This is a genomic window from Nostoc sp. C057, assembly GCF_013393925.1.
GTDB classification, from domain to species: Bacteria; Cyanobacteriota; Cyanobacteriia; order Cyanobacteriales; family Nostocaceae; genus Nostoc; species Nostoc muscorum_A.
Window position 1 is genome coordinate 5,322,143 of record NZ_CP040281.1, and the last position, 230,686, is coordinate 5,552,828.

A 230,686-nucleotide genomic window follows, 5' to 3' on the forward strand; every position below is an offset into this window, starting at 1 on the left:
GGCAGATGTTACAGGCAATCTTTGGGTAGGTTCTTGGCGGGGATTATCGCGGATTGATCCTAAAACTGGCAAGATTATTTCTCGTGTTAGCTTACCGAATGTTGCCATTGGTGCTTTAGCCCAAGACAAAGTAGGACGCTTGTGGGTGGGAAGTTATGGCGGACTAGTTCGAGTAGACCCTCGCACGAATGAAATCACCGCACAGAATTTATTTTTGCCTTCTAAACGGGTTTTGTCACTGTTGCTTGACAAACGGGGTTATTTGTGGACTGGAACTGATAGTGGTTTAGCCCTAATTAGTCCTGACCAAGGTTTGATTATGACAACAGTAAAAAATCTGCCTGGTGTCAGCGCCAACACCCTAACTTTAGATGCTGAAGGTCAACTGTGGGTTGGCACTCTTGATGGATTGGTGCGGGTAAATACTGCTAGTGCTTCGATTATGAAGCGCATTGCCGATTTACCAGGGACGACTGTTCAAGCTTTAGCTATCAGTCCAGAAGGCTTAATTTGGGCCGGAATGCCGAATAATTTGCTAGTCATTAACCCAAAAACTGGTGCAGTTTTGCGGTCTGTGACTCGCCTGCGTGGGCGTGATGTGACGGCGGTACGTTTTGCTAAAGATGGTAGTGTCTGGGTTGGAACTAGCAATGGTTTGTTACGATTAAATCCAAATACAGGCGCTGTGTTAGATGCAGAAGTTGCTGGACTTCCTTCTAGTCGGGTTCTTGCCCTTGTACCTGACATCAGCAATAAACTATGGATTGGCACTAGTGAAGGTCTGGCTTGGTTAATGCCCAAAACGGATAGTGCAAAAACCCATATTGCTTTCAGTCGCGCTGTTAAGTAGGAATTAGGGGACAGGTTACAGGGTACAGGGGACTGAATTCTTTTAGCCGATCACCTATACCTATCACTTATCCCCTATCACCTATCCCCTAATTAAAAATGGCAATCACTACCCAGCAATTAATTCAATGGAAACAACAGGGACGTTCAATTGTCGCGTTGACCGCCTGGGATTATGCGATCGCTCAACTCATCGATGCAGCTGGTGTAGACTTAATCCTTGTGGGTGACTCTATGGCAGTAGTTTTAGGGTATGAAACAACACTGCCGATAACTTTGGATGAGATGATATACCATGCCAAATCTGTGCGTCGTGGGGTTAAACGGGCATTAGTCGTTGTAGATTTACCATTTTTGACGTATCAAGAAAGTCTTCAACAAGCAATGCACTCAGCTGGGCGGGTACTAAAGGAAACGGGCGCTCAAGCGGTAAAATTGGAGGGTGGCTATCCAGCGATCGCAGAAACTATTGCTCGTTTGGTTCAAGCTGGAATTCCGGTAATGGGTCATGTCGGTTTGACACCGCAATCAGTACATCAACTCGGTTTGCGGCAACAAGGGAAAACCCAAGAAGCGAGTGAGAGAATTTTACAAGAAGCGATCGCTCTCGAACAAGCAGGTGTATTTTCTATAGTTTTAGAGCATATACCCGCAGATTTGGCAATGCAGATTACACAAAAACTTAGCATTCCGACAATTGGTATCGGTGCAGGAATTCACTGCGATGGACAGGTTTTAGTTACCTCGGATGTAATCGGACTGGCTGAAAAACATCCACCGTTCGCCAAGGTTTACACCAACTTGCGAGAGACGATTACCAAGGCTGTACAAGATTATGCGGTGGAAGTGCGCGATCGGAAATTTCCATAAGCATGGAATTTACGATCAAAAAATACAAAAAGCTGCCAAATAGTTAGTTTTCCATCTTGCATAATTTATGCAATCAGAGAGCAGCACATTATAAAATTGCTGAAGTTAAAAATTTTGCTACAACATCCAGAGTGAAAACTGATAGCATATTTTATCGCCTATTTCAAGAATTCCCCAGTGTCTTCTTTGAACTGATTGGCAATTCTCCTGAAACTGCAAATATCTATCAATTCTCTTCAGTTGAAATCAAACAAACTGCCTTTAGAATAGATGGTGTATTTCTTCCCACTCAAGACGAAGAAAATCCAATTTATTTCGTTGAAGTTCAATTTCAACCAGATTCAGATATTTATTTGCGCCTAGTTTCGGAAGCATTTCTCTATTTACGGCAAAATAAATCTAAAAATTCTTGGCGAGGAGTGGTGATTTATCCCAGAAGGAGTATAGATACTGGTGAGCTACAAGATTGCCACGAATTCTTCAACAGCGATCGCATTAGTATAATTTACTTGGATGAATTAGGCGAAGCTGCATCACTACCAATAGGTATTGCTACCCTAAAATTAGTAATTGAAAATGAAGATACAACTATTACTACCGCCAGAGAACTAATTAACCGTACTAAACAAGCCGTAAATTTGCAACTACCACAAAAACAATTACTAGAATTAATAGAGACAATCTTAGTTTATAAATTGCCTAACATAAGTCGAGAGGAGATAGAAGCTATGTTTGGGTTAAGTGAGTTGAAGCAAACACGGGTTTATCAAGAAGCTGAAGAAGAAGGTAAACAAAAAGGTCGTTTTGAGGCAAAATTAGAAGCTGTACCTAAACTGCTAGCACTTGGTTTAAGCGTGGAACAGATATCACAGGCGTTAGATTTGGATATTGCACAAGTCCAGCAAGCAATACAGCAAACACCTTTCAATGAATAAGTTCAGACAAGCAATGTCTGGCTACAAGGCGCTTTGCATTTACGTATTTTCTCAACTAGAAATATCAGCTAAAAACCCCATACTTGGAGGTGCAGCAATGGTACAACAAGTTACAACAGAAACCACCACCGAAGTCATCTACCCGGAAAGCGACGGACAGCCAATGGCGGATAATACAGAACAATTTGCATGGATTGTCAAAATTAAAGAAAATTTAGAAATCCTATTTGCATCAACAACTGATGTATTTATCGCCGGAGATTTGTTTTGGTATCCAGTTCAAGGAAACCCGAATCTCAAACAAGCACCGGATACAATGGTAGTCTTTGGTAGACCAAAAGGAAAACGGGGTTCCTATTTACAGTGGGATGAAGATAATATCCCCCCACAGGTAGTATTTGAAATACTATCGCCAGGTAACACCCTCAAAGAAATGACCAAAAAATTTCAGTTTTACCAGCATTACGGCGTGGAAGAATATTATATTTATGATCCGGCTAAAAACGATTTAAATGGCTTGCTCCGTTCTGGGGATAGTTTTGAAGTCATCGAGGAGATGAATGGCTGGGTAAGTCCGCGTTTGGGAATCAGTTTTACATTAACACCGGATACCCTGGAAATTGTTTCTCCTACCGGACAAAAGTTTTTGTCACCCGTAGAAATTGACCAGTTACGCCAACAGGAACGCCAACGTGCAGAACGGGAATGTCAAGCAAAGGAAGCGGCTTTACAAGAATTAGAAAAAGAGCGCGATCGCTATCAAGAATTGTTAGCGAAACTCAGAGAGAAAGGAATTAATACAGATAATTTGTAATTGCGGCTAGACTTAATTCCTGAAAATTCAAAATCTTATCTGTTTTAACTGATGACTCAATACAGTTTAATTTAGTTATTTAAATCTCATGCTCTAGGCACAGGGAAAAAATTGAGTTTTTGTATTTTTGTACAAAAGTTTCAAGTCCAACTCAGCAATACTTTAGTTGTTGATGTGTCCTAGCGCTGATGCTGATGGATACTTATGATATGGGAACTAAAAATTTAACTATGGAACAACAACCGATACAAGTAATTGGAGGTGGACTAGCTGGAACTGAAGCAGCGTGGCAAATAGCCCAAGCTGGAGTACCGGTAATTCTCCATGAAATGCGTCCAAAACGTTTCAGTCCTGCTCATCATACAGAACATTTGGCAGAATTAGTCTGTAGTAATTCCTTTGGGGCAATGGCTAGCGATCGCGCGGCGGGATTATTGCACGAAGAATTACGTCAACTTGGTTCTATTGTCATCTCCAAAGCTGATGAACACGCCGTTCCTGCGGGTGGGGCGCTAGCGGTAGACAGGGGACAATTTGGCCAAGACTTGACTCAAACTTTAGCCAGCCATCCTTTAATTGAATTTCGCCGGGGTGAAGTATCTGCGATTCCTGAAGGAATTGTGGTTTTGGCAACTGGACCTTTAACCAGCCCCGAATTAGCAGAAGATTTGCAACGCTTTACGGGGATGGAATACCTCAGCTTTTTCGATGCGGCTAGTCCGATCATTGTCGGAGAATCGATTAACCGTGACGTTGCTTTTATGGCATCACGTTATGACAAAGGTGAAGCTGCTTATCTCAACTGCCCAATGAATAAAGAGCAGTATTTGCACTTTCGAGAAGAACTTTGTAAAGCTGAACAAACAGAACTAAAAGGTTTTGAACGGGAAACAGCAAAATTTTTTGAAGCGTGTTTACCCATTGAAGAACTAGCACAGCGTGGGGAAGATACCATGCGCTACGGCCCGTTGAAGCCAGTAGGATTGTCAGATACTCGCACCGGGGAACGTCCTTATGCTGTGGTGCAGTTGCGACAAGAAGACAAAGCCGGTCAACTGTGGAATATGGTAGGATTCCAAACTAATCTGCGTTGGGGTGAGCAAAAGCGGATATTTCAGCTAATTCCAAGTTTGGAAAAAGCGGAGTTTGTGCGGTTGGGAGTTATGCACCGCAACACTTTTATTAATGCCCCTCAGTTAATGAATCCAACTCTGCAATTTAAAGAACGTCCAACGTTGTTAGCTGCTGGACAGTTGATTGGTACTGAAGGCTACACTGCTGCGGCTGCGGGTGGCTGCTTGGCGGGAATTAATGCAGCACGGCTAGCTTTGGGTAAAGAAGCTTTGGTTTTACCACCAACAACAATGATGGGTGCATTATTGGAATTTATTAGTTCCGCTTCGCCGAAGCATTTCCAACCAATGCCCCCCAATTTTGGTATTTTTCCCGAATTGGGTGCGAAAATCAAAAGTAAACAAGAGCGTTACGGACGTTACCGCGATCGCTCTTTAACCGATCTAGCAAATTGGAAAGCTAATCGGAATTAATGGGAATTGGGAAGAGGACTTGGGGACAAGGAGAATTGGGGACAAGGAGAAAGACTTGTTTCAAGTTCTCACCTCTTGTCCCCTTGTCTTCCTACCTCCCTACTACCCCTGCCCCTCTGCTCCCTTGCTCCCCTACCTCTTCTCCCTCACCCCTATTTAATAAAACTTCAAATAGGTTTATTATCCTTTAAAATCTTTTGCAAAAATTTAGGTCAGGTCTATGGCTGATATTGTTGATATTGCTGTTACGGCTGAGTCTTTCAAAACACTAGTGGCGGCTGTACAAGCTGCTGGTTTAGTAGAAACATTAAAAAGTCCTGGCCCGTTCACTGTCTTTGCACCAAATGACGATGCTTTTGCCAAATTACCGCCGGGAACTATCCAAACTCTGTTACAGAATATTCCCCAGCTAACGCGAATTTTAAAGTATCATGTCGTTCCAGGAAAGCTGCTAAAGGCTGATTTGGCAGAACTCGGCACGGTTAATTCTGTGGAAGGTTCACCGATTAAAATTCATTCTTTAGATGGTTTTGAAGTTAAAAATGCCACAGTTTTAGCAGCAGATATCGAAGCTGATAATGGCGTGGTACACGTTATCGATACCGTGATTTTACCGGGTTAATTCAGCTAGGGTGGATATTTTCCACCCTACTTATCCAAAATCTTTATAATTAACTAACTATTGAGTAGTATCAAAACGCAACTCAATATTTTAATTTATGTTATGTTTGCAATGTGATTACTCACTCACCTGTTAATCTAAATTTAGTTATTTTAAAATAAATTAAGTTCTTAAAAAGCTAACATCTATCCCAACAACATTAATGCTCGATTTTAACACCTTAGTAGAGTTCTCTCGTGGTAACTGCATAAGTATTTGTGCATTTCTCGTTCCAGCGAACTTGCTTGTCACAATTTTAACAATGGGTCTGGTAGCCTTACGTCGCCCATCACATCAAGTATGGCAATCTGCTGGAATTGCTAGCTTTTTTGCTTCTGTAATGATCCTGCACGTATATACTTGGTTCATGATTGGCGTGGTGATGGCTCCTACTTATATCTTGTTGTGGCTAGCAATCACGTGTTTGGTGACTAATTTGGGAGCAATTCTTTATCAAAGACGTTACAGTAACAGCCCTAGCCTTTCCAACAACGTCTGAAATCTAGATTTCTCCATTCATGCTCAAGGATGGCATATAGCCAAGAGTCTCGCCATTCTCCCTTAATCCAATGGTGTTCTCGCAAATATCCTTCTTGCTGCATTCCAATTTTTTGCATAACTTGTGCTGAAGCAATGTTTTCTGGATGAAAAGTCGCAAATATGCGATGTAAGTCTAACTCCTGAAAACCAAAGGATAGAATTGCTTTTACAGCTTCTGTTGCATATCCCTGTCCCCAAAATTGCTTAGTAAAACAGTATCCAATAGAGCCTGTTTTATTATCAATATCTTTAACGGATATGCGACAGATACCAATTAATTGATTTTGGGCTTTCACAGTCACTGCTAAGGCAAAATGCCGACGGGGTTTTTCTCCTTGTAATGCAATCTCTCTTTGCAAAAAGTTTTTGGTATCTTCTTCGCTATTAGTAGCAAAAGTCAAATAACGTACAACTTCGCGATCGCTAGCGTATTGATGAACCGCTAGCCAATCTGATTCTACAAAGTCTCGTAGTTTGAGACGTTGGGTTTCTAGCGGTAGATTCATTGGGTAAATTCTGCACGTAACTGATTGACAACCCGATCTAATCCCACGGAATGGGCGGCTTTGAACAATAAACGATCGCCTGCTTGTACAAATATTTTCAACCTAGCCACTAACTCGGCATGAGTTGCAAAGCATTCCGATGGGATACCTTCGGCACTAATAGCCATTGCTTCGGCATCTTCTCCATCCACCAAAACCAACAAGCCGTCTAAATTCAACTTTCGTACTGTTTCTCCCACTCGCTGGTGCAACTGCTGCGATCGCTCTCCTAATTCTTTCATTGCACCCAATACGGCAATCTTCCGCTTTCCGGGTGTGTCTGCTAATAACTGCAACGATGCAATCATCGCTTCTGGTGCAGCATTATAAGTTTCATCTAAGATTATCACATCATTGGGCAAGGTAAATCGCTGCGATCGTCCTGTGGGCATATCCACCTCTACACCTGCTTTAAGGCTTGCCCAATCGATCCCCAACACCTTTGCCACTGCTAAAGCTGCCAAGAAATTAGTCGCATTGTGACGACCAGGTAGCGGTAGAGGTAGTTGGATTCCTCCAACTTCCACAGTCTCGTTATCAATTAACTGCCCTTGGATATCCCCACCAGAAAAGCCGTAAGTCAAAACTTCTCCTTGCCAAACTTTCGCCGCCGTAGCCATTAATAAAGGATTGTCGTGGTTGAGAATTGCCACACTATCAGCAGCCATTTCAACTAACAACTCACATTTTGCCTCAGCGATCGCTTCTTCGGAACCCAGTAATTCAATATGTGCCGTCCCCACATTGGTAATTACTCCAATTGTTGGACGCGCTATTTGTGTAAGTTCGGCAATTTGTCCCCTACCCCGCATCGCCATTTCAATCACAGCGTAGTCATTTTCTGCGCCAAGTTCTAGGAGAGTTTTCGGAACACCAATTTCGTTGTTGTAATTGCCATAAGTTTTGTGAACTCGTCCCTTTGTTCCTAAAACTGCGGCGATCAATTCTTTGGTTGTAGTTTTACCCACAGAACCTGTTACGCCAATTACAGGAATATTAAAGCGATCGCGCCACCATCTGCCAATTTGTTGATATGCCTTTAAGGTATCTTTTACCCGTAACACCGGAAAACCGGGATTTTCGTATTCAAAATCTACAATTGCAGCTATTGCACCCTTTGCGATCGCAGTTGGCACAAATTTATGTCCATCAAACTTATCACCTCGCAAAGCGACAAATACTTCACCCGGCTTTAGGGTACGGCTATCTGTTTGTATACCGCAACTTACTTGTGTTAAAGCAGTTTCAGATAAGTTTATCGGACTGGCTAAAAGAACTTTAACCAGTTGGGATAGGGTGGCAGAACAACGCATAAGTAATTTACAATTTAAAGTTCAAAATTATAAAATCGAATTATGACACAATACTGCATTGAACAACAAGATTTGCGACTTCTCGAAAAAGTCCCAAATTGAAGTCTATTCACAATAACACCAAAAATAGTGCCAAAGAAGCTTAAGTCCTTTGGCACGCCTTTTTTAGAAGCTATTTATATAGTTTAATTAAGCAGATGCTTTATTTTGCTATCCCCGGTTTTTAATTAAGATTACTTGCATGATTTGTAGTGCTATCTCACGAGAAACGCCTAAAGCTTGATATAGATCGTTTAAAAAGCTTTTTTCTTCTTCAGCGACAACACCTTCAGCTAAGACTAAATCAGTGGCTACTGCAAAGGCTGCTTCCCGCAAGTCTTGAGATAGAGAATCCTTTGCCGCATCAAATAAAGTGTTAAAACCATCCCCCTTGAGAACGCCCAATATTTGCTCAAACAGCCTATTCATCATCTCATGAGGATAACCTGTAAAAAGTTTCATCCGAGACAGCACAAAAGTGATAGAATTTGCTTGCTCAACAGAAAGATAACCGTCTGAAGCTGTTGCCGCCAAGACAATAACAGCAAAAGCTTCCGCTGAATTGAGTGCTGCTTGGGTTTGGTTTTCTGTACCCAACACAGCGTCGAATAGACTCATTTGTAGTAACTCCTTGGCTAGAGTCTCAATAGCGCTACAGTTACCTGTATGTTTGGTAGATTTACAGGTAAGACTGTAACGCTGTGAGACTTTCATGCTTTAGTATTCCCAAGATTTATCCACGGCGAACACTTGCACCCAATGGTTTTTGGCAATAACTACAATTGCCATCTGTAAACTTAGCGTTCTCCTGCCTTTTCTATTGTTTCAATTACCGCTAAACCTATACCAGAAGCTGCTATTAACAGTACTGCTGATATCAAATAGGCATTAGTCAACATCCGTAGGGCTTCACCGAAAAAAATATAGGTGGTCATTGCTTCACCTTTGAAAATTTGTGCTGCTAGTACTTTTTATTTCTCCACACCCTGATAGGTGAATTTCGCTGAGAAACTGCTAGCAATTGCATCTTAACAAAACTTTAGCTCTTTCAGAACCCCATTCAAAATTTTTATTTCTGAAGATTTGATGAACTTGAGAAAAAAGTGCATTAAGTATGGGGCATGAAGAAGAAACAAGGAAGAAAAGGGCTTAAAAGGGTAGGTATTTTGTATTTGGTCATTTTTTAACTATTTCAACCGATGTTTAAATCCTGAAACGACCAAACTACGTTAAATAGTTGAGAATTTTCTCAATTATTTTCGACATACTAAAAAACCTATCCTTGAAAGGAAGAAAAGGGGGAGAGACTTGTCTTCAACTCTTCAGTTCAAGAAATCTTTGCCTGCTTTACTTTTGTGAACTTTTGTTCGGTAATCAGGGGAACGAGAAAATTTAAAGTAGACAGGATTCAATTGTCGCTACAACTGATTGAGAAAGAGTATCAAAATCGTAACCACCTTCTAAGCCAAACAGAATTTTACGAGTTAAGCCTAGACAATAATTAGTAAATAAAGCATAGTCTTCTGGCTGCAAATTGATACTTGCTAGAGGATCGGCGGCATTGGCATCATAACCAGCACTCACAATCAGTAAATCCGCTTGAAAGTTGGCTAAAAACGGTATGACTTGCCTTTCAAATAGCGGCTGATATACTGCAATATCACTACCAGGAGGTACTGGTAAATTTAATACATTATTATGAAAGCCGCGTTCTGTGGCTCTCCCAGTACCGGGATAACATGGATATTGATGTAGGGAACAGTAGGCGATACGTGCTTCAGTTTCGACGATCGCCTGAGTACCATTACCGTGATGTACATCCCAATCGAGAATGGCGACGCGATTAATTCCGGGTTGTTCGAGGGCAAAGAAAGCGGCGATCGCAGCATTAGAAAATAGGCAAAAGCCCATCCCAGCATCGCTTTCTGCATGATGTCCTGGGGGACGTGCTAATACAAAAGCTGGATTAGCCGACTTTAACACAGCTTCAACACCATCTAGCCATGCACTGACTGCCAACAATGCCACATCATAACTGCGTGGGGAAACTGGTGTATCTCCATCCAAAGGGCCGCCGCCACTAGAAGCGATTTGCCAAAGTTTTTTGATGTAGGCTGGGCTATGAGCTTTAACCAACATAGACATCAGTGATGGCTGTTCTGATACTGGTGTAGGCGATCGCCAGTCAATTTTATCTGTGAATCTAGCTGCTTTTAGGGCATTTGCGATCGCAGTTAAACGTTCTGGTTTTTCGGGATGGTATTTTCCAGTCTTGTGATCTAAAAATTCGTCGGAATAGATGACTGGCAGCATAGGACGAAAAAAGTCGGCAGCAGGACAATAAACAATTCGTAATTCGTAATTATGTTTTGTGACTGAATTTTACCCCCGACACAAAACAAGCTGTTTATGGGAACGGGGGTATCAACCCCTAGGAATTACGAATTATGATGAATGCTATTGTATCGTTACTGGTACAAACAGTTTTTTCTTGTACTAGTACAACACGGCGGAAATAAACCACCCATAAATAAATGAAATGCTTATGCTGTATTCATTTTTAATTTTTAATTTTTAATTTTTAATTCCGCCTTGCGGTACTAGATGATTGGTCGTTTACTTTCGAGAATTTCTGTTGCTTTCTGTTCAGGAAGTGGGCGGTAGAAGAAATAGCCCTGTACCTCCTCACAGTCGATAGATTTCAAGAACTCCAATTGTTCTGCTGTTTCCACCCCTTCGGCTGTCAACTTCAATCCCAAGCTGTGTCCCAAGGTAACTATGGCCTGGATAATATGAGATACTTTTGAATCCGGCTTCAAATCTCTCATGAAAGACTGATCTATTTTGAGATTGTGGAGTGGCAAAAGCTGTAGGCGCGAGAGCGAGGAGTGACCCGTACCAAAGTCATCAATGGAGATGTTAACACCCATCTGCTTTAGCTCCTCTAACACCGTTCTGGTAAAACCCAAGTCCTCTATGGCTGTGGTTTCCATAATTTCTAATTCTAAAAAGTGGGCATCTAGACCCGTTTGCTCTAAAACTCTAGTTATAATCTCCACCAATTTGGGTTGGCGGAACTGCTTCAGAGAAAGATTGACAGCCATAGTTATAGGTGGCAATCCTGAATCTTGCCAGGTTTTATTTTGCATACAGGCTGTCCGTAGCACCCATTCGCCGATGGCGATAATTAATCCACTTTCTTCGGCGAGGGGAATGAAGACACTGGGTGCTACCAATCCCATTTCTGGGTGCTGCCAACGCAACAGAGCCTCCATACCAGTAATTTCTCCTGTGCTAATGTTCACACGAGGTTGATAGAAAACCGTAAATTCTTCACGTTCTAGGGCATAACGCAAACTCTTTTCTAAAGTCAGAAGTTCAGGATTCTTGGCGCTCAGAGAAACACTATAAAATTGATAGTTATTCCGCCCTTTGTCTTTGGCGTAGTATAAAGCGGCATCTGCGTGCTGGATTAGTGTTTCGGCATCAGGACTGTTGTTATCAAGCAAGGCAATACCAAGGCTAGCAGTCACATAAAGTTCATGCCCTTGGAGATAAAAAGGATCTTCTAAGGTTTGTAAAATTCTGTACGCCACCTGCGTTACTTCTTCAATATCAGTAACTCGTGGGAGTAAGATAGTAAACTCATCGCCTCCCCAACGGGCTATAGTGTCTCCCCCTCTGAGTAAATCTTGTAATCTTTGAGCGACGTTTTTTAACAATTGGTCTCCCAAAGTATGCCCCAGGGTGTCATTAATCACTTTGAAGCGATCCAGGTCGAGGAAGATCACAGCTAAACTTTCGCCATTCCGAGTGGCATTGGGCAGAGTTTTACTCAGCAGTTCGTTAAATAGTAGGCGATTGGGCAACCCTGTCAGCATGTCATGGAGGGCTTGATAGCGAATCTTTTCTTCTACTTGCTGACGTTGCCTAGCACCAATAATACTAGCGGCCATTGTCAAAAGTGTAGATTCTTCGTGCTTTGACCAATGACGCTCAAAGGTACAGTCTGCCAAGCCAAGATAGCCCCAGCACTCATTCTCCAAGCGGAGAGGCACTAAAAGAAGGGATTGAATGCCATCTCTAATGAGGAATTCTTGTTCGGCGATCGGAAATTTTTGGGTGAGTCCGCTAATTGACTGGCCGCTACAAAGAATAGTATACCAACGGGCTAATCCAGAACCTTGATAAACCTGATTCTGCCAATGGTGGTGGGTAGATTCAATTAAAGATTGCGTCCATTCAAACCGCAAACTGACTGCTCTTTCCCCTGTAGCAGGATGGGGATGGTTTTGAAAAAGATAAGCACGATCTGCTTTGGCAGCTTCGCCCAGTATCGCTAAAGCTCGCTCAATACCAGTTTCGTAATTCATTTCCCCCAGCAAATAATTAGCAGCTTCTGCAACTGCTTGCAGCAAGCGATCGCGCTGACGCAATTCGGCTGTAGCTTGTTTTTGTTCTGTAATATCCCTAATAATAAAAGTTCTAATTAAATCACTTTGAGGAAGGTAAAGAACGGATTGTTCAAAAACTTCTGTATCTACTTCCACCTCCCGCACAAAAGAATTTTTTTCTAAATTCTTAACTGTACTCAGGAGTCCTGCTAATATCGGGTGTTCTGTCCCAACTTCCCTGAGTTTGGGAAACTTGAGAGTAGCAGCAGGATTGATGTAAGTCACTATTCCCTGGAAATCCATCTCAATAATTGGATTGGGGATGAGTTCAGGGAAAGATGCTAGACGAGCTAAGGCAGACTCACTAGCTGCTTCCAAGCTGGGATCGATAGCTAGGGTTTGAAAAGGATTGGCAGGACTGGCTTGCTCTGATAGAAAACCAGATAAGTCTTCAACATCAAAAGATTCAGAAAATGCTTCTTCTGAAATGTTGGAAATAGCATAATATTTAGCCTGAGCTTGATTGCTGCCAAAGGCAATAGTATCTCCATTTCTAAGATTATGAGAAAAGGATTTAGTACCATTTATAAATAAGCCATTAGTACTTCCTTTACCCTTGAAGTTGCCATCAATAATCTGGAAGCCATATTGGTCAGTCTCTGGAACAGTTACTCGCAACAAAATTGCGTGTTGCATTGATACTGACTGAGAAACCAAGACAATGGTGTTTGCAGGATGCCGCCCCAGAGAATAAGTAGTCTCTCGTAGGGGGACAGTTCTCCGCCCTTGCAGGTCTTTGATGACCAACAGATGGCGTATTTTTTCCCGCTCATTTCCTAGCATGGCTGTTCCTCAAATACTCATATATTTTTGTCTTAGTCTGAAAAATAAAATTTCCAGAAGTGCGGTCTGAAAGTCCTAACTTCTAGCAAAACTTACTTCATAAAATTTGTCACTACCTACGTAGGTGTAGCCCGCCGCAGGCATTACAAAATTGGTGTGAGTTGCAAACCAACCATTTTATTTATGATTGACCTCTTGAATAATATGGCTAATTATTCAATCAGTTTTGCGGTAGAAGTTCTAACTGTTCTCTAAAATCATTTTGACTTCCAAAAAATAAATTATCCAGTAGGGTATGTTATGGACAGCAACGTACCACCTATAGATAACAGTTGCGTTACCTTATCGCGATAACACACCCTACAACCACGATTATTGGTTGGAAAATTTTTAACTGGAAGTCCCAGAGATAAGTTATAAGCTTTGTCCCTTCGTCTATTTAGCCCAACCTTGTCTTTCTTAGGATACCCAGAATAAAATCAAACACTGAATAGAATATATAGTATATTTACGGATTTTTATTTTGAGTGGTGCAGAAACTCCACATTATATAAATAACCGTCTAATTTTTAGTTTTTAATGACGGGAACCCCCGTTAGTGTACTCCTAGGTCGAAGTAGCGTCTCGTTAGAGAAGCCTATTGTAGATGAGGTAAGAGAATAAACTGTTTCTAACACCTAAATTTTAAAAAGGATTATACAGTAAACTAAAATACAGACCGTTTTCTTGTAATGTTCTCTCATTTGATTCAACTGAGATTAAAGGAACGCCCCAATCAAGACGAACAGTGAAGCGATCGCCCTGTGACCAACGCAACCCCAGACCAACAGCAGCTAAAGTATTAGGGTTAGGATTCTCTCTACCTGAACTATTCCAACCAACACCAAAATCCACAAAGGGAACAACCTGTAACGTGCTATCTATCTTGGGTAAGCGCAGAATTGGTACTTGAACTTCCGCAGAGACAAAAGTGCCATTATCCGTCAGCAGGTAATCTTGACGATAGCCCCGAATACTATCTTGTCCACCTAAGCCAAATTGCTCTAAAGGCAGAAGTGTTCTAGATGCAAGTTGCGTATTTAAACGCAGCAACATTAAGGTTTCAGGAGCTAAAAGGCGTACCCACTGCGCTTGCCCTTGCCAAGCAAAAAAACGGCTATCAGGAGCATTTTGATTAATCGTGGGACTCAAGATATCTATACCCAAACTAAATTGAGAGCGGAGGGCGATGACTTCACGGCTGTTACGACTCGTCCATTCTTGAAAAAATCGGAATGCAGATACTTTAGTGTGTCCCTGTTCATCAGCTCCAGGTGAAAGTACAGAGCCGGGAAACCCTTCTCTCTGTAGCAAAGACGAAATATCACTTTCGCGTCGTGAGGCTGTCAACCCAAGGGCGAATTCTTGTGTCGGAGTTTGAACTATTGGCTGGCGGAATGTCAGTTCGTAATAGCGAGAATCTGAGTGGATATCTAAAACGTCGAAAGGAGGTTCAATGACATTGCTTGATGTGATGCCATAGTTGAAAGTCAGTGTGCCATTCCGGGGATTGAGTGGTAATGTATAGTTCGCGTCAAGGGAGTTGCTACCATCGGTATTAGTGTAAGCGACACCTAGAGCGTCTCCCAATCCCAATAAGTTGGCTTCATTCAATTGTAATCGGCGGCGAAAACTGCCAACACTAGGCGATCGCCCATTATCAAGAACTATCTGGCTACTAAAGGTTTTTGCCTCACTAACCTTGACTTCCAAAAGACTCGAACCAGTCCGCGATCCTGCGGAGAGTTCAGCAGAAACGTTTTGAATCAAAGGATTCAGTTGCAAGAGTTGTAGTGCTTCTAGTAGACGCTGCCGATTCAGAGGCGCTGATGTAGCGATCGCTAGGCGGCTACGGACATAATTCGGATTTAACCGCCGAGTTCCAGTTACTTGAATATCTTCTAATTTACCTTCAACGACCTGAATTTTTACAACACCAGATTTGATTGTTTGAGGTGGGATGTATGCACCAGAGGTAATATAACCATTTCTGACGTATAGATCAGTAATTTTAGAACGTGCTTGATACACTTCACTCAGCGATATTGGTCGTGTGGTAAATTCAGCAGTGGCAACGGCTAACTCTTCGGGACTGAAAACTGTGCTACCAAGGACTTCAAACCGTTCAACAACAATAGTTTGAGGAAAATTACCAGGTAGTGGTTCATCAGGTGTGGGAGTTGGGACAGAGGGGGGAAATAGTTTTGCTGGTGGGGGAAGTGGCTGAGGTAGTTCAGGTGAGGGAAGTGGCGAAGGTACGGGTGGTTGTAAATCTTGTGGTGGTGGGAGTTGTTGTGAAAGGATGAAAGTACTAGTTGGTAATTGTGTAGTATCAACAGCCTGAGCTTTCAGTGGATTAGAAGAGATGCTGCTGAGTAATACAAGCATACTCAGTGGTAAATGGGACGCAATAAGATTCTGAGGATATTTATTAATCATCGCACTGCACTATTTTTTGTCCGTAACTATGGAATTATACGGAAACTGTCTCAGATGTGAATCTTACTTCATCTTTTGCCGTTAAGGTTAATATCTTGGGTAAATCTCAATTTAAAAATGCCATTCAATTTGATCAGTGGTTTTTCATTAAAACTTTCTAGAGACGTAAAAAAAATTTGCGTCTCTACAACCCATTAGACATCTCCGAAAAAGAATGTAGAGACGTAGCATTGCTATGTCTCTACAAGGGTTCTGGTTAACGCATATTTAATTTCTGGAGATGTCTATCAAATAAAAGCTTAAAAATAATATTTTTTACTCCATATCCCTTTGCTGCAACATTCCCATCAATTTACGTTTACGAGCGTGGGTTTGCATCAAGTTTTCCCGATAGCTTAACCAGTCAGCTTTCTTCCCAGATTCCAAATAGGCGGCACGGGCTTTTTTTAACCATTCAACCGCATAGTAGTAATATTCTGCCTTACCTCCATCCATAATCTTTTCGGCACGGCGACGCGCATTAGCAATCACCCAATTAGGATTGTGAGGGATAGCGGCACTCATGACGCGATGAATCAATTCTGAATAATAAGAACTGAGTTCACTAGCGATCGCAATTGCATCATCAATTAGCCCCTCATGCAAGAATATATCTACCTTGGCTGATTCTGTTCCCCAACCACTATAAGTACGAATAATTCTCAGCAGGTCTGTTTTGACAGTTTCCCAGTTTTCCCCAGCTAATTCTGCCATCTTTTCGTAGTCAACAAAGGAGGGCTTGACTTGAAAAGCTGCCTTAATTGCTAACAAAGCAGCTTCGCTATTACCCAATTCAACAGCTAAATCACTTGTCCAAATTCCTAATTCGTACTGACAATTCCCTGGTAAATTTAACCCACTCTGGGCTATATCTAGTGATTGCTGTAACGCCCCCTGTTCGCTTAGGGCTTTCGCTAAGGCAAACGCCTCTTCCATTGAGTTCATCTGGGTTTGAGCAGCATCAACTGCTTCTTCTACTCTGCCCAAACGCCCTAACATTGTGAGATACTGCTGGGTTTGTCCTTCTGCTTCTGCTAAATAGAGATATTCTTGGTAACGTTCTTGACGTTCAAGAATTTTTAGCCGAATTAGTGCCAAATCATCTGCATAGTCTGGCACGTCTTCTTCCCAAGCTCCCCTTTCGGTAATATTACCTTGAAGAACTTGCACTAGGGGCGGATAATCCCAACCTTGACGTAAAGCTTCCATCACTAGACCAAAATCAGCATTCCACTCATCTTGCCAAGCTTCCAAATTTATTTGAATATCAACTTTTTCTTCTGGGGTAAGTTCAGCAGTCAGAATTGCTTCACACCAAGCCTCATTTAATTCCCCGACAATTTCATCATTTTCAGCGCCGTAATCTGCAATATCGTCCCAATTTTCCACACAAGTAAAGGTAATCGCTTCTAAAATAGCGATCGCATTTTCACCCTCTCCCCGTTCGCTAAAAGCTACCGCAGTTTGCACCACACTCACCAATTCTTCGGCAATTGGGTCTTCTTCACACCCTTCCTCAAAGAAGCGCACAGCATCCCGAATAATTTGCCGGACTTGCCGCCGAAAAGGAGCCGGATCAATAGTACGGCGGCGCAAGGGTTTTATGCTTGTTTGCTCAACAATAGGATTCGTCATCCAACCTACATGACGGTCAATCGCATCAATTAGTGGTGGGTATTCATTTACCAACTCTTGCAGCAGCCTTTGAGTTTGGATATTATCCAGGCGATTGAGTAGTTGTTCTAGGGTGGGGCGCTGTTCAATACTTTCTGAATCACGCACACAGACAAGCATTGTGGCGATAATGTGTTTGCACCACCCGTCAAAGTTGTAGGCACAGGTGCAGTTTGCTGAGGTTAACCCACTGCTATCGAAACTCAAATTGACATGATAAGGTCTTGCTTCAGTACCTGCAACTTCCGCTTGAAGTAGATGACCACGTTGGGTAACAGCATGAACAGCACCAGCCTCATAGTATGCCTCGCCGCGTTGGAAAGATTTGGTGTTGGCATGACGGCGGATAGTAAATTCAGTAATTTGGGGAATAGACATCGAGCGATCGCCTGTGTAAATCCTCTGGATGAATCCTAAATCCAGCTTAGGTGTTAGGCGATGGCGCTGTAAAGTTATTAGTCATTAGTCATTAGTCATTTGTCATTGGTCACTTGTACTGAGCGTAGTCGTTAAGCCTGCGGCATAGCTACGCTTAGGGCGCAGCCTCTCCAAGAGTTGTATTGGGCATTAGGCATTGGTTATTCTCCTTTTCTCTCCCATCAGGGGCATCTCACCTTTGGAGTATAAAAAAAATAAGTATCTAGATTTGACTATAATTACTGAAAACATCCATCTTTTCGCCCGAAGTCAGTGAATCATAATTGAAGTTAGCAACACCCGAACGTTAAATCAGTAAATAGTTATCAGGCGGATGGTAGGGGATTTAAATCAGTTAGCAGTTTCCAGTGTTCACTGAATAACTATGTGCTTGGGGCTTAAACCCAGCAATAAAACTGACAACTGATAACTGATAACTGTTAAAGGGGTTGCGCTGATTGTCGGTCAAGTTGAGAATAAATAGGCGAAGCAGACGGGGAACCTAACGTGAGTCAAGGATTTGATTACGATTTAGTCATTATCGGCGCTGGTGTAGGCGGTCATGGCGCAGCCTTACACGCCGTAAGTTGTGGTTTAAAAACAGCGATTATTGAAGCTGGTGATATGGGAGGAACCTGTGTTAATCGGGGTTGTATTCCTTCTAAAGCGCTGCTGGCGGCATCTGGGCGGGTGCGGGAGTTACGCAATGCCCACCACCTCAAATCGCTGGGAATTCAAATTGGTAGTGTGGAATTTGATCGCCAAGCGATCGCTAACCATGCTAATAATCTCGTCTCGAAAATTCAAGGGGACTTAACCAACAGTCTCAAACGTCTAGGAGTCGATATTCTCAGGGGTTGGGGAAAAATCGCTGGGGCACAAAAAGTTTCTATCACTGGAGACGGTGGTGAAAAAATCATCACAGCCAAAGACATCATCCTTTCTCCTGGTTCAATTCCTTTTGTACCTCCAGGGATTGAAGTAGATGGCAAAACTGTCTTTACCAGCGACCAAGGTGTGAAGTTAGAGTCGCTACCAGACTGGGTGGCGATTATTGGTAGTGGTTACATCGGCTTAGAATTTTCTGATATTTACTCAGCTTTGGGTTGTGAAATCACCTTGATTGAAGCCCTAGATCAGTTAATGCCAGGATTTGACCGCGATATTGCCAAACTTGCCGAACGCGTGCTGATTACTCCCCGCGATATTGAAACCAAAGTCGGGATATACGCCAAAAAAGTCACCCCTGGTTCACCAGTGGTAATTGAGTTAGCAGATTTCAAAACCAAAGAAGATGTAGATGTCATCGAAGTAGATGCTTGCTTGGTGGCTACAGGACGCATCCCAGCGACCAAAAATCTTGGTTTAGAGTCTGTGGGTATAGAACTCGATCGGCGGAATTTTATTCCAGTTGACGATCGCATGGCAGTACTATCAGGCGGTGAAGTAGTACCAAATGTCTGGGCAATTGGCGATGCTAATGGGAAGATGATGTTAGCACATGCGGCTTCTGCTCAGGGCATCATCGCAGTAGAAAATATAGTTGGGAGGGAAAGAATAGTAGACTATCGCAGCATCCCCGCAGCAGCTTTTACCCACCCAGAAGTTAGCTATGTAGGTTTAACAGAAACCGCAGCGAAGGAATTGGGACAAACCGAAGGGTTTGAAATCGCCACAAGTCGGAGTTACTTCAAAGGGAATTCCAAAGCGTTGGCAGAAAATGAAGCCGATGGTATTGCCAAGGTGATATATCGCAAAGACACAGGAGAAGTCTTAGGCGTTCACATTTTCGGACTGCACGCCTCAGATTTAATTCATGAAGCGTCAGCCGCGATCGCAAACCGTCAATCCGTCCAAAGCCTCGCACATCTAGTTCACGCCCACCCGACACTCTCGGAAGTGCTAGACGAAGCTTATAAACGAGCTATTTAGTCATTTGTCCTCTGTCATTTGTCCTTTGTCAATAAACAAGGACAAATGACCAATGACAAATGACCAATGACCACTGACAAATGACTAATTATGCAAATCCGTCGTCGTTCCCCTAACCCAGCTATTGCTGTATCGATGTTACGTTACCAGGCTGCCGTACCTGATTCAGCGCCAAACAATATCTTGGAAGAAATTGTCTGGCAGAAAGAAGCAGAATATGACCTGATGCGGGAAAAGGTTCCTTTGCAAGAATTGCGGAAGCAGGTACTGACTGCGCCGCCAACCCATGATTTTGTCGCTGCTTTGCGCCAAGGCAAGACTAAACCAGCATTGATTGCCGAAGTTAAAAAAGCTTCACCAAGTAAAGGCGTTTTCCGAGAAGATTTTGATCCAGTAGCGATCGCCCAATCTTATCAGCAAGGTGGTGCTAGTTGTCTTTCCGTGCTAACCGATGTCAAGTTCTTTCAAGGTAGTTTTGAAAACTTAGCCAAGATTCGGGCTGCTGTAGATTTGCCCTTATTATGCAAAGAGTTTATCATTTATGCTTACCAAATATACTTGGCGCGGATTCACGGTGCAGATGCTATTTTGTTGATTGCGGCTATCCTGAGCGATCAAGATTTGAAATACTTCCTCAAAATTGCTAACAACTTGAAAATGGCAGCCTTGATTGAAGTCCATAGCTTGGCAGAACTTGACCGTGTGTTAGCCTTGGATGGTGTCTCCTTAGTAGGAATCAATAATCGCAATTTGGAAGATTTCTCTGTTGACCTGCAAACTACTTGCCAACTTTTAGCTGCAAGGGGTAGCCAATTGCAGGAGAAAAACATCCTTGTTGTCAGTGAGTCAGGACTACACAACCCAGATGATTTGAGTTTAGTGCTTACAGCAGGTGCATCTGCTGTACTCATTGGAGAGTCTTTGGTAAAACAACCAGATCCTGGCGCTGCGATCGCCAGTATATTACCGAAAAATTTCTGAAATAAAAACTTCCCCTGTACCTCTTAGTACAGGGCAACTAATGGGGCATACTATGCGTAGACACGCAGCATTTTGCTGTCAACTATTATCAATATCTTTGCTAAATCTTCATCGCTAATCAAATCAAAGCCATAAGCAACTAGTTATTTCTTATGTAACAATTTATTTACAAGAGATAAAATTTGACTAAGACAAAATTCCAAAATATGAAATCAAAATTAAACTTCATGGAGCAAATTCCTTTACCTTCACCTATTCACTACGAACTTATACTTCAACTTTTAGAAAGACAAACTATGTTAGCGGTTAATGATAATCCAGATTTACGACATCAGGTAAATCAACTAATTATTACTCTCCGTAAAGCTGCGGTACAACAAAAACGACTAGAAGAAATTTGCGAGTTTTCCTCTGTAACTGTCGATCACCGTTGGTCAATCAACCATCATAACGAGAGCAAAGTTGTTGCCCCCGATTGAAGCTGATAACTGAATATCTCAACCTCAAATTTTGCATCTTTGTTAAGATAGTTTACTGTTATCAGGAAATAAATCTCTCTGTGTATTAAAGAGATAGCACTTAAAAGTTACGCCGCACTTCCTTGACTCAAATGCACGGTTTAGGGTGTCATTTAAAGTAATTATGTTTATAGAACCTTTTTTTACTTGGCAAAAATATCTATAGATGCTAGATAAGGGTTTAAAATTGGCAGTCTCAATAATCAGATTTTTAGTGATGTAAATTTTACTTTATTTAGCTATTTACCTAAAGTTATACATAGTTATTTTCTCTCTAAATCCTAAATCCTCTGTTTACAATTTATACAATAAATATATTAATGCTGTAAAAAAAGACTATCATCTTTCTCAAATTTTAGATTGCAACAAGTTCATACTGATTTAGCAGAAACTGTAATTTAGCTAAAATATTTATGAGATTCTCTCTCGAATTTGACGAAAGATGAAATATAACAGCATTGATGAACTCTTCAGAAATAATCAGGCTTGGGTTGCAGAGAAATTAGCTATAGATCCAACTTACTTTCAAGAATTATCTAAGGGACAAACACCACCTTTTCTATACATCGGGTGTTCTGATAGTCGTTTACCCTTAACAAACCTTACTCGTACAGAACCAGGAGAATTATTTGTTCATCGTAATATTGCGAATCAAGTTTCTCTAACGGATATAAACTTTTTAGCCGTTTTAGAATACGCAATTTTACATCTTAAGGTGGAACATATTATCGTTTGCGGTCACTACGACTGCGGAGGAATCAAAGCGGCTTTAGAAGGGAGAACCATCGGAATACTGGATAACTGGGTAAATCCGATTCGGGAACTGTATTTACACAAACAAGAAGAAATTGATGCCTTATCAACCAGAGAAGAACGTCTGAATCGTTTGGCAGAAATAAATGTAGTGGCGCAAGTGAAAAATCTCTACCAAACTTCTATCATGCGTCAGGCACTCTATGAGCGAAAAGCGCCTATGGTTCATGGTTGGGTACTAGATATACGCACTGGCTTAATCAAAGATTTGAATGTCTCAACTGTGCAATGGCAGTTACACATCTGCCCTTTGCTTCTAGAGTTTAGACTCTATGCAATGTTAAAAAATGAGAGCTAATTCGGGATTGACTGCTACAGAGATTAATACTTTATCGACATGATTTATCGTGTCTTTAGAGTTTTTTAAGTAAAAAAATATAGTGTTGTGATATATCCGTGCAGACATCCAACTCAAAAATCTTTTTGTAGAGGCAATTGATTAATTGCCTCTGTAGAGATGGTTACACCCAATCTACTCGTACAAAGAATTATTTCTTAGCAATTATCCATACTGCATGAATAATTCCAGGAATGTAACCGAAAAGCGTCAGAACTATATTAATCCAAAAGTCTATACCAAAACCTACTTGTAAAAAAACTCCCAAAGGCGGCACGAAAATGGCACACAAAATCCGAACTAAATCCATTTAAACCTCCTGTTTATCTCACTAAAAATAGCTTGTTAGCGAAGTAATCCACCACCGTTCAAGCATATTTGTACTTTTCAAAGATAACATTCCATTTCTCAATCTAGGTGACAGTTAAGATGCGGTAAACCGCACTCAAAATTAGCCACCGCTAATTTTGGCTTTATAACCTAGCTTGGTCAAAATCTCGGCAATTTTCTGTTTGTGTTCGCCCTGAATTTCAATTTCGTTATCTTTAAGTGTCCCACCTGTCCCACACTGGGTTTTCAACTGCTTTACTAAATCTGCCAAGGTTTCTGGTTTAGCTTGAAAACCGCTAATCACTGTGACAGTTTTGCCTTTGCGTCCTTTGCGGGAAGCTTGTACTTTAAGATTTTGTTGTTGTGGGGGCAGTTCTGGAATTGGTCTTTCTGTGGCGGCGGAGTTGTCGTTACCAAATTCGCGGTAGACGAAGCTTTTGTCAGAAGATTTAGAATTGGAAGAAGACATAAAATATTTGTTAAGAAAAATTTCAAAGGCAGTGGAAACTTCTACGCAACCATTCTGCTGGGATATCAATTTCTAGGCTAACATTACAAATCCTTTGCCAGGAATTGGGAATTGGGAAGAGGACTTGGGGACAAGGAGAATTGGGGACAAGGGGAAAGACTTGTTTCAAGTTCTCACCTCTTGTCCCCTGCTCCCCTGCTCCCCTGCTCCCCTGCTCCCCTGCTCCCCTGCTCCCCTGCTCCCTTGCTCCCTTGCTTCTTCCCCATTCCCATTCCCATTCCCTAGATATACCCAGATATGTCCCAGACTTTTCTATAATAATTAAGTCATTTCCGTCATCGAAAACAGCCTGTGACTACCACTCCCCTCTCTCCAAGTTCAACTGCTCAGGTTCCCGATGCGTTAGGTCGCTTTGGACGCTTCGGCGGTAAGTATGTACCTGAAACGCTGATGCCTGCCCTTGCTGAATTAGAAACAGCTTATCAGCAATACCGCAATGACCCTGGTTTTCAAGCAGAATTACAGCAGTTGTTACGAGACTATGTGGGACGCGCCACACCATTGTATTTCGCGGAACGCCTGACTGCTCATTATGCCCAACCCGATCGCACTGGGCCACAAATTTATCTAAAGCGCGAAGATTTAAATCATACAGGCGCTCACAAAATCAATAATGCCCTTGGTCAGGTTTTGTTAGCTAAACGCATGGGTAAGCAACGGATTATTGCCGAAACTGGTGCTGGACAACATGGAGTTGCGACAGCCACAGTTTGCGCTCGTTTTGGGCTGGAATGTGTAATTTATATGGGCGTTCATGATATGGAACGCCAATCTTTAAATGTCTTTAGAATGCGGTTAATGGGGGCAGAAGTGCGTCCGGTGGAAGCGGGAACTGGAACCCTGAAAGATGCCACTTCGGAAGCAATCCGCGATTGGGTAACAAATGTGGAAACAACTCACTACATCCTCGGTTCAGTAGCAGGGCCCCATCCCTACCCGATGATGGTACGTGATTTCCATGCAGTAATCGGGCAAGAAACTCGCGCCCAAGCAATGGAAAAGTGGGGCACACTGCCTGATATTCTCTTGGCTTGTGTGGGTGGTGGTTCCAATGCAATGGGACTATTCTATGAGTTTATTAATGAGCCTTCTATACGGTTCATTGGGGTTGAGGCAGCCGGAGAAGGTGTTAATACCGAAAAACACGCAGCAACCTTGACAAAAGGGCGAGTTGGTGTATTGCACGGAGCAATGAGCTATCTATTACAAGATGAGGATGGGCAAATCATTGAGGCGCACTCAATTAGTGCAGGGTTAGATTATCCCGGTGTGGGCCCAGAACATAGCTATTTGAAAGACACTGGTCGCGCCGAATACTATAGTGTGACAGATGCAGAGGCTTTGGCTGCATTCCAGCGATTATCGAAATTGGAAGGGATTATCCCAGCATTAGAAACAGCCCATGCGATCGCATATCTTGAAACCTTATGTCCACAACTAAGCGGCAGTCCCCGAATTGTAATTAACTGCTCTGGACGCGGTGATAAAGATGTACAAACGGTAGCTAAGTTATTAGATCCAGCGTAAATCTACGTAAAATATTTGGGAGGAACCAATGATGGATCAACAATTCCAACACGCTATGCTACCACAACCCACTCATGATGAGTTGGCACGTCAAAACTTTGTGCAAAGTCTGAAAAAGCATATTTTCAGGAATATTTCTCCTGGTAATAAGGTAGTTTATGAAAAACTAGCCAAGCCGAAGTTTGAACAAGAACATCAGCGTCCTCCCGAAAATCGCCATGAAATTCGGGAAGTAATGCAGCATGAACCCTACTACCGATGGACTAGTGCCCTCAAGCGCATCAACCAGGAAATATTATGGAATGCTGTAAATACCAGTGTTGAAAGACAACTGCCAGAATTGATTGAGCGTGCCAAAGATCGTGGTAGTGAACTGGGTACTTTAACCCTCGACCCAAATTTTCAAATACCTAATTATCAAAAAGCTGTAGACATTCACTGTATGCCTGGAGGATATCACAGCGAATTCACTACTGATGATGTAGCTGCTGGTGCAACCTACGATCGCGGCGCTTACCTTTATGGTCTTGGTTGGTTGGGGCCGCTTAATAATGATATGGGGCTATCTATAGTCCAAAACTACCTTCTGCCAGAGTATCCAGACTTTCGACCCAGAAAAATTCTTGATATGGGATGTTCTATTGGTAATAGTACATTACCCTACGCAGATGCTTACCCAGATGCAGAAGTCCATGCCATTGATGTCGGCGCACCCATGTTGCGTTACGCTCATGCAAGAGCCGAAGATTTAGGCAAACGGGTACACTTCTCACAGCAAAATGCCGAACATACTAACTTTCCAGATGAATCATTTGACTTAGTGGTTTCTCATATTTTGCTGCATGAAATTCCCCCGCCAGCCGTCCGTAAAGTCATGCAAGAGTCTTATCGTCTACTGGCTCCCGGTGGAATCATGCTCCATCTGGAAGCACCCTTGTATCGTCACATGGATGTTTATACACAGTTCATTTTTGATTGGGAAACCGCTAACAACAACGAACCCTTCTGGAGTGCAGTACGCGATCTGGATTTGGTGACGTTAGCTACTGAGGCTGGTTTTGCAGCAGATAAGACATTCGAGAAGTTTGTCCCTAATGGGGCATGGAAAGCAAAAGTAACTAATGGTCTTTTTCAAAATGGTAACTCAGGCAGCCTAAACACTTGGTTTGTTGTTGCTGCAACGAAGTAAATACCAATTCGTAATTCGTAATTGAGAAAGCCAGATTTTATCTGGGTTTCTTTGTTTTGTGTATGTAGTCTTACTTTTGGAGAATTGGTATTAGGATGACAAAAATAGCTAAGGGCAAACGACCTGTTTACTTAGACAATCCACAAATCGATAAATTGTTAGCGATGGTCATGGCTTTGACTGGCGAGGTGTCTGTGCTGCATGAGCGTCTGGACACCATTGAAAGGTTACTGGAGGTTAAAGGTATTTTATCGGCTACTGAGATCGAAGCTTACGAACCAGATGCAAAAGTAACAAAAGAGCGAGAACAGTGGCGTGCAGAATATATTGCACGGGTGTTACGTGTGGTGCAAGAAGAGTTATAAACTCTCAACCAAAGCTAGTCGCACAGAGGCTTTAGTGGATAAAATTATGCTATTTAAATAGCGAAGATAATCCTAATGGTAGAGGGAATTTTTTCATAAACAGCACTTTTTTCGTAAGATTGTGAATTTTAAAGTTTTGTAGTCGCGTTTGAACAAAAAAGAGCATAAACAGAAATATATAGACCTATAAGCAATTTGTCACATTTAGATTAGTTTGATTAGATTGTCTGGAACTTTACTTTCAGCACATGATTAAAAGAACAATCTACGGGGTTGCTTTAGGCACTATTATCCTCAGTAGCGGAGCGATCGCTACTCCCATAACAAATTCAACTTTTACACCAGTGTCTTCATCTATATCAAGTGATGCTTTTAAGATTGCAGCATCTAGTATAAATACTACTGCTGTAGAGCAATCGGTTTTCAACCAAATTAATAGCTACAGAACTTCCCAAAGGCTACCAGCACTGACTCGTAATTCTGCTATCGATAATCAAGCCAGGATTCATAGTCAGAATATGGCTAGTGGGAAAGTTCCCTTTGGACATACAGGATTTTCAGAGCGTATTAAAGCAGTCGGTATTTCTTACACATCTGCTGGTGAAAATGTTGCTTACAACCAAGGATATACTGACCCTGCGACGAAAGCCGTTCAAGGCTGGCTTAACAGTCCAGGGCATCTAGCCAACATCAAAGGCAATTTTAATAAGACGGGGATTGGTGTCGCCAGCACTAGTACAGGCAAAGTCTACTTCACACAGATTTTCTTTCGCTGATATAGCGGTTCTCAATTGCATAGAATATAGACTTAACAAGAGCAACCCCTTACCTACTAGCGTTGGGCAGGGTGGATTAATTGTGCGGAGAGAAAATTTGTAATCCCCGTAACCTCGTCAGCCTGCTAACAGGGGAACTGGATTTATGAACGCAAGAATGAGGGTTTTAATTTTTCTCTCTAGACAATTAATCCACCCTGCTTACCTACTAGCGTTGGGGAGTAAGATTCAAAACCTATCTCATAAAAGTTTTCTCAAATTCCCCAGACTTCAGTCTGGGGAAAAAGCTTGTTCTAAATTAGGACTTACGCAAAAATGCAGTGAAAGCCTTAATTTACCGTAGGGGCAATACTCTGCGGGAAGCCGCTTCTCTACGAGACGCTCCGCGAATGCATTTATATGAATGCCCCAACATTTCATCCCTGATGTGTAAGTCTTATAAATTAAATGTTGAATCATGTAGTATTTAATAGACAAATGTAATTGGAAATACATTATTTTTTATTAATTCATGAAAATCTGAAATTCTCAGCAAAAATAACCGTTATTTTATGAAGATGAACTATTGAAATATTGACAATTGGAAATGATTTTTTCTATTTCTTGTAAAGGATGCAGCCAGATTGCCGAAATTCATCAATCCTTAATAGTATCGTGGTATATATCGTTGGAACAATAAGGTAGAGTAGAAGTCTTATATCTCTACACATCACGCAATTCTCCATGTTCCGACAAACTGCTTTTGGCATCGCTTTAAGTGCGCTTGTCCTTGCTAGTGGATTAACGACTGTTCCGATACCAAATCATCCTTCTACGAATACATCCACCCGTAATAAGCTGTTGTCGCTTTTTTCCAGTCAGGTTGCAATATCGACTCCTACTTTTAAAACTACTGAGCTAGAAAAATCAGTTTTTGAGCAAATTAATCGATATCGGGCTGCTAAAGGACTGCCAAAGTTGACCCTGAATGCAAATATTACTCGACAGGCAAGAATTCATAGTCAGAATATGGCTAAGGGGAAAACCCCATTTAGCCATCAGGGATTTGAAGGCAGAGTCAAAGCTGTTCCTATTCGCTACAACAGTGCGGCGGAAAATGTTGCTTTTAACCGGGGATATAGCAACCCCGTAGAGGAAGCTGTTACTGGTTGGATCAACAGTCCCGGACATCTAAAGAATCTGAAAGGAAATTACAACCTGACTGGAATTGGCGTTGCTACTAATAATCAAGGCGAAGTCTACCTGACACAAATCTTTTTTCGCACTAGGTAGATTTAATTTATGATTTTTTGCACAATAATAATGTAGTGTCTGACAAGACTTGTATCTTTTGGACACTGCTATTATTTTTGAACAATTCATGACATTACAAGATTTTCAGGTAAGCGATCGCGATCTCAGTGACGCGGCCCTTGGACAGTATTTAGAATCGACAGCGATCGCAGTTGACACAGAAACGATGGGATTATTGCCACAGCGCGATCGCTTGTGTCTTGTCCAGCTGTGCAACCTAGAAGGGAAAGTCACTGTAATTCGCATAGCCAAAGGACAAACAGAGGCCCCAAATTTAAAAAAACTCTTCGAAGCGGCCAATGTTGTAAAAGTGTTTCACTTTGCTCGCTTTGACATTGCCACTTTGCGCGCCAATCTGGGGATTCAGGTTAGCCCTGTTTTTTGCACCAAAATTGCTAGTAAGTTAGCCCGTACTTACACAAATCGCCACGGACTCAAAGATGTGGTGCAAGAGTTAGAAAAAGTAGAACTAGATAAAAGCTCTCAAAGTTCTGATTGGGGTAACGCCATTAGCTTATCTGAAGCTCAACTTAGTTATGCTGCCAATGATGTGCGTTACTTACTTAGTGTGCAGCAGAAATTAACAGAAATGCTCAAACGAGAAGAACGCTGGGAAATTGCTCAAGAATGTTTTGAATTTTTGCCAACGATAGTTTCTTTAGATTTATTGCAATTTAAGGATTTATTTGAACATTAGAGCAAACACTAAATCTATTTCAAAATAGTGTATTGGGTATTGCAAGAGAGATTTTCATCTTTCCTTGTGAGTGTAATTCATGGAGTCTCTTACAACATTTGTTGATGCTGTCCTCCAGCATTAAAAGTCAAAATATTCTGTCTTTCGACTTGTGAATTGTGACTTCTCTACTCATAGAAAATCAAGATTAGACCTCTTGGAAAATTCTCTAACACCCCACCTGTAGTCTCTCCCTGCAAGCAGACAGGGGAGACTTTGATGTAAGTCAAAGGTATAGTGGGGTTTTATTCTTGATTTCTGCAAGAGGTCTATCGCTAATTTTCTCAGTTATTTTTGCCTAAGAGCCGATATTGGAATCATCTCTGTCTTTAGATTCACTAATGCCTTCTTTAATATTGCTAGCTCCCTCTTGAATACCTTCTTTAAGATTGCTAGCTCCTTCTTGAATGCTGTCTTTGAGGTTACTAGCTCCTTTCTTGATGGCTTCCGTCGCGCTAGTACCTCCCTTTGGCTGATTTTGTTCGTGATTCTTTAGCCGATCTACGATATTGTAGTCGTCTGCACCTGCGGGAGTTTTTGATTCAACAATCCCTTCTGTTGGGCCACCAATAGCCTTCCATCCAGCAAGACCACCTATAAGTTGAGAGACATGCTCAAATCCGTTAGAACGCAGTTGTTGCGCGGCTTGGGCAGTTTCTTCTTCATTAGCGCCGTAAACGTAAATATCACGACTCTTATCTAAAGAAGGTACTGCACGCTTTACCAATTCATCTATTGGCATGGGCATCGCTCCCATAATGTGACCTTGATTGAAGGTGTTGCGATCGCGCACATCCAGTATTGTAAAAGCTGGTTCGCCCCATTCTAAACGAGATTTTAGGACATGAGCATCAGATTGTCCTTGTATTGGTGGTTGTGGGGGAATGATGCCGCCTACTAAATTGTTAACCATAGGTATTCCTTGCTGACGATATTAATAGCAATTTAACGGAGTCAATATATTTAATTACTCTTTCTCTAGGCTGAATCTATTCAAAATCTCTCTTGAGATAGAGTAGCTAATTAAAATATTTTCTACCATTTAACCCATTGCAAATATAGTCAAATTGAACTATTAAAAGAGATTTTTATTTAGATTAATTTTAATAAAATATTTAAAATTATCCTATCCAAAATCGTCTAAAAATTAAAAATATTCAGCGAATATTAGAGGAATTACGTAGCTTTTCAATATCTGCGCTCGCTAATAATAATGTTTCTTCAATCTCGTGCCGCACTATTGGAGTTACATCAGCCGCAATATTGAGGCAATCAACTAGTAATTTATTACCATAATAATATTTTTGGAGCAATTCTTTTTGCTGTTCGTTGAACTGCCAATCATAACCAATATGGCGATGCTTAATTAGCATATCTCTTAATTGTTCACCCCAAATTTTACTTTTAGCTTTCCACCAGTCCCTAAACTGCTCTGGATTACTATCTATTTTTGGTAATTGTTTCTTGAGTTTTTGCAGCACTTGCTTAAATTTAAGATCAACAACAACCTCAATAGCTTTATCAAAGGCAATAACAAGGGCATAAGCATGATCGAGGGCATCGTTGAGGGTATGCTCAAAGGCAAAGTCAAGATCGTGAATACAGGCAACAGTACTGAATAAAAACTCATCTAATACAAGCTCTGCATTAAAGGTGATGTTACCTACAAGAGCGCACTCAAGGTCATAACCAGAGGTATAGACAAAAGCATTATGTCTACTGCAAATGCAAGAGCTTCGCTCAACGCAAACGAGATAAAAAGCACGAACACCTGCTGCTTTGTAACTACTAGAAACTGAACTAGATTTTTGGTGCAGCCAGGTTAAAAAATACTGTAATTTTTCGTCGTCAGCCAATAGCAAATCAACTTTTTGTTTCATCAACTGTAGTATTCCGTTAGCATTTGGCAACATACTAACAGCTAGTAAAAATACTTGCCGCCAGTGCCTTTCAGTTATATGATTGACGAGATTGTTACAATCATAGTCTTGGTAACTTTCAACAATTTTTCGAGCCGTGAAATACTCTTGAAATGTCAGATGAGAAAAAGAGTAAATTCCCCGTGCCCTTTCCACCAATAACCCATTTTGTACCTCAATTGCTTTTAGCAGTGCTTCATTATCTAACTGGCATTCAGTTGAATCGGAGTTAAGATTTTGTATGGGTTCAAGATAGTCAGCAATAAGTTGCAGGATATTTTCTTGCTCAAAAAAGTATTTTTTTTGCTCAAAAGTGATAGCTGCAAGTTGAAAAATCAGTTTTTTCTTACTTGCTAGAGTTAAATTGTAAGCAACGCGATCGCGTTTAATTCCTCTGACTTCATCCCATCTGACCAATAAAATGTTCAGTGCTTGCTCATATAACTTGGCTGGATTTACGGGAAATTGATTTTTTACTTGAAACACTAAGCAAATCAAATGCAGCAGTAAGGGAGTGACCGCCAATTCTCGGATATGCTGATTTTCTGGTAGATGAAGCTGATTAATAAATAAATTTCCTATTGCTTCCCCATCTTCTTTAGACTTAAGAGCAACTCCAACAAACCAATTTTTGGCAAACAATTCTATTTGTCCTTGGTCAAAGTCTTCTAACTCAACTTCAGTAAATCCCTGAAATCTATATTTTTGGGCAGCAATTCGACAGCTAATAACAAACTTATTTTTGTAAAAAGTTTGGGTAAGTCTCCGAATTTCGATTGTTAATTGTTCTGCCTTTTCTGCTGGCACTTCATCTAATCCATCTAGCAAAATCAGCAGTTTTCCTTCTGTCAGCAGAGTTTTAGTTGATTCCTTTTCAACACCACAATTGAGAAAATCTTGGATGATGTAGTTTAATAGATTGAATTCACTATCATTTTTGACATCTTCAGCAAATTCTTTCATCCTAATAAAAGTTGCGATGCGGTTTGGCTGAAAATCGCCTTTGTTACACTCAATTGCTAGATATTGTAAAAATATAGTTTTACCTGACCCTGGTTTACCCAGCACCATCAGTTTTGAGTGCCTTAATACTGCTTCCAACCCTGGTAATCTTCTCTGACGGTTGTATCCTCCAAGTTGATTAAAGTCTGATTCAGATTTCAAGTCTTTCAACAGGTCAGAAATTTCTTGCCATTGCAGGCTTACTATCTCCTCTAAGACATTAGTATTGGTGTAAATATCCATCAGTTGGACTGTCTGGGAAATGTCCAACATTTGCACATTATTGCATTGGTCTTGGATTTTCTCTTGGCGCTTTTGACGCACTTCCCGCACCAGTGTATCAAGGTCAGTACCTTTGATTTGCGTCTTAGTAGTTACCTCAAACGCCACATTTTCAGGTAAACCAGCAACCTTTTGCCAAGACAACCCTAGCTGTTGGCAAATTTGCACAAAACAAGATCGGGAAACTGACTCACCTGCAAAAAATTTGGAAACTGGTTGACGTGTAATGCCTAAAGCTATTGCTAATTTATGCTGACTCCAAGTTTTGTCTGTTAAAGCTGTTTTTGCTGCCCTTATACCTTCTGGTGATGCTCTGAGTCCTTGGCTTGTCATAGTCTCAGGCTGAAATTTGTAGTATAGTATATGCTTAAAAGGGTAGCTACATGTAAATGCACGTAGAGTGAATTTTCGTAGTCCCTCTTCAGGAGCAGATACTAGTTAGTTCAAGTAGGATTGGGTAGAATCTAAATTGGCTTATGGCCTAGTTTGTGGGTCTTTACGAATCACTAATTAATCAGGGAGTACATTGCTTTTCCAAAATTGTAGGAAACTGCCGCAGCGTCTGGTGTCTCTCTAGACTATTTTTGATTATAAAAATTGTCTCACATTACACTTGTCTTAAGTATTAAAGTCAATAATTATACAATGTAAATTCAAAATCATACAAAAATCATACAAAAATCATACAATTTATCAGCATTACGGTGGCTGAAGTTTTCATGAACTTCATGGAAAATTAATTGTATACAAGTACTACAGTAGCGATCGTACTCAGCAGAGACGCGCGTGAATCCACTCTCAACAGAAACACGTACAGCAAAACTGGGACAACAGCGAATCGCCCAATCTACAATAGGCAGCATTATGGTTATGATTACCGCTACTACTCCTAAAATTCTGATTGTTGATGACGACTTCGGCGTGAGAAATCTCGTTCATCGTTTTTTGAGTCGGAAATATCAAATAGAGGCAGCAGCAGATGGTAAGACTGCCTTATCGATGTTTGAGCAATTCAACCCAGCCTTAGTAATTCTGGATTGGAATTTGCCAGATGTTAATGGTTATAGCCTTTGTCAAGAAATGCAGAGTCGTACTAATGTTTTAGTGCTGATACTGACTAGTAGGACTGATGAAGCTGATAAAATTAAAATCTTGAGTGCAGGTGCTGATGATTTCATGACTAAACCATTTAGTCTTGCAGAAGTAGAAGTGAGAATAGAAGCTCTTTTGAGGCGGATACGCTACATCAATCCTTCACCAACACAACGGATCATTTTCAAACAGCTAGTAATTAACCCAGAGGGACGGGAGGTAATACTAAACGATAAGCTTCTCGCTTTAACAGCACTGGAATTTAATATTTTACATTTTTTGGCAAGTCATCCTAATCAGGCTTGGAGTCGCCCACAGTTAATCCAAAAAATCTGGGGTTGCGACTACGTAGGAGATGGCCGGGTGGTTGACGTACATATTGGTCAGCTTCGCAAGAAGATGGAAGTCGATCCTAGCGTACCAGAGTTTATTAAAACTGTACGCGGCTATGGTTATAAGTTTGAAGCACCCGAAGAAAATTCTAGTTCCTGAGCTTTGCGATTTTAGGAGTAGTTTATAACACAAAATGACTCATCTGAGTCAGCATTAGTCTTATTATTTACTTAAATACTTTTACTGAGGCTTGACCGTATAACTTGCGTTAGTTTGGGGCGTTGATACAAACCATTTGGTGATTTCGTGTCTGCTCAAGCCTCAGACAGTAACTTTATTACTTTTAATACTTAGTGGTGCAGAAAACTTTCCGAAGTCTCAAGTTGAGAACACAGTGACACGGGAGAACTCAATTTGTTGCTCTATCTGCGTTCGTTTTTTAAGTGAAGCAGTGGCAGATGGGGGACTCTTCCGAGGTAAGGTAGCTAATAGAGGAATTGGGAGGCGTTGATAACACAACCGTTCAATTTCGCGTAATCCTAATTGTAAGAAACTCAATCCCCTCTGGCTGTGCCAATCCAGCATTTTGCGCCGACCTTCACCGACCACCACCACCGCAACAGCAATAGCAATTAAGGTGGCAGGCGCTAGCAACATCAACAAACAATTCAGCGCTTGAGGGTCGCGCAAGTGGGAGCGGATGAGTTCAAAAGCGGCGGACTTATAATCCTTAAAATGTGGCTCAATGCCGCCAAATCGCTGACCATAAACCTCAAAAGTCTGCAAGGACGGCGGCACATCGGAGAGGACAGCCCAAGCCTCACTTGCCAGAGCTAAATGAGCGGTGGCGAGATGACACTCAATGTCCTGCAAAACTTTGACTTTTCGAAACAGATAAGCTTCGCCCTCTTGGGGAAGCAAGTTTGCAACCGCAGCCGTTTGACCATTGGAGAGGGTAATGTTCAAGTCCGATTTCGCCCGAATAGACCACGACCATTGATGCTCCCGTAACCACCGGATCAACGCACCATGTTCAAATCCTCGATCCGCTAACAACGTCACATGACATTCTGTTTAAGCAGCAGCCTTAACGTCGTTTCTAACACGGGGCAGTAGTCCTCAAAGCCCACGGTGGCACTGCCATGCTCCAATACCGTTTGACCAAGTGGAATAGAGCGTCCACCCCAAACTAAACAGATCTCAATTAAGCAATATTGATCCCATAACATACTGGTATCAAGTGTTAGTGTCATCGCCATGCCCTCCCAGGAGTTCAAGAACTGCTGCAACATAGGAAAATAGAAGGTTTCGGCAGTGATTTTGGGATTATGGACAAAGTAGTTTAAGCGCTCCATGTGGCTGCGAGCTTTGCACTCCCTATGACTCAGATAGGGCAACCAGTGGCTCAGACAGGCGCTTTGAGCTTGCAAAATGGCGGCGACATTCTCACAAAAGACTTGCAGATGTCGTTGATCTTGGGGACAAATCCATTGACTTAGTTGAACTTGCAGTTGACGATAAAGATGGGGGACTGACATGGAGTAGTTTTTGTGTGGAAACTTGAGCATCCCATGTCTTCCCCCTCTCTGTCACCCTTGTCTTAGTAAAATTCCCCATATATCAAGCCTTCAGGACTTTTCTGCACCACTAAGCTTTTAATATATCGTCTCAAGATAAATTTCAGAAAAATCAAAACTTACAAAGTTTATCCGAAGTTTCGCCTATAGGTAAAATTTGGGATAAGCACAGAGCTAATACTGATAAAGTTTTGTATTATTACGCCAAAGCAGACGAACATTAGACCTCTTGCAAAAAAGTTTTGTGGTATGATTGAGGGCTGACTAAATCCAAGAGAAATTTAGGCTTCTTTTTGAACTTCATAATTATAAATCCCAGCAATTAAATGACAGCGCAATCCAAAACGTTTCCTACGATTGCGGTAGCGCTGACTTAAAATCCGAAAAACTTTTAAACGCCGATTAACATGTTCAATCACTACTCGGCGACTCGCTAAAGCGCGGTTGGATTGCTTTTGTTCCTTGGTTAACTTACCTCCTTTAGGTTTCTTCTGAGGTAAGTGACTATTAGTGTGTAATTTAGAAATTCCTTGGTAGCCACTGTCTTCTAAGCTTTCGGTTTCGGAGTGAAAACGAACCTTACTCTCTACAAATAGTTTGTAGTCATGTTTGCGGCCAGAACCGTTTACAATACAACGAATTTCTTGGGTTGTTAGGTCAATTATCAATTGAGATTTGAGAGTATGCCGTTTTTGTTTACCACTATAAAAGCGTTTTTGCCCGTGTTTCGGACGTTCAATTTGACTCTCTGTTACATCCATCACAGCTGTTTTCGGTTTCTGTGATGAGATCAACAAGGACTTTTTTCCTCCTAAACGGAATTTTCCAGAACTGATTAATGTGCTTTCAACCCAATGTACTATCCGGCAAACCGTTGATTCTGATACTTGCCAGTCACTAGCAATGTGGAAGTAAGTCCGATATTCTCTCCAATACTGTAGGCAAACTAAAGCTTGGTCTTCCAAGCCTAGCTTGTTCGGATAACCTCGTGTTTGCTTAAAACTGGTTGTATGTTCTAATACCTTAACCATCTCATCGAAAGTACGTCGTTGTACCCCGACCAAACGTTTGAACTGCCGATTCGATAACTTTTTTGTTTGCTCGTATCGCATAAGTAGTATTGATTCAAGCGACAAAACTTTACATCATACCATAAAATATTTTTGCAAGAGGTCTATTATTTTCACCAGTATGCTTGGCGCATGAAAATATGTTCCGAGTTGCTGAAATTTCAATTAGTACCAGACGAATCGGAAGGTATTCTCGAGTTAAAGTTATCCGATGCCCGATTTTGTAGAGTTCGTCACTGTCCGGTTTGTCAGTGGCGGCGATCGCTAATGTGGAAAGCAAGAGCTTACAAAATTCTCCCACAGGTTGTAACTGATTACCCCAACTACCGTTGGCTATTTGTCACCTTAACAGTAAAAAATTGCCAGATTAAGGAACTCAGGGAAAACTTGGATTCGATAAATAAGGCTTTTAAGCGATTTACTGAATTGAAAGTATGGCCTGCAAAAGGTTGGGTGAAGTCTATCGAAGTAACTAAAGGTAGAGATGGAGTTTCAGCACACCCGCATTTACATATTTTGGCAATGGTGCCGCCTTCCTATTTCAGCCATGCCTATCTTTCTCATGCCAAATGGGTAGCGTTATGGCAGCAGTGCTTACGGATTGATTACCACCCTGTTGTTCATACTAGCGCGATCGCAAAGCATCATAACCCGTCACTACTTATCCCAGAAATTCTCAAGTATCAGGTGAAAGAGTCAGATTTGGTGGGTGATAGAGAATGGTTTTTAGAGTTAACCCGTCAATTGCATAAAAGTAGAGCGATCGCTGTTGGGGGTATACTCAGGCAGTATATGCGCGAATTAGAGGAGAAAAACCAAGACCTCATTGATGAAAGTGAAGAGACAGATGAGGTGGATGGGAAGAGTTTATATTTCCGATGGGAGCGCAAGTTACAAAGATTTAATATAGAGTGACATCAGCGATACAATAACAGCCTCATAATCCTTACATGAAAAGGATTACATAAGTTTAGAACTGTAGAAACTGTGACTTAATCCGGCGAAAGGACAAAGACCAGCGATCAGATACAACCGGAAGTAGTTCATGGGGAATATTAGAATTAAACTTGATAACCTGACCATCTTCGAGGTGATGTTCCTGATTATCAATGCGGAAAGTTGCACATCCAATATTGACTAATACTACCAGAGGTTCAAAAACGGAGTGGTCGCAGTGTTCTATCATGCCACCACCTGGACGATAATGGCAGAGTAAAGCACAATTCCATCCTGGAAAAATGCGATCGCCAAGTCGATTAACCCTCGCATCCCAATGTCCTTTCTTGATTTTCGCATTAGGCTTTAGTAGTATTACCTCGTATCCAAACCATTTGTGAGTTCGATCAAAAGCAACCCGACTAGAAGACATTGACTTCATGCCAAATTGATGATAAGTCCAATCATGAAGACTTTGAAGGTCAGTACGAACGTGTCCAATAGTTATATCGGAATTCATTATTAACTCCTAAAAATCAAAATTCATTACTCCAAGGCGTTAGCCGGTTCAATTTCCGCTACAACACGAAGTGTTTAAGAAAAAATATTTAAAGTCTATTCCACTACACGACTATTGGAATACAACTCTTTATTTATTTTCTTCATATACTTTTAGGCATTTGCCTATTCATTCTTTCTTCAGCGCGAAGCGTTCAAGAAAAAATATTTAAAGTCTATTCCACTCCACGACTATTGGAGTGCAACTCTTTAATTCCTTTCTTCATTTCTCTAGACGTTAGCCTCTTTTTTCTCTAACCCAAAAAGCACAAAAAAATAAATACCAGCCATCCGTTTTTTGAATAACTGGTATTTATAAATCACCTTTACTTGAAGCTAGTAAATAGGTTCGATGCTCAAGCCAAAGAGTTAAAGTAATAAATTAGAATTTTCATATATACTGTTAAATGACAGCTTCCAAAATTAGGAAACAAAAAAAACCAGACAAACAATTAGTGAATGACTGGAATATGCAAAGTAGCTTTCCTCAAAATTAGTAAATAACTTTGAGAGGCGATTTATAAATTGTAAAAATAAATTGGGAAGGTATAAGACTGAGCGATTTAAACTGTCTTTAAAAAATCACCTCATACTGACTTCACTGTTACTGCTAGCTGTAATCCCAAGGCATCCAGCAATTTCCTCAGACAATAAAATTCAATTTCTCCTTGTTCAGATAATATCAAGTCAAGTTGTTCATAGGATTGTTTAACTTGCGCTGGAAACTGAGCAATTCCACCCTGTGCCTCAATTACATTCTTGAGCGCTTTTCCTAACATTTTAGGATCACCCTCTTCTAGAACTACTTCGATATAAGATGCTGCTTCTAGTGGATCTTGGAGACGTTTAACTAGTCCTTCGTGATAGCTTGCACTTCTAGGCATTATCTCTACTCCTATAGTCTTTCCAATATTCCTGAGCTTTATCAACATCTTGTTTCTGAGTGCTTTTATCTCCACCACACAAAAGAATAATAATTGTTATCCCTTCTTGTGCAAAGTATATGCGGTAGCCTGGCCCATAGTCGATTCTCAATTCAAAAACACCTTCTCCAACTGACTTACAATCACCTAAATTACCATCTTCAACTCGGTCAATTCTGGCTCTTATTTTAGCTTTTGCTCTTCTATCTCGCAGAGAATCAAGCCACTCATCAAAAATATTTTTTCCATCTACTGTCAGATAATTCCTAATTTCTCTTGGTTGGACTTCCATGATTCTTTGGACAAATCTAGTTATAAATCATGAAATAATTCATAGTTTTCTCGCCGCCAACCTTTGACTAACCAATTCAGCCGCTAAATGTATCGCTGCTTTCATACTCGTAGCATCAGCAATTCCCTTACCCGCAATATCAAACGCTGTTCCATGATCTGGTGAAGTCCGAACGAAAGGAAGACCAATAGAAGTATTAACTGCCCGATCAAACGCCATCAGCTTCACAGGAATTAAGCCTTGGTCGTGATAAAGTGCCAAGTAGCCATCAGCAGGATTTTGTACTAAGGAATTTCCATACCAAGCCTGACCAGGTTTAACCCACATGGTATCTGGCGGTATTGGCCCATCTAGTTGTAATTTTGGTCTGTTTTGCCGCTCTTGCTCTAACCAAGGAATTAACCAATCTTGTTCTTCATATCCAAGTTGTCCCTGTTCGCCACTGTGGGGATTCAAACCTGCGATCGCAATTCTCCCATTCTCTATGCCAAAGTCTTTCTCCAGGCACTCCACCAGCAAATCCAATTTCTGTGTCAACAACTGTGGTGTCAACGTATCCGCTACTTGACGGAGGGGAATATGTGTAGTGGCAAGTAAAGCGCGGAGTGTCCAGCCAGTATGGGGTGATCGCGCTACAAATAACATCCCAAAACGGTCAACACCTGACTTGTGTGCCAAAAGTTCCGTTTGCCCTGGATAATTATACCCTGCGGCTTTCCAAGCAGATTTAGCGATCGGCCCCGTGACTATCCCATCAAATTTACCAGCGAGTGTTTGTGCGATCGCATATTCCATATAGGCAAAACTAGCCGCACCACTGGCCGCATTACCTATTCCGGGAATAATTTGACCTTTAATTTCTCCATCCAATTGCACATCACAGACAGACAACTCTTCTGGATTTGCCAAAGGTGCTAAATTCTTGATTAAATTCAATTTATGATAGGTCTGTGCCAGCAAATCCCCATTACCCACCACTGTTACGTCGTATTTTTTACTAATTTCCGGTTCTGCTAAAGCTTTTAAAATCACCTCCAGCCCAATACCCGCCGGATCTCCCAGTGTCAGCGCCAAACGTGGGCGATTCTTTTTGCTAAAATTCACTAAATCACCTTGATTATTTTGATACATAAAATTTATTCATAATTATTATCATTAAAATTTTCCCCATCCCCCTTATCTTCCGCTCTACAGTAGGGATTGCCCCCCAAACCAGTAGGGATTACTTGCTAAACTAGTTTAAAATTATTTACACAGGTCTAATCCTACAGTAACTATTGAAAAGCTTCTGCTAGACCTAGTTTACACACACTAATTTGCATAAGGAGAATCACACCAATGGGCGGCGAAATTTTGAATGCAGCTATATTGTCCTTCGGTTTAATCTTCGTGGGCTGGGGCTTAGGCGCATTGTTACTGAAAATTCAAGGCGGAGAAGAATAACTTCTACGATGAGAAGGAGTCAGAAGACAGAATTCAGAATTCAGAATACCCCAGCAGTCAAGTCAGGGGTAACAATCGGAAAGAATTTTTTCTTCTCCACGATTAAAATCGGGGCTTTAAACCTCGATTCTCCATCCAGTCGCACAGAATCCATTCTGGATTCTGGCTTCTGAATTCTGAATTCTTCTTTGGTATTGACTATTAAGAGGGAAGAGGTTTTTCTCTGCCTTGAAAAGTTCTGTTCGCCCCAAGGTGGCGTTCATACTTTTCGCTAACTGGGAAAAAAGCTTGTCCGTTTACCGGACAGCAATTTTCCCATGAATTTTTCCATAACAAACGATTTTCTTAGAAAAGATGTAAACTTTTGTTTACATAGGTTATTCTGATAACATTCTTTTCATAAAACATTAAAATTTATTACAAACCTCATGACATTATTAATCGTCGGTGCCACTGGCACCTTAGGAAGACAAGTGGCTCGTCGGGCAATCGATGAGGGATATAAAGTACGCTGCCTCGTGCGGAGTAGTAAAAAAGCAGCTTTTCTCAAAGAATGGGGTGCAGAACTTGTACCAGGAAATTTACGTTACCCCGATACCCTAGCGGCAGCTTTAGTTGGTGTAACCCAAGTTATTGATGCGTCAACATCTCGTCCTACAGATTCACTGAGTATCAAGCAAGTGGACTGGGAGGGCAAAGTAGCATTAATTCAAGCAGCAAAAGCAGCAGGTGTAGAGCGCTTTATCTTCTTTTCAATTTTGGATGCGGATAAATACCCAGAAGTACCGCTAATGGAAATTAAGCGTTGTACAGAACTATTCTTAGCTGAGTCAGGCTTGAATTATACCATCTTGCGGCTAGCTGGTTTTATGCAAGGGTTAATCGGTCAATATGGGATTCCCATTTTGGAAGGACAGCCAGTTTGGGTAACAGGTAATTCTTCTCCCATTGCCTATATGGATACTCAGGACATTGCTAAGTTTGCAATCCGTGCATTGAGTGTGCCCGAAACGGAAAACCAAGCTTTTCCTGTAGTTGGTACTCGTGCATGGATTGCAGAAGAAATCATCAACCTGTGCGAACGCTTATCTGGAAAAGATGCCAGGGTAACGCGGATGCCAATCAGCGTACTGCGTGCTGTGCGGGGCTTAATGCGGTCTTTTCAGTGGGGATGGAACGTAGCCGACAGGCTAGCGTTTACAGAAGTATTGGCTAGTGGTAAACAGCTAAATGCTTCAATGGATGAAGTATATACAGTTTTTGGCTTAGATCCGCAACAAACCACAACTCTAGAAAGCTATCTCCAAGAGTATTTCAGCCGGATCATGAAGAAGCTCAAAGAGGTAGACTACCAGAAAAATAAAAATAAAAAGCAGAAACCTAAAAAAACTCCTTTTAAACAGTCTTCAAAAGCCAATAGTCAATAGTAATTAGAGAAGATACATTAGTCATGAAACTCTACACTCTGGATATTTGACTTCAGGCTACATGACCAAAAATGTGTAAAGATTATCGAAAACTTAGGTAAAAGCCCTGTCCTTCTAGGACGACTTTAATTCTCTAAATTTGTCTTGAAAGTTTCCGGTGATTGGTATAATCAAACAATATCACAGGTAGAATAACCGCTAGCACAAATGGATAACCAACCCCAATACGACTGGCTAGGAAATAATAATGGTTAGTGGGCGGCGAAAACCACGATAAACATAGCTGGGGTAGCAAACGCTCACCCATACCAGAAAAGTCAAAAACTTGTTAATTAAGCGTACCGTGGGGCACACGGAAACAAGGGGAGAAATCCTCTAAAGCTTGGGGAGATAAGCCCTCTGGGGCTGTCTAAATTAGGCTCAAAACTTGGTTCAATTGAACGGGTTTTTGGTTTAAGTAATGCCGAAAGGCTAGGCAGTTTAAAGGTGTATCAATGAACCAAGAATCCTCATGCTTTCAGGCTAGGGAGTGTCAAATAATACAAAGCATCGCCTAAACTTGGATATTTGAGTGTGCCGAAAGCAGGCATTATCTACAATGACGTTAAACCGATAGCGGGTCGTGTCGCTATCGAGTTGAAAGACAAGCTAACCGCAGCCGGTTGGGATGTGTGTATCACATCAAGTATCGGTGGAATATTGGGCTACTCTAATCCAGATAGTCCTGTATGCCACACCCCCATTGACGGTCTAACGCCCCCTGGTTTTGACTCAGATATGGAGTTTGCAGTCGTGTTAGGGGGAGACGGCACTGTTTTAGCAGCGTCTCGTCAGGTAGCCCCCTGTGGTATTCCACTATTAACAGTGAATACCGGCCACATGGGATTTTTGACAGAAACTTTCCTGAATCAATTGCCCCAAGCACTAGAACAGGCAATGAATGGTGAGTATGAAATTGAAGAACGAGCCATGCTCACCGTCAAAGTATTTCGGGGAGAAGCAGTGCTGTGGGAAGCTCTCTGCTTGAATGAAATGGTTTTGCACCGAGAACCTTTGACCTCTATGTGCCATTTTGAAATTGCCATAGGTCGTCATGCACCAGTAGATATTGCGGCGGATGGTGTGATTGTTTCTACGCCTACAGGTTCTACAGCTTACTCATTGAGTGCTGGTGGTCCAGTGGTGACTCCTGGTGTACCTGTTTTACAGCTAGTACCCATTTGTCCCCATTCTCTAGCTTCTAGAGCATTAGTATTTCCAGATACTGAATCGGTCAACATTTATCCAGTCAACATTCCTCGGCTAGTGATGGTGGTGGATGGTAATGGAGGGTGTTATGTCCTACCAGAAGATAGAGTATATATGGAGCGATCGCAATATAGTGTCCGATTTATTCGCCTGCAACCGCCTGAGTTTTTCCGAATTTTACGAGAAAAATTAGGTTGGGGTTTACCACATATTGCCAAACCAACTTCGGTAGAATTACCGTAATGATTGGGCATTGGGAATGGGAAATGGGGAATAGGGGGACAAGGGGACAAGAGGTGAGAACTTGAAACAAGTCTTTCCCCTTGTCCCCAATTCTCCTTGTCCTCTTCCAATTCCCAATTCCCAATTTACTGATTTCCGTCCAGAATTACTGGTATAGGGATGGTATTTGGAGTTAGTTATTAAGATTGCATCGGAGAATTCGATTGCTGACACCTGAACGTGCTAAAAGATTCTTAGCCGTGCGTCAAATCAGGATTGCTTCATCGTTAAAAACTCCTAATTGCACTTTATAACTGATGTAAAGATTTTCTCTGGAACATCTTTACAATCCCAAATCCAATATCCCAAATTGTTATGACAGTTGTTCCAAGTCCCTGTGTTTTGGTGATTGAAACCGATGAGAGCCTAGCAAATCAGCTTGCTTGCGATTTGCAAGAAGCTGGCTATGAATCGATATTGGCTCATGATGCGACCAGTGGTTTGCAATACTGTCGCGATCGCCAACCTGCTTTAATTGTTTTAGACCGGATGCTAGCAGGAGAATCAGGACTCTCATTGTGTAAAAATCTGAGAAGCACTGGTATGCGATCACCTGTGTTGATTTTAATGGCAAGGGATACCGTCGACGATCGTGTAGCTTGTCTAGAAGCAGGAGCGGATGATTACATCCTCAAACCTTACCGCTCAGAAGACTTTTTGAAGTTAATTCGCCTCTACTTAAAACCCGATGTGGATACCACGGAGCAATTACGCTTTGGGGATCTTATATTAGACATCGCAAGTCGCCGTGCTATCCACGGCGGTCGGGCAATTGACTTGACAATGAAAGAATTTGAACTATTAAAATTCTTAATGGAACATCCCCGTGAGGTGTTAACCCGCGAACAAATTTTAGAAAATGTTTGGGGTTATGACTTTTTGGGTGAGTCGAATGTCATTGAAGTGTACATCCGCTACCTGCGCCTCAAAATCGAAGATGAAGGTCAAAAGCGCCTAATTCAGACAGTGCGCGGCGTAGGGTACGTTTTAAGAGAATCCTAGTAGAGATGGCGAAAGTTTGCCTACCTTCGACAATGGGCTTGAGCCCATTGTCTAGTTAATTGAGCCTGAAAACGGCTGTGTATTACCAGATAAATAAAAACGTGAGCTTTCTAGCTTAAATTCTGTAAAATTGAAATCTAAATTACAAAATCAAAAATAATTATGAATCGTTGGCTAGGTTTATTCTCAATGTTACTGAGTGTTTTATTGATGGGCTGTTCTGTGCCAACAACGGCTAAACCTCCAACCCCCATGTCTGATTCTAAACCTCCAACCCCAGCGAGTTTAGGTCAAAAACTACCAATTTCTGCGAAAGCCATTCTTCCTAATGGCAAAACTATTCAGCTAGAAGTCGCAAAGACACCACAACAGCAACAAATGGGGTTAATGTATCGACCAGCTTTGCCAGATGACCGAGGAATGCTATTTGGGTTCGCCTCACCACAACCAGTTAGTTTCTGGATGAAAAATGTACCTGTAGCCTTAGATATGGTATTTTTACAGAACGGTGTAGTTAAATATATCCAATCTGCTGCACCTCCTTGTGCGAGTGAGCCTTGTCCTACTTATGGCCCCAACACACCAATCGATAAGGTAATTGAACTTCGCTCTGGAAGAGCTGCCGAATTGAAGTTGAAAGTGGGCGATATTGTAAAAATTGAGTTTTGAGACTTAGCTACTCTTCTAAGGATAAAGATTTGGATAGTTGCTCTGTTCAGACCGTATACTACTTAGATCTATGTTTTTTCTGTAAAAAATGTCACGTGTTGTAGCAAAAAGTCATCTGTAGCGCTACTATTTAAAAACTGTGGTAATAATGTAAAATTCTACTGTCTCCAATCTGAAATCGCTAACTTGAGGTTTGGTTGCAAAAATATTCCCTTGGGCGTAAGTGTAAATAGTCGCCAATGAGAGAGTATAGGTTAGGAATCTTTGTTACTACTTATGTAATTAAATCAAGTACACAAGTAAACAAGATGGAGTCATTGAATGAAGTAAAAATGCTGCTTGATAATTGAGCAGATGACAAGCCTCTTTTAAAGGCAAAGCAAAAAACTGTGCTGGGGTGTATAGCCAATAACGGCACAGTGACAGATGAAATACTGGCTACTGGCTACCGAGCAATGGTGAACTGATATATGACAATACATTCTGCACAAGGAGGTGAGATCCAAATGTCACCATCAAAATATTCTCGACTGATTCATTTTTTGCAAGAAGATTTGGCAATTTCCACAGCATCGCTGGCGGTTGCACTGCGCCATCGGGAGCAAGACCCAGGCCCTTTAGCAATGATTCTTTGGCAGTATGGTTTGATTACTCTAGAACAGTTAGAACAAATTTATGATTGGCTGGAGACGGCATAATTTATGCCAATTTTGGGTTTTGGATTAAAAGTCTCTATCAAAAGGCTGTTACCGGAATCTCAAACAATACTATTTATGCAAATTCTGGATCGTACTAAGTTGTCAAAGTTGGTATTATTTGGTGTCAAATAAGCTGTGTGACTCTCTCCGAAACAAATAATACTATCTAGGGCAAGTTGGTATCATTTTAAGAGAATAAAAGTATGTCACATCAACTCTACCTTGTACAAAGGTTGATATATAGGTTTATTAACTCTGACGGTTTCTACTTTTTTATATACAACAAATCAAAAGAGCGAGTTGATAATTTAACTCGCTCTTTTGATTTAGTGCTGAGTAATTAGGACTGACTAAACACTTTAACTGCTGCTGCTATACCAGATCCAGGGGTGAAGTCTTTGTATCCAAGTTCTGTTAGGGTAACTTCTAAGGATGCTATACAGCTAAGGATATCGCGATCGCTCACAAAGCCCAAGTGACCAATGCGGAAAATCTTATTACTCAAATGGTCTTGACCACCTGCTAGGGCAATATCAAAGCGTTTTTTCATCAATGACCGAATCTTATCCGATTCAATTCCCTGTGGTGCTACAGCCGTAATCGCCGGACTAGCAGAACTATCTGCTGCAAATAGGGGTAAATTCAACCCTTGAATGGCGGCGCGGGTAGCATTTTTCAGCCGTTCATGTCGAGCAAATATTGACTCTAATCCTTCCTCTTTCATCATTCGCAACGTGGTGTGTAACGCTACGATCAAGTTCACTGGTGGAGTAAATGGAGTTGTATTTTTGGCTGTGGCTTTGCGATATTTGCCTAAGTCCAAATAATATTTTGGTAGCTTCGCAGTTTTGTAAGCTTCCCAAGCCTTGGGGCTGACAGAGACAAAACCCAATCCCGGCGGAATCATATAACCTTTTTGAGAACCGGAGGCGACTATATCCAAACCCCAAGCATCTACCGGGAGATTGAATGCACCCAAGCTTGTGACGGCATCAACGATAATCAAAGCTTCACCGTGTTCTTTCACATGGCGGTTGATGCTTTCTAGGTCATTCAACACACCTGTCGAAGTTTCACTGTGGGTAATGATTACAGCTTTAATTTGCTTTTGAGTATCTGCTTGGAGTTTTTCGGCAAATACTGCGGGGTCTAAGGGTTTTCCCCATTCCACCTTAACTTCTTCTACATTCAAACCGTAGGCTTGACCAACTTCTACCCAGCGTTCGCCAAATTTACCATTAGAGCCAACTAAAATGCGATCGCCTGGAGAGAGAAAATTAATTATTCCAGCTTCTACAGCACCCGTACCACTGACATTCAGTGTCAGCACATCACTTTGAGTTTGGTGCAACCACTTCAGGTTTTCCGTCACCTCTGCCAAGATGTTGCTAAATTCACTAGTACGGTGTCCAATCGGATGCTTGGCTAATGCCAGTAAAGCAGCTTCTGGCACCGGGGTTGGGCCTGGAATCATTAGCATCAGCTTATCGTTCATGTGTCTATCCTAAAAGTCAAATAAAAGTCAAAATTGTGGGAAATTGGTTTAGTCTGGTAGCAAATTTTAGATATTCATCTACAAATTACACTCAGATCGCCACCAGTCTTGTTGTATATTTTCCAAATCCATAGGAAAAGTATCGTGGAAGTTAATGATCGGTCAGCTTGACCTTCGCAATTTCTACGAGACTCCAACTCAAATAGAACCTCTGTTCCAGGCAATCTTACCATACACTTAGACACCAGGTTAAGGCGTGTGCTAGTAGGGGAGTAGCTAAAATAGCTGAGGCTGAAGCGTCCATTTAAGCTCTCCCAATTTTAGGTATAGATATTATAAATTCTTTAATCTTCCCCATCATCGGCCTCAGTTGTTTTGATAGAAATATGCGGAATCGATTTAAATATTGTGGAAATCGTCGGTGAAAAAGCTGTGTTTTGCTTCAACCAAGGAAGTAACCGCCTACACTATGCGGAAGAGTTAGATGTCATCGTTTGCTAAGAGATAAAAGATACCCAACCAAAAGTTTTCAATCTGCCTAGGTAGAAGATTTGTTCTTTGGTTCTCATTCTCTAAAGAATACCTTTATCTATTGAGGAGGTGATGATTTTATTGCAGTCTAAATCGCTTTCATGCAGATATATAAGCCATCTCAGGCTTACTTGATGGCGATTTCTCACTGATACCTTCCAGTTTATTTGCTGCTAAATTTGAGATATTTATGCTGCTAATTGCTGCACATTTTGAAGCTTTACTCAAAGACAGGTGATGCCTATGCCTACGCTAATCAACTATAAGTTTTTATACTATACTTACAAACTTGCTACAATTGTGCTTAGTTTCGTTAGTTACCATTCATGGTGAGTCGTTTTTAACTAGTGTTCAGTTCATAAACTGTCACTCACCAGATCCCCGATTTTCTTGTAAAAGAGATATTCTTAGTTAGTGCAAGGAGTGATACCATTTCACCAAATGTTTGTCACAAGTTATCCCCGCAATACTCCCTGATAAGGGGGTGTTGCAGATTTCAAATGTTGCATCAAACAAGTGAGTTGGTATAAGCTTTTACGGGGAAGCGCTTGAGTGAGCAAAACTCTCAAGCGCTTTTTCGTGTATAAATAAAACAGTTTAACTCTTTGAACGATAATTATAGATGTTTTTAAATACACACATACCAGAGAAAAAACTACTGTTTCAATACTTCTTGAAACAGATTTTTGATGGTTTTAACATCCGTGCATTCCATCAAAATCTTTTTAAGTGACTGGACGTACCACACGAATTAGTTTTCCTTGCAACGCTTGTTCTGCTGTCACAGCCTCATCTATCCGTGATGCAAACTGTCCCCAATTAGGATTGCTCGTACAAACAATAATACCGAAGTGGTTAGAATTACGACGATGCAAACGGATAAAATCAACTCTGTTGATAGTTACAGCCGTTCTCGATCAAACCCGCCACAAAAATAAATCCTAAAACAAAGCCCAGTATTGCTTTTAGTTGTGGCACGTTTGATTGCAATTCGCTGTAATATCGAGCGTTCTTGACTTACAGCAAATGCTAGTACTTCTTTATCAGGTATACCTTGGTCTGCATTTTCTGCATCTTGAACTGTCAAAACATCATGCCCCAAAGCGCGTAATAATTCCACAACTGGAAATGGAAACTGCTCATCTAGGCTACCTCATTACGCTCAATTGCCAATTCGATTTCATCAAGATGAGCTTCTGCCTATACCCAAGCATTGGCTAAATCTGTAGCTGTAATAGTTGGATAGCTCGTCAAAAGGTCAGTATCGCTATATCCAAGGCGGCTAGCTTCCACAAGTACCCAGACAGGAATACGAGTTTTAGGGATACGAGCCTCTCCACCAAAGACTCTAGGAGTTTTCTCAATTCCTTGCCAATTGTTGCCGAGGCTTTGAGCAAGTAACTGTAACTGTATAGCCTGCAATTTTTCACGCTTGTCTGAGGGCAAGAAGTTGTTGTTCTAACTCTTTGAGTGTCACGGATGTAAACCCTTTGATGTTTGGTCAGGCTATATTTACAATTTTATCGATTGCTAAGTACAACATTTAATTAATTCGTAGCAAATTCTCTGCGTACCTCTGCGCTTCGCTTTGCGCTACTTTGCATTTAAATTTAAACCCTCAATTCACCACGATTTTAGACAAAGCTGTACTTAGCTAACTACAAAATTCACCAACTTGCCAGGCACTACAATTACCTTTTTAATCTCTTTGCCTTCGATATAACGCTGGGCAATTTCTGATTCACGGGCGTATTTCTCCAACGCTGCTTTATCCGCTTGTGCTGGTACTTGAATTGCACCGCGAGTTTTACCCATAACTTGAATAACCAAAGTGATTTCATCAGCTACCAAAGCAACAGGGTCAAATGATGGCCAAGTTTGAGTGTGAACAGAATCACTTTCACCCAACAAATGCCACAATTCATCAGCAATATGTGGTGCAAAGGGTGCAAGTAACATCACCAAAGTCCGAATACCTTCTGCGTAAATTGGTGAATTTTTGTCGGCATCACTTAGGGCATTACTCAACTTCATCAATTCGGAAATAGCTGTGTTGAATTGATATTCGTCTTCCACATCTTCTGTCACAGCTTGAATAGCCGTGTGAATCGTCCGCCGCAATTCCTTTTCAGCCTTAGTTAAATCAGATTGGGCTTTTTTACGGGATACCCCAGCCGTAATATAATCCGTCACCAAACGCCAAACCCGATTTAAAAAGCGGAATTGTCCTTCCACATCGGCTTCATCCCATTCCAGGTCTTTTTCTGGTGGTGCTTTGAACAAGATGAACATCCGCGCTGTATCTATACCGTATTTGGAAATTACATCTTCTGGCGCGACACCGTTGCCCTTGGACTTAGACATGGTGGCGTAGAGACGTTGCAAAGGTTCGCCTGTCTGAGGGTCGCGGGGGTCAGCAGAATTGACTAGATTAGAAGGAATCCATTTATCTTTACCGCCCTTATTGGGATTTAGGTAAGTTAAACCCTGTACCATCCCTTGAGTTAACAGACGTTGGAAGGGTTCATCAAAATTCAGTAACCCTCTGTCCCGGAGTACTTTAGTAAAGAACCGCGAATACAACAAATGTAAAATCGCGTGTTCAATCCCACCCACGTACTGATTTACTGGCATCCAGTCGTTTACTTTACTGGAATCGAAAACCTGTTGTTCATTTTTAGCGTCAGGGAAGCGCAAGAAATACCACGAGGAATCAATAAAAGTATCCATCGTGTCAGTTTCCCGCTTCGCTGGAGTGCCGCAAGTTGGACAAGGCACATTTACCCAGCTTTCTAACTGAGTCAAAGGTGAACCCCCTCGTCCAGTAAATTCCACCTCTTCTGGCAACTGGACTGGCAAATCTTTGTCAGGTACTGGCACTATTCCACAGTTGGGACAGTGAATTACAGGTATCGGTGCGCCCCAGTAACGCTGCCGGGAAATTAACCAATCCCGCAGGCGATATTGCACCCGCACTTTACCAAAACCTTGTTTTTCGGCGTATTCAATTATGGCTGGTTTAGCGTCTGTGGAAGCTATACCCGTAAAAGCCCCAGAATTAATTAAAATTCCTGGTTCAGTGTATGCCTGCTTATAGTCAACTTCGACAAGTTGTGTGATTCCATCAATCTCTGATGTTGGAGTTAAGTCAAAACCTGCAACATCATCTGGGGAAGCGATGACAAAATTAATTGGTAAATCGTAATTTTTAGCAAACTTAAAATCTCGGACATCGTGTGCGGGTACACCCATCACTGCCCCAGTACCATACTCATACAGTACATAGTCAGCAATCCAAATAGGCACTTCTTGCCCTGTAAACGGGTTAATTGCCACCCCACCGGTGGGGATACCTCGCTTAGGTTTGTCTTCAGAAGTACGTTCCAACTCACTTTGATTAGAAACCTCTTTAATAAAGACTTCTACCGCCGCTTGTTGTTCTTTTGTGGTGACGCGATTTGTTAAGGGATGTTCTGGTGCTAATACTAAATAACTGACACCATAAACGGTATCTGGGCGCGTGGTATACACGGCGATTTTTTCATCTATCCCGATAATGGGAAATTCTAAATAAGCGCCTGTGGATTTACCAATCCAGTTTGCCTGCATCAATTTGACCCGTTCTGGCCAACCTGTCAACTTATCCAAGTCATTGAGTAATTCTTCGGCATAGTCAGTAATCTTAAAAAACCACTGCCGTAACAATTTGCGCTCAACTATTGCACCGCTGCGCCAGGAACGTCCTTCATTATCAACTTGCTCATTTGCTAATACAGTTTGGTCAATGGGGTCCCAGTTTACGGCTGCTTCTTTTTGGTAAGCTAACCCTGCTTCCAAAAACTGCAAGAAAATCCATTGCGTCCACTTGTAATAATCTGGTGAACAAGTAGCTAGTTCACATTCCCAATCAATTGATAAACCAAGACGTTGCAATTGCTGCCGCATCTGGGCAATATTCTGATAAGTCCACTTTGCTGGCGGTACACCACGGTCAATGGCAGCATTTTCTGCTGGCAAGCCAAAGGCATCCCAACCCATTGGGTGTATTACCCGATACCCTTGCATTCGCTTGAGGCGGGCAATCACGTCAGTAATGGTATAATTACGGACGTGACCCATGTGTAGGCTGCCCGATGGGTAAGGGAACATGGATAAAGCGTAGAATTTTGGCTTGTTGCTAGCTGAAGGTGTTTTATCTAAGCCAAGTTCTAACCATGTTTTCTGCCATTTTTCCTCAATCGCTGCTGGGTTATATCGGGAATCCACCAAAAAATTCTCCTAATGGGTCTGTCTAGGTTAACCTGCTATGTCAACCTCTTAGGTTAACCTATATTGTAGGTCAACTAATCACAGATTTATATAATTGAGCATCAGCCAAATTATGCCTGAACTGCTAGTGTTTCAGGTATGGCAGCAGTCATTTGATGAAGGTTTAGATGGTTGAATCAAATATAAAATTTTCTGATTTGGTGCGGGTTTTTGTCTACGGCACACTCAAACCAGGTGAAGCTAACTATAAAAAATACTGTGCTGCCAAAGTAATTGATGTCAAAAGAGTTTTTGTAGAAGGTAAATTGTTTGCTCTGCCAATGGGCTACCCAGCAATGACGCTGGGAAATAGCAAAGTTTACGGATATTTACTTTCTTTTCCCAACCCAAGAATTTTAAATGAGCTAGATGTGCTGGAAAATTACCAGCCCACTAGACAACCACCAGAAAACCTCTATAATCGGCAAATTATCGAGGTTTATGAACCACAGTCGCTCTCTTATAGTCGGGCTTGGGTTTATTTAATGACTCTAGAGCAAGTTGCCCAATTACGAGGATTACTCCAACCTGATGGCTGGTGGAGTGGCTGTGGTTTAACCGCAAAGCACAATTATGATCTGTGAATTGTTAACTTTGCAATTAGTTTATGTCCTGTTTGGAGTCTTGCCGTTGTGGTTTTACCGGATAGATTGGATTTTCTGGAGAAGCTACTGCTGCTTTAGGAATTTCAATTACCGGGTTATTTAGTCCCACCATCAGAGGAGAAGGTGGAATTATAGAAGCTGAGGATGTTTGAATCGGTTCTTTTTGTGGTCGTTGCGCCAGTTGCGGCACATTCAAACCACCAGGTACTAAGCTAGATACTGCGCCGATTACGCAAGCAGCAACGGCTGCACCTCCCGCCATCCAGTTTAAATGGGAACGGCGGCGTAAACGTGTGAATACTTGCTGAACTGTTGCTTCTGGTGACTCTTGGGCTGTGGGGACTGGGAGAGTCCGCAAGCCTTGGCGCAGCTTTAACAGTCGGGCATACAAGCATTGAACCGAGGCATCATTTGCCAGCCATTCTTCTACTTGCCTGCGTTCGGGGGCTGTGACTTCACCATCGAGGTAAGCACTCAATAACTCGAAGCGATCGCGCTTCACCATATCCATAAGACCCGTTGATTCATTGGTATGCTTGGCCATTCCATCTGACAAATCTTGAGGAAGTTGCAAAGAAGAACGGTCGTAAAACTGAGAATCAGTAGTCATCTTAACATTATTACCAATTCATACACGGGTAAACTGGGCGGGAATTTCGGGAAAATTAGCCATTTTTCCTTCTTAAGATGGAAGCGATCTACGTCTTTATGGTAATTCTTAATCTATGCTTAAATTCTGTCATTGGGCAGAGGCAAGATCCTGTAAATTAGGAGTCTAGATAATTCTGCAAGTGAGCTTGCAGCCTCGATCTAGCTCTGGCTATTCTTGACTTCACAGTTCCTAAAGAAACTCCAGTGATTTCAGCAATTTCTTCATAAGCCATGCCCTCGATTTCTCTCAGGACAATGGTAGTACGAAAGACTTCTGGTAAATCCGCGATCGCTTCCCGCAATTGCTCGTAAAATTCTCTAGTTGTCAGTTCTTCTTCAGGCCCGGGAGTATCGCCAGCGATTTCCCAATCCATCTCACCGTCCTCTAACGAGCGGGGAGCATCCAGTGATAAAGGGCTAACAACCCGCTTGCGTTTCCGTAACTCATCGTAAAACAAGTTGGTGGCAATGCGGCTTAACCAGCCTCGAAATTTAGCAGGCTCTTGTAATCGGTTAATATTCCGATACACTCGAATCCAAACTTCTTGAGCTAAATCGGCTCTGTCAGACCAATCTGGAGCTAGGTGGTAGAGAACTCTATCAACTTGACTTTGATAGCGGCGTAATAGTTCTGAAAACGCAACACGATCTGGCCGCAGTCCCGCTTGACAGCGCAAAATTAAATCGTGGTTAGGGAGTTTGTCAACTTGCACTGATGCTTCTGGATACTTTGCATCAACCGTTGACCAGGATACAGTAATCGACTGACTCATAGATCGTACTGGCTCTAAATCATCCCTATCTATTAGACCTGCTAATGGGACAGAAGTTCCATGCTAAGGTGACGGATTTATGACTGGAACACGGAGGCAGACAATTTTGGATACATTTATAGCAATAAGGTGAGCCACTTTTTCCTTATACTGCTTGCATAGTTGCCCTTAAAACCATCAACTCAAAAAAGCGCAGCAATATGCACATTTTAGTACTTTTAGCAACTGGGTATATACGCTTGATAAAAATAATTAAATCTGGTTATTAAGGATGAAGAGAAAAATTTTGTAATTCTACCTTCTTGATACCTTTAAAATTCAGGTAATAATTTCTGGGAGTTGGGTTGCTCTGGTTACTATAATGGTGATTTATTTTTTTGATTTTGTTACCAGAATAGTTGCTGATTGTTCTAGTTGTGATCCGTAGATAGCACCAGAGTTATGTTGCTCTGGTACGCGAATTTGAAAAAATAAATTGAGGGAAAATGTAATTGTGACTGCTAGCAATAGTTTTTCAAACATGGTTTTTCTCCCACCGACACCACTAATCATTGATTGCTACATTGCAAAAGTTCCGCCAGAAAGTCTAAGTATTGGCTTACAACCCCCAGAATTTTGGAGGAATGAGGTTGGTCACTTGAAGTTTTTCTGCTGGGACAATTTGCATAGTCTTAGTTTGCCCAGAGGTGTTGGCAGATTTATAACGGAAATGATAAGTATTGATAAATTTTTGATAATCGGATGATGAACACATCCAATTTCTCGGCTGGATATGTCAGGGATAAACAATAGGCGATGGCAATGGTAAGAAACGAATCTGTAGGGCGGATGGTAATGTTGCTCTGTTTTGGCACAGCATTTTTATCTTTAGCTGTCCATTGGCGTATTACTACGGCACAACGGCAGTCTGGTAAGTCTGCATCTACTGCGATGCGGCGAGATTCTACCCTAACCAATCCCAAGGGAAGCCGCTCAGAGGGAGTCTACAAGAATCTGTCACAAGTGAGTTTAGGGGAAATTGCGCTGGGTGCATCTGTGCTACCTGCTGAAGTTGCCCAAGGCTCAAGTGTTCAGAGGGCGGTTACACCAAAGTCCTCTGCTATTAAGCCTCGAACTAAGTCGAAAACAATTAAGAAGAATGTAGCTAAAGCAACGACTCGCAAGGCTTCTACACTCAAATATTCTGCGATTAAGTCTGAAATTAAGTCGAAAATAATTAAGAAGAATGTAGCTAAAGCAACGACTCGCAAGGCTTCTACACCAAAATCTTCTATTATTAAGCCTCAAACTCAGCCGAAAACAATTAGAAATAATGTAGCTCAAGCAACTGAACTACCAATTAAGATGCAGCTGATGGCGCAAGCCGAAAGAGAAAATCCAGTTGCGGATAGTTGGCCAAAAGGTTTATGGTCTAAGGCTTCAGCCCAACAAGCACCATCTGCATCTGATAGGCTGGCAGATGGCAAGACGCAAGTGGTGGTTGATTTAAGCGATCGCCGCACTTACGTATATGCAGGAGATGAAGTAATAGCTAGTTACCCAATCGCTGTAGGTAAGAAAGGTTGGGAAACGCCCACAGGTTCTTTCCAGGTGATCCACATGCGACACTATCCAATCTGGCGGCACCCAATTACAGGCAAAGTATTTCAGGCTGGTACGGATAGTCCCTTGGGAGACAGATGGATTGGTTTTTGGTCAGATGGACGCAATGAAATTGGCTTTCATGGTACGCCTGACATTGACCTTGTAGGAACGGCTGTATCCCACGGTTGTTTAAGAATGCGTAATTCTGATGTCAGAATGCTTTATGAGCAAGTGAGTATAGGGACAACAGTACTAGTACGTAATTAGTTAATAGTCATTAGTCCTTTGTCCTTTGTCTAAAACAAATGACAAATGACCAATGACTATTGAAATTATAATTTTTGCTCAAAATTAGGTGCGTATGTCTGAAGTAAGGCACTAACTTGGCGTACAACCTCATTACCAGTATTTTTGCCCAAGGCTTGCCGTTCTGGGAAGAAATTGGGTCGATCTAGGTAACGATTAATCGCTTCACTGACTTGCTGAGAAATTAATTCTTGCAGTTCTGCCTGAGCCGTTTGACGCTGGAAGCTAGCACCCTCTTCTGTAGTAGCATACAAAGGTGGTAGTCGATTGAGAGCGTAAGCCGCAATATCTCCGACATCTAGAGAACTTTCGCTGGTGGCTTCAATTTCTGCGACTCTGGCGATCGCTTCTGTCAGTACCAATTCTTCCATGACGTTAATGAATTGTTTGCGAGGTACCGCCACTACCTCACCAGTTAATAGCGCTCCCATGAGCCGATCCAGGGCCATGTACTCTTCAATTGAGAGTTCCGAGGCGTTATCACAGATTCTACCGACTTCTGCTTCCATTGCTGGTGTCAAATAACCATCCTGGAGAGCTTGTTCTACAATTTTTTCGATACTCATAACACTTATCATCATTTATGTTAGCCAAGCAAGGTAGGGACGGTATCAATCCAATTGATTTTGCCTAATCTTCAGCAAAAAAAACACAAATTATGCACAGACGCAATTAATTCCGCCTCTACTAATTAACGACCTTAGTTCGCCAAGGTGTTGGATCAACAGATTGTCCGTTGACATACAGACCCCAGTGCAAATGTGGCCCCGTGGCAGCACCTGTTGAACCAACTGCGCCAATTACTTGACCAGCTTTTACAAGATCACCTTCTTTAACGTTAATACGACTCAGGTGCATGAAAATACTGGTGACTCCTTGACCGTGGTCAATGCCAACTACGTTACCGTGTATCCGAAACCCTTGGGATACCCTACCTACCAAAGCAACTCGTCCAGGGGCTGGGGCAATTACCGGAGATCCGGCAGCACCAGCGTAGTCAAGACCACGATGATAGTAGTCCTTTGCAAATGTACCATTATAGTAGCGACGTACACCATAGTTTGTACTCATACGCCCTGCATTTGGCTTCAAAAATACCCCATTCCAATACTTTTCTGGTGTTTGTAGTGCCTTGAAAGCCGCTACACGCTTAAGTTCATATTCTGTGGCATCCACTCCGGCTTTGCCAGGTGGCAAAGTAATACGTTGTACGGGGAATTTGCGATTAAGCACATTCACAGCTAAGTTTTGTACTTGACCATCCCCTGCAACTTTAAGTGTTCTAGTTCCAGGTTTTTCTAGGGGAGTTGTGGGAACGAAAGCCCGATACTGATTGGGGGCAATTTGAAAGGCTGGGTATGTATTATTACCAGTCGCTACTGTTGGATTTGTACCATTCTCAGGATTATTTAGATTAATCTCTACCGAGAGTGTATCCCCTAATTTAGGACTAGTTGGAGTCACCTTTACTTGTAAAGCATCTACAGGCAATGCCAAGGTGATAGGGAGAACAGCAAATATTCCCTTCAACACATTTATTGCAAGGCGATTGGCTGTCAAACTTTTGACATCAAAACCGAGCAACTTCTTGTTTGAACTACTAGCACTATTCTCAATAATCATAGAGCTACAAAAATTCCTTGCTTGTGTTGGAAAATAGACTAGCTTATTTTTACTCGTGTTTCCTCTTTGACGTAGATGTTTTTGAAACCCTCCAGAGACTTATAGACATCAGAGTTACATCAGGTAGGAGATAAGAGAGAATGATTTGTAACTGTAATTTAGTTACTTGGTATTAACTTTATGTATTACATTGACATTGGTAATGATCTTAAAATTTAACTAGATTGAAGGCAAAGACTCTATAGTTGTTTGCCAAGGTATCATTTATTAGGCAACAAAAGAAACCCCTTGTGATTATACCCATTACATAATAATACTTGAAGAAAATCTTGGAATCAACTGGACACTTGTTCAACTGGACACTCGTACTAGATTGCTAAGTTAAAATTGGTGTAAGTAAATGGCGCAAGCCAGGTAAACCAAGGGCAAAGTATTATAAATAACCCTATTAAGCTTAGGCAAAGTTCGATTTATTAAGTTATTGAGCATTTAATTTGCAAAATTAGGGTAGGCAAGATGCCTACCCTAATTTTTAGTAAAATATAGTGTGAAATTATATTATTTTTAATTTATCTAATTCTTAATCACCGTTTATACACTAATAACACATATTATTATTGTTAATATAAGGTATAAAACAACAGTGATTTTACTTAAATTGTTTTGGTTTCGATTTCTGAGCTTGAGGAATGAAAGCTGATTAACTTCAGATTGAGAGCGTTAATTCTGACTTGAGCTTACCATCTTCCATATCAACGATGCGATCGGCAATGTCAAGGATGCGGTTGTCATGAGTAACCATCAAGATGGTACAGCTTTGTTCTTTTGCCAATTTTTGCATAAGATTGACTACATCCCGACCTGATTGACTGTCAAGGGCGGCGGTGGGTTCATCCGCTAGGATTATTTGAGGATGACTGACTAAGGCGCGAGCGATCGCTACTCGTTGCTTTTGTCCTCCAGATAGTTTTTCAGGATAGTAATGTAAATGATTTCCTAATCCTACCTGCTCTAACATCTGGGCTGACCTAGCTAGCATATTTTTTAACCCAAGATATTTGTGCAATTCCAAAGCCATTTTGACGTTTTGGAGTGCCGTTAAACTCCCATGTAAGTTATGTGCTTGGAAAATATAACCGTTATGCCGTCGTGCTTGTACTAATTGTTCAGCACTAGCACCACAAAGTTCTCGCCCCAACACCTGCAAACTACCAGATTGGGCAGAACGCAATCCACCAACTAAGGTTAGCAAGGTAGTCTTTCCAGAACCAGAGGGCCCGGTCATAATAATAATTTCACCGGGGTTAATCTCTAAGTTGATGTTAGATAAAACTTGCTTGCGGAGGGAACTGTTACCAAAGTGGTGGTCGAGATTTTTAATAGAGATCACAGGTTGACTAGTCATAAATGGCTCGATTACTGGTAACAAATGACAAATGACAAATTTAGAACATATCAGCAGGATCGGTGGCTTGAAGTTTGCGGGTGGCGATCGCACCGGAAATTGTACACATAATGATAGTTAGCACTAATACCTGCAATGCCCGAATCGCAGTCATATACATGGGTAAATTTGTGGCGCTGCGAGTCAGTTGGTAAAGTGCTAAAGACACTCCCAATCCGGGGAAGAAGCCCAGTGCTGCCAATATCAACGATTCTTCAAGCACCACACCCAGCAGGTAGTAATTGCGATATCCCATTGCTTTAAAGGTGGCGTATTCTCGAACATGGGCATTTACATCGGTGGAAAGGACTTGATAAACAATAATCACGCCCACCACAAACCCCATTGATACACCCAGGCTGAAAATAAACCCAATTGGGGAATTTGTCCTCCAAAAGTTGTTCTCAAATTCAATAAATTCGGCGTGGGTTAAGACTTTGACATCATCTCTCAGGTAGGCTTTCAAGCTTGCTGCTACTTTTTTCGGGTCATAGCCTGGTTTTACCTTAATCAAACCTAGACTGATGCTACTTGACTGTCGCCCAGAAAATAGCCGCAAAAAGTTTTGATCGCTAGTAATCAGATTGCCATCAGAACCAAAGGAAGCCCCGACTTGAAATAAGCCACTAATGGTAATTGTGCGCCGTTCTATTTCGGTGGTTAGGGTTTTACCTTGGTCAATTTGAGCGATCGCTTTTTGATAATCTCCTCTTGCACCACGATCAAACAAAACGGTATCTGGTAACTTAATTGCCTGCAATTGCTGGTTAACATCTGGTAAGTCAAAGGCTGGCTTATCTGGATTAAACCCGATAACTAACACCCCTGTCTCACGATGTGTTTGAGGATTTTTCCAGATTGTATTATTGAAATACATTGGTTCTGCCGACTTCACCCCTGGTATATCCATTGCTTGGTAAAGTCGCCGACGAGAAAATGTAGACAAGCTTGGCAGGTTACGGGCTTGAGGACTGGTTAAAACAATGTCTGCTTGCAAACTGCGATGTAGTCTGGTGTTACTGTCATACAGCGCAGTCTGAAAGCCCAGCTGCATGAACATGAGAAGATCCGCAAAGGCAATACCTGACAAAGCCACCAAGAGGCGGCTTTTTTCATGGTTCAGTTGCAGCCATCCTAGAGGGGTTCGCCGTCGCAGTTGTTTGATCAATCCCATAAGAGGCAGGGGGCAGGGGGAGCAGGGGGAGCAGGGGAGGCAGGGGAGACAAGGGGACAAGGGGACAAGGGGACAAGGGGACAAGGAAAATACCCATTCCCAATTCCCAATGCCCAATTCATAATTCAATTACTGCCTTAACTTGCATATTGGTTAAGCTGGCAGCTTTTCGACTGGAAACTTCATCTAGTCGGATATAAACTTCTACTACTCGGTTGTCGATATTGCTGACGGGATCTGTGTTAATGACATTTTGCCGTCGCACTTGCAAACCTTTGCGATCTACTATTCCCTGCAATTCAAGGGGGAGGTAATCGCCAAATATTTGTACTTGTTGCCCTGAATGAACTTTGCCGATATCACTTTCATAGACTTCGGCTATGACATACATTTGGCTAGTTTGTCCAATGTCAGCAATGCCATCATTTGATACTAATTCGCCAGGATGGGTGTGTATCTCGAATACTTGTCCAGTTTGCGGCGATCGCACTTCAGCCTGTTTTAGATTAACTTTTGCCAGATTCATGGCTGCTACAGCTCGATTGATTTCTGCTTGGGCCGCTTCTACATCTACTCCTCGTACCTCAGCAATTTCCTCAAGAGTCGCTGTGGCCTGTATTACCTGTTGCTGGCTAGCTGATTGGGTGCGATTTAACTGTGCTTGTGCTTCTTGCAGGCTTTTTTGGGCGGTTTCTAGGTTTAAACGCTTACTATCTCGTTGAGAAGCAGAAATTGCACCTTGTTGATATAGTTGCTGATAACGTTCGTCTTCCGCTTGGGCATTTTGCACTTCGGCTTGGAATCGCTCAATTGTCGCTGCTTGAGTATTAATATCACCTTGGCGTTCTGCTTCTAAGCGAGCGATCGCGGCTTTTTGGGCGGCAATTTCACCACGTTTAGCACCTGCTTGGGTGCGGTTTAGGTTTGCCTGTGCTACTTTTACTTGTTCCTGCGCCTCTTTTAATTCTGCCTGCAAGCGATCGCGGCTATTCAAAATTGCAATCAATTGTCCCGCTTTTACCCAATCCCCCTCTTTTACTAACAACTTTTCTACCCGACTTCCTTCAGCAGATACCGCAGCAGAGAGTTTTATTACCTTTCCCTGTGGTTCAATTCGTCCTAAAGCTGTTACAGTTTTTAACTGTGGTAATTGTGTTGCTGGCACTTGTGTTTCTGGATTTGCATAATTTTGCCAGCGTTTTACTATATAAAAACTTATTCCGCCAACCAATAAAGATGCAATTATACCTATAGCAACAGATGGACGCAGAATAGACTTAGGGAACGTTCTGTACCCTAGCTTTGAGTTTCGCACCATAGATTACCTCTTAACTAGTGGCGCAGAAAAAACTAAATAGATTAAGTTTTTATCCTTACTTCTGTTAGTTGTTGTTAATTTATCGATTCAAAGTTCATAAAAAATGAAAATTGCTGACAATTTATCAATCTGCTGCGATTTTCTGTATACGATAATAAATCACTCTCCAGTATTAATACCATTTCACTTTAAGGTTGATACAAATAGCCATCAGGAGAGCAAGATGACAGAATTAGAGAAAAATCATTTGTATCAGTCATTTTGTGAAATGGTATAAGAGCCTTATGTTAATGATGAGCTAGTTTTCTTTTTGGAAAGTACTTAGGTATAGTAAACGGTTTCCCAATTACGGGTTGTAACAGTGCCAACAATCAGAGGCAGATTAAGCCAAAAATAAATGTTTTTTGTCATGATAAATTAATAATCTTTAATTCCTAAAAAATCTCTTTAGATTTGATATTTTTATGATTTTTTGTGATATATTTTCACTGTCAAAAGTTATTTTTATAAATTAATTCTGTTAGCGTATCCGCAATTTATTCAGGTGCCATAAGCTTTTATTTAGATATAGCTTCTAAATATCTATCCACGTAATAAGGGCGCACAGCTAAGTGTACGCCCCATAAATAAATGTATTCCACTGAATTGAAATATGTGATTTAGCTGATCGAATTACTCAAAAACACGATGCCGATCGCACACAAAGCGAAGCCAGCAATGCTAATTTTCCAGGGTAGAGTTCGGTTTATTTCTCCCATACCCATTGCACCACCAATTTCTCTGGCACTCATGGCAACCACAAACAGAGTCAATGTCATACCTACTATATAGGCAATTAGTGGGAGCATTTCTGCGCCAATAATAGAATCAGCAACAGTGTAACCCTGAAATAAACCAGCGCTGATGGCCATCAGAGCAAGTACCACAAAGTTTGGTTGATTTGGCATCATCAGCATAGTACTAAAAACGATGGTAGAAATAGCAATCGCTATTTCTATGCCTGGGAAATTTAGCTGGAATAGATGAATTACAATGCCCAAGATTGCTGCTAAAGCAAAACATCCAGCGATCGCAGCGCCACGAACAAACATAGATGACAGTAAGCCAATAGCAACAATCCCCACTAAAGAATCTAAGGCAATTACTGGATCTGCCAATCCCCAGAGAAAGCCTTCCCACCAGGTAGTGATGGTATGACTATCTGGCGTTCCACTCAATGAACTCAGTAAGCTAATTAAAATTAAAGCTGCGATCGCTCCAATATGGCGATCCATGAACTTTGAGGTGTAAAATTCCTGTGAAGCACGGAATTCTGATAATTTCCTTTTGAACATCACTATATACCAAATTAGTTTTTTCGGTAATTTATACTACCCACCTATCCCAAAAAACTAACGTGGTAATTACACTACCTTGTACTAGCTTCATGAAGTTATCCAAAGCCACGGTGATTGAAAAGTATAATGGTCTACGTAGGCGCTGCTATAGCCTCTTGTAGAGAACCCGTCACAGCCATCGCTACCAATAATTAATTATCAATATTTGATATTAAACACGGTATCTAATAGACTGCAAATATAGTGGAAAAATAGAGCAAAATTTCCTTGTGTCTTGGTATTTTCTCTCAGATAGAATGCTCATCTTTACTCAATTTAAAACTTCTCTTAATTGAACTCTATTCAAAAGAAGATTAATCTAGAAAATATCTTCATTGGAAGAGAGAATGAAACTCATCAAATTGTTGTTACTATTTAGTACTGTTCTCATCTTCTCTGTATGGATTAGTCCACTGCACGCTAGTCCAATAGCACAATTGCCAACTCCTTTACTTCCAGTTACCCAACGGGAAACAACATCTCTAAAAAATTCCCAGGATGTATTGACTGTTGCAACTTTTAACGTCGAGAATTTAGACCCAAAAGATCGACGCTTTGATGATATTTCCAAAATTATCCAAAAGAATTTGAACGCCCCAGATATCATCAGTTTGGTTGAAGTTCAGGATAACAACGGGCCAACCAATGACGATGTTGTGAATGCAAACGAGACTTACCAGAAACTAATTGCTGCGCTCGAAAATATCGGTAGTCCGGCATACGATTTTGTGGATATCGCACCCAGTGACGATCGAGATGGTGGAGAACCTGGAGGTAATATCCGTATCGGTTTATTATTTCGGCCCAGTCGGGTAACTCTAGCAAAACTGCCCAAAAAAGGCGGTTCGTTAGATGCTGTGGCTATTACTCAAGGTGCAAATGGTCTTGACCTCTCACTCAACCCAGGTCGAATTGATCCTACCAATAGTGCTTTCGAGGAAAGCCGTAAGCCACTTGTAGCAGAATTTATATTTAACGACCAAAAGCTGTTTATCATTGCTAATCACTTTGTTTCTAAGCTGGGAGGTTCTCCTAGCGATGTACAACGAGTCAAGCAAGCCGAAATCGTTAATGAATTTGTAGGGCAAATATTAGAAGTTGACCCGCAAGCCAAAGTAATTGTACTGGGTGACTTAAACGATTTACCTGATTCCTTACCTCTGAAAACTTTAAAGGGTAACATTCTTGAGAATCTGACGGATCGTTTACCTGCTAGCGATCGCTTTACTTTCAAATTCCGGGGAAAACCTCAACTTATTGATCATTTGTTGGTCAGTGAAAACCTTTCCGGTTTTGCTCAACCAAAAATTGACATTGTGCATGTCAATGTCGGCTTTAGTCAGCCTGTCAGCGACCACGATCCTGTGATTGCAGCGTTTACATTACCTACTAGCAAGTCCACCTCTGACACTATTCCTCCTGTTGTTCAACCTACTCCCACTCCCGTAAATGATTCGGCAATTATATTGCCTCAATTATCCAAAGTCGCTCTAGTTGAAGAACTTGCTAAGAAGTATACGCCTAGCAAAACTTTGAACTACGATCGCGCCAGAGACGAAATGTTTGGCATTATTGACAACCAAGCGGGTATTGTGACAGATATCTATGCCAGTTACCAAATTCGTCTAAATGGTAATGGCGATCCTAGTCAGGAAGCTGACAAATTAGGGCTGAATACTGAACACGTTTGGCCACAAAGTAAAGGGGCTGACAACGGTAATGCTCGAAGTGACCTTCACCATTTATTTCCTGCACGAGAAAATATTAATAGTGAGCGAGGAAATAAACCCTTCGACGATATAGCCGACACCAGTACTAAAAAATGGTATCGAAATGATACTGTTCAATCTACAATTCCTAGTAGAGCAATTGACGAGTTTAGCGAATCATCATCTGCTAAATTTGAGCCTAGAGAAAAAGTAAAAGGGGATATAGCTAGGGCAATTTTCTACTTTTACACTATCTATCGGAATCAGGCTGAGAAGGTAGACCGAAATTACTTTCAGAATCAGCGTCAGACTCTGTGTAAATGGAATCAGCAAGACGTACCGGATATTACTGAAATAGAACGCAGTCACGCGATCGCCAATTTTCAAGGTAATGACAATCCATTCGTGCTAGATGTCACATTAGCTGAACGGGCATACTGTAATCCCTAAAGATTTGGGTAGCACAGTTGTGCTACCCAACAAACAATAAAATATACTTTTCGATCAAAACTTTAATGCAGTAATTCCTCAACTTGATGCTGGCTCCACAAAGTTCTGTATAAACCCTGTTGTTGCAATAGTTCTAAGTGATTGCCTATTTGAACAATTTTTCCCTTTTCCATCACAAAAATTCTGTCAGCCGCCGCCGCCGCAGATAATTGATGTGTAATGAAAATTACTGTTTTGCGTTCAGTACCACTGGAGAGATTTTTGAGGATTTGCGTGGCTGTTTGATTATCCACACTAGAGAGAGCATCATCTAAAATTAACACTGGCGCATTGACCAGCATAGCTCTAGCTAAGGCAGTACGTTGTCGTTGACCACCAGAAAGAGTGATACCGCGTTCACCAACAAGAGTTTCATATTGCTGAGGAAAACTGTTAATTTCTGATTCAATTTTGGCAAGTTTAGCAACAGATTCTATCTGCTCTTGTTCGCTAATTGGATCGCCATAGCGGATATTATTTTTGATTGTAGTGCTAAATAGAAAACTATCTTGAGGAACGTAAGCGATCGCACCTCGTAAATCTGCCAAAGCTATTTTAGTAATATCCAGCCCATCTAAAAACAATTGTCCTGATTCAATATCCAACAAGCGCGGTAAAGCATTCGCCAAAGTGGATTTTCCCGAACCAATTGCCCCAACAATGGCCACGGTTTCTCCAGGAGCAATAGTAAAATTAACGTTTTCTAAAGCTGGAGTAGTCGAACCAGGGTAACTGTAAGTGAGATTTTTCGCTGTCACTTCCCCTTTAAGTTCAGCTGCTTGTAGGTGTATGACATCGGCTGCATCTTGAATTTTCGGTGTGACAGAGAGAATAGATTCCAGGCGATCTATACTAACTTCACCCCGTTGATAGGCAGTAATTGTGAATCCTAAAAGGGCTGTGGGGAAAACTAGACGCTCTACATAAATTAACAAGGCTAAAAAGTCGCCAACCTGAAGTGCCCCAGAAGACATCCGCGCTGCCCCTAGCCAGATAATTACCAGCGAACTGACATTAGCTAGCCCACCAATTAGCGGAAACAGGGTATTTCGGAGTTTTGCTAGTTCCAGGTTAGCACTCAATAGCTGCTGATTTTTCTTGGAGAAGGCTCGACGCTCATTTGCTTCTTGGGCATAGATTTTAATTAAGGCAATGCCACTAATATCCTCCTGGATGAGTTCGCTGATTTCAGAGAGTTGCTCTTGGACTGCTGCTTGCTGTTTGCGTAAGCGATCGCTAAACAGACTCACCAACAAGAGCATAAAAGGGTAAACTGCCAGAGACGCTAGCGTCAGATCCACACTAATCGCTAGCATTACTGGCAGTGTCAGGGCGTAGGCAAACACCGTATTTGCCAAACTCAAAACGGCAAAACCCAATAACCGTTTGATATTGTCCACATCACTAGTAGCCCGATTAATCAAATCGCCAGCAGTATTACTGGCAAAATAAGCCGGCTCCAGCTTGAGTAAGTGTTCAAAAATCCGTTGTTTCAGGTCAAATTCCACCTGACGACCCACCCCAAATAGCCAAATGCGTGATGCCATCCGCATTAGCCACATCGCCGAACTGAGCAAGACAATTATTACTACATAATGTAGTATTTCGTTCCAGTTGAAAGTTGTTGAGAGTTTATCAACACCAGCACGAATCAACCAAGGGATATAAACGCCCAGTGCATTGACAGACAACAAAGCGAGAATGCCTAATGACGCTTCCCGCCAATGGGGTCGTAAGTAAGCACTGAGTTTAGCGATTCGTCGAGATTTTGCCATTAAAGCAATTTTGCAACTTTATCATCCTAGATTAACTGCTAGCCCAAGCAGGCAGCTATGTACAGGGAATGGGGAATGGGGAATGGGGAAGGGAAAAACCTATTTGGGGACAGTGGCTAACTAATTCAACCCTTTGCCCTTTGCCCTTTGCCCTTTACCCTTTACCCTTTACCCCTTTTTTTACTTTATTACCGTTGAACACGCAAGAACCTGTAAATTTCAACGAGATAACTTTCCCAAGTTCTTGTTGTCAATTGCAACGTTTCCGAATTTGGTACAAAGTCTTCAAGTCGTAAACCGCGTGTGCGAATATCTTGAGGATTTCCTTGTAATAAATAGGGAGGCACTCTCAGATTATAAGAAATAATGCTATCTCCCTTTACATCTGAGATGTTTGCTGTGGTGTTTGGTTGCCCTAATGCCACCAGTATCCCAGATGTTGGTGCAGCAGATGCTACAGATGTGTCACCTGTCATTGCTAGAGGTGCGCGATAGAGGAAATAGGCGACTGCTGGTGTACTTGCCAACAGCAAAATCGTCAGTGCCCAACCTATCAAGTATCCTCCTGGTTTTTCGATTCCACCTCCTTTAATTTTTTGAGCAGCCAAAATCATCAGTAAAACAGAGGCCCCCAGAGGCTTGAGTGGAAAAGATAGCATTCTCCACAAAGATGCCACAGCTGGTTCACTGGGGTTAAGAAATGAAAGGGCTACGATTACCAAGATAACGACTAAGATTAATCGCCCTACAAAAGTTCCAGAGGGATAAAATCGCTGGAACAAAGAATATACGATAGTGCCAATCAGCAGCCACAGCAGTACCCGGCTTAGCAATAGAAACATAGATTAACTCTCAAATTTTCTGGTGCGGTGAGCCAGTGTGGTGGTAAGACAGTCCACTTGACTAGAGGTTTTTATGCCCCAGGAGGAACTGTCCTGCATGGTTTCCCTGTATAAAACAACTAGTGACTTCTTAGCCGCGACGTTATAAGCGTCACCCATAAGGGTCAACCTAGAGGTTTCGGGAAATGGATTTATTTTATTGTCAAATTGTAATCGTACTGTTTGACTTAAAATACTTCAAACCTCACACCCAAAGACTACCGTCGTAGTGATTTTAGTTCAAATTTTTAACACTGCGTCTATTATTTATAATTTTCCAGAAGAGTAATGTGGCACCGGTAAACTAAATTAATTGAGTAATCCACTTAAAAGGAAAAACTATGTCGTCTGGAAAACCTACCATTTTGGTAACAGGGGGAGCTGGATACATTGGTTCTCATACGGTGCTAGCTTTGAAGCAAGCGGGTTATAACGTTGTCATCCTTGATAATCTGGTCTATGGGCATCGTGACCTGGTAGAAAAGATTTTACAGGTAGAACTGGTAGTAGGGGATACAGGCGATCGCGCCTTGCTAGATCACCTATTTAAAACCCGCGATATTGCTGCTGTGATGCACTTTTCGGCCTACGCCTACGTAGGAGAATCAGTAACTGACCCAGCTAAATACTACCGCAATAACGTTGTTGGTACTTTGACCCTGTTAGAGGCGATGCTGACAGCATCTGTAAAGAAATTTGTCTTTTCTTCTACCTGTGCTACCTACGGCGTGCCAGAATTTGTACCGATTCCAGAAAACCATCCTCAAAATCCGATTAATCCTTATGGCACTACAAAGCTAATGGTAGAGCGGATTCTTTCTGATTTTGATATTGCTTACGGTTTTCAATCAGTGCGTTTCCGCTATTTTAATGCTGCTGGTGCTAATCCCAATGGCTTACTCGGCGAGGATCACAACCCAGAAACCCATTTGATTCCCTTGGTGCTGATGACAGCTTTAGGTAAACGAGAGTCTATCTCAATTTTCGGCACCGATTACCCCACACCAGATGGTACTTGTATTCGTGATTATATTCATGTTAATGACTTAGCAGATGCCCATATTTTGGGATTGGAATATTTATTAAAAGGTGGCGATAGCGAAGTTTTCAATTTGGGCAATGGTAGCGGCTTCTCTGTCAGAGAAGTAATTGCAGCCGCCGAACAAGTGACAGGAACTTCGATACCAGTAGAAGAGCGCGATCGCCGTCCCGGAGATCCCCCAATTCTCATTGGCACCAGCGAGAAAGCCAGAACAATCTTAGGCTGGCAACCTCAGTATCCATCCATCGAAGATATTGTCGCTCATGCGTGGCAGTGGCATCAAAAGCGACATAAATAACGGCATTGGGCATTGGGCATTGGGCATGGGGCATTGGGCATTAGCCTAGATTGATTTCTCACAAGTGAGAAATCCAAGGGGTGTGGGAGGATGGGGAAGTGTGGGAGGATGGGGAAGAAGTCTTACCCCCCACACTCCCCACACTCCCCACACTCCCCACACTCCCCACACTCCCTCTGCTCCCCCTGCCCCTCTGCTTCTTCTCTACTCCCCACTCCCTCCTCTCATGTTTCGCAGTACTACAACTAAGATGCCGATAAATCCGAAGATTGGCAGTGCGATCGCCCAAATTGGTAATTTCTGAGATTCACCCTCTACTAAATCACCATTGACATCTCGCTGAATTTGTGTGTTTTGTGTAGAACCGCCTGCGACAGTAACTTCAAATTTGAACTTAAAAGGTTTGAATCTTGCCCCAGAGACTGGTTTACCATTTAGTTGCAACTCATAAATACCTGGTTTAGGAAAGGTAATTTCTGTACCTGGAATACCTTGATAACGTTCGGCTGCTACAGCTTCTAACCGTGGTTCCAGCAGTGCAGGCTCTCCGGTTGCATAAGGTTCAGCATAAACAGCCAACCGACAATTACACTGTGACAGGGGAATAACCCTTCCGCCTCTGCGGGTAAGCGCAAACCAGACTTGGGAGGGTTCTCCAGCCCGAGGATTATCATTTGGCTCAATGTGGAGTGTGCCACCAACATCTCCAGCAACTTCCACCTTATGAGCAGATGCAGGGTAAGGATTAGTGACTGATATAACTAAGAAACTCAGGAATAATAAATACTTTATTGTTCCTTGACTCTTCCAAAAAATGCCTTTGAGTAGGTGATGCCTCTGTTTTTGACTCGTTGGGATTGAGCCAGAGAACAAGGATAATTTACCGCGATTTTGTTGGGGGGACATAAAACTTTTCTACGGCTAACTTTGACCAAAAAAAACGCGAACGCACTAGTAAGACACTGAGGGTAATAATTCCCATCAGTACTGCCGCTAAGTTATTTCCCCAAGTTGATTGCAAGGAACCCAGATAATGGGAACCAATCAACACAGCATGAATAGCACTCAAGAGCAAGGCTGGCACACCCAATAGATGAATCTGTCGCCAACGCTTGCCCAAAGATTTCTGCAACGATTCCCAACTCGTTAAAGCGGCGGGGGACATTAATACTAATGCTACAGCACCCGCAGCCATACCCCACTGAAATTCTGGCGGCATAAAAGAAAAGGCGGCAAAATTCCATTGCAATGAGTGTTCTATCATGTGGAAGGTGTGAACCACAGAAAGCACAAAAGATCCCACCCCCAAGGCGCGGCGATAACGCAATGGTGAAGGCCACAACCCACTAATAGGACGCGCAATTAACGCCAATATTAAGCAGAATAAAGCGGCGTGCCCGGTGTAATCTACCATTGTGTCACCAGTCCGTAGCAGGGTAATGATGCCAATGGTGAGTGTCACCCAACCGCCTAATCGAAATAACTGACTGCGCTTGTCTTTACTTACCAACGACGTGGAGATGCCTACACCTAGCATCGTGGGCAGGGTTCCCAATCCAAAAGCCAGCATAGTTGCTCCACCCATCCATAAATTGCCAGTTTCAACGGCTTTGATTTGGGCAGCATACAGGAAACCACAGGGCATTAAACCCCAAGTCATCCCCAAAAGTATTGGTGTCCACCATTTGGTTTTAAAAGAAAGCTTAACCATTCCTGTGCTGAGGCGATCGTGTAACTTCCCTTGTAATAGGGGATGTAGCACGGGAATGCGCGGCAGCAAATCGGGTTTTACTTGTCCTAAGCCAAACCAAATCAGCATCACACCAGTCAAAATTGCCATCCAGTGCCGAAAGTCACTGCCAATACCCGCTAGCTGTCCACTTTGCAGCAATACCGAACCTAACGCCCCAATGCCAGCACCGACTAGAGCATAGCTCAACATTCGCCCTAGGTTTAGCAAAAGATGAAATTTTAATTGTTGTCGCCAAGTGTCTGGTTTTTCTAAGGGTGATGTCCCTTTCGGCTGATGAGACAGGGAAAATGCCACTGTTAAAGGGCCACACATCCCAAAACAGTGCCCAAAACTCCCCAGGAACCCCAGGATTGAGATCAGCAACAAATCTACCATAAAAAAAGCCCTGAGTTCTGAGTCATGAGTTCTGAGTGTCAGAATAAAGATTTTGAAGAAGTAATAAGAAATTCTTTTCTTCTTTACTTAGTACTCAGCACTCCTCTAGTGCGGCACTTTACGTAAAGTTGCGATCGCTGTCAAAAGACAAGTTGTCAAACTTGATATTTACTTTAGGAAAGAAAAAGTAAGAAAACCTAGATGTAAACACTCGTATAATTTACTATACGAGCGTAAATTTTAAACTAGCATAAAGTTAAGTGCCACATATACCAGGACGGCTGCATCATGTCAGTAATAGGAGTTTATTTGCAATAAAGTTAAAAATAATCTCATTAATCCTTGCTTATTGCTTAAGCAATTTAACTAAAGTGACCTTACCTAATTAGATAAGGTATATTGAGCTTAGGACAAATAGATTAAAGCCATAATCACTAGCTTTGTTTATCATGGAAACCTTGAGACTTCGTAAAATCAAAAACAAATTGATACCATCTTTTCAAAGTCTAAAATTTAGACATAATAAGAATGGGGTACTTTTAGTTGTAAAACATTCTATTAATGCTCAAACTAGACCTGAAAAATTTGAATTTGAAAAGGCTATGGAAGCTTATCAAAAAGTAAGTAGTAAATATAGGAATGCACTTCGTGAGCTAGCTGAGTGAATGATATTTTTTGGTTGAGTGAGGCTGTCATTAAAGCTATGCACGAAGAACAACTAGCAGAACACGGCGGACTTCCAGGTATAAGAGATAGAAATCTGCTTTTAGCTAGTTTAGATAGACCTAAAAATTTATTTGCTTATGGTGAACCGACACCAACTGTTTTTGAGTTGGCCGCTGCTTATGCTTTTGGATTTGTAAAAAATCATGCATTTATAGATGGTAATAAAAGGGTAGCTTTTGTTTCGATGGCTACCTTTCTGATATTGAACGGGTATTCTTTAGAAGTGCCAGAAGAAGAAGTTGTATTAATGATAAAAAGACTTTCAATTGATCAAGAGACTCAAGAATCGATAGCAAATTGGATAAAAGAAAATTGTATTAAAATAGACAATTAAGCTGATTGCAAAGTTACTTTGCAGGTTTATCTAAGAATTTAGGAAACCAAAATATTAAACCCTTCCTAGCAATCGTGGAAAGTTATACCTGGGGATTTGCGCTACCCTAAGTCTGGAAGCCAAGGATAAATCACATGAAAAAATGGATTTGGCTGATGCTATTGGTGCTGATGGCAGTTGCTGTGGTAAGTAGTAGGGGTAGTACGTTTTTTGAACAGCGTCCCTCACCAGAAATTGTTGAGAGCATTCCAGTGGAAACACCCCAACCACACCCAGAGTTAAAGGAAGTTGACAGTGCGCCGCAAGTGTCTGCTGACAGACATATCCAAAAGTTGAATTTTCAGCGCTACACAACACAAGAGCGATCGCACACTCGCAGTTATATCACAACTGAACTCACAAAATTATGCTGAAACCTATGTGGTTAATTATTTATCTCATTTCTGTATCTTAAGAACTGTATAGAGATAAAGATAATATTCGCTTAAGCTGATAAATTTGACAAGCTTAATGGTAGTATAACGGTGAATCTTGTCCACCCTTGAGTACTGGTAAATTCTATTGTGCCTTGGAGATATTCTACAAGCTTCTTAACTAATGCCAAGCCCAATCCTGTCCCGCCATTTTTCCAGAAATCGTTGTCAGGAATCCGGTAAAATGGATCAAAGATTCGAGATTGATCTTTTTTAGGGATTATTACGCCAGAATTGCTAATTTTAATTTCAAAGAAGGGGACTTGAGAATCGATTTCTATCCCAGATTGAGCATCTTGATTAATTAAATCTTTTGTAAGGTAGATGATCTGAGCAGTTAATTGAATCTCTTCATCGGGAGGGGAATATTTGCAAGCGTTGTTGAGTAACTCTGAGACAATTTTGGACAGAAGAGCTAAGTCGGTAACTATCGGTGGTAAGTTTTGAGGGATGCTAACCTGGAAAATCTGTTGTTGAGATCGAGCGCGTTCTCGAAAATACAAGGCTAAATGCGGAAGCCAGTCTTGAAGTTGAAATGAACTTATTTCTAATGGATAGACATCTGTATCAATCATTTGCATAGACAGCAGATTGTTCACTAAATCTAGCCCTTCTTCACACTGTTGACGCAGAATAGTTAGGTAGCCAGCTACAGATTCAAATGGAGAAAGTAATTCCGAATTGAAAATGCCTTCTCGCTGAAGAATATTTTCTAGAACGGAGATTGTCATTTTGATATTCTTTAATGGCATTCTCATTTCATGAGAGGTGGTTGCTAAAAAATCCTCTTTAAACTGGTTTAGCCGTTGCAATTGTGATAATTGCTCTCGTTGATAGCAATTGAGTGCTGTTTGAATGGCAACATAAAGTTGTTGTTCTTTGATAGGTTTGAGAATGTAACCAAAAGCAAATGTCAATTTAGCGCGATCCACCGTGCTTTTGTCAGAATGTCCAGTGATGTAGACAATAGGGATTTGAAAACGATTCCAGATTAGTTCCGCCGCATGAATACCGTCCATCTCACCCTGCAACTGGATATCCATCAAAACCAAGTTTGGGAGTAATTCAGCAGCTTTCTCAATTGCTGTTTCTGCGGAATCAGCAATATCTGAAACAGTGTATCCTAGCAATTCTAAAGTTTCTTGTAAATTCATAGCTAGGATATACTCATCCTCAACAACCAGAATCCGAACTGTCTCTGTTGTCTGAGTGTTTGATAAAATACTGTTCACGTTCATAAGCTGCTTTTTCTAAAATAAATTTTGAAGTATATAAAAATAATAAAATGCTATGAGCTAGCTTTCGCACTCCGAGCGAAAACGCCAAATATTAGAGTTTGGTTAAAAGTTTATTTGAAACATCTGGGCATTTTATTTTTCGACATACTTGAACTTCGTTCAATACTGATAAACAATATTGAGGAAGCAATATAGTTGCTTACTTTCTTACTAAGCTTCGCATACGAAATATAAGTTTTAATTATTTTAGTATCAAACTTTGGAGGTAATTTAGCAGTATTATCTCAATCAATATAACCTAACGTCATTATAGTTTTAGCAGAAAAAATGCTATCTTGATCCGCTCTTGAATGATATGGACACCCCAGACAACCAACAACTTGAACCATAGATAATTAAACTTATAACAATATAAAGATTTTATGTAAGGCTACGCTTTGTTTATGTAGGGGTAATTTATGAATTGCCTCTATAGCCTGTAGTTTTGCATCAGTCTTATAGGCGTATCTTCAAACAGAAATTGATATTAATACAACTTGAAGGAGCAAAGGATAAATCACATGAAAAAATGGATTTGGCTAATGCTGTCGCTGCTAGTGGCTGTTGCTGTGTTGGGTAGCAGAGGTAACACGCTTTTTGAACAGCGTCCCTCACCAGGAATTGTTGAAAGCATTCCTGTGGAAACGCCGCAACCACAACTAGAGTTAAAAAAAGTTGATGATACCCTACAAGTGTCTATTGATAAGCTATTAAACCATATCCAAAAGTTAAACTTTCAGCGTTACACGACAAAAGAGCGATCGCTCACTCGCACTTATATCACAACTGAACTGAAAAAATTCGGCTGGAAGCCCAAATTAGAAAAGTTCTCTGAGGGTGTAAATATTTTTGCTGAACGTATAGGAACTAACAAAGGCGCTAAAGCAATTCTCGTCGCAGCGCATTACGATACTGTTGCTTTATCCCCCGGTGCTGATGATAACGCTAGTGGTGTAGCTGTAGTGCTAGAAGTTGCGCGGTTGCTTGGTTCTCGCCCCACACCACGGACATTACAACTAGCTTTTTTTGACCAAGAGGAAACAGGACTTTTGGGTAGTCAGGCTTTTGTGAGCCAGACACCACGCTTGCAAAACTTAGACGGAGCGATCATTATGGATATGGTTGGTTATGCTTGTTACACTGTTGGGTGTCAGAAATACCCGGCGGGTTTGCCCGTTACCCCACCTAGTGACAAGGGCGACTTTTTGGCAGTGGTTGGTGATACAGAACATTTGCCTTTGCTGAATGCCTTTACAAGCTCACAGTTTCTCCCCTCAAGCGCCTTAAATAAACAGGAATCAAATCTGCCACCAGTCCTAATACTACCAATTCCTTTTAAAGGTTTACTGACACCGGACACTTTACGTAGCGATCATGCACCATTTTGGTATCAGGGTGTCGGTGCTGTGCTAGTGACAGATACAGCCAATTTACGGACTCCACACTACCATCAACCTAGCGATGTTCCAGCGACTATCGAGCGATCGTTTTTTACAGGAGCAGCGCAGATTGTGGTCAATGCTACTAGTAACTTGTTAAATAAGAATGAGGTTTTGCAAACTCAACCACCAAGCTGAGTGAATAATTCCTAATTAAATAGGACTTACGCAACAGTACAGGCATTAGGGGCAATAAGCTACTTTGCGTCTAAAATCGTGGTTTTGACTATTGTTTGCGTAAGTTCGATTAAAGCACAAATCACTAATTAGGTGTAGAGGTAGTAGTATTTGGTTCAGGTAAAGTTAACGTCCAGTTCTGTTTATCATTGATTTGGAAGTACAAACCTTGGAAAATGAGCCGCAAAGCCGTTCGAGTTCTAACAAACTTCTGCACCAAATAAGTTCCTGGTTCAGCAAAGATACCATTAAAGTTTTTTTTATAACCAAATTGTTTTGAACAGTAACTACCGGCTCCTTGGACTGTTACTACAAAAAATGGAGCTTGTTTGTATTCATTAGGAATCATAAAGATTCCATATACATGGTGACGACCACGCCACGGCTGAACAATAACCTTAGTAGCATTTACTTGAAATTTTTTAGTTTTTGATACTAAAAGATCCCCGAAATTACAATCAGAATCATTCACAGGCCACCACAGTGTAATAATACTCAGGGAGAGTAGCAAAATTAAAATATAGCGGAGTCTGCGACGCATAAAGCCAAGAAAGATTGTTGATGCGGCTAGTAGAATTTAATGAGTAATGATAGTGCAGCTACAGCAGTAAGACTATCGACCTGCAACACCTCTGCAACACCTTCTAAAAGGCGGAGACAAAACATTAAGCGGTCGTTTAAAATTTGCTGTCAAAAAAATTGCAGTCACTCAATTTTGAGCCTTAGTTTCTAGATGACCACATACATAAATCTAGTTGCTCTGGATAAATGATTTTTGATTGTTGCTAACAAAATTTTGACATTGCTGAAACCGAGAGGAATGCTGAAATTTTTGTAACTAAGAGGGTTTTGTATTTAATAATTCAAAATCCAAAATCTAAAATTTGATGAGGATATCAGCCGACAAAAAGTGCAAATTGGAGATGCGTAGTTTACCGCCGCAGGCATCGCTTCGCCTGTTCTATAGTTTAGTTACAGTATTAAACCTAGCGGAGAAACAATCAGACTTTTGTGGCTGTTAACACTGATTCATGCTCAAATTTTTAGCTGTGATGAATTCTACAATTCGTTACTTTTGATGAGCTTTGATTGCTTTGAGCAGATTGGGGCAATTTCTATCGAGTTCAGGAAAAAATCTGCTTTGATTTCTGGGCGATTAAAGGGGTAGTCAAATACACAAATATTCGTTATATTCCCCTAAGTAACAGTTGGTATAAATATTTATGGGAAGAAGTTGGAGAAGTCTTAAGACAGTTGCAGGTTTCTTTAGTGCAATTGTACTTACACAGTTTGGGGTAAATACTTCGGCTATTGCGGCTGACACTGTTGTTGTGCGTTTGGGTGTATTTACAGAATCGATATCCCTTAATGAGTTGCAAAACGCTGCCAAAACAGGGGAATTGCCTAGGAGCTTGCAGTCTTACACTAAAGGATTATCTGAACAAGAACGCCGCTTTCTATTAGGGGCACTAGGTATGAATATACCGATGAACGTTGTTACGATTAATAAGTTGCTTAATACTCAAATTGGCACAACTATTCTCAATGACTTCGCTACAGCTTTAGCTCGAAAGGACAATGCTGGGGTACAAGCACTGAGAGGAGGATTGGTATTAGGCTCTACTGCGCCACAGGGTCTGTCTATATTGAGTTTTATCGCTGCTTATCCGAGTAAACGCTTAGAAATTGATTTACCAAAAGCTTTGATAGTTGCAGGGAGTTTGAATACAGCTTTTTGGCGCACGCAACAATTTATGCTAGCCATTGCTCCCCGACTCGACTCGACAACACCGCAGATTGCTTTCCCTTTTGATCCCAGCCAACCTGGAACGGCTCAAGTAAAAATACTCAACTTAAGCCTGAATGACCAAAAGCGCCAACGCAAAATTCCAGTTGATATTTACTGGTCAAATGATGCAACTGCCAATAAACCCTTAATTGTCTTCTCTCACGGCTTAGGATCAGTCCGCACGGACTTGCGTTACCTGGCAGAACATTTAGCATCACACGGTTATGTAGTAGCTGCTTTAGAACATCCTGGTAGTAATGAGGATAATATTAATTCTGCATTACAGGGCAAAACCAGACCTGTGAAGCCTCAAGAGTTTTTAAATCGCCCTCAAGATGTTAGTTTTGTTCTCGACGAATTAGAAAAGCTAAACCAAACAGCTAATCATCCCCTACAAGGGAAACTTGCGACCATGAACGCGATGGTTGTTGGTTATTCTTTTGGTGGTGGTACAGCTTTAGCACTTGCGGGAGGCGAGTTACAACTAGAACGGCTCAAACAACGCTGCAAAAAGAACTTGGCTATCTTAAGTCTAGGAGAAGCTATGCAGTGCATCGCCCAAGAACTGCCAGAAAATACCTATCAATTACGGGATACGAGAATAAAACAAGCGATCGCTCTCAATCCTACAACTTCTCTGATTTATGGCGAAACTGGGTTAACTAAGGTGCAAATTCCGACTCTAGTGTTAGCAGGTTCCGCAGATAAAACCACCCCAGCTTTAACTGAACAGATTGTGGGATTTGACAAAATTCCATCCCCCAAATGGCTAGTTGGTATAGTTGGAGGTACTCATCTGAGTGTAAAAGACCCCAGTAAAACTATGGATCAGATCGGACAACCAAATACACCCATTAGTGGCGGTGAAGTTGTAGGCGAACAAGCAGCAGATATTCGCAAGTACCTTAAAGCTATAACTTTAGCATTTGCTGCACAGATGACACCAGAAGCTAAAAACTACGCTGTGTTTCTGACACCAGATTATGCTCAGTTTGCTTCGACTAAAGCATTTCCATTTCGCCTAATTACGCAGATTCCTTCTGATGCTATGGCAGTGGTGAAAGAATTTGCTGATAAATAAGGAACTGGCAATTAAACCAATATTTAATTCTGTAAGGGAGCTAGTTACTACAACCTTGACTCCCAAAGTTGTAGTAACTGGCCTTGTCTTACTCTTTAATCTCTCGCAGTTAATTATACAAATTCTCTGTAGATTTGTACTGAAGAATTCTTCAATGCTCTCTTTCTTTGTGTCCTTCTCTGGGAGATGCAGCGCGTTGGCACAAGCCTCTCATAGAAATGTTCATTTAAATTAAGCCCATCTTTATGAAGAATAGCAGGACTTCCGCATTGACAGGAAAGACCAAATATAGATCAATACGCTTCAGCTATTGTCAAAAAGCATAAACTGTGTTAAAGCGATTCATGTAGATACAAAGCAGCTGCTCTATGAGTTCTCCAATCGAGTACCTAAAGGATATTGCCCTTACAGCATAAGTGTATTTACCATCAGAAAATGATTAATAAAAATCTGAAATGACATATTTCAGTTGATACAGAATATGATTATTGTGTACAGTACGTAAGTAATGAATAAGTATAATAAGCAATAATTATGATGCCTTCTCTTAGCGAAGACACCCAGGAGGAACTTCAAAAACAAGTATTTAGACAAAAACTCTGTTTGTATAAAAAATATCAACTTGATGCTAGGCTGTTAAGTAAAAACTAAACCTTTACAGTAAAAATAACTATTTGGATATAAACTTTATAATATCTTTGTTGAAAATCATGGAAGCTTAAGAGTGTAAAAAAGTAAGATCATCTACTGGATAATATATGATGTATGTCTTTTAGCTCCAATACTAAAAAAGCAATTAAGCACAACTTGCTTTTTGTGAAAATATCTTTGTGTATTGATTGGTGTAAATTTTTTTGATTCACAAAAATGCTTTAGCATTTTTATTGGCTACAAACTATAGATAAACCAAAAATAAAAAAGTCAAGGCTTGTTTTGTTTATTTAGAGAATAGTTAGTTTTAGGCACATAATTTGGATTCAGATTTCAACAATTCTTCTATTTCACCTAAGCTGATGCAACTATATACAATTCTTGAAATCGAACAACTCCAGGAATACGAAGACCGTCCTTACTTACTTGAAACTATAGAGTGGGTGAAAAGTTTTTTAGCAAGACCTCATCCTAACTTAGGAAGACCCGGCGCAGTTTGCCCTTTTGTACCTTACTCTCTCAAGTCAAACAGTATTCGTCTAGCAGTTATTCGTACCAAATATTTGTATCCAGAACAACTAGAAGAGATTGTTGGACGCTATAAAGATATCTTTTTGAAAATGAAAGTTAAAGAGCAGGAGTTAGAAATAAACAAAGCTTTTTTACTTATTTTTCCTGATGTTCATATAGAGGACGCTTGTAAATTAATAGATAGTGTCCAACAAAAACTTAAACCTTTGTTTGTTGAGTCAGGACTGATGATAGGAGAATTTCATAAACGTAATGAAACTCCCGGTATGCACAATCCAGATTTTCGTCCACTTCGTAGCCCTATACCCTTATTGGCTATACGGTTTATGGTTGAAGCTGACCTCCCCTTTCTTCTGAGTCCGGCTGATCCACGTTTACGTATTAGGTATTTGGAAGCTTATCTAAAGTGTTTTGATAGCAAATTTACGGATGAGACAAAGTTTAGAAATGCTCATCAAGCATTGGCTTTAGCCAAAGAGCAACTTAAACAAGAAAATTTGGTGTATTAGATAAAACAGGAGTCAGAATACAGAATTCAGAATTCAGAATACTCTACCCATAAAGGAATAGAGTTTTAGCTCGTTGAATATTTTAACCCACATTCCGCAGGTTAGTTAAGAAAGAAGATAATATTTTCGACAAGGAGCGCCCAAAAACTGGAGAATCCATTGCCTTTCATGGGTTAAGTTGACGATTTGCTTGATTTGGGCGACGGTAACTAAATGAATTGACATAAAACATTGAAACACCCAACGCAAGGTGGGAGTAGAAGTTGGTTTACCCAACTGATTATCAATAGTTTTTTTTGCCCGTTCTAAGGCTTGACGTAAAGCTCTTTGACCCAGACTATAAACAAGCAAGCACAAACCCATAATCATTGCTAATGCAGCAACTCGCTCAGTCGAGTTGAGGAAGACACTGGAAGTAAAAAATAAAGGGTCTTTGAGAAATCGGAAACCACGCTCAGTAGACTGCTGTGCTTTATATTCACGTAAAACATCGTCATCGCTGAGTTCTTCAATATTGAGGACATTGGTAGCTAAAATAAATCTTCCAGCGCGTTTGGTTTCGATGTCGATAGCTATTTCCCTGGGTTCTAGCGTTGCATCAACTTGGTAGTAAAAAGTGGGGGAAGAATCAATACTAGGTCTACCACGTCCAGTATGTTTTTTTAACTCCTTAACCTGAATATTAGCCAGTTGATGTAAGGGTAATTTAGAACTGAGCCGTTGTGCAGCAATCAGAGCATCTTTTGAGCAAGCAAATTCTTGGTTTAATAACTGCCTAAGTTCAGATTGGGCAAGTGATAACTTTTTAATCAAACGTTTTTCCAACTGCTTGAGGTCAGATTCTTTTCTCGCTTGACTTTCAACAACTAACCAGGACTGTCGTACACCACCATATTCACTACAATTTGGTGCAATTCGATATCCAGGCATTGCGCTGTTATTAAATGCAACTTCTGGTATGTTTTCTAACAGCATTTTTGCAGCAGTTAGAGTAGCTGGGACTCTCGATACCCAACGCAATTGTTTCATTTGTCGCAAATTTTCTTCGGTGTAAAGTGCGGCATCTGCAACAAATAAAGCATCTATTTGCCATTGGCGTTTGAAGTCCGCGATTATGGTCGCAAACATCGCCGAGTCCGATTCATTACCGTTTCCGACTCTTAAGTACAAGGGAATATCTCCATCCCCACTGCACATCAAGTCTATGATAAATTGTTTCAGGTCTGGGCGGTGGTCTCTCGAATAGCCATAGGTAATTTCGATTCCTCCTGGTTCGGCCTTGTCTTGTGTTGCCTTGTTGATGTAATCACCATCAACGTGGAATGAACTTGAATCGAGGTGCAAACTGTCCATTTTTACCCCGAATTTACGTGCTGCACAAAGCGCAACTGTCACAAATACTTCAGTTAGTCCGACCTCATATAATTTGTCCAATACTCGACCCAAACGGTCATCGTTTAGGTGTTCTGGACGTATTCCTTCTCCTAACAGATGCTCTGTAGCTTTCCCAACAAAAAACTTTTCAAACAAATATAATGGCGCACTCACGAACCCTAATCCATTTAAAATCATTGCTTTGACAACTTGACCTGCACTAATGATTTCTTGAGAGTGAGTTCCCAACAGTCGGTTAATTTGTTCTACTAGATTCATCTCATCACAGATGCCTGCGACTATGCCGCAGTGGTCAATATCCTGTACCCTGATATCTAATGGTGATGCTGTCATGCTTCTAAAATGCAGCAAGCATTTAGGTCATTCTCAAAAATACCGCATTTATGAGCGCACCTGCGGAATCTGGGTTTTAATTTTTTCGCCCACCAGGGACGTTAGCGTAGCGGGACGTAAGTCCGGTTTTAACCAATATTCAGACGCTCTCTACGAGACGCTAAAAGCGAACGCAGACTCGCTTTGCGCGTCGCTATGAACCACTCGTACAAAATTCATACTGTTAGCGGTAGCGGGGCGTTTAGGGATTTGCAAGAAAATAAGATACCAATTAAACGGGGAAAATTGTGATATCCCATTTAGGTAGAGTTTCGGAAGGTTGCCAGAAGGTTTGGTAGTGTTCTAACTCTTGTGAGAGAACCTTGATTCCTTTTTCATAGGTTGCTTCAACACGGTGAACAATGGGTGCAATCCCTTTCCAAGTCATATTGGAAGCCCACTTGATGGCAACTTCAATCGAATCCAGAATTGCGCCATTCCAATAGTTCTCTAGGGCTGCCCAACACCTCTCTATGGGATTGTACTTGCTATGGTACGGAGGATAGTAAATCAGTCGGATTCTTAAATTAATTGCTTGAGACAGTTCAACCATACGTTTGATAAACTGTGTGCGGTTACTGCGAGTTGCTGCACCACCATCAAGGTCAATTACCCATTCATCATAATCTTGGTAATCGTGTTGATTCTCATACCACCAAGCAGTTAAACAATCGACAATAAAATCACTGGTTTCAGCCGACTGACCTAAGTAAATCGTAAGCTTTTCACTGTGTGTGTTGAGAATGCCAAAAGGAACTAAGACTGCCTCCCACTGTGTATCGTGGTCATCCGCAGCTTTTGCTTCCAGTGTCCGAGCTTTACCACCTCTGGAAAGATTGCCAATCTTCACCTTGGCTTTAGTATCGATAGAGACTCGCAACGATTTGGGATTCTCATCCGATGCCTGATTTTCCTGAAACACATTGTCGAAAATGGCATCTGTTTGCGGAATCTTTTTCAAGGGCTTTGTTTTTTGTGTTTTTTTAGGCGATACCCCAAGCTATTAAGAATCTTCCCCAGAGTTTGACGAGACGGCAATTGACTGTGGTCATAACCTATTTCACTGATTAATGCTTCTCGTACCGCTCTGGCACTGATACGAGCATATAGAAAGGTCGATTGAAATTTTGGAGCTTGGGCTTGAGCATCTACCAAAGAACAAATATCTGCTTCTAAATTGGGCAGAATCTCAACACTATTATGTCGTCCCCTTGCATGATAGTTATCCACACAGACTATCCCTGTCCGCCGTTCATGCAAGCCAAGTTGTACACAGGAGCGATTCCATCCTAAAACTGTTTCTGCAATGCGTGCTGAACTATCGAAGTAATCTTCAGTAACTTTTGCCATGAAGTCTCTTTTACAGCTGCCAGTTAGTTTCTTGGCTGCATCTTTGAAGGTAGATTTTATGGTGTCGGTAAGCATGAACCCTGTGATTCCAATTCTAGAAATTCAGAGCAAACGCGGGCAGATCCGCGCCTCCTATTCTTCTAGAATGACTGGTATTTTATTTTCTTGCAAGCCCCTTAGCCCATTCTGACTCCTGATTTCTGAATTCTTCTTATAAATCAATACCATTGCCAAAATAAGAGTATGAAGAGGTAGGGCATTTCGTAGTAGATTTATTGTCTCTCACAACGATAAATCAAACACTACAAGCAGCCCATGCCTGATATCTTATCACTGCTACAATGCCTGCTACCGCAGATCAACGCGACAACAATGCGGCAATTTAACCAAATAATCCTGGCTATGTTAACGATGAGCGGGCGAGTCACGATGTTGGGAATCTCGCGTTGGGCAGGCACTGGTGGTAGTTATCGGACGATATTAAGATTCTTTCAGACAGTAATACCTTGGGCGACGTTGTTTTGGCTATTTTTCCGTAAGCATTTATTCCGTGCAAATGAGGTGTATTTGCTTGCAGGAGATGAAGTTGTAGTGAGTAAATCAGGTAAAAAAACTTATGGTTTGGATAGATTCTTTTCCAGCCTAGTAAGTAAACCGATATTAGGACTGTCTTTCTTTACATTATCATTAGTAAGTGTTGAACAAAGGCACTCATTTCCCATTCAAATAGAACAGGTGATTAAGAGCGATGTAGAAAAAAGTAGTTCAACATTAGCCTCAGAAATAAAGCCTAAAGAAAAACGTAAGCGTGGACGACCAAAAGGAAGTAAGAATAAGAATAAAGCCGAGGTGATTTTAACATCTGAATTAGTGCGAATTCAAAAGATGATTAATTCGCTGTTCAAATTATTAGCTGGATTTGTGCCGCTTACTTACTTAGTGCTAGATGGGCATTTTGGTAACAATAATGCTTTGCAGATGGCACGTCTTGTTAACTTACACATAATTTCTAAGTTGCGCCACGATTCTGCATTGTATATCCCATATCAACATCCTGACTCCCATAAACGCTCTCGTCGTAAATACGGTGATAAGATTGACTACCATAACATACCTGATAAGTATTTGCGTAAAAGTAGCATAGAGGATGAAATTCAAACTGATGTTTATCAATGCACTCTCCTTCACAAGGAATTTGCCCAAGCACTAAATGTAGTTATTTTAGTTAAAATTAATCTTAAAACTCATGCTCGTAGTCATGTAATTCTATTTTCTAGTGACCTAAAGTTGTCCTACGAAAAAATAATAGATTACTACAAATTGCGCTTCCAAATCGAGTTTAATTTCCGTGATGCCAAGCAGTTTTGGGGACTGGAAGATTTCATGAACTTAAGCCAAACTGCTGTGACTAATGCTGTTAATTTAGCATTTTTCATGGTCAACTTGTCCCATCATCTTCTCTTGGATTTTCGTCTCCTTAATCCCGACTCTGGCATTATTGACCTGAAGACTCATTATCGTGGTTTTCGATATGTCCGTGAAATCTTAAAAATGCTTCCGGAAATGCCTGAGCCTATTTTATTAACCCAGATTTTTGCCAAGATTACTTCTTTGGGACGGATTCATAACGTTTCTACAGGCGTTGAACCCTCGTAAATTGGCAAAGGTATTGATAAATTAGAGCAGATTTCAAGTTTGTAAGGTACAAGAATACCCCACTTGCGTGATCGCTTATCCTCCCCAAGGCATCGAGGAGTATACTCATTTACTTGCAAAGTTCTGTATGCTTTGGAATACCTTTAACGTGTCGCGGAAGTCCCCACCTTCTCTGCGAGACGCTAACGCGAACAATGTACTCATAAGGTGGGGATAGGAAGCGGGGGATGAGGATTGCATCTGGAATTGATTTTTTTGCATCAAGCAAAAACAAATTTCAGATGTATGACGAATCCCTAATTATTTTGTTTAAGTACTTTACCGCAATATGTATTTATGTTAAAGTAAGCACATCAAGGAGGTGGTGCTGAGTGTTACACAAGGTTGTACAAGTCCGTTTATATCCGTCAGATGAACAGCAAAATCAACTAGCTCAAACTTTTGGGTGTGCTAGGTGGTGGTGGAATTATGCCCTAAATAAGTCAATTGAGAATTATTTAGAGACGGGTAAGGGGCTTGGACGTGCTGCACTCAACGCATTTCTCCCTGCACTCAAAAAAGCTGAAGAGACAATATGGTTATCTGAGTGTTATAGCCAAGTTTTACAGGCTATAACACTCAATCTAACCACTGCATATAAGAACTTTTTTGAGAAACGTGCTGGTTTTCCCAAATTCAAATCTAAGCATGGCAAACAGTCTATTCAATACCCTCAAAACGTCAAGATTGTAGATGGTAATGTCAAACTCCCTGGAAATATTGGGATAGTCAAAGCCAAAATACACAGACCTATTGAGGGGAAAATCAAAACTGTTACTGTGAGCAAAACGCCATCAGGTAAGTACCTTGCATCCATCTTGACTGAGATTGTTCGTGTAGCGTCTCCGACTGGAGTTGGCGAAAATCTAGTTATTTCAGAAGGTAAGATATATGGGATTGATCTAGGTTTGAAACACTTTGCTGTCGTCACTGACGGCGAAAAGGTATCTATTTACGATAATCCCAAGCACCTTGCCAAACACGAGAAAAATCTAAAACGTAAGCAAAAAAAATTAGCACGTAAAGTTAAAGGGAGCAAGTCAAGAAATAGATATAGAAAAGTTGTTGCCAAAGTATACGAACGAGTTAGTAACTCAAGGCAAGATTTCCTACATAAACTTAGTTACAAGTTGGTCAGCGATAGCCAAGCTGTCATAGTAGAGAATCTTAATGTCAGAGGCATGGTTCGTAATCATAAATTGGCGAAATCAATATCTGATGTAGGGTGGGGAACATTCACTAACTTTTTAGCTTATAAGCTAGAACGCAGAGGTGGAAAGTTGGTTGAGATTGATAGATGGTTCCCTAGTTCCAAACTCTGCTCTAATTGTTTCTATCAAATAGGTGAGATGCCGTTGGATGTCCGTGAATGGACTTGTCCACACTGCGGCACTCATCATTCGCGTGACGCGAACGCCGCGCAGAACATTAGAGCAGAAGGCATCAGAATAATAAAGGCGGAAGGTTCAGCCGTCTCTGCTGTAGGAGGAGAGGTAAGTCCTATTCTTGGGCGAAAGTCTAAGTTTAGGCACTCTCCCGTGATTACAGAAGCCCCAACTTCAACCGTACTCGGTAAGTTGGGGTAGTTCACCTTAATTACCTTCCCCGATCGCTATAAAATTAAAAGACGATTTTTCTTTCTTAACTTCCAATTGTGCAGAAGTTGATCCAGACTGTTGTTTAACTTCCAGACCCCATATAGAAACTTGGAATTTGTTGAGGTCTGTATCCTTAACAACAATTTGATTATCTGCTCCCCAACTATTGAGGGTGGTAACTACAACTTGAGTAGTCACAAAAGGTTGTGAAAACGTAATTACATACAATCCTGGTTCAGATGATTGAACTTCAAATCCTTCACCGACCTGTTTTGTTCCATCATCACTAACTGTCCCGTAAATAATTTATTGTGTCATATTTTTCTTGATTTTCTCATCTGAGAATTTCTCTGTATAGTCCACCTGCCAAAATGTATCCATGCGTTTAGGGCACACTAACCCATTCTGTTGTGCTTGTGAATAGGTGAGGATTTGCAGCAATTGGTACATGGAGCGATCGCAGTTCAGCTTGAATTTAGCAAACAAAAATATTCCCGAACCTATACCCCACAAAAAAGAATTAATTATCTCAAAGCCTTATCTAATCAATACTTGGGTTATTGAGTACATGATTAAGACATATTAATAGATGCGCTATTTCAGATGAGATATTCATATATGCAGTATTTATTTAAAGTTAACTGAAAAGCGCATAAGAAACTGCTTGCTTGGCAATGCCTACCTGACTATAGCTATTTTTAATTTTTCTATTTACGTGTTCTGATAATGCAGTTGAGAGACGGGGACAAAAATCATATTATGAACAAAACATTTGCAACCATTGATGGAAATGAAGCTGTCGCCCGTGTTGCTTACAAACTAAATGAAGTAATTGCCATTTATCCAATTACCCCCTCTTCAGCAATGGGTGAATGGGCAGATGCTTGGTCAGCAGAAGGTCGTCCCAACCTCTGGGGTACTATTCCCAGTGTCGTGCAGATGCAAAGCGAAGGGGGAGCGGCTGGTGCTGTGCATGGGGCATTACAAACAGGTTCCCTGAGTACTACCTTCACAGCATCTCAGGGATTATTGTTGATGATCCCCAACTTCTACAAAATTGCTGGTGAGTTGACTAGTGCTGTAGTTCATGTTGCCGCGCGTTCCTTGGCTACCCACGCTTTATCAATTTTTGGCGACCATAGCGATGTCATGGCAGCTCGTGCTACTGGTTTTGCCCTACTGTGTTCCGCTTCGGTACAGGAAAGTCAAGATTTTGCTCTCATCGCCCATGCTGCGACTTTAGAGACGCGAGTCTCGTTTATGCACTTCTTTGACGGCTTCCGTACTTCCCATGAAGTGCAGAAAGTTAAACTGCTTGCAGATAATGATTTGCGATCGCTCATCCACGATCATCTCATACTCGCCCACCGCAGCCGCGCCCTCACCCCAGATCGTCCAGTATTGCGAGGGACTGCTCAAAACCCTGATGTCTATTTCCAAGGACGTGAAGGCGCTAACCCTTACTACAACGCCTGTCCAGAAATTGTCCAGCGCATCATGGATCAATTTGGAGAACGCACGGGGAGGCATTACCAAATCTATGAATATTACGGGGCCAATGATGCCGATCGCGTCATTGTTCTCATGGGTTCCGGCTGTGAAACCGTCCATGAAACAGTAGATTACCTTAACGCCCGTGGGGAAAAACTTGGTGTGGTGAAAGTGCGACTTTATCGCCCCTTTGATGTGCAAAGGTTTGTTGCAGCGTTGCCAAATAGCGTAAAAGCGATCGCAGTTCTCGACCGCACCAAAGAAGCAGGTAGCGCCGGAGAACCTTTGTATTTGGATGTTGTGGCTGCTATCCATGAGGCGTGGGGAGATGAGGGAGATGGGGGAGATGAGGGAGCAGGGGGAGATAAGGGGGTAATGGGAGCAACATCCTCCTCATCCCCTAAAATTATCGGTGGTCGTTACGGTCTTTCTTCTAAAGAATTTACGCCGGCGATGGTGAAGGGGATTTTTGACAACCTTGCCGAAGCTAAACCGAAGAATCATTTTACTATTGGGATTAATGACGATGTTAGCCATACTTCTCTAAGCTTTGACCCTAACTTCTCGACAGAATCGGATAATGTTGTTCGTGCAATGTTCTATGGGTTGGGTTCAGATGGTACTGTTGGAGCTAACAAAAACTCTATCAAGATTATTGGTGAAGAAACCGATAATTACGCCCAAGGCTACTTTGTCTTTGACTCCAAGAAATCTGGCTCAATGACAGTTTCGCATCTACGTTTTGGCAAAGAGCCAATTCGCTCCACCTACTTGATTGACCAAGCCAACTTTATTGGTTGTCATCATTGGGGATTTCTAGAACGCATAGATATTTTGAAAGCTGCTATTCCTGGGGCGACTTTGCTGCTTAACAGTCCATACAATGCAGATAACGTCTGGGACAATTTGCCGCTGAAGGTACAGCAGCAAATTATCGATAAGCATTTGAAGTTATACGTAATCAATGCTAGTCAGGTTGCCCGTGAAAGTGGCATGGGTGGCAGAATTAACACCATTATGCAGGTCTGTTTCTTTGCCTTAGCCGGAGTCTTGCCGCAAGAAGAAGCGATCGCTAAAATCAAACAAGCGATTGACAAGACTTATGGTAAAAAAGGCCCAGAAGTTGTCCGCATGAACTTGCAAGCTGTAGACAACACCTTAGACAACTTGCATAAAGTAGATGTCCCACAGACAATCAAAAATCAACAATCAGCAATTAAAAACCCAAGATTGCTGGACTCTGCTCCCGAATTTGTCCGGGAAGTTCTAGGCAAAATCATGGTGTGGGAAGGTGATGATTTACCTGTTAGCACACTACCTGTTGATGGCACATTCCCTGTAGGTACTGCCAAGTGGGAAAAACGTAATGTTGCCGAAGAAATACCTGTATGGGAGCCGGATGTCTGCGTTCAGTGTGGTAAGTGCGTCATGGTTTGTCCCCACAGTGCTATCCGCGCCAAGGCTTATCAAGCTGATGAGTTAGTCAATGCACCAGGAACCTTTAAATCAACTGGTGCAAAAGATAAAGACTTTGCCAATCAAAAATTTACCATTCAAGTTGCCCCAGAAGATTGTACAGGATGTACGATTTGTGTAAATATTTGCCCTGCTAAAGATAAATCTGAGCCATTGCGGAAAGCGATTAACATGGCGAAGCAGTTGCCATTGCAAGAGCAAGAGCGGAAAAACTGGGATTTCTTCTTGAGTTTGCCAAATCCTGACAGGCGATCGCTAAAATTAAACCAGATTCGCCAACAACAACTGCAAGAACCTTTATTTGAATTCTCTGGTGCTTGTGCAGGTTGTGGTGAAACACCTTATTTAAAACTATTAACACAATTGTTTGGCGATCGCGCTGTCATCGCCAATGCCACAGGTTGTTCCTCAATTTATGGTGGAAATCTCCCTACAACTCCTTGGACAACCAACGCCCAAGGACGCGGCCCCGCGTGGTCAAATAATCTATTTGAAGATAACGCCGAATTCGGTTTTGGCTTTCGCCTCTCCCTCGACAAACAAGCTGAGTTTGCGGCGGAATTGTTGCAACAATTGGGGAATGGGGAATGGGGAATAGGGAATGGGGAAATAGTTTCTGAGGATTTAGTTCAATCTATTCTCAAAGCTGAACAAAAATCTGAAGCTGACATTTGGGAACAGCGCGAAAGAATAGAACTGTTGCAGCAGAAGTTAGATGAAATCGTAACTTTCGATCCTAATCTAAAATCCAAAATCCAAAATCTCAAATCCCTTGCAGATTACTTGGTGAGAAAAAGCGTTTGGATTGTTGGCGGTGACGGTTGGGCTTATGATATTGATTTTGGCGGTATAGATCATGTAATTGCCAGTGGTCGCAATGTCAACATCCTAGTAATGGATACAGAAGTGTATTCTAATACAGGCGGTCAATCTTCTAAAGCTACGCCACGAGCCGCAGTTGCTAAATATGCCGCCAGTGGCAAGCCAGGAGGGAAGAAAGACTTAGGAATGATTGCCATGACCTACGGAAATGTCTACGTAGCGAGTGTAGCCCTTGGTGCTAGAGATGAACATACTCTCAAAGCATTTTTGGAAGCAGAAGCTTATGATGGCCCATCAATAATTATTGCTTACAGCCATTGCATCGCCCACGGCATTAACATGACTACCGGGATGAATCACCAAAAAACTCTGGTAGAATCAGGCCGTTGGTTGCTGTATCGGCATAATCCAGAATTGCTTAAACAGGGTAAAAATCCTTTGCAATTGGATATGCGATCGCCTACGCAATCTGTAGAACATTCGATGTATCAAGAAAATCGCTTCAAAATGCTTACCAAGAGCAAACCCGACGTAGCCAAGAACTTGTTAGAACAAGCGCAAGCTGAGGTAGATGCACGTTGGCAGATGTATCAATATTTAGCAAAGCGCGATATTCCCACAGCATAAAAGGCAAGGGAGCAGGGGGCAGGGGGACAAGGGGACAAGAGGTGAGAACTTGAAACAAGTCTTTCCCCTTGTCCCCAATTCTCCTTGTCCCCAAGTCCTCTTCCCAATTCCCAATGCCCAATGCCCAATGCCCAATGTTTACGACGGGCAACTTTACGCACTCACCAGAAAGTATCGATCAATTTCTGCTGTAAGTATTTCAAAGTCCACAGGCTTGGTCAAGTGGCATTTAAAACCAGATTTAAGCGCAAGTTCTTTATCCTCCTGGCCACTGTAACCGGTGAGCGCAATCAGAATTGAGCGACTAAATTTAGAGTCTTTACTCAGTTCCTGTGCAACGGCGAATCCATCCATTTCGGGAAGTCCGATGTCACAAATAATCACATGAGGCTCCAACTCTTTTGCAGTTTGTACACCTGAAATTCCATTCTTGGCAATGGAAACTTCATGCCCGAAATGCTCAAGTACTGCTTTTAATGTTGTAGCAGAATCGTCATTATCTTCAATCACTAAAATCTTCAACGATTTTTTAGCCGCCTCCATAGTCTCCAGATCGTTGTCCAAGGTTGTAATCTCTTCGCATACAGGGAGAGTAACTTTGAATTCTGCTCCCAAATTGATCCCTCTACTTGAGGCTTCAACATTACCACCATGAAGTTCCACAAGACTTTTTACTACCGAGAGTCCTAAACCTAGCCCACCCCTCGAACGGTCTAAACTGCGATCGGCCTGGGTAAACGGCTCGAAGAGTTCTGGTAAAATTGTCGGCTCTATCCCCATGCCTGAGTCTCTTACAGATAAAGCTGCTAAACTGCCTGAGCCATTTTCACCTGGAATATATGAGAGATCCACCCAGATCGTCCCATCTGGTTTTGAAAACTTTAAGGCGTTATCAAGAAGGTTTCCAAATATTTGAAAGAAGCGGGTAGAGTCAACATAAGCCCACACGGGCTTGTTTGGCAGGTCTTGTACTACGTTAAGGTTCGATCTCTTAATTGCTTGTGCATGGTTATTGAGGCTTTGGCGAACCAATTCCACTAGATTAACCTTCTCAAGGTTTAATGAAATCTTCCCGTAAGTGATGGACGATACATCGAGTAACTCATCGATTAATTTCGAGAGGTGCTTAATCTGGTGCTGCATCATTAAAACTGTTTCTCCAACTGCACCAGTCTCGCCCAGCTTCAATTTGAGAAGCTGAACCCCGTTCGAGATGGGGGCAACAGGATTCCTCAACTCGTGAGCTAACATCGCAATGAATTTGTCTTTGAGGGCGTTTTGGTTCGTAAGTTTCTGGAAAAGTTGAACGTTCGCGATCGCCACTGCCGTAGTGTCGGTCAAAATCTCAAGCAGTTCTATTTCTTCAGACGTGGCTAAGTGTGTTGTACTCCAGTAGGCTCCGATCGCACCCAGTGGATCGGCAATCCTTATGGGAACCATCACTAAACTCTTAACAAAAGTTACTTTATAGGCATTAATAGGAATTCGAGCATCCTGGTAAATGTCCTCAATCACAGCTGCTTGCTTATTGAGCATTGCCCAACCGGAGATGCAAGATTTGAGTGGAAAACGCATACCTTTCCAAAGTGGCCCGATGGCGTTTTCATCAACATAGTGGCAACATTCACCATCTCGCAGTACAAAAGTTACTCCATCAGCATTGGTGAGATCCCTAGCAGCCAAACGCACAATCTCAATAATTTCCTCAATAGTCCGCACACAAGCCAAATCTTTCACGACCAAAAGCAGCCGATTATAAGACGAAATGCTATAGCTCTGATGTAAATTCTGTTCTTGAGAAATGGAGATGTCTAATATATTTTTCATAAATAACTCCGAACAAAAGGAAGTCTGGATAAAAACTCAGGTAAAGCGGGTAGGTTTCAACAGACACCTACTCTTAATCGTAATCTTAACTTTGATGTTAATAGTACGAAATGTCACCGCATTTTGCGTTCTATTTTTTACAGGTATAAATATATTCCATTAAGCAAATATGCTTAGTTGACCAAAAGAGCTAATGCAACTTGTGGTGTTTAATAAGACTGAGGGAACGTGGCTAGTAAAATCGCTATTTACGCGTACCAGAATGGAAAATGCGGACATTAATTCCTCAACACAGACAAATTATTTGGCAATCGATAGATAATACTCAAATCGCTCCCGGAGTTGTTCAACCGTTAGATTCTGAGTCCAGTACTCCACTAGAGCATGACCAAATGCCCAGGCATTGCGATCGGGTGAAGCGGAATTTTCTAGCAGTAGCGGCCAGAGGGATAGCAATTCAAAGTTGAGCGGGTTAGGGTTAGCTGTATTCAAGAGCGAGAAAAGCTCATATCCCATTTGGAGTTTGCCAATCACAATCGGCAACTGTTCCACGGGAATTTGTTCTGCCAGCATATATGCTAGCGCTGGAGATCCGGTTGAGAGCGTAGAAACAAACTGGAGGACGGGACTTTTGAGCAATGCCGTTAGTCCTTGGGTTGTCGCCATCTGGAAGGTGTAGTGGTCGATGATTTTGGCAGCAGCGACGGTACGGGCTTCAAGGTTACGTAAAAATCGGGCGAGACGGAGTTGCTTGGTAGGTGCGATCGCATCTACTAATCCCAGTGAAAGCGCCTCCACTCCCCAAGCAACTCGACCTGTTTTGCTGTCACCTGTAACCAGGGGTAGAACTAGATTACAGAATTTTCCTAGCAATTTGGCGCGATACTCAGTAGCTTCTCGAATGGCAATTTCTTTTGGGCGCTCGCCCCATTCCCAATCATAAGGCGGTTGCCATTCGCGGATGGGACGCAGACGATCTACTTGAGTGACGATCGCGATCGCAGTTAAATCTGCAACTTCTGCTTTGATATCTTGCAGAAAGTCTACATCCATTTGCAGGGCAGGATCGAGGGCAGGGGTGACTAACAGCAGCAAATCTGCATCGATAGCATAATCAAGCACCAGGTTTCGCAGATCGGCATGGTTGACTTGTTCGTAGCCAGGCGTATCCAAAAGCGTCAAGGTTTCACCACTTTGAGTTTGCCATTGATAATTTTGAATGCGATCGGTACTGGGCAAAACATCAACGGCTGCTAAATCTGCCTGAAATAGCGTGTTAATCAGGCTACTTTTCCCTGAACCTGTACGCCCCACCAGCAGAATATTCACGGGTTTTTGCTCAACTACCTCGGCTGATTGAGCTTGAGTCAGTATTTCTCGGAGTGTTTGGGTTTTTGCCTTGGGTAAAGTTGGTGTGGAAACTACGGTTGCTGAAACTGGTAATTTGCTACGCCCGTAGAGTGCGATCGCTTGCCGACATAAGTTTTTCAGGGCAGCTTCCCGAAATAGCTGGTTTAAATTCCCCAATAATTGCTGAGTTGCTTGGTTACTAGAACCCTGGCTGGCTTGTTTTGCCACCGCCGCCACCGGATTTAAAAGCCACTGTGCCCAATTCCAAGCTTTCCAAAATTTTCGAGCCGATGGTTCCAACTTCCGGTAGACTTCATATCCTTGGTATGCTTGTCCAACCGTCACCTGATTAAGAACTGGGGATAATTTTTGCATCCACTGATCCATATCATCCACCGTTCCCCGAATCAGTCCGTAAGCCTGGGGGACGTAAATATTCAGCAGGGGATATTGAATTTGAGGATTGTAGATATGAGCGATCGCTACAACTAAATCCTGGCATCGTGTCCAAAAAGTTTGCCAATCTTCCCAAATTGGGCGATCGCTTTGTGACGCTTGCAGAATTTCTTGGAGTGCGGTTTCTGCAAGCTTTGTGACATCACTTCCTACTGGTGGTCTAACTGTATCCTCTACTGCCGATTCTAATTCTTCTTGAACTTGAGCCAATACAGCTTCTACTTGGTTAACGGCAGGTTGAGTCCATTTTACGAGTAGCCAGCGCCAACCAACGAATAAAAGGGTGAACACACCCCAAATCCAACTAATACCCCACGCATGAATTTGCGAACCGGCGGCTACCAGTAAAAAAATAATGATAAACGCGATCGGGATTGCTAAGACGACCCACTGCCACGGTTTTAATCGCACCATTACCCTATACCTGCTTTGGTTAGACTGCTTATATTCCTATTGTCGATCTAAATCTGGTGGTGAGTTGTGGATTAATGGGTGTATTAAAGTGTAGTAATATGCTTACACTGGCTGCGAGTTCATGTGGTTTGTTGTGGTAGAAGTGGAGATTTGCCTACCTTTAAGATAATATTTACGTGAATAAATCACAAAAAACTGACTTGTGGGCGTTAAATTATGCTTGTAGATTTTACAGTCGAAAACTACCGCTCAATTAAAGAACCTGTAACCCTAAGTGCGGTTGCTCAAAAATACAGCGATCGTCAGACAAGCCAAAGTAGCAAACGCAAACGGGTAAAGTCAGATCATGAAATTGCACCTGGATACCATGTTGAGGGGTGGGATATTGAGCTTTTACCTGTTCTAACAATTTTTGGGGCTAATGCTTCAGGTAAGAGTAATGTTATCCAAGCTCTGGATTATTTATTGCTCATAATGGCTTATGGCACACAGGAAGCAGTGCAATTCTACAGAATCTTAAAATATGCAAAACTAGACCCTTTTAAATTAGATAGTATCTCTGCTCAAAAATCCACAAGATTTGAATTAAGAACTTTATTCGATAATAATATCTATACTTATTCACTAGTAATTAATAAAAATAATATCATCTCAGAAAACTTAGACTATGCTTTAAACACAACTAAACGGACTCGTCGTTTATTTCATCGTCAATGGGATGAGAGTAAAAAAAAATTTATATGGAAAACTGGTGATGATTTTGCTGGAGCACATAATCAACTTCAGGATAATATTAGAGAAAATGAGTTATTTATTAGTACATTAGTAAAATTAAAAATAAATATAATTAAGTCTTTTACAAATTGGTTAGGAAGTGGATGGCGTGGAATTAGCTTAGGAAGTGAAGATTTTGACCGTGTTTCGATTACGGTTATACAAGATGCTAGTATTTATGTATTCAATGAATTACTTAAACAAGCATTAAATATTGTACAGAAGTCTGACACTGGACTCTCTAGAATAGAGTTAAAAAAGAAATCTGATGCTCAGGCTGACTACAACATATATGCTGTACATAACACTGATGATGGTAATGAAATCCAGTGGCTTTTCGATGAAGAGTCTCTTGGTACTCAACGTTTATTTTACTTAGCATTCCGGGTAGTAGCAGCTTTGAACATAAGCGGATTGATAATTGTTGATGAATTAGGCACAAATATTCATCCTAATATTGTAAGAACTATTATCAAAATATTTCAAAATCCTAAAACTAATCCCAGAAATGCTCAACTGATTTTGACAAGTCATGATAACACCTTACAAAGAAATAACTTGTTACGCCGTGACCAAATTTGGTTTACACAAAAGCGCCCTGACCAAAGCACTGAGTTGTATCCCTTAACTGATTTCCATGTGCGAAACGATTTGGCGATTGACAAAGCTTATTTAGATGGTCGTTTTGGAGCAGTTCCGTTTCTCCCATCTGAAGAGGAAATGATTTTACAGGGTGATGAGTAGTGCCAAGAAAGTTAAATCGTCGTCCACCTAGCAGGAATATTGCTCAGAAAATACTAATTGCTTGTGAAGGAAGTAAAACAGAACCAATTTATTTCAATAGTATCCGCAATGAATTACGTTCATCAACTTTAGATATTATTGTATTGCCTCATCAAAACAAAACTGATCCACGTAGCATTATTGAAAGACTCATTGAAGAACGACAGCAGAGAGAAGATAACCAGCAGTGGAGTAAAGAAGATGAGGCTTGGGCTGTTTTTGATGGAGATGAGCATATTGAAAAGAGTCTGGAAAATTGGCAAAGTGCAATAAATCGGGCTACAAGCCAAAAGATTAATCTCGCAATTACAAATCCTTGTTTTGAACTCTGGTATTTAATTCACTTTCAAGACCATTTTGCACAAATCAATCGTGATAGGTTAGTTAATTTACTCGGCAAGCATATACCCAACTATGACAAATCAATGTGCTTGTATCCAAAACCATTGAAATCATTAACTGAACAAGCGATTCAACGTGCTGAGAAGATGGCAAAGCAGATAGAACGGAATGAATTATCTGAGCATTCAAATCCCTGCTGTAGAGGCTTGCCTAAACTGATTAGTAGTTTATTAAGCTTAGAGAATAGTTAGAAAAATTTATCTGTATTACTTGATTGTACAGAATAAACGCTAGTTAAATTCAGCTAAAAAAACTAAAATTAATAGGCTTATGATAAATATTGTTTAAGTTGAATCACAATTTAGATAAAATGTTCCCGCTTTTGATCAAAATATTTTTTGTTTTCGATAAAGCTTACTTCACAAACTTGGGAATAATAAACTGTGCCTGAGAAAAATTTTAAATGAATCTCAGCATATTACGTGTGTTTATATCGGCGCTTCAAGGAGCAAGTTGTTAATGAAAGTAAGTTTATCAGGGATTAAGCTAGGTTGTGCAATTCTTAGTGGCAGTTATTTAGCAGCAGTGACGATCGCTTTAAGTGGAACAAGTGCTTTTGCTGCTCAATTCATTACAATTGAAAGCACTGGTACATTATCAGGAACAATCGAACTTCCCAGAAATAATCCGAATTTTAATAACAGTATTACTCGTATTGATACGGATGACACTGGAACTTATTACCGGAACTTAGGTACTAACAATAATCCTAATTATGTTCCTGTATACCAGTCAAACTATTTACAGGTAGAAACACGCTCTGATGGAAGTCTGCATTACTTTGTTGACTTTAAAGGTATTCCCTTTGTCTCGTTCGATGGTGTTCTCACATCGCCGGTTCTCTCTGGTGGTCAGTTGACACCCTATAAATACCAAGGACAATTAGCAGGAACCAAATTTCAAGGAGTAGTTCAAGATGAATTTAATTTCATAAAAGCCTTATACAGTGGTACTGTCACCGATCCAGACACCGGAAAGCAGTATCAGGGCACTTTTGAAGTAAGTGGATATGGAGTGCGATATAGCGATCGCAATGGTAGCTCAACTCCCACAGTCTTTGATTTCCAGTCTGATATCCCAGGTTCGCCAACTGTAACATCCTTGAACATCACTAATGCTACCCTGGCGAATTTAAGAATCAAAGTACCTATTGATGAAACTTCTATTCCAGAACCTGCTAGCATTCTCGGCACTTTTTTGGTAGCTGGTTTTGGTATGGTTTTGAAAAGAAAAAAACACATCTGCCCTAAGAAGATGTTTTTAAGGTGAGAAGCTGGTAAGTTTTATAATCACACAGGATAGTTTTAAAAACGAGCCGAACTAGCAAAAGTCCGGCTCGTGTTTAATCAATCATCTATACGCAGTAGCTTGCGGTAAAACGGTTGTGAAAAATCGGTCAAACGATGGCGTTTATAGTTGTCCATAACTTCAATTAAAAAATTAATAAACTCGAAACTGGCCATCATAAGTTCGTAACTCAAGTCAGCATTGCCATCAAACTGAATTCGGCAACGGGTTAAGTCTGAGGGTAAAGTAGCAACATTCCAAGACGCGACAAAGGGAACATGTTCACTAGCTTCTATCTTTCGGTGTCCCTCCAAAACCCCTTTTTGATAAAGACTGATGGCATAGGGTAAAAAATTGCGCTTAGTGCCTTGGACGTAAGGTAAGTAAACACTGGCTTGTTGTTGATTAGCAGGCTGGAGTTGCTCAATAGACATGGTTAAATATTCCTCAAGTTAGTTGGCAACTAGGGATATTAGTGGATGTTAGTAGTGTTCCCAAAAGATGTGTCTAAAGCACATGGTAGAAAGAGGGAGTGGGAATTGGGAATTGGGAAGAGGACTTGGGGACAATGAGAATTGGGGACAAGGGGAAAGACTTGTTTCAAGTTCTCATCCCTTGTCCCCTTGTCCCCTGCTCCCCGCCCTTCTGCCTCTTCTCATACTCCATAAATGAAGTTACTGCTAAGAAATATTAAAATTTCGGTTACAATAAGGCTGCATTAACTTTGATCGCAGCTGGGCGCAATAACATAACATGAAAAACCCACACTATAAATTTGTGGATGTTATTATTGCTGTTTCTTCCAACAATAAGCTGCTGTCACCTTGGTATCACTTTGCCTAAACCGGAGTTCTCATTAGAGAAAGTCCGACTCTACAAGCTTCCTGCCCAAGTGGGTATCAAAGGAATCAAGCCTCTGTCTAAGAGTAGCAAACGTGGTTAATGCTAAGTAATTACCCAGAGTGACAGTCAGAACAAAAGTAGTCCCGGCGGCTTTTGGCTTAGGGATAGCGGGTATTGCAGTTTACCCATTCCGATTAAAATCGGGAAAAGTAGCTTAGGGATATTTGTCCGTAAAATTACTAACTGTAGACAAATACTGGTTTTTGAATCAAGCAACCTAACCTATGCCAGCGAATTCCTGGCCCGAAGAAGATTCTTATCAAGAGCTTGATCCGCTCAACTCCTTGTTGTCTGACCTATCAGTAGATGAGGAGTCAGTGTTAGAGACAGATCCTATGTCTCTACCATCCCGGTTTCAAGGTCGTAGAGGCAAAGCAGCTCTAGTCTTGACTATCGTCTGGAGTGGCACGATCGCTCTACATTTAGTTTCTTGGGCTTCCATATTTATTCTAGGACTGACCACTATTCTAGGATTTCATGCCTTGGTGGTCGTGTTTACTAAATCTCGTCGCTATCCAAAAGAAATACAGGGAGATTTGCCCTTTGTATCTGTGTTAGTAGCTGCGAAAAATGAAGAAGCAGTAATTGCAAAATTAGTCAAAAATCTTTGTAACCTGGAATATCCAGGTGGGCAGTATGAAGTATGGATTATTGACGATCACAGCAGTGATAGCACGCCACATTTATTAGCAGAACTAGAACAGAAACACGATCAACTGAAAGTATTAAGGCGTTCAGCAGAAGCTAGTGGCGGCAAATCAGGGGCGTTGAATCAGGTGTTGCCTCTAACAAAGGGCGACATAATAGCAGTATTTGATGCTGATGCCCAAGTGACACCAGATTTGCTGCAACAGGTAATACCTTTATTCCAAAGAGAAAAGGTGGGGGCGGTGCAGGTGCGAAAAGCGATCGCCAACGCTAAAGATAATTTTTGGACTAAGGGGCAAATGGCCGAAATGGCTCTTGATACCTGGTTTCAGCAACAGCGCACTGCCCTTGGTGGTATTGGCGAACTGCGGGGTAATGGTCAATTTGTCCGGCGTTCAGCCTTGGAAAGCTGCGGTGGCTGGAATGAGGAAACTATTACCGATGATTTGGATTTGACAATCCGCTTGCATTTGGATAAATGGGATATTGAGTGTGTTTTCCATCCAGCTGTGCAAGAAGAAGGTGTGACAAATGCGATCGCACTTTGGCATCAACGCAACCGATGGGCAGAAGGTGGTTATCAACGCTATCTGGATTATTGGGATTTAATTCTCAAAAACCGCATGGGAACGCGCAAAAGCTGGGATTTGCTGATTTTTATGCTGATTATGTATATCTTACCTACAGCAGCAGTACCAGATTTGTTGATGGCGATCGCGCGTCATCGTCCACCAATGTTAAGTCCCATTACAGGCTTGTCCGTTACCATGTCGATGGTAGGGATGTACACAGGTCTAACGCGCATACGTCAAGATCAGAAATTCTCACTTTCTACATATCTTACGATGCTGGTGCAAACCCTGCGTGGCAGTTTATATATGTTGCACTGGTTGGTCGTCATGAGCAGTACTACTGCCCGGATGTCGGTAAGACCAAAGCGCCTAAAATGGGTGAAAACCTTGCATACGGGGCATGTGGAATAGCCCCTTTGGGGAATTAAAAATTAAAAATTAAAAATGCAAAATTACCAAAAATAATTTTGCATTTTTTTATCAGAAGAATGGGTTTTAAACCCCGTGCTTCACGCAATGCTTTAATTGTCACTCATCATCAACTTCTGATTCCTCTACCCATTCAGGTGTAGCTATGGAATCGGAGAATTCTGTTGAATCCTCAGTGAAACGGATAATTTGTCCGTTGAAGAATTCTGCTAGACGTTGAGCAGCGATCGCAACTTCATCAATTTCCCAATCAGATGCGGGTGTTCGTTGTGGCGGTGGAGGCAAAGTTTGCGCCCCGTTTCCATTTGCCCCATTTCCATTTATTCCATTTCTATTTGCCCCGTTTCCATTTACTCCATTTCCATTTACTCCATTTCCATTTACCCCATTTCCATTTTTTGCTAGCGGCTCGGTTCTTAGCGGTGCTGGTGCTGGCGTTGCTGGCTGTGCTACTGGCGCTGGAGGCGGAATTTGCTGGTTGTAACTAGGAGTAGCTGGTTGCTGAACGCGACTAGAATCTTTTGGCGGAGGATTTTTTTTGGCGGAGGTAGAGTTTGAAGAAATTCCTTTTTCTATATTTATCTGGATTTCACGCTGGAAAGTTTGCTGGAAAGCTTCCGTAATCATCGGTAGATAAGATTTACCCTTGTCATACCATGCCTGCTTGATAGCAATTCGAGCCATAACACCGTCGAACTCTATAAGTTGGCTCATTTGACGCAGCATTTCTTGCCTTGATTTTGGCTGAAGGTTAGCAAGCACCTGTTGCCAAACCTGAGTTAAGTCATATTCTGCTTCGCCAACAACTTCTGAAATTACTGGTTCAACGATCGCAGGTGGTACAGGAACAGCAACAGGCTCTGGGGTTGGTGGTGAAACTGAGTTTGCAGCAGAATTGTGATTTCTTTGCTGTTCAACTGCGCCAGATGATGTGACAGGCTGATTTTGGGCAATCGCTACATGATGGTTTGTAGAATTATGATTTGTTTGTGGTTCCGCTACTGGTAAAGAAGAGACTGCATAATTTTGGGCAACTGCTGGAGGATAACTTGGAGATACAGCAGGTGGGTTAACTCGCGGCGCGATATTTGGGGCTTGTGGTTGAATATTTGTCGTCGCACTAGGTAACAATCCTAGTAATGTTACTTCCAACCATAAACGCGGCTGAGTGCTGTTTTTAATTTGTACTTCAGCTTTTCGCAGGTGTTCCTGTCCTGCCAAAATCACGCTCATATCGAAGTATTGAGCAAACTCAACCAACGCCGTCCAAGTTTGCTGAGTACAAGCAACTAAATCGTGGCGGTTCGGTGCTGTTTTGGCTATGAGTAAATCACGGTAGAAAGCGGCGAGATTTTGCAGAAGAATTAGGGGTTCTCGACCACGATCAAGAATTTTGTGGGTACTGTCAAGAACTGCTTCGGGTTTATCTTGAGCGATCGCATTTAGAAGTCCCAGCAAGTCCTGTTCGCTTACCGTCCCGACCAAATCCCAAACTCTATCTGGTGTCACTTCACCCGCTAACAAACCCAATTGATCGAGTAAGCTTTCGGCATCTCGCAACCCTCCCTGAGAAAGTTGGGCTACCAGGGTTACAGCTTCGGGTGAAATATGAATGCTTTCATAAGATGCGATCGCACTTAAATGCTTAACCATCGCCTCTAATTGAATACGTCTAAAATCAAACCTTTGACAGCGCGAAATAATCGTTGGTAACACCCGTTGCGGGTCTGTTGTCGCCAATACAAAAACTACGTGTCTCGGTGGTTCTTCTAGGGTTTTAAGTAGCGCATTGAATGCTTGGGTACTGAGCATGTGGCAATTATGTACCAAAAGCCCGTTTGCTACAAAGTTATGATTATCTGCTACTTCAATATCGTAAACTCGCTCAACCCCAGCGAGGTGAACAGATTCGACTGTCTCCAAACTTGTAATCCATCGAGGGAATGGAATATTGTTTAAGGTCTGCGAGCCATTTTCTACTGGTGCTTGCGCCCATCTGAATGTAGTGGTATGTTTTGCCTGTACTACTTCTGGTATAAAACTTTGTTGCGGCTGAATATCCCATTGCTGTAAGCCAACTGGCGATGAGTTGATTTTCAGCGCCGGAGAATCCTTCTGTATGCAATTGAATTTGTGGACTTCCTTGTGGACTGAGACTGAGTGAGCCATCATCCATGTACCACCAAGCAAGTCCTTCTGGGGTAATTCGATTAAGCCAGTCCATAGAGACGAGCTTTTTATCCCCATTTGGTTTAACGATTTCCAAGACATCTTTGAGTTGGGGATGACAAGCGGTGTTACAGGTAACTGATATGTTCCCGTATCCTTTGTTACCTGTAATTCGCAGTTTTGGACGCAATTCTTCAAGGCGATAAGCTTTGTATTCCAACCATTCTTGCTGCTTTTCTGAGTGTGTCCAACACAATCTGGGGAATCTGCTGTATTTATTGGGATAACTGATAGAGCAATTTCCAAGTAAGGTTCCGTAGATAAGTCCAAGTGCGTTTGGCTGGATAACTGCCGCATCCGCAAGGAACTTTTCTGTTCTAAGTTTCCAGATTCCGTGTCCTTTTTTATATGGATGTTTTTCCCAACGAGACTGGATGCTGATGATTCCTCGTCCTTTTTTTTGTAAAAAGGTTGGGATATCGAGCTTTTCTCCGCACCCGCAAGCACAGAAAGGTCGGAGTAATTCGGCTTGTTTAAGGATAGATTCCAAGTCGTATGATTTTTGCCCAGATGTATTGCCTTTAAATTGGTGTCCGCTAACAAACCTTCGGGTGCGTCCATCGATACCAAATTTGTAAATGAGGATGCCGCATCCGCATTCACAGGGGATAGTATCTTCACTCCTTCTTTTACGTCCTTTGCTGGTAGCCATCCCTGATTTGTCCTAATTAAATGATTACCCGTACATCTAATTTCTCTATTAGTTGTTTTGATAACCAGGGTTTGTCTTTCCCCTTGATCTAACCACCTGACAACTTTCTTGAATTCCCACTTACCTAATGAGTCGTTGTAACTCAGAACCTTCTTATCTTTAATTTTGGGATCATCAATTCTTTGAAGTCCCTCGTCAGTCAAAACCAGAGAATCTCCAGTTAAGCATTCATCGATTACATAAACCTTGTAACGACACTGCACAGGGGCAAACTGGGCTTTTTCAATCAACTCGCGGATATTATCGACACCAGTGTTACTAGCAGCATCGATTTCAATTACATCTAAAGCGTAACCCTTGGTGATTCCTTGACAAACATCACATACGCCGCAGGGTTCAGCAGTGGGCCGATCGCTTTTGAGACAATTGAGAGATTTAGCTAAAATTCGGGCACTAGAAGTTTTCCCCGTACCTCTTGGCCCTGTAAATAAATAGGCGGGGGCGATTTTAGATGTGCCGATCGCATTCGTGAGGGTTGTAGCGATCGCCTCTTGTCCCACCAGTTCAGCAAAACTTTTGGGGCGATATTTATGGTGCAGGGGTTCGTAAGACATGGAAAAATAGACTTCAATGCCTTTCAACGTTAATTAGTAGCACCGAGTCGAGTTTGGGATTCAATTATTTTAAACTCTCGTACCTGCTTTCTTCATCGATGTTGCTATAGCGCTTACACTCAACTAATGCCGTCAATTTTGGCACTCAGGAAAGCAAGCAACTAGATCATAATTCTTTACTATGATTTCAACATCAATGTATCGGAATTATAGCATAGCATTTAGTACATTTGTTCTTATCAAAAGTAGGAAGTAGGGAAAAAAGAACTAATGACCAATGACTAATGACAAATGACAAAGAACTAACGCCATAGTCCAGTGCGATCGCTACAATTTTATAGATAAGCAAAACTCGATGGTGCAGCAGATGCTCAAGCGGCTATTTCAATGGCTCAAAAAGCTTTTTCAGAGCTTGTTCGTTGGAAAACAGAATGTCTCAAAATCTAGAGGGAATATTCCAAAAGAACCAGCCCCACCCCTAAGCGATACGGATCTGGAATTTCTCTTCACCGAGCTGTTGCAAGGAGTACATCAAGCACGAGGGGAAGCCTGGGCGCAAAAGTGGCTGCATAATATTGAACATCGGATTACTACTGAAAACTGGGTTCAGTGGTTAGGGCGCTTTGGTGAAAAATTGCTAGCATCACCGACACCGAATAATGAAATAGCTGCACGGTTAGTACAACTGGGTGAGTTGGATATCGGAAAAATCGGAGATGTTGCCTATAGTATTGGAATGCAGTTGTTGACGCGCAATCAAGGCGAACCAATTTGGGAATATGAAGGGCCAGATGCTCTTAGTACGACTTTACAATCTGAGACAACGCCCTCGATATCAGAGTCAGTAGATGCGCCAGAGAATCCCCCAGAGGGAGAATATCAAACTGTCACCCTAGAAGAGTTGTTTGTAATGTTGCAGGAGGATGAAAACTTACGCCAGCAGATTGCTCAACAGCTTGCCGTTGAGACAGATGATCCACAAGTGCTTGTCCAGGCACTGATCAATCAATTGTATCCTGCCGGTCAATCGACTACAGAGCAAACAGAAAATTAGTCGAATCGGGAATTGTAACGTTGTAATGCTTTACTCTTGAATTTTGGTATATTTTTTGCTAACCTGCGACGGAAGCGCTGTCCCGATCTAATGGATTTTTACGTAATTAATGATTTTTTTAACACAACGATGGCTACAATCTAGAAAAACAAAATCCAATAGTGTGGCAGATGCTCAGGCGGATATCGCAGTCGCTTAAAAGGCTTTTAAAGCGCCTCATTGAAAGTAAGCAGGCTAGTTCTCTTAAGGGTGCGAGAGGACACAATCTGGTGGAGGTACTACCAGAACTAACCAATGCTGATCTGGAACAATTGTTTATCCAATTGTTAGAAGGCGTGCATCAAGCACGAGGACGACAGTGGGCATTGAGGTATCTGCAACGGGTTGAAAATCGGATTCCGGCCGAACGCTGGATAGATTGGTTGGTGATGTTTGGCGAAAGCTTGCTAGCTTCACCTGCACCGAATCCTCTTTTAGCATCACAGATGGTGCAATTGGGGGAACTTGGTGTTGGCAGAATTGGAGATGTTGCTTATGACATTGGCATCCGCATGATGCAAAACTCACCTATACAGATAGAGGATGAGGAGAATTATCCAGAAGCGGACTTAGAAATTACTCCTGAACAATATGGGGTAGAAATCGCTCCTGGGGAAGAACTGATCGGCAATTTAGGCGAGCAGTTATGGGAGCATGATGAGCCAGATGTCATAGAAACTACTCCTGGTGAAGAACTGATCCGTAATTTAGGCGAGCAGTTATGGGAGTATGATGAGCCGGATGTCGTAGAAATTACTCCTGGAGAAGAACTGATCCGCAATTTAGGCGAGCAGTTATGGGAGTATGATGAACCAGATGTTGTAGAAATCACAACCGATGAAGAAATTATCCCAATTTCGCCTGGGCAAGAGCTAATTCGTAGCTTAGGTGAGCAGTTATGGGAATATGATGTGCCAGCTGTTGAACCAATCACCTCAGCATCTGAAAATATCTTTTTTGAGGAAAGATTCACCGAAAATTTAGAGGAACTGGTATTGGAGTATGAAAGGGAAGAAACCCAAGCCACAATACCCGAAAATCTCCCTCTCCCCGCAAAGGAAGATTCAATCACCTCATTAGCCCAACTGAGGTTCGATGATGAAGAAGTTGTTCAAAGTACAACAGGAGTAAATCTCCTTTCTACTAGGCCAAGAAGTGAATTAACAACTTCTCCCTCGGTGGAAAACTGGGATAGCGCTTTGACAAATTTAGAGCCAAATGTGGCTAATACATTAGATGAGTTGTGGGTGAAATTGGATCAAAGTACCAATTTAGTCCAGCAACTTGCTTCTAACTTGGCAGTTCAAAGCAGTAATTCTCCCGGTATTATTGAGCGACATAGCGATAATCCGATTACCAACGCTCAAGGATGGTTTTACCAAGGTCTAAGCCAAGCGAAAACAGGTGATTTGTTAGGCGCGATCGCATCTTACGATCGAGCTATTGAACTTCAACCTGAAGTCTCAGAGTATTGGTTTAATCGAGGCTTGACACTGTTCCATTTAGAACGTTTTGAAGAAGCGATCGCATCTTACGAAACCGCCATAGAACTAAAACCCGACTTCTACAAAGCTTGGCACAACCGGGGTGGAACTCTTGGAGAATTAGGATATTTTGAAGAAGCGATCGCTTCTTTTGACAAAGCTATAGAAGTCAAGCCAGACTACCAAGAGGCTTGGTCTAGCAAGGGTTTGGCATTACTGAAGTTAGGTTGGCTACCAGAAGCTATTTATAGTTACGATCAAGCGCTGCAATTGGAACCAGAAGACCAGGAAAACTGGTATCACCGAGGGATAGCCCTAGCTGTAGGCGAACAATTTTCAGAGGCGATTATATCCTACGACAAAGCCCTAGAAATTAATCCAGAGTACCACGAAGTTTGGATAGACCGGGGTGTAGTGCTGTTTAATTTAGGAAGGTGGTCAGAAGCGATCGCCTCCTGGGATAAAGCCCTTTCAGTTCAAGCCGACTTCTACTTAGCTTGGTACAACCGAGGCATAGCATTAGACAACTTAGGTCGTCGCCAAGAAGCGATCGCTTCCTATCGCCAAGCGATCGCCATCAAACCTGACTTCCACTTAGCTTGGTATAATCAGGCAGTAGCGCTGTTTTATTTAGAACAATTTGCCGAAGCGATCGCTTGTTATGACAACGCTTTGGAAATTAAACAAGATTATTGGGAAGCTTGGATTGGTCGGGGAACTGCGATCGGTAATTTAGTAAATTCTGACGCATTGCTGAATTTGTCGAGTAATATAACAGCGACAAATCCCGCCCTACAACAGGGCGGCTACGAAGGAAAATTAGCCAGCTACGAAGAAGGGTTAAAACATCTACGGACAGATACCCACCCAGAAGGTTGGGGTAGATTGCATCTGGCGATCGCTAATACTTATTACGATCAAGGCAAAAAACATCCCAATCCTCGCGATTATTGGCGCAAAGCTGCATCTGAGTACCATCAGGCGCTGTTAACCCTAACACTAGAATATTTTCCCCTATTCCACCTAGAGGTTTTGCAATCTCTAAGCAAAGTACTGATGGGTTTGGGACAAACAACACAAGTTCAAGAATTGCTGCAACGCGGTACAGATTTATTGCGACAATTGCTGAGTGAAGAAACTCGCTCAGACGAAAGTAAAAAACAGCTAGCTTTGAAATTTGCAGGCTTTGATCAATTGGCAGTTGATTTAGCAGTAGAGTCTGGTGATTTAGTTGAAGCTTGGGAAATTGCCGAACAGGGCAAGAATGCTTGTTTAAACTGGCTACTTTCTGGCTGGAATAATAATATTTACTCGCCCCATTATGGTGCAATTCAACAACTATTTAATCCCACAACAGCAATTATTTACTGGCATATTAGTCCAGTCGCCCTACATACTTTCATTCTCAAAGACCAAGCGCCATCACCGATTCTCCTGTTTACACCCATGCAAGATGCCGGGGCAATACCTTTAGGAGAAGACGCTATTCGTCTCAATGAATTGCCACTACCTGAAGCAGTACAACGCCTAATTGAATTTGAAACTTGGCTAGAAGATTGGCATCAACAATACCAAGAATATCGCACCACAGCCCAAGACAAAGAAAGTAAAAGCCAGCATTCTTGGCGAGTGGATATGGAACAGAAGCTGGTGCAGTTGTATGGCATCTTGAATATTTCCACAATTGCCCAAGAACTCGAAGGCATCACTCAACTGGTTTTAATTCCTCACCGCGACTTGTACAGATTGCCCATTCATACCCTTTTCCATCTTTCTTCCCCATCCCAGGAAGAGTTGCCGAATGTGGAGTCCAATTTCACCGTCACCTATTTACCCAGTGCCCAAATAGGTTTATCAATAAGAACTGAAGATATTTGGCAATGGCAAAATCAGTTATTGCTCAGTGTTGAACATCCTGAAAGTGCAGGTTATCCTCCACTAAAATTTGCTAAACTCGAATCTGAAGTTGTGAGCCAGATGTTCAATAATATCCAACGAATTCAGGGAGCAGAAGCTACAAAAAATATTGTTGAAAATGCCTTTTTTGATAATTACAATATTTTTCATTTTACAGGTCATGTCACTAATAATTTAGCTGAACCCAAAAAGTCAGAATTAGCATTAGCAGGTGAAGAAAAACTAACTCTAGATGAAATCTATCAACACAATCTATCAACTTACAACCTGATTACTCTCTCTGCGTGTGAAAATTTAAGTACTAGCAACCACACTATCAGCGGTGAATATGTGAGTTTAGCCAGTGGTTTGGTAAGTCAGGGTGTTCCTCATATAGTTAGTACTCTCTGGAGTGTAGAATCTTCAGCTAGTGCCTTGGTGATGATAGAGTTTTATCGGAGATTACAGCCTAATAAATCAGCTGTTACTGCTTTAGCGGAAGCAACAAGGTGGCTGAAAGAACTAACTGCTGGAGAACTGACAAAATGGTATGAAGATATTTTGAATAATCTGCATCCTGAAGAATTACGAATTCAAACTTATTTAGCGACGCAACTATATAGAAATAGTAAAATGGCATCAGATAAAAATCTTTATAATCATCCTTACTACTGGGCAGCATTTACGATTACGGGTAAGCCTAATTAATACTTTGAGGTAGGGGCAATTCATGAATTGCCCCTACCTCAAAATGTTTATAAACCTTTTAATTAAGCTTAATCTAACTCCCTGCGTCCTTCCAATGCCCTTGCCAGAGTCACTTCGTCGGCGTATTCCAAATCACCACCTACAGGCAAACCAAAGGCAATCCGCGTCACCTTGGTAAATGGTTTCAATAGCTGACCTATATATAGTGTTGTTGTTTCCCCTTCTATACTCGGACTAATTGCCAGAATAACTTCTTGAGGTTTTTGCTGATTTACCCGTCGCTGCAAAGCCAGTATATTCAGCTGTTCTGGCCCAATTCCATCAATTGGAGAAATCACCCCACCCAAAACGTGATATTTGCCTTTGTATTCGCGGGTTTTTTCCAGCGCAATTACATCGCGGGGATCTGCTACGACACAGATAGTATTGTTGTCACGGTTGGCATTGCGACAGATTTCACAAACAGGTTCAGCAGATAAGTGAAAGCAAACAGAACACAAGCCTATCTGTTTTTTGGCTTCAATTAATGCTTGTGCCAAAGCTTCTACTTCTGCTTCTGGACGCTTCAAAATATGCAAAGCCAGTCTTTGGGCAGATTTAGGGCCAACTCCCGGCAGGCGTTGCAATTGCTCAATTAACCGTGCTAAAGGGCGTGCGTAAACCGTTGTCTTATCTCCAGAATGTTTTACCTTAACTATGATGACATTTTTCAGGTACTTCCATCTGTCTGGTATGGCGTTTATTATGGAAGCTTTTGAGCCTACCTGCGATCGCTTACTTTAATCAATGTAAAATTTAGTCTGCAATTTAGCATACTTAGTAAATACACGCAAGTATAAATATTTGCGTGTATATTTTTATTTCTATCTGAATAATTTTTATTTATTGGGGTGATAGCTATTTTGTAGAAGTGGCTCACATTCAACAAAACAATACGTTTGATTTTACACAATTAATCTAGCAATGACACCTTAGCGTAGCGAGGCAAAGTCTAGCCAAATTAAATTTTGCGTCTTCCGAAATAGGCTATTTCAGAGTTGTATTTAAAATGTATAACCTAAATTAATTCAAACAAAATAGATGAATTGTTGATTGAGTATTATCAGGAGTTTGTTTTAGAAATAACACTTGTACTTACTTTCATGAGTGTGATTAGTCTGCAATATTCACCCAATTTATTCAGATAATCATCCGAAAAATAGATTAGTACATCTTCCAAGTTGCACGAATCTAATAAACAAGCACTATTTTATACATTAATTTATCTCCTATGATTGCCCTAACAAAGACATTAGTAAAAACAGTAGCAGAACCAGAACAGCTAGAGAATATTGATTTACTTAACTCGAAGCGAGCTAATTTTTTACAAGAAGTAATTGAAGGCTTAGAAGACGGTATATTAATTTTAAGCCAAACTGGTGAAGTAGTACATAGTAATGCGTCTGCTAATCGCCTTTGTTGCCAATTCAATCAAGACAATTTCAACCCGAATTTTGTACCGCCAGCTATCTGGAATCTTTGTGAATCTTTACTCAGTAGCCAGTATTTGTTTTCTGATAAACTTCTGATTTTGTCGGATGAAATTGTACTTGATAAGTCAAATATTTTTCGGATTAGGGTGAGACTGCTAGATTTAGATGGGTTTGAAGTGCCTTGCTTATTAGTTACCATAGAAAACCAGTATGAGTCTGTAAAAAATGTAGCACTCACTGAAGTTAAAAAATTTGACCTCACGCCACGAGAAGCTGAAATTTGGTTTCTCTATAGAAGCAACTACAGCTACAAAGAAATTGCTATGAAGCTTTACATCACCATAAACACCGTGAAGAAGCACATGAAAAATATTCACACTAAGCGACAAGCAAACTTTTCTGATAATTGAATGATAGGACGGTAATAAAAACCGATTCTTAAAATTCAATAGATTATTACTTATTAACCTATTATCCACAAACGAGTATTTTATGAATAAATCTTGGATTGTTCTATAGATAAAAAATACTAGCCCTTGCTTTCATACAAGGGTAGTTATTTTAACCGCGATCCTGTCTAATTTTAGTGTTATGCAGATTTTAACTAAGGAGAATCGGGGGTTTTTTGCAGACGTAATAAGGTGTTGTAAACCTGCTGTTTTAAAAGATCGTTATTTTGTAGTTCTATAGTGATTTTGTTAAACTGATCGATGCTCAAACCATTATCTTGGACAATTTTTTGAGAGTTATTACAGTAATTTACTGCGATATCTTGAGCCTTTCTAGGAAGATCATTTATGCTGTTAGAATCGTTACAAACAATTTTGGGAACTTCTCCACTGCCAATCAGGTTTTTAATGGTTTCAAAAGCCTTTTGACGTGCTGGTTCCATTGCTAGCACTGCTTGAGCGTAGCTGTCAATTTGAGTATTGTTAGCTATTGGTGATGCAGTTTGACCATAAGCTTTTGAATTAACTGAAAAAGCGTTAGAAATGACACTCGCAGTAGCGATCGCGCCGAAAAAGAATGATTGGCAAAGGATTCGCTTTCGGCTGGATCGGGAAAGGAAATTGGAAATTTTATTCATATAGTGTGTGACACAAAACTACATCAGGGATATTATAAGGACTTTGAATTATTTTCAGAGTTGGAAGTTCCAGCAACTGTTCAATACATCAAGTTTTTATATTTGATTGTCAACTTCCTCGGCATATTTGACAAAGTTCGATGACTTTAGTCTGAAATGTTGACATTTCTGATGCTCCTTGCTTGAGGCTCACTTCTAACTCCAATAGTAGAGGTAAGCAGGAGATTAACTGTTGCACAGAAAGCAGTTTGATTTCTTGTTGTAAGAAATAGATCCGCTTGGGATTACCGATATCAGCAGCTTGAGCGATCGCTTGTTGGTTGCGCTCACCACTTTCTATCATAATCTTGACCCATAGCCAGGTGCGAAATTGTCCAATCAATGTGGCCACTATCCGTAATCCCGGCTCAGAAGCATTGATCATATCTGCCAAGGTTGTCAAAGCTTTCGCTGTATCTCCTATTCTGATTGCTGCTGCTAATTGTAAACTATTTTGAGTAGTATTTCTTACTAACTTTGTAACGGTATCTACGTCTAAAGGCTTATTGGTACCGTGGGCATATAACCGTAATTTCTCTATTTCATTGTAGAGCAATCGCGTATCATTTCCGACGGATTCTGCCAACAGTTGGGCAGTATTGGCAGTCAATTTTACGCCCACAGTCTGGGCTACTTGATTAACAGATTGCACTAGTAATTCGGTTTTCCAAGGGGGAATGAGGGGAAATTCTCGGAATTCGGTAGCAAATTGTTTTAACAATTTCGTGGATTTGAGGCGTTCATCTGGCTTGTTGCGGCTGCTGAGTAATAAAAATGAGTTTTCGGGAATGACAGATAGCGATCGCACCAGTTCCCCTAAGACGTTCTCTGGACAGTGCTGACACAAGGTTGTATTTATCAGCCATACCAAGCGCCCACCAGCGCCGAAAGTGGGTGTCATCACCTGATTTAACCCCTGGATAGCAGCATCAGCTTGATCTGGGGTGAATGCAGTGTAATTAAAACTTATCCAATTGGGATCGAGAACGCGATCGCGCAAAACAGCGATCGCCTTTTCCATCGCAAAATCATCTTCACCCCAGTAAACATAGATTGGCATAGATAAACCTCATTGGGCATGGAGAATGGTGCATTGGAGAAGAATTCTTAAAACTCCTACCTCCTAACTGCTAACTTCCTCAGCCCCAAAAACTAAATACTTTTAAAATCATTCTCTTATTCGGGGTAATTTTCCCTAAAATCTATCAAGTGAGAGCGTGAGGCTATGAAGATTGGACGACAACTATCAAACTTACTTAAATCGGTTAGCACGACTGACGCTGCCAGAAGCCTACAGATCCCAAGCCCAGCATATTCAGGAATCTTCTAAATTTCAGCCAAATTCCGGCTTGAGAGAAGCAGCGTCTTTTCCTGGGTATACGCTAATTACAACGCCTGCGGCAGAAGAAAAATCAGAAAATTCTGCTTTCTATGCCAAATTACAGACTTACCAACAGGAACTTTTGCAGTTGCCTGTAAACCGTAATTTGATTATACCTGTACCTCCTGCTAGCTTCCATGTAACTTTAGCGGATTTAATTTGGGATCATGCTTACCTTGATGCCCGCGAAAATAATCCAAAATTTGACGAGGAGTTACCCTCTTGTTTAGCCGAAATGTTTCAGCAATATCAACAATTGATGACAAATAGGAGTCATCCGATTAAATGGCAAATGCTGGGACTGATACTGATGCCAAGAGCTATAGCTGTTTGTTTAGTACCTCAAAATGAAAGCTGCTATGAGGAAATTATTAAATTCCGCCGAACAATTTATCAAAATCCCAAGTTGATTGCCTTGGGTATTGAGCAGCATTATCATTTCACTGCCCATGTTACATTAGCCTATTTTGGGGAGGTTTCATCTGACTTAGACCGCACAAGTTTCAGCACAAATCTTTCGGAATTGAATGAAAAATGGCTGTTTAATTTGCCAGAATTTTCGATCAATCGTGTTGAATTACGAAAATTTGACAACATGACACACTATTATCGTGAACCAGATTGGCCGATTTTAGATTTTTAAGTCATTAATTAGTAGTTAGTAGCCAGTAGTTTCCACTCACTGGCAACTGACTACTGATTATCGAACAGAATCCAGGAGTCAGGAGTCAGAATGGGCTAAACCTTAGCTATCCGCTAACAGAATGAATTTTGTACGACTGTCCGATAGCGCAGCGTAAAGCCTTTGGCATGGCTACGCTATCGAGCGTCTTGATTCTGACTCCTGAATTCTGACTTCTGAATTCTTCTTCAAGATTTTGTATTTTAGGTAAACTTAACTTTTTACCAATGCTGTAAATAAAATCTCTCGCCTAAAATTTAGGTTCTTGATACACGAGATAAACAGCTTCTAAAAATACATCAGGTGTAACAGCTTCTGGCAAGTTTTCTAAATTAATAATAGCTACTACTTGCTCGGCTAACTTTAGAGATAGTGAGGCTCTTGCCTTTAATGACATTGCAGCCCGTCGCTGCAAATATTCACGAATAACTGCAAAATCATCGGGCAATAATTTCGATAAATCGGCGATTTGGATTAACTGTTCATAAAGTTCCTTTGCCTGTTCTGAAATTGTCAATGTCGCAGATGCAATGGGTGTTTCAGCTTGAATTACAATTGTACCGGCAGCCAAATCACCTAAACGCTTTTCACGACTACCCAACATAATTAAAAAAGCGCCAATAAATAAAGTCTCATCAAAGGGGCGTAGTAGGGCACGGAGAGTTGCTTGTTGTAACCCAATGAGCCTGCCATCATCTCGAACTACGCGAATCTTAGCAACCCGTTTACCAGGGGTTTGCCCAAACCATAAGGTTTCAAAAAATACAAAATAGCTGATGTAAATTGCAAAGGCAATAATGAAGAAAATTGCTAACAACCAAATGTCTAAATTTGGTAAACTCGTAAAAAAGTCTTCAATAAAATTTACCAGCTGCGTTGAAAAGACAGCCCAGGTAAAGACAAACAAAAGCAAAGTTATACCCAACACTGTATAGTCAATCAGCAGCGCTAAAGCTCGATTACCAATTCCCGCTAAAGTAAATTCCAACTCTACACTTTCTGGAGTCTGGAATGTGATGCGATTAAAAAAGCGCATATTTTAACCAATTGAAAATTAATAGAGTTGAATTAAGGCGTTGAGTTAACGAAAATCTTGTGTAGGAGGTTGTCTTAACTGCAAACCCAGACCTTCACGCCGAGTCCGCAAGTCCAAGTATAAAACAGCTTTTAGTGCTTGCCAGAATGGCATTATCAAAACTCCACCTACTAAGCTACCAATGACAGAAATAAAATACACAATTCCGTAGATGACAGTACCAGGCTCAAGCTTGATGAGGAATAAGCTAGGTACATAGTTTAATACAAACACTAATGGCAGTGTAACGAAAAAAGCAACTAAAACAACGCCCTGAATGCGAAGTACCGAGGCTTTAGTTAACTCCCAACTTCTAGCAACACTTTCGCCACCATTAACATTTTCTTCAACTGCTAGCGGTACCTCAGCTACTATCCAACGAGAGTAGAACCAGGTTAGTCCCAACAGTAAAATAATTACCATTAAAATTATTGTCAATGTGGTTGTGACTATAACACCCGCAGTACCTAATATCCCTCCTAATAACGCTACCAGCAAAGCAGACAGAATACCACCTGCGATCGCCAATCCTAAATAAACTAGCAGCAAAGATACTCCTACCTGAAAACCAACTCTTAAAAATGACCAGAGACGCGGATTAACATGGCTGCTGGCGGCTTGGACAGTTTCAGGTTGGTAAATCAATTCTCCAAAAGCCAAGCGTGAAATTAGTCCAGAGATGGCTGCATATTTTGCCCAGCCATAAATCGGAAGGAGAACCCACAAGTGAGCGATCGCAGCCAGTTTCAGATAAGTCTTAAGATGAGAACGATACAATCGCACCGCAGCACTGACAACATTTCCTACACTCAGTGGTTGTATCTGGCCGGAAGATCCAAAATTTTCAGACATAATGGCAAATTTCCCTTGAAACTACGGAGATCAATTTGAGGCTATCTTAAGCTAAGTTAAACTCAGTGTTCCCAAAATTCATGAATATTCAACGTTGGATTGCGCGACGAGAACCAAATTGGCAACGTCTGGATGCCTTATTAAAGCAGATAGAAAAAAAAGGGCTAAAGTCTCTAAGGGCAGCAGAAATTAGAGAGTTAGCGAGTTTATATCGTTCAGTAGCGGCAGATTTGGCTCGTGCCCGTACCCAGCAAATCGGCAATACTTTGATACAAAGTTTACAATCTTTAACAACTCGTGCCTATACGCAGATTTACCAAGGTTCGCGACGACAGGAATGGCAGGCAATCCTAGAATTTTACAAATGGGGATTACCCGATGTAGTCCAGAAAACATTTGCATATATTGCTGTAGCCACGGCACTGTTCCTACTGGGGACACTAGTGGCTTGGTGGTATTCTTGGCAAAACCCCAGCTTTATGGCTTTGATCGTACCTGAAAGTTTGATTACCAAAGTGCGAGATGAGCATAAATTATGGATGGGGTCGATTGTCGGCGTTGAACCTCTGGCATCCAGCAGTATCACGATCAATAATCTGTCAGTATCCTTTGGTGCTGTTGCCGGTGGCATCACCGTCGGTCTATATACAGCCTACTTGATGATTTTTAATGGCTTATTAATTGGTGCTGTTGGCACTTTAGTTGGTCAAAATAATCTGGCTTATCCTTTTTGGGCCTTTGTGTTTCCGCATGGTTCCTTGGAATTACCCGCAATCTTTTTTGCTGGAGGTGCAGGATTTTTATTAGCAAGAGCAATTTTATTTCCTGGTAAATATCGCCGTGGGGATGCACTGAAATTTTATGGTTCTCAGGCGGTGCAGCTAGTATTTGGCATTGTACCAATGTTGATTATTGCTGGTACGATCGAAGGCTTCTTTTCACCTAATCCGAGCATACCTGATGCAATTAAATATTTGGCAGGGATGGGATTATTTATACTTTTGGTAATGTATTGTAGGCGCAAGAAAGCATGAAATAATTTAGATGTTGACGGATTGGCAAATTGAAAAATATTTTAGAATAAGGTAAATACTAACGATGTCAAAAAGTATTATAAGTTGAAGCTAGGATAATCATGGTACAAATATCAAATAAAAGATTGACTCTAGAAGAGTTTCTCGCACTACCAGAAACTAAACCTTACTGTGAATACATTGACGGTCAAATCATTCCAAAACCTATGCCTCAAGGAAAACATAGCACTATTCAAGGAGAACTCTGTCCCACAATCAATTCTGTTATCAAAGTCCAAAAAATGGGTTGGGCTTTTCCAGAATTGCGTTGCACTTTTGCAGGACGTTCTATAGTTCCCGATGTCGCTGTATTTTCTTGGGCAAGGCTTCCCGTAGATGAAAATGGTGATATTGCCAATACATTTACTGTAGCACCCGACTGGATAATCGAAATTCTCTCCCCCGAACAAAGTCATACAAAAGTTACAAAAAAAATCTTACACGCTCTCAATCATGGGACTCAAATGGGTTGGTTAATTGACCCTGATGAGCGGTTCATTGCTGTTTATCCTGCGGGACAACAACCTTTACCTTTTGAGGAAATTGAGTCTGTTTTAGCAGTGCCAGAATTTTGTCAGGGGTTACAGTTGACGGTAGGTGATATTTTTGGATGGTTAAAGGTGACTGCGTAACAAATATTTTGTTCAAGCCAACCTACTATTCTTGCACTGAAAATATGCCAAAACGCATCATCACCGAACTAACCGATAAGCACAGATTTTTATCCATTTTCTAGCAAAGTTATATTTTTTAAATTTAGTGATTTACTCATTTTTAATTATTTAAATTTAATTTAAGTTTTTATTGGCATCTTTTTACTAACTAATCTAATCAATCAAATATCAACAAGTAAAAAATATTTTAAATTAAGATTTAAACGCATCTTAATTTATTGTTTATCAATTGTTAAAGAAAGTTTAACCATAACAAATGTACCTTGATTAAGGCTGGAATTACAGCAGGAAGATATTCCTTTAATCAGAGGTAATATGATTTTTTCGACCACCACCTTGAATCGTGTCGTTGCTACTTCATTGGTGACAACTTCTGTTGCACTTAGTCCATTTTTTAGTGCGATCGCACAAGCTGAAACTCTCAATGGTGCAGGAGCAACTTTTCCGGCTCCGCTTTACGAACGGTATGCTCGTGAAGTAAAGAAGAAATATCCAGACTTGAAAATTAACTATCAAGCAATTGGTAGTGGCGGCGGTATTCGTCAAGTCATCGCTGGAACCGTTGACTTTGGTGGTAGTGATGCTGCAATGAAAGATGATGAAATTGCTAAAGTCAAGAACGGTGCAATCTTAGTACCCACAGCCGGCGGCGCTGTTTCTGTTGTTTACAATCTTCCGGGTGTTAACGATCTCAAATTGTCCCGCGCTACACTACCAGCAATTTATTCAGGTCAAATTACCAAATGGGATGACGCAAAGATTAAAGCTGATAATCCAGGTGCTAATCTACCAAATCAAACAATTAAATTTGCTGTTCGTGCTGATGGTAGCGGTACAACTTTCATTTTTACTAATCACTTGAGTGCTATCAGTGGCTATTTTAAAGGCAGAGTTGGAGCTAACACTGCTCCAAAATGGAATTTGCCAAATGTCCTCAAAGGCAAAGGTAATCCAGGCGTAGCTGCTATAGTAGCTCGGACTCCTGGTTCTATCGGTTATGTAGAATATAGCTACGCTGTCCAAAACAACCTCAAATCAGCACTGGTACAAAATAAGAAAGGAGAATTTGTTGCTCCTTCTTTACAATCTGCAAATGCAGCTTTAGCAACTGTTACTTTCCCAGACAACTACCGTGTTTTTGTAGGAGATCCAGGACAAGGTTATCCCATTGTTGGTCTTACTTGGATGATGGTTTACAAACAGTATGCTAATCCTGCTAAGGCTGATGCAATTAAGAAATGGATTAATTGGGTATTGAAGGATGGTCAACAGTATAACGATGACCTCAACTACACCAAAATTCCATCTAATGTAGCGAATCGGGTGCTTCAAACAGTGAATAGCTCTGTCAAACCTTAATTTGCAAACTTTAGGACTTACGTAGAAAATATCCCCCAACCCACTTAAAAAGCAATACGTTTGGGTTAATAAAAATTGTAGGTTGGGTGAAGCAAAGCGCAACCCAACAAAGCTATGAAAATGTTGGGTTTCGTTACTCAACTCAACCTACACAACTTTAGAACTTACGTAGAAAATTTCCCCCAACCTACTTAAAAAGGGGGATTTTAATGTTCCCCCTTAAAAAGAGGGAATAGGGGGATTATCTTACTAATTTCCTCTCCTACTAGAGTAAGTTCATAACTCGTTCTAGTAGTAATCAAAAATCTATTTTATTGATTTGTAATGGAAAATTCATCAGATGATTCAAATCTAGGCGATGAAAGTTTTAATCTAACAGGTGTCAGTGGTGCAAACTTCTGGTTTGACCAAGGTTTTACACGGCTAGTATACTTTTTTGCCGTGATTACTGTTGCAGTGCTATTTTTGATGAGTTGGGTAATTTTCTCAGAAGCTCTACCAGCCATCAAGCAGTTTGGACTGGGGTTTTTGTGGGGAAAAGATTGGGATACAGGTAATCAGATTTTTGGTGCATTACCCTATATTTATGGAACTCTGGTAAGTAGTGCGATCGCTATTTTATTTGCTGTCCCGGTGGGAATGGCAGTAGCCTTAGTCACAAGTGAAAATTTCTTACCTACATCGCTGCGAACCATCCTAGCATTTGTTGTTGAATTGATTGCAGCAATTCCTAGTGTAATTATTGGTTTATGGGGTATTTTTGTCTTTATTCCAGTTCTAGAACCTCTACAAAAGTGGCTAGCCAGCACTTTTAAATGGATACCACTGTTTAATACAGAAGATCCTTCTGGGACTAATATGTTGACTGCTGGAGTTATTCTAGCCATCATGATTTTGCCCACAATGGCAGCAATTAGTCGTGATGTCTTAATGGCTATCCCTAAAGAATTACGTAGTGCATCTATGGCTTTGGGTGGAACTCGTTGGGAAACAATTTTTCGAGTCTTGCTACCATCGGGATTTTCTGGAATTGTGAGTGCAGCCATGCTTGCTTTAGGACGTGCTTTGGGTGAAACAATGGCTGTCACTATGGTGATTGGTAACTCTGCTCAAATCAGCGCTTCTTTACTCGATCCAGCTTATACAATTCCCTCTGTATTAGCTAATGAATTTGCTGAAGCTGAACCGGGATTACATATAGGTGCTTTAAGCTATTTGGGATTGATTTTGTTTGGATTGACTTTAGCTGTAAATATTGGCGCTGTACTATTGGTGAAGTGGGTTGCTAGGAAAAACAAATGATATTTTCTTATCGGTGTAGCAAGACGTTTATCAATCAAAATTTGTAAAAATTATGAGTGGTTACATCCAGTCAGAAACGGATGAATCTTTGGTAGCAGAATTATGCAGTCCTCTGCCAACAGAGCGGTTAATATTTACATACTCAATGAATGCGATCGCCTTTGGTTTTACAGGTCTAGCACTCATTCCTTTATTATCAATTTTGTGGGAAATTTTCATCCGGGGAATATCTGGACTCAAATCAGAAATGTTTGTCAAAGCAGTTATTGATAATGGCTTTGGCAATGCCATCCTAGGAACCATAATCATGGTGATCATTGGTGCTATTTTAAGCATTCCCACAGGGATTATGACAGGAATTTTTTTGGCAGAATTTGGACAAAGCAACACAATTGCTAGTCTTGTTCGTTTTATCACCAGCATTCTTACAGGCGTGCCTTCAATTGTTGTAGGTGTATTCGCTTATGGTGTAATAGTTTTAGTAACTAAAGGATTTAGTGCGATCGCAGGTGGTTTTGCTTTAGCCGTGATTATGCTACCTGTGATTATACTGACAACAGAAGAATCCTTAAAACTGATTCCTGCATCTCAACGCCTCGCCTCTGCTGCTTTAGGTGGAACTCGCTTCCAAACTACTTTTCGCATTGTTGTCACTACTGCAATCCCCGGAATTACTACAGGCATTTTATTAGCTGTAGCTCGTGCTGCTGGTGAAACAGCACCCTTAATTTTTACCGCTTTATTTAGTCTAGATTGGTCAGAAGGATTGTTAAGTCCAACAGCTTCTTTACCAGTATTGATTTTTAACCTCTACAATGACCCCGACCCAGAAAAAAGCCAATTGGTATGGACTACTTCTATAGTTTTACTCGGCTTAATTTTATGTGTCAGCATTATTTCTCGCTTAGTTATTAGACAGAGAAGAATAAAATGAGCAGAATACAGAATTCAGAAGTCAGAGGTAAGAATTAATTAGTAGATAATTCAGATTTTCTACTAATTTAAAACTATTAAATAGTAATAGTAGAAAATTAAAATATATTTGATTGTCTCCTATTACTATTATATAATTTCGTCTTAATCCTGACTCCTGAATTCTGTTTTTATAATTTTTATTTCGCACCTTAATCAAGCATGAGTAACCTAATTCCAGCTATCAAAGTTAAAAATATCAGCTTTTACTATGGCACAACAAAAGCAATTGAAAAGGTATCAATAGATATTTATCAAAAACAAGTAACTGCAATTATTGGCCCTAGTGGTTGTGGTAAATCTACCTTTATCAAAATTCTTAATCGCATTAGCGAATTAGAAGGTCCTGTAAAAGTTGAAGGACATGTAGAATTTTTTGGTCAGAATATTTACGATCCTCGTGTCAACATCAACCGATTACGCCGCCAAATTGGTATGGTGTTTCAAAAACCGAATCCTTTTCCGATAAGCATTTACGAAAATGTTGCCTACGGTATGAGAATAGCAGGTAGAAATTCAAAATTAGAATTAGATGAAATTGTTGAATCTGCCCTTAAAAGCGCTGCTCTTTGGGATGAAGTGAAAGATAAGCTCGATAAATCAGCTTTAGGGCTTTCTGGTGGTCAACAACAAAGATTATGTATTGCCCGCGCTTTAGCAGTTAAGCCGAAAGTTCTGCTGATGGATGAGCCATGCTCGGCTCTTGACCCCATTGCCACCATGAAAGTTGAGGAACTCCTTCATAGCTTACAGTCTGAGTTGACAATTGCGATCGTTACCCACAATATGCAGCAAGCCGCCCGCGTTTCTGATTTTACGGCTTTCTTTAGCACCGACGAAAGTCGCATTGGTCAAATGATTGAATTTGGCGCTACAGAGCAAATCTTTAACAATCCACTAGACCCTCGCACTCGCGACTACATTTCAGGGCGTTTCGGTTAAGGTATGTTCTAGCGTGACTTATTGATTTTTGTCGAACTATCTCGCGCTAGAAGATACTCATAAAATGTAGTTTAAAAAAGTTATTAATTTATCTTGATAAATAAACTAACTCCTCATTATCCATGAGGTGTATGTGATATTGATATAGAACTCATATTTGATTTTTTAAAAAACTTTATACAACTCAAAAAGCCTTTTTTCCTATTGCCTCTTGCAAACCCACACAAGTAAGTATGGCTACACCACGCCGCGCGAACAAAAATCAAAGCGGATTTCTATATAGCTATTTTAAATCGAACCAGACCAAATTCTTTCTCATAACAAAGATGATACGTCAATTAAGGGGGAAAAGATAGGCATAAAAAGTCTATAAAAGATAATTTTTGGAACACAGTCTTAAGATGAATATCTGATAACAGTTTATCTGCTGGATGACTACAGCATAACTACGTAATTTACATGTATATCTCCTTTTAGGAGTAACATAGTGAAACAGCTGTGCTAATTTGTACTGTTTTACTTAGTTAAGTTTTGTTTTACACGTTTTGGCAATATGAGTAAACTAATTCCAGCCATCAGAGTCAAAAACTTCAGCTTCTCTTACGACACTCAAAAGATAGTTGAAGGCGTGTCAATGGATATTTACCAAAACCAAATCACGGCAATTATTGGTTCTAGCGGTTGTGGCAAGTCTACTTTTATTAAATCGTTAAATCGCATGAGTGAATTAGAAGGAGAAGTGAAGGTTGAAGGAAAAGTAGAGTTTTTTGGTCAGAGTATTTATGAGCGTCGGGTCAATATCAATCGCTTACGTCGCCAAGTTAGTATGGTTTTTCCCAAGCCAAATCTTTTTCCTATGAGTGTTTACGATAATGTTGCTTATGGAGTGAAATTGATTGGATGGCATCCGAAAGTAGAATTAGATGGAATTGTTGAATCTGCCATCAAAGCTGCCGAACTTTGGGATGAAGTGAAGAATAAGTTGCACAAGTCTGCTTTAGAACTTTCTGGTGGTCAACAACAACGATTATGTATTGCTCGGGCTTTAGCAGTCAAACCAAATGTTTTATTGATGGATGAGCCTTGTTCAGGTCTTGATCCTGCTGCTAGCATGAAAATTGAGCATTTGATCCATAACTTGCGTTCTGAGTTAACAATTGTGATTGTTACTCACAACATGCATCAAGTTACTCGCCTATCTGATTTTACGGCTTTCTTTCATAGTAATGAAAATCGTATTACCCAAATGGTTGAATTTGGTACTACAAATAAAATTTTTACTAATCCCGTAGATTCTCGCACCCGTGACTACGTTTTTGCCCGCGTTAATTGAAGTGTTTCTTAAAATCTAATTATTCAGAGGGTTATGACATAGTGCAGGCGGAAATTAAGGTTGAATTTAATTTCTGCTTACTTTGAGTTCTTCTTATGTTGGGCAATGCAGACTGACATTGACAGTCTTTTTTTATACTATATACTTAAAGAAAAGTATCTGCCTAGACCACCTGAACCATAAGATGAAATGTCCTCTGTGCGAATCTACTTCATATTATAAAAATGGTCGTCGCAATGACCAGCAGAATTACCTCTGCAAAAATTGTGGCAAACAATTCTTTGAGCCTGCATTACCTTGTTCCCTGGAAATGGACTTGCTTGCTAACAGCAATGGACATACTAAAGTATCTATGACTGATGAGGCGGAACTTCCTTTAGTAAAAAACCTGCCAGAAGAAAAAATCACAGAGAAAGGTCTTGGCTCTTTTAATTTTATATTAGCTGAAGAACTTCTGCAAACTATATTATCGCCTGATTGCTTAGAATCTTCTGTGTTCAGCCAATTGCTCTTAAAAATTCAGCAAAAAAAATGAAATTAGACATGAGTTAGAAACAGGAATCTCTCTTCTAGTTTTGGATGCAGAAAACTTAAAATTAGATATTAATTCAGAATTGTTTTTAGCCAGTATTTGTAAATTTCCTCTCCAAGTTAAAATTGCATTTGCTAACTGGAAAAATCCCAATATTGGGAAGCAAGATATTGAACTATATAACCGTGGCTATCAACTTGTCCATGTGCCTGAAGGTAAAAATAGTGCTGATGCAAAAATGATTGCATTCGGTGCTTCTATTTTACGCTCTTATCCAACAGTTAAAGAAATATTAGTCTGTTCTAGCGATGGAATTTTAAATCATCTTTGTAACGAACTCCAAAACCAGGGATTGATTGTTTATTGGGTACGTAGACAAGGGCAAAATTTGCATATAGACAACCGGAATACTGGCAAAATAACTTATTATTCTTTGTCAATGGCAACAGAAGTTACATCTTTTGAAAAAGTGATTGATCCAATTCAAGATTTAATTAAAACTGAAGAGGAATCAATCAATGCTAAATTAAACAGTTTAGTTGATGTTGCAACTTCATTTCAAGAAAGATGCGAGATCAATATTAAACATAATTTAAATCAGCCAGAAAAAGAGAAACCAATATCTGTTGTAGATAACTCATTTGCTGAATCTATTAAAGTCCAAGAGAAACAAGAAGAATTTACGGAAATTTCTAATCGAGAAATATTAGATAAATTACTATTTAAACTTATTCAAGATATACATATAAATTCTCCTCAAACTAAGTTATCTGTGTCTAAGCTAGGTACAGAGATCCGGAAAATAACCGGAGAATCTCCTAATTCAATTATTAAAAAATTAAAGTTAGGTTCCAATTTTACTAAATATTTAGAATCGTCTTCCACATTTACATTAAAAGCGAGTGGCAAAGAATACGAGGTAACAGCACTATTCTGCGATTAGATACTTTCTGGATGTTTACGTACAACCTGAGCCTGTAATTCAGTATTATGTAAACAGATGTAAAGAAATATAAATATTGCAATGCAGGATAAAGTTGTCGTTATTGTCGGTGCTACTGGTGGTATTGGTTCAGCTTTAACACATAAACTTGCGCCCACCGGAGTCCGGTTGGTATTGGCTGCAAGAGATGCAGTTCGTTTAACAACACTAGCGGCTGATTTACCAGGGGAAGTTTTGACCGTTCCCACTGATATTACTGACCCCCAACAAGTAGATATTTTGATAGAAAAGACCATCGCTAAGTTTGGTCAAATCGATATTTTAGTGAATGCAGCCGGTGTAGGTATACTCAAGCCTTACAACAGCCTGGAACCTGCTGATTTAGATAAAATGCTAGATGTCAACTTAAAAGGCAGCTTTTATACTAGCCAGGCGGCTGCTGAAGAGATGCAAAAGCGCAAGTCTGGTCACATCTGTAATGTGGTAGGAATTCTCGGCAAGCATTCGATGGGGATGGCAGCAGCTTATTCTGCTTCTAAGTTTGGTGTTGTGGGTTTTAGCAAGTGCATGGCAGAGGAACTCAAGCGTTTTGGTATCAAGTTCACGCTATTCTACTTTGGTGGGGTAGATTCTCCTTTCTGGGATAATGTCAACCTAAAAGTAGACCGGAAAAAAATGCTCAGTCCTGAAACTGCTGCCAATGCTATTTTCTTTGCCCTTTCTGCCGAACCGCAAGCTGTGCCAATGGAAATTAATATTCAACCTGATAGTCATATGTTCTTTTAGAGTGGGAGTTCGCCTAAATAATTCCTGCTTAGGAAGGACATGAAAATCTAGCAAAAGAGGCAAAATTTACAGATATATAAGCTGTTATGCTGGATTTTCAATATCTATGAAAATTGATCACGTTCATTTCTATGTAGAAGATGCCAAAATTTGGCGGGATTGGTTTGTACACCATCTTGGTTTTCAATCAGTAGCCGATCGCAACAGTTCGTTTCACACTTGTACAGAAGTGGTGAAAAGTGGTGCTGTCTGCTTTTTTCTATCTTCACCACTGTTACCTACAAGTCCAGTAGCGGAGTTTTTGCGTAAATATCCCCCTGGTGTGGCAGATGTAGCTTTTGCTGTGGAAGATGTCGAAGCTGCGATCGCACAAGCTCAAAAACATGGTGCTACAATCCTACAACCCATCCAAGAACGCCAGGTAGGTAGGGCTTTTCTCAAGTGTGGCAAAATTGCCGCCTGGGGTGGACTGACTCATACATTAATAGAAAGGTCATTTGTCAGTAGTCATTCGTCATTAGTTTTTGACAAAGGACAAATGACAAATGACAACACTTTTGCTGCTATAGATCACATTGTGTTAAATGTGGCAGTTGGTGAATTGGATCGTGCTGTCGCTTGGTACGAAAAAATCCTAGATTTTCAACCCCAGCAAGCATTTAAAATTAAAACCAATCGTTCTGCTTTACACAGTCAGGTGATGGTTTCGCATAACGGCAGCGTCCAACTGCCAATTAATGAACCAGCTTCCAAAAATTCCCAAATTCAGGAATTTTTAGATGTCAATCGGGGGCCAGGTATTCAACATATTGCCTTACGGACAACTAATCTGGTGAGTGCGATCGCTAAATTTCGTGCCAGTGGTTTACCTTTGCTTTCAGTTCCCCAAACCTACTATTCACAGCTAAAACAGCGTTCAGGACTCACGCTATCACCTCTAGAACTAGAAGCGATCGCTCAACAAGAAATTCTCGTAGACTGGCAAGAATATACTCCCGTAGGGACACAACAAACTGCACCCCTACTACTGCAAATTTTCACCCAGCCTATTTTTGAACAGCCAACATTTTTCTTTGAGTTTATTGAACGCCGTTTCCAAGCTCAAGGTTTTGGCGAAGGTAACTTTCGCGCCTTATTTGAAGCCATTGAAAGCGAACAAATCAAACGTGGTACCCTGCAATAATGCCTGAGTACAAAATATCAATTGAAATTCAGCCAGACTTGATACCCTCAGAAAATAGCCATACATCTGAGATAATTTTAATAAAAATTAACTTTTTCCGCCGATGCTAAGACTGATTACTGACTTCGACGGTCCAATTATTGATGTTTCCGAACGGTACTACCGTGTTTATCAATTCTGCTTAGAGAAAACTCGTCGCCCAGATCAAGTAGTGCAAGAACTTCCGAAAGCGGAATTTTGGGAGTTAAAGCGATCGCGCGTTCCTGAAAAACAAATCGCCTTAAATTCAGGGTTAGATGAAGCCCAAGCCCAAGAATTTGCCCAGTTGCGGCGGCAAACTGTGCATACAGAAGCTTATTTCAACTATGACACTCTCGCGCCTGGTGCTGTGGATGCACTGTTAAAAATTCAAGAAGCGGGAATTGATTTGGCAGTCATGACCATGCGCCGAGTTCGAGAACTAGATTATGCTTTTAAAAAACACGATTTAGGGAGATTTTTCCCGGAAAATCGTTGTTATTGCCTGAGTAACGACTACGTTAAAACTCGTGATATTGAAGATAAGCCCTTGTTAATGGCTAGGGCATTAAAAGAACTGCCTCCGGCTGCCGATACCTGGATGGTGGGAGATACGGAAGCCGACATCACCGCAGCTAAAAATTATGATATCAAGGTGATGGCTGTGGAATGTGGTATCCGCGATCGCACTCAATTGGAACTTTACCATCCCGATTTAATCGTTAAGGATTTCAGTGCTGCTGTAGATTTAGTTTTAAAACCCAAACACCTTGTCTAGAAAGGCTCTGTAGCTCTAACAGATTGAATTAATCGTACAAATGAAAGCAGGAGTCAGAATATGTATTCTGACTCCTGACTCTATATCTTTGAGAAGAACACATATAAACCATGTATTCTTTATGGAAATTTGCTTACAGCTAGTGGTTTACCGTAGAAAACTACTAACCAACCACAACAATATAAACGTTACTACGGTAGAGAACTGATTCGTTCCCAGATTGGTGAATGATGATATTTGTGGTAAGAGCCAGCTAGCAACTAGTCCCCCAGCGATTAAGCCAATAATTAAACTTATCAGGGTAAACAAAACTGCTCGGCCAAATTTGCCTTCCTTGCGATTGAGAAAGTAAATACTGGTGCCTACCCCAACCACCAATGCTAACTGCAAAATCTGCTCGCCTCCCTCTGGGTAAAACAAGCTGATAGAACTCAAACCAAGAAACCAAGCTCCTGGTAAAAGTATATCCGCAGGTGTTGGCTGATCCAGCATCCGTTGCAGCCATGCAGGTGACTGCTCACGAGGCGTTGGACTTTCTTTAGGAGGTGATTGCACTCGCAACTCTGGAAACCGGATGCGCTCAGGAACTTTAATTTTACCTTCCTGGCGCATCCGTAAGCGATCCATTAAAATCGCATCGTAAGCTGCTTCAATTACTTCTAAATGCTTGGCATCGCCACTATGTTGCTCGAATAGGCGATTACGAGCATCCTGAATTTCATCGAAGCTAGCCTCTTCTGATACCCCAAGTTTTTCGTAGGGATTTTGATCGCTCATGGGAGTTTGTTACTTCAGCCTCAGTCAGCGGCAGTCTTTTGTCGAATAAAAAACAGTTTTAGGTTTTGTTTTAATCGAAACTAAAGTCTCGACCTACTTTTATGCCCTACCAGGATAGTAGCACGGGTTAGTTTGATTGACTTTGTAATTTCAACTATAGTCACTTTAACATATCGCTATAACTCCGTGTATACCCTCATGTCGTTGCTTAATTCTGGCTTTAATCTAGAATTTGAACGGAGAGTACCTAAAATCCAGAGTTTTTATGAAAAAATTAACTTTACTGCTTTCAATTTGGCAAAATTACTGTGCCCTAATAGAATTTTTTTAATTATACTGAATAATCGCTTGTGGTATATATCCGCATATCGATTTAAAATTGAAACGTTTTAAGTTGCCATCTAACTAGAACTATTACGGCTAAAGTCAGAGCGCCTATCTACTGTGGCTAAAAGAAGTTTCGCGTTTTCATCGCCCACATTTCTGATTACAGTATTTATTTGTGAATGATCGGGATTCCCATACCGTAGCCATGTAGATTCTTAGTTAGTCCCAAAGTGGTAACTGCGTTTTTACGCAACTCTCTTGTTAATCTTACGAATTTTTGTGCAAAGTAATGGTCATGGCTCCTGCCAAGATTCTTGTAGTTGACGACGATCCTGCGGTTCGGAATTTAATCCAACGCTTTTTGATTAAACAGAACTATCAGGTGGAGGCTGCCGAAGACGGAAAGACAGCCTTAGCTCTATTTGAGCAATTTAACCCTGATTTGGTGATTCTAGACGTGAATCTACCAGATGTAACGGGGTTTAACCTTTGCCAAGAGATGCAAAGTCGTAATGGTGTTTTTGTTCTGATGTTGACTAGCCGTGCTGACGAAGCTGACAAAATTCGCGGCTTTGCCAAAGGTGCTGACGACTATCTCACCAAGCCTTTTGGGTTGGGAGAGCTAGAAGTCAGAGTCGGAGCGATTTTGAGACGGCAGCGAGTGATAACTACTGCCGAGCAGAAACGCTTGGTATTTGAAAAACTGATGATTGATCCGGTGCGACGGGAGGTAGCACTTAATAACCAAGCAGTACCCTTAACTGCGCTGGAATTTGACTTGTTGCATTTTTTAGCAAGTCATCCAGGTCGAGTTTGGCGACGGGCAGAACTAATCCAAGAGGTGTGGGACTATGAATATGTCGGCGACCAACGGGTTGTAGATGTACATATTGGTCAAATTCGCAAGAAGATTGAAATTGATGCTAGTCAGCCAGCATTAATTCAAACTGTACGTGGCGTAGGGTATAAGTTTGAATCTCCTGCTCACCCCCAACATTTGGAAGCTAAGTCCTGAGTCTATAGTCTAGAGTTTTTTAACTCTTGACTGTTGACTCTTTGGGTAGTGATTAGTGAATTTCTTTAGCCTTAGTAAAAGACAAATTTAGACAATTAAACATAGATAGAATTGCTCAAATACTGACCAGACAGTTATTTGAAATGTTGGTTTATCAATTCAAGACGGTGGACAGTAAAGAAAGTCCACTGGAAAATATTTCTTTGGATCTGACTGTTTTGGCAGATATGTGCTTAGGTGAAGTTTTTAGGGGCGCATAGCTTGTCAATTTAATCTGAAATCGGCGCTTATAAACCGCATCTACACTTGAATTTACCTGCCTTTGCAGGTTTCATCACAAGGAGCTTAAGCCCCTTGTTTTTTCTTGCTCAGGCTCTAAGTTGACACTAATGTAAAAATACGTATACGCAGTAGGAGCAATTCATGAGTTGCCCTTGCTGCGTATAGTTTTGAGCAAGTTATAGAGCAGAATCTACTGAATCCTTTTTATTAGACATCTCCAAAAATTAAATATGCGTTATCCAGAATCCTTTTAGAGACGTAGCACTGCTACGTCTCTACAATCATTTTCGGAGATGTCTATTGTAATATTGCCCCGATATGCTTAATCGCTATTGGATCAAATCCCATTTATGGGGCACGGTTTGCCGTGCCCACATTTAGAGTATGAGCGAGAATAACGCCCGTACTTATGGAGTATCTAATAGATTAGCTGTTGCGGGTGAATCGATACTGGGCGTTTCTACTGAGGAGTGGTGGAATAAAGTTTCCAGATAGACTCGGGCAGCCCGGCGATCGCTATCTCCATTTTGGAGTAAAAACAATGATAGTGCAGCCGTCAATACCCTATTTTCATCCCAATCAGGATGGGTTTCTAAGTAGTTTTTTAAGGATTCGTGGAGTGTTTCGGGAATTTCTGTAAAGATGCTAACCGTTGATTTCATGAGATTTTCCTCCTATGAGGATAATCAAGAGGGACAAGTTGCTTGCGGTGAAGCGGCTTATGGCTTCCTCACCCTTACGGGTTCGGTAGTTTCTCATGGGGGAAACCCCCTTGGCGCTAGCCTCTCCCTTTGGGAGAAGACCGAACTACCTCACCACTCTTTTGTCATCCCGACAATCTACGTCTACATCTCAGGTAATATATTTTACACATTTGATGCCAACGGTTGAAGGAATTACAAAAGCAAGCCGAATCATTGTGCGCCAAGAGGGGGTGGGTTTGTCAATGCTGCGAAATGTTAAAAATGAATGTATAAAAAATAAATACGAACGAAAGAATAAGCATTAGAGCCTATTTTTCGTTACTTTACTTTATAAAAACTCAGTCCTTGAAGTTCTTTGCCACTGTTAATTAACAATCCCCAGTCAGAGGGTAAGAAGCCCATTAGTTCGTAGTGAACCTGTGGAAAACTGCTAAAATCCCTGTGGAAACCCTGTGGAATGAGTGAGAAAAATAGCAGCCAATGATAAGAATTACAAAAATGTCACCAAACTATGACATCTAAACTCATGAAATTAGCTTCTCAATCTCAGCTATCATCGTGGCTGCCCTCAATACATCCCCAAGTCTGGATTTTTGCGATAGGTAGATTTCTGTCGGAAGTTGGCACCGGCTGTACCCTGTTTTACGCCCCCATCTTTTTTGTGAATGAAGTTGGTTTATCTGCAACCAGTGTTGGGGTAGCCTTGGGTAGCGCCTCGATTTCCGGCATTGTGGGGAGGATTGTAGGTGGTTCTTTGGCTGATTCTGAACACTGGGGCCGCCGCCGCACTTTGTTGCTAGCGACGGCGATTTCAGCAATTGCTTCTCTGGTTTTAGCTGCAACCAATGATTTTACTATTTTGGTAATTGGTAGCTTGATTAGCGGTTTAGGGATAGGTTTCTATTGGCCGGCGGCTGAAGCTGTTGTGGCTGACGCTAGCCAGATTGACAATCGCCGCGAAACTTTTGCGATCGCACGACTGGCTGATAATCTTGGGTTAGCGATCGGAATTATGCTTGCTGGGTTTTTGATCGCGGTAATTGGGAGTTATCGATGGCTATTTATCATTGATGCCATCTCTTTTCTGATGTTTTTTGGGGTTGTCTATGTGGGAATTAGTAAAACCGAACAACAGCAGATAGGGGAATTTGAAAAGAAAGAACATTTTGCTTCTTGGATGGCAGTATTAAGCGATCGCCGTTTCCTGGTCTACATCGCAGTTAATATATTCTTTACAATCTATATTTCTCAAATCCATAGCACTCTGCCGCTTTACTTCAAAAACTTTGTTATCAAAAGTACTACCGAAGGATTTGCTCAAACTACTATTAGCGTTCTATTTGCTTGGCATCTGGTGCTAGCTATCATTTGTCAGTTGCCTGTCACCAGTTTCTTAAAACGCTGTTCTCACACACTGGCACTCACCGTTTCCGCCATTCTTTGGGGAGTTGGTTTTGGACTCATTTGGGTAAGCGGTACTGCCCCATCTTATAATTTAGTTTGGGTAGCATTGGCATTGGGAGTATTTGCAGTTGCAATTGTTTCTTATACTCCATCTGCCGCCTCTTTAGTCACTGAGTTAGCCCCGGAAAATCAACGTGGCGTTTATTTCTCCGTCAATGCTGTGTGTTGGGCGATTGGGTCTTTTATTGGTCATCCATTGGGTGGATGGGCATTAGATCAACCGCAAATTATTACCAATACTTTTTGGCTAGGATTCCCCTTGAGTGTGCTGATTGTCGTGGTGATTTTACAGTATCTCAATCGGATTTTAGCTGATATTAATTCTGTATGAAGATGCGCTAAACCATATTTAAGTACAAGGAAGAAAAACGAACCGCATAGACGCGGAGCGGCTTCCCGCAGGGTAGGATGCAAAGGACACAAAGAAAGAAGTTAAAAGTCCGGTTAATCACTTATGATTACCGCATCTGTGCAAAAATCGGAAAAGCCTCTTTCTCCCTGCCCCCTGCTCCCTTTCCTCCTCATTGGCGACGTTCTTGCAACTTACGATACACAGATTTCAAATCAACTTGATGGTGAGCTAAGGCAACCAAAGTATGATATAGCAAATCAGCCACTTCACCTGCGATCGCATCTGCTTCATCATCTTTAAAGGCCATTACCACCTCGGCGGTTTCCTCACCGATCTTTTTCAAAATTTTGTTATCGCCACCAGCGAATAGTTTACAGGTATAAGAACTTTCAGTAGGATTGTCCCGGCGATCGCATATTATTTGAAACAATTGCGACAACGTATCCCCTGGTGGTGGAACAATATTTCCTTCTATTTGGTGAAAGCAACTGCGTTCTCCAGTATGGCAAGCAACATCTCCTAATTGCTCTACCCCTATGAGCAACGCATCACTATCACAGTCATAACGAATACTTTGCACTTTTTGAATATGTCCAGAAGTCGCCCCCTTGTGCCATAATTCTTGCCGGGAACGGCTCCAAAACCAAGTTTCTTCAGTTTCTAAAGTTTTTTGTAACGACTCCTGATTCATCCACGCCATCATTAGGACAGTACCATCCAAATAATCTTGGACAATTGCAGGCACTAAACCCCGTTCATCGTAGTGAATTTTTTCAACAGGGATGGCGTAATGTAGCGATCGCAAATCGTTAGAAGACATACCAGCTAGTTTGCTCTAATGAGAATAACTTATGGATTTACGATACCATTCTGAATAGAGCAACTGGTATGTTTTTTTGAATTTAACTATCTTATCTAGCTCTAAACAAGAGCATTGTGTTCCATTGCAGACTGCATTCTTACAGCACTTAAAGCAACTTTATGAGCTTTCGATGCCTCACCATACCAATGGATAGCCGAGTTAAAAGCTGCTCGGTAAAGATCCTGGTATGCTTCAGATAATCGAGTTTGAATATCTAGAGGCAAGTCTTTGTTGGACTTGTATAACATATTGTTATTTTTTTGGTTCAGTTAATTCTATAGGATAGAAATTCTAAGCAATTTTTAACCCTATCCTGAGATAGAGCTTTTTATTGTCCACTGTTAGGAGAGAACCTTGGTAAATACCACAATTAAAACAACAAAATCACAAGAGGTCTTCGCCGCTGCTCAAAACCTCATGCCCGGAGGAGTAAGTTCTCCAGTTCGTGCCTTTAAATCTGTAGGTGGACAACCCATCGTTTTTGATCGTGTTAAAGGCGCATATATTTGGGATGTAGATGGCAACCAATATATAGACTATGTAGGTACTTGGGGCCCAGCTATTTGCGGTCATGCTCATCCAGAAGTCATTGCAGCGTTGCATGAAGCTTTAGAAAAAGGCACAAGTTTCGGCGCTCCCTCAACTCTAGAAAATGTTTTGGCAGAAATGGTCATTGATGCCGTTCCCAGCATCGAAATGGTCAGATTTGTTAACTCTGGAACTGAAGCCTGTATGGGAGTTTTGCGGCTGATGCGGGCTTTCACCAACCGAGACAAAATCATCAAGTTTGAAGGTTGTTACCACGGACACGCCGATACCTTTCTCGTGAAGGCAGGTTCTGGTGTTGCTACACTTGGCTTACCAGACTCGCCAGGAGTTCCGAAAGCGGCAACTAGCACTACTCTAACCGCACCTTACAATGACCTAGAATCCGTCAAAGCCTTGTTTGAAGAAAACCGCGACGAGATTGCTGGCGTTATTCTTGAGCCAGTTGTTGGTAATGCTGGATTTATTGCACCCGACGCAGGTTTCTTAGAAGGATTACGGGAACTCACTCACGAGTATGGAGCCTTATTAGTATTTGACGAAGTGATGACAGGCTTCCGCATTGCTTACGGTGGCGCTCAAGAAAAATTTGGTGTTACCCCCGATTTAACAACCTTGGGCAAGGTTATTGGTGGTGGTTTGCCAGTAGGAGCTTATGGTGGTCGCCGAGATATTATGTCAATGGTTGCCCCTGCTGGCCCCGTATATCAAGCTGGGACTCTTTCTGGTAATCCCTTGGCGATGACTGCTGGTATTAAGACTTTAGAATTGCTGCAAAAGCCAGGTACTTACGATTATCTTGAGCGGATTACTAAAAAGCTAGCAGATGGTTTGCTGCAAATTGCTAAAGAAACTGGTCATGCAGCTTGCGGCGGTCAAATCAGCGCGATGTTTGGCTTATTCTTTACCTCTGGCCCAGTTCATAACTACGAAGATGCGAAAAAGTCTGATACAGCCAAATTCGGACGCTTCCATCGGGGTATGTTAGAACGTGGTGTTTACCTAGCACCCTCTCAATTTGAAGCTGGGTTTACGTCTTTTGCTCACACTGAAGAAGACATTGATCAAACTTTAGCAGTTGCACGGGATGTAATATCTAGTCTGTAAGTTGTTAAGGGATTCCCAAATAAACAAGTATCCAGTTACCTCTTGTGGGGTGGGGATATTATCTACCATTTTGCGGGGTAGGTAATCTTGCCCGCCCCACAAAAATGAATCCTTGCTTTAATACCCTTGTTTTGCTCTCTCGGTCACTCAGTATTCAGCAGTGCTAAATCTAAAGCCTTATTTGCAGAACTTTCAGCAGCCAATACTGTTGACTCATCTTGTATAGTAGGGGGGCAAAGAAATTTTTTAACGGGTCTGTACTGTACCGTTATTACTCAGATAAGGTCACACCTTTGTCATAATTTCGCAATGGCTTCGTCAATGCAGTATGCAATATTTAAACTACATTAAGTATATTCATATTAACAAGGCAAACTTAATTGCCTTTTATAGTAGACCTCTTGCAAAAATATTTTATGGTATGATGTAAAGTTTTGTCGCTTGAATCAATACTACTTATGCGATACGAGCAAACAAAAAAGTTATCGAATCGGCAGTTCAAACGTTTGGTCGGGGTACAACGACGTACTTTCGATGAGATGGTTAAGGTATTAGAACATACAACCAGTTTTAAGCAAACACGAGGTTATCCGAACAAGCTAGGCTTGGAAGACCAAGCTTTAGTTTGCCTACAGTATTGGAGAGAATATCGGACTTACTTCCACATTGCTAGTGACTGGCAAGTATCAGAATCAACGGTTTGCCGGATAGTACATTGGGTTGAAAGCACATTAATCAGTTCTGGAAAATTCCGTTTAGGAGGAAAAAAGTCCTTGTTGATCTCATCACAGAAACCGAAAACAGCCTGTGATGGATGTAACAGAGAGTCAAATTGAACGTCCGAAACACGGGCAAAAACGCTTTTATAGTGGTAAACAAAAACGGCATACTCTCAAATCTCAATTGATAATTGACCTAACAACCCAAGAAATTCGTTGTATTGTAAACGGTTCTGGCCGCAAACATGACTACAAACTATTTGTAGAGAGTAAGGTTCGTTTTCACTCCGAAACCGAAAGCTTAGAAGACAGTGGCTACCAAGGAATTTCTAAATTACACACTAATAGTCACTTACCTCAGAAGAAACCTAAAGGAGGTAAGTTAACCAAGGAACAAAAGCAATCCAACCGCGCTTTAGCGAGTCGCCGAGTAGTGATTGAACATGTTAATCGGCGTTTAAAAGTTTTTCGGATTTTAAGTCAGCGCTACCGCAATCGTAGGAAACGTTTTGGATTGCGCTGTCATTTAATTGCTGGGATTTATAATTATGAAGTTCAAAAAGAAGCCTAAATTTCTCTTGGATTTAGTCAGCCCTCAATCATACCACAAAACTTTTTTGCAAGAGGTCTAGTTATCTAAATTCCCTTCATATCTCGTAGTCTACGAAAACTAAGGTGCAAGAAGGCTCTCACTTTCCTGGTGAGGGTTTTGTTTATACATATTTAGATATCCGTAGAGTAAGGTATTTTTTCGGAGTCAGGGTTAGAGCTAACTTTAAAAGATATTACTAATCATGCTGTAGTTTGCATGACAAGGCTTATAAAATTGTAAAAAACTGCCAGAAGTATTGTGAAAAAATGGTTCTAGCCTTGAAGGAGCTATGAAGTGGAGGACAATAAGTCATTTTTTGGTGTGCAAAAAATATTAATAGCGTTGCTTGTCTTGAGTACCACCACGATGATGTTTATCAAGTCAAGATCATCTGAGGCCCAAAGTACAGAAAATATAAATGTAAACAAGCTACCAGCCAAAGTTGGGGCCCAACAGCAGATTGAAGAATTAAAAGCAACGATGCTTAAAATTTGGCAGCAACAAGCACAAATAAAGGGTCTTTCATATACTGTGCCACCAATCTTTCAAGGAGCAATAGTTAGTGCGGCGAAACTTAGTCCCCAACAGAAAGTAATTGCTCTCACCTTTGATGATGGGCCATGGCCTGAAAGCACTGCCCAGGTACTAGATATTCTCAAACAAAATCAAATCAAAGGGACATTTTTTGTCATTGGGCAGAATGTGAAAAATTATCCAGGCTTACTGAAGCGAGAAATTGCTGAAGGTCACGTAATTGGTAATCATACCTGGCATCATTGGTATCAGTTTTTGAATCCACAAGCAGCCGCTTATGAAATTGACCACACAGCAGACCAGATTTATCAAGTAACAGGGATTAAAACAAATCTATTTCGACCACCAGGGGGAATCATGCACAATGGAGTGGCTGATTACGCTAAAAATAGCAAATATGCCATCATCCTCTGGTCATCTGACTCTGTAGACTACTCACGTCCTGCTGTACCAAAGTTAATTAATAATGTGTTCAGAAGAGCCAAGCCAGGTGGAATTGTGTTGATGCATGATGGTGGTGGTAATCGCTCTAAAACTGTACAAGCTTTACCAGAAATTATTGCCAACTTTCGGAAACAGGGCTATAGCTTTGTTACTATCCCTGAACTTTTAGAAATGCAAGATAAGGATCAAAAGCTGATTACAAAACAAAACCAAAACCATTAGGTGGGCTTGCCAATTTAGCTCACCGTTATTACAATACAAAAAAACCGTCCAAAATTAACATTGAACGGAATTTTTATGTATTAATACTTTATTCCTACCTAATTCTGTTACTGATTGTACTAATACCTACAAGCTACAAGTCAGGAGGCAAAATCACCTGATCAATTGCGTGGATTACACCGTTACTGGCTGTGATATCTGGTTGTGTAACCTTAGCATCATTGACAGTTACACCAGTAGAAGGATCAACTTTAACGTTGATTGCGCCACCTTCGAGGCTTTTAACTTCACCAGACTTCAAATCACTGGACAATACCTTACCAGGTACTACATGGTAAGTTAAAATCTTGAGTAATACTTCTTTGTTGGCTGGGTTTAACAATTCTTTCAAAGCATCTGCTGGCAACTTAGCAAAAGCGGCATCGGTGGGTGCAAAAATAGTTAAGTTATCTTTGCCTTGCAATGCTCCAGTCAACCCTGCTGCTTTCAAAGCCTTGGTTAAGGTTGTAAAAGAAGCGTTTGACTCTGCCAACGCTAACAGGTTTTTGCCTTGATTGTCACTTGCCCCTGGGCCTGGTGGAGTTGTAGTAGGTTTCTCACCGGGTTGAGTTTCCGGGGTAGTATCTGGCGTGGGGGGTTTTGGTTCAATAGGTGTAGCGCTACCCCCACGGTTATAAGGAGGCTCGTTGAAAATACTGGGTCTGGGATTTGTTACACTACCTTTCTGCGCTACTTGTTTGCGCTTGGTATTGCCCTTTTGTGTTTCGGAAGCAGCCTCAGTAGGTGTGTATTGAGCGTTTGCTTGAAGGCGTTGACCCTTGTTATAGGGAGCTTCGTTGAAAATACTGGGGTTAGGATTTAATACCTCTTTTGCTTCAGATGGTAAAGTAATGAGAAGGCTTAAACTAGTGAATCCTGCTATGCCTGCCAACGTGGTCAGCAGTTTGCTGTTATTTGTCTTCATAAATTTTGTTTGTCTTTTTGTCCATACATTACATAAAGATTTATAACATTTTGCTATGCACAAAATCTAACCGAAGAGGGAAGTAAAATTTTTCCTCAGAAGACTTTTTGCTAGCGAGGTAAAATATATAACCTCGGATCAAGCTGATCGGTATGAAATATATCTACCACATATTTTATGTAATGAGTATATTTTCTCAGTCACACTGATAAAGAGTTAAAAAGCCTCTCTTGGTTTAGCCTCAACTCTAAAAGAGTATGAAGAGCAACTAATGTAAAGAAAAATTACTTTAACTAAAGATACAATTGTAAAGTTTAAGAAGTTGACCAGTTATCAGGTATACAACATGCTGGAATTATACCAATGGGAACTATCTCAATACTCAGAGAAAGTGCGCCTAATTCTAGATTTTAAAGGACTAGATTACCGCAAAATAGAAGTTACGCCTGGGATTGGACAAGTAGAACTGTTCCGGTTGACTGGTCAGAAACAAGTCCCAGTATTAAAGGATCGTAATAAATATATTGCGGATTCTACGGAAATAGCTAAGTATTTAGACTTAGAGTATCCCGATCGCCCGATAATACCCCAAGATCCTAAAAAACGGGGTTTAACTTTATTGATAGAAGAATGGGCGGATGAATCTATAGGCATCAAAGGTAGGAAAGCGCTATTTGCAGCCGTAAGTCAAGATCAAAATTTCCGCAAGTCTTTATTACCCACTTCAACACCAGATATATTTAAAAGTTTGGTTGGAGGAGTACCTACTGACTTACTGACAGTGTTGGGTTTTGGGGTAGGTTATAGTCCAGATGTGATTCAGTCAGCGATCGCATCTTTAAAACAAGATTTGGAAGCGCTAACGTTATTATTGGCAGATAGTCCTTATTTAACTGGAGATGAGCCGACTTTAGCTGACTTGTCAGTGGCTGGCTTATCGATATTACTTAAGTTCCCCCCTGGCCCCTATTTGGATTTACCAGCTTCTATTAGAGGAAAAGGATTGCCAATCTTTTCAGAGAATATAGATTATGAACCATTCTTTACCTGGCGCGATCGCATTTACGCCCAATTCCGTAAACCATTAATCAGTACCACTTCAGCAGGGGGTGCGCCAACTTCGATTCAGATTGATTAGGGAATGGGCATGGGGCATTGGGAATTGGGCATGGGACATGGAGATTAGGGAGATTAGGGAGAATAATTAATAACTAGTGACAAATGACCAATGACAAATGACAAATGACTAATCAGATGAATTCGGGACAGCCATTAGGTTCGGTTATTCAAGGTTCTCTAACTGAAGGTTTAGAAGTACGATTGCATCCTGACATTTCTGTGGAAGATATGCGGGTTGGTAAGTTTCTTGTTGTGCAAGGGATGCGATCGCGCTTTTTTTGTATGCTGACAGATGTAGCATTGGGAGCTGCTAATGCCCGAATTATTGCTAATCCCCCCAGTTGGGAAGACACTTTTTTACGGGATGTTTTAGCCGGAAGTGGTACTTATGGTACTATCAACCTCGCGCCGATGTTGATGTTCACTCCCGAAGCGGAAGAATCTTTCTCCCCAACAAACGGCAAATCGGCAAATCCCTTTATCCCATCAGTAACGGGTTTGGCTTCCTTTGTGCCACAAACCAGCACGACGATGGAATTGTTGCCTGTTAAAACTATTCCTAGCCACTTTAGTCAAGTTTACGAAGCCAGTGTTGACGACTTTCGCCGCGTGTTTGGTTGGGAAGATGACCCCCAAAGGCGAAATTTTTCCATAGGGAAACCTTTGGATATGGATGTACCCGTTTGTATCGATTTAAACCGCTTCGTAGAACGGAGTAATGGGGTTTTTGGAAAATCTGGTACTGGTAAATCCTTTCTAACTCGGCTACTTTTAGCCGGCGTTATCCGTAAAAATGCGGCAGTGAATTTGATTTTTGATATGCACTCTGAGTATGGCTGGGAAGCAGTTGCAGAAGGAAAGAACGTCAATACAGTTAAGGGATTAAAGCAACTTTTTCCAAGTAAGGTAGAAGTTTATACCCTTGACCCCGAATCGACAAAACGCCGGGGTGTGCGTGATGCTCAAGAACTTTATTTGAGTTACGAGCAAATAGAAGTTGAAGATATTAAGTTATGTAGTCGAGATTTAGGACTATCTGACGCAGCTCTAGATAACGCCAATATTCTATATAGTGAGTTTGGCAAGTCTTGGATTGTCCAACTGCTGAACATGACTAACGAAGAAATCGAGATGTTCTGCGACGAGAAACGCGGACACAAAGGCTCGATTATGGCATTGCAGCGCAAACTCTTGCGGATGGACAGCTTGAAGTATATGCGAGCAGTTTGCCCCCAGAATTACATTAGTAAAATTGTGCAATGTTTGGAATCTGGGAAGAATGTTGTGATAGAATTTGGTTCCCAGTCTAATATGCTCTCTTATATGTTGGTGACGAACATGATCACCCGACGTATCCACGAGCATTACGTCAAAAAAGCAGATAAATTTTTGCAAAGCAAAAACCCTTGCGATCGCCCCACGCCGTTGATGATTACCATTGAAGAGGCACACCGTTTTCTTGACCCGGCTATCGTACAAAGCACTATCTTTGGGACTATTGCCCGTGAGTTGCGGAAGTATTTTGTCACACTTTTGGTAGTTGATCAACGTCCATCAGGCATAGATAATGAAGTTATGTCCCAGATTGGAACTCGCATTACCGCTTTGCTTAATGACGAAAAAGACATTGACGCGATTTTTACGGGTGTATCTGGTGGTAGCGGACTGCGATCGGTACTGGCAAAGTTAGACTCTAAACAACAAGCTTTAATTTTGGGTCATGCCGTACCCATGCCCGTAGTAGTACGTACCCGTCCTTACGACGCAACTTTTTACGAAGAAATTGGTGAGCCAGCCTGGGAAGAAAAACCTGACGCGGAAGTATTTGCTGCTGCTGAACTCGCCAAAGCTGACCTGGGATTTTAAATAGTTATTTGTCATTGGTCATTGGTCATTTGTCATTGGTCATTGGTCATTGGTCATTTGTCCTACGGGAAGTCACTGATTAATCTACATCAAGATTAATCCCTTAGCGACCAATGCCCAATTCCCAATTCGTAACATCCCTCCATCCTCACAAGAAATTAAGTTCGGTTATCCGGCTACTTTTTGGCAACAGAAGAGGGGTTTTTGAGGTCACTATAGATATAGTCAGTAATTTCAAGGAAGCCTAAATTTTTTTCCAAACGACCAATTTTGGATTACAATTGAAAGTTTTATCTTAAGATACTTTACTATCTGCCTGATTTATCGTACTATAAAACTAAGTGAACTCATACCGACTTCGGATTTACTTGTTACCTCAGTAACTACCTAAAGTAAGAATTCTCAAAAATAACCACTGTGCTAATAAGAGATTGAAAATTTAGGGAAGGTAGGGGAACCTATCTTAGGGGCTTAACGTCTTAAAAACGTCTCTATCAATTGATAATTGTTTTTAGTAGCTCCTAATATTTCGTGATAGATTTACTACCTTTATCCATCCATTTTAGTAAGAAAACATACATTTTATTTACGGAGTAGAGGACAACGCACCAATGCCTACTGTCAATACCCAAACGGAAAATCTCAACACCAGATTCACGGCTGATATGGTGCGAACCTATCTGCGAGAAATTGGCCGTGTACCACTGCTAACCCGTGAACAAGAGATTGTATATGGGAAGCAGGTTCAACAAATGATGACGCTCATCGATGCCAAAGAGGTTTTGGCGAAGAAACTGCACCGCGAACCGGATATGTCAGAGTGGGCTGACGTGGTTCAACAATCGGAAACTGAAGTACAACAAACAGTAGCTCAAGGTAAGCGGGCAAAGCAAAAAATGATCGAAGCGAATTTGCGCTTGGTCGTTGCTATTGCGAAAAAATACCAAAAGCGAAATATGGAATTTCTGGATTTAATTCAGGAAGGAACACTAGGATTAGAGCGGGGTGTGGAGAAATTTGACCCAATGAGGGGTTATAAGTTCTCGACTTACGCTTACTGGTGGATTCGCCAAGCTATTACCCGCGCGATCGCTCAACAAGGACGTACTATCCGGTTGCCGATCCACATTACCGAAAAACTGAACAAAATCAAGAAAGTACAGCGTGAGTTGGCTCAAACCTTGGGGCGATCGCCCACTCCAGCCGAAATTGCCAAAGAACTGGAACTAGAACCTGCTCAGATCCGCGAGTACCTGAATATGGCGCGTCAACCAGTGTCTTTGGACGTTAAAGTTGGCGATAACCAAGATACTGAGTTGCAAGAAATGCTCGAAGATAGCGGGCCATCACCAGAGTATTACACCAACCAAGAATTCTTACGCCAAGATTTGAACAACCTACTAGCAGAACTAACCCCGCAACAGCGAGAAGTTTTAGCTCTACGCTTTGGTTTAGAAGATGGTAACGAAATGTCATTGGCGAAAGTGGGTGAGAGATTGAATCTCAGCCGCGAACGTGTCCGCCAGTTAGAGCATCAAGCTTTGGCTCATCTGCGTCGTCGTCGCGCCAATGTCCAAGAATACGTTGCTAGTTAAATATGGAGACGCGAAATCCCGCGTCTCTAGAGCATGATGAGCCTCCTGAATTCAGGGGGCTATTTTTTTATACTGATAGCTAGGAAAAATATTGTGATCTGAGGCTGTATTTCTACGGCGACAAATCCGAGAAAATACTATCAGTATTTTTATTTATTAAAAAGTAAAAAAACAAGGTAAAACAAAACCCATATTGATTGAAAGGATCTAATTTCTGATTAACTTCACCCAATCAGATGATTCTATTGGATGAAGAATAACTAAAACTATATTAAGTAATGTAAAGTTAATTAAATTGCTTTTTAGTAAAGGGTTTAGTCCTATTTGAAGGTCTCAAGCCCTTACTACAAACCTTTAATTGTTTACGCTGCTCTACTTCCCCTAACTGGTGGTAATCTAAGATTGTTGGGCTAGATTAAATAAAAACTTTGGTTTTTGACAGTTTTCTTTTTTGGACAATAGTAATATAAGTCGTTAACAAAGTCTTTTGACAATTAAGACTTGGTTATAGTTTAAGTAAGTTCTAAAGAACTTAGTTGATTTTTTAACAGGAGAAGTAGGGTGCTTAACAACCTTTATCAGTTCTTATCTCCCCGCCAGTGGGGAATTTCCCTAGCGGGCTTAGGCTTACTTCTCGGTTTGGGCTTTATAGGCAAGCAGACTCAAGTCGTACCGGTTACAGATTCTCCATTATCATCGGCTCAGATTCAAAAAACCACAACCTCCGAAAACTCCCTTTTGTCGCAGCTAAGAAAAGTTAGAGAGCAGAGAAGTCAGCTAAGAGCATCTGCTGGAGAGAGAGGGATTTTTGTACATCAGAGCGGAAAAACACTCCCTAAAACCACAGCGCTGGTTCCAGATTCTCAGGGAGCTACAAAAGGTACAGAAAGTTTACCAAAAGTGAATTTTCCTGTCAAAGATGGGGTTTATCTCTATGGTCAATCGCCAAAATCAAACCAGCTTGGTCAAGGTTACATCATATTTCAAAAGCAGCAGGACAAGATAACTGGTGCATTGTATATGCCCCAATCAGAATTTAATTGTTTTCAAGGTACGCTCAACAAGTCAGGAGAGTTGGCAATGACGGTTAATAGTTCGTCAAATGAAGCCAGTACTCCTCGATCAAATCAGGTAGCTGCAAACAGCAAACTACCTAAAGTCAGTGAAGATGAGTTCAGCAGTTATCCTTACTCAGTGGCTCTGCAAGACTTTTATCAATTAAATTCCATCACAGCTAGCGATCGCCGCACGTTGCAAATGTGCAAATAATCGTTAAGTTAATACTCAATTCCTGGTTGCGCTTTCACGCCTTGATCGCGGAAAGGGTGCTTAATTAAGGTCATTTCGGTTACGAGGTCAGCACGCTCAATTAAACCAGCCGGTGCGCCTCTGCCTGTGAGAATAACGTGCTTGTTAGCTGGTTTTTGCGCCAAACCCGCCAAAACGTCCTCTAATGGTAAATAAGCCATTTTGAGGGCGATGTTAATTTCGTCCAACAACACCAGATGAAAATCTGGGTTGCGAATATATTCTAATGATTTTTCCCAGGCGGCACTAGCTTTGTCAAGATCGCGATCGCGGTCTTGAGTTTCCCAAGTGAAGCCTTCGCCCATTGCATGAAATTCTATCTGGTCTTCCCAATAGCTGAAAACCCTTTTTTCTGAAGGTTCCCAGCTTCCCTTAATAAATTGGATGATTGCTACTTTATAGCCGTGACCTAGCGATCGTAACACCATCCCCAAAGCCGCAGTGGTTTTACCTTTACCATTACCAGTATTTACAATAATTAACCCTTTTTCTGGGACAGCTTCTGCTATGCGCTTGTCTTGCACTTCTTTGCGTCGCTGCATTTTTTTGCGGTACTGTTCATCAGTCAGAGATGAAGACATTACCTCATCAATCAAGCGCCCAATTTCTTGATCTTGGTTTAATTCTTGTGGTGTATCGTTTTTCATTAAGCTTGTCTAGAAATAACTGTTAAAAGTGTTGGGAATGAACCAAAATCTTCTTACTTATCCAATTTCACTTAAATTACTTGATTGGAAATGTCCAGTAAGTTTTGATGTGAAATATTAATAGTATGTTAGCTTTATTAATGATTTGCAGACAAGTGGAAATATCTATGATACACAAACTGAACTTATAATTTGAGTTTACTATTACTGTTTTAAATAATTTAATATGTTCATTAAAGCATTTTAACAAAAAAAGTTTCTGATTATCTCCTTTAGTAAAATTATGAGTTAGATGCTTTAAGTCTTAGGAGCTATGATGTCTAATATCAGGAGCATTTATGGATGTTGTTGTTTCCATTTTTCCCATAAAGGCTGCGTATCCTCTGCAGGGCGAACGCACGGGATTTCTGAAACCCTTGCTGGGCAAGGATCTTGATGAAAAAATAGGCTAAATTAAAAAACGCCAAAACCCTTGCTATTAAAGGATTCTTATACTTTAGATGCGTTTGCCCTGGTATCCTCTGGTTGTCCATCATAGTTGAGTAACTGATCTGAAATTATCACCCATGACTGGGCACTGCGTGTCCAAATGTTACCTACTGGGCGTAACCAACTTGTATCATCTAAGGTTCCAGCTTTGACATTGATAGTATCGGTTTTATAAGTCCGTTCATGGAACAATCGCGTTCCGCAGTCGCCACAAAATAGGTTATTTACTTCACGTCCGCTATCATTTTTCCGAGTCCAAGCTTTCGGTTTTCCCTGAACAATTACAACAGCATCTCGTAGTACCGTAAGAGACATACCAAAGGCACTAGACGATTGTTTCTGACACTCCTTGCAGTGGCATAGGTAAAGGGTTAAAGGTTGGGCATGAATTTCATAACGAATCTGTCCACATTGACAACCTCCAGTATATGGAATCACAAGTTTTATCTCCTGACAATTTGTGTTGCTTTATTGTAACTAAAACTATCTCAATCTTATAGCGGGTTTTAGTAGACACAAACAGAAGACTTATGAACACGATTCTCTAAATCCTCTTCATCCTTCATCTTCATCCGATTCATCATCCTCACTCCAATACTGTTGAGGTGCATTTCCGTGAACTTCTAAAATTTTTGGTTTTTTGATTTTGTTATCAGGTGGATTAATCGCTTCTAACTGCACATCAAATTTCCAGTTATCACCAAAATCATAAAGATAGGTCATTTTATCACCCGGTTCTAGAGACACATCACCAATCTGCACTTCGTCGGCAAATGGGGGTGTTTCCATATAGGCATGACCGATTTTTATAATGCGACCAAAATGGTCTTTATAACTAAACTCGTACAGGTGATCGTAATCAAAGTCAAAAGCATCAAGAATTGTCTCTGCTAGCCAGCTTAATGGTTTTTTGGCTGGTATGGCAATGCGTCGCCAAGCCTTAGAAAGGGATACTTTGAAAATATAAATCCCGTCAGTAAAGCCTTGCTTGGGAACAAGTAAATTATGCTCCCATTCTGGAAAAAAGGGTTGAAAATATGACTGTAATTTCCCAAAAGTTACATTTACATCATCCTGTAATTCTCCTCGTATACCCAATGGAAAAAGGAATTGCAACATAGCATCACCAAATGGCAAGCATTGTAAACTAGTAATGCGCCATCCTTTGCCTTCTGTTGGCTTTCCATGTTTAATAGATAAAAATCCAAATAACTCTAATAGGGCAACATTATGCAACCCAGGGTAATAACTAATATTGGTTTGGTCTTCATATTTAGTAAATTTTAAACCTTTATCTGGGACACGGGGCCAAAGTTGAATACATCTAAATAAATTCCCCAATGAATCTTGATGTTCACCTAAGATTTCGTTATTTCCCCAAATCAACCAGGCTTCTAATAAATTGAAATAGCGTTCTGTTAAATTCAGGTTTGACCATGATTGCAAAGTTGCTGCGTCTAAAACTAAAATCTGTTTCTTCCCTTGGGATCTAATTTGGGCTATCCCAGAACTGCGTAATAGCAGATATAGTCCATTAATGTAAGGGTATGATTTCTGTACAGGGCGTTTGAGTTTAGTTTCAATTGGGTGACTTAACAGAGAATTCAATTCTGATAGTACTTTCAGTGGTAGAAGAGTATTAACACTACTAACTTCCACTCCATTCGGTTGTAATAAATCTATCAGAGTTTGAAAATCACGCAAAATTGTACCGGGTTGATTTTCATCAATACTGAGTTCTTGCAAGAGTTGTTGTTGTGACTCTGTTAAGGAAGGTAGTTCAGGATTGAGTGTGCGTTCTAGTCGCGCAAATAAATCTTCCATAAATAAAAATTATAAATTCTCAATTCACAATTTAACCTTGTGTTCTTTATACGATGAGTACCAAAATTATCCTAATAAACCCTGACCCTATAAGTGTCATAGTAGGTTTATCAAGACCGTAAGCTTAATGAGATGTGAATGATAATATTCTCATCTTCTAGTTGACAATCCCAGGAGTTTGATATGAATAGTAACACTCACCGTCTACAGATGATTTTAGCTGATACACCTATTAATACAGTATTACCTGCGATCGCTCAACTAAATCTACCTAACTGGTGGTTAGCCGGTGGTGCAGTCCGAAACACTGTTTGGTCTTCGATTTTTGGCAATGACTGTGGGTTAGGGATTAAAGATTTTGATATTGCATTCTTTGATATAGAAGGAAATCGTTCTCAAGAACTAGCAGCAAAGGCGACTCTCACAGAACAATTTCCTCATGACGAGTTTGATGTCAAAAATCAAGCCAGTTTTGCTCGTTGGCGGTCTGGTAGCAGACCTTACACTAGTACAGAAGATGCCATCGCAGAGTGGCTGCACACTGCTACTGCTGTCGGAGTTAGACTAGATATACAAGGCCAATGGCAATTTTTCACTCCCTACGGATTGGATGACCTGTTTGATGGAATTATTCGACCTACACCAGCACATACTCATAATATAGATGCCCACAATAAGGCATCTGGATTCTTGCAGAAGTGTCCTAATCTGCGTTTGGCGTAAAAGTTAGAGTAGCTTTTCCGTTACAAGGGAATAATCGCGTTTCAATTTATAACCCTTGAATACGGAATCACAATGTTAATAATTTTCTACCACTGGGAATAATTAAAGTAGAACCCCTTTTATGACAAGACGGGGGGTAGTACTAATTTTGTAAGTTTATAGGCAAAAATCAATGCCAAATCGTACTGGATACCCAATCAACTCAACTCTCCACGAAGGAATCCAAACAATTATTTATCAAACACAAATGCCAAAGACGCAACAGCGAGTTATCCTCAAGTTGCTTAAAAATGAATATCCTACCCTTGAAGCCTTTACTCGCCTGAAAAATGAGTATCAAATTCAGCAAGGTTTAGACCATCCCAACATAGTTAAAGCCATTAGTCTAGAAACCTTTGCTAATCGAGTGGGACTGTTATTAGAAGACTTTGGTGGTCAATCTTTAGCCCAAATTCTTCAGACAGAAAAACTTGACTTAATTAACCATTTAAATATTGCTATTCAACTGACTAAAGCTCTAGATTATTTACATAAACACCAGATTATTCATAAAGATATCAAGCCTAGTAACATAATTGTTAACTCCCAGACAGGTATTGTTAAACTCACTGACTTTGGTATAGCCTCCCGCCTCAATAAGGAAAATCCCCAATTTAATAACCCTAACTGCGTTGAAGGTACACTTGCCTACATGTCTCCTGAACAAACAGGGAGAATGAATCGTATTCTTGATTATCGTACTGACTTTTATTCTCTCGGCGTGACTTTATATGAAATGCTCACCGAGAAAACACCATTTTTTAGTCAAGACCCCTTAGAACTAGTTTATAGCCATATTGCTGTTCAACCGATAAATCCACAGTTATTAAATCCAACAATTCCTAACGCCATCTCAGAAATTGTGCTGAAGTTGATGGCGAAAAATGCTGAAGACAGATATCAAAGTTCTATAGGATTATTAGCAGACTTAGAGTTATGTCTTAAGCAGTTAAAATCTCAGGGTATAATTACTGATTTTGTTCCAGGTCGTTTAGATGTCTTAAGCCAGTTATTAATTCCTCAAAAATTATATGGTCGTGAAAGCCAAGTTAATGAACTGCTAGCTGCATTTGAACGCGTTACATCTGGAACTAGTGAGATGATGCTAGTTTCTGGTTATTCAGGTATTGGTAAATCAGTTTTAGTTAACGAAGTTAATAAACCCATTACTCGCAGACAAGGTTACTTTATTTCTGGTAAATTCGACCAATTAAAACGAAATATACCTTATGCTTCTTTAATTCAAGCTTTTGCTTATTTAATGCGGTATTTACTGACAGAGAATAATGAAAAAATAGAAACCTGGCGTGAAAAAATATTATCAGCTTTAGGAACAAATGGTAAAGTCATTACTGACGTAATTCCAGAAGTAGAATTAATTATTGGTACACAGCCAGATGTTGCCCAAATTGGTGCAACAGAATCACAAAACCGATTCAATCGAGTTTTTAAAGAATTTATCCAAGTTTTTACCCAAAAAGAACATCCCTTAGTCATATTTTTAGATGATTTGCAATGGGCAGATTCAGCCACATTGAATTTAATCCAACTACTTATAACTGATAATGACAGCAAATATCTATTATTTATTGGTGCATATAGGGATAATGAAGTTAATGCAGCACATCCTTTAATTCAAAAAATAGAAGAGATTAAGAATGCTGGCACAGTTGTTAATAACATTGTGTTGCAAGCTTTGAATTTAGAGAATGTGACTCAACTAGTTGCAGAAACTTTACAAGAAGCAGATATTAACCCTGATTCTGAATACAGAACTTTTAGCGATAAGATTATCCAGCTAGCTGAATTAATTTCTAATAAAACAGGTGGAAATCCATTTTTCCTCACACAACTTATTCAAGCACTTCATCAAGAAGAACTTTTGAAATTTGACTTTATTCAGGCCCAATGGCAATGGAGTTTAAAGGATATTCAAACAATTGGAATTACCGACAAAAATGTAGTTGAGCTAGTTGCCAGTAGAGTTGAGAAGCTACCAAAATCTACCCAAGATGTTTTAAAATTAGCAGCTTGTGTGGGTGACAGATTTAGTCTTGATGTTTTATCGATAGTCAATGAAAAATCACCTTCCTTGACAGCCAATGATTTACACTCAGCTTTGCAAGCGGGATTAATTCTACCTTTAAGTGAAGCTTACCGTATTCCTTTAGTTTTTAATCAAGAAGAAGCGGTTAATTTAAATTTAGACACTTCACGAGTGGGTTACAAGTTCTTGCATGATAGAGTACAACAAGCAGCATATTCGCTAATTCCAGAAGAACTCAAGAAATCTACTCACTCAAAAATTGGACAATTGCTTCTACAAAATATCCCAAAGGAGGAAATAGAAGCTAATATTTTTGATATAGTTAATCAGTTGAATGTAGGTATTGTTAACCTAATAGAACAATCTGATAAAACTGAATTGGCACGATTAAACTTAATTGCAGGGCAAAAAGCTAAAGCTTCTACAGCTTATGAAGCTGCGCTTAAGTATTTTACAAATGGGATAGAACTTTTAAGTATAGACGCTTGGCAAACTGAATATACCTTAACTTTATGTTTATATGAAGGAGCCGCAGAAGCAGCCTATCTAGGCGGTAATTTTCAGCAGATGCAGCAATGGGCTGAGGTGGTGCAGCAAGAAGCCAAAATCCTTCTAGATAAAGTGAAAGTCTATGAAGTACAGATTATCGCTTCTATCATTCAAAGCCAACAACTAGAAGCCATTCAGATAGCAGTATCAATTCTAGAATTGTTAGGAATAAGTTTTCCAGATGAACCGACATCAACTGATATTCAGCAGGGGATGGATGATATTGCTGTTTCTTTGAAAGGGAAAGCCATTGCAGATTTAATTAACTTACCATTAATGTCTGATCCGAACAAGATTGCAGCCATGAAAATCTTAATGGGAGTTCTCCCTGCGGCTTTTCAAACGGCTCCTGTAATGATGCCAATTATTGTCTGTAAAATGGTCAATTTGTCCTTAAACTATGGCAATACAGCTGTATCCGGGTATGGTTATAGTCTTTATGGCTTACTTCTTTGTGGAGTTCAAGGAGAAATTAATTCTGGCTATGAATTTGGTAAATTAGCTTCTAGTTTGGTGTCACAATTTCATGCTGAAGAACTCAAAGCTAAGATTCTAACGGTTGTTAGCGCTCATGTTATGCACTGGAAAGAGCATGTTAGGGAGACATTAACATCATCAATGTCTGGATATGCTAGTGGTCTAGAAACCGGAGATTTAGAATATGCTGGCTATTGTGGTTACATTTATCCCTATCATTCCTTTTGGTTGGGCAAGGAACTTTGGGTTTTAGAAAAGGAATTAATAGCTTACTGTGAATCTCTGAAAAAAATCAATCAGCAAGTAGCTTTAACTTGGAATTTAGTATATTTACAAACAGTTTTAAATTTGAAAGGAAATTACGAAAATGTAGACTGTTTAATTGGAGAAGCTTACGACGAGCAAAGTATGCTGCCAATTCATCAGCAAGTAAATGATCTTTACACAATTAATCATTTATTTGTCAATAAACTAATGCTCTCTTACATATTTGGAGAGTATTTTAAAGCTGTAGAAAATGCTGCGATCGCAGAAAAATCTTTAGGTGGTGTTACAGGGTTGTTTGTTGTTCCACTGTTCTATTTCTACGATTCTTTAGCACACTTGGCTATATATCATACTGCTAAAGAGTCACAGAGGCAAGCTATTCTAGAAAAAGTCCAAGCTAATCAACAAAAGATGGAACTCTGGGCTACTCATGCTCCGACGAATCACTTACATAGATTTTATCTCGTGGAGGCAGAACGGTGTCGGATTTTGGGCCAAAATCTGGAAGCAATGGACTACTATGAAAATTCTATTGCCAAATCTCAAGAGAATGGTTTTCTCCAAGAAGAAGCTTTAGCTTATGAGTTAGCAGGAAAATTTTATCAATCTCTAGGTAAAGAGTTAATTTATCAAACCTATATAACTAAAGCTTATTATGCTTGTATTCGTTGGGGTGCGATCGCTAAAGTTAAATACTTGGAATCAAAATATACTTTTCTAGTAGGACAAACTACTACTGTAGAAACTACTACTTCCAAAATAGATACAATTCACCTCACCACTACCACAACTACGAATAGTAGTAGCTTAAGCGATTTTTTAGACTTTAATACATTCATCAAGTTTTCGCAAGCGATTACCAATGAAATTGTTTTAGAGAATTTGTTGAGCAAGCTCATCAAAATTTTACTAGAAAATGCTGCCGCACAAAAAGCAGTACTACTCCTACTCAAAGATAATCAACTATATATCGAAGCTTCTGGAAATGCTACCGTCAATGTAGTGACAGTTTTACCCTCTATTACGGTTGAAACTTATCAGGATTTACCGCTCTCTGTGATTAATTACGTTTTTCGCACTCAGCAATATCTTGTGTTGAATGATGCAATAACTACAGAACCGTTTAACCTTGATATTTATATTCAGGAATCTAAAATAAAATCAATCTTTTGCTTGCCCATAATTTACCAATCACAGCTTACAGGGATTATTTATTTAGAAAATCAGTTGTCATCAGGAGCTTTTGTTACAGAAAGAATAGAGGTATTAAAAGTCTTGGTTTCTCAAATGGCTATTGCCATACAAAATGCCCGTTTATACACAAGAGAACAAGACAAATCTAGAGAATTAGAACAGTCAATCAAAGATTTACAAGAGGCACAACTACAACTTATTCAAAGTGAAAAAATGTCTTCTTTAGGAAATTTGGTTGCAGGTGTAGCACATGAAATCAACAATCCAGTTGGTTTTATTACAGGTAGTATCGCCCAAGCAAAAGATACTGTTAATGATTTAATAGGCTATCTGCAACTATACCGAGAAAAATTCCCGAATCCTGGTGCTGAAATTGAAGAAAAAGCCGAAGAAATAGATATAGATTTTCTCCTAGAAGATTTACCCAAAATGATTGATGGTATGACGGTAGGAACACAGCGCATTCGCAACATTAGTACTTCTCTCCGTACTTTTTCACGCGCTGATACTACCTCTAAAGTATTAGCTAATATCCACGAAGGTATTGATAGTACTTTGTTGATTTTACAGCATCGTTTGAAAGCCGATCATAACCGTCCAGCGATTCAAGTCATTAAGGAGTATGGAAATATTCCATTAGTGAAATGTTATTTAGGACAATTGAATCAGGTGTTTATGAATATTATTGCAAATGCAATTGATGCTTTAGAAGAAGCAAATATCGGTCGTAGTTTTATGGAAGTTCAAGAAAGCTATCCAAATATTATTACTATCTTAACTAAGATAGAAGAGAATAACAATCTGACAATTAAGATTCAAGATAACGCTAAAGGAATGTCAGAAGAAGTTAAAGCTTGTATCTTTGAAAATCTATTTACAACCAAATGCGTAGGAAAAGGTACAGGATTAGGATTATCTATTAGTCGCCAAATTATCATAGAAAATCATAGTGGAAGTTTGATTTGTGAATCAGTCTTGGGACAAGGAACAGAATTTATAATTTCTATTCCAGTTTTGGGATAATAATCTCTCATGATAGAGATAGATTAGCAAAGCTATAGCAACCGATACTCGAATTATTTGATAATTCGGGTATTTTGTTTGTCAGGAATAATTCATTACATTCTCTTTTTTAAGCTTGCTAAAGTAAAGGTTATTTTGCGGTTAAAAACTATGCAACTGGTAAAATCATTACTTAACCAAATCAACATAAAACTGGTCTAATTTAGCACTTAAAACTTTACGTATTGCCTGCTATCATAATAACTAATTGTATACATCAAATCTTGTACTATCTTTCTCATTTACTAACTGATATAAAAATAAACTCTAACTAAATATGCAAGAATTTTAGTCTAGTTTTTATCAGCTCATATCAGCCGTAAATTAAGTTTGCAGGAAGTTACAAGATGCGAAAATCGTAAAACTTAAGGTGGTTATCCTGTGGAAAAAAGAAGAGAAGGTGGGCGGATAGTTCCAAAGGCTATCTCGTTTTTGTTCAATCAGATTAGCTTGATTGTGCTTGCAGTTATTCTTGTGCTGTTTATTGGAGGTAGGTTTGAACTAGCAAGTGCAACTCAACCTAACGCAGAATTAGAAATTCAAAAATTAACATCCTGTTACGCCCTGGGAACTGATGCCATTGGTAGAGGAAATCTCCTAGAAGGAAAAAATATTTATCGGGATTGTTTTACTCAAGATGCAGTCCTGACTGCCGTTTTTCCTGATGGGACAACTCAAACAAATTATGGGACAGATGCTTGGGCAGATTTTGTCTATTCAGTATTTCAAGGGAATGGTTATACAGCTACCCAACACTTAATGGGTACGATCAACATTTCAATTGAGAATAATAAAGCAGTGATGACTTCTTATCTCCATGCGACTCACAAGCGCTCGGAAACTAGCATTGATGTCGCAAATGGCACTTATGAAGATCAAGTTGTCAACATAAATGGGCGCTGGAAAATTCGTAAACGTACTCTCAAACTCATCGATTTCTTGAATCTCAGTTCACCGACAGTTGATTCTTCAAATGCTAATGCCCGAAGCAGTAATTCCTCAGCTAATTTTGTAAGACCAAAAATGTCTGGTTTCAATCAATAATCTTTCACAGCGATAAGGCAAAAATAAAAAGTAAAAAGTAGAGAGTACTTTTTACTTTTTATTCTGTTTAATGTATGAGTAAAGAAGTTCGCGTAGGCGTAGCCCGTCGTAGACATCGCTCCGAGGATTTACAATTAAACATGGACTATTACCACCACTTCCATTACTTACAATAACGACAGTAATACCAGCTTTTGGGCAAACTCCTAAACAACTGGTGCTAACTACCCGAAATTCACCCCATAATCCCTCAATTTTTAAACGAGATTTTAACCAATTCTCTAAGTTTTCAGAAGCCGTTGAGCCTGATTGCTCGTTTGCACATTGCGAACACACAAGCACCAAACCAGACTCCCATCGGGGAGGAACACTGGGAATAGAAGTTTCTAACGGGCGAGAATTTATTAAAGGCGATGTCTGCTGAGAAGTAGATGCAAAACTTTTAAAGATACGTTGAAGCAATCTTTTAATACGCTTGATCAATTTTTTCATGGACGATCCTATTTGTTTCTCTGAACAACTTAAAAAGACCTCTCCCTGGTTTTACTATGTAAAACCGTCCCTCTCCGAAGCGGAGAGGGATAGAGTTGAACTTTAATAGAGGTTTGTTGAAGAGGATAGTGGAAAATTGCCGTTTAGTCTGTTCTAGTAGATCATTTAGTTCCAACAAGAATCAGCGTTTCTGAGCAATTTGCTGCAAGTATGTAATTAGCTGTTCTCCTGCGGTGTCGATGTGTCGTTTTAGCAACCTGACAGCAGCTTTTGTATCCTGCTTTTGACAAGCATCTAAGAGTTGATAGTGTTCTTTTTGCGATCGCTCTTGGTAATCCATCTGCGCTAATTGTACGCGAACATAGCGATCGCAATTAACGTGTAAAGTTTTAATCATCCCCAACAACCTGGGACGTTCAGCAGTGGCGTACAGCGTCGCATGGAATTCCCAGTTGAGTTTTGCCAACATACCTGCATCAGTTGCTTGGTCTGTCGCTTCTAGAATCACAGCAGCTTTTTCTATATCTGTTTCCTTGAACTTGGGTATTGCCAACTGCATCGCTTTCACTTCTAAAGCGCTGCGAATTTCACAAATTTCTTGCGCCTCTTGTGCTGTCAACACCGATACGATCGCACCACGATTTAGATGCAGTGTCACCAATCCTTCTGCTTCTAGCTGCTTGAGCGCTTCACGCACGGGAATACGACTAACTCCAAACTGAGTGGCGATTTCATCCTGTCTCAGAGATTGTCCTTCTTGAAAAATGCCGCGCAGAATCGCTTCCCGCAAAGCATCGGCAATTAAATCTGGGGTACTGCGTTGTTGCAGCACATTGGCTGCTAAGTCATTTAAGTTCATATTGGATATTGTATACAAAATAGAAAAGATTGTATACAATATCCAAAGTAAGTTTTTTAAACATCCCTTCAATACCACGGGAGACAATTATGAGCATAGCATCTCAACCAGACCGAGTTATCATCTTCGACACCACGCTACGGGATGGCGAACAGTCACCGGGCGCAACCCTCAATGTAGAAGAGAAATTAGCGATCGCTCATCAACTAGCTCTCCTTGGTGTCGATGTGATTGAAGCAGGTTTTGCCGTTGCTAGTCCGGGAGATTTTCAAGCTGTCAAAACCATTGCTGAACAAGTTGGAATACCTGGTGGGCCAATCATTTGCAGTTTAGCTAGAGCGATTCGCCAGGATATTCACGCCGCCGCCGAAGCCTTGAAGGGCGCAGATCGTCCGAGAATCCACACGATGATTTCTACCTCTGATATTCACCTGAAATATCAATTGAAAAAGTCTCGTAGCGAAGTATTAGCGATCGCATCAGAAATGATTGCCTATGCTAAGTCGTTTGTAGACGATGTAGAATTTTCGCCAATGGATGCCAGCCGCACTGAACCAGAGTTTCTGTATCAAGTTTTGGAGGCAGCGATCGCAGCAGGTGCAACTACAATCAACATTCCTGATACCGTTGGTTACTGCACACCCAAAGAAATCGGAACTCTAATTCAGGGAATTCGGGAAAATGTTCCTAATATCGATGGAGTGATTCTTTCCATTCACACTCAAAATGATTTGGGTTTGGCGACAGCTAACGCATTGGCAGCAATTGAATACGGTGTGCGTCAGGTGGAGTGTACCATTAATGGCATTGGGGAACGGGCTGGGAATGCAGCATTGGAAGAGATTGTGATGGCGTTGAAGGTTCGCAAACCATTTTTCAACCCTTACTTTGGTCGTCCGGTTGATGCCGATACACCCCTGACTAATATTAAGACTCAGGAGATTTATAAAACCTCGTCTTTGGTTTCCCAATTAACTGGGATGCTGATTCAGCCTAATAAGGCGATCGTGGGAGCAAACGCTTTCGCTCATGAGTCTGGTATTCACCAAGATGGGATCATCAAGCACCGCGAAACTTATGAAATCATGGAAGCTGCTGCGATCGGTTTGCCAGAAAATCGCATTGTTTTGGGCAAGCACTCTGGACGAAATGCTTTCCGTACCAGGCTCAAAGAATTGGGTTTTGAATTGAACGAAGCAGACTTGAATAAAGCCTTCAATCGGTTCAAAGAAGTCGCTGATAAGAAAAAAGAAGTCTCAGATTGGGATTTAGAAGCGATCGTTCGAGATGAAACGCAGATGCAAGTAGAAAGTAGCTTCCAAATCGAACACGTTCAGGTAATTTGTGGTGACTGCACTTGTCCAACTGCAACCATTACAATTGTTACCCCCGATGGCAAAATCCTCACAGATGCGAGTGTCGGCACTGGCCCAGTGGATGCGGTGTATCAAGTAATTAATCGATTGGTACAGATTCCCAATCAACTAATTGAGTTTTCTGTCCAATCTGTGACTGAAGGAATTGATGCACTAGGAACTGTGACAGTTCGCTTGAAGCATCAAGAGCGGATATTCTCTGGTCAAGCATCTGATACTGATATCGTGGTAGCCGCAGCTTACGCTCATATCAACGCTCTAAATCGTCTTTATCGTTATTTGCAAACAGAGAGATCCCATTTTGATGAGATGAACTCTGCTGTTGTATCTAGGTAGATCATAAAATTTACGCAAAACTATACCCTGTAGGGGCAATTAATGAAATTGACCCTATAGCGTGTTTCTACACACATAAAATTCTTTCTTGGCGAAAAAACTTGACATCAAAGCGCTTTAGTAGTAAATTTGTACTATTAAAGCACTTAATTGTTGCATAAAACTTTAACACTCCCGATTGCGCCAACAGGAGAGCAAAATTAATGAGGCTATCTAAGGTAGACTTGAGCGGTTTAGTAGCGATCGCTCACTCTGATGGATATTTGCAGTTGTTGCTAGATCGAGGTGACGAACTAGAGTTTTTGGAAATTCCGGCACCGATACAAGCTTATGAAGGATTGCAAGAACTAAACGAGGCAATCGCCCATACGCCTGCACTACCTTTTCAAGAAGAACCAATAGCTATGTTACCAGTTAGCTCATCAATGGCGATCGCTGTAGGATATGATCGCGACGAACAAATTTTGCAAGTTGAGTTTCAAAGTGGATCTGTTTATCAGTACTTAGGCGTAGACGAGGATACCTGGGAAGATTTACACGCCTCTGATTCAGTTGGCAGCTTTTTCAATCAAGAGAGTGAAGTACCCCAACCTGCTTCGCTGAGGTTGGGGCTTCCAACATCATTGAATCAGTGACGGTCTTATTCGTCTACGGAGTTTCCCGTCTCAACCGCCGTCGCCACGTTAGGCATTCCACTTTACGTGAAATTCGGGACTAAACTCGATCATGGTCTTACACAGCGTCCACAGGCAGCCGCCCGTCTACCACAGGCAGTTTGATTTTTGTTTTGTACAACACCGCTTGGATTTATTGCAATGGCATACCAGCTAACAGTGTTCTTTCCCCGATCTACCGATTTGTCTGCGGCAAGTATCTTACTACTACTTTGAAGTTAGCCTGTCTGTTCAATACGGTCGGGAGGATTAGCAACCATTTATATAATAACATAGATGTATCCATAGCGGTGATACATTATGAAAGAAAGATCCATTAGAGTTAGGTTATCGCAGAAACGGAACGACAAGCTTAAGGCTTATGCACAAAGCAAAGAAAAAACAGTTACACAGTTGGTCGAAGATTGGATCGATAGGTTGCCTAGTCCCAAGATTGACGACTCCTTATCCACCCCAGGGCAAACGCATCTAAAGTATAAGAATCCTTTAATAGCAAGGGTTTTGGCGTTTTTTAATTTAGCCTATTTTTTCATCAAGATCCTTGCCCAGCAAGGGTTTCAGAAATCCCGTGCGTTCGCCCTGTTATCCACCCCACTCCATAAATCTTTCTGACGATTGATGTCGGTTGTCGCTGTTTTCGTCATCGTCCGGCTATCCATCCCCACCGCATAGGCGGATGGGGAATTCCGCCGAATCAGTTAAAGGCAGATATGACTGCGATCGTCTAGATAATGCAGATTATACTATTGACTAATAACTGCGTGTAGGGTTTTCAATTGGTACGCGATCAAGTGTAAAAAATTCTTGTTGTCACCCAAACCATAAACAAGAGCAACAAGATCATACACCAGTGGTATTTTCTTCAGAGACAATAGAGAAAGCCCACATAATCAAACGCAGTTATGACGACTACACTTGTTTCTGCTGTTAAACCAAAAGCCGAAGATAGTTTTGCCATTAGCTTTGCACCATTGTCTCTTGAAGAAATCTATGCCAAGTCAGACGATCCAGCCAACGGTGCTGTGGTTCTGATGAGTGGCGTAGTTCGCAATCAAACTGATGGTAAACCTGTAATTGCTTTAGAGTATCAAGCTTATGAACCTATGGCATTGCGGATATTTTATCAAATTGCTGCTGATATTCGCTTATCTACGTCTGATGTAAATCGGGTAGTGATTCATCATCGCACCGGACGTTTGCAAGTTGGAGAAATTAGCGTTTTAGTAGCAGTGGGTTGTCCTCATCGGAGTGAGGCATTTGAAGCTTGCCAGTATGCTATTGATACCCTCAAACACAATGCACCTATATGGAAGAAAGAACATTGGCAAGATGGTTCTAGTCGCTGGGTAAGTATCGGTGCTTGCGAACAGTTAGCAGAAAATTGTTCTTAGAGCAATCCTATGTAAGGCTGCGCTTTATTCACGTAGGGGCAATTCATGAATTGCCCCTAAAGTCTATAGTTTTACATCAGTATTTATAAGAAGAATTCAGAACTCAGGAGTCAGAATTCAGTATGAATTCTGTACGAGTGGGTGATGAATATTGGTTCAAACCTCGCCCCTGGTGGGCGAAAAAATTAAAATATTCTCGCCTTAAAACTCTATCCCTTTATGGGTAGAGTATTCTGAATTCTGAATTCTGTATTCTGACTCCTATTTTACATTCGCAAAACAACAATTTTTGTTGCATTTGTTTACAAAAACTACATTGCTCTATTGAGGTTTGTAAATAATTTGTATTTCCCCAAGGAATATTCCTTTAGACTGATCTTTAACTGAGAAATGTGGGAATAAACACAAATGCATTCGTTAAATATATTTTGTCACGAATTTGTAGTTGCTGTTTCCTTTGTAGCTTGCATTGTTGGACTGGTGTTACTTTGGGACAGTAAGCAACAAAAAAGTGACGTGGAAGAAACAGAAGTGATTCTGTTTAGAATGAGCTTTACTTATTGGCTAGTTTACTGTGTAGCTTTTGGCATAGAGAAAATGATTTTACCCGAATGGGAATCTGTAGTTATGACTTTGAAAATAACTACCGCTCTGTCATATTTCTTAACTTTTTCGTGCATTGTTAGTCTGCCACTACACAAATTTGCAGTCCACCGCGTTGAAGAATAGACATTGGGCGTGGGGAACGATCAAGATTTCATTGCGATCGCTAATGCCGTTTCCAGTTCTGACTGCGCCAAAGGAGTTAAAATAAACACTTCTTGTACCGTCTTACCCTGCCGTGCAATTACTTTATAGCCACCGCGAATCGGTACTGAGACACGCAGTTGCATTTTTGGACAATGACCTCTTGCCCGGCCAATCACTCCTGGCGTTACCGTTTGGATGCCATCTTGCTGACAAAGACGTTCTAAAATTGGGATCAGACCAGAAAGGTGTGTCGAGTGATTCCAAACCAGTCTGGCAGCTTTTTGTGAAGTTGCCCGGAGGGAATCTGCGGTGGGTTTGCCCATAATAATTAAGCTGCTTCTAGAGGTGCCATTGTCAAACCTGCTCGGCGCAACTGCTGGTGATAAAGTTCCGCAGGTTCTTGAGGGCCGACCCAAACGATCGCTTGACCTTCATAGTGTACCTGATTAGTCAGATCCCACGCGCGATCGCCACTCATTCCCGGAATATATTTCATCAAACATTCAGCCACATGTTGGAATGTATTAAAATCATCATTTAATACAATCACTTTGTAATTCGGATAAGTCTTACGGGTAACTTGACTAGACCGTTCAGGAGTTATAGTTGGTGCTGTGGTCATCCCGTAAACATCTGCTGAAAGGTTCGTAACCATATAATAATTGGTCAATAAGATTTTACAAAACTACAAGTAACTAGTTTAGTACATTGTCATTTGTCCTTTGTTTTAACAAATGACCAATGACAAATGACCAATGACTATCTACCGCCAATTATCCCAGTTTTCGTTAAAAATGGATGTATCAGGGAAAGCGGTGGGGTTGCCATTTTGTTGTAAAAGCCGTTTGAGAGCTTCGAGTTGTGGCTCTTGTTTGGGTAAGTTATCGACTAGTTGGTAGGGTGCGATCGCATTTTTGATGGCAAAACTAGCAACAGTTCCCGCAGCTGCGCCAGACGACCATTCAAAGGAATGAACTCGATAGGCAGCAGCAGCAATATGACTAGTAGCAATGCTTTTGCCTCCTACTAGTAAATTATCAATTTTCTGAGGAATCATAGCTCTGAGAGCGATTTGGAAGGGATAAGCTTGGCCTGCACCACGCCTTTCACCTGGACGTTCTGTGTTACCGGGGGCTTCTGGGGGACTATTCAGCATACAAGGATGGAAATCTATAGCATAGTGACCAATACCCACAGCATCGGGGAAGATGGTAGAACGAGTCCGTCGCATTGCTTTGTCTGGTGGGACTTTACCATCAATTACTGATATTGCTTCCAAACCTGCAACTGCTGCTCTTAGCCTCCGATACATATCTTCTGGCAGAGTCTTGGAGTAATACTGATCATTGTAATCTCGGCGAGAAATATCAATTTCCCAAATACCAAAGCCACCAGGTTGTCCCCAACTGGGGCGGCCAATGATGCGCCGTCCTTCGCGCATATAGGGATATTTCGATAAGCCATGCACTGTTCCCATCGGGGAATTTAGCCCAGAAACAAAGCGGTTATTGGTTTGCTGCTGCTTTATACCCTCCCCCAGTTGGGAATCTGTAGTCCCAGCTACTAACCAGTAATAGAATGAGAGGGCATTTTCCTCAGCTTTGCGGAGGGCTTCTGTCCGCAGTCCCCCCATCCAGCCTCCTGGTTGTAACTGCCCAGTTCCTTGTAACTGTTGGCGACTGTAAACTAGGTTATCCTTGGCTGTTCCGGGGCGGTAGTCGTTACCCCAAGTCCAGTTTTGCATAGATATATCCCCTGGTGTGGCAGCAGTAAAACTTACACCTCCAAATTTTGCTGGTTTCCCTTTGTTTGGACTCCAAATGCGACGATAGGTGAAAACTAAATCAAAGTTAGCCAGTCGGGTTAATTCATAGCTAAAATATGGCGCATATTGTAAATAGAATGGGGGCATCGTCTGGGGTTGCGGTTCCTTAGTTGCCTCCATTGCAAAGGTGTAGGTAAATCCTTGAGGGCAATAAGGATCGTTATTGGTGCTAGAAGAAGAGGGTTCTAGGTAAGAACGGGCATCAATGCCTAATCGATAGGGAACATCAGCAAGGGCAATAATTTCTCCAGTTTCGCTGGCATCTACGACGTACCACTTCGGAGCATCCCCTTTCGCTTCCTTGGGGAGAAAACGGAGAATAGTTTTAGTAAATCGAGATGAGTTTTCGTAACTATAAGAATCTTCAATACTTTGAGATAAAGTAAAGGTATTGAGAGGTGGTGCGCCTTTTGGTGGTTGATGTTGGATAGCGATCGCACTATTAATTATTTTGCCATCAGCAGCAATTTCCAAATCCTTAATTACCGTGTTGGGAAACCATTGCAACTTCCCTTTGCCCTGCTTTTCGGCATCTTTGAGCATATCGACCAAAATGGCGTGAGCATCGCGGGGAAGAAAGCAGGAGTCACTTACCCAACAGTCACCGGGGTTAAGTTTACCGTATTTGCGCCCAATGCGGTTTCGCAATTCTAGGTAGCCGCGAGAATAGAATTTGAGAGCCCGTTGAGTTGGGCGTTCGTCTAACGCAGATGTCCCTTGAGAAGAAATTTGTCCTCCCAGCCAGTCAGTAATTTCCGTCAGACAAACTGTTCGTCCTGCTAGCAACCCCTCATAAGCTGTGGCGACACCAGATAGTCCACCACCCACAACTAAAATCTCGCAGTTCACAGTTTTATCTGGGGTTCTCGGTAGTGTAGCGTTCGCCTTTGGCGTTGGCGCAGCCATCGCGGGATCAAATGCAACTAAGGTAGATATTAAATTGAAACCGATCAGCGATGTCAAGCTATAAGCTACTTTGTGTCTGTGCTTCATGGTTAAAAAACCGCTCCAAATCCTGTGTCACCTTGTAGAAGGTAGCATCCAGGAAATGTTCATCACAAGTTTATAAGGGTAAATATATTTAAATATAAGTTTTATACCTAAAATACTCAGTATGTCGGTAAAATGTACCTTGAAGTTATTAAAACTCAGTTAACAGTTCTGATTGCTGAGTACTTTTTTCCTCATCTATGACACAACGACAGGCAAACTATAGGACTCATATTTGAATTCTGAAAACATTCAGTACAACTCAAAGAGGCTCCTTAACTGTTGCCTCTTGCCTCCTATGCAAATAATTATGGCTACGCTACGCTGTGCGAACAGAAATCAAAGTGGATTGCTATATTACCTGGAAAATATTCGCAAAACATCATCTGCTCTGCCAACGCACAGAATTCTTAAATGAGTAACTAATAATGTTTAACTGAAACTGTGCTGATTTGATCTCTCTTTCTGAAATTAAAAACTGCTCTTGCTGAAAGTAGACAAGAGCAGTTTTTAATCGCAAAGCCCAAAACAAGAATTTAGGCATCTTCAAGTTCAAATTGAGCTACCGTAACAGCATTAAAAGCGAATGCCAAAACTAATGGCATCGGCGACTGAAACCAAAAGGTAAAAAGAACAGCTATGATTGTGCCAATCACTGCGGACATAGACCACAATCTTTCTTCAAAGGTCAATCCCTTCTCAGCTTTAATGCCTCTAAGAACATTAACTGGGATTGGTTCTGGCATTACCCCACCCGGCGGGAAAGCCCAGAAGTTGTTACGTCGCTCAACAAATAAATCTGTCCAGCCATTTTCTTGGCACCATGCCTCAATCCATTGAAGTGAGTAATGATTCATCATCGGGTTTGGGAGTTCGGTTTGTGGAAGTTGTGTACTCGGTGAATGTAAACTCTTAGAGATTCCTGAAGAACTAACTAATCGCTATAAAATTAACGCTAATTATCCAATTTTTAAGCTTTGTTAAGCACTGGGAACGCTTATAATTGCGCTCAAACCTTGCTTTCACTAATTAAAAGATTAGCAGTTGATGCCGATTGTTTAATTTAAAAGACAATAAACTTTACTTGGAAAGTTGTAAGTCAAGAATTGTAAATAAGTCGGTGAGTATTACTGCTTAATAAAACCCTTTATATCCTGAAATTAAAATCTAAAAATGAATAATTGTGAACAAATCAACAAGTATTAGGCATCGTCTGTTGTAGATATTGTTTTATCCAGCAAAAATATTCCTTTAGAGTTAGAGATTTCAAATTCTCTCATCATTAAGAGTGATATTATGCTCACCTTCTATGTTTTGCTAAAGCTTGCTTGATGTGACAAGTAATTTATACTCAATTATTGCGATCGCTATTTAGTAATTATTATCCTGCTTTAGTGCGAACGCTCATAGATTGCCTTTCTCTACCCAAAGTCGGAGGCATAATTTTGCTCAAGGTGAGAAGCTTATGCCCTTTTTGCGTTACAAAATATTAAGGAAGGGAAATACACATCCCCCAAATCCAGTAGCAAGGCTGCGAGTCTCAATTAGAATTAGCCAGTCTTGCTAATATTCAAATGCGGTAAGCTTAAATGCAGCGATTAGACACCAAATTGACTCTCGATATGTTTTGGCGGCAAGGGTTGGCGTTCCTTCTTGGAATTATTATCTGGTGCGTGGCTGACCCCGCGCTGGCAGTAGACTGGACTCATCCACTGTCATTTAGCAATGCAGAGTTGTCAAGACGTGATTTTTCTGGTGACAGTTTGCAAGCTGCGGAGTTTTCTAACGCCAACATGGAACTGGCTAACTTTTCAAACGCTGATTTGCGGGGAGCAGTCATGAGTGCTTCGGTGATGACAAAAGCAAATCTCCACGGAGCAGATTTAACGAATGCAATGGTCGATCAGGTAAACTTGACTAAGGCCGATTTGAGTGATGCAATTTTCAAAGAAGCTCTTTTGCTCCGTGCCATCTTTAATGATGTGAATATAGACGGTGCAGATTTTACAGATGCAATTTTGGATAGAGCGCAAATTAAAGAACTGTGTACAAAAGCCAGTGGTGTGAATTCCAAAACAGGTGTGCAAACTCGTGAATCTCTAGGATGTCAATGAAACGTGTTGGTGTAATTGGTGGTGGGCAACTTGCCTGGATGATGGCGGATGCAGCACAGAAGCTAGGAGTAGAATTAGTAGTACAAACTCCAAGCGTTCACGACCCGGCCGTGTCAATCACTCAGGAAACTCTCTTCGCGCCAGTTGATGACGCAAGTGCTACGCAAATATTAGCTCAAAAATGCGATGTCATCACCTTTGAAAATGAATTTGTTAACCTGCAAGCTTTATCTGTTTTAGCAGAGCAAGGTGTTTGTTTCCGTCCCAGCTTAAAAGCTTTAGCTCCACTTTTAGATAAATATCATCAGCGTTGCTACTTACGCGATTTGGGTTTACCAGTTCCTCGATTTTTCGCCCTTGACGAGGTAGAACATCTCGAATCAAAAATAGAATATCTAGGTTTTCCAGCAGTCCTCAAAGCCCGCCGCCACGGTTATGATGGTCAGGGTACTTTCATAATTCAGGATTTTGATACTTTAGAGCAAAAGCTAAGTTATGAAACTATAACAAAACCTTTAAATGAATCACTTTTCTTGTTAGAAGAATTTGTCCCTTTTGAAAGAGAACTAGCAATAATTGCAGCGCGTTCTGTGGAGGGAGAAATTGTAACTTATCCAGTAGTGGAAACCCAACAAGAACAACAAGTGTGTCGGCGGGTGATTGCGCCTGCTGATATTACACCCAATCAAGTAGCAGAAATTCAAGCGATCGCACATACTCTATTAAATAGCCTAGAAGTAGTAGGAATTTTTGGAATTGAGCTATTTCTGGGTGCTAATGGCAAAGTGCTGGTAAATGAAATTGCGCCTCGTACCCACAATTCTGGGCATTTTTCTATTGATGCTTGTGAAACTTCTCAATTTGAACAGCATCTCAGGGCCGTTTGTGGTTTACCTTTAGGGAATCCAGCTTTGCAGTGCGCTGGTGCCGTGATGGTTAACCTGCTGGGGTATGAAAATTCTCACAGCGACTACCAAAGCCAGCGTCAACAAATAGCAGAAATTCCCCAGGCGCACGTTCACTGGTATGGGAAGACAGAATCACGTCCTGGGCGGAAGTTAGGGCATGTTACCGTTTTACTGGATAATCAAAATAGAGAATCGGCAAGTGCGATCGCCCACACCATAGAATCTATCTGGTATCCCAGGTAAATTGAGCAGAAACTTTCGATGTTGAACACACAAAATCTTTTGAAAAGCTATAATGAGTGAGTTGCACTACGACGTTGGTGACTGCCATCAAGTTTTTTGATCTATGCCTTTAATGACAAGGGAGTCAACTGTTCTCGTGGCAGTATACCGGGCATGTACCCGGAAACTTTAAACGAGGAATTTAGGTTCCCACCTGGATAAACCCAGGTCATAAACTTAGGTAAAACGGCGTCGCGGTGAACTTAAAATTATTAGCTCTCAAAATCAGTTAGAATTTGGGAGCTTTAATTATTTAAATGGTTATTAATTGTAGTAAAAACTAGACATCCTAAACTAACGTGATGTCAAGTTTAGTTAATTCCTAAACTTGAATAATTCCACTCTGATTGTAGAGATGTAGAACTGCTACTTGTAGAGACGTAGCAATGCTACGTCTCTACATTCATTTTTGGAGATGTATTTTTAATATTTGCTACTAGGTTGTTAAATACAATAGGTTATCGATTCCTTTCCCATTATGAAATTAATTCCTTCTGCTATCTCAAAATAAGTGAACTGACAGTAAATCTTGCCATGTTTTTGGGAAACCTAAATAGTGAAGTCTCAAGAATTAAGCCGTATGGTCAGCATTCCCGGATATCACGTTAGCAAAGAACTCTACAATGGTTCTCGAACCTTGGTTTATCGCGCTAATCGAGAAACTGACCAAAAATCTGTAGTGATTAAGCTGATGAAAACTGTTTATCCCAGTTTCATTGAATTGATCCAGTTTCGGAACCAGTTCACCATCGCCAAAAATTTAAATCTACCTGGAATCATCCAGACATACAGCCTGGAACCCTATCAGAATGGCTATGCGTTAGTGATGGAAGACTTTGGGGGAATTTCTCTCAAAGATTATTTGACCTCTGTAGAGACACGATATATCGCGTCTCTACAAGAGTTTTTACAAGTAGCGATCGCACTGTGCAATACATTAGATATTCTAATTCGTCATCGGATCATTCACAAAGATATTAAACCCGCCAATATTTTAATTAATCCAGAAACTAAAGAAGTTAAGTTAATTGACTTTAGTATTGCATCTCTGTTGCCACGAGAAACTCAAACCCTGATGAGTCCTAATGTGCTAGAAGGGACACTCGGCTATTTGTCTCCAGAGCAAACTGGACGAATGAATCGGGGAATTGATTACCGGACTGATTTTTATTCTCTAGGTGTAACATTTTACGAGTTACTAACAGGGGAATTACCATTTAAATCGCACGAGCCGATGGAATTGGTACATTGTCATATTGCAAAACTTCCGCTTTTAGTACATGAGATTAATCCGCAAATTGCGCCTGTACTCTCATCCATTGTGAATAAACTGATGGCGAAAAATGCCGAAGACCGCTATCAGAGTGCATTTGGGCTGAAATATGATTTAGAAAATTGTTTACATCAGCTAAAAGAAACGGGGGAAATTGCAAGTTTTCCAATTGCTCAACGGGATGTGTGCGATCGCTTTATTATCCCAGAAAAACTCTATGGTCGTGAGCATGAAGTTGAAACTCTGCTCAAAGCCTTTGACCGTGTTACCAACAATCAGACAGAATTAATGCTGGTGGCTGGTTTTTCTGGTATTGGTAAAACTGCTTTAGTTAACGAGGTTCACAAACCTATTGTCCGGCAACGGGGCTACTTTATCAAAGGCAAATTTGACCAATTTAATCGGAATATTCCCTTCTCCGCTTTTGTGCAGGCGTTTCGAGACTTAATGGGGCAATTGCTCAGTGAAAGTGATACTCAATTGTCAACTTGGAAAAGTAAAATATTACAAGTTCTGGGCGATCAAGGACAAGTAATTCTTGAGGTAATTCCCGAACTCGAACAAATTATTGGTCAACAACTACCTGCAACCGAACTTTCACCAAGTGCAGCACAAAATCGCTTTAATTTACTCTTTCAAAAATTCATTCAGGTATTCACTACAAAAGAACATCCATTAGTAATTTTCCTCGATGATTTGCAGTGGGGCGATTCTGCATCACTCAAATTGATACAGTTGTTGATGAGTAAATCAGGAAGTGGATCTTTACTTTTAATTGGAGCTTATCGAGATAATGAAGTATCTACCGCGCATACGTTAATGTTGACTTTAGCAGATATTCGCAAAGTCAATGCCACGATTCATACTATTGCTTTAGCTCCGTTAAATAAAGCTAGTTTAAATCAATTGATGGTTGATACCTTTAGTTGTTCAGGTGAAATTGCCCAACCCCTAACGCAACTCGTCTATCAAAAAACTCAAGGGAATCCATTTTTTGCAACGCAATTTCTCAAAGCATTATATGAAGATGGACTGATTACTTTTAATTTTGCTCAAGGTTACTGGCAATGTGATATTGCTGCTGTGAAGGCACTTGCTCTGACCGATGATGTGGTAGAGTTCGTAGCGCTACAGTTGCAGAAGTTGCCAGCAGCAACGCAAAATGTGTTGAAATTAGCTGCGTGTATTGGCAACCAGTTTGATTTGCTAACCTTAGCAATTGTTTCTGAACAATCGGAAACCGAAACGGCAGCATCTTTATGGAAAGCTTTGCAAGAAGGGTTAGTTTTACCTACTAGCGAAGTTTATAAATTCTTTCAAGATAGTGGGCATGATTGTAACTCAAATCCTTTAAATTACAATTTACAAGTCCCTATCTACAAATTTTTACATGACCGTGTGCAGCAAGCGGCTTATTCGCTAATTCCAGATGAAGAGAAACAATTTACCCATCTTAAAATTGGTCGATTACTCTTGCAAAATACCTCTGAGTCTCAGCAAGAGGAACGAATTTTTGAGATTGTCAGTCAGTTGAATTGTGGAATGGCGCTAATCACCCAGCCAAGTGAACGTCAACAATTAGCTCAGTTAAATTTGAATGCTGGTCGAAAAGCGAAAGAAGCTACTGCTTATGGTGCAGCAATTCATTATCTCAAGTCGGGAATGCAATTGCTGACAATTAATAGTTGGGAAATCGCTTATGAACTGACTCGAAGTTTATACGAAGAAGCTGCTGAAGCTGCCTTTCTCAACAATGAATTTGAGCAGATGGAATCTCTTATCCAGGTTGTCATGGAAGAAACAACCACCTTACTGGATAGGGTGAAAGTTTATGAAGTTCAACTCCAAGCCGATCAGGTGCGAAATCAATCATTCAAAGCGATCGCAATTGGGCGTGAACTTCTCGCTCAACTTGGGGTAACATTACCTGAATCAGTAACACCTCCAGACATTCAGCAATCTGTAGTCAACACGCTCTCCACCTTGGCTGGTAGAAGTATTGAGGGCTTAGTTGATTTGCCATTGATGAATGATCCCAAAGCTTTGGTTGCTTTGCGAATTATGGCTAGCATCGCTCCCGCCATTCATCAGGCTGCGGCTTATCTGTTCCCAATTATTGCCTGCGAAGAGGTGAATTTATCTCTTAAATACGGCAATGCACCACTTTCTGCACCAGGGTATGCAGATTTTGGAATTGTACTTAATATTTGTAACCAAATGGAGTCAGGCTCAGAATTTGGCCAGCTAGCTTTAATGCTTGTAGATAGATTTCAAGCAAAATCTGTTCAAAGCATGACTATATTTAAGGTGGGTGCATTGAATCAATTTAATAAACAACACGTTCGCGCCTCAATTAGTTTATTACAGGAATCCCATCGTTTTGGATTAGAGACAGGCGACTTTTTTCATGTGCTTGCATCCATGATTTTCAAGTTATTCTATGTCTATTTAAGTGGCACAGAAGTTTTGGAAATTCTCTTAGCAGATATCAAAGCTTACAAGTCTAATTTTGCCCAAAATCAGCGCTTATTAAATTGGTCTAATATAATCTGTCACAGTATTAACAATTTAACCGAATCTAGCGATAATTCAGAGCGTTTCATTGGTGAAGATTGTCAAGAAGAACAACTTTTATCTACGCTGATCGAAGAGAACGACGAATTAACACTCCACATCTTTTACCTAAGTAAGTTAACACTCAATTATCTTTTTGAGAATTTTCCGGCGGCAGTTGAGAATGCAAATCAGGGAGAGCAATACCTTAACGGTGGCGCAGGAATGCTATCTGTGCCTGTTTTCTACTACTACGATTCTTTGTCTCGGCTGGCTGTCTATTCAACGGCTGAACCATCTCAACAAGAACAATTACTCTTAAAGGTTGGCGAAAACCAGGAAAAATTGCAGTTTAGAGCCAAATTTGCACCGATGAATTTCCAGCACAAATTTGAATTGGTGGAAGCAGAACGCTATCGGGCTCTGGGCGACAAGTTGGCAGCAATAGAATTATACGATCGCGCAATTTTTCTGGCGAAAGAAAACGAATATATCCCAGAAGAAGCTTTGAGCAATGAGCTAGCTGCCAAGTTCTACCTCGATTGGGGCAAAGAAAAAATCGCCCAAGTTTATATGCAAGAAGCTTATTACTGTTATGCTCGTTGGGGCGCTAAAGCCAAAACTGAGGATTTAGAAAAACGCTATCCTCAACTTCTGGCTCCCATCTTACAAGGGCAGCATCATCGCTTACAACTGAGTTCAACCATTGATGGATCGTCATTCCCACATCAAACTATCCACACAAACCTTTCTAGCAGCAGTATTTCTGAAGCCCTCGATTTTGCCACCATCTTTAAAGCCTCACAAGCTCTATCTAGTGAAATTCAATTAGAGCAATTACTTACTACCCTTTTGCAAGTGGTGATGGAAAATGCCGGCGCACAAAAAGCTGCTCTGCTTGTACTCCAACAGGGTGATTTAGTGGTTGAAGCTATAGCCACCATCAACGAAGGAGTGACTCTGGTATCAGTACCATTGTCAATCAGCGAAGGCATTCCCATTACACTGGTAAACTATGTCAAACGCCGCTTAAAAACTGTTGTGCTAGATGATGCAACAGCACAAACTGATTTTATCGCCGATTCATATTTCATGCAGCAACAACCTAAGAGTGTGTTGTGTACGCCGATGTTAAATCAGGGTAAACTCATCGGGCTGCTATATCTAGAAAATCCGCTGACAATTGGTGCATTTACGAGCGATCGCACCGAAGTTATCCAACTGCTATGCACCCAAGCCGCCATCTGTCTAGAAAATGCCCGTCTTTATCAAGAATCTCAAAATTATGCTCATCAACTAGAGCGATCGCTACAAGAACTAGAGCATACCCAATTACAAATGGTGCAAAATGAAAAAATGGCAACCTTGGGTAATTTAGTTGCTGGGGTGGCACATGAAATTAATAATCCCATTGGATTTTTGAAAGGCAGCCTTAACAATGCCGAAGAGTATATTCAAGACTTACTCGCCCATATCCAATGCTACCAACAACATCATCCCACTTCTGCGATCGCAGTCATTGAGCATGGCGAAGAAATTGACCTAGAATTCTTGACTCAAGACTTACCAAAGCTCGTAAGCTCAATGAAGGTGGCAAGCGAACGGATTAAAGACATTAGCATTAGTCTTCGCACTTTCTCCAGAGCCGATACAACCGAAAAAGTTGCTTGTAACCTCCATGAAGGGATTGAGAGTACGCTGTTGATTTTGAAGTATCGCCTCAAAGCTAACGAAAAGCGTCCAGCAATTGAAGTTATCACCGAATACGGTAAATTACCACTAGTCAAGTGCTTTTTAGGACAATTAAATCAAGTATTTATGAACATCCTTGCTAATGCAATTGATGCCTTAGATACATCCAGTGAGGGGCTTTCTTTTGCCCAAGCGCAAGCTAACCATCACCAAATACTGATTAACACCGAAGTATCCAGTGACCACAAGGTGACAATTCGCATCAAAGATAACGGTCAGGGGATGCCAGAGGAGATTAGAGCAAGGATCTTTGACCACCTGTTTACAACAAAAGAGGTTGGAAAGGGAACAGGATTAGGATTAGCGATCGCTCGTCAAATTGTCGAGGAAACCCATAATGGGCGGTTGAGGTGCAATTCTGTGCTTGGTGAAGGAACAGAATTTGTCATTGAGATTCCAGTGTTTTAACGGTTCGCAGAAGTCCTCACCCTCTCTACGAGACGCTATTTGCGTTCAACTCTGAGTAGGGTGGGGATAGGGAGAAGCTGATAATGATTGCATAACGCGTGCCATTTCTTGGTAGTCTGGACAACAGTAATAACACAATTCTTCAAAATCTGTATAACTTGATTCTAAATTAGGTATCGTTCAGAGTTAAGATTACACAATTGCGTTGAATTGTGGTTAAAGCTACAAAAATTGTTAAAACAACTAACTAATACCGTATTTCCAGCCTCAGTCTTCCGACTAGAGAGTGGTTTAACTTTTATTCATCAAGAGATTCCCACTACTCCTGTAGTTGTGGCTGATGTTTGGGTGCGTGCTGGAGCAAGCCTAGAGCCAAAACCGTGGTTTGGGATGGCGCACTTTTTAGAACACATGATTTTTAAAGGTACGGCAACGCTTCCCCCTGGAATGTTCGATTCCAAAGTTGAAAACCGGGGTGGCGTAAGTAATGCGGCGACAAGCTATGATTATGCTAATTATTCACTCACCACAGCCGCCCCTTATTTAAAGGATACTTTGCCCTATTTGGGCGAATTACTGCTCAATGCGGCAATTCCAGAAGACGAATTTAGCCGCGAACGGGACGTGGTGCTAGAGGAAATTCGTTCTTGTCAGGACGATTCCGACTGGATAGGATTTCAAGCTCTGATTCAAAGCATCTATCCACATCACCCTTACGGGCGTTCGGTGTTAGGTACCGAGCAAGAGCTGATGCAGCAGTCTCCAGAAGCAATGCGCTGTTTTCATCACGCCCACTATCAGCCGGAAAATATGACAGTGGTAATTGCTGGGGGTATAGCCCAGCAACCAGCTTGGGAATTAGTAAATCATTCATTTAGTGATTTTGCCGAACGCTCGAATTGTCCGCAGTTTGAGAAAGTGACAAAGCCAGTAATAACAGGAATTCACCGTCAAGAACTGTGTTTACCACGCATAGAGCAAGCACGATTATTGATGGCGTGGTTGGTTCCAGGAGTAGAAGAAATCCGCACTAGCTATGGTCTAGATTTATTGTCAGTGTTATTGGCAGAAGGGCGGACTTCGCGTTTAGTGCGTGATTTGCGAGAAGATTTGCAATTGGTACAAGGAATTCATAGTAGTTTTTCTCTACAACGGGAATCAAGTTTATTTACAATTACTGCCTGGTTGGAACCAGAAAATTTAGAAGAAGTTGAGTCTTTAATTTGCGCTCATTTGGATGATTTGCAGACTGGAGGAATTAGCGAACAAGAACTTGCTCGTACACGCAGGTTGCTATGTAATGAGTATGCATTTTCTACCGAAACGCCAAATCAACTGACAGGGCTTTATGGATATTACAATACCATCGCCCAAGCTGAATTAGCTGTGACATATCCCCAGCAGATTAAGTCTTTTGATGCCCAAGAATTGCAAAAATTAGCTAAACAATATCTCTCACCGCAGAATTATGCGGTTACTGTACTTAAACCGTGTTAGTCATTAGTCATTAGCAAAAGACAAATGACAAAGGACAAAGGACAAATGACAAATGACAAATGACAAAGGACAAATGACAACCTTGCTGCAAAAATCACCTATCCATCGCACCGTATTGAATAATGGCATTGTCGTGCTGGCGGCAGAAAACCCTGCTGCGGATATTATTGCAGCGCGGATCTTTGTGCGTGCCGGTAGTTGTAACGAAAACCGGGAGCAAGCAGGGTTGGCGCATTTGCTATCAGCAGTGATGACAAAGGGATGCGATGGACTTTCTAGCTTAGAAATTGCTGAAAAAGTCGAGTCTGTAGGAGCAAGTTTAAGTGCGGATGCTGGCACTGATTATTTTTTGCTGTCTTTCAAGACGGTAACATCAGATTTTGCGGAGATTTTAGCATTGGCAGGGCGGATTTTGCGATCGCCTACTTTTCCCGAAACTCAAGTGGAACTAGAACGCCGTTTAGCACTCCAAGATATTCGTTCGCAGAAAGAGCAACCGTTCAATGTCGCCTTTGAGCAAATGCGGCAGGTAATGTACCAAAATCATCCCTACTCTATGTCAGTGCTGGGAGATGAAACTACTATGAGCAACTTAACTCGTGCAGATTTAGTAGAGTATCATCAAACTTATTTCCGCCCAGATAATGTAGTAATTAGTATTGCTGGTAGAGTCACATCCACAGATGCAACAACATTGGTGGAAGAAGTTTTTGCTGATTGGCAAGCACCAGCCCAAGCACTACCAATACTGAATTTACCTGAAATTAAAGTGGAACCACAGGTAAAGGTTAAGCCAGTACAGACACAACAATCAATCGTGATGCTCGGTTATTTGGGAACATCGGTAAGTTCTGTTGACTACGCCGCCCTGAAGTTGCTGTGTACCTACTTGGGAAATGGGCTTTCTAGTCGCTTGTTTGTCGAATTGCGCGAAAAACGCGGTTTAGCTTACGAAGTATCTGCTTTTTACTCCACAAGGCTATTTCCAGCCTCATTTGTAGTTTACATGGGTACAGCACCAGAGAATACCAGTATTGCCCTAGAAGGACTACGTACAGAAGTAGATTTATTGTCTACCACTGAAGTATCAGAAAGCGCCCTCCAAGCTGCGAAAAATAAAATTCTGGGGCAGTACGCCTTGGGTAAACAAACAAACGGGCAAATTGCTCAGATATATGGCTGGTATGAAATTTTGGGCTTAGGAATTGATTTTGATACCAAGTTTCAAGAATTGATTGCGGCGGTGAGTGCCAAAGATGCGATCGCTGCCGCTAGTAAGTATTTAAAATCACCTTATTTATCTTTAGTTGGTCAAGAAGAAGCAATTAATCGAGCGATCGCGTAAATAGCCCGTCCGAGACATCGTAAATAGAGCAGCTGTTTTTTAGACCAAGCGGCTGTACCATTAGCATGAGAATATTCTGGGAGTAAATTCCATGCAAAGCAGCCTGACAGCCAGTATTTTGAGTTACTTAAAATTACTAGACCCCACTGTAAATCGCTGTGGAATGGAAAAACGGCAAAAAAGTTGGTGGACAAAGAGGTCAAAATCTTTCTCAGCCATTGAAATACTCTTGTTATCCGCAACGCCTCTGCTTATTGCTTCAACACCTTTAATATCAATAGCAGCGCCACAAAAAATTGCCCAAATAAATCCTGGAGATAGCATCAGCCGCCCTAACCTCAAAGTTGGTAGCCAAGGCGAACGCGTATCTGAACTTCAGGCAGCTCTGAAACTTTTGGGTTTTTACTCTGGTGCAGTAGATGGTATTTATAGTGAGAATACGGCCAGTGCTGTTGCCCGTTTTAAACAAGCAGCTGGTTTGAATCCAGATGGTGTTGTTGATGCCAGCACTTGGCAAAGACTTTTCCCTAATCAACCAGTAGCAGCATCAAATATCCCTTCATCCCAGCCAAGATTTAACTCAGCTACAAATTTTCCTGTTCCAACCCAGGCTAGCAGCCTCACCAACGTTGCAAATCCTAACCCCAACCCCCCAAGACAAGCTGCAACACAAGTTGCGACTAGCCCTGAGCCAAGACCTACTACCCCAAAAAAAGCTGTAACACAAGTTGCGACTAGCTCTGAGCCAAGACCTGCTACACCAAAAAAAGCTGTAACACAAGTTGCGACTAGCCCTGAGCCAAGACCTGCTACTCCAAGGAAAGCTACAACTTCAAGCACACAAAAAACGCCAAATCGTACTACATCAACTGCTAGAACTCAGTCAGCTACACGGACTGGGCAAAGTACTCGAACTCAGAAAAACACATCTACTCAGCGAACTCCTGGTATTCAATACACCTCTGAAGGATTGCCAATTTTACGTATAGGATTACGTGGTTCTGAAGTTGTGAAGTTGCAACAACAACTGAAAAAGCTTGGTTTCTTGAAAGGCGATGCCGATGGAGACTTTGGTGAGACAACCGAGACTGCTGTGAAAGCAGCACAAAAGCGGTATGGTTTAGAAGCTGACGGTGTAGTTGGTGGCTCTACCTGGGAGGTTCTTTTGCGGCGCTAGCCTTACTAGGGGGCATAGCCAGCGTCTCTTTTGCCTGTGCGGGCAAGATGCTCCGAAGTTCTGATAACTTATTTCTTTTTTGGAAGTCCCCAAGGTAAAGAAGCAATACTTTTCGGTTAAACCCAATAATCTCTCTTTTGGCCTGGGGAAAGGTTAAAGGGGAAAGGGGAAAGGGAAATTCAAACCCTTTCCCTTTCCTCTTTCCCCCTTAACCGAAAAGTATTGTCCCCCTACTTCTCTTCTTCCCCTGCCTGCCTCAACCAAAAAATTACTTAACCGCACGGTATTGCAAGCGTAGCCCATTCTAACTTCTGAATTCTTCTTGATGAATTTAATCCGGTACATCCTGCAATACGATAAAGATACACCGATTAGAAATATCTCTCTATGCCAGGACAGAAAAATTACATTATTTTTGGGCTGACAAAGGATAATAGCAACTTTATGAGTCAAGCAGAAAGACACATCATAGTGCTACAAATCACAACTGGCAACAGTGAAATTAATTAAACTTACTGCTAATTCCTCTAAAAAAACTTATGCAACACTTTTTATTAACTTGGCTCGGTACTGCGGTGGCGTTATTTATTACTGCTAATATCGTTCCGGGATTCTTTATCAAGAATTTTGTGGTTGCCTTAGTCGCTGCCCTGGTTATTGGTCTGGTTAACGCATTTATTAGACCAATTTTGCAGATTTTGGCCTTTCCGATTACCTTGCTCACCTTTGGTTTATTTACATTGGTAATCAATGCTTTAACACTTTGGTTGGCAAGTGCTTTAACCCCTGGTTCTGGTTTTGAGATTCAAGGCTTTTTACCTGCTTTGTTAGGTTCAATCGTACTAGCTATTGTTTCTAGCATAATTAACTATTTGTTGAGAGTTGTTGACTAGAAAATTAGTTAATTTTTGTAATACTCGTAATATTTGAGGCTTGGGCAACAGCTAGCGTTACAGCTCCTGGTTGCCCTTGTAGCTGGAAAATTTGTTTAGGAACTAACAACGTTACTCCCAATGCTTCTGTGCTGGTAAAGGGGGGAGCAGTCAACAACGATGCTTGAGTCGCTGCAAGAATAGCAGCTGCCTCTGCTACGCTAGGTGTACCTACTTTGTGGTCAGTAATTGTGGCAGGGTTGGGGACACAGACCGAGCAAAGAATTTCCGCAGAAAAGGTTTTTAGAGGCAGATTGCGTAGGTGGCAAACTTCTACTAAACCAACTTCCAAGGCTTTAGCGTCAATGGTGGCAATCCCTGCGATCGCACTTTGAAAAAGTTGATTTTCTCGAAAGGCTTGCTCAATAGCCCAATCAATCAACTGCCATGAGGTTCCCCGCTTACAACCGATTCCTACCCAGAAAACCTGTTGCACTTAGTGTATTTCCTTAATTCAATTCTTCAAGATTTAGTGTTGGCTTATAGGAAGCGATCGCCAAAGTGCGATCGCTTCCCCTGATTATCGAAAAACGCAAACTATCCCCACACTAAATACCCCATTTTGTCAACTAGAAACTTTCACCGCCGCTTCTGCCTGGGAGTGCAATAACAAACCGTATTCCAAGCCCTCCACCACCGCTTGATAGGAAGCCTCCAAAATATTGGTCGAAACCCCTACCGTCGTCCAGCGTTGACGACCATTGCCTGATTCTACTAACACACGGGTTTTTGCCGCAGTCCCCGTATGTCCGTTGAGAATCCGCACTTTGTAATCCGTCAAATCAAAGGTTGCTATTTGGGGATAAAAGTTCACCAAAGCCTTGCGTAAAGCCGCATCCAAGGCAGCAACGGGGCCATTACCTTCTGCCGCCTCCAGAATATTTTTGCCGTCAACAGCGATTTTGACTGTAGCTAGGGCGTTACTAGTTTCTTTCCCCTCAATCAAGTCACAGTGTACTTGAAAACCTTTGACTTCAAAAAACTTCTGGCGACCTCCCAAAGCTTCGTGCATCAGTAGTGCAAAACTGGCCTCTGCTGCTTCAAATTGAAATCCTTCACTCTCCAAATCTTTGAGACGTTGGAGAATTTCCTTGGCTTCTGCCTTTAGTTGATCGAGGTCAATCCCAAAACTACGGGCTTTGGCTAGAACATTACTGAGTCCAGACTGTTCAGAAATCACAATGCGGCGATGATTCCCGACTTGTTCCGGCTGAATGTGTTCGTAAGTCAGGGGATTACGTTCTACTGCTGATACATGAATACCGCCCTTGTGGGCAAAAGCCGAAAGTCCCACAAAGGGAGCGTGTTCATCTGGCGCGAGGTTGACGACTTCACTAACAAAACGACTAGCTTCTGTAAGTTGTGTTAGCTGGTCTTCTGTGATACAACTGTAACCCAGCTTCAGTTGTAAATTGGGAATTAACGAACAGAGGTTAGCATTACCGCAACGTTCACCGTAACCATTAATTGTGCCCTGTACCATCTTTGCCCCTGCCATTACGGCGGCTATTGCGTTAGCAACCGCCATTTCGGAATCGTTATGAGTATGAATTCCAATTTGGGGGATTGTCCTTTGCCCGTTGTCCTTCGTCATTGTTTCTTGACAAATGACAAATGACAAATGACTACTGACATCTTGAACAATTTGCCCAATTTCATGAGGTAAAGTGCCGCCATTTGTATCACAGAGGACTAGCCATTCAGCACCAGATGCGATCGCAGCCTCTAATGTTTGTAAAGCATAATCTGGATTGTGCTTGTAACCATCAAACCAATGTTCGGCATCGTAGATAATGCGACGACCTTGAGAACGGAGGTACTCAATGGTGTCACGAATCATCGCCAAATTTTCTTCTAATGTCGTTTTGAGGCTAGTTGTGACATGTAAATCCCAAGACTTACCAAAAATCGTTACCCAGCGAGTTCCCGCAGCCAAAATATCTTGTAGCATCGGTTCGGTTGCAGCAGTGGAGTTGGGCCGTCGAGTCGAACAAAAAGCCACAATTTCAGCTTGTTTTAGCGGATCTTCTTGGAGTTGCCAGAAAAATTGTACATCCTTGGGATTAGCACCAGGCCAACCGCCTTCAATGAAGGGAACTCCCAGTTGATCAAGTCTCTTGGCAATGCGTAACTTATCTTCTATCGATACAGATAGCCCCTCGCGCTGAGTGCCATCCCGTAATGTAGTGTCATAGAGCCAAAGTTGAGGTGAGGAATTTGTGGTCATAAAACTGGGACCGACGAGACAACTTTTGAGGCAATGTGTCAATATACAACAAAAAGCCAGTTTGGCAATTTAAAAATGCCTAAAGTACTAGCTGAAGGTAAAACAATTCAGTGCGTAAGCGGAAGCAATCTCCGAACAATTTTGCTGCAAAATGGTATTCACCTCTACAATGACGGTGCTAAGGTAATAAACTGTCGGGGCATTGGCAGTTGCGGAACCTGTGCGGTTAAGGTAGAGGGCGAAGTATCAGCAGCAAATTGGCGCGATCAAGCCCGGCGTTCGCTTCCTCCCCATTCTCCTACAACAGACTTGCGTTTAGCCTGCCAAACTCAGGTTTTAGGCGATGTGAAAGTGACAAAGTTTGATGGATTTTGGGGACAAGGTTCTCGAATAGTGTGGACACCAAAAGGTTAAAAAGGAGTAAGACAAGATGGGTAGATGGACACCCCTAATTTTAATGGCTGGAGGTTTAGCCATTCTGCTTGGTACATTACTAGGCATCAATTTTCCTATGGGCGTGCAAAGTGCTAACGCTCCCAGTGGTAAAGCAGCAAAAGTTCTGCCAGCTAATATCAATGTTAATAGCAGTGCTGGCAGCAAAAATGAAGAAACTGCAACGGAAGGAAACGAAACAACCGAAACAACCGAAACAAACGAAAACAGACGCGGTATTGTAGCCCCAAGACCTGACAACAGAAGCAGCGTTGCTCAGAATCCTTCTGATGACTCAACATCACCTGCTGACAGTACAACAGACGGCAGTACAGATAGTTCCGAAAACACGCCATCCAGCGATGTCAATCAAGGCAACGAACCAATTCGCGCCTTGTGGTAACGATATATCCGTCTTTAGTTACGAGTTATAGGTTATAAGTTATGAGTTAATTAGTTATGTACTAATGACTAATGACAAATGACTAATGACAAATGACTAATGACTAGTGAGATCGTAATTATTGGTGGCGGCGTTATTGGTTTAGCGATCGCTATTGAACTAAAAATGCGCGGGACAAACGTCACCGTGCTTTGTCGTGACTTCCAAGCTGCCGCTACCCACGCCGCCGCCGGGATGTTAGCACCAGACGCGGAAAACATCACTAATGAGGCAATGCGTTCATTGTGTTGGCGATCGCGTGCTTTATATCCCGACTGGACAACTAAACTAGAAGAACTAACTGGTTTAAATACTGGCTACCGTGCCTGTGGTATTCTCGCACCCGTCTTTGAAGAGGCGCAAGGGAGCAGGGGGAAGGGGGAAATCTCTCCTCTGCACCCTTCCCACTGCCCTCCTGCCTCTTCCCCGGCTTACTGGTTAAATAAAGAGGCAATTCATCAATATCAGCCAGGATTAGGAGCAGAGGTAGTTGGTGGCTGGTGGTATCCTGAAGATGCACAAGTTGATAATAAGGCTTTAGCTCAAGTCTTGCGGACGGCGGCTGAGTGTGTTGGTGTTGAACTCAAAGACGGTATTACAGTAGAAGCATTTTTACAGCAGCAAGGACAAGTGGTTGGCGTGCAAACCAATGTTGGGATAATTCGCGCCGCGCACTATGTTTTAGCTTCAGGTGCTTGGTCAAATGAGTTATTGCCGCTACCCGTGCTACCCAGAAAAGGACAAATGCTGAGTGTACGGCTACCAGAATTTGCGCCGGAAGTGCCCTTAAAGCGGATTTTGTTTGGGGATAATATTTACATCGTACCAAGACGCGATCGCCTGATTATTGGGGCAACAAGCGAAGACGTTGGTTTCACCCCCAACAATACCCCAGACGGCATTCAAAAATTATTACAAGCTGCCATCCGGCTGTATCCTCAATTAAAGCATTATCCCATCCAAGAGTTCTGGTGGGGATTTCGCCCAGCTACCCCCGATGAATTACCTATTCTTGGTACTAGCCACTGTCAAAATTTAACCCTTGCCACGGGTCATTACCGTAACGGGATTCTACTTACACCCGTAACAACCACATTGATTGCCGATTTAATCTTAGAACAAAAGCCCGATCCTCTACTTGCTGATTTCCACTATTCGCGTTTCCAATCCCAGCCATCTACCTCCACTCAAATGCTGACTCACTCTGCCAACTTCTCCAACGGGAATCGTCCTGCTATATCCTCCCTCCCAGTTCAAGACTCGCCGCTAATTATTGCTGGCAAAACCTTCCAATCCCGCTTGATGACGGGAACTGGTAAGTATCGCAGTATTGAAGAAATGCAGCAAAGCGTCGCCGCCAGTGATTGCCAGATTGTCACCGTGGCTGTCCGACGGGTACAAACCAAGGCCCCCGGACATGAAGGTTTAGCCGAAGCCTTGGATTGGACAAAAATTTGGATGTTACCCAATACCGCAGGTTGCCAAACTGCTGAAGAAGCGATTCGGGTGGCGCGTCTGGGGCGAGAAATGGCGAAATTGTTAGGGCAGGAAGATAATAACTTTGTTAAGTTAGAAGTTATACCTGACCTTAAGTATTTACTTCCAGACCCAATTGGGACGCTGCAAGCCGCAGAACAATTAGTTAAAGAAGGTTTTGCAGTGTTGCCTTATATTAACGCTGACCCCATGTTAGCCAAGCGTTTAGAAGAAGTAGGCTGTGCGACAGTAATGCCTTTGGCATCGCCTATTGGTTCTGGACAAGGGCTAAAAACAACCGCCAACATCCAAATCATCATCGAAAATGCGAATGTGCCAGTGGTGGTAGATGCTGGTATTGGTTCACCCTCAGAAGCTGCTCAAGCAATGGAATTGGGAGCAGATGCTTTATTGATTAATAGTGCGATCGCTCTTTCTCCAAACCCAGCAGCAATGGCTCGTGCCATGAATTTAGCAACAGTCGCCGGTCGCCTAGCATACCTTGCTGGCAGGATGCCGATCAAAGATTACGCCAGTCCTAGTTCACCTCTCACCGGGACGATTACTAATTAGGGAATGGGGAATGGGGAGAGGAGTTTTCCCCTCAGCAAGAGCAGCACCCCGCCCCTCTACCTCTTTTCAATTCCCAATGCCCAATAATGTAACGATTTGTCTAGCAGTTTCAGAGCGGATTTAGCATTTATGTAACATTAAATGAAGTATCAAGATAAAGGAATTAATTCATGCCCTATATCAATGAAGAAGGCGGCCTTCTGAATAATTTTGCCCGGGAACCAAAGATTTATCAAGCAGAACCTCCAACACAAGGGCAAAAACGAACTTATCTCATACTAGGAATTGCCGCTACAGCTTTGGTTGTCGGCTTGATTCTAGTCGCCTTCTTCGTTTCTAAGAGCAGTTAATCATAAAATATTTTCAGAAAACTTAATCTTCTTTATCGTTTTTCAGGTTCCGATTTTAAGAGGGGCCTGCTTTTTTATTTTTTGTTAAAATTGAACTAGCAATTAAAGTATATAATTATACTTTTTATGATTGTTAGACTTGAAGGCTGAATTTATTCTGAGCAACACAACATCTACTTAAAAATAATTTTTATTACAGCAGTTTGCAAATAAGTGAGCTATAAAATGTAGGACTCAAAATCACATATCAAAAATTTCTGCTTCCTACCTTCAGCCTCCAAATCCGTAGCTTTGTACTTCATACAAAAGAAAACTGCTGTATGACTTTAGCCCACTTAGATATACCCAAAACGTTGATATGTACTATGTTTTGGCTTTTTAGCCGCTATGAGCGTGAATGATACTGCACACAACAATAATTCTACTTTGAATCGGCAAGTATACCACCGCCTGAAACTTGCCCTAAGCCTTGGCTTACGACGACAACTTTTTTTAGCAGTATGTGATGATTTACACCTAAGAAATCAAGTAGCAGCTCGCTTGCATTCTACATTGGCTTATCCTGTTGGACAGGTGCTATATCAGTCATCAAATGCCCAAGAAAATAGCACTCCAGCTTATCCGCGATTAGTCACATTGCGTTTAAATTTAAACGAACCCAATCCCATAGTTCAGATAAATCAATGGTTAGCTAATTATCCACCACCAATTGTTGGAGCATCAAAAGATACCCCTGGAAGACCTTTTCCAGTACCAGCATTTCAGATTGTCGGCGTGGAACATCTCACAAAAGAAACAGTAGCAACACAGCGTTTATTTTTACACTATCTGCGCTTAAGTGAGCAATATTTTTCTACACAAGAATCCAGTCGATTCCTAGAATCTAACCTACTGTTGTGGATACCGCGTCCTTGGTTATCTGCCATCAAGCAATCAGCACCACAATTTTGGCGTTGCCGGACTGGTGTATTTGTGTTTGCTGGAGAACCCACACCCGCGACTCAAAATGCAGGCTATCCAGAACGTTTTTCACCTTCGAGAAACTTGGATTTAGGGAATATTGAGCAGTCGGTTTTAGATAAATCAGTTAACCAAGCAGAACTCAAAACCCCAACCTCTGAGTTCAAGTTTGAGAATAATTCTGGTTTCCCAGCAGAGATACAAGGGAATGGCGTACACAAAACCCAGGAATTTACTAATAGGTCTGGTAGTGGTAAAAATAATCAATCGCTGTTGTCTTTATCTTATGTAAGTAGCGAGTTAACAGAGCTAATAATCGCAACAATTAACGCAAGTAGGGATAAAAATACTGAAAATTATTTACAACCGCAGCAGATTTTGTTGGAGATTGAAGAATTACACGAAAAGCAAGCTTCAGGGGATGTACTGGCAGAAGCTTATCATCGCTTGGGCACTTTATACCGCCTTCGGATTGAGCAAGGAGAGTCAACCCTAGAAAACCTGATGGTGGCAATTATTGCCTATCAGGAGGCTATTAGCTATGACGAAAGCTCACCACAACTTCCAGATATCTTGAATGATTTGGGTACACTCTACTGGATGTTATACCGTACACCACCCAATTCTGAGGAGGGACAAACTTATATAGAGCAGGCAATAGAATTTTATCAGTTGGCATTAAAGATGATTTCACCGCAGACGCATCGGGAAACTTACGCGCGTGTGCAAAATAATTTGGGGACGGCTTATGGTGATTTAGCTCGTTTTTCTCACCCATCTGAAAATTGGCAGCATGCAATATTAGCCTACAATGAAGCACTCAGCTACCGTACAGCCGATATGGATTCATTAAAGTATGCAGCTTGCCAGAATAATTTGGGTACTGCTTACTGGCATCTAGGGCAATACAACCAACCGATTGTGCATTTAAAGAAAGCGATCGCAGCTTACAACGAAGCACTCGTATACTACAACCCCGAAGAGGAACCGCTCAAGTATGGGATGATTCAAAACAACATTGGTACTGCCTGTTGGAATCTGGCACAATATGAGCAACCTGCCCAAAATCTCCTGCTAGCTATTAATGTCTATAGCAAAGCTCTTAAGTATCGCACTCCAGCTAATGTTCCCAGTGCCTGCGCCGCTACACAAAATAATCTAGGTACTGCCTACTGGCACTTAGCGAACCTTTCTCAGACAACTAAAGAGGCACGTCAAAAGTATTTGCAACTATGTATCAGCGCTTATGAAGAGGCTATAGCTTTGGCTCAATCACTTAGCGGTACTCCTTTAAGCTTTGATTTGCTTGCCTCTTATAATAACTTGGCACTAGCGCATTATCAGCTAGTAATAGATAAGTCGTTTAATGGTGACAAAGCAACACATTCTCAACACTTAGAACTAGCTTTAGACTACCATTTGCAAGCCTTAAACGGATTGAGCAAACAATCAGAGGCTTATCAAACAACCTTCACTTATGTGGTGAAAACTATTCGTGCTTTTCATAATGAATTAGGGATACAGGGACAAACTCTAGCTTTATCTAAAGTTCCTAGTCAGTTGTTACCAGAGATTTTGTCAAAGTTATAAGGCATTGAGGAGTAACTTAATATCAACTTGACAATTGCTCAGGGTATCAAGTAAGGTTCTCTGTTCAAGCAGATGTTCTCACTTTTTCGGGTATCTCTATTTCATAACTTTTGTGGATAATAAAAAATTAAACCCCGCCAGCGTAGGTTTAGTTTGTATGGTTCTGTGACTATCAGTACCATAGGTAAATCATTCGTTAAGAAAACGAAAATATTTCCCAATTCCTAGCAAATCAATTTAAAATGGAAGTAAGAGTTCGCAGTTAGCCCATCGCCTCTATGTTAAGGGCTTAGATATGTGGACACAAGTAATAAAACAACACTTAGGAACAAAATGATACTCATTTATGTCGCAAAAATGTCTTGCCTCTGATTTGAGTGACGCACATTGGCAGGATACTAATTTAGAGTTGCGATCGCACAGGCTCCCATAATAAGTGCTTTTATCTTCGGAATACGCTTATAGACAGGTTCAAAAACAGTCAGAAACAAACTCAGTAAATCACCGTCATTAAATACATCACATACACAAAGGAAAACCCTCTTATGGCTCGCTCACATCAATGGAAATCTAGAACTGCTGCACTAATGGCAATAGCCGTTACCGCAAGCGTCGCTAGCCCCCTATTAAGCTTGGCTCCTGCCAATGCACAATACAGAATTGGGCAAGACAGAAATAATAGTCAATATGGAAACGTTACCATTCCTTCTGGGGTTGCTTTTCCTGTCACCTACGAGAAAGAGACTATTACTATTGCTCCTGGGGAAAGTAAATCTATAACCTTGAGAATAGCCAATGACATTATCGACAGAAATAGAAATGTCTTAATTCCTGCTGGAACTAAAGTAAATGGACGGCTAGAATCTGTTGACTTAGATAATTATTCAAGAAATACAGATGACAACCAAGGAAAAGGCGTGCGGTTTGTCGCTCAAGAATTAGAATTTTCTAATGGTCAGCGTCAGTCGATTAATGCAACTTCTCGGACATACACCACAACTCAAAAAGTTTCACAGGGCCCTAGCACTGGTCAGGTTTTAACTGATGCAGCTATTGGTGGAGGCGCTGGTCTTTTAGGTTCACTAATTACTGGTAACAACAGAATTGATGATTTAAAACCTGTTATTGGTGCGGCTGCGGGTGCAGGTGCAAGTGTCCTATTACGGAAAAAAGAAGCAAATGTGTTTGTCATCAGACCCGCACAAGATTTAAGGCTCACACTGAATTCTAATTTGAATTTAGTACCACGCTCGCGCTACTAGATTTAACTCTATTCAAGTCGTGACTTTAATCACCCCTCATAGGCGATCGCCACTTTAACTAGAGTGTGCGATCGCCTTCATTTTTAGACCTAAAAAATTCTATTTAATAGCAACTATCATATCTCTATATCGTCTTCATCACCATCGATATTTATTGGAATACTTATTGAAGTATGCTATTGAAGGAAAGAGCTAGGAAAGTCATCTCTATTTTATTCTCTATCTAAAAGAGTATTCAAAATTACCTAATATCCTGATATTTTTTCTCAAGTAGTGTATAAAAGAGCATTTTATTATGGTAAGTAAAAGTTTAATTTTAAGCACATCTCTTGCAATTCCCGTGGTGTTAATTCTTTTGACTCAGGGAGAAAAGATAAAAGTATCTTTAGTTGAAAATGCCCCTCAGATATCCACTAACAACGAAATTAGCCTATCTAGCAACAAGCTAATTAGCGCGAATTCAACACCGAAAACATACTATGTTAGTGGTAATGGAAACGACAAAAATAGCGGACTTTCTACTTCATCCGCATTTAGGACAATTCAGAAAGCAGCAGACCTTACCAACCCTGGTGATACAGTATTGATTATGAATGGAGTCTACAAAAATGTAGCCAAAGCTTTGAGTGTAGTAAGTATTAAACGTTCTGGAACTGCAAATGCCTGGATTAGGTATAAAGCATATCCTGGACATTTCCCAAAAATTCAGCACAATACATGGAGCGGTATTCTAATTTCAAGTGGAGCTTCATATATTGAGATCAACGGACTGGAGGTTATAGGGAATAATGCCAATATAACTCTTGATTATGCGATGAGTGAGAAGAATAACAGACAAAACCCACTCACGAGTGGAAACTGCATCAGCATTGACGGACGAACCAGTGGTCATGTTCATCACATCCGTATTCTGAACAATAAAGTGCATGACTGTGGAGGAGCAGGTATTTCAGCGATTCAATCAGATTATGTGACAGTAGATAATAACGTAGTTTTCAATAATGCCTGGTATGGTGTTTATGGTGCTAGTGGTATTTCAATGTTGAATAATTGGAATTCTGACAAAAACCAGGGATACAAAATGTTTGTTACCAACAACAAGGCTTACAACAATCGTATGTACATCCCTTGGATTGCAGTTGGAAAGATCACAGATGGGAATGGTATTATTATTGATACTACAAGAAACGATCAGAATAACTCAAAACTGGGCGCATATCAAGGACGCACTTTAGTTAAAAACAATCTGACATTTAATAATGGTGGCTCAGGTATTCATACATTCTTAAGCGATCATGTTGATATTGTAAATAACACTGCTGTTTTAAATAATCAAAGCCCTGAAATTAAAGATGGGCAAATATTTGCTAATGTATCATCTGATGTCAGGATTTTAAACAATATTCTCTATGCTTACCCTGGCAAAGATATTAATAGTAACAATAAAAATAAAAACGTTGTTTATGATTATAATATATACCTTAATGTTTCTAAAATAAGTGTTAAGGGAACTCACGATATTGTTGCAGATTCACAGGTTTTAAAAAAATATCCTACTATCGAAAAAATATCTAATGATTGGAAATCGCGACTAGATAAACAAAATCCACCAACACGGATTTATGTAGAGTCTAACTCCGCAGGTTTTGTTTGTGAGTCAGTAACTTATAGTTTACAAGGGAAACCTATCCAAGCGGGATGCTCCCCGCAATCTTTAGCTCAAATTGCTTTTTCTGATGTTTCATCTAACTATTGGGCGGCACAATTTATTCAACAATTGTCACAGCGTGGTGTAATTGCTGGATTTCCTGATGGTAGATTCCGCCCTGAAGAACCGGTGACACGCGCTCAATTTGCCGCTATGGTCAACAAAGCTTTCCCTAAATCACAGCAGAGGCAGGCGATCAATTTTGCTGACGTGCCTAGCAACTATTGGGCATACAGTGCAATTGGGCAAGCCTATACCATTGGTTTTTTATCTGGATATCCCGGTAATCGGTTTCAACCTAATCAAGCTATTCCCCGCCAGCAGGTTTTGGTTTCCCTTGCCAACGGTCTGGGATATACTTCTGGTGGCAATACCGAAAACACTCTGAAATATTTCAACGATGCCTCTAACATCGCTAGCTATGCCCGTAGCCCGATCGCAGCCGCAACCCAAAAGCAAATTGTGGTGAACTATCCTAATGTGAAGTCCCTGAATCCAACCGCAACCGCAACTCGCGCCCAGGTAGCAGCTTTTATCTACCAAGCACTGGTTAGTTCTAAGCAAGCCTCAGCAATTAACTCGCCTTATGTCGTGTCAAACCTCAGCAATTAACTGCCTAATCAACAATTATCCATGTCTATAATCATTGCTGGAGAACGTAGTGGGGTAGGCAAGACAACAGTCACGCTTACCCTTTTAGCATCTTTACGCCGACGCGATCGCTTGGTGCAATCTTTCAAGGTAGGCCCAGACTACATCGATCCGATGTTTCATCAACACGTAACTGGTCGTCCTTGTCGCAACTTAGACCCAGTGTTGACTTCAGAAACCTACGTTCAGCAATGTTTTGCCCGTCATAGTCAATTGACTGAATATGCCCTAGTAGAAGGGGTAATGGGATTATTTGATGGAATTTCGTCATTGGTCATTAGTTCTTTGTCTTCTGCAAATGACAAAGGAAAAATTACTGACTTTGCAAGTACGGCACACATTGCACGGCTTTTAGATTTACCTGTGGTGTTGGTGATTGATTGCAGTCGCTTGTCTGGTTCTGTCGCTGCGATCGCTCACGGCTACCAATCTATTGACCCCCGAATTAAAATAGCCGGGGTAGTATTAAATCGCGTGGGAAGCGATCGCCACCTCTCTCTCCTTAAAGATGCCCTAAAACCCTTAGAATTACCGATTCTCGGCGTGTTGCGTCGTCAAGATAACATCACAATTCCCGATCGCCATTTGGGTTTAGTCCCTACAGCAGAACTTACTGAACTCAACGCTTTAATTGATCGCCTCGCCGATTTAGGAGATACTTGCTTCGATTGGCAAAACTTATTACCCCTGTTAAAATCACAACCTCTCCCTCCTCCCCCTAATCCGCCTCATTCTCCCTCCTCCATCAGAATTGCAGTCGCGCGCGATCGCGCTTTTAATTTTTATTACCAAGACAATCTCGATTTGCTGCAACAACTTGGTGCAGAACTGGTTTTCTGGAGTCCATTAGAAGACGCTGCAATACCAAAAGATGTCCAGGGAATGTATTTTGGCGGAGGTTTCCCAGAAGTTTTTGCCCAGCAACTAGCAGAAAATACCAGCGTTCGTGATGGAGTGAAAACAGCAATTCTCCAAGGAATGCCTGCGATCGCTGAATGCGGAGGATTAATGTATTTATGTGAGCAAATTATCGATTTTGAGGGTAAATCTTGGGCGATGACGGGAGTTTTACCGACATCTGCTGTTATGGGTGCGCGTTTAACTCTGGGGTATCGTCGTGCAGTAGCTTTGCAAGATAATCTGTTAGTGAAAGCAGGTACAGCTGTTCACGGACATGAATTTCATCGTTCCCATTTAACCTTAACTCCCACTAAGCCCCTATTTGAAACTTCTCGCTACGATTGTGATGAAAATATGGGATGCGAGGGATGGGGTTTACCTGCAAATGTTCATGCTTCTTATGTTCATCTGCATTGGGGAAAAAGTAGAGAAATTCCCGAACAGTTTCTTAAAGAATGTAGAACTTACACATCATAGACCCCCCAATACCCCAATACAGTCCGGTTAAAGGGGAAAAGATTTTGAATATATTCTTTTAACGTGAGTTCGATAAATTCATATCGTCATTTAACTTGCGAATCAGACGGGATAACTCACGAATGATATTCACCGCAATTTCAGGAGTTTCTTCGATCGCATCATACAATTGTTCTTGCGTCAGTTCCAAAAATTCGCAAGGTTCCAAAGTTGTTGCAGTGGCAGAACGAGGTTGAGTATCAAATACTGCCATCTCACCAAAATATTTTCCCTGATCCACCTCTGCAAGTTGTTTATTGCCAATGTGAACTTTAACTCGGCCTGAAACGACAATGTAGAGCGATCGCCCTTCTTCTCCTTGGCGAAAGATGGTGTAATTAGCTGGAAATGACAGTTCGTTCATCACTGAAGTGAGCCGCACAATAAAATCATCCCGCAATTCCTTAAAAATCGGGACTCGCCGGACAAATAATAAACGGTCAACACTGGTTAGCATAATTACAAGTTAAACATAAAAAATTACTGTAAATTTTAAACCTGAAGGCAGAGCGCAATTAGTCATATTAACCGATGTTGAACGCTAGCCGCCAAGAATATCTCAAACTTTAGCCTGTGTTTGATCTGACTTTTCCCGTTATGTGAAAAGTCCACCAAAAACCTAAACTCCTCCTTCCCGACGCGGGAAGAGGGAAAATTCAAAGTCTCTCTCCTTTTAGGAGAGAGATTTAGAGAGAGGTTTTCCAGATGCCGTGAACAGTCAGGTCTTTGATACGAGCGATGCCTACGGCGGTAAACTACGCTCTTAAACTTCTCAGATAGTAACTCAGTATGAAGCTTAACCAACTGCCAGTCTAGGGGAAAGTAGTTTTGTTAAAAACCTTGCCAGCCCCGCTAAAGCAACACCTATAAAACAGACTGTTTATCAATCACCTTTATTTATCGTTTTAAAAAACAAGAGTATTTGCTCTTATATGGTTGCAAGCCATAATATTGATTTCATTAGCTCCAAGGTACCTTGCTGAGAAAAAATCACCAATTTGATTAGAGGCAATCGCCTCTAAAAACTGGGGAACTGGCTGATGACTAGCGAACCTCAATTGGCTGTCATTAGGTAAAACAGTCACAAAATCTCCTTATCTACCCTCACCGCGAGGTGCAGAGAAGGACTAGGAAATAACAGCATTGAATTATCGTGAGCAACAATTATGAGTTGGCTAATTAGTACATTATTTATTGGAATCTCTGTCGCTTTTGCCACCACCTTTGACGACAATTTATATTTGACAGCTTTTTTTGGAAAAGTCAATCGCAGCTTTCGTCCTAAGCATATTATTATCGGTGAATTTCTGGGATTTACTACCTTAGTATGCGCTAGTCTCCCCGGTTTCTTCGGTGGTCTTCTGATTCCTAGCACCTGGATCGGATTACTAGGTTTGCTTCCCATCGCTATTGGTATCAGTAATTTCATCAGTCGAGAAGAGGAAGGAGAGACAGTGCAAGCTGTGTCAGTTGAATTAAAGTCTCCTCTTAAATCTGAACGCCAGAATAAATCATTATTAGCAACCATCCGCGATCCTCAAACCTACCGCGTTTCTGCTGTCACCATTGCCAATGGAGGAAACAACATTGGGATCTATGTACCGTTGTTTGCTAGTAGTAATCTTCCAAGTTTGAGTGTAATTTTGTGTGTTTGTTATTTCAGTATTGGGGCGTGGTGTTTCCTTTCTTACAACCTGACTCGTAATCCTCTGATGACCCCCGTTTTAACCCGCTTCGGCCGAAAAGTCTTCCCATTTGTCTTAATTTACCTGGGACTTTCTATCTTAATTAAAAGTGAATCATATCGACTGTTACCTAGTCTGGCAATGCTTTCTAATTAGGAATTACACCTGAACTGAAAACTTGTTACTTGGGGATGCGATGTCTACGACGGGCTACGCCTACGCAGATGGGTGCTATTCCCTGACATAACCAAACAATCACCTGAGCGTTTTCCATCCAAAAAGATTTTTTAATCACTTGAATTTATCAACTTGAATAAAAATAATATTTGATCTTATCAATCAATTTATCTAAAGTGAGAATAAAGCACATTATTGATGGCTCTTATAAAAGTAAACCCACTACTACGAATAATGATAGGAAGGAACTCATGAATCAATCAAATTCCAAAAAACTAGCTCGGTGGATTGTAACAGCAGTATTTGTGGTACTTGTAGCAGGATTTTCGCTCCTTGACCAGCAAGCAGTTAAAGCTCAAACATTAACAACATCCATACCTACTGAGTCTGAACTAGCTCCAATCACATCTCCCGTTACAACACCAATGGAGTCTGAACTAGCTCCAGTCATACCTCCGGTTACACCGCCAATAGAATCTGTAACTTCCCCAGTTATACCTCCAGTTGTATCTGTAGCAACCAATGTTAGACATTTATTACAAACTAATGAATGTGTTGGATGTAACCTAACTGGAGCAATGCTTAAGGATGCCAATCTGCAAGCGGCAAATTTAGAGGGTGCTAACTTACAAAATGCAGACTTAGAAAGGGCTAACCTACAGCAAACAAACTTAAAAGGGGCAAACTTTCAAGGAGCAGATTTAGGTAAGGTAAACCTTTTGGGAGCAAACCTTGTGGGAGCAAACCTATTTGATGCAGACTTAGAAAAAGCCAACCTGTTGGGAGCAAATCTGCAAATGGCTAACTTACAGGGCGCAGACTTGGAAAAGACAAATCTCACAAATGCAAACATCCAGGGGATTAACCTGATGGGGGTTGATTTGGAAGATGCGATCAGACCTGAAGGATTCACTGTTCAGTGATTAAACTGAAGTTCTGAGTGTAAATTTAACAAAAACCTCAAAAGCCTGATTCAGTAATGAATACAGGCTTTTATTTTTAAAGGTTTGTACTCATATAATTGTCGGAATTTGCGATCGCCACAATAGTAGATAAAGGCACGTCAGCAAAATACTGTTGCTGAAATTGTTCTTCTCGGACAGCAGCTAAAAACCTTGCCACCGCTTCATCAACAAGGTTTTCTGCCCTATCACTCGGATGCCAGGTAATTTGTAAATAATTGTCTTGTCGTTTGACTGTGAACCCTAAATGTTTTAAGGCTTTAATTCCTACAAGTAAAGTTTGGTCGCTGATGCCGATTTTCTCTAAAAGTTGGACACGGGTAACTGGTTGATTTGTGCGACTGAGATATTTGGCAATTCCGACAAGAGTCAGCCAAATTTGATTGGGTGGTTGGTGGTTGGGTTTAGACCAAGCGATCGCTAATTGTTGCTGATTGGAAAGCGTAGATGCGGAGCGGCTTATCGCTAGACATCGCCGCAACCATAGGCGTAAATTATCCCAACTTGTGGGACAATCTTCAAGAATCAACGCTAAGTCTTGAGTTGTGTTAGCCGTAGCCTGTGAGTATTCCTGATTCCGTAAGTCTAAAATTAGTGGTGAGTGTTGAGTGTTAAGTGCTGAGTTAACACTGGGACGAACAGCTATTAATCTGATTTCATAACGTTTTTTAAAGGTGTTGTAGTCTAATTCAGCTATGCAATCACACCTTCCTATGGGCAATTCATCTTTGTAGTGTCCCCACCATAAGCCAGGAAAAGCACTTCTACCAGAATCATCCCGAATATCAAACTCAGTTTTAATGTACTGTACCTTTTTCCCTTGCCAATCCTGCTGATTACGATGCCAAGCATTTTCAAACCAGCAGTTTTGAATTAGCAACTTCGGAACAGGATTACCCATTCCACAAGGTTCTAGCACTTTCAGTTCTAAAAATAACTCTTTTCCCAAGTCTGCAACTGTTACCGTCAAGTCTGCTTGCACGGTTGGCGTTAGGGTTGTACTACCTAAAGATTGCCGCAACTGCTGATTAATCGCTGCTGTAAATAAAGGAATATTCTCTACTAACAAACTCAACCCGGCTGCAAAGGGATGTCCGCCAAAGCGATGTAACAAATGTGCTTGGTCTTTCACAAGTTGGTATAAATCGACGGAGTTCACCGAACGGGCGGAACCACGGGCGAGGGGAGGGGATGAGGGGGATGAGGAGGATGAGGAAGTAAGATTTTCTCCCTCATCTCCCCCATCTCCCTCATCTCCCCCTGCTATTTCTGTACTTAACAAAATAGTCGGGCGACCTGTTTCTTGTGCTACCTGTCCAGCAACTAAGCCCAACACACCCGCAGGCCATTGGGCATCTTCTAGAACGATGACGCTAGTAGTTGATAAGTCTAATTGAGTAAGTTTTTGTGCTACTTGCGCTTGCACATCTTTTTGCAAAGATTTGCGCCTGGTGTTTGCAAGTTCTGTAACTTCGGCTAATTCATTACAACGTTTGACATCTCGACTGGTTAATAATTCAACGCAAAAACTGGCATCACCTTGGATGCGGCTAACGGCGTTAATTCTTGGCCCTAAACCAAAGGAAATATCTGTGGGGCGATCGCCACTTTTCTGGCACAATTCTAATAATCGCCCCACTCCCGGACGACGACGCGCTGCTGGTGGCTGTTTAAAATCTTCTTGCAGTCGTTGAATTCCCAACTGTGCTAGATAGCGACAATCTCCACTTAACTGCACTAAGTCGGCAATTAATCCTACTGCTACTAAATCTAATAAATCCTCTAACGGATGTTTTGCAACATTAGGCAGACTTTGATATAACGCTTCGACTAACTTATAAGCTACAGCTACCCCAGAAAGATTAAATAGCTGATGTTCCCTTGAAAAATAGCGGGGATTGATAATTGCTGCGACGGGTGGGCGTTCGGTGGGTAAAGTGTGATGGTCTGTAACTATTACATCTATGCCTAGCTGTTTAGCGTAGATAATTTCCTCAATATTTGTGCTGCCAGTATCGCAAGTAACAATTAATTTGCAACCTTGTTTTGCTAGGTTATCAATCCCTTGATTATTGAGTCCGTGAGATTCTTTCAGGCGATTGGGAATATAGAAAATTAACTGAGTATTTTGTTTAAAAAATTGCCCTAATCCATCCCAAAGTACAGATGTAGCGGTAATCCCATCAGCATCAAAGTCTCCCCAGATAGCTATTTTTTCTTTAGCGTTATATGCATGTTGCAACCGTGCGATCGCTAACTGCATTTCCTGCCCAAACTCAAAGGGACTCGCTGGTTGATAAGCTTTATAGTTAATAAAAGCTGTTAATTGTTGATTATCTTTAATTCCCCGTTGCCACAACAATTGTGCTGCATATATTCCACTTGATGCGGGTGTATGCTGTTTCACCGCTTGGATGAACCACTCCGGGGGTTGTTCGGTTGCTGTTATAGTCCACTGCTGTTGTTCTGGCATGATTAAATCGGGGATTGATCCTCGGTTGTTTGAGATTCACCTGCTAGGGGATTAAGGACTACTTCATTGGCGACGCTATCAGCTTTCCGGGCGCGAATTGCCGGACGCGATCGCTTGTAACCTGCTCTTTCAGCTTTTTGGTGTTCATAATCAATCAATCTGCCATAATATTCATGCTTGCTTAAATTCATCGACAAGAAAATATGCTGGCGAGTATTACCAAAACCCTTGCGGTTAAAAAACTTTAAGGCTGAAGTATTGGTGGGATCGGTATCTACCAGCATAAACCGTGCGCCATCTTCAATCATTCGGGCGACGACTTTATCCACCAATTTGTCTGCTACTCCCCGACGCTGATACTTCGGGCTAACTCCCAACCATAAAATGTATCCATAAGTCCAGGATGCTTTGGTAATGATAGTTCCCAAAATGAATCCTGCTAATTCCCCGTCAGTTTCGGCCACAAGACAATATTCAGGATCGGTATTGTAAAGTCCAATCACCTCCCATTCATCCCATGTACGGTATAAATAAGGATATAAATCGCTGGTAAATAACCCTTCTCCCAAGTGGTAAACGGGAGCAATGTCATCAATTCCTAATTCGCGGACATAAATGGCTTCAGTTTCGTCAAAAGTTGACATAAATTTAGAAGTTGTAATTTTTTTATATCCCTATTGGACTTGACAAATATCCGTTAATGTATGGGGTTGAGTGAGATTTCTTGAATGCTGTCAAAATTGGGCAATGAGTCTTTCACTGCTTCTTCGGGAACTTGTGTGCGCTCGCACCGTTTGGCAAACTGACAATAATCACAGGTTTTTCTACCCTCCGCCACTTGAGGAAACTGCTGGTTATTTTGGTAATCTTCCAGCCAATTAGTTAACTGGCTTAACAGTTGATTAAGTTTCTTTGCTATTTTTGTATGTTGAACGGTATTGTAATTAAATTTAATATTTTGCGGCTTACCTTCAGATTGGACAAACCAGTAAGTCATGGAAATATTTTCTGGCGAATAATCGCTAGTTTCTGCTAATAGATAGAGATAAAGCCGTGTTTGCCAGTTGGATTCTAACTCGCGTTTATTGGGTGGTTTAGGATAAGTTTTCCAGTCGAGAATTTGCGCTTGTTGGTTATCTGCAATCAATAAATCATAGACAACCGTCAGCAAATAATCTTGAACTTGCAGGGTGCGGTAGTGTTCACTTTCACGGAAAGTTTGATTATCAGATGCAGCCGTTAAAATTTCAGGTGCGGCATCAGCAAAACCTAGCATCCAGCTTTGCAGTTTAGCATCTGCTTGCAAAAAACTGTCAATTGGCAAACCCATTTCTCGCTGCTGCATTAGCAAGTGAAAACGACTACCCAAAGTTTGCCGTTCTTCTTGTTCTGGATTTGAGGGCGAATTGAGTTTTTCTAAATAGGTATGTTGAAATTTACGCGGACAAGCTTCTAGTAAGTTGAGTTGTCCTTGAGACAGTCGCAGTAGTTGAGTGGGAGTTAACAGCATTCTTCTATTTTAGAAGTTAAAAGGGCGAATGACCTCTGCCCTAGCTCTAAGTTGACACCCAAACAATAACTGCTATAGTTCTCATATCTATTATTTCAACTCTTCATCATCTGCCTCATCTTGGTGATTAAAATGTCTCGTTTTTCCTTGGGACTTGATGGAGCCAAGCAATCAAGCGCGAGTTAGTTTCCCTAGAAGAATTGCTAGATGATATTGTGCGTCCCTTGCCCAAAAGGGAAGTACTTGAAGCGATCGCTAATTGAACAAAGAACTGCACTTTTCTCCCTCCAGTCTGTGGTGATGAAATACATGACTGACCGATTAATTGAACAGGTTTATCACAAAATTACTACCGGGGATATTAGGCTACTTATAAGCTATTTACTTGTACCTGGACATAACGGTTCGGTATAAATCATAGGACTTACGCAAACAATAGTTAAAACCCTGATTCTCAATTAGGGGCAATTCATGAATTGTCCCTACCGTGTGTAGTTTTGCGTAAGTCCTAAATCAGTTGCCTTCAGTCCCGATGGTCAAACCCTAATTTGTGGTAGCCAAGATGAGACAATTAAAGTTTGGGATGTATTGATAGGTGAGTGTCTAAAAACACTGCGTAGGCGTAGCCCGTCGTACACATCGCCAAAAGGCTAAGAAAAAATGAATATCACCGGGGTGACAGAATTAACATCGGCACAGATAGAAACTCTCAAAGCCTTGGGAGCCGTAGAAAAATCGAAAAAATAAAAGGTAAAAGAATGAATTTTGCCTTTTCCTTCATCCTTTTACCTTTTTTATGTACCTGATGCTTATTTCATGTTAGCCCTTGCGTCCTTCACTGCGGCAAAGAAAAAGAATCCGGTGAGTGGAATGCTCAATGCGAGGATAATCGCCGTGACTTGGAAACCCAAATCTGGTTGTCCGTAACTGAGTTCAAAAATTGAACCAACAGCTGCGATCGCACTTACACAAGAACCACCCAGAAATAAACCGCTTTTTGGAGTTAAATACACTACTAGCCCCCTATGCTATTGGTTTCACCGCTTGATACGAGAAGCCATTTTTAGATAGCTCCTGGGCTAAAGTCAAGGAGTTTTCTACACGGTCTACAAATACCACACCGTTGAGGTGATCCATCTCGTGCTGAATGCAGCGTCCTAAAAGGGCATTAGCCTTTAATGTTCGAGGACGACCATATTCGTCTTTATAGGCTATCTCCACGACTTCAGGACGCTTTACGTCTAGATATACGTTAGGAATGCTTAAGCATCCTTCTTCGGCAACAGAGATGTCGCGGCTGACTTGTTTAATGGTGGGGTTAATCAACACCAAAGGCGGATTAGCTGCGTTCTCTGGTTCCAGGTCGATGACAATTAGTTGTTTGTGAATTCCCACTTGGGGCGCAGCCAAACCAATGCCATCTTTGCTGTACATAGTTTGCAGCATTTCCCGCACCATCCGGCGAAGTTCGTCATCTACTTTAGAAACCCGCTTTGCAGCTTGACGCAGCACGCGATCGCCTAAATAATGAAGCTCCAAAGGTGGATTTTTTAACTTTTTTTTCTCTACAGCAATTTCAGAAGGCATGAGTCTCAATGGCTAGTGGTGAAAATTCTTACTATTTTCATTCTATCAAGTTGGGGAATGGGGGGTGGGGAATTGGAAATTGGAAATTGGGAATTGGGAACTATGAATTACGAATTATTGGCTGGGGTGATGTGTGTTTAAATCTTTTACGAAACTAGACTATCTGCTTAAAGAAACTTTCCTCGGTTTACTGCGGGGAGGTTGGATGAATTGGGCAGCTGTAAGTACTGTGACAGTGTTACTGTTTTTATTTGGTTTGAGTTTGCAAACCTCTTGGCAAGTCGAAAAACTACTCTATCAGTTCGGTAGTCAGCTAGAAGTATCAGTTTATCTTGAACCGGATGCACGGGGCGAAAATATTGAGCCACTGATCGCAAAAATGCCAGAGGTTGCAGCGATGCAAACCATTACCAAAGAGCAAGCTTGGACTAAGTTAGTTAAGGAAATGAGAATTTCTGATATTGAGGGTGCTACGCAGCAGCTAGGTGAGAATCCTTTAGTTGACGAGATGAAGGTGAAAGCGCGTAATTCTCAAGTTGTACCAACTTTAGCAACGCAACTGGCTAAGTTACCGGGAGTTGAGACGGTGGAGTATATCGATGAAGCAGTTAAACGCATTGCCCAGTTGCACCGGGGTCTGAACTGGATTACTTTAACAATTACAATTATTCTGACCCTAACAGCGATCGCAGTGACTACAACCACAATTCGGTTGATTGTCATGGCGCGACGGCAAGAAATTGAAATTATGCAACTAGTGGGAGCAACCTCAGCTTGGATTTACCTGCCGTTTATTTTACAAGGAATTGCTTTTGGTTTAGTTGGTGGTGCGATCGCTTGGAGTTTCATTTCTGTGATTCAACAGTTTCTTGGTAAATTGCTAGCCAATCAACCTGAGTTTATTCAAGTTATCAGCAATGGTGTGCAACTCACTCCAGCCCAAGTTTTACTATTACCCTTGATTCTCTTGAGTTTCGGTGCAGCTGTAGGATTAATGGGAAGCTTATTTGCAGTCCGAAGTTTTGCTAAAGGTTAGGGGTTAAAGATTGGGCATTGGTTATGTACAAATGACCAATGACAAATGACAAAGGACAAATCTTTATGAAATCACAATGGGAATGTTTTCTGCAAAATCTTGGTGTATGGGAAGGTTCATTTACCAACTTTTCTCCCGAAGGTACACTTCTAAACGATACTTCTAGCCGTCTTTGCCTAGAAGGTTTGAACAATAACCAGACAGTACGCCTAACTCTGAGCCGTTCGGGAAAGGATGATGTAATCAGAGAATTTAGGTCTGTGGGAGGGGGTCTGCTATTTTTTGAAAATGGTTCATTTTCTGAAGGTTTAATCCAGCTAGGACCATTTTCCGAATTTGGTGGAGAACTCGCTTTTGTTCATGAAAATCGCCGCTTACGTCTGGTACAACTGTTTGATAAAAATGGTCATCTAAATGGACTAACTCTCATTCGAGAACATCTAGCTGGAACCCCGGTAGTAGAACGTCCCCCTTTGCAGATACATGACTTGTTAGGAGAATGGCGAGGACAAGCAGTGACAATCTATCGAGATTTGCGTCCGCCTGATATTTACTCTACAACTTTGAAAATACAACTTGATGATGCTAGGCGATTAATTCAAAGTACTTCTTTTGGCGATCGCACAATTACCTCAACTGCTACTATCAAAGGTTCTATCATCCTCTTTGACCAAGATCCAGAAAAACAGGTACAAGTATTATTGTTACCTGATGGCGCTTCTGCAACTTCTCCCCTCAAGGTGCAATTACGTCAACCCTTATTTTTGGAAGCGGGTTGGTTAATCCAGCCAAATCTGCGCCAGAGGATGATTCGTAGCTATAACGACAAAGGCGAATGGGTTAGTCTGACATTAGTTACTGAAGAAAAAGTGTAAGGGATTTGAGAGTGCGATCGTACTATGTCATGAGATATTAGACCAAACTTTCCTTAGACATCAGACTTCATTTACCATATTTAAAATCTGATTGTATAGGGCTGGAGAAACTCTAAACTCTGATGTAGTAATTAAGGCATCCATCAACGGTTTGACAGCAACTATGAGATTTTGATGTTTCGCCTCAATCAAAATACCCAGCAATCCAGTAATCCTTAACCCCAGGCGATTAGCTTCTGCTCGACCCCGACGTTCATCAATCAATAGTAAATCAGCACTCAGTTCTAAGGTAAGGGCGATCGCCTCAGACTCTCCAGGATCTAATCTCACCTCATCTCGAAGGCGTTCAACAATCTCGCGGTTTACAACTTTTCGCACTTTCAGCCAAGAAGCAGTTTGAACTTCAGAGGTTCCAGGAACGGGAGGATCGATATCGGTAAGCTCACAATATACTGCTTCGGGAATGGTGACTTGAGTGTAGAGTTGAGGCAGAAGTTGCAAGTGTTGAATTGCCGCCAAATTGGTGATCGCCGACGTATCACTGATAACAATCACAGCCTTCCCAGCTCTCGCAGGTTTTTCAAATCCAATTCAAAGTCCTCAACGTCGTAGGAGTAGAGAGGGATGTTTCGCTGCTTGAGGAGTTGGCGAAAGGTATTGGGTTGCATATCCGCTAGCTGACTGGCATAGCCTATCGTTAAGCGTCCTGTCTGGAATAGGAACAGCGCAATTTCTTGACAAAACTCGCTTGGGGTAAGCTGAGATGCTTGTAGAATTTCGTCTGAGATTACAATACTCATAGCAAGGCTAGTTTACCGATTATATCTTCAGAGTAGCCCAAGAAACTTCAAACTACGTTACGGTGGCATATAAGCAGTCAACATTTTTTTTGCCAATTCAATGGTTTTGAAATGGTAATCAGGCAATTTGAAGTGTGCTAGGTTGAGGAATCGATTCACCTTCTACTTCCCAAGCTTCCAAATACATTTCAATCACTTCTTCACCATTATGAATAGCTTCTTCACGAGTTTTGCCGTGAGTGCAAGGCATAATAACGCGATCGCCAAACTCTGGAATCGTAACTAGGAAAAGTTGATCTTCATCAGACCATTGAAGAATCATACTGTATCGATTCATAAATCCTCGTCTTCCCTTAACTCTTGGAGTTCAGTTAATAAACTGAATGATAAATCCTGTGATCGCACTTTTCATCGTGGAAGTGTTTAAGATTGTGAGTGGAAAAATCTGTTGGGTAACGCCATCCCTCTACCCAACCTTATATTTTAAAAATAAGTGGTAGACCGTTCGCTGTAAAGTTATTGTTAGCCTGCGCCCCGATCGCCATTGTTTTCAATGTAACGGCGCAAAACTGAGTTGATCAGTGTTTTGTACTCTGTACCTTGTTCACGAAACCACGTTATCACTTCTGGATCTAACTGAATCAATTCACTGGCTCGCGTTGCCGGAATCCTTAGCGTGGCATTTTCAAAAAACTCATCGCTCAACGGTGGAATGTCTGAGTAATCAATGTCTTCATCCGTCATCGCCTCTAATGCAGCCCAATCAGTACGTGAGGTATTGTTCAAGTCGTTGACGTTCATATCGGTTTGCCCTTCGTGCTGAGATAATGCGGACTATGTTGTTCTGTCGTTCTGTCCAAATGACAACTGCTACACCGTTGCCTAAAAAGCCGATTCCAATCCAGCGATCTTCGCCATAATCAAAACGCTCATCAAGCTCAATCAGCATGGAATTGTCAAACATTCCAGGGACATCTGCAAAATCAATTCGATGTTTACGAATATTTTCAAGATTCTTCGTTTCGTCCCACTCAAACTGCATGAAGGCTTAATGAACAATACATAAACAGTTAAGTGCATTATCGCTTATTGCACTTCCTATAAGCTTTTCAATTAAATACTGTTAAATGTTATACCAGTAAACATCGATGTTGCAATGCTTGCTTGAGTAAAACTTGATATTCTTCATCCTCAACCCGATAAGCGCCAAACCTCTCCAAATGGGGATTCATCATTTGGGCATCAAAAAATACAAATTTCCTCTGACGCAATCTTTCCACCAATTTAACCATCGCTACCTTAGAGCCTTCAGGAATACGGTAAAACATCGACTCGCCAATGAAAGCCCCACCAATGACAATCCCCAAAATTCCCCCAGCTAATTCGTCACCCTGCCAAGTTTCAAAACTAAAAGCATAACCACTTTGGTAAAGTAGCCAGTAAATCTTTTCCAATTCCGGTGAAATCCAAGTTGTCTCTCTGTCAGCACACCCAGCGACTACAGCTTGGAAGTCCCGATTAATTGCCACAGTAAACCGTTCTTGATTGAGAACACGCTGTAAAGACTTGGGGTAACGAAACCGTTCATCCAAAGGAATAAAAGTTCGATCGCGACTTCCGTACCAACTCAGGCGATCGCGCTCATCAGCCATGAGAAAATAGCCTTGTGCATAGCCCTCAACAATAGCGGCGATATCATATTGCATAAATAAATATAAAAAAACACTCTTAGAAACGCAATTTGATGTTAACAGTCAACCTCAGCGTTCCTTTGCGTTTCCCTCCGCGTCCCTCTGCGTTTAAAAAAGATGACTCAACCAATTCCACCCATTACCCTACCACCACCCGAAAATCCACTGCTCGAAGGTGAATGGTTAAAAGAGCGTTTACAACGGTGGCTAGATACAGAATTTATCCCCGAAGCAGTAAACCAAAATATTGCCCAACGAGCCGCACAGATTTTTGTGCGTCAACGGATGGAAGGAGAAAACGACCTTGGTTCTCTGGTAATTGCCATTGTCACAGAGATGCAGTCGTATGATTTTTCCAATAGCTTTTATGGAGAGTTTGCGATCGCCAACGCCGTCAGCGATCTACTCTTAGAAAGTCTGGGAATTGATAAGTGTTGTGGTCAATAATATTTTGTCATTTGTCATTTGTCCTTTGTCATTTGTTCTTTACCAATGACTAATGACCCTTACGGGTTCGCCAGTCACTCATGGGGGAAACCCCCAAGACCGCGCTGGCTCACTAATGACTAATGACTCTTAACTACCAGCTAGACTTAACAACTCCAGGCAAAAGACCTTCATGCGCCCATTCTCGTAGTACGTTCCGAGAGAGTCCGAAATCGCGGTAAACTCCTCTAGAACGACCAGTCAACCAGCAACGGTTGCGGTGGCGGGTGGGCGCACTATTCCGAGGTAGCTGTTGAATCTTCCGGTGGATTTCTAGCTTATCCAAAGGAGATGCTGCGCTTCTGAACTCATCCAAAAGGGCTTCCCGCTTGTCAGCATACTTTTCTATCAACCTGGTGCGCTTTTTCTCGCGCTCAATCATGCTCTTTTTAGCCATTATTCTCTAACTTATTTAAAGACACCGTTCTCCATTCTACAGTCTCTCCATCAATTCTGGGGTTACTTGTGTCGCTTACCCTACAACCACTGGCTTATTCGCTACAGGGCATAAATCAGCAAGCTCACACGCAACACAAACGGGAGAGCGGGCTTTACAAATAGCACGACCGTGATAAATCAACCGAATTGACCAATTTTCCCAATCCGGCTGAGGCAATAAACCCATTAAATCTTGCTCAATCCGAACGGGGTCTTTTGCTTCAGTTAAACCCAAGCGTTGACTGAGGCGCTTGACGTGAGTATCTACCGTCACGCCAGCATTAATACCATAAGCATGAGCCAGAACGACATTTGCTGTCTTCCGCGCCACCCCAGGAAGCTTTAACAACTGTTCCATTTGGTTGGGGACAACAGAGTTAAACTCGGTAACAATCATCCGACAAGCGGCTTGAATGTTTTTAGCTTTATTGTGATAAAACCCTGTAGAACGCACCAAGCTTTCTAATTCTACTAAGTCAGCGATCGCTAAACTCTCAGCATCAGGAAACTTACCAAATAAAGCTGGTGTCACTTTATTTACTCGCTCATCAGTACACTGAGCAGAGAGAATCGTTGCCACCAACAATTGTACTGGCGTTGAGTAGTTCAAAGAGCAAGTAGCATCTGGATAAAGACGCTTCAGGCGAGCTAAAATTTCTAGCGATCGCTTCTTTTTAGATAACGATTTGCGGGTAGTAATCACTGGAATAATTTTTGTACCCACTCCAATTGGCTAGTTAATTGAGTAGTTTCTTTGACGATCAGAAAAATTCCTAATCCTAAGAGTAATACCAAACCAGTTTGCATTACACCTTCTTGAATCCGGGACGGTACAGGCTTACCGCGTAAACCTTCAATCAGCAGAAAAGCGAGTTGTCCGCCATCCAAAGCTGGCAAAGGCAAAATATTGATAATAGCCAAGTTAATGCTGATAATTGCCGCAAAAGACAACAGATTTACGCTATTATCTTCAGCTAATTTTGCACCTATTTTGACAATGTTAACTGGCCCAGAAACTTGTCCAGCAGTTTGTTGAAAATTGGTAATCAACTGCCCAAAACCGCTCAGTGTCCCCACAAATAATTGTTGAAACCTGCTAGCAGCAAGACCAAAAATTTCAAAAGGACTATTCGGACGGCGATAAACTGCGGTAGCATTTGGACTAAGTGCCACACCAACTACACCTTTACCATCGGCTCCCAGTTTTGGCGTTAATTTCAGGGTTTGTTGTTGGTTTTCACGCTGAATTTTCAGTTCGATTTGCTGATTTGGATGAGTTTGAATTTCTTTAGTCAGCAAAGGAGTTGATTTGTCAGAAGCCGGGAGTTCTTGACCGTTTACAGCCAGAATAATATCTCCTTCCCGAATTCCTGCTTGATAGGCAACAGATTCTTGATTAACAGGCTGTACAATTACACCAGCTTGATAGTTTAATTCTTTGGGAATACCAACGATACCCAATTGCAGAACCAGCACCAAATAGGCAAATATTAAATTTGCAATCACTCCAGCACTGATGACAATCGCCCGGTCTAAAACTGGACGGTTACGCAGCAGATTCGGGTCATTGGGTGGAATATCGCTATCGGGGTCATCATCGGGAAAGCCCACAAAGCCGCCCAAGGGAAAAGCGCGGACAGCATATTCGGTTTGTGAACCTTGATACTTCAAAAGAACGGGGCCAAAACCCAAAGAAAAACGGTTAACGAGAATGCCTTGAGAACGTGCTGCAACAAAATGTCCCAACTCGTGTACCAAGATCAAAACAGCCAAGACTGCGATCGCTGCTAAAACTGACATAGAGTAAATTAGAGAAAATATTAAGTTATAGTTATCTCCATTCTAATTGGGCATTGGGTATTGGGTATTAGTCATTGGTCATTGGTCATTGGTAAATAACAAAGGACAAATGACTAATGACAAATTATAAAACTTCACGCCCCAAGTAAGGTTGCAGCGCTTTTGGTATCCTTACTGTCCCATCAGGTTGTTGATAATTCTCCAAAATTGCTGCCATAGTCCTCCCCACAGCCAAACCCGAACCATTAAGGGTATGTACGAACTGAGTACCTTTCTTCCCCGCCTCTTTGAAGCGAATATCAGCCCGTCTTGCTTGGAAATCTATAGTATTAGAACAGCTAGAAATTTCGCGGTATTTGCCAGAAGAGGGCAACCAAACCTCTAAATCATAAGTTTTGGTAGAGGCAAATCCCAAATCCCCAGTACTTAAATTTACTACTCGATAAGGTAACTGCAACGCCTGTAAAATAGCTTCTGCATTCCCCACCAATTTCTCCAGCTCATCAAAAGACGTACTAGGTTCAACAAATTTCACCATTTCCACCTTGTTGAACTGATGCAGGCGAATTAACCCCCGCATATCGCGCCCATAGCTACCAGCTTCACGGCGAAAACAGGGAGTAAAAGCGCAGTGGTAAATAGGCAAATCTTCAGCAGCAAGAATTTCACCCCGGTAGAGATTTGTAACTGGAACTTCCGCCGTCGGAATCAGCCATAAATCATCATCCGCGCATTTAAAGCTTTCTTCAGCAAACTTGGGTAACTGACCGGTAGCCGTCAAAGACTCGGTATTCACTAACAGAGGCGGACTAACTTCCACATACCCAGCTTGAGTATGGAGAGTCAGCATAAATTGAATTAATGCCCTTTCCAATGCCGCACCAGCGCCTATCAATGTCACAAAGCGACTTTGGGCAACTTTTACAGCTCGTTCAACATTGAGAATACCCAGCTTTTCGCCAATTTCCCAGTGAGGGAGAATATTCGGATTTTGGGGAATATACTCATCACCCCAACGCCGCACTTCTACGTTATCTTCCTCATTCTTCCCAAGGGGTGTAGAGTCGCTTGGTAAGTTAGGAAGTGCCAACACAAGTTGAGCAATTTGAGCTTTGAGGTCTTTTTCCTGGGGTTCCAGTTGGCTCAACGTCGCTTTGACAGAGTTACCTTCATCGCGCAAAGCTTGAATTTCTGGGTCTTGAGAATTAATCCCAGATTTAATCTTCTGCCCGACAATTTTACCGATTTCGTTGCTCCGAGCTTGGAGTTGACTGCGTGTCCCCTCTAGTTCTCGTTGTTGCCGATCTAACTGTAGAATCGGTTCAATGTCGTATTTACCACTACGACTATTCAATCTTTCTTGAACTAATTGCGGATTTTCCCGTATTTGCTTAATATCCAGCACAGATTTTTCTCAGTTTCTAGCCTAAAATCTTCCTGTCAATACAGTTAACACATTAAGCATTTAGCATATAGTAATTTTGGTTTGCTGTGACTGGAAAAACAAAGTTTATTGCAAAAATTCAGTCTTAATCTCTGAATCAAGATTTTTCCCTAGCATCACTGCCAGGACTAAGAAAGCATATATTGCATTTAACCAATCATGAGCTAGTATCCTGAGCCACTCTTGTTTCAGTAACCTGAGCAAGACTCTGACCATTACCATTATTGTTATCAGCGGCTGCAAACGTCCTTTGAGTGATACTCTGTGGTTCCTTATCGTCTCTAGTTTGTCCAGGTGAAGGCAACCAGTATGCAAGCACACTTGATAAACCACCCCAGTAAAGCGCAACATTTTTATCGTCCCCTGGCGAGCCAAGCTTGAAAATGCACAGCCCCAATACGATGCTACTAAAGAAAACCTGTACGCCAAATCTCCATGCGTCTTGATTAAATTTATAGGCTGGTTGATTTCTCCTGGTGTCAAATTGATTTTTCATAGTGTTCAAACTTATAAAAAAGGTATACATCATCCCGGTTTTAGTTTTGACATCACTTGTTAGTACAGCTTGGCGGAATTCTTAATGATACCCGTACCCCTACGGTGATATTGCTATGCGTAGTGTACCGCTCTCCCGACTCGCTAAGGTAATTGGTAATTCCTATACTGCAAGCGTTTCATTGATTTGAAATGGATAGTTCATTTACGCAATGCTGTACTATCAGGATGTTTTTTCAAGGATTATGTAGTTGTCTTCACACGCAGTTTTGCCCGTTTCGGAAAAGTATGATAATTTTCTTTTGACTCTTGAAAACTCAGCATAGGCGAAACGCCCGCCCCGCTACCGCTAATAGAACTTATAACTAGGGTCGGTTAATACGATTAAGTAGCCAAAGTGACGCTACAAGCCCTGCAAAATGTGCTGATACAGTGTTGGTATTTGCCTGTACGACAAGCATATCTAGACCGCTAATAATACGGGTAGGGTCAAAAAATTGTGTAGTTATAGCTTGAGGAGATATGGATCTTGCTACCAGTGTACCAACGATCGCTTGTGCGCCTAAAAGAGTCACCAGTGTTCCCCCTAAATTTACCCACAGCCCTAAGCGTAATACTTGCACAGTCTCACTTTTGCGAGGGCGGTTGCTGGGATTGGAGGATTCCAATTGCTTGCCAATTCTGGTGTAACGATAAGCTAAATAAATACCTCCACCTAAAACAACCAGTCCACAAATTGCTAAAAATACGCCAAAGCCAGTCCCAGGATTATTACTAGGACTACCAGTTCTTTGATTAAAGATGGCGAACAGCAACACAATTATGCTAGAAACAACGCCTAGTACTAGCTGAATCCAGAAGCTAATCCAACCTGTAAGGCGAAAGGTTTGGGCAATTGCCCGCAGAGAAGATGATGGAGCATCGGGAGTCTGTGACATATATAGAAGATTGCCAATGTGCCGGGCACTTTCAAAGGACACAAAGACACAAAGACAAAAGTTTAATCTAAGGAAGCCTTAGCTTAAAAGTTCGGAGAACACGGAGAACTATGAGAGGTATCGCACTCTACGTCTCTATCTCTCCGAGAACACCAATTCAGTCAGGACTTACGTAAATAATGGCCGAAAAAAAGGATTTTCAAGTAGGGCAATTCATAAATTGTCCCTACAGCAACTAGTTTTGCGTAAGTCCTATCAGTAACAAATCATGTCTCCCCAACCTCTTATCTTTTAGTCAAGGAGGCTGGAAATTAGGTTTTTGATTACTGAATCGATGCTCTAGTCTTTGCGTCTTCTTTGATAAATTTACTATCACATTTACCAAATGCGACAAGAGATTCTCTTATCCAGCAAATCAGTAATGCGTACTACTTAAGTGTGTCCACCACCGTAGCAGCTTTAAACCACACATATCCCATAGCTTAAATTCTTATGATTTGCATTGGGAAGATCACTGTAAAACAAAGTGTTTATTAAGTTTTACAGACAAAATTGCATTTTACCTGTAAAATTTCTTCGATGGCATTTTATTGCTTAAGCATTTCTAACTACCTTGGCATTACTTAACACCAAGAAAGTCAGAAACCTCACGCCTAAAAGCTGGGGCTTGGCATTTGCCCTAATCTGATCAGACTTAGTACATAAGGTACTAAGTGAATTTGCTACTCTCTGTTAGCTCCTCACCACACCATATCAAACTTGGGTTCGGGTACATTTCTTTATGTCCCTAAGACTCACAACTCTTACCACGACTTCACAAGCGTGGGTAATCGTTTGGTATTTACGCAATGGATATCTAGTCTAAGTAGCATTATATATATTACTCACTTGCAGTAGCACTGTATACTGACTACAAGGATTATAGACCTTACCATAAGGCATTTTTTTAGCCATTCACTAACCATGAAACTTGAGGATATATATCAATTCTTTGAAAATCCTCCGCCAACTTACCTTTGTCAGGAAGTAGCAGTTTGTTACATACTGTCTGTTTTATTACAAGGTGAATCCTACGGAACCGAGTTGATTGAGCAATTAGAAACTAAATATCCAACCTATAGGCTTTCGGATACTGTGCTTTATAGTGCAATCAAATTTCTGGAAGACGAAAAGGCAATCACTGGATATTGGAAGAAACTGGAAGGACGAGGACGACCCAGGCGGATGTACCAAGTTTCTCCAGAATGGCAAGTTCAAGCGCAGGATTTAGCTTTGCAATGGCTTAACTACATCAATAGGAGGACAAAGTAACGAATAATTGATAATGAATAAGTCTCCTCCAGTCAAACAATAACAATCAGTTATGGATACTGCTATTCTGCCATCTACGTTCCTGCTAACCTTGTTGTTATCAGTTGGGCTGTTTTTCTTTATTCGTGCCTCGACTAAAGACCGCATACAAACAGTGCAACTGGTATCTGAGCAAGACGAAGCTGCTTTAATGTCTCAATTAAAAGAGTATTTTCGCTCCCGGTCTTACCAAGTGGCAGAGGTAGACCGAGAACAAAACAAAGTGACTTTTGAAGGGAATGTTCGCCCCAGTTGGTTTTTAGCTATATTTTTAACTCTGCTGGCAGCGACTGGGATTGTTTGTCTCTCACTAGTCGTATACCTGCTTTTTCCTAACCTCAGTCCCATTGTTTTGGCTATGGTACTGCTGTCGCCTTTAAGTGGTCTGTTTTATTGGAAAAAATCTGGAAGACTTGAGAAGGTGTCACTCAAAGTAGAAACAACTCAGAGCGAACAAACCTCCTCAAGTAAGATCACTGTAGTTGCCCATCGAGATGAACTCAGTGAGTTACAGAGAACTCTACAGCTCAAGGCTGGCGAATAATTGTTGATTTTTTTATGATATGCAGACTTCTGACCTGATCTAATCTTTAAGCAATGAAAAGTAAAAAGGAGGAAATCAAGACTTCTGCTTTGTCATTTTCCCCACGATATAAGTCGTGGGGAGAAATTTAAATTAATTAACTTAAATTCGTTGACAGAGCTTGGTTAACAATTCACGGTATAAGAGCGCAACTTCACTAGCGCTTTTGGAGGCGCTTGGCTCTATACCCACTCCCTTCTATATCATGACACTAGTATCAACCCATGCAATCTAGCGTGCTTTGAGACTAGTTTATTTTCCAACTACCTGGACTAGCCTTACTAGCAAATCAGCTCCAAACTAAAAAAAAATTAAATTTTGCATAAACTTAGCTATTTTGCCAGTTAATGAATAGTCAGGAGCCACACTCAATGTGTAAGATGACCAACTATGGTTCACCGGCTAGCTAAAGCAAGAGGTTCTTGACCAGGCGAAGGTTCTAATACCCTCAAGCTTGGAAACAAGAAATGGTTTTCCTCTACGTATTGAGCACCAAACAGTCCCTTTTCTGCCCAGAAATAACGATCTGTTGTGTGTTCATTTCGCTTTACGAGTAGCAACGCAGGTGGCAAAATCCCTTCAGCTTGAATGAATCTTCTCGCTGCTGTCACAGGTTTTTCTTCGCCACTTTCGATGCTATATTGAGGCACGTGTTCCAAAATACGCCGTCCTTCTTGACGACGGCGACTTTTCCTTTTGCGTCTCCTTGCCAACCTATTGTCCTCCTCTTTCAAGCTATAGATTGTAGTGTTAGCTACAAAATCCGTCGTCATTATATAAGTTCTAGTTCAAAATATCAATAGTTTTTAACCTTTTCATGCAAGAAAATTAACATCTTTGAAAATAGATAAAACAAAGTTACCTAAGAAAATAATTTCTTGGTACAAACCATCACTAAGAAGATTTTAGTTAAGCTTTATTGAATGGGTGAGGTAAAAATTAAGTATCCTCTCTTATCATCATGCCTCAAAATCTGTAATCTTGAGCAAGAGCTAAAAAATGTTAATGTCTGCCAGTTCCGATTTTATTGCTCTGTGTCGAGAGCAAATAGCGCTGCTAACCCAAGGGCTGGGAGCAACTTTAAGTATTGTGTACCTGACACAAGAATTGGTAGAGACTCCTTCTGGTGAAGCCAAACTGATTCCTGTGGTAATTTATCCAGAAACAGCATTATTACCGCCAGGGGAAGAGACTGCTGAGGCGACAGTACACAAGCAACTTCAAGTTGGAAATGTGTTTATATTACCCAACGATCGCAGAAGGTTATTGACAGCAGGATCAGAATCTCCAACGTCGTCACAGGAGTCTGAGGCATCTCAACCCCATTTAAAAGAGGAATACCTCTTTAGTGGCAACCAAATTGTTTTACCTCTGGTTTATGAGGGTGTGATGATGGGGTTATTGGTGACGGGTAGGCAAGACCGGGCATGGAATGAACATGAGGAAAGTCAGATTCAACAGATAGCCCAAACATTAGCGATCGCTTGTATTTTAGATCAACGCCGGGCATGGTTTGAGGAGCAGTTGCGTGAGCAACAAATTCTCCAAGAAAAACAGCGAGATTTGCTAGATAACCTGTTGCATCAGTTTCGTAACCCATTAACGGCATTGCGGACTTTTGGTAAACTGCTATTGAAGCGCCTGCGCCCAGGAGATAGCAACCGGGATGTGGCTAATAGTATTGTGCGAGAAAGCGATCGCCTCCAAGAATTGCTACAACAATTCGATCAAGTAATTGACTTAACAGAGACAGATTTAGCACCACTACATCTACCCGAACATGAAGTGTTTGTGGAAGCAACTATCCAAAAAGACGCTAAACCGCCGCTATTATTGCCGGGAACGGGAGATAAAACAGTTGACTGCTCGTTAGCAGATATATTAGAACCATTATTAATATCAGCCAAAGCGATCGCCCAAGAGCGAAAGCTAAAACTAATAACTGAAATTAAACATAATTCACCCCTAGTACGTGCCAACATCAAAGCATTACGAGAAGTTTTAACTAACATCATCGATAATGCTTTGAAATATACTCCCACTGGTGGCAAAATTTTGATTCAGACGGGGCAAGAAAAAGCTAATTTTCAGGGAATTGCGATTAGTGACAACGGGCCTGGCATTCCACCCAAAGATTTAGAACATCTTGGAGAACGGCATTATCGGGGTGTACAAGCGCAAACAGAAATCCCTGGCACAGGTTTGGGGTTAGCGATCGCCAAACAATTAATAGAGCAAATGCAGGGTGAAATCGAGGTTTTCAGCCCTGCAATCAACTCTAAGCTAACTTCACCCAATGCACCGGGGACTACTTTTATTATTTGGTTGCCGAAAGTTTAGAATTTGTCATTTGTCCTTTGTCATTCGTCCTTTGTAAAAACCAATGACTAATGACTAATGACCAATGACTAATGACTAATGACTATCTGAGTGAAACCAACAAGTTTTGATTGATGGTCATTTGTAAATCGGTATCTGGGTCAATGGCGATTAAGTCAACGCTATTCTTACCGAAGAACAGACCAACCAATGCACCGATACCAGCGCCACCCAAGACTTCTTCTGTGGCGATCGCGCGATCGCCAGTTACAGCAGATACCGCAGTTGCCGCACCTGCACCCAATACAGTATTTTTGATAATTGAACCAATACTAGTACCCTTCTTGACGGTTTCAGTTTTGGTGATCACTTCAGAGCTGGCGTTAAGTTGATACTCCTGTCCATTGGTCAAAACCAGTTTCTCAGCAACGAATTGAGAACCGCCTGTAGCAGGTTTGAGTTGACCAATTACTTGACTACCAGCCGGAATCACTACAGATCCATTTTGTGTTACTACGTTTTGGGATACTGTCAACGTCAAAGGCGCAGTTTCATCCTTTGTAACCAGAATCTTTTCTGCCTTGTCATACTTCACAGGGATAGCAGTCCCTTGAGGAATTGTGACTGATACAGGCGTTGGGGTAGTAGACCCGACAGCCACAACATAAGGCGAGTTAATTGCTGAAGCTTGGTTAGAACTAACCAGTGCTTGGTAGATAAAAGCTGCTACTTGGGCGCGAGTAGCGGTTGCAGTTGGATTTAGGAACTTCACATTAGGATAGTTCACAACTATTTGCTTTTCAGTTGCAGCTGCGATCGGGCTACGAGCATAGCTAGCGATGTTAGAGGCATCGTTGAAGTATTGCAGAGTGCTTTCGGTATTGCCACTGGGACTATATTCCAGACCGTTAGCGAGGGAAACTAAAACCTGTTGGCGAGGAATAGCTTGGTTCGGCTCAAAGCGATTACCAGGATATCCAGATAAGAAACCAATGGTATAAGCTTGCTGAATGGCACTTGATGCCCAATAATTGCTGGGCACATCAGCAAAGTTGATTGGCGATCGTTGCTGTGCTTTTTGAAAAGCTTTGTTTACCATAGCGGCAAATTGAGCGCGTGTCACCGCTTCTTCAGGACGGAAACTACCATCAGGAAATCCGGCAATTACACCACGCTGTGACAATTGTTGAATAAATTGTGCCGCCCAATAATTAGATGAAACATCAGAAAAAGTGGTTTGAGCTAAAGATGGAGAAGCTGTAATCAAAGGAGCTACAGTGCCTACTGTGACGCTCAAAGCCATGAGTGCAGCTGTTCCAGATTGCAAACGATTAAAAGTAAACATTAATTTTTAACTCCAGTAGAATTATTTTTATTACTGTTAATTAATGAGACACTTACTAAAGTATTAGGTTCCCTTTAATTTCTGTTTTTTGTAAAAACCATTACTTTTGGCATACAGTCAAATTAGATAGTCAAATTAAGAAAAAGCCTGCCAACATAGCTAGCAATAGGTAATAGTGTAATCAGCCTCTTACCAATTAGAGGATGTTTTAAAAGTTCTCTGATTGGTATCAAAAGCTTTAGATGCCTCTAAATCTCCCTTAAAAAGCAATACAGTTCAGTTAAGCCCAAAATCCTTAACTGAACTGTATTACCTTAAAAAGCGGGGACTTTCACCTGGTTCCCTGCTTAAAAAGCCTACCCTGTATACACAAGGTCGGGAAGCAGGCTAGGGGTTAAGTCTAAGTTAATTCGCCAATTTGAAAATATTCGCTGTCACTCCCAGACTTTCTTCAAAAAGGGACTCACGACCCCAGCGTTGCACCTGCTGACTGAGTAATGCTTCGGCTTTTTGTTCTGAAAGTGAAGTTACCTGTTGAAACAGACCGGCAGATTGGGCACCACCATGTGTTTCCATCCGCATACAACCACCAGTTTCCGAGCAGATAACTGTACCACAGTCTGCCTGGGGATTTGTCGAACTGAGGCGCAAGGCAATCAAGTCACCAATAATATCGCCCACATCCGCAACGGGAACCCCAGCTAACTCGGCTTCTACTTGTCGTTGATCTTGAGAAATAAAATGGATGCGAGTGATATCATAATCACCGCTTTCCTTTTGATAAGAAACTGGTTGCCATTCCAATCGACTTGCCAGCCAACCCAAAAACAGCAAAGCTTGGGCGGGATTGCCTTTTTCGTAATCAATCGTCACGCGGTCAATTTCTCTGAGGGCGGCACGACGCTTAGGCGAATCGTAGGCTTCAGCTGTCAATTCCTGCCATGATGCGAGGCGACGCCAGTTCAAATCCGCTAAAGGTACACCAGCTTCTACCAACTCTTCTAGGCGGAGTAAATCACTTTCTGGCTCGTTAAAGTTGCAAGAATCGACAATGACATTATTGCAGATTGCTGCTAGGCGCTTGAATAGACCATTGTTAGGGTCTGGTGTCGCTTTCCACCAGAGAAACTTTGGCAAACCGCCAATCAACAATGCTGGAATCATGCCACCGATGCGTTCTAAGGCAGCAGCAGTTCCACTCAGAGTAATGTATTCGCAGCAGATAAGTGTGCTTGACGATTGTTTTTGAATCGGGCAATAGGCAGAAACTTGAGCCTTAACTCCTTCATCTTCGCCAGTAATAGGAAATAGGGCAATGATCCGACAGGGGTTGCGGAGAGCGATTTCATCAGCAATTCTGGGGCTGCCGCTATTTAACCCAGCAATAGCATGTTCTCCTCCAGTCCCACTTCGCTGACCTTTAGCGAATTCTTCTCGTAATACAGTCAGAGTTTCTTGTGTTGCTGTTCCAGTTTCTGGCAGTTTATGTTTCTTTTGTACTTCCCGTAATGCTGCTGCCATTTGCGGCCCTAAAATCCCATCAATTGGGCCGTTGTAAAATCCTAAAGCAGCCAATAAATACTGAGTTTCTTCTGGTTCGTAGACTACTAAAGTAAATGTTGTTGCCCTAGTAGCACTGGGAAGTTCACCGTCCTCCCCAGTTATGCCATAGCTTTGCCAAATTTTATTGAGTTCGGCATCTATTTCGTTAAGCGAAATATCTTTTGGTGCCTGGAGTGAAAAAATTGTAGAAGTTTGGAGAGCCATAGGAAGTTTTAGATTTTGTCATTTGTCATTTGTCATACCCTGCGGGAAGGCGAAGCGCCTATGTCATTCGTCATTTGTCATTTGTCATTTGTTTTTACTAGTGACTAATGACTAAATGACTAATGACTAATATTTAGAGTCTGCGCCAGCGACGGCCATCCTGGTTAATTAAGAGTTCTGCTTGTTCTGGCTCCCAAGTGCCGGCTTCGTACTGGGGAATAGTAGTAGGATCGGCGGGTGCATCCCAAACGGAAAGGGCTGGTGTTACTACTTGCCAAGCTGCTTCTACTTCATCGGCGCGTGTGAACAATGTTTGATCGCCCATCATACAATCAAGGAATAAGCGATCGTAGGCATCGGATGTTGCTTGGATGCCAAAGGAACCATAACTAAAGTCCATATCAACGGAACGGGTGCGGAATTCTGCCCCCGGCATTTTGACATCAAAACGCAGGGAAATACCTTCATTTGGCTGAATCCGCATCGTCAAAATATTGGCGTTTGTCTGTTGGGCGGCAGATTGGAACATCCGAGATGGAACTTCGCGGAAGTGAATTGCAATCTCACTCACTTTTTTCGGCATCCGCTTTCCAGTCCGCAAGTAGAAAGGAACACCTTTCCAGCGCCAGTTATCCACCAAAAACTTCATTGCTACATAAGTGGGTGTGGTGGAGTTGGGGTCAACGCCTGGTTCTGTGCGATATCCTGGCACTGCTTGACCTTTCATCCAGCCAGCACTGTATTGCCCACGTACTGCTGACCGCGACAGATTGTGAACATCAGCTAAACGAGTAGCTTGGAGTACCTTCACTTTTTCTGTGCGGATGCTATCGGCATCCATTGCGTTGGGTGCTTCCATTGCCGTTAAGCAGTAAAGTTGCATGAGGTGATTTTGCAACATATCCCGCAGTGCGCCGGCGCTTTCATAGTACCCAGCCCGGTCTTCTACGCCTACGGTTTCTGCTACGGTAATTTGCACGTGGTCAACAAATTGACGATTCCACAAGGGTTCAAAAATCGCATTGGCAAAGCGAAACACCAGCAAATTCTGGACTGTTTCTTTACCCAAATAGTGGTCAATACGATATACTTGATGCTCTTTGCAATATTTTTGTACCACTTGGTTAAGGCTTTGGGCAGAAGCCAAGTCTCGACCAAAGGGTTTCTCAATTACTAGACGATGTTTGTAGGGATCTTCTAGCATCCCGCCGCTTCCTAGCTGCTTAATTGCTTCGGGAAAGAATGAGGGAGCAACGGATAGGTAGAACATGCGATTGCCTCGCGTGCCCCGTTTTTCGTCTAATTCACTCAGTAAGGTTTTTAGTTTCTGGTAGCTTTCAGGGTTGTCTATATCTCCAGGACTGTAGAACAGACCTTGAGAGAAGTCTTGCCAGAGTTCCCCTAAATCGACATCAGGATGTGCCTCTTCCATGCCCTTCTGCATTTGTTCGCGGAAGTATTCATGGCTCCATTCTCGACGTGCTACACCAACAATAGTAGTTTCTGGTGGTATACGCCGTTCTCGCCGCAATTTGTAAAGTGCTGGCACTAGTTTGCGCCAGGTGAGATCACCAGAAGCGCCAAAGATAACTATAATCTGGGGTTCAGGCATCCCTTGTTGTTGCAGACCAACGCGCAAGGGATTTTCTAGCAGACTAACCATAGGAATTTTGGATTTTGGATTTTGGGTTTTGGATTTTGGATTGGGGGAGAGGTAACAGGTGACAGGTGACAGGTGACAGGTGACAGGTGACAGGTGATAATCTGTACCCTGTAACCTGTACCCTATTCCCTTCTTCAATCCCCAGTCCCTACACTGGTGACAATACCTTGATCTTGTCTTCTAAAGAGTTCATCAAGGACTGGAAGGGCTGGATGAACTTGTCAATACCTTCAACTAACAGTTCATCCATTACGGTATCGAGATCGATGTTGATGTCGGGATCTTTGAGGTTTTCGATCAGCGTGTAAGCATTATTTACGTCTGTTTCTAAGCGATCGCTCACGTTACAATGATCGGCACAAGCTTTAATGGTCGCTGGTGGGACGGTGTTAACGGTATCAGGGCCTACCAACTCTTCGATATACATCACGTCGTTGTAGTTGGGATCTTTGGTGCTGGTACTAGCCCAAAGTAGCCGTTGTACTGTGGCCCCTTTTGCTACCAACTCTTGCCAACGCTCACTTCTAATGATTTTCTTGTATTCTTGGTAAGCTAGCTTGGCGTTTGCGATCGCTACTTTTCCTTTCACAGCTTTTAGCTTTGCTTCCACGGCAATATCATCAACGCCTTTTTTCAACTTAGCATCTATTTTGGCATCAATGTTGCTATCGATCCGGCTGAGGAAGAAGCTAGCGACTGAAGCAATTCTACTGATGTCTTTACCTTCAGCCAGCCGTTTTTCTAAGCCACGAATATAAGCCCAAGCTGTGTTTACGTAGCTTTCTACTGAAAACAACAGCGTAATATTGACATTCATCCCCTCGGCTATTACTTGCTCTACTGCTGGCAAACCAGGTTCTGTACCGGGAATTTTAATCATCAGATTTTCCCGACCGATTTCTTGGAAATATCGCCGAGCTTCGTTTATTGTGGCTTCCGTATCATGGGCGATGGTTGGCGGTACTTCGATACTCACATAACCATCTAGTCTATTCGAGGCTTCATAAACAGGGCGTAAAATATCACAAGCGTTACGGATATCTGCAAAAACGAGGGATTCGTAAATTTTGTCTATCGGTAAGTTGGCACGAACTCCGGCTTCTATATCGGCATCATAAATGACGTTACCTGCGATCGCTTTTTCAAAGATAGCTGGGTTAGAAGTAATCCCAGATATACCTTGATTTTCAATCATGTCTTTGAGTTCACCTGATTGAATAATGTCACGAGTCAAATTATCCATCCAGATACTTTGACCGTATTGCTTAATTTCTAGTAGATGATTGGTAGACATAGCTAGTTTATTTCACTCCTGTATAGTGAAGTTGGCAAAACGCATTGATACTTACTTTTGAATTGTGGCGTTGCCAATCACTTATCGCATCGGCCAGCTGAGATAATCCTTTCTTGATCTTCAAAAAGCGCTATTTTGCATTCCCAATCCTAAATCACCATGATTAACGTTTAATTAATGGCAGATGAGAGTACAGCACGGCGGAAATAAACACCCTTATAAAATGTCTAAAACCCTTACGTAACACTAATTACGAATTACGTTAGCGACGCAGGAGCGTCATTACGAGTTGTTTTCTAGTGTCCGTTTTGAATAAAAGACTCTACCTTTGCGACATCTTCTTTGCTGCCAATAATTAAAGGTGTGCGCTGATGCAGTTTTTTTGGCACTACATCCAAGATGTTTACCAATCCTGTCGTAGCACGACCGCCTGCTTGCTCAATCAAAAAGGCGAGAGGAGCGGTTTCATAAAGCAAGCGCAATTTCCCTTCTGGGTTTTGAATTGTGCCTGGGTAGAGGAACACACCGCCTTGAACCAGAATTCTGTGGATGTCGCTCACCATTGCGCCACTATAACGAGCGCTGTAGCCTTCTGTGCGATGAACGTACCGGATATATTCTCGAATCGATTCTTCCCACTGCCAGAAGTTACCCTCATTCACGCTGTAAACGGAACCGTGATTAGGAATCCGAATATTCTCTTCTGTGAGAATAAATTCTCCTAAGCTGGGATCGAGAACAAAGGAATGAACGCCAGTACCTATAGTATAAACCAGCATCGTGCATGGCCCATACAGGATGTATCCGGCAGCGAGTTGCTTCCGGCCGTTGGTGAGGAGATCGGTTGCCTTACCATCGCTATCAGTTCCTTCTTGTTGGCGAATGGCAAAAATGGAACCCAAGCTGAGATTATTATCAGTGTTGGATGAGCCATCAATTGGGTCATATAACAGGGTATAGCGACCAATGGGGCAATTTTCGGGGATGTAGTAGGGATTTTCCATTTCCTCAGAAGCGAGGCGACAGACTAAGCCGCTTTGCTTAAACACTGAGATAAATACATCATTGGCGTAGACATCCATCTTTTTGACGGATTCTCCTTGGACATTAACTTCCCCGGTAAAACCGAGAACGCCTTCCATTAAACCAGCGCGACTCATGCGGCGAGCAACCAGTTTACCTGCTAAGGCGATGCGATTCATCAGCGCACTTAAATCTTGGGCATCTGGCGAAAAACTCTGAAGTTGCTGGAGAACGTGACGCGATAAGGTTGTACAATCACGATCTAAAGCTCTATCTGTAATTTCATTGATAGACGATTCTAAGGATTCTGGCGTTTTAGCCATTTTTATGTTCTCCGCAGCCACTAGCTGTTAATTGGGTTTTAGTCGTGTATGGCAACTTATGGTTGCTGCTTCTATCTTAGAAAGGTAATTTGAGAACTTAGATGCGACTTTAGATAAACTAAAGAAATGAGTTTTCAGTGACTCCTGCACTCAGAGCTTGGATACGTAGTAAGTAGTCTAAAATACAACCAAAACTTTATCAGTAGCTTTGTTGAGGATTTGGGCTAGCGATGCCTAAGCTTATCATTCTAAAAAGTTCCGATTTTAATTGGAGTTGCAACTAAAGAGAGATTTTGACTTTATCAAAATGGCACTGTACAAGCTAGGGACTTTGATAATTCAAGTCAATCCCTGCCACATCGTAAAGCCGCACTACCAATTAAGAGCCACCCTGTTGTTGTAGCGATGAGCGACATTTAGCTATTGAATTGTCAAAGTCTCATTTAGTTTAAGCAGCCATTGATAACATGGCTCATCAATTGGAGCAATGTCTCTACGTTGCTGCGCTAAAGATTCTGTGTAAGCTATGAGCCAAGTAGAAGCAAGTTCTTGCTCGGTTGCAGCCTCATCCACCAATGTACGAGCAAACTGTAGCTCTACCCATTCTTTAAAAGTAACTATTTCAAGGGATATCCCAAATATTTCTTCAATTTCATTACATCGAGGCATCAGTTCATCAATTCGTTCAGCTTCAAGACTTGTAACAAAACCAGCCTTTCTAACGGCGGGATGTACTTCCAGTTTTTCTGATAGTTCCTCAATCTCATCTCGCAAGTATGACTTACCATACTTGGCATCCCAAGCTTCCACAATTTGCCTATCCTCTAAAAGTTCAATATCACCAATGTTGCCATGCTTCTTATTAGCTGAACGCATTTGTGAGAGTGGTTTTAGTAAACTGTCGGGAAAAACTTGGTGTTCTTGCATAGCCTGCATTAAGCTATGCATAGCTATCTCCATTAAACGAGCCGCATAATCAGATTGATTAATCTGACGAAGTATGAGACTTATTGAAATGCCTTTATCAACAACTGTTGCTCCCAAAAATAAGGTCAGATTCTCAATAGTTTGTAAAGCTAATCTTCTAAAGTTATCTGCTTGATTGAGTAGTTGCGAAAGAAGATAGCGCAGTGCTACTTCAGAAACTACTTCGTCTTTCTCAATTGCCTCAACAAGACTTACCCACTCAGAGCGTGCGCCTCTCATGTTCGCTTTATATACAAATGAATACGGGTAATTTTCTGCTAAACTGCGTGTCATCATGAAACCATCCGCATTCAATCTTAGTAGTTCATATTTTCGTAACACAGGTGTAATGTATTGCTTATCAAGAGAACGCATAGAGATACCATCACACCAAGAAAAGTCTCTTATAGCCGTACTCCCTTTGTGTAGCCTAATACTCTGCTCTGGCTCAATTGCCTTAACGCATAACTGTAGAATTGATAAACCCACCAATGCTCTACCAACTTCGCTGGTCACTGACTGTACAAGTCTATCTAAAAGATATTTATGCGCTTGGTTCAAGGTCAAGAAATCAAGGTTAGATGAATAATCTCTGCAAAATAAAATCTGTTTTTCCAAGTAACCTGTAGATAGTTCTACGGCTATTTTCTTGTAGCGTATTTTTGCAGCTTGACTCATTCCTCCTTCTTGAAAGTATTGAATTGTTCCATCAGGTAAAACTAACTCACTTCTGTTTATATAGACTCTCAGATGTAGCTCATTCATAATCTGTTTATAGATTTTTCCGAAGTTGCACGCTCTTAGGGTTTAGTGTAGGAAAGGCATAAGGAATCAAATACTCACCTTTGGAAATTTGTGGATTTGTGTTGTGATTTCTAACTTCGTAGCCCATAGCCCGTAGAGACTGAAGATAGGAGAAGACATCTTCTGCTTTCACACCCCATAGTTCTGCAAGCTCTGTAGCTGAAAGTTGAGCAGCAGTACCAATACACCTCGTTACACATTGGATTACACGCCAAAGTGGTTTAACTTTCAACTGAGGATGAAAAGTTATTATTCCACTAATTCGGGCAGTGTATTGATAATATCCAGATAACTGAACTAAATCCGCTTTTCCTGTAGCTTCAGTTAACTTTTCTTCAAAAGCTTTCCAAAGAGATGTATATAACTGTGTATCAAGAGCTTTAGCACAAAGCTTAACTGAACACGTTCCCAGAACCCATTCATCATGACCGTAAGACGGATTAATATCTATCACGAATTGATCTTCTTCGCAATTATCATTGATCCCTGCTGTGAACAGCCAGCATGAATCATTCAAATCGTAGGATATATAAATTTTTACACCTTTATAAGTTTCTTCTGTTGTCCAAGAAAAATCAGCAGATAAAAATCTGATCATTTTTCCTTTGTCTTTATATTTAAAACGAGGGATAGATAAAAAATTTCCTGTTTTATGCAAATCTATAATTGCAGATTTAGCTTTTTGAGAATAAATTTCGGTCAACTTTCTTTTACGCTGGCGAAAACCTAGTTTTTTATTTTCAGGTAAGTAAGTTATAGGAAAAGGTAATTTAAATTTAATTACTTGTTCTAGAATACTAAGAGCCAATATCCGGCCAAGTTGAGGAGGCACTGAATTTCCAATTTGTTCAATAGAAACTTGCCTATTTCCAATAAGTTCATATTCATCAGGAATAGTCTGTAATCTCTTTAGCTCTGCAATAGAAAACTTACGATTTTCCCAACTGAAAGGCCCGGTGTATTGTCCTCCTTTTGCTTTAATTGTTCGTACTGGGTTTTTTGGATCTGCTTTGTACAGAAAATCTGAGAACTTTGATCTCCAGCTAAATATTGGGTTAGGATAACCCATCTCTTTTGTATAAAAACTATAGTTAAGTCCAGGTGGAATATGTTCGAGTAGGTGTCCAAAACGTCCGCCTATACCTGTTTCCATTTCTGAAATATCAGCGCCTTCTACAGCTTCCCTTGCTGAATAATAAGAATTTTGATTCAGAGAATCTGGGCCATGAGTAGGATAAGGAAATAAATATTCGCCTTCTTTTAATCCAATAATAAATAAACGTTCTCGATGTTGGGGTACTCCATAATCAGCGGCATCAAGAATACGAAAATAAATATTATAGCCAACCTCTCTAAAAGCTTTTTGAATTTCTTGCCAAGCTTTTCCTCCATTGGCACCAGTTATTCCGTATACATTTTCAAATAAGAATCCTTTCGGCTTAAGTATATTGAGAATACGAACATATTCTTGAAATAGTGTACCTCTAGCATCAGTTGTTCCAGATACTCCAGCAGCTCTACGTCCGGCAGCAGAAAAAGTTTGACAAGGGGGACCGCCAATAATAAAGTCTATTGTCAAATGAGATTCAGGTAAATAATCTCTAATATCAATGCAGACAGCTTCAGACCCTTCTAGCCATTTCTCTGGTAAAGAATTCCTTTGTAAAGTCTGAACATATTTAGCTTCAAGCTCTACCATTTGAATGATTTCAAAGCCAGCATCATGAAATGCAATGTCTAATCCACCACCACCAGAAAATAAGCTGAGTGTTTTAATAGGAGTAAGCCCCTGTTGCATTAGCCATTGGCGGAGAGATTTACCAAAATTGTCAGTCCATGCTGGTTCTTGGCTGACTCTAAGAATGGCCAAAATATCTTGGAACCAAGTTGTATTAATTGGCTCGGAGCTAGACAAATCAAAAGAAAGAGACAACTGTCGCATTGCGTAACCTAAATATAACGCTTGTCGGTTGTGTAAAATACACTTTGCTTAAAAGAAAGGGACTAGCGGATTAAAGATTAGAGTAGTGTATTCCATCCAGTCTGAAAACCGCTATATATAATAAAATCCCCTCTTACCACACTTACCTCAAAGGGGAGGGCTGTAGGTTGAGAGGGGATAACTAAGAGCTGATTCGTAAAGAAAATCTTAAGGATACCCAAATCGTTACCAGGTCTGAGTTTCAGCGAATAAGTACTTGATTGGCTCAAATTCCTGAAACCCTTACAAGACTAGTACTTTACTTGAGTTTACAAATTAGCTCTAAGAGTAATTACTAGTTCTCTGAAGTTTCCTGAGAGAACTTTTTATGGATGGTTTTGGTGGATTCTCCATCAGCCGCTACTGTTATGAGATAGTCCATTAAACCATCTGAAAATGGAAGACGCAGGTGGAAAGTACCATCGGGTTTGATTTTGATGGGATGTCCAGCAATGTTTACGCTTGTATTTGGTTGGGTTGCTCCGTGAATAATTAACTCAGCATCTGCTACAAACCAGAAATCTTCGTGGGAACGACTGAAAACGCGAACATTAGGTGAACGGGCGATGAGTAACCAACGATTGCTATTAGCTATATAACCAATTTCAACCATATAGTCGCGATCGCTCACGGGAATCGCCACAAAGCGATCGCGAGCTACTTCTTCACATTCATACTGCTGTACAAGCTGGGGACTTTGATAACTCAAGTCAATCCCAGTTACATCGTAAAGGCGCACTACCAATTGAGAACCGCCCTGTTGTAGCAGCGCTTTGTTCTGAGTCTGGGAAATGTGCCAAGAGACATAAGCCCATTTGGGAGTGCGGGGTGTGAGCAGTATGTTGCTTTCTTCTTCACTGCTCTTTTCTTCAACGTCTACCAAGTTAATAGCTGTTTCGCTTGGTAAGACTCCATTTTCAACGGTGGAATCTGTAGCAACAGGACTGAAAACACGAGCGATCGCAGAACGGGCAATAAATAACCAGCAATCGCCATCAGCGACATAGCCAATTTCAGCTATGTAATCGCGATCGCTGATGGGAATTTCCACAAAGCGATCGTTTGCAGTCTCGTCACATTCATACTGCTGGACAAACTGAGGATGTTGATAACTCAAGTCAATCCCAGTTGCATCATATAACCGCACTACCAATTTAGAGCCGCCCTGTTGTCGCAGTTCTGCTTTTTTGGTTTCGGATATCTCCCAAGAGACATCAGCCCATTGGGAAGTGCGAGGTGTAAGGACAAGACTGCTCTCTTCTTCAACATCTACCAAGTGAATATCTGTTTGATCCGCAATCGCCACATCATCAACAATGGGATCTGGATGCACAGAACTGGAGAAATGAACAACTGCTGAACGGGCAATGAATAACCAGCGTTCGCCATCAGCGAGATAACCAATTTCAGCTATATAATCGCGATCGCTGGCGGGAACATCCGCCAGTCCGTCGTTTACTGTCTCTTCAGATTCATACTGCTTGACAAGCTGAGGACTTTGATGGCTCAAGTCAATCCCAGTCACATCATAGAGCCGCACTATAAATTGAGAGCCGCCCTGTTGACGGAGTGCTGCTTTCTTGGTTTCGGAAACTTTCCAAGAGACATGAGCCGATGTAGAAGTATGTGGTGTGAGGACAATACTGCTTTCTTCATCTGCATCTACCAAACCAATAGTTGTTTCGGCTATGTTCGCCACATGATCAACTATGGGATCTGGATTCACAGGACTGAAGACACGAAGAATTGCGGAACGGGCGATCAATAACCAGTACTCGCCATAAGCGATATAACCAATTTCAGCGATATAATCGCGATCACTGGCGGGAATCTCTACTAAGCGATCGTGTGCTGTCTCTGCACATTCATACTGGTGGACAAGCTGGGGAGTTTGATAACTCAAGTCAATGCCAGTCACATCATACAGCCGCACTACCAATTGAGAGCCGCCTTGTTGCCACAGTTCTGCTTTCTTGGTTTCAGAAATCTCCCAAGAGACATTAGCTGATGTCGAAGTATGCGGTGTTAGCACAATACTGCTCTTATCTTCTGCATCTCCCAAGTGGATATCTGTTTCGGCTGCAATTGGCACATTGTCAATCGTAGTATCAGTTTCTCCTTGAGTATCCGATCCCAGATTAATCGCCCAGGCTCCAATTCCTGCGCCTGCTGCTAAAGCTGCAACGTCTGCAAAATCTATGGAGTTATTCTCAGCAGCACCTTCGCTAACAGTTGGCTCTGTTTGAGATTTTTCGTCTACCACCTCGATAGAAGGTTCGGCTGCATCTGCTACCACATTGAATACATCTACATCTGGCAATTCTGGCAAATTGAGCAGTGGAGATGGTGGTAACGGTGAAGGTTCCACTTCGTCAGAGTCTGGTAAGGGGAATTCATCTGTATCTTCAGTTGAGGTGATACTCTGTAGCCAGTTCAATTCTGCTTGAAGTTCCTCATCTATCTCATCTTCAGAAATTTCTGTGTCCCAATATTCCAAACCAGATGTTACTTCTGGCACATCTGGTAATTCTGGCAGTGGGGCTGTTACCTCAGATGAAGGCAGTTCTACATCAGAAGATATTTCTTCGGGAAGATTTCCCAAGTGAGGATATGGAGTGTTTACTACAGCTGCTGGGGCTTCTATATCCCATGCAACCTCATCAGAATCGGGTGTATTTGTCTCAGTATAATTATTTAGCTCGACCGTCTCATCGATGGCGTTTGTTTCTGTTTCTTTGTTGTTAAAGGCAGACCAGGTAGCCGCCCCGATGCCCGTTGCTAAAGCCGCACCACCAGTTAAAGCTGCGGCTCCCGCTCCATTAGTTAGAGTAGAGGTTGTGCCTTCATAGAGGTTAGAAGTGCCATTAGTTGCCTCTTGGACTAAATTGGATGTCCCGTGAGTACCATTTTCAGCCAGTTCAGATTGGGTTTGAGCATAGATATTGAAAGGAGTGCGATCGGGGGTTTCTTGCTCTTGGAATTGTGAAACTGCCTGTTCTTCAAGCATCGCTCCGTTAATGGAGGCAGCTGTGCTGGCATTAAGTACTGCTGTTTCTCCATCTTCTGGATCGGGTGGATGAGGATTTGATTCTGGTAGGTTGTCTGTTTTCTCATCGGATGATGGGTTTTTTCCGAGAGTCCACCAGGCCAACGCTGCAATTACACTAACAAGAAACAAAGGTAGCAGTACCCAAAACGGTACTTCTTTGTTGACAATTGGGCTTTTTTGTGTAGTAGCAGGAGCGACAAAAGGCTGTTCGGCAAATGCAGAAGCAGTAGCACTAGGGGAAGCTGTCGCAGCAGGTGTCGTCTGGGCAATGGGAGAAGGCGTGACAATAGGTTGTGATACGTTGGTTGCGATCGCAGTTGCTTCAGCTGTTCTTGCTTGTTCTATAGCTTGCTGTCCTGCGGGTGCAAGGGTAAAGCCAAGAAAATCTACTACGCTTAAGCTGGGATTTTTTTTGTAAACGTAAACTAAAGGTTGCGAGAAGGGATATTTTGCATCATCTGGTAAGGCTTGATGTAATTGCAGAACTCGCACATTTTGCAGCTTCGACACCTGATTAGCTAACACATAGCTGATGCCATCTTTACCCAGTTGTTTGATGATTTCTGCGGTATTATCCTCAGTTAGTTGGGTAGCACTAGACCCTGTAGCAAATTCAGCAGTCTTGAAGGCTGGATAAGTGCGAAAAGTATTGCGAGTCTCACTTGTGTTCGGGTGGTCGATTAACCGAATTTTCCCTGGAGGCGCTCCTAATTGTGACCAATTTGTAATTTGTCCCCGAAAAATCCGAGCAAATTGTTTACTAGTCAAGCTTCCTTTGAAAGGATTATCTGCGCTGACCACGATCGCAATCTTCTCACGGCGCAAGCGGACTTGCTCTAGTCCTTGAGCTTTTTCTGCTGGTGTCAACCCCCGTCCCATTGCTACGATGTCGATTTTGCCATCTAGCAAATCTTTCAGTGCTGTATCAGTGCCATTAGCGGCAACTTCAACCTTAGTACCCGAAAACTGTTTTTCAAAATTCTCTTTCAGACCTTGATTGATTGCACCCAAACTATTTGAACCATCAATCCGAATTGTTGTTCCATTCTGCACTGTTTGCGGCAGTGTAAAAGAAGGAGACTCAGTTTTAGATTGCGCCAGTATGGGTTCTGATACCAGCAAACCTGCTGCCATAGGAGTTGTAGCTAAAGCAACCCATAGTATCAGCTTGATTATCGAAGTATCTTTTTTTTCTTGTTGCCACATAAGCCCCTTAATTAAAGTAAAAAATAGAAAGCCTACCAGTCTTAACCCACAATCTTGTTAAAGATTATGGAGGAGACGCGCTAATTATACATCTGAGTTCTCTTTAGTTCTAAGTTCCTTCAGCGCACTTATATTGATTTATACTTGGACTGAGATTGTATAGCATGATAATTTATACTCTAATTACCAGAGTCTGTTTACTATAAAATGTTCTAATTTATATTGCAACTTATACCAAGTTGGTAGCTTATGGCCACAATTATGAATTATTGAATTACTAAAACTGGTAAAGTGTAGCAAATTCAATATTATTTAACAATATTATTTTCAGTCATGCTGAGTACTGTGTATCCTAATGTCTTCATGGAGTACTTATTGTTCAGTTTTCAGAAGAATCTACTATAGGACTCCTATTTTATTTTGGAACAAGACTCAGTACGGATGTATCCCTCTTTTCTTCCCAATTCCCAATTCCTATATATTTTTGAGATAACAATGACAATCTGGCTTATCAATGAGTGACTCCACCAAAGCATTTAAAGCTGTTGCAGCTAAAGCGCCACCTCCCAAAGTTCCTGCAACTGTAATAAAAGGTATCCCTTGTTGCATCAGTTGTCGCTTGGCTGCGGGAGCATGACTAAAGCCAATGGGCATTCCAATTACTAATGCTGGCTGAATATTTTGATTGCTAATCGCGTCACAAATTTCTACAAGGACTGAGGGAGCATAACCAACTACCAACACACAACCGTGATTTACTTGCAGCAATTTTGATCGCCATTCTTGATGTTGCCAAAAAGCTGCTTCTGCTTCTGTAGCGGTGGTAATGTGGGGATTATCAATTAAGGTTTCAGTGCGACATCCCAAGTGAAGTAATCGGGTTTGATCTAAAGCAGCAGCAACCGTTTGAGTATCGACAACAATTTGACAGCTTGAAGATAAGGCTTCTCGACTAGCTGCGATCGCATCTCGGCTCAATTTCACAAAGGATACTAAACTGACATCGCCACAAGCCAAAACCAACTGAGAAATTAAGTGTTGTTCAATTTCCGAACGGTGGGATAAATCTG

192 protein-coding genes, 1 other RNA gene and 5 pseudogenes (2 of these 198 cut by a window edge) are annotated in these 230,686 nt (G+C 41.4%); 101 read left to right on the plus strand and 97 right to left on the minus strand.

All coding sequences use genetic code 11. The annotated features are described in order from the left end of the window. From FD724_RS22755 to FD724_RS22785, 7 genes are all read left to right on the plus strand, one after another. Window positions 1-850 carry the 3' portion of a two-component regulator propeller domain-containing protein gene (locus tag FD724_RS22755; RefSeq protein ID WP_114082928.1) on the plus strand. Its footprint begins 263 nt before the window's first position, so 850 of the gene's 1,113 nt are visible here — the last part of the coding sequence; the start codon falls outside the window, past its left edge; its stop codon occupies window positions 848-850. A gap of 98 nt (window positions 851-948) precedes the next feature. Continuing rightward, a complete protein-coding gene (gene panB / locus FD724_RS22760; RefSeq protein WP_179074193.1) occupies window positions 949-1,719 on the plus strand; it encodes a 3-methyl-2-oxobutanoate hydroxymethyltransferase in 771 nt (256 codons plus the stop codon). Window positions 1,720-1,850: 131 nt separating this feature from the next. Beyond that, entirely contained in the window at window positions 1,851-2,654 is an 804-nt protein-coding gene (locus tag FD724_RS22765; RefSeq protein WP_114083000.1) for an Rpn family recombination-promoting nuclease/putative transposase, read from the plus strand. Between the two features lie 97 nt (window positions 2,655-2,751). Continuing rightward, entirely contained in the window at window positions 2,752-3,468 is a 717-nt protein-coding gene (locus tag FD724_RS22770; RefSeq protein ID WP_179075593.1) for a Uma2 family endonuclease, read from the plus strand. Window positions 3,469-3,698: 230 nt separating this feature from the next. Further along, window positions 3,699-5,015 carry an FADH(2)-oxidizing methylenetetrahydrofolate--tRNA-(uracil(54)-C(5))-methyltransferase TrmFO gene (gene trmFO / locus FD724_RS22775; RefSeq protein WP_179075594.1) on the plus strand — a complete coding sequence of 439 codons (1,317 nt, stop codon included), beginning with the start codon at window positions 3,699-3,701 and terminating at the stop codon, window positions 5,013-5,015. Window positions 5,016-5,235: 220 nt separating this feature from the next. Next, window positions 5,236-5,637 (plus strand): fasciclin domain-containing protein, encoded by a 402-nt coding sequence (locus tag FD724_RS22780; protein ID WP_012410532.1) that lies wholly within the window; start codon window positions 5,236-5,238, stop codon window positions 5,635-5,637. A gap of 202 nt (window positions 5,638-5,839) precedes the next feature. Next, the gene (locus FD724_RS22785; RefSeq protein WP_012410531.1) at window positions 5,840-6,175 is read left to right on the plus strand and encodes a hypothetical protein; all 336 of its coding nucleotides are present in this window, start codon (window positions 5,840-5,842) and stop codon (window positions 6,173-6,175) included. Here FD724_RS22785 and FD724_RS22790 read toward each other — a convergent pair. From FD724_RS22790 to FD724_RS22825, 8 genes are all read right to left on the minus strand, one after another. Next, a complete protein-coding gene (locus tag FD724_RS22790; RefSeq protein WP_179074194.1) occupies window positions 6,153-6,722 on the minus strand; it encodes a GNAT family N-acetyltransferase in 570 nt (189 codons plus the stop codon). The two genes, FD724_RS22785 and FD724_RS22790, sit on opposite strands and share 23 nt — an antisense overlap. Further along, on the minus strand, window positions 6,719-8,074 hold the full coding sequence (gene murF, locus FD724_RS22795) for a UDP-N-acetylmuramoyl-tripeptide--D-alanyl-D-alanine ligase (protein ID WP_179074195.1): 1,356 nt from the start codon (window positions 8,072-8,074) through the stop codon (window positions 6,719-6,721). The genes FD724_RS22790 and murF overlap by 4 nt, the downstream gene beginning before the upstream one ends. 210 nt (window positions 8,075-8,284) lie before the next feature. Continuing rightward, window positions 8,285-8,731 (minus strand): tellurite resistance TerB family protein, encoded by a 447-nt coding sequence (locus tag FD724_RS22800; protein WP_179075595.1) that lies wholly within the window; start codon window positions 8,729-8,731, stop codon window positions 8,285-8,287. Between the two features lie 179 nt (window positions 8,732-8,910). Beyond that, a complete protein-coding gene (locus tag FD724_RS22805) occupies window positions 8,911-9,048 on the minus strand; it encodes a hypothetical protein (protein WP_041566338.1) in 138 nt (45 codons plus the stop codon). A gap of 457 nt (window positions 9,049-9,505) precedes the next feature. Further along, the gene (locus tag FD724_RS22810) at window positions 9,506-10,426 is read right to left on the minus strand and encodes a histone deacetylase (protein ID WP_114082932.1); all 921 of its coding nucleotides are present in this window, start codon (window positions 10,424-10,426) and stop codon (window positions 9,506-9,508) included. Window positions 10,427-10,713: 287 nt separating this feature from the next. Next, window positions 10,714-13,350, minus strand: a complete 2,637-nt coding sequence (locus tag FD724_RS22815) for an EAL domain-containing protein (RefSeq protein ID WP_179074196.1) — start codon at window positions 13,348-13,350, stop codon at window positions 10,714-10,716. A gap of 684 nt (window positions 13,351-14,034) precedes the next feature. Continuing rightward, window positions 14,035-15,828 carry a ShlB/FhaC/HecB family hemolysin secretion/activation protein gene (locus tag FD724_RS22820; RefSeq protein WP_179074197.1) on the minus strand — a complete coding sequence of 598 codons (1,794 nt, stop codon included), beginning with the start codon at window positions 15,826-15,828 and terminating at the stop codon, window positions 14,035-14,037. Window positions 15,829-16,143: 315 nt separating this feature from the next. Then, a complete protein-coding gene (locus FD724_RS22825) occupies window positions 16,144-17,919 on the minus strand; it encodes an SWIM zinc finger family protein (RefSeq protein ID WP_179074198.1) in 1,776 nt (591 codons plus the stop codon). 546 nt (window positions 17,920-18,465) lie between these two features. On the opposite strand from FD724_RS22825, the gene lpdA reads away from it, so the two are divergent. The 4 genes from lpdA (at window position 18,466) to FD724_RS22845 (ending at window position 22,500) form a co-directional block, all read left to right on the plus strand. Next, entirely contained in the window at window positions 18,466-19,890 is a 1,425-nt protein-coding gene (gene lpdA / locus FD724_RS22830) for a dihydrolipoyl dehydrogenase (protein WP_179074199.1), read from the plus strand. 90 nt (window positions 19,891-19,980) lie between these two features. Continuing rightward, window positions 19,981-20,871: an indole-3-glycerol phosphate synthase TrpC gene (trpC, locus tag FD724_RS22835; protein ID WP_179074200.1), complete on the plus strand. Its 891-nt coding sequence runs from the start codon at window positions 19,981-19,983 to the stop codon at window positions 20,869-20,871. A gap of 227 nt (window positions 20,872-21,098) precedes the next feature. Next, window positions 21,099-21,350: a DUF5340 domain-containing protein gene (locus tag FD724_RS22840; protein WP_114082938.1), complete on the plus strand. Its 252-nt coding sequence runs from the start codon at window positions 21,099-21,101 to the stop codon at window positions 21,348-21,350. A gap of 481 nt (window positions 21,351-21,831) precedes the next feature. Continuing rightward, the gene (locus tag FD724_RS22845) at window positions 21,832-22,500 is read left to right on the plus strand and encodes a carbonic anhydrase (RefSeq protein WP_179074201.1); all 669 of its coding nucleotides are present in this window, start codon (window positions 21,832-21,834) and stop codon (window positions 22,498-22,500) included. A gap of 190 nt (window positions 22,501-22,690) precedes the next feature. Here the strand turns inward: FD724_RS22845 and FD724_RS22850 are convergent, their stop codons facing one another. Next, the gene (locus FD724_RS22850) at window positions 22,691-22,849 is read right to left on the minus strand and encodes a YqaE/Pmp3 family membrane protein (protein ID WP_012410519.1); all 159 of its coding nucleotides are present in this window, start codon (window positions 22,847-22,849) and stop codon (window positions 22,691-22,693) included. Window positions 22,850-22,990: 141 nt separating this feature from the next. Then, window positions 22,991-23,338 (minus strand): translation initiation factor, encoded by a 348-nt coding sequence (locus FD724_RS22855; protein WP_179074202.1) that lies wholly within the window; start codon window positions 23,336-23,338, stop codon window positions 22,991-22,993. A 351-nt stretch (window positions 23,339-23,689) separates the two neighbouring features. Here FD724_RS22855 and trpB point away from each other — a divergent pair, with 351 nt between their 5' ends. The 6 genes from trpB to FD724_RS22885 all read left to right on the plus strand — a co-directional run bounded on the left by trpB (window position 23,690) and on the right by FD724_RS22885 (window position 29,245). Beyond that, window positions 23,690-24,925: a tryptophan synthase subunit beta gene (gene trpB, locus FD724_RS22860; RefSeq protein WP_179074203.1), complete on the plus strand. Its 1,236-nt coding sequence runs from the start codon at window positions 23,690-23,692 to the stop codon at window positions 24,923-24,925. A gap of 28 nt (window positions 24,926-24,953) precedes the next feature. Continuing rightward, window positions 24,954-26,114, plus strand: coding sequence for a class I SAM-dependent methyltransferase (locus FD724_RS22865; RefSeq protein ID WP_218651472.1), 1,161 nt, complete (start codon window positions 24,954-24,956; stop codon window positions 26,112-26,114). A 95-nt stretch (window positions 26,115-26,209) separates the two neighbouring features. Next, on the plus strand, window positions 26,210-26,479 hold the full coding sequence (locus tag FD724_RS22870; protein ID WP_179074204.1) for a hypothetical protein: 270 nt from the start codon (window positions 26,210-26,212) through the stop codon (window positions 26,477-26,479). A 248-nt stretch (window positions 26,480-26,727) separates the two neighbouring features. Continuing rightward, complete coding sequence (locus tag FD724_RS22875) at window positions 26,728-27,255, plus strand: CAP domain-containing protein (RefSeq protein ID WP_179074205.1); 528 nt, start codon at window positions 26,728-26,730, stop codon at window positions 27,253-27,255. 723 nt (window positions 27,256-27,978) lie between these two features. Next, entirely contained in the window at window positions 27,979-28,527 is a 549-nt protein-coding gene (locus FD724_RS22880; protein WP_114082947.1) for a CAP domain-containing protein, read from the plus strand. Between the two features lie 88 nt (window positions 28,528-28,615). Continuing rightward, the gene (locus tag FD724_RS22885; RefSeq protein WP_114082948.1) at window positions 28,616-29,245 is read left to right on the plus strand and encodes a ribonuclease H-like domain-containing protein; all 630 of its coding nucleotides are present in this window, start codon (window positions 28,616-28,618) and stop codon (window positions 29,243-29,245) included. Between the two features lie 505 nt (window positions 29,246-29,750). Here FD724_RS22885 and FD724_RS22890 read toward each other — a convergent pair. Both FD724_RS22890 and FD724_RS22895 read right to left on the minus strand, forming a co-directional pair. After that, window positions 29,751-30,197: pseudogene (locus FD724_RS22890) on the minus strand (rhodanese-like domain-containing protein); the annotation flags it as partial. Window positions 30,198-30,441: 244 nt separating this feature from the next. After that, window positions 30,442-32,820, minus strand: coding sequence for an NACHT domain-containing NTPase (locus FD724_RS22895; RefSeq protein ID WP_179074207.1), 2,379 nt, complete (start codon window positions 32,818-32,820; stop codon window positions 30,442-30,444). 531 nt (window positions 32,821-33,351) lie between these two features. On the opposite strand from FD724_RS22895, the gene FD724_RS22900 reads away from it, so the two are divergent. After that, complete coding sequence (locus tag FD724_RS22900) at window positions 33,352-34,071, plus strand: response regulator transcription factor (protein ID WP_179075597.1); 720 nt, start codon at window positions 33,352-33,354, stop codon at window positions 34,069-34,071. Window positions 34,072-34,290: 219 nt separating this feature from the next. Here the strand turns inward: FD724_RS22900 and FD724_RS22905 are convergent. Both FD724_RS22905 and FD724_RS22910 read right to left on the minus strand, forming a co-directional pair. Then, window positions 34,291-35,450, minus strand: a pseudogene (locus FD724_RS22905) (transposase). 320 nt (window positions 35,451-35,770) lie between these two features. After that, window positions 35,771-36,601 carry an IS5 family transposase gene (locus tag FD724_RS22910; protein ID WP_179072523.1) on the minus strand — a complete coding sequence of 277 codons (831 nt, stop codon included), beginning with the start codon at window positions 36,599-36,601 and terminating at the stop codon, window positions 35,771-35,773. A gap of 90 nt (window positions 36,602-36,691) precedes the next feature. Here FD724_RS22910 and FD724_RS22915 point away from each other — a divergent pair, with 90 nt between their 5' ends. Beyond that, entirely contained in the window at window positions 36,692-37,474 is a 783-nt protein-coding gene (locus FD724_RS22915; RefSeq protein WP_179074208.1) for a protein rep, read from the plus strand. 55 nt (window positions 37,475-37,529) lie between these two features. Here FD724_RS22915 and FD724_RS22920 read toward each other — a convergent pair whose 3' ends face one another. The 4 genes from FD724_RS22920 to pdxA form a co-directional block, all read right to left on the minus strand. Then, window positions 37,530-38,015 carry a hypothetical protein gene (locus tag FD724_RS22920; RefSeq protein WP_179074209.1) on the minus strand — a complete coding sequence of 162 codons (486 nt, stop codon included), beginning with the start codon at window positions 38,013-38,015 and terminating at the stop codon, window positions 37,530-37,532. Between the two features lie 625 nt (window positions 38,016-38,640). Next, window positions 38,641-38,937 carry a DNA-binding protein gene (locus FD724_RS22925; RefSeq protein WP_179074210.1) on the minus strand — a complete coding sequence of 99 codons (297 nt, stop codon included), beginning with the start codon at window positions 38,935-38,937 and terminating at the stop codon, window positions 38,641-38,643. Beyond that, window positions 38,930-39,268, minus strand: a complete 339-nt coding sequence (locus FD724_RS22930) for a type II toxin-antitoxin system RelE/ParE family toxin (protein ID WP_179074211.1) — start codon at window positions 39,266-39,268, stop codon at window positions 38,930-38,932. Before FD724_RS22930 ends, FD724_RS22925 begins: the two co-directional genes overlap by 8 nt. Before the next feature lie 39 nt (window positions 39,269-39,307). Continuing rightward, window positions 39,308-40,399 (minus strand): 4-hydroxythreonine-4-phosphate dehydrogenase PdxA, encoded by a 1,092-nt coding sequence (pdxA, locus tag FD724_RS22935; protein ID WP_179074212.1) that lies wholly within the window; start codon window positions 40,397-40,399, stop codon window positions 39,308-39,310. A 207-nt stretch (window positions 40,400-40,606) separates the two neighbouring features. Between pdxA and FD724_RS22940 the strand changes: the two genes are divergently transcribed. The 6 genes from FD724_RS22940 to FD724_RS22965 all read left to right on the plus strand — a co-directional run bounded on the left by FD724_RS22940 (window position 40,607) and on the right by FD724_RS22965 (window position 46,037). Then, window positions 40,607-40,711, plus strand: a complete 105-nt coding sequence (locus tag FD724_RS22940) for a PetM family cytochrome b6-f complex subunit 7 (protein WP_012410508.1) — start codon at window positions 40,607-40,609, stop codon at window positions 40,709-40,711. A 428-nt stretch (window positions 40,712-41,139) separates the two neighbouring features. Next, window positions 41,140-42,138, plus strand: coding sequence for an SDR family oxidoreductase (locus FD724_RS22945; RefSeq protein WP_179074213.1), 999 nt, complete (start codon window positions 41,140-41,142; stop codon window positions 42,136-42,138). 573 nt (window positions 42,139-42,711) lie between these two features. Then, window positions 42,712-43,629, plus strand: coding sequence for an NAD(+) kinase (locus FD724_RS22950; protein ID WP_114082959.1), 918 nt, complete (start codon window positions 42,712-42,714; stop codon window positions 43,627-43,629). A gap of 354 nt (window positions 43,630-43,983) precedes the next feature. Then, complete coding sequence (nblR, locus tag FD724_RS22955) at window positions 43,984-44,670, plus strand: response regulator transcription factor NblR (protein ID WP_179074214.1); 687 nt, start codon at window positions 43,984-43,986, stop codon at window positions 44,668-44,670. 162 nt (window positions 44,671-44,832) lie between these two features. Beyond that, the gene (locus FD724_RS22960; RefSeq protein WP_179074215.1) at window positions 44,833-45,339 is read left to right on the plus strand and encodes a DUF192 domain-containing protein; all 507 of its coding nucleotides are present in this window, start codon (window positions 44,833-44,835) and stop codon (window positions 45,337-45,339) included. Window positions 45,340-45,809: 470 nt separating this feature from the next. Further along, entirely contained in the window at window positions 45,810-46,037 is a 228-nt protein-coding gene (locus FD724_RS22965; protein WP_012410503.1) for a DUF2949 domain-containing protein, read from the plus strand. A 340-nt stretch (window positions 46,038-46,377) separates the two neighbouring features. Here the strand turns inward: FD724_RS22965 and FD724_RS22970 are convergent, their stop codons facing one another. The 5 genes from FD724_RS22970 to leuS form a co-directional block, all read right to left on the minus strand. Continuing rightward, on the minus strand, window positions 46,378-47,532 hold the full coding sequence (locus FD724_RS22970) for an alanine--glyoxylate aminotransferase family protein (protein WP_163929068.1): 1,155 nt from the start codon (window positions 47,530-47,532) through the stop codon (window positions 46,378-46,380). 1,256 nt (window positions 47,533-48,788) lie between these two features. After that, window positions 48,789-48,938, minus strand: coding sequence for a hypothetical protein (locus tag FD724_RS41735; protein WP_306297072.1), 150 nt, complete (start codon window positions 48,936-48,938; stop codon window positions 48,789-48,791). Between the two features lie 26 nt (window positions 48,939-48,964). Continuing rightward, complete coding sequence (locus FD724_RS41740) at window positions 48,965-49,183, minus strand: DUF5615 family PIN-like protein (RefSeq protein WP_306297073.1); 219 nt, start codon at window positions 49,181-49,183, stop codon at window positions 48,965-48,967. A gap of 80 nt (window positions 49,184-49,263) precedes the next feature. Beyond that, window positions 49,264-49,509, minus strand: a complete 246-nt coding sequence (locus FD724_RS22980) for a DUF433 domain-containing protein (RefSeq protein WP_306297074.1) — start codon at window positions 49,507-49,509, stop codon at window positions 49,264-49,266. A 204-nt stretch (window positions 49,510-49,713) separates the two neighbouring features. After that, window positions 49,714-52,329 carry a leucine--tRNA ligase gene (gene leuS / locus FD724_RS22985; protein ID WP_179074216.1) on the minus strand — a complete coding sequence of 872 codons (2,616 nt, stop codon included), beginning with the start codon at window positions 52,327-52,329 and terminating at the stop codon, window positions 49,714-49,716. A 170-nt stretch (window positions 52,330-52,499) separates the two neighbouring features. On the opposite strand from leuS, the gene FD724_RS22990 reads away from it, so the two are divergent. Then, window positions 52,500-52,955, plus strand: coding sequence for a gamma-glutamylcyclotransferase (locus FD724_RS22990; RefSeq protein ID WP_114082964.1), 456 nt, complete (start codon window positions 52,500-52,502; stop codon window positions 52,953-52,955). Between the two features lie 16 nt (window positions 52,956-52,971). Here FD724_RS22990 and FD724_RS22995 read toward each other — a convergent pair whose 3' ends face one another. The 3 genes from FD724_RS22995 to FD724_RS23005 all read right to left on the minus strand — a co-directional run bounded on the left by FD724_RS22995 (window position 52,972) and on the right by FD724_RS23005 (window position 54,922). Next, the gene (locus tag FD724_RS22995; protein WP_179074217.1) at window positions 52,972-53,586 is read right to left on the minus strand and encodes an anti-sigma factor; all 615 of its coding nucleotides are present in this window, start codon (window positions 53,584-53,586) and stop codon (window positions 52,972-52,974) included. 157 nt (window positions 53,587-53,743) lie between these two features. Further along, complete coding sequence (locus FD724_RS23000) at window positions 53,744-54,400, minus strand: sigma-70 family RNA polymerase sigma factor (RefSeq protein ID WP_114082966.1); 657 nt, start codon at window positions 54,398-54,400, stop codon at window positions 53,744-53,746. A 369-nt stretch (window positions 54,401-54,769) separates the two neighbouring features. Next, window positions 54,770-54,922, minus strand: a complete 153-nt coding sequence (locus FD724_RS23005) for a hypothetical protein (protein WP_167755993.1) — start codon at window positions 54,920-54,922, stop codon at window positions 54,770-54,772. A 690-nt stretch (window positions 54,923-55,612) separates the two neighbouring features. Here FD724_RS23005 and FD724_RS42115 point away from each other — a divergent pair. Next, window positions 55,613-56,251 (plus strand): L,D-transpeptidase, encoded by a 639-nt coding sequence (locus FD724_RS42115; RefSeq protein WP_372726528.1) that lies wholly within the window; start codon window positions 55,613-55,615, stop codon window positions 56,249-56,251. Window positions 56,252-56,316: 65 nt separating this feature from the next. Here FD724_RS42115 and FD724_RS23015 read toward each other — a convergent pair whose 3' ends face one another. The 6 genes from FD724_RS23015 to FD724_RS23040 form a co-directional block, all read right to left on the minus strand. After that, entirely contained in the window at window positions 56,317-56,856 is a 540-nt protein-coding gene (locus FD724_RS23015; RefSeq protein ID WP_041565537.1) for a late competence development ComFB family protein, read from the minus strand. A 121-nt stretch (window positions 56,857-56,977) separates the two neighbouring features. Continuing rightward, the gene (locus tag FD724_RS23020; RefSeq protein WP_179074219.1) at window positions 56,978-57,913 is read right to left on the minus strand and encodes a M23 family metallopeptidase; all 936 of its coding nucleotides are present in this window, start codon (window positions 57,911-57,913) and stop codon (window positions 56,978-56,980) included. Between the two features lie 706 nt (window positions 57,914-58,619). Next, window positions 58,620-59,318 (minus strand): DevA family ABC transporter ATP-binding protein, encoded by a 699-nt coding sequence (locus FD724_RS23025; protein ID WP_179074220.1) that lies wholly within the window; start codon window positions 59,316-59,318, stop codon window positions 58,620-58,622. Window positions 59,319-59,358: 40 nt separating this feature from the next. Beyond that, window positions 59,359-60,531, minus strand: coding sequence for an ABC transporter permease DevC (gene devC / locus FD724_RS23030; protein WP_179074221.1), 1,173 nt, complete (start codon window positions 60,529-60,531; stop codon window positions 59,359-59,361). A 118-nt stretch (window positions 60,532-60,649) separates the two neighbouring features. Next, window positions 60,650-61,849 carry an ABC exporter membrane fusion protein gene (locus tag FD724_RS23035; protein WP_179074222.1) on the minus strand — a complete coding sequence of 400 codons (1,200 nt, stop codon included), beginning with the start codon at window positions 61,847-61,849 and terminating at the stop codon, window positions 60,650-60,652. Between the two features lie 659 nt (window positions 61,850-62,508). Next, a complete protein-coding gene (locus tag FD724_RS23040) occupies window positions 62,509-63,183 on the minus strand; it encodes a HupE/UreJ family protein (protein ID WP_179074223.1) in 675 nt (224 codons plus the stop codon). A gap of 389 nt (window positions 63,184-63,572) precedes the next feature. Here FD724_RS23040 and FD724_RS23045 point away from each other — a divergent pair, with 389 nt between their 5' ends. Continuing rightward, a complete protein-coding gene (locus tag FD724_RS23045) occupies window positions 63,573-65,384 on the plus strand; it encodes an endonuclease (RefSeq protein ID WP_179074224.1) in 1,812 nt (603 codons plus the stop codon). A gap of 62 nt (window positions 65,385-65,446) precedes the next feature. Here FD724_RS23045 and FD724_RS23050 read toward each other — a convergent pair whose 3' ends face one another. Next, entirely contained in the window at window positions 65,447-67,198 is a 1,752-nt protein-coding gene (locus tag FD724_RS23050) for an ABC transporter ATP-binding protein (RefSeq protein ID WP_179074225.1), read from the minus strand. Between the two features lie 188 nt (window positions 67,199-67,386). Next, window positions 67,387-68,040 carry a hypothetical protein gene (locus FD724_RS23055; protein ID WP_114082975.1) on the minus strand — a complete coding sequence of 218 codons (654 nt, stop codon included), beginning with the start codon at window positions 68,038-68,040 and terminating at the stop codon, window positions 67,387-67,389. A 380-nt stretch (window positions 68,041-68,420) separates the two neighbouring features. Here FD724_RS23055 and galE point away from each other — a divergent pair, with 380 nt between their 5' ends. After that, window positions 68,421-69,419 (plus strand): UDP-glucose 4-epimerase GalE, encoded by a 999-nt coding sequence (galE, locus tag FD724_RS23060; RefSeq protein ID WP_179074226.1) that lies wholly within the window; start codon window positions 68,421-68,423, stop codon window positions 69,417-69,419. A 204-nt stretch (window positions 69,420-69,623) separates the two neighbouring features. On the opposite strand, the gene FD724_RS23065 is transcribed toward galE, so the two are convergent. Beyond that, the gene (locus FD724_RS23065; RefSeq protein ID WP_179074227.1) at window positions 69,624-70,325 is read right to left on the minus strand and encodes a hypothetical protein; all 702 of its coding nucleotides are present in this window, start codon (window positions 70,323-70,325) and stop codon (window positions 69,624-69,626) included. Beyond that, window positions 70,300-71,547, minus strand: coding sequence for a sulfite exporter TauE/SafE family protein (locus FD724_RS23070; RefSeq protein WP_179074228.1), 1,248 nt, complete (start codon window positions 71,545-71,547; stop codon window positions 70,300-70,302). Before FD724_RS23070 ends, FD724_RS23065 begins: the two co-directional genes overlap by 26 nt. A gap of 449 nt (window positions 71,548-71,996) precedes the next feature. Here FD724_RS23070 and FD724_RS23075 point away from each other — a divergent pair, with 449 nt between their 5' ends. From FD724_RS23075 to FD724_RS23085, 3 genes are all read left to right on the plus strand, one after another. Then, window positions 71,997-72,212: an AbrB/MazE/SpoVT family DNA-binding domain-containing protein gene (locus FD724_RS23075; protein WP_179074229.1), complete on the plus strand. Its 216-nt coding sequence runs from the start codon at window positions 71,997-71,999 to the stop codon at window positions 72,210-72,212. Then, window positions 72,209-72,607: a type II toxin-antitoxin system death-on-curing family toxin gene (locus FD724_RS23080; RefSeq protein WP_179074230.1), complete on the plus strand. Its 399-nt coding sequence runs from the start codon at window positions 72,209-72,211 to the stop codon at window positions 72,605-72,607. The genes FD724_RS23075 and FD724_RS23080 overlap by 4 nt, the downstream gene beginning before the upstream one ends. Window positions 72,608-72,741: 134 nt before the next feature. Next, window positions 72,742-73,020, plus strand: a complete 279-nt coding sequence (locus FD724_RS23085) for a hypothetical protein (RefSeq protein WP_306297075.1) — start codon at window positions 72,742-72,744, stop codon at window positions 73,018-73,020. Window positions 73,021-73,091: 71 nt separating this feature from the next. Here FD724_RS23085 and FD724_RS23090 read toward each other — a convergent pair whose 3' ends face one another. Beyond that, window positions 73,092-74,318, minus strand: a complete 1,227-nt coding sequence (locus FD724_RS23090; RefSeq protein ID WP_179074231.1) for a response regulator — start codon at window positions 74,316-74,318, stop codon at window positions 73,092-73,094. Window positions 74,319-74,878: 560 nt separating this feature from the next. Here FD724_RS23090 and FD724_RS23095 point away from each other — a divergent pair. After that, complete coding sequence (locus FD724_RS23095; RefSeq protein ID WP_179074232.1) at window positions 74,879-75,934, plus strand: M28 family peptidase; 1,056 nt, start codon at window positions 74,879-74,881, stop codon at window positions 75,932-75,934. A gap of 124 nt (window positions 75,935-76,058) precedes the next feature. On the opposite strand, the gene FD724_RS23100 is transcribed toward FD724_RS23095, so the two are convergent. Further along, window positions 76,059-76,514: a hypothetical protein gene (locus FD724_RS23100; RefSeq protein ID WP_179074233.1), complete on the minus strand. Its 456-nt coding sequence runs from the start codon at window positions 76,512-76,514 to the stop codon at window positions 76,059-76,061. Window positions 76,515-77,196: 682 nt separating this feature from the next. On the opposite strand from FD724_RS23100, the gene FD724_RS23105 reads away from it, so the two are divergent. Further along, window positions 77,197-78,843: an alpha/beta hydrolase gene (locus tag FD724_RS23105; RefSeq protein ID WP_179074234.1), complete on the plus strand. Its 1,647-nt coding sequence runs from the start codon at window positions 77,197-77,199 to the stop codon at window positions 78,841-78,843. Window positions 78,844-79,856: 1,013 nt separating this feature from the next. Beyond that, the gene (locus FD724_RS23110) at window positions 79,857-80,534 is read left to right on the plus strand and encodes a DUF6875 domain-containing protein (RefSeq protein ID WP_179074235.1); all 678 of its coding nucleotides are present in this window, start codon (window positions 79,857-79,859) and stop codon (window positions 80,532-80,534) included. Window positions 80,535-80,639: 105 nt separating this feature from the next. Here the strand turns inward: FD724_RS23110 and FD724_RS23115 are convergent, their stop codons facing one another. The 3 genes from FD724_RS23115 to FD724_RS23125 all read right to left on the minus strand — a co-directional run bounded on the left by FD724_RS23115 (window position 80,640) and on the right by FD724_RS23125 (window position 83,726). After that, the gene (locus FD724_RS23115; RefSeq protein WP_179072411.1) at window positions 80,640-82,262 is read right to left on the minus strand and encodes an IS1634 family transposase; all 1,623 of its coding nucleotides are present in this window, start codon (window positions 82,260-82,262) and stop codon (window positions 80,640-80,642) included. A gap of 271 nt (window positions 82,263-82,533) precedes the next feature. Then, window positions 82,534-83,262 carry a transposase gene (locus FD724_RS23120; protein WP_179071338.1) on the minus strand — a complete coding sequence of 243 codons (729 nt, stop codon included), beginning with the start codon at window positions 83,260-83,262 and terminating at the stop codon, window positions 82,534-82,536. Beyond that, window positions 83,259-83,726 carry a hypothetical protein gene (locus tag FD724_RS23125; protein ID WP_179071339.1) on the minus strand — a complete coding sequence of 156 codons (468 nt, stop codon included), beginning with the start codon at window positions 83,724-83,726 and terminating at the stop codon, window positions 83,259-83,261. Before FD724_RS23125 ends, FD724_RS23120 begins: the two co-directional genes overlap by 4 nt. Before the next feature lie 240 nt (window positions 83,727-83,966). On the opposite strand from FD724_RS23125, the gene FD724_RS23130 reads away from it, so the two are divergent. Continuing rightward, complete coding sequence (locus tag FD724_RS23130) at window positions 83,967-85,307, plus strand: transposase (RefSeq protein ID WP_179071337.1); 1,341 nt, start codon at window positions 83,967-83,969, stop codon at window positions 85,305-85,307. A gap of 371 nt (window positions 85,308-85,678) precedes the next feature. Continuing rightward, the gene (locus FD724_RS23135; RefSeq protein ID WP_179074236.1) at window positions 85,679-86,932 is read left to right on the plus strand and encodes an RNA-guided endonuclease TnpB family protein; all 1,254 of its coding nucleotides are present in this window, start codon (window positions 85,679-85,681) and stop codon (window positions 86,930-86,932) included. 6 nt (window positions 86,933-86,938) lie between these two features. Here the strand turns inward: FD724_RS23135 and FD724_RS23140 are convergent, their stop codons facing one another. Together FD724_RS23140 and FD724_RS23145 are read right to left on the minus strand one after the other, a co-directional pair. After that, a complete protein-coding gene (locus tag FD724_RS23140) occupies window positions 86,939-87,142 on the minus strand; it encodes a hypothetical protein (RefSeq protein WP_179074237.1) in 204 nt (67 codons plus the stop codon). A 108-nt stretch (window positions 87,143-87,250) separates the two neighbouring features. Next, window positions 87,251-87,430 carry a hypothetical protein gene (locus FD724_RS23145; protein ID WP_179074238.1) on the minus strand — a complete coding sequence of 60 codons (180 nt, stop codon included), beginning with the start codon at window positions 87,428-87,430 and terminating at the stop codon, window positions 87,251-87,253. 273 nt (window positions 87,431-87,703) lie between these two features. Here FD724_RS23145 and nifJ point away from each other — a divergent pair, with 273 nt between their 5' ends. Then, the gene (gene nifJ, locus FD724_RS23150) at window positions 87,704-91,360 is read left to right on the plus strand and encodes a pyruvate:ferredoxin (flavodoxin) oxidoreductase (RefSeq protein WP_179074239.1); all 3,657 of its coding nucleotides are present in this window, start codon (window positions 87,704-87,706) and stop codon (window positions 91,358-91,360) included. A gap of 153 nt (window positions 91,361-91,513) precedes the next feature. Here nifJ and FD724_RS23155 read toward each other — a convergent pair whose 3' ends face one another. After that, window positions 91,514-93,187 (minus strand): ATP-binding protein, encoded by a 1,674-nt coding sequence (locus FD724_RS23155; protein WP_179074240.1) that lies wholly within the window; start codon window positions 93,185-93,187, stop codon window positions 91,514-91,516. A 300-nt stretch (window positions 93,188-93,487) separates the two neighbouring features. Further along, entirely contained in the window at window positions 93,488-95,407 is a 1,920-nt protein-coding gene (locus FD724_RS23160; protein WP_179074241.1) for a GTPase family protein, read from the minus strand. A gap of 216 nt (window positions 95,408-95,623) precedes the next feature. Between FD724_RS23160 and FD724_RS23165 the strand changes: the two genes are divergently transcribed. The 3 genes from FD724_RS23165 to FD724_RS23175 all read left to right on the plus strand — a co-directional run bounded on the left by FD724_RS23165 (window position 95,624) and on the right by FD724_RS23175 (window position 98,635). Further along, window positions 95,624-96,925 carry an ATP/GTP-binding protein gene (locus FD724_RS23165; protein WP_114082990.1) on the plus strand — a complete coding sequence of 434 codons (1,302 nt, stop codon included), beginning with the start codon at window positions 95,624-95,626 and terminating at the stop codon, window positions 96,923-96,925. After that, window positions 96,925-97,557, plus strand: coding sequence for an RloB family protein (locus FD724_RS23170; RefSeq protein WP_114082991.1), 633 nt, complete (start codon window positions 96,925-96,927; stop codon window positions 97,555-97,557). The genes FD724_RS23165 and FD724_RS23170 overlap by 1 nt, the downstream gene beginning before the upstream one ends. Window positions 97,558-97,825: 268 nt before the next feature. Beyond that, window positions 97,826-98,635 (plus strand): PEP-CTERM sorting domain-containing protein, encoded by an 810-nt coding sequence (locus tag FD724_RS23175; protein ID WP_179074242.1) that lies wholly within the window; start codon window positions 97,826-97,828, stop codon window positions 98,633-98,635. A gap of 77 nt (window positions 98,636-98,712) precedes the next feature. Here FD724_RS23175 and ebsA read toward each other — a convergent pair whose 3' ends face one another. Beyond that, window positions 98,713-99,087 (minus strand): type IV pilus biogenesis protein EbsA, encoded by a 375-nt coding sequence (gene ebsA, locus FD724_RS23180; RefSeq protein WP_012410470.1) that lies wholly within the window; start codon window positions 99,085-99,087, stop codon window positions 98,713-98,715. Between the two features lie 693 nt (window positions 99,088-99,780). Between ebsA and FD724_RS23185 the strand changes: the two genes are divergently transcribed. Beyond that, window positions 99,781-101,187 (plus strand): glycosyltransferase family 2 protein, encoded by a 1,407-nt coding sequence (locus FD724_RS23185; RefSeq protein ID WP_179074243.1) that lies wholly within the window; start codon window positions 99,781-99,783, stop codon window positions 101,185-101,187. Between the two features lie 117 nt (window positions 101,188-101,304). Here the strand turns inward: FD724_RS23185 and dnaX are convergent, their stop codons facing one another. Then, window positions 101,305-104,700, minus strand: coding sequence for a DNA polymerase III subunit gamma/tau (gene dnaX, locus FD724_RS23190; protein ID WP_179074244.1), 3,396 nt, complete (start codon window positions 104,698-104,700; stop codon window positions 101,305-101,307). Between the two features lie 367 nt (window positions 104,701-105,067). On the opposite strand from dnaX, the gene FD724_RS23195 reads away from it, so the two are divergent. Both FD724_RS23195 and FD724_RS23200 read left to right on the plus strand, forming a co-directional pair. Then, a complete protein-coding gene (locus tag FD724_RS23195) occupies window positions 105,068-105,754 on the plus strand; it encodes a hypothetical protein (protein ID WP_179075599.1) in 687 nt (228 codons plus the stop codon). Window positions 105,755-105,924: 170 nt separating this feature from the next. After that, window positions 105,925-109,881, plus strand: coding sequence for a CHAT domain-containing protein (locus FD724_RS23200; RefSeq protein WP_179074245.1), 3,957 nt, complete (start codon window positions 105,925-105,927; stop codon window positions 109,879-109,881). Window positions 109,882-109,949: 68 nt separating this feature from the next. Here the strand turns inward: FD724_RS23200 and recR are convergent, their stop codons facing one another. Next, a complete protein-coding gene (gene recR / locus FD724_RS23205; RefSeq protein ID WP_242060742.1) occupies window positions 109,950-110,507 on the minus strand; it encodes a recombination mediator RecR in 558 nt (185 codons plus the stop codon). Window positions 110,508-111,151: 644 nt separating this feature from the next. Between recR and FD724_RS23210 the strand changes: the two genes are divergently transcribed. Then, window positions 111,152-111,763 (plus strand): LuxR C-terminal-related transcriptional regulator, encoded by a 612-nt coding sequence (locus FD724_RS23210; protein WP_179074246.1) that lies wholly within the window; start codon window positions 111,152-111,154, stop codon window positions 111,761-111,763. A 194-nt stretch (window positions 111,764-111,957) separates the two neighbouring features. On the opposite strand, the gene FD724_RS23215 is transcribed toward FD724_RS23210, so the two are convergent. Both FD724_RS23215 and holA read right to left on the minus strand, forming a co-directional pair. Then, complete coding sequence (locus FD724_RS23215; RefSeq protein ID WP_179074247.1) at window positions 111,958-112,440, minus strand: DUF4168 domain-containing protein; 483 nt, start codon at window positions 112,438-112,440, stop codon at window positions 111,958-111,960. 109 nt (window positions 112,441-112,549) lie between these two features. Next, entirely contained in the window at window positions 112,550-113,539 is a 990-nt protein-coding gene (holA, locus tag FD724_RS23220) for a DNA polymerase III subunit delta (protein WP_179074248.1), read from the minus strand. A 172-nt stretch (window positions 113,540-113,711) separates the two neighbouring features. Between holA and FD724_RS23225 the strand changes: the two genes are divergently transcribed. After that, window positions 113,712-114,503: a DUF1868 domain-containing protein gene (locus FD724_RS23225; protein ID WP_179074249.1), complete on the plus strand. Its 792-nt coding sequence runs from the start codon at window positions 113,712-113,714 to the stop codon at window positions 114,501-114,503. Between the two features lie 289 nt (window positions 114,504-114,792). On the opposite strand, the gene FD724_RS23230 is transcribed toward FD724_RS23225, so the two are convergent. Together FD724_RS23230 and FD724_RS23235 are read right to left on the minus strand one after the other, a co-directional pair. Then, window positions 114,793-115,578 (minus strand): RDD family protein, encoded by a 786-nt coding sequence (locus FD724_RS23230; RefSeq protein ID WP_179074250.1) that lies wholly within the window; start codon window positions 115,576-115,578, stop codon window positions 114,793-114,795. 45 nt (window positions 115,579-115,623) lie between these two features. Continuing rightward, window positions 115,624-116,469, minus strand: a complete 846-nt coding sequence (locus FD724_RS23235) for a hypothetical protein (RefSeq protein ID WP_179074251.1) — start codon at window positions 116,467-116,469, stop codon at window positions 115,624-115,626. 80 nt (window positions 116,470-116,549) lie between these two features. Here FD724_RS23235 and FD724_RS23240 point away from each other — a divergent pair, with 80 nt between their 5' ends. The 12 genes from FD724_RS23240 (at window position 116,550) to FD724_RS23290 (ending at window position 128,364) form a co-directional block, all read left to right on the plus strand. Continuing rightward, entirely contained in the window at window positions 116,550-117,503 is a 954-nt protein-coding gene (locus FD724_RS23240; RefSeq protein WP_179074252.1) for a stage II sporulation protein M, read from the plus strand. 101 nt (window positions 117,504-117,604) lie between these two features. Next, window positions 117,605-118,174 carry a Uma2 family endonuclease gene (locus FD724_RS23245; RefSeq protein WP_179074253.1) on the plus strand — a complete coding sequence of 190 codons (570 nt, stop codon included), beginning with the start codon at window positions 117,605-117,607 and terminating at the stop codon, window positions 118,172-118,174. A gap of 357 nt (window positions 118,175-118,531) precedes the next feature. Beyond that, window positions 118,532-119,575 (plus strand): phosphate ABC transporter substrate-binding protein PstS, encoded by a 1,044-nt coding sequence (gene pstS, locus FD724_RS23250; RefSeq protein ID WP_179074254.1) that lies wholly within the window; start codon window positions 118,532-118,534, stop codon window positions 119,573-119,575. Window positions 119,576-119,899: 324 nt separating this feature from the next. Beyond that, the gene (gene pstC / locus FD724_RS23255) at window positions 119,900-120,877 is read left to right on the plus strand and encodes a phosphate ABC transporter permease subunit PstC (protein WP_179074255.1); all 978 of its coding nucleotides are present in this window, start codon (window positions 119,900-119,902) and stop codon (window positions 120,875-120,877) included. A gap of 52 nt (window positions 120,878-120,929) precedes the next feature. Further along, window positions 120,930-121,811, plus strand: a complete 882-nt coding sequence (pstA, locus tag FD724_RS23260) for a phosphate ABC transporter permease PstA (protein WP_179074256.1) — start codon at window positions 120,930-120,932, stop codon at window positions 121,809-121,811. A gap of 200 nt (window positions 121,812-122,011) precedes the next feature. After that, complete coding sequence (pstB, locus tag FD724_RS23265) at window positions 122,012-122,791, plus strand: phosphate ABC transporter ATP-binding protein PstB (RefSeq protein ID WP_179074257.1); 780 nt, start codon at window positions 122,012-122,014, stop codon at window positions 122,789-122,791. Window positions 122,792-123,344: 553 nt separating this feature from the next. Further along, window positions 123,345-124,124: a phosphate ABC transporter ATP-binding protein gene (locus FD724_RS23270; RefSeq protein WP_163927552.1), complete on the plus strand. Its 780-nt coding sequence runs from the start codon at window positions 123,345-123,347 to the stop codon at window positions 124,122-124,124. Window positions 124,125-124,242: 118 nt separating this feature from the next. Then, window positions 124,243-124,659 carry a hypothetical protein gene (locus tag FD724_RS41035; RefSeq protein WP_256874338.1) on the plus strand — a complete coding sequence of 139 codons (417 nt, stop codon included), beginning with the start codon at window positions 124,243-124,245 and terminating at the stop codon, window positions 124,657-124,659. Window positions 124,660-124,699: 40 nt separating this feature from the next. Next, window positions 124,700-125,599 (plus strand): NYN domain-containing protein, encoded by a 900-nt coding sequence (locus FD724_RS23275; RefSeq protein ID WP_256874339.1) that lies wholly within the window; start codon window positions 124,700-124,702, stop codon window positions 125,597-125,599. Window positions 125,600-125,680: 81 nt separating this feature from the next. Further along, the gene (locus FD724_RS23280) at window positions 125,681-126,385 is read left to right on the plus strand and encodes an SDR family oxidoreductase (RefSeq protein WP_179074258.1); all 705 of its coding nucleotides are present in this window, start codon (window positions 125,681-125,683) and stop codon (window positions 126,383-126,385) included. A 106-nt stretch (window positions 126,386-126,491) separates the two neighbouring features. Next, a complete protein-coding gene (gene hppD, locus FD724_RS23285) occupies window positions 126,492-127,568 on the plus strand; it encodes a 4-hydroxyphenylpyruvate dioxygenase (RefSeq protein WP_179074259.1) in 1,077 nt (358 codons plus the stop codon). A gap of 103 nt (window positions 127,569-127,671) precedes the next feature. After that, on the plus strand, window positions 127,672-128,364 hold the full coding sequence (locus FD724_RS23290; protein ID WP_179074260.1) for an HAD family hydrolase: 693 nt from the start codon (window positions 127,672-127,674) through the stop codon (window positions 128,362-128,364). A gap of 147 nt (window positions 128,365-128,511) precedes the next feature. Here the strand turns inward: FD724_RS23290 and FD724_RS23295 are convergent, their stop codons facing one another. After that, entirely contained in the window at window positions 128,512-129,141 is a 630-nt protein-coding gene (locus FD724_RS23295) for a CPP1-like family protein (protein WP_114081822.1), read from the minus strand. Between the two features lie 622 nt (window positions 129,142-129,763). Between FD724_RS23295 and FD724_RS23300 the strand changes: the two genes are divergently transcribed. Further along, window positions 129,764-130,483: a response regulator transcription factor gene (locus FD724_RS23300; protein ID WP_041565535.1), complete on the plus strand. Its 720-nt coding sequence runs from the start codon at window positions 129,764-129,766 to the stop codon at window positions 130,481-130,483. Between the two features lie 752 nt (window positions 130,484-131,235). Here the strand turns inward: FD724_RS23300 and FD724_RS23305 are convergent. Then, window positions 131,236-131,427 (minus strand): annotated as a pseudogene (locus FD724_RS23305) (DUF2811 domain-containing protein); the annotation flags it as partial. On the opposite strand from FD724_RS23305, the gene FD724_RS23310 reads away from it, so the two are divergent. Together FD724_RS23310 and FD724_RS23315 are read left to right on the plus strand one after the other, a co-directional pair. Next, window positions 131,426-131,656 carry a hypothetical protein gene (locus tag FD724_RS23310; RefSeq protein WP_179074261.1) on the plus strand — a complete coding sequence of 77 codons (231 nt, stop codon included), beginning with the start codon at window positions 131,426-131,428 and terminating at the stop codon, window positions 131,654-131,656. The pseudogene FD724_RS23305 and the gene FD724_RS23310 sit on opposite strands and share 2 nt — an antisense overlap. A gap of 339 nt (window positions 131,657-131,995) precedes the next feature. Beyond that, complete coding sequence (locus tag FD724_RS23315) at window positions 131,996-133,264, plus strand: MFS transporter (RefSeq protein WP_256874340.1); 1,269 nt, start codon at window positions 131,996-131,998, stop codon at window positions 133,262-133,264. Window positions 133,265-133,454: 190 nt separating this feature from the next. On the opposite strand, the gene hisIE is transcribed toward FD724_RS23315, so the two are convergent. After that, window positions 133,455-134,105 (minus strand): bifunctional phosphoribosyl-AMP cyclohydrolase/phosphoribosyl-ATP diphosphatase HisIE, encoded by a 651-nt coding sequence (hisIE, locus tag FD724_RS23320; protein ID WP_114081825.1) that lies wholly within the window; start codon window positions 134,103-134,105, stop codon window positions 133,455-133,457. Between the two features lie 101 nt (window positions 134,106-134,206). Then, window positions 134,207-134,395, minus strand: coding sequence for a ChaB family protein (locus FD724_RS23325; RefSeq protein ID WP_179074263.1), 189 nt, complete (start codon window positions 134,393-134,395; stop codon window positions 134,207-134,209). Window positions 134,396-134,501: 106 nt separating this feature from the next. Here FD724_RS23325 and hemL point away from each other — a divergent pair, with 106 nt between their 5' ends. The 3 genes from hemL (at window position 134,502) to FD724_RS23340 (ending at window position 138,311) form a co-directional block, all read left to right on the plus strand. Then, entirely contained in the window at window positions 134,502-135,800 is a 1,299-nt protein-coding gene (gene hemL, locus FD724_RS23330; protein ID WP_179074264.1) for a glutamate-1-semialdehyde 2,1-aminomutase, read from the plus strand. Window positions 135,801-136,258: 458 nt separating this feature from the next. Further along, window positions 136,259-137,090 (plus strand): IS5 family transposase gene (locus tag FD724_RS23335; RefSeq protein ID WP_179072523.1). Its coding sequence is split into 2 segments (ribosomal slippage): window positions 136,259-136,606 and window positions 136,608-137,090, totalling 831 coding nucleotides; the frame shifts between segments, so codons are not numbered across the junction. Between the two features lie 315 nt (window positions 137,091-137,405). Then, complete coding sequence (locus FD724_RS23340) at window positions 137,406-138,311, plus strand: polysaccharide deacetylase family protein (RefSeq protein WP_179074265.1); 906 nt, start codon at window positions 137,406-137,408, stop codon at window positions 138,309-138,311. A gap of 133 nt (window positions 138,312-138,444) precedes the next feature. On the opposite strand, the gene FD724_RS23345 is transcribed toward FD724_RS23340, so the two are convergent. Continuing rightward, window positions 138,445-139,275: a fasciclin domain-containing protein gene (locus tag FD724_RS23345; protein WP_179074266.1), complete on the minus strand. Its 831-nt coding sequence runs from the start codon at window positions 139,273-139,275 to the stop codon at window positions 138,445-138,447. 346 nt (window positions 139,276-139,621) lie between these two features. Here FD724_RS23345 and FD724_RS23350 point away from each other — a divergent pair, with 346 nt between their 5' ends. The 4 genes from FD724_RS23350 to FD724_RS23365 all read left to right on the plus strand — a co-directional run bounded on the left by FD724_RS23350 (window position 139,622) and on the right by FD724_RS23365 (window position 145,124). Next, entirely contained in the window at window positions 139,622-140,413 is a 792-nt protein-coding gene (locus tag FD724_RS23350) for a glutathione S-transferase family protein (RefSeq protein ID WP_179074267.1), read from the plus strand. Between the two features lie 116 nt (window positions 140,414-140,529). Continuing rightward, window positions 140,530-142,260: an ATP-binding protein gene (locus tag FD724_RS23355; RefSeq protein ID WP_114081999.1), complete on the plus strand. Its 1,731-nt coding sequence runs from the start codon at window positions 140,530-140,532 to the stop codon at window positions 142,258-142,260. Window positions 142,261-142,871: 611 nt separating this feature from the next. Continuing rightward, the gene (locus tag FD724_RS23360) at window positions 142,872-143,855 is read left to right on the plus strand and encodes an RNA polymerase sigma factor, RpoD/SigA family (RefSeq protein ID WP_012410436.1); all 984 of its coding nucleotides are present in this window, start codon (window positions 142,872-142,874) and stop codon (window positions 143,853-143,855) included. 561 nt (window positions 143,856-144,416) lie between these two features. Then, window positions 144,417-145,124: a hypothetical protein gene (locus tag FD724_RS23365; protein ID WP_114081830.1), complete on the plus strand. Its 708-nt coding sequence runs from the start codon at window positions 144,417-144,419 to the stop codon at window positions 145,122-145,124. 8 nt (window positions 145,125-145,132) lie between these two features. Here FD724_RS23365 and cobO read toward each other — a convergent pair whose 3' ends face one another. From cobO to FD724_RS23380, 3 genes are all read right to left on the minus strand, one after another. Then, window positions 145,133-145,810 carry a cob(I)yrinic acid a,c-diamide adenosyltransferase gene (gene cobO / locus FD724_RS23370; protein ID WP_174712352.1) on the minus strand — a complete coding sequence of 226 codons (678 nt, stop codon included), beginning with the start codon at window positions 145,808-145,810 and terminating at the stop codon, window positions 145,133-145,135. Window positions 145,811-146,299: 489 nt separating this feature from the next. Further along, window positions 146,300-146,737, minus strand: coding sequence for a GFA family protein (locus FD724_RS23375; RefSeq protein ID WP_179074268.1), 438 nt, complete (start codon window positions 146,735-146,737; stop codon window positions 146,300-146,302). 117 nt (window positions 146,738-146,854) lie between these two features. Then, window positions 146,855-148,123: a plasmid pRiA4b ORF-3 family protein gene (locus FD724_RS23380; protein ID WP_179074269.1), complete on the minus strand. Its 1,269-nt coding sequence runs from the start codon at window positions 148,121-148,123 to the stop codon at window positions 146,855-146,857. Between the two features lie 183 nt (window positions 148,124-148,306). Here FD724_RS23380 and FD724_RS23385 point away from each other — a divergent pair, with 183 nt between their 5' ends. The 3 genes from FD724_RS23385 to FD724_RS23395 all read left to right on the plus strand — a co-directional run bounded on the left by FD724_RS23385 (window position 148,307) and on the right by FD724_RS23395 (window position 155,525). Beyond that, window positions 148,307-148,846, plus strand: coding sequence for a nucleotidyltransferase family protein (locus FD724_RS23385; RefSeq protein ID WP_179074270.1), 540 nt, complete (start codon window positions 148,307-148,309; stop codon window positions 148,844-148,846). A gap of 172 nt (window positions 148,847-149,018) precedes the next feature. After that, window positions 149,019-154,442 carry an ATP-binding sensor histidine kinase gene (locus tag FD724_RS23390; protein ID WP_179074271.1) on the plus strand — a complete coding sequence of 1,808 codons (5,424 nt, stop codon included), beginning with the start codon at window positions 149,019-149,021 and terminating at the stop codon, window positions 154,440-154,442. A gap of 420 nt (window positions 154,443-154,862) precedes the next feature. After that, on the plus strand, window positions 154,863-155,525 hold the full coding sequence (locus FD724_RS23395) for a nuclear transport factor 2 family protein (RefSeq protein ID WP_179074272.1): 663 nt from the start codon (window positions 154,863-154,865) through the stop codon (window positions 155,523-155,525). A 51-nt stretch (window positions 155,526-155,576) separates the two neighbouring features. On the opposite strand, the gene FD724_RS23400 is transcribed toward FD724_RS23395, so the two are convergent. Beyond that, window positions 155,577-156,017 carry a (2Fe-2S) ferredoxin domain-containing protein gene (locus FD724_RS23400; protein ID WP_179074273.1) on the minus strand — a complete coding sequence of 147 codons (441 nt, stop codon included), beginning with the start codon at window positions 156,015-156,017 and terminating at the stop codon, window positions 155,577-155,579. Between the two features lie 181 nt (window positions 156,018-156,198). Beyond that, window positions 156,199-156,876 (minus strand): GntR family transcriptional regulator, encoded by a 678-nt coding sequence (locus FD724_RS23405; protein ID WP_179074274.1) that lies wholly within the window; start codon window positions 156,874-156,876, stop codon window positions 156,199-156,201. Between the two features lie 89 nt (window positions 156,877-156,965). Between FD724_RS23405 and FD724_RS23410 the strand changes: the two genes are divergently transcribed. The 4 genes from FD724_RS23410 (at window position 156,966) to FD724_RS23425 (ending at window position 161,382) form a co-directional block, all read left to right on the plus strand. Next, window positions 156,966-158,588, plus strand: a complete 1,623-nt coding sequence (locus FD724_RS23410; protein ID WP_179074275.1) for a 2-isopropylmalate synthase — start codon at window positions 156,966-156,968, stop codon at window positions 158,586-158,588. 203 nt (window positions 158,589-158,791) lie between these two features. Next, window positions 158,792-159,223 carry a KTSC domain-containing protein gene (locus FD724_RS23415; protein WP_179074276.1) on the plus strand — a complete coding sequence of 144 codons (432 nt, stop codon included), beginning with the start codon at window positions 158,792-158,794 and terminating at the stop codon, window positions 159,221-159,223. Window positions 159,224-160,164: 941 nt separating this feature from the next. Then, complete coding sequence (locus FD724_RS23420) at window positions 160,165-160,653, plus strand: molybdenum cofactor biosynthesis protein MoaE (protein WP_179074277.1); 489 nt, start codon at window positions 160,165-160,167, stop codon at window positions 160,651-160,653. A gap of 408 nt (window positions 160,654-161,061) precedes the next feature. Next, on the plus strand, window positions 161,062-161,382 hold the full coding sequence (locus FD724_RS23425; RefSeq protein ID WP_179074278.1) for a hypothetical protein: 321 nt from the start codon (window positions 161,062-161,064) through the stop codon (window positions 161,380-161,382). Window positions 161,383-161,402: 20 nt separating this feature from the next. Here the strand turns inward: FD724_RS23425 and FD724_RS23430 are convergent, their stop codons facing one another. The 4 genes from FD724_RS23430 to FD724_RS23445 all read right to left on the minus strand — a co-directional run bounded on the left by FD724_RS23430 (window position 161,403) and on the right by FD724_RS23445 (window position 165,078). Further along, on the minus strand, window positions 161,403-161,726 hold the full coding sequence (locus FD724_RS23430) for a DUF2103 domain-containing protein (RefSeq protein ID WP_179074279.1): 324 nt from the start codon (window positions 161,724-161,726) through the stop codon (window positions 161,403-161,405). A gap of 5 nt (window positions 161,727-161,731) precedes the next feature. After that, window positions 161,732-162,058 carry an ATP-dependent Clp protease adapter ClpS gene (gene clpS / locus FD724_RS23435; RefSeq protein WP_114081844.1) on the minus strand — a complete coding sequence of 109 codons (327 nt, stop codon included), beginning with the start codon at window positions 162,056-162,058 and terminating at the stop codon, window positions 161,732-161,734. A gap of 108 nt (window positions 162,059-162,166) precedes the next feature. After that, window positions 162,167-164,221, minus strand: coding sequence for an FAD-dependent oxidoreductase (locus FD724_RS23440; RefSeq protein WP_179074280.1), 2,055 nt, complete (start codon window positions 164,219-164,221; stop codon window positions 162,167-162,169). 533 nt (window positions 164,222-164,754) lie between these two features. Further along, a complete protein-coding gene (locus FD724_RS23445; protein WP_012410419.1) occupies window positions 164,755-165,078 on the minus strand; it encodes a hypothetical protein in 324 nt (107 codons plus the stop codon). A gap of 762 nt (window positions 165,079-165,840) precedes the next feature. Between FD724_RS23445 and FD724_RS23450 the strand changes: the two genes are divergently transcribed. The 8 genes from FD724_RS23450 to FD724_RS23485 all read left to right on the plus strand — a co-directional run bounded on the left by FD724_RS23450 (window position 165,841) and on the right by FD724_RS23485 (window position 178,420). After that, window positions 165,841-166,332, plus strand: coding sequence for a pentapeptide repeat-containing protein (locus FD724_RS23450; protein WP_179075602.1), 492 nt, complete (start codon window positions 165,841-165,843; stop codon window positions 166,330-166,332). Continuing rightward, window positions 166,329-167,483, plus strand: a complete 1,155-nt coding sequence (locus FD724_RS23455; RefSeq protein ID WP_179075601.1) for a 5-(carboxyamino)imidazole ribonucleotide synthase — start codon at window positions 166,329-166,331, stop codon at window positions 167,481-167,483. The genes FD724_RS23450 and FD724_RS23455 overlap by 4 nt, the downstream gene beginning before the upstream one ends. 60 nt (window positions 167,484-167,543) lie before the next feature. Beyond that, a non-coding RNA gene (gene ssrS, locus FD724_RS23460) (6S RNA) lies at window positions 167,544-167,727 on the plus strand. 375 nt (window positions 167,728-168,102) lie between these two features. Further along, the gene (locus FD724_RS23465; protein WP_179075603.1) at window positions 168,103-173,508 is read left to right on the plus strand and encodes an ATP-binding sensor histidine kinase; all 5,406 of its coding nucleotides are present in this window, start codon (window positions 168,103-168,105) and stop codon (window positions 173,506-173,508) included. A 231-nt stretch (window positions 173,509-173,739) separates the two neighbouring features. Next, window positions 173,740-175,005 (plus strand): pitrilysin family protein, encoded by a 1,266-nt coding sequence (locus tag FD724_RS23470; protein WP_114082001.1) that lies wholly within the window; start codon window positions 173,740-173,742, stop codon window positions 175,003-175,005. A 73-nt stretch (window positions 175,006-175,078) separates the two neighbouring features. Then, on the plus strand, window positions 175,079-176,350 hold the full coding sequence (locus tag FD724_RS23475; RefSeq protein ID WP_179075604.1) for a pitrilysin family protein: 1,272 nt from the start codon (window positions 175,079-175,081) through the stop codon (window positions 176,348-176,350). A gap of 91 nt (window positions 176,351-176,441) precedes the next feature. Beyond that, complete coding sequence (locus FD724_RS23480) at window positions 176,442-177,527, plus strand: peptidoglycan-binding protein (RefSeq protein WP_114081848.1); 1,086 nt, start codon at window positions 176,442-176,444, stop codon at window positions 177,525-177,527. Between the two features lie 539 nt (window positions 177,528-178,066). Continuing rightward, complete coding sequence (locus FD724_RS23485) at window positions 178,067-178,420, plus strand: phage holin family protein (RefSeq protein ID WP_114081850.1); 354 nt, start codon at window positions 178,067-178,069, stop codon at window positions 178,418-178,420. A 4-nt stretch (window positions 178,421-178,424) separates the two neighbouring features. Here FD724_RS23485 and FD724_RS23490 read toward each other — a convergent pair whose 3' ends face one another. Further along, a complete protein-coding gene (locus FD724_RS23490; RefSeq protein WP_179074282.1) occupies window positions 178,425-178,895 on the minus strand; it encodes a cobalamin biosynthesis protein in 471 nt (156 codons plus the stop codon). 129 nt (window positions 178,896-179,024) lie between these two features. Next, complete coding sequence (gene cimA / locus FD724_RS23495) at window positions 179,025-180,686, minus strand: citramalate synthase (protein WP_179074283.1); 1,662 nt, start codon at window positions 180,684-180,686, stop codon at window positions 179,025-179,027. 75 nt (window positions 180,687-180,761) lie between these two features. On the opposite strand from cimA, the gene FD724_RS23500 reads away from it, so the two are divergent. The 8 genes and pseudogenes from FD724_RS23500 to FD724_RS23535 all read left to right on the plus strand — a co-directional run bounded on the left by FD724_RS23500 (window position 180,762) and on the right by FD724_RS23535 (window position 191,507). Continuing rightward, entirely contained in the window at window positions 180,762-181,100 is a 339-nt protein-coding gene (locus FD724_RS23500) for a 2Fe-2S iron-sulfur cluster-binding protein (RefSeq protein WP_179074284.1), read from the plus strand. A 16-nt stretch (window positions 181,101-181,116) separates the two neighbouring features. Next, window positions 181,117-181,521 carry a hypothetical protein gene (locus FD724_RS23505; RefSeq protein WP_179074285.1) on the plus strand — a complete coding sequence of 135 codons (405 nt, stop codon included), beginning with the start codon at window positions 181,117-181,119 and terminating at the stop codon, window positions 181,519-181,521. 99 nt (window positions 181,522-181,620) lie between these two features. Further along, complete coding sequence (gene thiO, locus FD724_RS23510; RefSeq protein ID WP_179074286.1) at window positions 181,621-183,609, plus strand: glycine oxidase ThiO; 1,989 nt, start codon at window positions 181,621-181,623, stop codon at window positions 183,607-183,609. Between the two features lie 170 nt (window positions 183,610-183,779). After that, complete coding sequence (psb34, locus tag FD724_RS23515; protein ID WP_179074287.1) at window positions 183,780-183,959, plus strand: photosystem II assembly protein Psb34; 180 nt, start codon at window positions 183,780-183,782, stop codon at window positions 183,957-183,959. 387 nt (window positions 183,960-184,346) lie between these two features. Then, window positions 184,347-186,509, plus strand: a complete 2,163-nt coding sequence (locus tag FD724_RS23520; protein WP_179074288.1) for a tetratricopeptide repeat protein — start codon at window positions 184,347-184,349, stop codon at window positions 186,507-186,509. Between the two features lie 545 nt (window positions 186,510-187,054). Beyond that, on the plus strand, window positions 187,055-187,771 hold the full coding sequence (locus FD724_RS23525) for a conjugal transfer protein TrbI (RefSeq protein WP_179074289.1): 717 nt from the start codon (window positions 187,055-187,057) through the stop codon (window positions 187,769-187,771). A 1,687-nt stretch (window positions 187,772-189,458) separates the two neighbouring features. Continuing rightward, window positions 189,459-190,076, plus strand: a pseudogene (locus FD724_RS23530) (S-layer homology domain-containing protein); the annotation flags it as partial. Between the two features lie 36 nt (window positions 190,077-190,112). After that, window positions 190,113-191,507, plus strand: a complete 1,395-nt coding sequence (locus FD724_RS23535) for a cobyrinate a,c-diamide synthase (protein WP_179074290.1) — start codon at window positions 190,113-190,115, stop codon at window positions 191,505-191,507. A gap of 58 nt (window positions 191,508-191,565) precedes the next feature. On the opposite strand, the gene FD724_RS23540 is transcribed toward FD724_RS23535, so the two are convergent. Further along, complete coding sequence (locus FD724_RS23540; RefSeq protein ID WP_179074291.1) at window positions 191,566-192,003, minus strand: cyclic nucleotide-binding domain-containing protein; 438 nt, start codon at window positions 192,001-192,003, stop codon at window positions 191,566-191,568. Window positions 192,004-192,451: 448 nt separating this feature from the next. Beyond that, on the minus strand, window positions 192,452-192,631 hold the full coding sequence (locus tag FD724_RS40380; RefSeq protein ID WP_218651473.1) for a hypothetical protein: 180 nt from the start codon (window positions 192,629-192,631) through the stop codon (window positions 192,452-192,454). Window positions 192,632-192,712: 81 nt separating this feature from the next. On the opposite strand from FD724_RS40380, the gene FD724_RS23545 reads away from it, so the two are divergent. After that, window positions 192,713-193,387, plus strand: coding sequence for a cadmium resistance transporter (locus FD724_RS23545; protein ID WP_179074292.1), 675 nt, complete (start codon window positions 192,713-192,715; stop codon window positions 193,385-193,387). A gap of 272 nt (window positions 193,388-193,659) precedes the next feature. Further along, the gene (locus FD724_RS23550; protein WP_179074293.1) at window positions 193,660-194,331 is read left to right on the plus strand and encodes a pentapeptide repeat-containing protein; all 672 of its coding nucleotides are present in this window, start codon (window positions 193,660-193,662) and stop codon (window positions 194,329-194,331) included. A 76-nt stretch (window positions 194,332-194,407) separates the two neighbouring features. Here the strand turns inward: FD724_RS23550 and FD724_RS23555 are convergent, their stop codons facing one another. Genes FD724_RS23555 through FD724_RS23565 form a run of 3 tightly spaced genes read right to left on the minus strand, consistent with a single transcriptional unit; the run spans window position 194,408 to window position 198,353 of the window. Then, complete coding sequence (locus FD724_RS23555; protein ID WP_179074294.1) at window positions 194,408-196,843, minus strand: DHH family phosphoesterase; 2,436 nt, start codon at window positions 196,841-196,843, stop codon at window positions 194,408-194,410. Between the two features lie 2 nt (window positions 196,844-196,845). After that, window positions 196,846-197,487, minus strand: coding sequence for a GNAT family N-acetyltransferase (locus FD724_RS23560; protein WP_114081863.1), 642 nt, complete (start codon window positions 197,485-197,487; stop codon window positions 196,846-196,848). A 53-nt stretch (window positions 197,488-197,540) separates the two neighbouring features. Further along, a complete protein-coding gene (locus FD724_RS23565) occupies window positions 197,541-198,353 on the minus strand; it encodes a PD-(D/E)XK nuclease family protein (protein ID WP_179074295.1) in 813 nt (270 codons plus the stop codon). A gap of 207 nt (window positions 198,354-198,560) precedes the next feature. Between FD724_RS23565 and FD724_RS23570 the strand changes: the two genes are divergently transcribed. Then, complete coding sequence (locus tag FD724_RS23570; RefSeq protein ID WP_179074296.1) at window positions 198,561-198,767, plus strand: hypothetical protein; 207 nt, start codon at window positions 198,561-198,563, stop codon at window positions 198,765-198,767. Window positions 198,768-198,863: 96 nt separating this feature from the next. Continuing rightward, window positions 198,864-199,100 (plus strand): annotated as a pseudogene (locus FD724_RS42120) (WD40 repeat domain-containing protein); the annotation flags it as partial. Between the two features lie 62 nt (window positions 199,101-199,162). On the opposite strand, the gene FD724_RS23580 reads toward FD724_RS42120, so the two are convergent. Continuing rightward, a complete protein-coding gene (locus FD724_RS23580) occupies window positions 199,163-199,366 on the minus strand; it encodes a hypothetical protein (protein WP_114081865.1) in 204 nt (67 codons plus the stop codon). 10 nt (window positions 199,367-199,376) lie between these two features. After that, on the minus strand, window positions 199,377-199,940 hold the full coding sequence (gene def, locus FD724_RS23585; RefSeq protein WP_114081866.1) for a peptide deformylase: 564 nt from the start codon (window positions 199,938-199,940) through the stop codon (window positions 199,377-199,379). A 133-nt stretch (window positions 199,941-200,073) separates the two neighbouring features. Between def and FD724_RS23590 the strand changes: the two genes are divergently transcribed. Both FD724_RS23590 and FD724_RS23595 read left to right on the plus strand, forming a co-directional pair. Continuing rightward, window positions 200,074-200,976 carry an ABC transporter permease gene (locus FD724_RS23590; RefSeq protein WP_179074297.1) on the plus strand — a complete coding sequence of 301 codons (903 nt, stop codon included), beginning with the start codon at window positions 200,074-200,076 and terminating at the stop codon, window positions 200,974-200,976. A 65-nt stretch (window positions 200,977-201,041) separates the two neighbouring features. Beyond that, a complete protein-coding gene (locus tag FD724_RS23595) occupies window positions 201,042-201,851 on the plus strand; it encodes a DUF3598 family protein (protein ID WP_179075605.1) in 810 nt (269 codons plus the stop codon). Between the two features lie 60 nt (window positions 201,852-201,911). Here the strand turns inward: FD724_RS23595 and FD724_RS23600 are convergent, their stop codons facing one another. The 6 genes from FD724_RS23600 to aat form a co-directional block, all read right to left on the minus strand. Next, the gene (locus tag FD724_RS23600; RefSeq protein ID WP_179074298.1) at window positions 201,912-202,406 is read right to left on the minus strand and encodes a DUF3368 domain-containing protein; all 495 of its coding nucleotides are present in this window, start codon (window positions 202,404-202,406) and stop codon (window positions 201,912-201,914) included. Beyond that, entirely contained in the window at window positions 202,403-202,651 is a 249-nt protein-coding gene (locus FD724_RS23605) for a UPF0175 family protein (protein WP_114081869.1), read from the minus strand. The genes FD724_RS23600 and FD724_RS23605 overlap by 4 nt, the downstream gene beginning before the upstream one ends. A 118-nt stretch (window positions 202,652-202,769) precedes the next feature. Then, on the minus strand, window positions 202,770-202,988 hold the full coding sequence (locus tag FD724_RS23610) for a type II toxin-antitoxin system HicB family antitoxin (protein ID WP_114081870.1): 219 nt from the start codon (window positions 202,986-202,988) through the stop codon (window positions 202,770-202,772). A gap of 185 nt (window positions 202,989-203,173) precedes the next feature. Next, window positions 203,174-203,452, minus strand: coding sequence for a BrnA antitoxin family protein (locus FD724_RS23615; RefSeq protein WP_179074299.1), 279 nt, complete (start codon window positions 203,450-203,452; stop codon window positions 203,174-203,176). Further along, complete coding sequence (locus tag FD724_RS23620) at window positions 203,415-203,693, minus strand: BrnT family toxin (protein ID WP_179074300.1); 279 nt, start codon at window positions 203,691-203,693, stop codon at window positions 203,415-203,417. The genes FD724_RS23615 and FD724_RS23620 overlap by 38 nt, the downstream gene beginning before the upstream one ends. A gap of 88 nt (window positions 203,694-203,781) precedes the next feature. Continuing rightward, window positions 203,782-204,357 (minus strand): leucyl/phenylalanyl-tRNA--protein transferase, encoded by a 576-nt coding sequence (gene aat, locus FD724_RS23625; RefSeq protein WP_179074301.1) that lies wholly within the window; start codon window positions 204,355-204,357, stop codon window positions 203,782-203,784. A 102-nt stretch (window positions 204,358-204,459) separates the two neighbouring features. Between aat and FD724_RS23630 the strand changes: the two genes are divergently transcribed. Further along, window positions 204,460-204,789 (plus strand): hypothetical protein, encoded by a 330-nt coding sequence (locus tag FD724_RS23630; RefSeq protein ID WP_114081874.1) that lies wholly within the window; start codon window positions 204,460-204,462, stop codon window positions 204,787-204,789. 133 nt (window positions 204,790-204,922) lie between these two features. Here the strand turns inward: FD724_RS23630 and rpsN are convergent, their stop codons facing one another. From rpsN to FD724_RS23660, 6 genes are all read right to left on the minus strand, one after another. After that, a complete protein-coding gene (rpsN, locus tag FD724_RS23635; protein ID WP_114081875.1) occupies window positions 204,923-205,225 on the minus strand; it encodes a 30S ribosomal protein S14 in 303 nt (100 codons plus the stop codon). A 75-nt stretch (window positions 205,226-205,300) separates the two neighbouring features. Continuing rightward, the gene (nth, locus tag FD724_RS23640) at window positions 205,301-205,990 is read right to left on the minus strand and encodes an endonuclease III (protein ID WP_179074302.1); all 690 of its coding nucleotides are present in this window, start codon (window positions 205,988-205,990) and stop codon (window positions 205,301-205,303) included. Next, window positions 205,966-207,066, minus strand: coding sequence for an RIP metalloprotease RseP (gene rseP / locus FD724_RS23645; RefSeq protein WP_179074303.1), 1,101 nt, complete (start codon window positions 207,064-207,066; stop codon window positions 205,966-205,968). Before rseP ends, nth begins: the two co-directional genes overlap by 25 nt. Before the next feature lie 124 nt (window positions 207,067-207,190). After that, window positions 207,191-208,471 carry a serine--tRNA ligase gene (serS, locus tag FD724_RS23650; protein WP_179074304.1) on the minus strand — a complete coding sequence of 427 codons (1,281 nt, stop codon included), beginning with the start codon at window positions 208,469-208,471 and terminating at the stop codon, window positions 207,191-207,193. A 196-nt stretch (window positions 208,472-208,667) separates the two neighbouring features. Continuing rightward, on the minus strand, window positions 208,668-209,006 hold the full coding sequence (locus tag FD724_RS23655; protein ID WP_256874342.1) for a hypothetical protein: 339 nt from the start codon (window positions 209,004-209,006) through the stop codon (window positions 208,668-208,670). 364 nt (window positions 209,007-209,370) lie between these two features. After that, window positions 209,371-209,943 (minus strand): DUF3611 family protein, encoded by a 573-nt coding sequence (locus tag FD724_RS23660; protein ID WP_114081880.1) that lies wholly within the window; start codon window positions 209,941-209,943, stop codon window positions 209,371-209,373. 963 nt (window positions 209,944-210,906) lie between these two features. Here FD724_RS23660 and FD724_RS23665 point away from each other — a divergent pair. Together FD724_RS23665 and FD724_RS23670 are read left to right on the plus strand one after the other, a co-directional pair. Then, the gene (locus tag FD724_RS23665) at window positions 210,907-211,254 is read left to right on the plus strand and encodes a PadR family transcriptional regulator (protein WP_179074306.1); all 348 of its coding nucleotides are present in this window, start codon (window positions 210,907-210,909) and stop codon (window positions 211,252-211,254) included. A 52-nt stretch (window positions 211,255-211,306) separates the two neighbouring features. Further along, the gene (locus FD724_RS23670; RefSeq protein WP_012410376.1) at window positions 211,307-211,837 is read left to right on the plus strand and encodes a cofactor assembly of complex C subunit B; all 531 of its coding nucleotides are present in this window, start codon (window positions 211,307-211,309) and stop codon (window positions 211,835-211,837) included. A gap of 434 nt (window positions 211,838-212,271) precedes the next feature. Here FD724_RS23670 and FD724_RS23675 read toward each other — a convergent pair whose 3' ends face one another. Continuing rightward, complete coding sequence (locus FD724_RS23675; RefSeq protein WP_041566316.1) at window positions 212,272-212,589, minus strand: DUF3155 domain-containing protein; 318 nt, start codon at window positions 212,587-212,589, stop codon at window positions 212,272-212,274. 286 nt (window positions 212,590-212,875) lie between these two features. Here FD724_RS23675 and FD724_RS23680 point away from each other — a divergent pair, with 286 nt between their 5' ends. Next, a complete protein-coding gene (locus FD724_RS23680) occupies window positions 212,876-214,216 on the plus strand; it encodes an ATP-binding protein (RefSeq protein WP_179074307.1) in 1,341 nt (446 codons plus the stop codon). 82 nt (window positions 214,217-214,298) lie between these two features. Here the strand turns inward: FD724_RS23680 and FD724_RS23685 are convergent, their stop codons facing one another. The 9 genes from FD724_RS23685 to FD724_RS23735 all read right to left on the minus strand — a co-directional run. Continuing rightward, window positions 214,299-215,540, minus strand: coding sequence for an S-layer homology domain-containing protein (locus FD724_RS23685; protein ID WP_179074308.1), 1,242 nt, complete (start codon window positions 215,538-215,540; stop codon window positions 214,299-214,301). A gap of 405 nt (window positions 215,541-215,945) precedes the next feature. After that, window positions 215,946-217,307, minus strand: a complete 1,362-nt coding sequence (gene opcA / locus FD724_RS23690) for a glucose-6-phosphate dehydrogenase assembly protein OpcA (protein WP_179074309.1) — start codon at window positions 217,305-217,307, stop codon at window positions 215,946-215,948. A gap of 133 nt (window positions 217,308-217,440) precedes the next feature. Further along, window positions 217,441-218,970: a glucose-6-phosphate dehydrogenase gene (gene zwf / locus FD724_RS23695; RefSeq protein WP_012410371.1), complete on the minus strand. Its 1,530-nt coding sequence runs from the start codon at window positions 218,968-218,970 to the stop codon at window positions 217,441-217,443. A gap of 148 nt (window positions 218,971-219,118) precedes the next feature. Then, a complete protein-coding gene (gene tal, locus FD724_RS23700; RefSeq protein ID WP_179074310.1) occupies window positions 219,119-220,264 on the minus strand; it encodes a transaldolase in 1,146 nt (381 codons plus the stop codon). A gap of 296 nt (window positions 220,265-220,560) precedes the next feature. Beyond that, on the minus strand, window positions 220,561-221,610 hold the full coding sequence (fbp, locus tag FD724_RS23705) for a class 1 fructose-bisphosphatase (RefSeq protein WP_179074311.1): 1,050 nt from the start codon (window positions 221,608-221,610) through the stop codon (window positions 220,561-220,563). Window positions 221,611-222,030: 420 nt separating this feature from the next. Then, entirely contained in the window at window positions 222,031-223,341 is a 1,311-nt protein-coding gene (locus FD724_RS23710) for a hypothetical protein (protein WP_179074312.1), read from the minus strand. Window positions 223,342-223,348: 7 nt separating this feature from the next. Continuing rightward, entirely contained in the window at window positions 223,349-225,322 is a 1,974-nt protein-coding gene (locus FD724_RS23715; protein ID WP_179074313.1) for a DNA cytosine methyltransferase, read from the minus strand. 334 nt (window positions 225,323-225,656) lie between these two features. Continuing rightward, the gene (locus FD724_RS41040) at window positions 225,657-229,616 is read right to left on the minus strand and encodes a DUF4912 domain-containing protein (RefSeq protein WP_256874343.1); all 3,960 of its coding nucleotides are present in this window, start codon (window positions 229,614-229,616) and stop codon (window positions 225,657-225,659) included. A gap of 474 nt (window positions 229,617-230,090) precedes the next feature. Continuing rightward, window positions 230,091-230,686 carry the 3' portion of a precorrin-8X methylmutase gene (locus FD724_RS23735; protein ID WP_179074314.1) on the minus strand. It continues 517 nt past the right edge of the window, so 596 of the gene's 1,113 nt are visible here — the last part of the coding sequence; its start codon lies off the right edge, out of view — the gene reads right to left on this strand; its stop codon occupies window positions 230,091-230,093.

Coding starts and splice junctions, on each gene's coding strand:
- hisIE (WP_114081825.1), bottom strand. CDS start 134,105: ATGTCTTCTAACGATTTGCGATCGCTACATTACGCCATCCCTGTTGAA.
- FD724_RS23355 (WP_114081999.1), top strand. CDS start 140,530: ATGAATTCGGGACAGCCATTAGGTTCGGTTATTCAAGGTTCTCTAACT.
- FD724_RS23475 (WP_179075604.1), top strand. CDS start 175,079: ATGACAACCTTGCTGCAAAAATCACCTATCCATCGCACCGTATTGAAT.
- nifJ (WP_179074239.1), top strand. CDS start 87,704: ATGAACAAAACATTTGCAACCATTGATGGAAATGAAGCTGTCGCCCGT.
- FD724_RS23270 (WP_163927552.1), top strand. CDS start 123,345: ATGAGTAAACTAATTCCAGCCATCAGAGTCAAAAACTTCAGCTTCTCT.
- FD724_RS22895 (WP_179074207.1), bottom strand. CDS start 32,820: ATGACAAGCCAAGGACTCAGAGCATCACCAGAAGGTATAAGGGCAGCA.
- opcA (WP_179074309.1), bottom strand. CDS start 217,307: ATGGCTCTCCAAACTTCTACAATTTTTTCACTCCAGGCACCAAAAGAT.
- FD724_RS23710 (WP_179074312.1), bottom strand. CDS start 223,341: ATGAATGAGCTACATCTGAGAGTCTATATAAACAGAAGTGAGTTAGTT.
- FD724_RS23160 (WP_179074241.1), bottom strand. CDS start 95,407: ATGGTGCGATTAAAACCGTGGCAGTGGGTCGTCTTAGCAATCCCGATC.
- FD724_RS23210 (WP_179074246.1), top strand. CDS start 111,152: ATGATTGCCCTAACAAAGACATTAGTAAAAACAGTAGCAGAACCAGAA.
- FD724_RS23570 (WP_179074296.1), top strand. CDS start 198,561: ATGATATTGTGCGTCCCTTGCCCAAAAGGGAAGTACTTGAAGCGATCG.
- FD724_RS23155 (WP_179074240.1), bottom strand. CDS start 93,187: ATGAAAAATATATTAGACATCTCCATTTCTCAAGAACAGAATTTACAT.
- FD724_RS22870 (WP_179074204.1), top strand. CDS start 26,210: ATGACAAAAATAGCTAAGGGCAAACGACCTGTTTACTTAGACAATCCA.
- FD724_RS23595 (WP_179075605.1), top strand. CDS start 201,042: ATGAAATCACAATGGGAATGTTTTCTGCAAAATCTTGGTGTATGGGAA.
- FD724_RS22825 (WP_179074198.1), bottom strand. CDS start 17,919: ATGTCTATTCCCCAAATTACTGAATTTACTATCCGCCGTCATGCCAAC.
- FD724_RS23630 (WP_114081874.1), top strand. CDS start 204,460: ATGACTCAACCAATTCCACCCATTACCCTACCACCACCCGAAAATCCA.
- FD724_RS23560 (WP_114081863.1), bottom strand. CDS start 197,487: ATGTCAACTTTTGACGAAACTGAAGCCATTTATGTCCGCGAATTAGGA.
- ebsA (WP_012410470.1), bottom strand. CDS start 99,087: ATGTCTATTGAGCAACTCCAGCCTGCTAATCAACAACAAGCCAGTGTT.
- FD724_RS23405 (WP_179074274.1), bottom strand. CDS start 156,876: ATGAACTTAAATGACTTAGCAGCCAATGTGCTGCAACAACGCAGTACC.
- FD724_RS23310 (WP_179074261.1), top strand. CDS start 131,426: ATGAGATTTTCCTCCTATGAGGATAATCAAGAGGGACAAGTTGCTTGC.
- FD724_RS23110 (WP_179074235.1), top strand. CDS start 79,857: ATGCAACTATATACAATTCTTGAAATCGAACAACTCCAGGAATACGAA.
- FD724_RS23195 (WP_179075599.1), top strand. CDS start 105,068: ATGCTCAAGCGGCTATTTCAATGGCTCAAAAAGCTTTTTCAGAGCTTG.
- FD724_RS22900 (WP_179075597.1), top strand. CDS start 33,352: ATGGTTATGATTACCGCTACTACTCCTAAAATTCTGATTGTTGATGAC.
- FD724_RS23655 (WP_256874342.1), bottom strand. CDS start 209,006: ATGAAAAATCAATTTGACACCAGGAGAAATCAACCAGCCTATAAATTT.
- FD724_RS23325 (WP_179074263.1), bottom strand. CDS start 134,395: ATGTTATACAAGTCCAACAAAGACTTGCCTCTAGATATTCAAACTCGA.
- FD724_RS23165 (WP_114082990.1), top strand. CDS start 95,624: ATGCTTGTAGATTTTACAGTCGAAAACTACCGCTCAATTAAAGAACCT.
- FD724_RS23660 (WP_114081880.1), bottom strand. CDS start 209,943: ATGTCACAGACTCCCGATGCTCCATCATCTTCTCTGCGGGCAATTGCC.
- FD724_RS23450 (WP_179075602.1), top strand. CDS start 165,841: ATGTTTTGGCGGCAAGGGTTGGCGTTCCTTCTTGGAATTATTATCTGG.
- FD724_RS23295 (WP_114081822.1), bottom strand. CDS start 129,141: ATGAGCGATCAAAATCCCTACGAAAAACTTGGGGTATCAGAAGAGGCT.
- FD724_RS23685 (WP_179074308.1), bottom strand. CDS start 215,540: ATGTTTACTTTTAATCGTTTGCAATCTGGAACAGCTGCACTCATGGCT.
- FD724_RS23125 (WP_179071339.1), bottom strand. CDS start 83,726: ATGCTTACCGACACCATAAAATCTACCTTCAAAGATGCAGCCAAGAAA.
- FD724_RS23715 (WP_179074313.1), bottom strand. CDS start 225,322: ATGCGACAGTTGTCTCTTTCTTTTGATTTGTCTAGCTCCGAGCCAATT.
- FD724_RS22800 (WP_179075595.1), bottom strand. CDS start 8,731: ATGAGTCTATTCGACGCTGTGTTGGGTACAGAAAACCAAACCCAAGCA.
- pstB (WP_179074257.1), top strand. CDS start 122,012: ATGAGTAACCTAATTCCAGCTATCAAAGTTAAAAATATCAGCTTTTAC.
- FD724_RS22790 (WP_179074194.1), bottom strand. CDS start 6,722: ATGAATCTACCGCTAGAAACCCAACGTCTCAAACTACGAGACTTTGTA.
- FD724_RS23000 (WP_114082966.1), bottom strand. CDS start 54,400: ATGAGTCAGTCGATTACTGTATCCTGGTCAACGGTTGATGCAAAGTAT.
- FD724_RS23480 (WP_114081848.1), top strand. CDS start 176,442: ATGCAAAGCAGCCTGACAGCCAGTATTTTGAGTTACTTAAAATTACTA.
- FD724_RS23360 (WP_012410436.1), top strand. CDS start 142,872: ATGCCTACTGTCAATACCCAAACGGAAAATCTCAACACCAGATTCACG.
- FD724_RS23380 (WP_179074269.1), bottom strand. CDS start 148,123: ATGGAAGATTTATTTGCGCGACTAGAACGCACACTCAATCCTGAACTA.
- FD724_RS23015 (WP_041565537.1), bottom strand. CDS start 56,856: ATGAGTATCGAAAAAATTGTAGAACAAGCTCTCCAGGATGGTTATTTG.
- FD724_RS22995 (WP_179074217.1), bottom strand. CDS start 53,586: ATGACTACTGATTCTCAGTTTTACGACCGTTCTTCTTTGCAACTTCCT.
- FD724_RS23485 (WP_114081850.1), top strand. CDS start 178,067: ATGCAACACTTTTTATTAACTTGGCTCGGTACTGCGGTGGCGTTATTT.
- FD724_RS23050 (WP_179074225.1), bottom strand. CDS start 67,198: ATGGCAAAATCTCGACGAATCGCTAAACTCAGTGCTTACTTACGACCC.
- FD724_RS23115 (WP_179072411.1), bottom strand. CDS start 82,262: ATGACAGCATCACCATTAGATATCAGGGTACAGGATATTGACCACTGC.
- FD724_RS22940 (WP_012410508.1), top strand. CDS start 40,607: ATGGGCGGCGAAATTTTGAATGCAGCTATATTGTCCTTCGGTTTAATC.
- FD724_RS23455 (WP_179075601.1), top strand. CDS start 166,329: ATGAAACGTGTTGGTGTAATTGGTGGTGGGCAACTTGCCTGGATGATG.
- FD724_RS23525 (WP_179074289.1), top strand. CDS start 187,055: ATGGCTCGCTCACATCAATGGAAATCTAGAACTGCTGCACTAATGGCA.
- FD724_RS22880 (WP_114082947.1), top strand. CDS start 27,979: ATGTTCCGACAAACTGCTTTTGGCATCGCTTTAAGTGCGCTTGTCCTT.
- FD724_RS23300 (WP_041565535.1), top strand. CDS start 129,764: ATGGCTCCTGCCAAGATTCTTGTAGTTGACGACGATCCTGCGGTTCGG.
- clpS (WP_114081844.1), bottom strand. CDS start 162,058: ATGGTTACGAACCTTTCAGCAGATGTTTACGGGATGACCACAGCACCA.
- pstC (WP_179074255.1), top strand. CDS start 119,900: ATGGAAAATTCATCAGATGATTCAAATCTAGGCGATGAAAGTTTTAAT.
- FD724_RS23430 (WP_179074279.1), bottom strand. CDS start 161,726: ATGGGCAAACCCACCGCAGATTCCCTCCGGGCAACTTCACAAAAAGCT.
- FD724_RS22850 (WP_012410519.1), bottom strand. CDS start 22,849: ATGGATTTAGTTCGGATTTTGTGTGCCATTTTCGTGCCGCCTTTGGGA.
- FD724_RS22805 (WP_041566338.1), bottom strand. CDS start 9,048: ATGACCACCTATATTTTTTTCGGTGAAGCCCTACGGATGTTGACTAAT.
- galE (WP_179074226.1), top strand. CDS start 68,421: ATGTCGTCTGGAAAACCTACCATTTTGGTAACAGGGGGAGCTGGATAC.
- FD724_RS23665 (WP_179074306.1), top strand. CDS start 210,907: ATGAAACTTGAGGATATATATCAATTCTTTGAAAATCCTCCGCCAACT.
- FD724_RS23670 (WP_012410376.1), top strand. CDS start 211,307: ATGGATACTGCTATTCTGCCATCTACGTTCCTGCTAACCTTGTTGTTA.
- FD724_RS23505 (WP_179074285.1), top strand. CDS start 181,117: ATGGGTAGATGGACACCCCTAATTTTAATGGCTGGAGGTTTAGCCATT.
- FD724_RS22925 (WP_179074210.1), bottom strand. CDS start 38,937: ATGCCTAGAAGTGCAAGCTATCACGAAGGACTAGTTAAACGTCTCCAA.
- hppD (WP_179074259.1), top strand. CDS start 126,492: ATGAAAATTGATCACGTTCATTTCTATGTAGAAGATGCCAAAATTTGG.
- FD724_RS23035 (WP_179074222.1), bottom strand. CDS start 61,849: ATGGTGCGAAACTCAAAGCTAGGGTACAGAACGTTCCCTAAGTCTATT.
- FD724_RS22785 (WP_012410531.1), top strand. CDS start 5,840: ATGCTCGATTTTAACACCTTAGTAGAGTTCTCTCGTGGTAACTGCATA.
- FD724_RS22815 (WP_179074196.1), bottom strand. CDS start 13,350: ATGCTAGGAAATGAGCGGGAAAAAATACGCCATCTGTTGGTCATCAAA.
- FD724_RS23420 (WP_179074277.1), top strand. CDS start 160,165: ATGACGACTACACTTGTTTCTGCTGTTAAACCAAAAGCCGAAGATAGT.
- FD724_RS23130 (WP_179071337.1), top strand. CDS start 83,967: ATGCCTGATATCTTATCACTGCTACAATGCCTGCTACCGCAGATCAAC.
- FD724_RS23605 (WP_114081869.1), bottom strand. CDS start 202,651: ATGAGTATTGTAATCTCAGACGAAATTCTACAAGCATCTCAGCTTACC.
- rseP (WP_179074303.1), bottom strand. CDS start 207,066: ATGTCAGTTTTAGCAGCGATCGCAGTCTTGGCTGTTTTGATCTTGGTA.
- FD724_RS23095 (WP_179074232.1), top strand. CDS start 74,879: ATGAAAAAATGGATTTGGCTAATGCTGTCGCTGCTAGTGGCTGTTGCT.
- FD724_RS23415 (WP_179074276.1), top strand. CDS start 158,792: ATGAGGCTATCTAAGGTAGACTTGAGCGGTTTAGTAGCGATCGCTCAC.
- nblR (WP_179074214.1), top strand. CDS start 43,984: ATGACAGTTGTTCCAAGTCCCTGTGTTTTGGTGATTGAAACCGATGAG.
- FD724_RS22845 (WP_179074201.1), top strand. CDS start 21,832: ATGAAATATAACAGCATTGATGAACTCTTCAGAAATAATCAGGCTTGG.
- murF (WP_179074195.1), bottom strand. CDS start 8,074: ATGCGTTGTTCTGCCACCCTATCCCAACTGGTTAAAGTTCTTTTAGCC.
- FD724_RS23400 (WP_179074273.1), bottom strand. CDS start 156,017: ATGAAAAAATTGATCAAGCGTATTAAAAGATTGCTTCAACGTATCTTT.
- FD724_RS23390 (WP_179074271.1), top strand. CDS start 149,019: ATGCCAAATCGTACTGGATACCCAATCAACTCAACTCTCCACGAAGGA.
- FD724_RS23065 (WP_179074227.1), bottom strand. CDS start 70,325: ATGTCCCCCCAACAAAATCGCGGTAAATTATCCTTGTTCTCTGGCTCA.
- FD724_RS23215 (WP_179074247.1), bottom strand. CDS start 112,440: ATGAATAAAATTTCCAATTTCCTTTCCCGATCCAGCCGAAAGCGAATC.
- tal (WP_179074310.1), bottom strand. CDS start 220,264: ATGTCTACCAATCATCTACTAGAAATTAAGCAATACGGTCAAAGTATC.
- FD724_RS23440 (WP_179074280.1), bottom strand. CDS start 164,221: ATGAAGCACAGACACAAAGTAGCTTATAGCTTGACATCGCTGATCGGT.
- dnaX (WP_179074244.1), bottom strand. CDS start 104,700: ATGTCTTACGAACCCCTGCACCATAAATATCGCCCCAAAAGTTTTGCT.
- FD724_RS22910 (WP_179072523.1), bottom strand. CDS start 36,601: ATGCGATACGAGCAAACAAAAAAGTTATCGAATCGGCAGTTCAAACGT.
- psb34 (WP_179074287.1), top strand. CDS start 183,780: ATGCCCTATATCAATGAAGAAGGCGGCCTTCTGAATAATTTTGCCCGG.
- FD724_RS22970 (WP_163929068.1), bottom strand. CDS start 47,532: ATGAACGATAAGCTGATGCTAATGATTCCAGGCCCAACCCCGGTGCCA.
- aat (WP_179074301.1), bottom strand. CDS start 204,357: ATGCAATATGATATCGCCGCTATTGTTGAGGGCTATGCACAAGGCTAT.
- FD724_RS23545 (WP_179074292.1), top strand. CDS start 192,713: ATGAGTTGGCTAATTAGTACATTATTTATTGGAATCTCTGTCGCTTTT.
- FD724_RS22840 (WP_114082938.1), top strand. CDS start 21,099: ATGGAGCAAATTCCTTTACCTTCACCTATTCACTACGAACTTATACTT.
- FD724_RS22810 (WP_114082932.1), bottom strand. CDS start 10,426: ATGCTGCCAGTCATCTATTCCGACGAATTTTTAGATCACAAGACTGGA.
- trmFO (WP_179075594.1), top strand. CDS start 3,699: ATGGAACAACAACCGATACAAGTAATTGGAGGTGGACTAGCTGGAACT.
- FD724_RS23085 (WP_306297075.1), top strand. CDS start 72,742: ATGAAAAAATGGATTTGGCTGATGCTATTGGTGCTGATGGCAGTTGCT.
- FD724_RS22945 (WP_179074213.1), top strand. CDS start 41,140: ATGACATTATTAATCGTCGGTGCCACTGGCACCTTAGGAAGACAAGTG.
- FD724_RS23175 (WP_179074242.1), top strand. CDS start 97,826: ATGAAAGTAAGTTTATCAGGGATTAAGCTAGGTTGTGCAATTCTTAGT.
- FD724_RS23610 (WP_114081870.1), bottom strand. CDS start 202,988: ATGAATCGATACAGTATGATTCTTCAATGGTCTGATGAAGATCAACTT.
- FD724_RS23100 (WP_179074233.1), bottom strand. CDS start 76,514: ATGCGTCGCAGACTCCGCTATATTTTAATTTTGCTACTCTCCCTGAGT.
- FD724_RS23230 (WP_179074250.1), bottom strand. CDS start 115,578: ATGCGCTTTTTTAATCGCATCACATTCCAGACTCCAGAAAGTGTAGAG.
- FD724_RS23535 (WP_179074290.1), top strand. CDS start 190,113: ATGTCTATAATCATTGCTGGAGAACGTAGTGGGGTAGGCAAGACAACA.
- FD724_RS23445 (WP_012410419.1), bottom strand. CDS start 165,078: ATGATGAATCATTACTCACTTCAATGGATTGAGGCATGGTGCCAAGAA.
- FD724_RS23565 (WP_179074295.1), bottom strand. CDS start 198,353: ATGCTGTTAACTCCCACTCAACTACTGCGACTGTCTCAAGGACAACTC.
- FD724_RS23290 (WP_179074260.1), top strand. CDS start 127,672: ATGCTAAGACTGATTACTGACTTCGACGGTCCAATTATTGATGTTTCC.
- FD724_RS22965 (WP_012410503.1), top strand. CDS start 45,810: ATGACAATACATTCTGCACAAGGAGGTGAGATCCAAATGTCACCATCA.
- FD724_RS23350 (WP_179074267.1), top strand. CDS start 139,622: ATGCTGGAATTATACCAATGGGAACTATCTCAATACTCAGAGAAAGTG.
- pdxA (WP_179074212.1), bottom strand. CDS start 40,399: ATGTATCAAAATAATCAAGGTGATTTAGTGAATTTTAGCAAAAAGAAT.
- FD724_RS23465 (WP_179075603.1), top strand. CDS start 168,103: ATGGTCAGCATTCCCGGATATCACGTTAGCAAAGAACTCTACAATGGT.
- FD724_RS41040 (WP_256874343.1), bottom strand. CDS start 229,616: ATGTGGCAACAAGAAAAAAAAGATACTTCGATAATCAAGCTGATACTA.
- fbp (WP_179074311.1), bottom strand. CDS start 221,610: ATGGCTAAAACGCCAGAATCCTTAGAATCGTCTATCAATGAAATTACA.
- FD724_RS23620 (WP_179074300.1), bottom strand. CDS start 203,693: ATGCAGTTTGAGTGGGACGAAACGAAGAATCTTGAAAATATTCGTAAA.
- FD724_RS22930 (WP_179074211.1), bottom strand. CDS start 39,268: ATGGAAGTCCAACCAAGAGAAATTAGGAATTATCTGACAGTAGATGGA.
- FD724_RS22915 (WP_179074208.1), top strand. CDS start 36,692: ATGAAAATATGTTCCGAGTTGCTGAAATTTCAATTAGTACCAGACGAA.
- zwf (WP_012410371.1), bottom strand. CDS start 218,970: ATGGTTAGTCTGCTAGAAAATCCCTTGCGCGTTGGTCTGCAACAACAA.
- panB (WP_179074193.1), top strand. CDS start 949: ATGGCAATCACTACCCAGCAATTAATTCAATGGAAACAACAGGGACGT.
- pstA (WP_179074256.1), top strand. CDS start 120,930: ATGAGTGGTTACATCCAGTCAGAAACGGATGAATCTTTGGTAGCAGAA.
- FD724_RS23245 (WP_179074253.1), top strand. CDS start 117,605: ATGGTACAAATATCAAATAAAAGATTGACTCTAGAAGAGTTTCTCGCA.
- FD724_RS22855 (WP_179074202.1), bottom strand. CDS start 23,338: ATGTCTTCTTCCAATTCTAAATCTTCTGACAAAAGCTTCGTCTACCGC.
- FD724_RS22865 (WP_218651472.1), top strand. CDS start 24,954: ATGATGGATCAACAATTCCAACACGCTATGCTACCACAACCCACTCAT.
- FD724_RS23555 (WP_179074294.1), bottom strand. CDS start 196,843: ATGCCAGAACAACAGCAGTGGACTATAACAGCAACCGAACAACCCCCG.
- FD724_RS23240 (WP_179074252.1), top strand. CDS start 116,550: ATGAATATTCAACGTTGGATTGCGCGACGAGAACCAAATTGGCAACGT.
- def (WP_114081866.1), bottom strand. CDS start 199,940: ATGCCTTCTGAAATTGCTGTAGAGAAAAAAAAGTTAAAAAATCCACCT.
- FD724_RS23280 (WP_179074258.1), top strand. CDS start 125,681: ATGCAGGATAAAGTTGTCGTTATTGTCGGTGCTACTGGTGGTATTGGT.
- FD724_RS23385 (WP_179074270.1), top strand. CDS start 148,307: ATGAATAGTAACACTCACCGTCTACAGATGATTTTAGCTGATACACCT.
- FD724_RS23020 (WP_179074219.1), bottom strand. CDS start 57,913: ATGATTATTGAGAATAGTGCTAGTAGTTCAAACAAGAAGTTGCTCGGT.
- FD724_RS22990 (WP_114082964.1), top strand. CDS start 52,500: ATGGTTGAATCAAATATAAAATTTTCTGATTTGGTGCGGGTTTTTGTC.
- FD724_RS23680 (WP_179074307.1), top strand. CDS start 212,876: ATGTTAATGTCTGCCAGTTCCGATTTTATTGCTCTGTGTCGAGAGCAA.
- FD724_RS23185 (WP_179074243.1), top strand. CDS start 99,781: ATGCCAGCGAATTCCTGGCCCGAAGAAGATTCTTATCAAGAGCTTGAT.
- FD724_RS22920 (WP_179074209.1), bottom strand. CDS start 38,015: ATGAATTCCGATATAACTATTGGACACGTTCGTACTGACCTTCAAAGT.
- cobO (WP_174712352.1), bottom strand. CDS start 145,810: ATGAAAAACGATACACCACAAGAATTAAACCAAGATCAAGAAATTGGG.
- thiO (WP_179074286.1), top strand. CDS start 181,621: ATGACTAGTGAGATCGTAATTATTGGTGGCGGCGTTATTGGTTTAGCG.
- FD724_RS23090 (WP_179074231.1), bottom strand. CDS start 74,318: ATGAACGTGAACAGTATTTTATCAAACACTCAGACAACAGAGACAGTT.
- rpsN (WP_114081875.1), bottom strand. CDS start 205,225: ATGGCTAAAAAGAGCATGATTGAGCGCGAGAAAAAGCGCACCAGGTTG.
- FD724_RS23550 (WP_179074293.1), top strand. CDS start 193,660: ATGAATCAATCAAATTCCAAAAAACTAGCTCGGTGGATTGTAACAGCA.
- FD724_RS23500 (WP_179074284.1), top strand. CDS start 180,762: ATGCCTAAAGTACTAGCTGAAGGTAAAACAATTCAGTGCGTAAGCGGA.
- FD724_RS23040 (WP_179074223.1), bottom strand. CDS start 63,183: ATGTTCAAAAGGAAATTATCAGAATTCCGTGCTTCACAGGAATTTTAC.
- FD724_RS23315 (WP_256874340.1), top strand. CDS start 131,996: ATGAAATTAGCTTCTCAATCTCAGCTATCATCGTGGCTGCCCTCAATA.
- FD724_RS22820 (WP_179074197.1), bottom strand. CDS start 15,828: ATGATTAATAAATATCCTCAGAATCTTATTGCGTCCCATTTACCACTG.
- FD724_RS23045 (WP_179074224.1), top strand. CDS start 63,573: ATGAAACTCATCAAATTGTTGTTACTATTTAGTACTGTTCTCATCTTC.
- FD724_RS23105 (WP_179074234.1), top strand. CDS start 77,197: ATGGGAAGAAGTTGGAGAAGTCTTAAGACAGTTGCAGGTTTCTTTAGT.
- devC (WP_179074221.1), bottom strand. CDS start 60,531: ATGGGATTGATCAAACAACTGCGACGGCGAACCCCTCTAGGATGGCTG.
- FD724_RS23200 (WP_179074245.1), top strand. CDS start 105,925: ATGCTCAGGCGGATATCGCAGTCGCTTAAAAGGCTTTTAAAGCGCCTC.
- FD724_RS23345 (WP_179074266.1), bottom strand. CDS start 139,275: ATGAAGACAAATAACAGCAAACTGCTGACCACGTTGGCAGGCATAGCA.
- FD724_RS22885 (WP_114082948.1), top strand. CDS start 28,616: ATGACATTACAAGATTTTCAGGTAAGCGATCGCGATCTCAGTGACGCG.
- FD724_RS23005 (WP_167755993.1), bottom strand. CDS start 54,922: ATGTTTGAAAAACTATTGCTAGCAGTCACAATTACATTTTCCCTCAAT.
- FD724_RS23410 (WP_179074275.1), top strand. CDS start 156,966: ATGAGCATAGCATCTCAACCAGACCGAGTTATCATCTTCGACACCACG.
- FD724_RS22780 (WP_012410532.1), top strand. CDS start 5,236: ATGGCTGATATTGTTGATATTGCTGTTACGGCTGAGTCTTTCAAAACA.
- FD724_RS23055 (WP_114082975.1), bottom strand. CDS start 68,040: ATGTTTCTATTGCTAAGCCGGGTACTGCTGTGGCTGCTGATTGGCACT.
- FD724_RS23540 (WP_179074291.1), bottom strand. CDS start 192,003: ATGCTAACCAGTGTTGACCGTTTATTATTTGTCCGGCGAGTCCCGATT.
- trpC (WP_179074200.1), top strand. CDS start 19,981: ATGCAAATCCGTCGTCGTTCCCCTAACCCAGCTATTGCTGTATCGATG.
- pstS (WP_179074254.1), top strand. CDS start 118,532: ATGATTTTTTCGACCACCACCTTGAATCGTGTCGTTGCTACTTCATTG.
- FD724_RS23235 (WP_179074251.1), bottom strand. CDS start 116,469: ATGTCTGAAAATTTTGGATCTTCCGGCCAGATACAACCACTGAGTGTA.
- holA (WP_179074248.1), bottom strand. CDS start 113,539: ATGCCAATCTATGTTTACTGGGGTGAAGATGATTTTGCGATGGAAAAG.
- FD724_RS23520 (WP_179074288.1), top strand. CDS start 184,347: ATGAGCGTGAATGATACTGCACACAACAATAATTCTACTTTGAATCGG.
- FD724_RS22875 (WP_179074205.1), top strand. CDS start 26,728: ATGATTAAAAGAACAATCTACGGGGTTGCTTTAGGCACTATTATCCTC.
- FD724_RS23615 (WP_179074299.1), bottom strand. CDS start 203,452: ATGAACGTCAACGACTTGAACAATACCTCACGTACTGATTGGGCTGCA.
- FD724_RS22770 (WP_179075593.1), top strand. CDS start 2,752: ATGGTACAACAAGTTACAACAGAAACCACCACCGAAGTCATCTACCCG.
- FD724_RS23425 (WP_179074278.1), top strand. CDS start 161,062: ATGCATTCGTTAAATATATTTTGTCACGAATTTGTAGTTGCTGTTTCC.
- cimA (WP_179074283.1), bottom strand. CDS start 180,686: ATGACCACAAATTCCTCACCTCAACTTTGGCTCTATGACACTACATTA.
- FD724_RS23070 (WP_179074228.1), bottom strand. CDS start 71,547: ATGGTAGATTTGTTGCTGATCTCAATCCTGGGGTTCCTGGGGAGTTTT.
- FD724_RS22960 (WP_179074215.1), top strand. CDS start 44,833: ATGAATCGTTGGCTAGGTTTATTCTCAATGTTACTGAGTGTTTTATTG.
- FD724_RS23025 (WP_179074220.1), bottom strand. CDS start 59,318: ATGACTAGTCAACCTGTGATCTCTATTAAAAATCTCGACCACCACTTT.
- FD724_RS23075 (WP_179074229.1), top strand. CDS start 71,997: ATGGAAACCTTGAGACTTCGTAAAATCAAAAACAAATTGATACCATCT.